Origin of the sequence: Nonomuraea sp. LP-02, from assembly GCF_036289125.1 — a bacterium.
GTDB lineage: Bacteria > Actinomycetota > Actinomycetes > Streptosporangiales > Streptosporangiaceae > Nonomuraea > Nonomuraea bangladeshensis.
Genome location: NZ_JAXCLK010000001.1, coordinates 7,899,789 through 8,127,487, shown reverse-complemented (window position 1 = coordinate 8,127,487; position 227,699 = coordinate 7,899,789). Strand labels below are relative to the sequence as shown.

Genomic DNA, 227,699 nt, shown 5'->3' with positions numbered 1-227,699 from the left:
GTCTGGCCGGCCGCGTCCGCCATCGCCACCACGTCGTCGCCGAAGCGGCGCAGCGGATCGTGCACGGCCAGCGCGGCGAGGCCCTGCACGGTCGCCCGCGTGGGCAGCACGCTGACCGCCTGCCCGTCCTGACGGGCGATCTCGGCCGCCGCGGCGGCCACGTCGCCGACGCCCTCGTCGTTGGGCAGGACCACGACCTCGCTGCCCGCCTGGCGGATCGCCGCCAGCAGGGCGGGCAGCGGTGGCCGCGAGCCGGGCTCGCGGCGCACCACGACGGCCCCGCACTCCTCGAACAGCGCGGCGATGCCGTCGCCCGCGGCCACGGCCACCACGCCCCGGCCAGCCTCGGCGTGGCGGGCGCGCTCGGCCAGGTAGGTGATCCGGATCCGGTGCGGGCGTCCCGCCCGAATGCCCGCCTCCACGGCCGGCCCGGCCTCCGGCACGTGGACGTGCACGTTCCACAGCCCGTCGCCGCCGACCACGACCAGCGAGTCGCCCATCGCGTCCAGCTCCGCGCGCAGCGCCGCCACGGCCCCGTCGTCGGCGTCCAGCAGGTACATCACCTCGTAACCCGCACCGGCCTCGGTCATCGGCTGGAGCCGGGCGGCCGGGGCGGGCACGTCGTAGTGGCCGTCGTAGGAGCCGGTGACGACCGCGGCCAGGGTCTCCAGCACGATCGCCGCCCCGGCGCCGCCCGCGTCCACGACGCCGCTGCGGGCCAGCACGTCGAGCTGGCTCGGGGTGCGCCCGAGCGCCGCCCTGGCCTCGCCCGCCGCGCGCCGCGCCACCTCGGCCAGGTCGCCGTCCAGCTCCCGTACGGCCAGCGCGGCCGACTCCAGCACGCTCAGCACCGTGCCCTCCACGGGCCTGGCCACGGCCTCCCTGGCCAGCACGGCGGCCCGGTGCAGCGCGATCCGCAGGTCGTGGCCGTCCTTCAGCACCTCGGCCAGGCCGCGCAGGGCCTGGCTGACGATCACGCCGGAGTTGCCCCGCGCGCCCACCAGGGCGCCGTACGACAACGTCTGCCACACCACGGCCGCGTCCACGTCGTCGGGCAGGGACTCGACGGCCTCGGCCGCGGACAGCAGGGTCAGGTGCAGGTTGGTGCCGGTGTCGCCGTCAGCCACCGGGAACACGTTGAGCGCGTCGATGTCCGTCCTGGCCCGGCCGAGCGCGTCGGCCGCCAGCCGCGCCCAGCGACGCACCGCGGGCGGGTCGAGGGTCTCCATCCGGCGCCTCCGTGCTCCCGCGTGCGCTACCGTTGTCGATGGAGAATATCTCCGTGCCGGGTTGATCGAGTCTCCCGGCCAGTGCTCCAGTTCGCGCCCAGCGGTATGGATCGGATATTCTCGTCTGGCTGGCCGGTTGTCCCGGCATGCCCTCCGCCCGGAAAGCATCAGCGGACAGGGCTACATCGACTGTTTTAAGGAGCGATACCGTGGCTTCCGTCTGCGATGTCTGCCGCAAGGGGCCGACCTTCGGTAACAACGTGTCCCACTCTCACCGCCGCACCCGCCGTCGTTGGAACCCCAACATCCAGACGGTGCGCGCGGTCGTCGGCGGCACGCCGAAGAAGCTGAACGTGTGCACCTCGTGCATCAAGGCGGGCAAGGTCACCCGCTAAGTTCTTCCACGTGCGAAGGCCCGCCTCTCTTCCGGGAGCAGCGGGCCTTTGTCATGCCCGGCCGTCATGCCCGGCGGTCATGCCCGGCGCCGGGCCGGCGGTCAGCGCCAGCGCCAGGCGTGGTCCACGGGGCCGATGCCCGCGCCCAGGGGGAAGCCGTGGGCGATGGCGCCGGTCACGTACTCCTTGGCCGCCCGCACCGCCTCCGGCACGTCGTCGCCCAGCGAGAGGCGGGAGGCGATGGCCGAGGCCAGCGTGCAGCCGGTGCCGTGGGTGTGGCGGTTGTCGTGGCGCTCGGCGGCGAAGCGGTGCTCCTCGGCGCCGTCGGTCAGCAGGTCCACCGGCGCGCCCGGCAGGTGGCCGCCCTTGATCAGCGCCCATCGGGGACCCAGCGCGAGCACGGCGTCGGCCGCGCGGCGCAGGCCGTCCTCGTCCTCGACCTTGACCGAGGTGAGCTGCTCGACCTCCCACAGGTTCGGCGTCGCCACCGTGGCCACCGGGAGCAGCCGGGTGCGCATCGTCTCCACGGCCTCCTCCGCGAGCAGCGAATCGCCGTGCTTGGACACCCCGACGGGATCGACGACGACCGGCGCGCCGTACCGGCCGAGGGCCTCGGCGACCACCTCGACCAGGACGGGCGAGGCCAGCATGCCGGTCTTGACCGCCTGGGCGCCGATGTCGCCGAGCACCGAGTCGAGCTGCGCGCGTACGGCCTCGGGCGGCAGCTCCCAGTAGCCCTGGACGCCGAGCGAGTTCTGCGCGGTCACCGCCGCGATGACGCTCATGCCGTGGACGCCCATGGCCATCATGGTCTTCAGGTCGGCCTGGATGCCCGCGCCTCCCCCGGAGTCGGAGCCGGCGACGGTGAGCACGCGTGGAGGGGTCGAAACCGTCATGTCCCCCATCCAACCATTTGACCCGGTCAGGTGACGGAGCACTCCCCGCTGACCATGCCGCAGGTCTCCGCCCGCTCGCCCGTCCCGGTCGCGGTGAACGTGACCTCCGCCGAGTCGCCGGCCGCCAGGGTGCTAGGCACGTCCAGGATCAGCAGGTCACCGTCCTGCGTCCAGGTCGCGCCGCGCACGCTCAGCACCTTGCCCTCGACCGGCACCGAGACCGTGGGAGCGGCCAGCGCCCGCGCTGAGGTGTTCGCGACCTTGAGGCTCGCCGAGTAGGTGCCGACGCGCTGCTTGATCGTCTGCCGGACGTTGATCGAGCTGCCGGCGGCGCCGCCCTGCCCGAACGGGCCGGGGCGGTCGGTGTCGACCGGAGTCGGCTGTGCGGGGGGCTCTGTCGCGCCGCCGTCCGAGGAGGGCTCGGGGTTCGGGTTGGGGGTGAGCGTGTCGCTCTCCTCCGCTCCCGTCGGCTCCTCCGTCACCTGCTTGGTCGGCTGTGCGGACGCCTTCACCCTGGTCCTGGTGGGCTTCGGCGTGGGCGAGGTGGTGCGGCGGGGGGCGCGGGCGACGTACGAGGCGGTGGGCGTCGGGCGGCCGGACGGCGTGGTCTTCTCCTCGTCCGCCGTGGGCTCCTCCTCGGGCTCGCTCTCCTCGTCCTCCACCGCCGGGTCGGCGACGGCGGGGCCGGGGTCGGCCGGGCTCTTCTGTACGGCCGCGCAGGTCGCGCCCTCGCACTTGGCCGGGTCGTCGGAGCTCATCAGCTTCACGCCCGCCACCGTGCCGCCGAGCACCACGGCCACGGCGGCGACGGACAGCAGGGCCACCCGGCCCTTGCCGCGGCCGGACGACGACGGGGCGGCCAGGTCGTCGCCCCTGCCCCGGCCACCCTCGTTGTTGCTGCTGTCCCTGCGGCGGCCGCGGCGGCCCTTGGGCTCCTCCGGGTCGTCGAGGTCGTCGAGGCCGGAGTCGGCGGACCAGCCGGAGGTGAGGAAGCCGGTCTCGGCCTCCGCCCACGCCGGGGTCCGGACCGCCGCCGTGGGCTCGCCGGCGACCTTGATGTCTCCGGGCATGGGCGGGCCCGCGGGGGGCGCGGCGTCGAACCTGGCGGTACGGTCGGCCGGGCCTCCGGCCTGCCCGTCCTGCTCGTCGAAGAACCCCTCACCGCGCATCGGCCGCCCAAAGGGATCACTCCCGGGCCCGGCACCCGGGGGCTGGTCAAAGGGCCCGGTCCCACCGGACTGGCCAAAGGGGCCGGTCCCGGTGGCCTGGTCGAAGGGGCCAGTGCCGCCGGGCCGGTCGAAGGGGCCGGGGCCGGTGGGGGTGCCGAACGAGCCGGGGCCGAAGGGGTCGCCGCTCGGGGCCTCATGCGGGGCGGACGGGCCGGGGAATGCGGCGGTGCGCTCGGCGGGGGCGTCGAAGAAGCCTCCACCGGGCCGGGGACCGTCGCCACGTCCCGGCGTCCTGTCGAACGGGCCCGGCACGTCGAAGTCACCTGTGGCGGGCCCGGCGAACGAGCCGCCGCCACCCGGGGCACGCGGGGCACCAGCGGGGTCACCGGGCAGGCCGGCCCCCAGGCCCCGAGGGCCGGCGGGATCGCCGGGGAAGCCAGAGCCGGCGGATCGAGGGCCGGAGGCGGGGTCGCCGGGGCGGCCGACACCGGAGGCTCCAGGGCCGGAGGCCGGCTTGCCGGGGAAGCCAGGGCCGGAGGCGGGGGCGCCGGGGCCCGTGGGGGTGCCGGGAGAAGGGGCGTCCCAGTCCGTGGGGCGGACGAAGGCGCCCGTCACCTCGAAGGGGCCGGCCTGGTCGCCAGGGGGCGGCGGCGGGAAGGCACTCGCGGGTCCGCCGGCGGAGTCGGTGGGCAGCGCGAAAGCTCCGGTGACCTCGAACGGCTCGGACCCCGGCCCGCGCGGCGGCTCGCCGTCGCGGCGCCGCATCGGGGCCCACTGCCCCGTGACCTCGGGCCGGTCCGGCAGGGACGGCCAGCCTGGCGGCTCGGCCTCCTCGTCAGGACCCCAGAATGCGCTACTGCTCCCCCGTTCATCCCCGTCGTCGGATCCACCTGTGCCGTGGCGGCCCATGGCTGCCCTTTCTGCCGGTTACAGTTGGCCGCCAATCTTCATAACACCTTCGCTACGCCGTTGTCACAGCAATCCCACTAGTCGTACCCCAAACCGGGAAAAAATCCCAAAAATCGGGACAGATCATTACCGAAAGTGATCCCAGCCGCCACGTCCCATTTCTCGCCCGTACACGAGAATTCCCTCACCTTCGACCACCCGCCCCACGACCTGCCACTCCGCGGGCAACCGCACCCCGGCGGGAAAAACCGCCGCGAGCGCGTGATCCTCGCCACCCGTGAGCACCCATTCCAGCGGATCGGCCGCGAGCTCCTTTGCCGCCGCCAGCACCGGCTCGCCCACCGCGAACGCCTGCGGATCCAGCTCGATCCGCACCCCGCTCGCCGTGGCGACGTGCCCGAGGTCCTGCAGCAGCCCGTCGCTGACGTCCAGCATCGCGCTCGCGCCCAGCTCGGCGGCGTGCGGCCCCTCCTGGTAAGGCGGGCGGGGCCGCCGGTGCGCCGCGACCGCCCGTTCCAGCGCCTCGGTGCGGGCGGGCACTCCGGCGTCGAGCAGCGCGAGCCCGGCCGCCGCGTGCCCGAGCCGCCCCGCCACCGCCACGACCTGCCCCGGCCGCGCGCCGTCCCGCCGGACGGGGGGCCGTCCGCCCAGGTCGCCCAGCGCGGTGACCCCGAGGACCACCAGGTCGCAGCGGGTCACGTCGCCCCCGGCCACGCTCGCGCCCACGACCGCGCACTCGTCGCGAAAGCCGTCGGTCAGCCCGTCCAGCCAGGTCACGGGCAAGTCGGCGGGGATGCCGAGGCCGATCACCAGCGCGGTTGGGGTGGCGCCCATGGCGGCGACGTCGGCGAGGTTCTGGGCGGCGGCCTTGCGGCCCACGTCGTACGGGCTCGACCAGTCGCGCCGGAAGTGCCTGCCCTCCAGCAGCAGGTCGGTGGAGACCACGACACGCCCGTCAGGGGCGGCGACGAGCGCCGCGTCGTCCCCCGGCCCCAGCATTACCGCCGCTCCCTGGGGAAGACGGCCGGTAATACGATTTACCACGCCGAATTCGCCGAGATCCCCGACTGTGATGACGCACCTCCTGACGCACACAGGGTACGGTGGCCCTTCGGCGTGATCCAATCGCCCGGGAGGACGTGATGGTGCAGGCCTACATCCTTATTCAGACCGAGGTCGGCAAGGCCGCCGCAGTGGCCGGGGAGATCTCCGGGATCCCCGGTGTGACGCAGGCGGAGGACGTGACCGGTCCCTACGACGTGATCGTCCGCGCGGAGGCCCGTAACGTGGACGAGCTGGGCAAGCTGGTGGTGGCCCAGATTCAGGCGGTGGAGGGCATCACGCGTACGCTGACGTGTCCGATCGTCCACATCTGAGCCGTCCAGTTCCGAAGGTAGTCGTCGCATGCGTGCCGCCGCCGTCCTGCTCGTTCTCCTAGCGCTCGCCGGTTGCGGCGGCACCGTCCAGGTGGAGCCGCCGGCGCCCACGGGCCCGGCGGTCGCCGCCTGCGACAGGCTGGCCACGCTGCTGCCCGCTTCGCTCGACGGGGCCGAGCGCGGCACGTCCGAGCCGCGCTCGCCGTATGTCGCCGTCTGGGGGGACGGCGCGATCGCGCTGCGCTGCGGCGTGGCCCGGCCGGCGCGGATGGCGCCGACGGACCAGCTCCAGGAGATCAACGGCGTCGGCTGGTTCGCCGACCCCGAGCGGCCCGCGTTGTACACCGCCGTGACGGACGCCGCGTACGTGGAGGTCACGATCGGCGGCGGCCACACGCCCGGCGACGTGCTCGCCGAGCTGTCCGGCCCGGTGGGCCGGATGGCGGGATAGCGCTCATCGCAGCCCGGCCGGCCGGTTGAGCGCGAGCTGGATCAGCCGGTCCACGAGCTCCGCGTACGACACCCCGGTGGCGGCCCAGAGCTGCGGCGCCACTGACAGCGAGGTGAAGCCCGGCATGGTGTTGATCTCGTTGAGTATCAGCCGGCCGTCGGGCGTGTAGAAGAAGTCGACCCGCGAGAGCCCTTCGCAGTCGAGCGCCTCGAACGCCCGCACCGCGAGGGCCCGCAGCTCCTCGGCCGTCTCGTCGGGGATGTCGGCCGGGACGGTGAGCGACATCTGGTCGGGGTAGTACTTGGCCTCGAAGTCGAAGAACTCCTGCCCGCCCTCGACCTTGACCTCGCCGGGCACGGACGCGGCGGCCGGCTCGTCGCCGGGCGACTCCAGCACCGCGCACTCGATCTCGCGGCCCTCGATCGCGGCCTCGATGAGCACCTTGGGGTCGTGCTGCCGGGCGAACTCCACGGCCTGTTCGAGCTCGGCCCGGTCGGCGGCCTTGGAGATGCCCTGGGAGGAGCCGGCCCGCGCGGGCTTGACGAAGACCGGGTAGCCGAGCTGCTCCTCGGCCTCCTTGAGGACCAGCTCGCGATGGAGCCGCCAGTCGCGGTCGCGTACCGCGACGAACTTGCCGGTGGGCAGCCCGGCCGCGGCGAGAACGGTCTTCATGTACGCCTTGTCCATGCCGACGGCGCTGGCCAGCACGCCGGAGCCGACATAGCGCACCCCGGCCATCTCCAGGAGGCCCTGGATGGTGCCGTCCTCGGCGAACGGGCCGTGCATGACGGGGAACACCACGTCGACGGTCCCGAGCTCGACGGGGATGGCGCCGGGATCGTAGGCCACCAGGGAGCTGCCGCCGGAGGGCAGCGCGAGCGCCGTCCCCGAGGTGTCGACGACCGGCAGCTCGCCCTCCTCGATGGCGAACCGCTGGTCGGACGCGGCCAGCACCCACCTGCCGTCCTGGGCGATCCCGATCGGGATCACCTCGTACTTGCTCCTGTCGATCACATCCAGCACGCTGCCCGCGCCCATCAGGGACACGGCGTGCTCGGAATTGCGACCTCCGAAAACGACGGCGACGCGTGGCTTGCTCATGGTGTCCGAATCTACCGGGGTGTCCCCTGAACAGCGAGTCAGCCCCGGTGCACGGCGCGCCCGGTCACACGCCGTACCGTTCCGGTTTGGGCGAGCGCGACATGAGCAGCATGCCGGCCTCGGCCGGCGACATGCCGTCGTGCACCACCCCGACCACGACCTCGGTGATCGGCATCTCGACGTCGTGCTTGCGGGCGAGGGCCAGCACCGACTCGCAGGACTTGACGCCCTCGGCGGTCTGCCTGGTGGCGGCGACCACCTCGGCGAGGGTCATGCCGCGCCCGAGGTTCTCGCCGAAGGTGCGGTTGCGCGACAGCGGCGAGTGGCAGGTGGCGACGAGGTCGCCCATGCCGGCGAGCCCGGCGAAGGTGTGCGGGTCGGCGCCCAGGGCCGCGCCGAGCCGCTGCATCTCGGCCAGCCCGCGGGTGATGAGCATGGCGCTGACGTTGTCGCCCATGCCCATGCCCGCCGAGACGCCGACGGCGAGCGCGATGACGTTCTTGACCGCGCCGCCCAGCTCGACGCCGACGACGTCGGGGTTGGTGTAGGGGCGGAACCACGGCGGCAGGTGGCAGATCGCCTGCAGCCGCTCGGCGACGGACTCGTCGGCGCAGGCCACGACGGTGGCGGCGGGCTGGCGCTGGGCGATCTCCTTGGCCAGGTTGGGGCCGGAGACGACGGCCACCCGCTCCTCCGGCACCTCGGCCACCTCGCGGATCACCTCGCTCATCCGCTTGGTGGTGCCGAGCTCGATGCCCTTCATGAGGCTGACCAGGACCGCTCCGCGCGGAATGTGCTCGCGCCAGGCGGCCAGGTTGGGCCGCAGGGTCTGCGACGGCACGGACAGCACCACGAAGTCGGCGCCGTCCAGGGCCCGCTCGGGGTCGCTCGTGGCGCGCAGCGAGGGCGGCAGGGGGATGCCGGGCAGGTAGTCGGCGTTCTCGTGGGTGCGCTCGATGGCCTCCGTCTGCTCGGGCCTGCGCCCCCACAGCGTGACCTCGTTGCCCGCCTCCGCGAGGATCATCGCGAACGTGGTGCCCCACGAACCTGAGCCGAACACGGCGACTCTCGTCATGCGGTCACCGCCCCGCGGGGTCGTAGGGGGCCTCGGGGGCCTTCTCGCCGCGCAGCTCGGCGAGCTGCGCGGTGATCGCCGCCATGATGTCGGCCGTGGCCTCGCGCAGGACGTCGCCCTGCGGCGGCCGGCCGGCGTATCCGGACAGGTCGACCGGCGGGCCCACCGACACGTGGAAGGTCTTGCGGGGGAAGAGCCGCGGCTTCTTCTCGCCGTACGGCAGCAGCTCGTGCGCGCCCCAGTGGGCGACCGGGATGACCGGGACGCCGCTCTCCAGCGCCAGCCGGGCCGCGCCCGTCTTGCCCACCATCGGCCAGAGGGCCGGGTCACGGGTGCAGGTGCCCTCGGGATAGAACAGGATCGCGCAGCCGTCCTGGAGCCGTTCTGAGGAGATCCGCAGCGAGCGCGCGGCCTCGGCGCTGCCGCGTTCGACGGGGATGGCCAGCAGTCCGACCAGGGCCTGGCGGAGCAGAGGGACGCGGAACAGCGCGGACTTGGCGAGAACGACCGGCCAGCGCCCGTTGTTGAAGAGGAAGTGCGCGAGCAGGACGGGGTCCGTCCAGGAGAGGTGGTTGGCCGCGATGATGATGCCGCCGGTCCGCGGGAGGCGCTCGCCGTGCCGCCAGTCCCGCTTGACCAGGAGCCGGGAGAGTGGTTTCACGACGACGACTGCCAGGGTCTCCCAGAAACGCGACGGTCGCGTGCGGCGGCTCATGGACTCCTCCTCGGGTTTGCGCCCCAAGTCTCCCGGTTGCCCGCCGAGGATGTCGAGGCGCGATGCTTAAGGGTATGAGCTTCCGGTGGTCCCTGGTCATTCCGGTCAAGACGCTGGTCGCCGCGAAGACCCGGCTGGCCGACGCGACGGGACCGCACCGCACGAGGTTCGCCGTGGCGGTGGCGAGCGACACCGTGGCGGCCGCGTTGTCCTGCCCGGCGGTCGCGCGGGTGATCGTGGTGACCGCCGATCCCGCGGCGGCGGGCCCGCTCGCCGCGCTGGGCGCGGAGGTGGTGCCCGATCCCGACCGCGGGCTGAACACCGCCCTCCGCACGGGCGCCGCGCACGCCGTGGCCGTCGCGCCGGGCGAGGCGGTGGGGGCGCTGCAGGCCGACCTGCCGGCGCTGCGGCCGGCCGAGCTGGCCAGGGCGCTGGGGGCGGCGGCCGAGTTCGACCAGGCGTTCGTGCCTGACGCGCTCGACGTCGGCACCACGTTCTACGGGGTACGGCCGGGGGTGCCGTTCACGCCGCGCTTCGGCGGGGAGTCGCGGGCCAGACATCTGGCGGGCGGCGCGAAGGAGCTGTGCGTGCCGGGCATCGACTCGGTCCGGCGGGACGTGGACACCCCCGCCGACCTGGCCGCGGCGATCGCGCTGGGGCTTGGGCCGCACACGGCGGCGCTGGTCGCCGAGCTGTGGCCGGGCTCCGGGACCTGACCGCTCGCCGCGCCCCTGGCGGACGGATTACGCTGGTGGCGTGCAGGGCACGGTACGCAGCTTCGACGAGGCCACCAGGTCGGGCACGGTCTTCCTGGACGACGGGACCGTGCTGGAGTTCGACGCCCCCGCCTTCGACGCGGGCCCGCTGCGGCTGCTGCGCACCGGGCAGCGGGTCAACCTGGCGCTGACCGGGGGGCGGATCACCTACGTCACGCTGTCCACGTTCCCGCTGCCTTAGAGAGCCCTGCAACGCGCGACGCCCGGGCGGGTAGCCCGGGCGTGACGGTCCGCTGACGATCGGCTGCGGCTACTTCTTCTTGCCGCTCTTCTTGCCGCCCTCGTTCACGAGGTCCTTGAACTCCGAACCGGGGCGGAACTTGGGAGCCCAGCTCTCCGCGACGTTGATCTCGGCACCCGTCGACGGGTTCCTGGCCGTGCGCGCCGGCTTGTTCACCATCTCGAACGCGCCGAAGCCCGTGATCGAGACCTTGTCGCCGCTCGCCACGGCCTTCTGGATGGTGTCGATGACCGCGTTCACGGCCTCGGTGGCCGTCCTCTTGTCGCCCACCCGGTCCGAAATGGCCTCGACGAGTTCTCGCTTGTTCATGAAAGTCCTGCTCCCCCAGTTATGGTCAGGGTTCCAGCACACGAGTTCGACGTAGAAACCCCTTACGCGAGTCGAAAGTAGGCGGGATCGCGGGGGAACTCAATCACCGACGGTGTTTTCGTCATTACGTGGCGTGTCGAGCGCGGACAGAAACGCCTCCAGACGGGCCGCCGCCCGCTCGGGGTCACGCTTGGCGAGGTCGCAGATGGCGAGATAGCGGCGGGCCAGCCGCGCCTTGTCGACGGCGGGATCGGCGGCGGGCAGCAGGCGGACGCGGCGGTGCGCCTCGCGCAACCGCCGCGCCAGTTCGTCGTCCTCTAGACGGTCGTCGGCAGCCATGGCTGCCGACCATTCTCGTACGCCGTGATGTCCTCGGCGTGACGCAGGGTCAGGCCGATGTCGTCCAGGCCCTCCATCAGCCGCCAGCGGGTGTAGTCGTCGATCTCGAACGCGACGGCCTCGTCCGCCCAGCGGACCTGGCGTCCGGCCAGGTCAACCGTGATCTCCAGCTTGGGGTCCGCCTCGACGGCGGCCTGCAGGGCCTCGACCTTGTCGCCGGGCAGGACGACCGGCAGCAGGCCCATCTTGGTGGAGTTGTTGCGGAAGATGTCGCCGAAGCGGGCGGCGATCACGACGCGGAACCCGTACTGCTGCAGGGCCCACACCGCGTGCTCGCGGGAGGAGCCGGTGCCGAAGTCGGGGCCGGAGACGAGGATCGAGCCGCCCTCGTAGGCGGGGTCGTTCAGCACGAACGCCGGGTCCTCGCGCCAGGCGGCGAACAGGCCCTTCTCGAAGCCGGTGCGGCTGACCTGCTTGAGCCAGACGGCCGGGATGATCTGGTCGGTGTCGACGTTGCTGCGGCGCAGCGGCACCGCCGTACCGGTGTGGGTGGTGAAGGCTTCCATCGGTCGTGACTCCTTACAGGTCGGCGGGGGCGGTCAGGCGGCCGGTGACCGCGGTCGCGGCGGCGACCTGCGGCGACACCAGGTGGGTGCGGCCGCCCTTGCCCTGGCGGCCCTCGAAGTTGCGGTTGGAGGTCGAGGCGCTGCGCTCGCCCGGCTGGAGCGTGTCGGGGTTCATGCCGAGGCACATCGAGCAGCCGGCCTCGCGCCACTCGGCGCCCGCGGCCTTGAACACCTCGTGCAGGCCCTCCTGCTCGGCCTGGAGCTTGACCAGCATCGAGCCGGGCACGATGAGCGTGCGGGTCTTGACCTGGCGGCCCTTGAGGATCTCGGCGGCCGAGCGCAGGTCCTCGATGCGGCCGTTGGTGCACGAGCCGACGAAGACGGTGTCGACCTCGATCTCGCGCAGCGGCGTGCCGGCGGACAGGCCCATGTACTCCAGCGCCCGCTCGGCGGCGGCCCGCGCGACCGGGTCGGCGAAGGACTCGGGGCTGGGGACGGCCTCGCCCAGCGGCAGGCCCTGGCCGGGGTTGGTGCCCCACGTGACGTACGGGGTCAGCGTCGTCGCGTCGATCTCCACGACCTGGTCGAAGACGGCGTCGTCGTCGGTGCGCAGCGACTTCCAGTATGCGACGGCCTGGTCCCACGCCTCGCCCTCGGGCGCGTGCGGGCGGCCCTTGAGGTAGGCGAACGTGGTCTCGTCGGGGGCGATCATGCCCGCCCGCGCGCCGGCCTCGATCGACATGTTGCAGACGGTCATGCGGCCCTCCATGGAGAGCTTGCGCACGGCCTCGCCGCGGTACTCGATGATGTGGCCCTGGCCGCCGCCGGTGCCGATCTTGGCGATGATGGCCAGGATCAGGTCCTTGGCGGTGACGCCGGCGGGCAGCTCGCCGCTGACCTCGATGGCCATCGTCTTCGGCCGGTAGGCGGGCAGCGTCTGGGTGGCGAGCACGTGCTCGACCTCGGAGGTGCCGATGCCGAAGGCGATGCCGCCGAACGCGCCGTGCGTCGAGGTGTGCGAGTCGCCGCAGACGATCGTCATGCCCGGCTGGGTCAGGCCGAACTGCGGGCCGATGATGTGCACCACGCCCTGCCCGGCGTCGCCCATCGGGTGCAGCCGGATGCCGAACTCGGCGGCGTTCTTGCGCAGCGTCTCGACCTGCGTCTTGGACACGGGGTCGGAGATCGGGCCGAGCACGGTCGGCACGTTGTGGTCCTCGGTGGCGATGGTGAGGTCGGGGCGGCGCACCTTGCGGCCGGCGAGGCGGAGCCCGTCGAACGCCTGCGGGCTGGTCACCTCGTGGATGAGGTGCAGGTCGATGTAGAGCAGGTCAGGTTCGCCCTCGGCACGCCTGACGACGTGCTGCTCCCAGACCTTCTCGGCCAGTGTGCGGCCCATGATCTCCTCCTGTGTCTTCGCGATGCGCCGTCGCATCGCCCGCTCAAGGCCCGCCCCCGTCTGCCGCTCCGGGTCCCGGTGCATGTTTGCGGGAGTTTGCCGCCGACTTGCCTTCTCATATGTCGAGACTGCAGTATCGGTACATGGACAACTCTAGCGGAGTCGGAGTACTCGACAAGGCCGTTCTTGTACTCAATGCCCTAGAAGCGGGACCCGCTTCTCTGGCGCAGCTCGTCCAGGCCACCGGTCTGGCCCGCCCCACGGCCCACCGTCTGGCCGTCGCACTGGAGCATCACCGCATCGTCAGCCGGGACACACAGGGCCGTTTCGTGCTGGGACCGCGGCTGTCGGAGTTGTCCACCGCCGCCGGCGAGGACCGGCTGCTCGCCGTGGCCTCCCCCGTCCTCATGCAGCTCAGGGACCTGACCGGGGAGAGCGCGCAACTTTACCGCCGGCAGGGCGACGAGCGGGTCTGCGTGGCCGCGGCCGAGCGGGCCAGCGGCCTGCGCGACACCGTCCCGGTGGGCTCGGCGCTGCCCATGACGGCCGGCTCGGCGGCCCAGATCCTGCTCGCCTGGGAGGAGCCCGACCGGCTGCACCGCGGCCTGCGCGGCGCCAAGTTCACCGCCGCGACCCTGGCCTCCGTACGGCGGCGCGGCTGGGCCCACAGCGTCGGCGAGCGCGAGCAGGGTGTGGCGAGCGTCTCAGCGCCCATAAGGGGCAGCGGCGGCAAGGTGATCGCGGCCGTGTCGGTCTCCGGCCCCATCGAACGGCTGACCCGGGCGCCCGGCCGGCTGCACGCGGTGCCGGTCATGGCCGCCGCCGAGCGGATCACCGAGGCCATGCGGCGCACGTCATGATCAGCAAAAGGATGTATTTCGGGAGCCGTCAACGTCGGGAGCGCACTAGCCTGAGTGCGTGACAGATCGCATCGAGGTAGCCGCCACTGAGCTGCGACCCCTGCTCGAAGAGTTCATCATGTGGGCGCGCGTCAACGCGCCCGACAGCGACCCCGAGCTCGTGGGGCCCGCCGCCCTGTGGCACCGTCTCGCCTTCTCGCCGGACGCCGGCACCTGGAAGCGCGCCGACCTGCGCAACCTGCTGCTCGACCGCATGCCGGAGGTCGTGGAGGATCCCGACGCCGCCGCCGACGGGATGCTCCCGGCCGTGGACGCCTACCTCACGTTCCTCTCGCAGACCGGCAGGCTGACCCAGCGCTCCGACTCCCTCGCCGATCTGCAGGCCGAGCTCGACGACGTCGAGGACGAGTTCGTCGAGCTCATGGACGAGCTCGTCGAGGACGGCGACGCGGACGGCGACGGCGCGGACGGCGACGAGGAGGAGACCGGCGACCTCGGCGACTTCGAGCCGTTCGCCGACGAGCTCGCCGACCTCGACACCATCCGGCTGCGGCCCGACTCCGAGCTGGCCGCGGCCGCCCGGCAGGCCCCGCTCATCGCCAAGGCCCGCGACCTGGCCCTCTGGGTCGGTTCCGGCCGCCGCGTGGGCGAGGACACCCTGCTCAGCGACGCCGAGGTGGAGGAGGCGCTGGCCGCCGTCGGGCTGCCCCGGCCCGAGGTCGAGGGCCCGATCGCCGAGGCCGTGCCCTACCTGTGGAACATCTGGAACCTCGCCGTGGACCTCGAGTTCCTGGAGCCGGGCGAGGGCAACACGGTCGCGGTCCAGGACGACACGGCCGAGTGGCCGTTCGACGACGACGAGGACGTCCTCGACGCCTGGATGCTCGGGCTCCACTCGGTCGACTACGGCGACCCCGAGCTGCCCGACGACGACCTGACCATGGCGCTGGCCGGTCTGACCCGCGGCGTGCTGGTGCGGCTGCTGCTGGCCGGCGGCGCGCGTGACCTCGACGAGCTGGCGCGCGAGCTGTCCGAGGCCGCCGCCGAGCTGGACGAGGAGCTCGGCGCCGACGCCTGGGAGGCCGCCGGCGACCCGCTCGCCCCCGCCGTCGACTGGCTGGTCGGCTACGGCATGGTGGAGGTCGAGGGCCGCACGCTCAAGCTCACGCCGCTCGGCACCGAGGGCGTCGTCCACTTGGTGGACGACGCCGACATCGAGGTGGACGCCCGGCCCGCCATCGAGTCGATGAGCGCCCACGAGCTGCTGGCGCTCAGCGCCGAGCTGCCCGAGGAGGAGGCCGACGCCGAGTTCGCCGCCTGGATGCGGCTGCGCGAGCCGGCCAAGGCCGCCGAGGAGCTGCTGGAGGCCGCCGCCGAGGACGAGAGCGACGCGCTCATCCGGGTGCAGGCGGCCAGCGTCGTCGGCACGCTGGGCGAGGCCGCGCTCCCCGCCTGGCAGGAGGCGCTCAAGCAGCCGTCGCTGCGGCCCTACGCGGCCACGCACCTCAGCCAGCTCAAGGTGGAGGGCGCTCCCGAGCCGACGCAGGACGACACCCACTGGCTCATTCTCGACATGTGGACGATCTCGGCCGGGCTCGGCCGGTCGGAGTTCGTGAGCAGCCTCCAGGACATCGGCCCCGAGATGGTCACCGAGCTGCTTGAAGTCATCTGGAAGATCCCGCACGCGCACGTGGAGGAGCTGCTGGACCTCATCTCCCAGGTGCACCCGGACAAGCAGATCGCGAAGGCGGCCCGGCGGGCGCTGTTCAAGGCCCGCTCGGTGTGACGCCGGGAAAAGCCCTCGCCGTTCGCGGCGAGGGCTTTTCTCGCGGTACGGCCTCATGAAACGCGAAACGCTCCGGGCCAGAGGCACCGGAGCGGTGGTGGAGCAGACGTAGTCCCGACCGGATTCGAACCGGCGCTACCGCCTTGAGAGGGCGGCGTCCTGGGCCACTAGACGACGGGACCTTCGCGAGCTTGTGACAAGTGGTAGTCCCGACCGGATTCGAACCGGCGCTACCGCCTTGAGAGGGCGGCGTCCTGGGCCACTAGACGACGGGACCCTGTCCACAAGCTTTCGTCGCCGGATCTCCCCGGCGACGCAGGTAACTCTACCGCACCCCGCAGACCACAACCAAACCGCTTAACAGCGCTCCGTACGCCCTTTCCGGCGGTCAGGCCGTGAGCAGGCCGCGCCGGTAGCCCTCGCTCACGGCGGCCGCCCGGTCGCGGACGTCGAGCTTGGCGTACACGTGCAGCAGATGCGTCTTGACGCTGGCCTCGCTGATGAACAGCGCGGCCGCCGCCTCCTTGTTGGTCGCTCCCCCGGCCACCAGCCGCAGCACCTCCAGCTCGCGCCTGCTCAGGGCGCCTCTGGACGGTTTGCGTACCTGCTCGGCCAGCCGGCCGGCGACGGCGGGCGCGATCACGGTCTCGCCCCGGTGCACGGCCAGCACCGCGCGGACCAGCTCGCCGGCCGGGGCGTCCTTGAGCAGGTAGCCGTGGGCGCCCGCCTCCAGCGCGGGCAGCACGTCGGTGTCGTACGTGGTCAGCACCAGCACCCGGGGGCCGGTGCCGGCGATGCGCCGGATGGCGGCGACGCCGTCCAGGCCGGGCATGCGCAGGTCCATCAGCACGACGTCGGGACGCAGCTCGGCGGCCAGGCGCACGGCCTGCTCCCCGTCGGCCGCCTCGCCCGCGAGCTCCACGCCGGAGCCGGGGCCGAGGGCCGCGCGCAGGCCGTCACGCACGATCGGGTGGTCGTCGGCGACCAGCACCCGCACGGGTGGCGTCATGAGTCCTCCCCTCCGCCCGCCATCGTCTCATCGGCCTGGGAGGGGTGAACTGCGGTGGGCAGGGCAGGGATGGCGGCGGCGATCGCGGTGCCCGCGCCCGGCTGCGACTCGATCTCCAGGGTGCCGCCGGCGGCCCGGACCCGCTGTCGCATGCCGTCGAGCCCGAAGCCGTCAGTGGCCGCCTGCGGATCGAAACCGGCTCCGTCATCCCGGATGTCCAAGAGCACGAGATCGTCCGTGTACGACAGGGTCAGGGCCGCCCTGGTGGCTTCCGCATGCTTGGCGACGTTCGCCAGGGCCTCCTGGGCGACGCGGAACAGGGTGGCCTCCAGGTCGGCGGACAGCGCGACCGGCCATCCGGTGACCTCGCAGGCCAGCGGCACTCCCGACATCCGCGACCAGGACGCGGCCATGCGCTCCAGCGCCTCCGGCAGGCTCGACCGCTCCAGCGGGCCGGGACGCAGCGCGTGCACCGACCGGCGGGCCTCGGCCAGCCCGCGCCGGGCCAGCGTGGCGGCCTGGCCGAGGTGGCGGCCGGCCTCCTCGCCGGTGGTGCCGGCGGCGGCGTCGAGCTGGCGGATCAGCGCGACGAGGTCCTGGGTCAGGGTGTCGTGCAGCTCGCCGGCCACCCGGTGCCGCTCGTCGCGGACGCCCGCGTGCCTGGCCTGGTCGAGCAGCCTGGCGTGCAGGGAGGCGTTCTCGTCCATGGCGGCGCGCAGGCGTTCGACGAGGCGGCGGCGCTTGTCGTGCTCGGCGGCGACGTACCAGCCGGCGACGGCCAGGGGCAGGGCGACGCCAGCGACCACGGTGAGCAGCGCGGCACGGTCGCCGGGGGCCGCCTGGGCGGCCACGACGACGACGGCGGTGACCGTCACCCCGGCCATCACCAGCCGGGACGGCAGCAGCGCGAGGGCGAGCGGATAGCCGATCGCGGCGAACACCGCGAAGGCGGCGTGCGCGGCCGTCAGCGCCCCCGCGAGGGCCACGAGGACGAGGTAGTGGCCGACGACGAGCACGCGACGCCGGTCGCGGCGCGGGTGCAGCCAGGCGACCGGCGCGACCCAGCCGGCGGCGGCCACGGCGAGCACGGGCCACACCGCGCCGGCGGACGGCCCCGAGGACAACCACGACGGCAGCCACGACGGCGGCCCCGCGTCGCCGCCGCTCGTGCCTGTGAGGGCGGCGGCGGTCGCGGAGATCGCGAGCAACGCGTACGCGAGCCCCAGAAAGACCCACCGTTCGCGCCCGTCAAGCCGGCTCATGCCCTCCAGCCTGGCACGGCATCCACCGATCGGTGGATACGCGCCCTCCGCTGATCGCGGAGCCGGCCGGGCGATGTGGCGCCGGGTCCGCGCGGGCGACGATCGGGGACATGAGCGATCCCACACGAAGGAAGACGTTCCAGCTGGCCACGGTCGCGGGCGCGCTCGGCGTCCAGGCCGCCGCGATGGCGGGCGGGCCGCCCCGGCGGGGCAAGGAGGTGACCACGTTCGTCTTCGTGACCGGCTCGAACGGCGTGGCCTCCGCCGACGCCGAGCTGACGCTGCGCGGACACCGCTCGGTGGGCGTGAGCCTGCCGGGGCACGGTCCCGAGGAGCAGTTCCACGTGGCCTACCAGGCGCCGCAGGACCTTGAGACGCTGGCGGCGCTGCCCTCGCCGGTGGCGCGGGTCACGCTGGACGACTACGTGGCGGCCACGGTGGACACCGTACGCCGGGCAGCGCGGCACGGCAGGGTGGTGCTGGTGGGCGGCAGCCTCGGCGGCTCCACCGTCACGAAGGCCGCCGACGCCGTGCCCGACCTCGTCGACCTGCTGGTCTACGACGCCGCCTTCTGCTGCACGGGGCTGCGTTCCCCGGCCGAGTACATCGAGACGCCGGAGAACGCGGGCAGCCTGGCGGGCAGCGTGCTCGGCGCGATCGTCGGCGACCCCCGCGAGCTGGGCGCGATCCGGGTGAACTGGCGGACGAACGACCCGGCGTTCCTGGCGGCCGCCAAGGCCGCGTACATGGCCGGCGGGACCGACGGGGAGCTGCTGGCCATGCTGAACACGCTGCTGCCCGACGAGAGCCTGCTGGTGTCCGGCGCGGACGCCCGTGGCCGCCCGGACGCCTGGGGGCGGGTGCCGCGCGTCTACATCCGGCACTCCCGTGACCGGGTGATCCCGCTCGCGCTCCAGGACCGCATGATCAGGGAGGCGGACGCCGCCACGCCGGGCAACCGGTTCAAGGTCTTCACCGTGGACACCTCCCACGCCCCGACCTCGAAGGACTACCGCCAGATCAGCGACATCCTGGACAAGCTGGCGCGGTGACGGGCTGCGGCCTGCGGATCTTGTCTGCCACAGGTCACTTCCAAGTGTGGCTGCACCGGTATGGGCCACCGTGTGCGTCGTGCCGGAGAGACCGGCGCGATCGACCCAGAAGGACGTGATCGTGTTCAGGAGAGCGCTTGTCACCGCGGCGTCAGCCGTCCTGGCCCTGGCCCTGGTCCCCGCCGCGCCCGCGGCGGCCGACGACATCCAGATCGTCGAGGGATACTCGGCGACCATGAAGGAGAACGACAGCAAGTTCTTCTGCCCGTCCGGTGAGGTGCTGATCGGGCGCTCGCACACCGGGGACGAGAACGGCTGGACCACGTACCGGTGCGGCCGGATCTACATCAACAACGTGCAGGTCACCGTGTCCTCCTATCGCTACCAGCAGGTCGACCACGAGACCTACTCGTGGTTCGAGGCGCCGGAGAGCAACGCCATGGTGGGCCGCGAGCACGACGGCGACGAGAACGGCCTCACGTCGGCCTACTTCTCGCTGCTCACCTGGCAGGGCAAGCCGGTGGCGCTGCTCAACAAGCGCTGGTCGCAGACGTACAGGGAGAGCAAGCACGACTCGCGGGCGAACCCGGGCGAGGTCATGACGGGACGCAGGCACTTCGGCGACGAGAACGGCGACACGATCTATCAGTACGCCACGGTCGCGCGCCCGATCGAGCCCTGAGAAAAGTCCGGAAAAACAATCAAGGCGGGGGTCTCTGTGAGACTCCCGCCGCAGGTGACGCCTTGCTGGGGTACCAGGACTCGAACCTAGACTAACTGAACCAGAATCAGTCGTGCTGCCAATTACACCATACCCCACCGCTGTCACGAGCTCCGTGGAGCGCGCTTGGCGACGTCCGAAAGAATAGCCCAGCTCCGGGGGTAAGACCAAAACGATTGCCGGACGGAGTGACCGCCGGGCGCGGCGGGGGCGCGGCCGTGCCAAGCTGTGGGGGACAAAACACCACGTGGAGGAGCCCGAGCTTTGGCAGAGAACCCCTTCTTCGCCCCCAGTGACCTGCCGTACGAGCTGCCGCCCTTCGCCGAGATCCGCGAGGAGCACTACCTGCCCGCCTTCCGGCGCGGCATGGCGGAGCAGCTGGCGGAGGTCCAGGCGATCGCCGGCAGCGCCGAGCCGCCGACGTTCGACAACACGATCGCCGCGCTCGAACGGTCGGGGCGCATCCTCGACCGCACGGCCACGGCCTTCTTCAGCATCGCCTCCTCCAACTCCAGCGACGGCATCATGGAGATCGAGAAGGAGATCTCTCCCGAGCTGACCCGGCACAGCGACAGCATCCGGCTCGACCGGGCGCTGTGGGGGCGCATCAAGCAGGTCACCACCTCCGACCCGGAGGAGGCGTGGCTGCTGCAGAAATACCGCGAGGACTTCATCAGGGCCGGCGCCGACCTGTCGGAGACCGAGCAGGCCCGGCTGCGCGAGCTCAACGAGGAGCTGTCGCGGCTGTCCACCGAGTTCGCGCAGGCGCTGCTCAAGGCGGCCACCGAGGCCGCGCTGGTGGTCAAGGACCCGGCCGAGCTGGACGGCTTCGACCAGGCCAAGATCGACTCGCTGCGCCAGGACGACGGCACGTACGCGCTGCCGCTGCTCAACTTCACCGCCCAGCCCGCGCTCTCCCAGCTCACGAACCGCGACGTGCGCCGCCGCCTGTTCGAGCTGAGCGTCGGCCGCGCGCCGGGCAACTTCACGATCGCGGCCAGGATGGCGGCCCTGCGCGCCGAGCGGGCGGCGCTGCTCGGCTTCCCCGACCACGCCTCCTACGTGGTGGCCGACCAGACGGCCAAGACCGTCGAGGCGGTCGAGGAGATGCTCGGCCAACTCGTCGGCCCGGCCGTGCGCAACGCCGGGCGGGAGGCCGAGGAGCTGGCCGCGCAGGCCGGGTTCCCGATCGAGCCGTGGGACTGGCCCTACTACTCCGAGCAGGTGCGCAAGGCCCGCTACGACTTCGACGACAGCGCGATGCGGCCGTACTTCGAGCTGGAGCGGGTCTACCGCGACGGCATCTTCTTCGCGGCCGGCAAGCTGTACGGGGTCACCTTCGAGGAGCGGCCCGACCTGGCCGGCTACCACCCGGACGTGAAGGCGTTCGAGGTGTTCGAGGAGGACGGCTCCGCGCTCGGGCTGTTCCTGCTGGACCCGTACGCGCGGGCGAACAAGCGCGGCGGCGCGTGGATGAACAACCTGGTGGACCAGTCGCTGCTGTTCGGGCTGCGGCCGGTGGTGCTGAACAACCTCAACGTCACCAAGCCCGCCTCGGGGCCGACGCTGCTCACCTACGACGAGGTCACGACCGCCTTCCACGAGTTCGGGCACGCCCTGCACGGCCTGTTCTCGAAGGTGCGCTTCCCGCGCGTGTCCGGCACCTCCGTGCCGCGCGACTTCGTCGAGTACCCCTCGCAGGTCAACGAGATGTGGGTGACCTGGCCCGAGGTGCTGGCCAACTACGCCAGGCACCACGAGACGGGCGAGCCGATGCCGGCCGAGCTGGTGGCGAAGCTGACCGCGGCCGAGACGTTCAACCAGGGCTTCAAGACCGTCGAATATCTCGCCGCCACGCTGCTCGACTGGGCCTGGCACCGGCTCGCGGCCGGCGAGGAGGTGGCGGACGCCGAGGCGTTCGAGGCGGCGGCGCTGGAGCGGGCCGGGATCGCCGTGCCGCAGGTGCGCCCGCGCTACCGCACCAACTACTTCGCGCACATCTTCGCCGGCGGCTACAGCGCCGGCTACTACTCCTACATCTGGAGCGAGGTGCTGGACGCCGAGAGCGTCGAGTGGTTCAAGGAGAACGGCGGGCTGCGCAGGGAGAACGGCGAGCACTTCCGCCGTGAGCTGCTGTCGCGGGGCGGCAGCCTCGACCCGCTGAGCGCCTTCCGCAACTTCCGGGGGCGCGAGCCGCGCATCGAGCCGCTGCTGAAGCGGCGCGGCCTGGACTGACGCCGGGCCCCGCCGGGCGGCCCGCCACAGGAGCGGGTCGCCCGGCGGGCACGGTTCAGACGCCGACGGCGCCGAGGCGGGCCAGGGCGGCGCGCAGGCGGTCCTGGGTGCGCTCGCGGCCCAGCACCTCGATCGACTCGAACAGCGGCAGGCCCACCGTGCGGCCGGTCACGGCGACCCGCACCGGCGCCTGGGCCTTGCCCAGCTTGAGCCCGTGGGCCGCGCCGACCTCCTCCAGAGCCTCCTTCAGCGACTCTGGGTCCCAGCTCACCAGCTCCAGCCGCGCCAGGTAGCCGGAGATGATCTCCACCGGGGAGTTCTTCATCGCCTTGTCCCAGGACGCCTGGTCGAACACCGGCTCGTCGAGGAAGAGGAAGTCGACGTTCTGCCGGATCTCCGACAGCACCCCGATGCGGGTCTGGGCGAGCGGCGCGACCTTGCTGAACAGCTCGCGGTCCCAGCCGTCCTCCAGGTAGGGGGCACAGCGCTCCTCGAACGTCTCCAGCGGCAGCGCCCGGATGTACTCGCCGTTGAAGGCCCGCAGCTTCTTCTCGTCGAAGAACGCGCTGGAGGAGTTGACGTCCTCCAGCCGGAACAGCGGCACCATCTCCGACCACGGCATGATCTCGCGGTCCTCGCCGGGGCCCCAGCCGAGCAGCATGAGGTAGTTGACCATGGCCTCGGCGAGGTAGCCCTCGGCGCGGTAGTCCTCCAGGGCCACCTTGTCGCGGCGCTTGGACAGCTTCTTGCGCTGCTCGTTGACGATCACCGGCAGGTGCGCCCACACCGGCGGGTTGGCGCCCAGGGCCGGCCAGAGCAGCATCTGCTTGGCCGCGTTGCCCAGGTGCTCCTCGCCGCGTACGACGTGGGTGATGTTCTGGGTGATGTCGTCGACCGCGTTGGCCAGCACGTAGAGCGGCGAGCCGTCGGTGCGGGCGATGACGAAGTCCTCCTGGGCCTCGTTGGGGAACTCGACCTCGCCGCGGATGAGGTCGGACACGATGGTCACGCCCTCGTCGGGGGTGCGGAAGCGGACCGCGCCCTCGGTCAGGCCGCGCTCGCGGCAGTGGCCGTCGTAGCCGCGGTGCTCGGAGCCGGTGCGGGCGACCAGCGCCTCGCGGGTGCAGTCGCAGTAGTAGGCGCGGCCGTCGGCGAGCAGCTTGGCCACGGCCTCGCGGTGCTGCGGCTCGTACGCCGACTGGAAGTAGGGCCCTTCGAAGGCCGGGTTGGTGCCGTTGACACCGATCCAGTCGAGCGCCGAGATGATGCCCTCGGTCCACTCCGGGCGGTTGCGCGAGGCGTCGGTGTCCTCGATGCGCAGCACGAAGCGGCCGCCGGACTGCTCGGCCAGCGCCCAGTTGAACAGCGCCGTGCGGGCGCCGCCGACGTGGAACATGCCGGTGGGGGACGGGGCGAACCTGACCCGTACGTCAGTCACGGGAGACCACCTTGTTCGTGAGTGTGCCGATGCCTTCGATGCCGACGCTGACCTCGTCGCCGACCTGGAGCGGGCCGACGCCGGCCGGCGTGCCGGTCAGGATGACGTCGCCGGGGATGAGCGTCATGACCGCGCTGACGTAGGCGACCAGCGCGGGGATGTCGTGGATGAGCTGGGTGGTGCGGCCGCTCTGGCGCACCTCGCCGTTGACCGTGGTCGTGAGGGCCAGGTCGCTCGGGTCGAGGTCGGTCTGGATCCACGGCCCGAGCGGGCAGAAGGTGTCGAAGCTCTTGGCCCGGGTGAACTGCACGTCCTTCTTCTGCAGGTCGCGCGCGGTCACGTCGTTGGCGCAGGTGTAGCCGAAGATGACGTCCTTGACCCGCTCGACCGGGACCTCGCGGCACAGCCGGCCGATGACCACGGCCAGCTCGCCCTCGTAGTCGACGCGGTCGGACAGGTTGACCGGGTAGGCGATCTGCTCGCCGTGGCCGATCACCGAGGTGGACGGCTTCATGAAGATGAGCGGCTCCTCGGGCACCTCGTTGCCCATCTCCTGGGCGTGCTCGGCGTAGTTTCTGCCGATGGCGACGACCTTGCTCGGCAGCATCGGGGCCAGCAGCTTGACCTGGCTGAGCGGGTGGCGCTCGCCGGTGAACTGCACCTGGTTGAACGGGTGACCGGCGACGGTGGAGACGAACTCCTCGCCGGGACCGCCTTCGACCACGCCGAACGACACGCCTTCGCCTGTGGAGAACCTCGCTATACGCACCCGTCCAGGCTATCGCCGCCGCCGTGGGAGTCCGTTCACCTGCCCCGCGCGGGTCCCGTGCGACGGGTTAGCCTGGACCCCTGACCTGCGCAGGGGCGCTGACGAGAGGGGTTTCCCATGTCCGTCGTGAAGATCAACGTGCTGACCGTGCCGGCCGCGATGCGGGAGGAGCTCGAACGGCGGTTCGCCGGCCGGGCGGGGATGGTGGAGTCCGCGGACGGGTTCGAGTGGTTCGAGCTGCTGCGGCCGGTGGACGGGACCGAGCGCTACCTCGTCTACACGCGCTGGCGGAGCGAGGCGGACTTCGAGGCGTGGCAGCAGAGCCAGGAGTTCGCCCGCGGCCACGCACGCGCCGCCGGCGAGGCCGCCCAGCAAGCCGAGGGCGCTCAGGGTCACGGGCATGGGCACGGTCACGGCCAGGGTCCGGCCGCCAGCGGGTCCGAGTTGTGGACGTTCGAGGTGGTCGAGAGCGCCACTCCCAAGGCGTAGGGGGCGGTTAACGAATCGGGCACTCGGCTTGACCGGATGATCGCGCACGCGAAAGCATGTCCCGCCTCAAGCTTGTGTGTCCTGGTTCGTGCTGAAAGGAACTGGCGTGCGCCGCCTCGCGATCCCTCTTGCCCTCACGCTCGCGCTCGGCGGCCTGGCCGGGACACCGGCGCACGCGGCTCAGGACGGCAAGGTGGCGCGCACCGCGGCGTGCCAGGGCGACTGGCTGCCCGGCTCGCCGACCGCCGCGGACGTCATGGGCGGCGAGATCTCGCTGGTGGGGCTGCCGGCGTACAAACTGGGTGAGAAGGTCGACTGGGGGGCGAGCCCGTACAAGAACCGCTCGTGGGAGTTCGTCTTCCAGTCGCTGCGCTGGCTGGGCACGCTCGTCGTCGAGTACGAGAACACCGGCGAGCGGCGCTACCTCGACCGCGCGACGGAGCTCGCCAAGGACTGGGTGGCGCACAACAAGTACGGCGCCCGCGGCACGAAGCCCTACGTCTGGAAGGACCACCCGGTCTCGCTGCGCACGCAGCCGCTGCTGTGCCTGAGCGAGCACGTCAAGGACTCCTGGCTGAAGGACAGCCTGGCCGTGCACGCCAAGCTGCTCGCCGACCCGGCCCTGTACAAGAAGGGCCACAACCACGGCATCGACCAGGACATCGCGCTCATGGGCATCGGCTGCCGCTACGGCCGCAAGGACTGGTCCGACCTCGCGTCCAGGCGCCTGACCGGCACCGTCAAGCTGGACGTGGACGCCCAGGGCGCGCTGATGGAGCAGGCGCCCCGGTACGCCGTCTACGTCTACGGCCGCCTCCAGGTCGCGATGACGAACATGAAGTCCTGCGGCCGCAAGGTCCCCGGCGAGATCTCCACCCGCGCCGAGGCGCTGAAGGACTTCATCGCGCACGCCACCATGCCGAACGGTTACATGGCGCCGCTCGGCGACGGCAGCGCCGAGACCGAGCCGAAGATGGAGACCGGCACGCCGAAGCAGAAGGTCAAGGTCTACCGGGCGGGCTACGTGTTCGGCCGGACGGCCTTCGACAAGCAGGACTCGGCGTACTACTCGATCAGGTTCGGGCCGGGGATGAAGTTCCACGGCCACGAGGACCACCTGGGCGTCACCTACTACGCGCAGGGCCGCGACATCCTCGTGGACGCCGGCTTCCACTCCTACGAGAAGAGCGCCTACCGCTACTGGACGCTCTCCCCCGAGGCGCACAACGTGCCGACGGTGGTCGGGGCGAAGTTCCGGCCGCGCACCTCCTCGCGGCTGACGAAGTCCTCGCTCGGCGACGACCGGCAGGCGTTCCGGGTGACGGACGACGCCTATGGCGTGAGCCGTACGCGGTCGGTGCTGGTCAACCACGGCGAGGACCTGATGGCGGTGCTCGACACCGCCGGGGGCGGCAAGCAGGTGAGGAACCTGTGGCGGTTCGACCCGTCGCTCAAGGTCGTCTCGAACGGCGGCGGCAAGGTCGTGCTCGCCGACGGCAAGTTCAAGGTCACGCTGCTGCAGCTCTCGCCGTCGTGCGGGAAGGTGAGCGGGCAGCGGGTGGAGCGCGGCGGGAAGCTCGGCTGGGTGTCGCCGACCTACCTGTCGAGGCAGGCGACCACGGTGGTGGTCTCGCCTGCGGCGAAGTCCCTGCTGACGGTGGTCGTGCCGGGGACGGACGCGCCGAAGGTGTCGTGCTCCGGCGGTAAGGTGACGGTCGAAGGGGTCTCCTTCTCCGCCCGCCTGCTCTGACCTCTGGGGCCGCCTACCTGCCTCAGCAGTCGCGGCCGGCGCGCAGCAGGCCGTAGGTGACCGCCTGCTCCAGCGCCTGCCAGGAGGCGTCGATGATGTTCTCGGCGACGCCGACCGTGGCCCACTCGCCGGTGTCGTCGCTGCTGGTGATGAGCACGCGGGTGACCGCGTCGGTGCCGTGGGTGTCCTCGAGGATGCGGACCTTGAAGTCGACCAGCTCCACCTTGGCCAGCTCGGGGTAGAGCTGCTCCAGGGCCAGCCGGACGGCCTTGTCGAGGGCGTTGACGGGGCCGTTGCCCTCGCCGGTCGCCACGATGCGCTCGCCCTTGGCGTGCACCTTGACGGTGGCCTCGCTGACCAGCTCGCCGCCCTTGGTGCGCTCGACGATGACCCGCCAGGACTCCACCTCGAAGTGGCGCTTGCGCTCGCCGTTGACGGTGTCGCGCAGCAGCAGCTCGAAGGAGGCGTCGGCGGCCTCGAAGGTGAAGCCCCGCGACTCCAGCTCCTTCACCCGCTCGACCAGCGCCTTGGTGTGCTCGCCCGTCAGCTCGTAGCCCAGCTCGCGGCCCTTGAGCTCGACGGAGGCGCGGCCGGCCATGTCGGAGACCAGCATGCGCATGTCGTTGCCGACGGCGGCGGGGTCGATGTGCTGGTAGAGGTTGGGGTCGACCTTGATGGCGCTGGCGTGCAGGCCCGCCTTGTGCGCGAAGGCGGACATGCCGACGTAGGGGGCGTGCGAGTTGGGGGTGACGTTGGTCACCTCGGTGATGGCGTGCGCGATGCGCGTCATGTCGGCGAGCGCGGCCTGCGGCACCAGGTCGAAGCCGCGCTTGAGCTGCAGGTTGGCGACGACGGTGAAGAGGTTGGCGTTGCCCGAGCGCTCGCCGTAGCCGTTGGCGCAGCCCTGCACGTGGGTGGCGCCGGCGCGGACCGCGGCGAGGGTGTTGGCGACCGCGCAGCCGGTGTCGTCGTGGCAGTGGATGCCGACCCTGGCCCCGGCCTGTACGGCCTCGTGGACGATGTCGGCCAGCTCGTCGGGGAGCATGCCGCCGTTGGTGTCGCACAGCGCGACGACGTCGGCGCCGGCCTCGGCGGCCGTGCGCAGCACCTCCAGCGCGTACGCCGGGTTGGACTTGTAGCCGTCGAAGAAGTGCTCGGCGTCGAGGAAGACCCGCTGGCCCTCCGCACGCAGGTGGGAGACCGTGTCGCGGATCATCGCGAGGTTCTCCTCCAGCGTGGTGCGGAGGGCCAGTTCGACATGCCGGTCGTGGCTCTTGGCGACAAGGGTCACGACCGGCGCGCCGGATTCGCGCAATGCGGCCACCAGTGGGTCGTCGGCGGCCTTCACCCCGGCCCGGCGGGTCGCGCCGAACGCGGTGAGCTGCGCGTGCTTCAGGTCGAGCTCGGTCCGAGCACGCCTGAAGAACTCGGTGTCCTTGGGATTGGCTCCGGGCCAGCCGCCCTCGATGAAGCCGACGCCCAGTCCGTCCAGGTGACGCGCGACGGCGAGTTTGTCGGCGACGGTCAGGTTGAGCCCTTCCTGCTGCGCGCCGTCACGCAGTGTCGTGTCATACACGTGGAACCGGTCATCGGCCATTGAGCTTCTTCCTTCTGGAGATCCCTGGAAAACAAAAAGACCCCTCACGGACGTGAGAGGTCTGCGCGCTGGCGGTGTCCCTGTGTCAGCCAGCGCGCCTGCCGATAATGAGCAGACCGTAGAACATGGTGCTCATCAGTCTGCCATACGTTTCCACCATTCGGCACAAGGATCTCACTGCTCGGACGCCTACACGGTGACGCCGACGCCGCCCGTGATGGCACGCTCCAGAGCCTGTGGGTCGAACGCCTCGCCGCCCAGCAGCTTGCCGTCCAGCAGCAGCGTGGGCGTGCCCTCCAGCCGGACCTTCGCGGTCTCGGTCAGGTGCGACTCGGCGTACGACTGGTCGCGTACGCAGCTGTCCACCTGCGCGCCCGCCTTCCTGGCCGCCTGGACCAGCTCCTCGACGGTGAAGCCCGAGGCCACGCCGTGCGGGGCGGGCTGGATGGCGTACAGCTCGTCGCGGAAGGCCAGCCAGCTCGACTCGGGGACGCAGCGCGCGGCCGCGGCGGCGCGGATGGAGTTGGAGCGCATGGGCTCGTCGCGGAAGATCGTCACGGCGTGGAAGACGACCTTGACCTTGCCCTCCCGGGCCAGCCGCTGGATGGTCGGATCCACCTTGGCGTGCATGTCCTTGCAGACCGGGCAGTCAAAATCTTCGTAAACGTCCAGGACGGGGGCGTCGCCGCCGCGGTCCGCCAGCACCATGGACCCGTCGAGCTGACGGGTCAGCCGCACCTCGGCCGAGCTCTCGCCCGGCTCGGAAAAGGCCAGCACACCGAGCGCCGCGATCGCCGCGCACGCGACCACGACCGCCACCAACCGCTTCATACATTCGCCCACTCTCAGCTTGTCGATCGCGCAGACCCTACCGGAACGGAAACAATGGCCGTATGAAGGCACACCTCCTGACCCCGGCCGTGGCGCGTTACGTGTACGAGCACTCGACCAAGCCCGACCCCCTGCTGGAGCGACTGGCCCAGGAGACCATGGAGGTCACCGGCGACAGCGCGGGGATGCAGATCTCCCCCGACCAGGGCACGTTCCTCACGATGATCACCCAGGTCATGGCCCCCCAGGTGGCCGTGGAGGTGGGCACGTTCACCGGCTACTCGTCGATCTGCATCGCCCGGGGCCTGCGCGGCGGCCGGCTGCACTGCTTCGACGTGAGCGAGGAGTGGACCTCGATCGCGCGCCGCTACTGGGCGGAGGCCGGGGTGGCCGACCGGGTGACGCTCACCCTGGGCCCGGCGCTCGACACCCTCGCCGGCTTCGACCAGACCGTCGACCTGGCCTTCGTGGACGCCGACAAGGGCAACTACCCCGGCTACTACGAGCTGCTGATCGAGCGCATGCGGCCGGGCGGGCTGCTCATCGCCGACAACACGCTGCGCCGCGGGCACGTGGCCGACCCGTCCCACGACGAGCCGACCACGGTGGAGATCCGCCAGTTCAACGACCTGGTGATCGAGGACCCGCGGGTGAGCGTGCTCATGCTGCCGGTCGCCGACGGCATGACGCTGATCACCAAGCACTGAGACGGGCGCGGGTCCCCGGGGTCAGGCGATCTTGTGGACCCAGCCGTGCGCGTCGGGGCGGGCTCCGTACTGGATGCCGACCAGTTCCTCGCGCACCCGCATCGTCACCGGGCCGGGCGTGCCGTCGGCGACCGTCCAGGCCCGGTCGGCGCCCTTGACCGAGCCGACCGGGGTCACCACGGCGGCCGTGCCGCAGGCGAAGACCTCGGTCAGGTCGCCCGACTCGCACGCCGACTGCCACTCGTCGACCGAGACGAGCCGCTCCTCGGTCTCCAGGCCGAGGTCGCCGGCCAGCTCCAGGATCGACTCGCGGGTGATGCCGGGGAGCAGGGTGCCGGTCAGGGCGGGCGTGACGAGCTTGTTGCCGAAGACGAAGAACAGGTTCATCCCGCCCATCTCCTCGACGTACTCGTGGGACTGGGCGTCCAGCCACACGACCTGGTCGCAGCCGTTCTCGACGGCCTGGCGCTGGGCGACGAAGGCGGCGGCGTAGTTGCCGCCGCACTTGGCGAAGCCGGTGCCGCCGGGGGCGGCCCGGGTGTACTCGGTGGACAGCCACACCGAGACGGGCTTGACGCCACCGCTGAAGTACGAAGCCGCCGGCGAGGCGATGACCATGTACGTGTAGGTCCTGGACGGGTAGTTGACCCCGAGCCCGGCCTGCGTGGCGATCATGAAGGGCCGCAGGTAGAGGCTGTGCCCCTCGGTGGTCGGCACCCACTCCTCGTCGGTGCGGACGAGAAGTTCGAGCGACTCGACGAACGTCTCCTCGGGCAGCTCGGGCATGGCCATGCGGGCGGCCGAGCGGTTGAAGCGGGCGGCGTTGGCGTACGGGCGGAACATCACGATGGAGCCGTTGGCCTGCCGGTACGCCTTCAGGCCCTCGAACAGCTCCTGCGCGTAGTGGAAGACCGCGGTGGCCGGGTCGAGCGAGAGCGGCCCGTACGGCGTCAGCCGGGCGTCGTGCCAGCCGCGGCCCTCGGTGTAGTCGATCGTGATCATGTGGTCGGTGAAGGACTGCCCGAAACCGGGGTTCGTCAGTACCTGCTCCCGCTCGGCCGCGGTGCGAGCGTGGTCGGATAGCTGCACGTCGAAGCTGAGCTTCTGAGCGATGGTCATGACGCTGGTCCTTCTCTCTGCGATTTCGCGAAAATCTACCGAATCCTGAGGGTCCGTGGACCCGCTACGGCGCGGCAGCCCTGCCCGAAGGCAGCTAGTACTTCCTATTGTCTCGCCATATGGGATGACAAGCTGTCGTTGGGCGATTCGGCCGCTTGGACAGCAAAAAGCGCCTGGCGATCCAGGTGCGGACCGCCAGGCGCGTGGGGAGGCTAGGCGGCCCTAGCTGGATACTCGCGCGGTGATGTCGTCGCCGATCTGCGAGGTGGTGCGGCCGGTCCAGCCGGTCAGCCGCTCGACGATGTCGTCGGCGACCGCCTGCTCGACCTTGGCCGCCTCGGCGCTCAGACCGAGGTGGTCGAGGAGCATGGCGACCGACAGGATGGTGGCGGTCGGGTCGGCCTTGCCCTGGCCCGCGATGTCGGGGGCGCTGCCGTGCACCGGCTCGAACATGCTGGGCGCCGTGCGCTCGGGGTTGATGTTGCCGCTCGCGGCCAGGCCGATGCCGCCCGCGATGGCCGCGCCGAGGTCGGTGATGATGTCGCCGAACAGGTTGTCGGTGACGACGACGTCGAAGCGCCCCGGCTGGGTCACGAAGAACATCGACGCCGCGTCGATGTGGCAGTAGTCGGTGGTGACCTCGGGGTATTCCTCGGCCACCCGGTTGACCGTGCGCTGCCACAGGTCGCCGGCGAAGGTGAGGACGTTGGTCTTGTGGACCAGCGTCAGCTTCTTGCGCGGGCGGCTCTGGGCCTTGTCGAAGGCGTAGCGGACGACGCGCTCGACGCCGTAGGCGGTGTTGAGCGACTCCTGGGTGGCGATCTCGTGCGGCGTGCCGCGCCGCATGGCGCCGCCGGTGCCCGCGTAGAGGCCCTCGGTGCCCTCGCGGACCACGATCATGTCGATGTCCTCGGCCGCGGTGTCGGCCAGCGGGGTCTCGACGCCGGGGAAGAGCTTGACCGGGCGCAGGTTGACGTAGTGGTCGAACTCGAAGCGCAGCCGCAGCAGCAGGTCGCGCTCCAGGATGCCCGGGGGAACGCTGGGGTCGCCCACCGCGCCGAGCAGGATCGCGTCGTAGCCGCGCAGCTCCTGCAGCACCGAGTCGGGCAGCGTCTCGCCGGTGCGGTGGTATCGCGCCGCGCCCAGGTCGTAGTGCGTGGGCTCGATCTTCGTGCCGACGGCTTCGAGGACCTTGAGCCCTTCGGTGACGACCTCGGTGCCGATGCCATCGCCGGGGATGACGGCCAAGCGGATGTTACGCGACTCCATGCCGGTACCTTACCGGCTCGTCTCGCCTGACGAACACTCGGTCTCATTTTTCGGACTGTTTCCCAGAAGTCCGATTTGTGAAGGTTTGCGATCTTTTGACTGATTCGTTAGCGTCCGTGCCCTGCCTAATCCACGCGGCGGTTCGCGTGGAGCCGGGGACCCACTTTCCCCCTGGGGCGAATCGGCACGCGCCGTAGGGCTGCTTCCAAGCCCGAGCCCGTCAGCTAACCCGGTCGGCCGTATGGAAGGACAGTCCCCTGTCTCGCATCGCCATTCTCGTGGCGGCGGGCGCGACCGGCCTCGCCGTGCTCGCCTCCCCTGCCCAGGCATCCACCCCCAGCCAGACCAAGCCCGACCAGACCAAAACCGCACAGACCAACCCTGACCGCGTGCCCAAGGCCGAAACCCTCGACCAGCGCGCACTCACCACCACGCTCACCGGTCCGGAACTCAAGAAGATCCGGGACAGGCAGAGCAGGCCCGCCTGGAAGATCGCGCTGAACTTCGCCCTGAAAAAACAGGGCATCCCGTACCTATGGGGCGGGACCGGCCCAGGCGGATACGACTGCTCGGGGCTCATGCTCCGGGCGTACCAGAAGGCGGGGATCCAGTTGCCCCGCGTCACCAATGACCAGTACGCGGCGTTCGACAAAAAGGTCTCCTGGGACCACCTCAAGCCCGGTGACCTGGCCTTCTTCAGCAACCTCGGCCACGTCGGGATGATCTCCCGGCCCGGCTACATGGTGCACGCGCCCCGCACCGGGGACGTCATCAAGGAGGAGAAGCTGTCGAGCTGGCGCAGGAGCGCCTTCGTCGGCGCCGTACGGCCCGACCGCAAGGGCGTGCGGGAGTGGGCGAAGCAGCAGAAGGAGCCTGCACCGCCCATGCCCGTCGCGTCGGTGCTCTGACCGGCGTCTCCGATGCGAGCCGGGGCCCTACCGGCCGGACTCCTGCGGGGCGCCGCCGTTGTCGCGGCGGTCCAGCGCGGTCTGCAGGGCCTCGGCGGCCTCGTCCTTGTGGTCTTCGGCACGGTTATAGGCGTACATCTCGTACATGATCGTCAACTCGTTTCGCGAGGAGGCGTTACTGACGGGAGGGACTTACCGGCCGACGCGACGCCGTTCACCGCGGCGAGTCGCCGACCTGCCCTAACAGGCCTCGCCGCGGCAGGTAATGAGTACGAGCACCTGGCGCATGTACTTCCACGTTAACCGAGGAATCTCGTTGGATGTCCTAGCATCCCGCATGCTGAGACAACGAAAGGCCGCCGCCCGGTCCGGGCGGCGGCCTTTCGCGCGAGGCGGGGAGTGTCAGTCCTCCAGGTCCACCGAACGGCCGCTCTCGGCGCCGATCTCGGCCACGATCTGGTCGACGATGTCGGCCGGGATCGCCGAGTCGACGGTCAGCGCGATGAGCGCCTTGCCGCCCTTGACGTCGCGGGCCACCTGCATGGAGGCGATGTTGACGCCGTGCTCGCCGAGCAGGCGGCCGACCACGCCCACGATGCCGGGACGGTCGGCGTAGGTGAAGAACGCGAGGTGCGCCGTCGGCTCGATCTCCATCTCGTAGCCGTTGACCTCGACGATCTTGGTGATCTGGCGGGGCCCGGACAGCGTGCCTGACACCGAGACCTGGCGGCCGTCGGCCAGCACGCCGCGGACGGTCACCACGTTGCGCCAGTCGGGGCTCTCGGAGCTCGTGATCAGCTCGACGGCGACGCCGCGGTCCTTGGCCAGCAGCGGCGCGTTGACGTAGGTGACCTGCTCCTCGATCACGTCGGCGAAGACGCCCTTGAGCGCGGCCAGCTCGATGACCCGCACGTCCTGGGAGGCGATCTCGCCGCGCACCTCGACGTCGAGCTTGGTGGCGACCTCGCCGGCCAGCGCGGTGAACACCCGGCCCAGCTTCTCGGCCAGCGGCAGGCCCGGCTTGACGTCCTCGGCGACGGCGCCGCCCTGGACGTTGACCGCGTCCGGCACGAACTCGCCCGCGAGCGCCAGCTTCACGCTCCGCGCGACCTGGGTGCCGGCCTTCTCCTGGGCCTCGTGGGTGGAGGCGCCGAGGTGCGGGGTGACGACGACCTGGTCGAGCTCGAACAGCGGGCTGTCGGTGCAGGGCTCCTTGGCGAAGACGTCGAGGCCGGCGCCGGCGACGCGGCCCTCCTTGATCGCGGAGTAGAGCGCGGCCTCGTCCACGATGCCGCCGCGGGCGACGTTGACGATGCGCACGCTCGGCTTGACCTTGTGCAGCGCCTCGTCGCCGATGAGCCCGAGGGTCTCCTTGGTCTTCGGCAGGTGCACGGTGATGAAGTCGGCCTGCTTGAACACCTCGTCGAGGCTCACCAGCTTGACGCCGAGCTGCGCGGCGCGGGCCGGCGGCAGGTAGGGGTCGTAGGCGATGATCTCGACGCCGAACGGCTGCAGCCGCTGCGCCACGAGCTGGCCGATCTTGCCGAAGCCGAGGATGCCGACGACCTTCTCGTCCAGCTCGACGCCGGTGTACTTGGACCGCTTCCACTCCCCGTTCTTCAGCGCGGCGTGCGCCTGGGCGGTGTTGCGCGCGCTGGCCAGGATGAGGGCGACGGTCTGCTCGGCGGCGCTGGTGATGTTGGAGGTCGGCGCGTTGACGACCATGACACCGGCCTTGGTGGCCGCCTCGACGTCGACGTTGTCGAGCCCGACGCCCGCCCGGGCGACCACGCGCAGCTTGGGCGCCGCGGCGATGGCCTCGGCGTCGACCTGCGTCGCGGAGCGCACGATGAGGGCGTCCACGTCGGCGAGGGCGGGCAGGAGCTGGGAACGGTCGGCGCCGTCGGTGTGGCGGACCTCGAAATCGGCGCCGAGAACGGCGAGGCCGGCCTCGGACAGCTCCTCAGCGACCAGTACGACGGGCTTGTTCACAGGTGGATCCTTAGGGGCTTCCGGCGAGTCATGAGGGGGACACGTCCACGGATCCCCCGGCGGTCTTACCGAGTCTAACCGCCGCTTGTGAACGCATTCACGAAGGACCCACCATGTGAGACGGGCGGCGGCTACCCGGTAGAGGAGAAAGTCACCCATCCCGGGGCCATCTTCGTCTTGATCGGGAGATTTATTCGCCATTAGCCTGATAAGCCGTGGCCGACTACCTATGGTTCGTCATATGAGCATCGGGAATCCTGCGCTTGCCGACGTTCTCGCCCAGCATGGCACGCCCCACCGGCTGCTGGGCGCTCTCGCCGACGGTGGCGTCCTGGTGGCAGTGCGCCCTGACCGTTCGGTCGTCCTCGGGACGACCCAGGCCGGGGACCGCGTGTTGCTGGGCTACACCAGCGCGACCACCTACGCCCGGCACCGTGGCAGCCATTCCCTGTCGGCGTGCGACGCCGACACCATCCTGGACATCCAGCGCGTCACGGGCGTGCGGGAGATCGTGATCGACGCGGCCGGACCAGCCGCCGCGGCCGTGCCCATCGACGATCTCCAGCGCTTCCTCACCACGACGCGGACCGGGCCCACGCCCGTCCTGTCGGGGGCGGCGCCCGCCGCCTACGCGACGGGCGCGATGGCCACCGTGTCGCGGGGTGCCGCGCTGGCCCAGGTCGCCCCGCCGGCTCCGCAGGCGCCGTCGTTCCCGTGGGTGCCCGCGCCCAGGCCGCATCTGTCGGGCCCGATGCAGCAGGTGGATCCCGGCTACCGCCGGTGCGCCCATCCCATCCTGCCCGCCCTGCGGCAGGCGATCGCGCAGTTGCTCGTGGACTTCCCGCTCGTGCACCACGTGTGGATCTCCGAGGCGAGCACCGCGTCCGGGGCCACCGGGATCATGCTGCACGTCAAGGTCCACATGTCGGCCGCCGAGGACGTCGTACGCGACCTGCACCGCCTGGTGCGGGCCCGGCTGCCGCAGTTCGCGGCCAGCGGGGCGCCGATCCTCATGGCCCGGGTGGCCGACGCGCGCAGCGAGCAGCGGATGATCGAGATCGGCGCGCACGTGGTGTGCGCCGACGTGCACGACTGACCGGCGGCGGCGGGTTCTCCCCCGCCGCCGGTCGAATGGGGTCTCCCCAAACAAGCCGTTGCTCGGCTCTAATGTGGGGATGATCACACCGGTCGCGGCCACGGTTCCCCGGGGCGTGCGCCTCGGCTACGGGGTCGGCTCCTTCTGCACGGCCACGGTCAACGCCGTGCCCGGACTGCTGCTGCTCTACTACATGACCAACTTCCTGGCCGTGCCCGCGTGGCTGGCCGGCGTGGTGGTCACCGCGCCCAAGATCTGGGACCTCGTCATCAACCCGCTGGTCGGGCGCTGGTCCGACCGGACCGTCTCGCGCTGGGGGCCGCGCCGGCCCTGGCTGCTCGCCGGGGCCTGCACGCTGCCGGTCGCGTTCTTCCTGGTCTTCGCCGGGCCGCCGCTGACGGGGGTGCCCGCCGCCGCCTACGTCGCGGTGTGCTTCCTCGCCACGGCGACGGCGTACGCGCTGTTCGAGGTGCCGTACAAGGCCATGCCCGGCGAGATGACGCACGACTACCACGAGCGCACCTCGCTGCTGCAGTGGCGCATGGTCTTCATCGGCGTGGCCACCGCGATCAGCGGCGTGCTCGCCCCCGCCATCGCCACCGGCGAGGGCGAGCACGGGACGCTGGGCAGCTACCGGACGATGGCGCTCACCATCGCGGTCATCCTGCTGCTCGCCATGCTCGGCTCCTTCTTCGGCACCGCCCGCGCCCCCATGACCGGCGCGCCGGAGGCCGACCGGGGCAACTGGCGCGAGCAGCTCGCCGCGATCAGGGGCAACCGGCCGTTCCTCTGGCTGACCGTGCTGGCCTGCACGCAGATGCTGGCGGTGAGCATGATGCTGGCCGCCGCGCCGTACTTCGCCACGTACACGATCGGCGATCCCAAGGCCACGCAGACGCTCTTCGCCGCGCTCGTGGGCCCGATCCTGCTGACCATGCCGCTGTGGGTGCGCCTCGCCAGGCGCTTCGACAAGCGCGGGGCGATGGTGCTGGCGGCCTCGCTGTTCGCGGCGGGGACGGCGGCGGCCATGGCCACGCCGCTGTTCGGGTCGTTGTGGGCGCACGTGACGATCCTGTTCGTCGGCGTCGGGTACGCCGGGCTGCAGCTGCTGCAGTTCTCCATGCTGGCCGACGTCATCGCCGTGGACGCCGCCGAGACCGGCAAGCGCCGCGCGGGCGTGCTCACCGGGCTCTGGACGGCCATCGAGAACGGGGTCAGCTCGTTCGGCGCGCTGATCTTCGGTGTCATCCTGTCGCTCGGCGGCTTCGTCGAGTCCCAGCCGGACACTCCCGTGCAGCAGCCGGACAGCGCCGTGACGGCCGTGCTGATCGGGCAGACCGCCATCCCCGCGCTGATCATCTTCGCGTCGGTGCTGGTGACGCTGAAGTACCGGCTCACGCCTCCCGTGGCGCCGCCCGCGGACGCCTGAACCCAGCGTGGCACCCGATTCGGCGTATTCTGGACACGAGCCGAGGTTGAGGCCGATACTCGCTACATGAGCTCGACCCATCCACCCTTCCGCGCCTCCGACGGGGAACGCGACCGTGCGATCGACGAGCTCAAGGTCCGCGCGGTGGAGGGCCGCATCTCCCACGACACCTTCGTCGGCCGGGTCGACCAGGCGCTGCGCGCCCGCAGTCAGCACGAGCTCGACGAGCTGGTGGCCGACCTGCCGCGGCGGCCCACGTTACGGCAGCGGCTGACCGACGCGGTGTCGTCGGTGTCGGAGTTCACCACCAAGCTGCAGTCCGCCTGGCGGCGGCCCCGGCTGCCCCGGCTCGCGCTGCCCGACGACGAACGGGTGCGTTACGTCGTGGGACGGGGCTCGGCCTGCGACCTCGTGCTGTCCGACCTGACCGTCTCCCGGGTCCACGCCGAGCTGCGGCGCGACGACGAAGGCCGGTGGGTGCTGGTCGACCTCGGGTCGCTGAACGGCACCCGGCTCAACGGCTGGCGGCTCGTGGGGCCGGCGCGGGTGACGCCGGGCGACGAGGTCTCCTTCGGCGACTGCGGCTTCCTGCTGACGTCCGGCGCGCCGACCGGCTGACCGGCTGAGCGGGCCACCGGCTGAGCGGCTGAGCGGGCCACCGGCTGAGCGGCTGAGCGGGCCACCGGCTGAGCGGCTGAGCGGGCCACCGGCTGAGCGCCGACCGAGCCTGATCGATAAATACGGAATTTTGCGGATTACAGGCTGTCTGCGCTGATCCATGCTCTCAGGCGATCCCTCAGTCTTCTTGGAGACCCCATGCGGCGCACCTCAGCCTCCCTCGTCGCGGGCGCGCTCGTCGCGTCCCTCGCGTGGGCGTCCAGCCCGTCCTCACCCGCCGTCGCCCTGGACCCCTCGGCCGGCGTGGCCGACCTCACCCAGGACCTCAACCAGATACTCAGCGACTCCCGGCTCACCATCGCCCGCGCGGGCGTCGTGGTGAAGAGCGCCTCCACCGGCGAGGAGCTGTACGCCACCGACGCCGGCAAGCAGCTCATTCCGGCGTCCAACACCAAGCTGTTCACCTCGGCCGCCGCGGCCGAAACGCTCGGCCTCGACTACCGCTTCCCGACCACCGTGCTCGGCACGGGCCGCAAGGCGGGCTCGGTCCTCGCCGGCGACCTCGTGCTGCGCGGCACCGGCGACCCGACCATGCTGGCCGAGGACTACGACGCCCTCGCCGCCGAGGTCGCCGCGGCCGGCGTCAAGGTCGTCACCGGCCGCCTCGTGGCCGACGACACCTGGTTCGACTCCCAGCGGCTCGGCAACGACTGGGCCTGGGACGACGAGACCGCCTACTACGCGGCCCCGATCTCCGCGCTGACCGCCTCGCCCGACCGCGACTACGACGCCGGATCGGTGATCGTCTCCGTGGCCGCCGACGGCGGCAAGGTCAAGGTCTCCACGATGCCCGAGACCGACTACCTGAAGATCGTCAACAAGGCCACGGCGGGCGCCGAGACCGACGTGCTCATCGAGCGCCAGCACGGCACCCGTACGGTCGTCATCACCGGCACGGTGGCGGACCCGTACCAGGAGTGGGTGGCGGTGGACGACCCGACCGCCTACGTCTCCACGCTGTTCCGGGCGTCGCTCGCCAAGCACGGCGTGAAGGTGCTCGGCGCGACCGCGACGGGGGCCGCGCCCGACGGGGCCAAGGAGCTGGCCCGGCACGAGTCGATGACGCTGGGCGAGCTGCTGGTGCCCTTCATGAAGCTGAGCAACAACATCCACGCCGAGATCCTCACCAAGGCCATGGGCCGCAAGGTCGCCGGCCAGGGCACGTGGGCGGCCGGTCTCAAGGTCGCCACCGACTTCGCCAAGGCGAACGGCGTGCAGGTCATCAACATGCGGGACGGCTCCGGGCTGTCGCGCCGCGACGGGTTCTCGCCCGGCTCGATCGTCCAGCTCCTGACCGCCGTACGGGGCAAGCCGTGGTTCGACACCTGGTACGCGGCCCTGCCCATCGCCGGCAACGCCGACCGCTTCGTGGGCGGCACCCTGCGCAGCCGGATGCGGGGCACCCCCGCCGCGGGCAACGTGCACGCGAAGACCGGCTCCCTGACCGGCGTGACGTCGCTGTCGGGCTACGTCACCAGCGCCGACGGCGAGCCGCTGGTCTTCTCGATCATGCTGAACCAGTACCTGTCGGGCTCGCCGAAGGACATCGAGGACAAGATCGCGGTACGGCTCGCGCAGTTCACCCGCGCCGCCGCCGTCGACGCCCCGGCCCAGCTCCGCTCGGCGGCCGAGGGGCAGGCGGGCGACCTGGAGTGCTCGTGGCTGAAGCCCGTCCAGTGCTGATCCCCTGACGCCCAGGGGGCCACTCGGGTTTACCTGGAGCTCCAGATATCGGCCAACTTTTCAGGACATGGCCGACATCCGAGAACCAGAATCCCTTCCCAGGACAGCCCACCGAGGACCACGGGAGCGCCCGGGCCTTCACCGGCCTCACCCTTGAGCCGGTTACCCACCGCACGCCCACGGCGCTCCCCTCCCTGCGGGCTCGGCCGCGCCTCCCCCCGCACACAGGACCGCGGCCGGGCCCGCCCACCGGACACAGCGAAGGGGCCCATCCTCAGGATGGGCCCCTGCTTACGACTCGTACGGGCGTCAGCTGAGCGCCTGGCCCAGGAGGCCGTTCAGGAGGTCCAGGTCGAGGAGGTCACGGTCGTCGCCGAAGTTGTTGAACTGGCCGCTCTCCCACTCATAACTGGGGCCATGGCCGGGGCCGTAGCCGCCGGGGCCATAGCCACTGGTTGCCGCCAGCGCGGAGCCGCCGAACACAACCATCCCGCCGACGAGGCCGGCAAGGACAAGTCCTGCTCTGTACATTTCGTATCTCCTCTGATACCTATCCACTACTCTCCGTAGCTGCCGGGAGGAGATCTGCCCTACGGCCTCTTCCACCAAACGCCAGCGATCTTACCCTTGACCAGGGCAAACCCCTGAGCCGAGCGAAGCGATGCCGGGCCCTGCCGTCCTTGACGAGACCATGCGCGCTACGGAGAGACATCAGGCCCTTCACTGACCCGCGCCTAGGGGAGGGTCAGGACCACCGGCCCGTCGGCCGTCACGGCCACCGTGTGCTCCACGTGAACGCTGCGGCTGCCGTCCCCCGAGCACACCGACCAGCCGTCCTCGGCCATGTAGTAGTCGTCGCCGCCGCCCGCCATCAGGCTCGGCTCGATCGCGATCACCAGCCCCGGGCGCAGCCGCAGCCCCCGCCCCGCGCGGGCCTCGTTCGGCACGAACGGCGTCTCGTGCATGGCCCGGCCGATGCCGTGACCGGCGAAGTCGTTCTGCATGCCGTAGCCGGCGCCGCGCCCGACGATGGACATCGCGTGGCCGATGTCACCCATCCGGCCGCCGGGCACGGCAGCCCGGATGCCTGCGGCCAGCGTCTCCTCGGCGACCTGGATGAGCTTGAGGTCCTCGGCGCGCGGCGTGCCGACGGTGAAGCTCACGGTGCCGTCGGCGTGCCAGCCGTCCACGATCGCGCCGCAGTCCACGCTGATGAGGTCGCCGTCGCGCAGCCGGTAGGCCGTCGGCAGCCCGTGCAGCATGGTCCCGTTGACCGAGGTGCAGATGACCCCCGGGTACGGCGTGGCGCCGAACGACGGGTGGTAGCCCAGGAACGACGCCCCGGCCCCGGCCTCCTCGATGACGGTCCGCGCCACCTCGTCGAGCCGCCTGAGCGTCACACCCACGGCGGCCTGGTCGCGGACCGCCGCGTGCACGGCGGCCACCACCCGTCCCGCCTCACGCATCGCGTCGATCTCTCCGGCGCTCTTCAGCTCGATCACGGCCCCTCCTCGTCGTTCACCGGTCGGCGTGCCGATAACTATACCGGTATTTTTATCGACGGGAGACCGAGGGGCGCCGTCAGTCGAGGCCGCGGCGGCCCGGCGTCCAGAACGGCTTCGTACGCACGTCCCTGCGGCTCCAGCCGCGCTCGTCCACCAGATGGGCGCGGACCGCCTGGATCGTGCGGGCCTCTCCTGCCAGGTAGGCGAAGCCCGGCTCGTCCGGCAGGTCCAGCGCCCGTACGGCGTCGACCAGGACCTGCGAGCCGGCCGCCGAGGCCCCCTCACGGCACACCCGGGCCAGCTCCCGCGGCAGGTCCAGGTGGTCGCCGGGCCGCTCGGCCTCCACGGCGCCGTACGCGGCCGCCTCCGGCGGCAGGGCCCGCAGCATCGCCCCGAACGCCACCGACGCCGTCTCCTCCCCCGCGAACAGGTGGTAGCGGGCGTCCTCGCGCAGCACGAAGCCGCCCTCGGGGCGCATGAAGACGACCTCCTGGCCGGGCGCGGCGGCACGCACCCAGACGGCGCCAGGGGCGTCGCCGCCGTGGTCGAGCCCGATCAGGTCCAGGGCCTCCCAGCTCGGGTCGTACCACCACACCGAGTACGTCCGCAGCGCCCCGCCCACCAGGCCGCCGCCGTCGCCGATGAGCACGCGTACGTGCTGGCCCGGCACGTACGGGAGCGCGGCCAGGCCCTCGCCGCCGATCCTGATCCGGCGCATGCGCGGGGCCACCTCCTCGACCTCCAGGATCTCGCCCTCCGCGAACCTGCGGCCGAGCAGCCGCCGGGCCACGCTCTTCCTGGTCGCGGTCATCGCCCCCTCCTCGGGTCCAGCTCCTCGACGCGCCGGCGGGCCTCCACGAAGATCTGCTGGATGCGCTCGACCACCTGCGGATCGCCGTGGGTGTGGGCCAGCGCCTTGACCGCGGCCTTCACCAGGCGCAGGGCGGGGGCGACGATCTCGGCGGCCTGGGGGTCGCGGAACATGCCCCACTCGCCCCTGCTGGCCGCCCGGCCCCACAGCCGCTCGATCTCGTCGGCCTGCTCCTCGACGGCTCGGCGGCCGTCGTCGGTGACGTGGTGGACTTTGCGGCCCTCGTCCTGCTCGACGCGGACCAGGCCCTCGTCCTCCAGCAGCTGGAGCGTGGGGTAGATGGAGCCGGCGCTCGGCTCGTAGGTGCCGTTGAAGCGGTCGGACAGGCGGCTCATGACGTCGTAGCCGTGGCCGGGCCGCTCGGCGATCAGCGCGAGCACGGCGAGGCGCAGCTCGCCGGGTCCGAAGAAGCGCCCGGTGGGTCCGTACCCGCCGGAAGCGCGGCGCGCGTTCATCATCATGAGTCGGATGCTATATCGAACGATATAGCGTCGTACAGAGAACGCCGGAGACGACGGGCTTCAGCGCTCCAGGTCCGGCTCCGGCAGCCACACCTCCGGGTCGAGCCGCGCGGGCGGCGCGCATCCGCGCAGCTGCCGCAGCATCGCCCGCAGCAGGGGGCGTGGGTTGCGCCGATGCCAGACCACCGACCAGGGCATGAGCGGCGTCGGCTGGACGATCGGGATCCGGCGCAGCCCGCTGCCCGTCACGTCGATGGCGGCCTCCCCCAGCCCCACCGCCGCCTTCTCCGCCAGGAACTGCTCCACCAGGTGCCACACGCCGATGGCGGGCGCGTTGAACCGCAGCGGCACGCCGAGCCGCGCGGCCAGCCGCTCCAGGTAGTCCCGCCACTCGGCCGCCCCCGCCGGGTCGGGCATCGCGATGCCGGCCTCCCGCAGATCAGCCGGGCGCAGCACGCTCAGGCCCGCCAGCCGGTGGTCCTCGGGCACGAACGCGTGCAGCGGCTCCAGGTGCACCAGCCGGTACGCCAGCTCCTCCGGCCACGGCCCCGGCGTCCCGTGCACCCGTCCGAACGCCGCGTCGATCTCCTGCCGCCGCAGCGCGGGCAGCGCCATCGAGAGCCCCTGGCGCATGCTCAGCTCGATGCGTACGCGCGGGTCGCGCTCGCTCGCCCCGCGCACCAGCCGCAGCGGCGTGAACCGCTCGTCGTAGACGTCCACCCGCAGCGGCTCGTCCTCGCCGCGCACGGAGCGCACCGCCCGGTCGAACGCGGCGACCGCCTCGATCGCCTCCGGCAGCAGCCGCCGCCCCGCCTCGCTCAGCTCCACCGCCCGCGTCGTACGCCGGAACAGCGGCACCGCCAGCGCGTCCTCCAGCCGGCGGATCCGCTTCGACAACGCCTGCTCACCAGCGGTTGTCAATGCGCGGGAACCGTTGTTGGACGCCGCCGGCCCTCCCCCGGTTGGCTGGCGCCATGATGAAGATCGAGCGGCTCCGTCCCGAGCTGCACCTGCTGCTGCCGGACTTCGGCCAGGTCTACCTGTGGGACGACGAGGGCGAGCTGACCCTCGTCGACACCGGCATCGCCACCTCCGCCGCCGCCATCGCGACCGCCCTCCGCGACCTCGGCCGCCGCACCGAGGACGTCAAGCGGGTGGTGCTCACGCACTTCCACGAGGACCACGCAGGAGGGGCGGCCGAGATCAGCGGATGGGGCGAGGTCACCGTGCTGGCCCACCGGCTGGAGGCGCCGGTGATCCGCGGCGAGCGGCCCGCGCCCCAGCCGCGGTTCACCGATCAGGAACGACTCCTCCACCAGGAGCTGGGCGCTCACCTGCTGCCTCCCGCGCCCGCCTGCTGGGTGGACCGCGAGCTGGAGGACGGCGACGTGATCGACTTCGGCGGCGGCGCGCGAGTGATCCACACCCCGGGGCACACCGACGGCAGCATCGCCGTCCACCTGCCCGGCCCGGGGGTGCTGTTCACCGGCGACACGGTCGCGCACGTCGACGGGCGGGTCATGCCGGGCGTGTTCAACCTCGACCGCGACGAGATGCTGCGTTCCTTCCGCAGGCTCGCCGCGCTCGACGCCCGGCTCGCCTGCGTCGGCCACGGCGCGCCCGTCACGGACGCCCGGGCCGCCCTCGCCGCAGTGCTCTGACGGGATCAGCTCCAGAGTGCGGGGGCCTGCGCCGGCACCTCGTCCTTGACCTCGGGGTGGTCGATGACCTCGCCGCGCAACGGCAGCAGGACCGTCACCTGGCGGCCCCATTCGGTGTAGGTCGTGTCCGACTGGACCCGCACCGAGCCCTTGTCGTAGGGCAGCTCGCCCGTCACCGACACGCGCTCCACCCGGCCGCCGGCGCTGAGGCTCAGCGCGTAGGAGATCTTGCCGGGACGGCTCTTCATCCACTGCTCGCCGTACCGGGCGACGAACGAGGCCGACGCCTTGGCCAGCTCGTGCGGCTTGATCGTGCCCTTCACCACGCCGCCGCTCCAGGACGCGCGGTGGTCCATGAGCGCCTTGAGCGTGGCGGGCTCGAAGACGTCGAGCAGCAGGTTGCCGGACGGGACGTCGGTGCCGCCGTAACGCACCCAGCTCGTCCCCTCGGGCAGGGCGTCCTGGACCACCGCGCCGGAGACGTAGCTGACGCGGCCGGAGGAGAGCACCCGGACCGGCGAGTGCTGCAGCGCCTCGGTCTCGCGCGGGCTCACCTTCGTCATCTTGGCGAGCAGGCTCTTGCTGTAGCTCAGGTTCTGGCTCGTGTCGGCCGCCCGCGCGCCGCGCGCGTCGAACTCGACGGTCCCGTCGAGCGTCGAGGAGATGTACTCGCCCGCCGAGTACGTCACCCTCGCCATGGCCCGTACGTTGACGCCCTTGCCCCGCGCCAGCTCGGACTTGAGCACCTTCACCGGATCGATCTTCTGCGCCGCCTGCGCGGGCGCGGCGACGGCGAGCTGCAGCGCACCGGCGACCACGGCGACACCGACGATGGTTCGCTTCATGGGTTGATGGTTTCCTTGAGGGGGATTTTCCGGGAACGCGAACAATCTGGTGCATGCAAGATCATCAGTCAAGTCGGTTCACAGCATGGTTATGCAGCTCGCCGGCCCTCAGCTCAGACGGGCGCGCAGCAGGCAGAACTCGTTGCCCTCGGGGTCGGCCAGGACGTGCCAGGACTCCTCGCCGGTCTGGCCGACGTCGGCCGGGCGCGCACCGAGGCTCAGCAGGCGTTCGAGCTCGGCGTCCTGGTCGCGGTCGGTGGCGTTGACGTCGAAGTGCATCCGCAGCACGCCGGTCTTGGGCTCGGTGGTGGGGCTGAAGATCAGGGTCGGCTGCAGCCCGCCGAACCCTTCCCGTGGACCGATCTCCACCGAGCCGTCGTCCTCGGTGTCGAGCACCACGAAATCCAGCACCTGACACCAGAACGCCGCCAGCCCGTTCGCGTCCTGACAAGGGATGATCAGTTCGGATATACGACTTGCCATGATCGGCATCCTACGCACGAGACGCCCCCGGCGAAGACCGCTTCGCCGGGGGCGTCTCGTGCCGGAGAGGGCTCAGCCCTTGAGCCAGCTCATCATCGGACGGAGCTTGGCGCCCGTCTTCTCGATGGCGTCCTCGGCCAGCTCGTCGCGGTACTGCTGGAACTTCTTCTGCCCGCTGTCGAACTCATCGACCAGCTCGCGCGCGAACGACCCGTCCTGGATCTCACCGAGGATGCGGCGCATCTCTTCCCGGGTCTTGTCGTTGACGACGCGCGGCCCGCGGGTGTAGCCGCCGTACTCGGCGGTGTCGGAGACCGACCAGTACATCTTGGAGATGCCGCCCTCGTACATGAGGTCGACGATGAGCTTCATCTCGTGCAGGCACTCGAAGTAGGCGACCTCGGGCTGGTAGCCCGCCTCGATGAGGGTGTCGAAGCCCGCCTTGATGAGCTCGGACACGCCGCCGCAGAGCACGGCCTGCTCGCCGAACAGGTCGGTCTCCGTCTCCTCCTTGAACGTGGTGCGCAGCGCGCCGGCGCGGGTGCCGCCGATGCCCTTGGCGTACGACAGCGCCAGGTCCAGCGCCTTGCCGGAGGCGTCCTTCTCGACGGCGACGAGGCAGGGCACGCCGCGGCCGGCCTCGAACTGGCGGCGCACCAGGTGGCCCGGGCCCTTGGGGGCGACCATGCAGACGTCGACGCCCTCGGGGGCCTCGATGAGGCCGTAGCGGATGTTGAGGCCGTGGCCGAAGAAGAGGGCGTCGCCCTCGACCAGGTTGGGGGCCACGTGCTGGGCGTAGAGGTCGCGCTGGACGTGGTCCGGCGCGAGGATCATCGTGAGGTTGGCCTCCTCGACGGCCTCGGCCGGGGTGACGACGCGCAGGCCGTCGTTCTCCGCCTTCTCGCGGCTCTTGGAGCCCTCGGGCAGGCCGACGCGCACGTCGACGCCGGAGTCACGCAGGGAGAGCGCGTGGGCGTGGCCCTGGCTGCCGTACCCCAGCACGGCCACGTGGCGTCCCTGGATGATCGACAGGTCGGCCTGGTCGTCGTAGTAGATCTCGGTCACTTGCTTAGAACCTTTCAGGCGAAATTCAGGCGGTACGGTCCAGTGCCCTGAGGGACCGGTCGGTGATGGAACGGGCACCGCGGCCGACGGCCACCATGCCCGACTGGACGAGTTCTTTGATCCCGAACGGCTCAAGGACCTTCACGAAGGCGTCGAGCTTGTCGGGAGTGCCGGTGACCTCGATCGTCACCGCGTCGGCGGCCACGTCCACGCAGCGGGCACGGAAGAGCTGGACGAGCTCCAGCACGTGCGAGCGGCTCTCGGCGTCGGCCTTGACCTTGATGAGCGTCAGCTCGCGCTGCACGGACTGCGACGGGTCCAGCTCGACGATCTTGAGCACGTTGACGAGCTTGTTGAGCTGCTTGGTCACCTGTTCGAGCGGCAGCTCCTCGACGCTCACGACGATGGTCATGCGTGAGATGTCGTTGTGCTCGGTGGGCCCGACGGCCAGCGAGTCGATGTTGAAGCCGCGCCGGCTGAACAACGCGGACACGCGTGCCAGCACGCCCGGCTTGTTCTCGACGAGCACGGACAGCGTGTGCCTACTCATCTTCGTTCTCCCACTTCGGCGCCATGTCCCGGGCGATCTTGATGTCGTCGTTGCTGGTGCCCGCAGCGACCATGGGCCAGACCATCGCGTCCTGGTGGACGACGAAGTCGATCACGACGGGCACGTCGTTGATCTCCATGGCCTTCTTGATCACGGCGTCGACGTCCTCGGGACGCTCGCACCTGAGACCAACACAACCATAGGCGTCCGCCAGCTTGACGAAGTCCGGGATACGGCGCGTCGCCTGCAGGTCGGTGTTGGAGTAACGCTGGTCGTAGAAGAGCGTCTGCCACTGGCGGACCATGCCGAGGTTGCCGTTGTTGATGACGGCGACCTTGATCGGCACACCTTCCAGGGCGCAGGTGGCGAGCTCCTGGTTGGTCATCTGGAAGCAGCCGTCGCCGTCGATGGCCCAGACCGTGCTCTCCGGGCGGCCCATCTTGGCGCCCATCGCGGCCGGGACGGCGAAGCCCATCGTGCCGGCGCCGCCGGAGTTGATGAACGTGCCGGGGTTCTCGTAGTCGATGAACTGCGAGGCCCACATCTGGTGCTGGCCGACGCCGGCCACGTAGTAGGCGTCCGGCCCGACGATCGCGCTCAGCCGCTCCATGACGTACTGCGGGGCCAGGGAGCCGTCCTCGAACTGCTCGTAACCCAGCGGGTAGGTCGTCTTGTAGCCGTTGAGCTGCCGCCACCACTCGTCGTAGTCGCCCTTCTGCCCACCGGCCTGGACGGCGGCGATGAGGTCGGTGAGGACCTCCTTGCAGTCGCCGACGATCGGCACGTCGGCGTGGCGGTTCTTGGAGATCTCGGCCGGATCGATGTCGGCGTGCACGATCTTCGCGTACGGGGCGAACGTCGACAGGTCACCGGTCACCCGGTCGTCGAACCGCACGCCCAGCCCGATGATCAGATCGGACTGCTGCAGCGCGCCCACGGCCGCGACGCTGCCGTGCATGCCGGGCATGCCCATGTGCTGCGGGTGGCCGTCGGGGAACGTGCCGCGGGCCATCAGGGTGGTGACGACAGGGATGTTCGTCAGCTCGGCGAGCTGCAGCAACTCGGTCGAGGCGTGCGCCTTGTGGACGCCGCCGCCGACGTAGAGGACCGGCCGCCGCGACTCGGCGATCAGCTTGGCCGCCTCACGGATCTGCTTGGAGTGCGGCCGCGTCACCGGGCGGTAGCCGGGCAACTGCATGACCGGCGGCCACGAGAACGTGGTCTCGGCCTGCAACGCGTCCTTGGAGATGTCGACGAGCACCGGCCCCGGCCGCCCGGTCGAGGCGATGTGGAACGCCTCCATGATCGTACGGGCGATGTCACCGGGATCGGTCACCAGGAAGTTGTGCTTGGTGATCGGCATGGTGATGCCGGAGATGTCGGCCTCCTGGAAGGCGTCCGTGCCGATCATCGGCGAGGCCACCTGCCCCGTGATCGCCACGATCGGCACGGAGTCCATGAACGCGTCGGCGATCGGCGTCACCAGGTTCGTCGCGCCGGGGCCACTGGTCGCCATGCACACCCCGACCTTGCCGGTGGCCTGCGCGTAACCTTCGGCCGCGTGCCCGGCGCCCTGCTCGTGCCGTACAAGCACGTGCCGCACCTTGACCGAGTCGTAGAGGGGATCGTAGGCGGGCAGGATGGCGCCGCCGGGGATCCCGAACACGGTGTCGACCCCCACGTGCTCCAGCGCCCTGACCAGGGCCTGTGCACCTGTCATGCGTTCGGTCATCGGCTCGTTCCTTGCGTGGCTACTCGCTTAGGACATAAAAAATGCCCCTTCCCACCTGGGACGGCGGGACTGGGGCGGCGCGCAGGTCGTCGTGCTTCGCTATCGGCCTGCGCGCCGGCGAAGTACTACGAGAATCTCACTGCGAAGCATGTCGTCCACGATATCCGCTCCGAGAGCCCTGGTGTCAACTTGGTGGACACAAGTCTCAAACAGTGAGACTTGTCCGCATCAGCGAGTCGACCCCCCGCGCCGCCATCGGGCGGGCCACGAGGAAGCCCTGACCTCGCGTGCAGCCCATCTCGCGGAGGAGTTCGAGCTGCTCGGGACGTTCGATGCCCTCCGCCACCACGATGAGCCCGAGATCGTGGCCGAGCCGCACGATCGTACGGGTGAGCAGCGTCAGCGTGTCGTCCCTGCCGAGCCCCGCCACGAACGACGGATCGATCTTGATCATGTCGACGGGGAGCTGCCGCAGGAAGGCCAGCGAGGCGTAGCCGGTGCCGAAGTCGTCGATGGCCAGCCGCACGCCGAGCGCGCGTAGCTCCGACAGCCGCTTGATCGTCTCCTCGGCGTCCTCGACCAGCATCTCCTCGATGACCTCCAGGGTCAGCGCGGAGGCGGGCAGCCCGCTCTCGGCCAGTGCCTCCTCGACGGTCTCGACGAAGCGCGGCGCGGTGATCTGGCGGGCCGACAGGTTGAGCGACAGGCCGATGTCCCAGGAGGAGGCCCGCCAGGCGGCCACCTCGCGGCACGCCTCGCGCAGGATCCACTCGCCGAGCGGCACGATCAGGCCGGTGTCCTCGGCCGGGCCGAGGAACCGCTCGGGCGGCACGAACACCGACCCGCGCCACCAGCGCACCAGCGCCTCCACGGCGGTGACGCGCGAGGTGGCGAGGTCCACGACCGGTTGGTACTCGATGGCGAACTGGTGCTCGATGAGCGCCCGCTGCAGGTCGGCGGCGAGCTCCAGGCGCCGTACGACGTCGGCGTGCATCTGCGCCGCGAACACCTCCACGCGCCGCCCGCCCAGCTCCTTCGAGCGGGCCATGGCCACGTCGGCGTTGCGGATGAGGTCACCGGCGGGGATGTCGTCCTCGGCGAAGGCCACGCCCACGCTCGCGGTGAGCGCCACGTCGCGGTCGGCGACCCGGAACGGCTCCTGCGACACCGCGCGGACGAGCCGCTCGGCCAGGTCGACCGCCACCTGCGCGTCGCCGCCGGTCTCCACCAGCACCGCGAACTCGTCGCCGCCCCACCGCGCGAGCGTGTCGTCGGCGCGTACGGCCCCGCGCAGCCGCCGGGCCGCCTGCCCGAGCAGGTAGTCGCCGCTGGCGTGGCCGACCGAGTCGTTGACCGAGGTGAACCCGTCGAGATCGAGGAAGATCACCGCGACGTTGCCCACCGTGCGGCCGGAGAGCACCTCGCGGGTGCGCTCCTCGAAGTAGGCGCGGTTGGGCAGGCCCGTGACGCCGTCGTGGAAGGTCAGGTGGGCGACCTGGTTGCGCAGGGCCTCCTCGTCGCTGACGTCCCTGGTGGTGACCAGCATCAGCTCGTCGCCGCCGACATGGCGGGTGGCGACGGACTCGGTGGGCCGCCAGGTGCCGTCGGCGGCGCGTACCCGGCAGGCGATGAGGCAGGCGCCGGCGACGGCGTTCTCCTCGTCGAGGCCCATGGCGCGCAGCGCGGCCTGGATGCCGGGGACGTCCTCGGGGTGGATGTAGTCGAAGATCGAGCCGCCGACCACCTCGTCGGGCGCGTAGCCGTAGGTGACCTCGACGCCCGCGCCGATCTCGCGCACCACGCCCTCGTAGTCGCACAGGAACACCACGTCGCCGGTGCTCTCGGCCAGTTCCCTGAGCTGCCGCTCGCCGAGCCTGACCAGGCCGCGCAGGCGTACGTTGACCGCCGAGACCACGACCAGCCGGACCAGCAGGAGCAGCACGACGCTGACCGCGACCACCACGATGCCGGTCACCGGCCGTCCGGCGTTGCCGCCGGCCACGTGGACCAGCAGCGTGCAGGCGGCCACGGCGACGAGGCCCAGCGGGACCATCGCCACGAGGCTCTTCGTCATGGGCCCGCCGCCGTGGCCGGACCACTGGATCCAGGGCACGGCGGCCAGCAGCAGGAACACCACCGGGGCCGGCAGCACCGCCCAGGCGGACGGCGCGCCGTCGTCGAGGCGGGCCACGGCGACGGCGAGGCCCGCCACGTTCATGGCGACGAGCGCGCCGGCCCCGGCCAGGCTCAGCGTCCACGACCGCGCCCTGCTCATCGCCACCGACGGGAGCACCGCGCAGGTCACCAGCAGGCCCATCATGGGCGGCAGCATGACCAGGGTGAACGTCGGCGGGTCGGCGGTGGCGTCGTAGACGTGGCGGAGCTGCACCACCCATCCGACGAGGAAGATCGAGGCCGCGCACAGGTAGGCGTCGGTGATGTGCCGTAACACCGACCTGGCCGGCAGCTTGCGGTCGGCGGCGAACAGCGCGCCACCCGCGGTGACCACAGTGCCGAGCAGGAGGAACAGGTCGGCGAAGCCGGCGACGAAGCCTCCGTCGACCGGGCGCAGCGCCAGTCCGGCGCCCCAGATGACGGCGCCGCCGCCCATCCAGCGGGCGCCCATCGCGGTGGGGCGGTGCCCGCCCGACCGCAGCGAGGCCACCACCAGGGAGGCGGCGGCCGCGAGCGCGGCGATCCCTCCGATGACCGCTCCGGCGACAAGGACCTGATCGTCGTTCAGGAACGCGGCGGCGAGCACCACCACTCCTGCCGCGATCACGGCGGTCAGCGGCGCACGCGGATCACGCCAGCGGATCACAGTCGTTGCCCATCCCGTCTCGAACTCGGCGTCTCGCGACCGCCGAAGCCCGGCGATCACCTCGCCAGTGTGTGCGGTCCCGGACGCCCGGGTGGTGACAACGCCGATGTCGTCACCGATCTGATAACCACACGGACCAATTGCCGCCAAGAGATCCTTGACAGCGAGTCAGGAGTTCCCTGCAAACGTAACGGTACGCACCCCAGGTCACGGACCAGCCACGTTCCGGAATCCTCTCAGTACGCGTCCCGTCAGTAGGACGCGGTGATGACGTTGTCGAGGTCCTCGCCCGCGCGGTAACGCCCGAGCTGGGCCCTGATCAGCCGCAGCATCCGCCGCTCCGAGGCGGGGGTGCTGCCCGCCACGTGCGGGGTGATGAACACGCCCGGCGCGCTCCACAGGGGGTGTCCCTCGGGCAGCGGCTCGGGCGCGGTCACGTCCAGCGCGGCGCGCACCCTGCCCGTACGCAGCTCCGCGACCAGGGCGTCGGTGTCGACGACGCTGCCGCGGGCGGCGTTGACCAGCACGGCGCCGTCACGCATCCGGCCGAGGAAGGCGGCGTCCACCATGCCGGCGGTGTCCGGCGTGGACGGGACGAGCAGCACCACCACGTCCGCCCGGGGGAGCAGGGCGGGCAGTTCGGCCATGCCGTGCACGCCCTCGCGGGCTGTGCGCGCCACCCGTACGACCTCGACCTCGAAGCCCTCCAGCCGGCGTTCGAGCGCCGCGCCGATGGAGCCGTAACCGACGATCAGGACGGTGGAGTCGGCCAGCACGCCGGTGTGGTGGTAGGTCCACTCGCCGCGGCGCTGGGCGTCGGCGAACCCGGGGAACTCCCGCAGCACCGCGATCATCGCGCCGACCGCCCATTCGGCGGTGCCGGCGTCGTGCACGCCGCGCGCGTTGCAGAGCAGCGTGCCCGCCGGCATGTGCGGCCGGTACGGCTCCACGCCCGCGGTGACGGTCTGCACCAGCCGCAACGAGGTCATCTTGGCCAGCGTGCCGGGCACGTCGGGCACCGGGATGAGCGGCGGGACCCAGACCTCCACCTCCTCGATCCCCTCCGGCATAGGGGTCGAGGAGTTGTAGACGGCACATTCCACGCCCGGGAGGTCGGACAGGACTTCGGCTACCGATGCGGACGGAACCCAGGTCTTCATGCCGAGAACCTTACGGCGCGAGGGTAAGTATGGAACACATGAGGAAGCTCTGGACGCTCGTGCTCCTGACCGCGCTGACCGCCTGCTCCCCCGGCGCTCCCGAGGCCGGTTCCCCGGAGGGCCCGGCGACCCCGCAGGCCGCCGCCACCCCGGCGGCCTCGGTCACCGCCGCCGTCAGCCCCGGCACGCCCAAGGACGTCGCCACGGGCCTCGCCGTGCCCTGGAGCATCGCGTTCCTGCCGGACGGCGGCGCGCTGGTGACCGAGCGGGACACCGCCCGGCTGCTCCGGATCAGTGCGTCCGGGCAGGTCAGCGAGGTGGCCAAGATCGCCGAAGCGCGCCCCGACGGCGAGGGCGGCCTGATGGGCGTGGCGGTCAAGGACGACCGGGTCTTCCTCTACTACACCGCCGAGCGGGACAACCGCGTCGTCAGCTATGCCTTCGACGGCAACCGGCTGGGCGCGGCGAAGGTCATCGTCGAGGGCATCCCGAAGGGCGGCATCCACAACGGCGGCCGCCTCGCCTTCGGCCCCGACGGCTACCTCTACGCCACCACCGGCGAGACCGGCGACCGTCCCCTGGCCCAGGACCGCGGCTCGCTCGCCGGCAAGATCCTGCGCATGACCGCCGAGGGCGCACCCGCCCCTGGCAACCCGTTCGGCACGCTCGTCTACAGCTACGGCCACCGCAACGTCCAGGGCCTCGCCTGGGACCAGGAGGGCCGCCTGTACGCCAGCGAGTTCGGCCAGAACACCTGGGACGAGGTCAACCTCGTCAAGCCGGGCGGCAACTACGGCTGGCCCGAGGTCGAGGGGCGCGGCGACGACCCCCGCTACGTGAACCCGATCGTCACCTGGCCCACCTCCGAGGCCTCGCCGTCCGGCATGGCCTACGCCGGAGGCTCGCTGTGGGTGGGCGCGCTGCGCGGCGAGCGGCTGTGGCAGGTCCCGCTGGCGGCCGACGGCACGGCAGGCGAGCCGGTCGCCCGCTTCGAGGGCCGCTACGGCCGCCTGCGCGCCGTCACCGCCACGCCGGACGGCTCCGCGCTCTGGGTCGGCACCAGCAACAAGGACGGCCGCGGCTCGCCGCGCGCCGGCGACGACCGCGTGATCTCCGTCCCGATCTCCTGACCCGCTACTGGCCGCTGCCCGCGCAGGTGATCTGCGCCTGCGGCCGGTACTCGGTGGTCAGCTTCGGATCCCGCTTGACGACCTTGCCGCCCTGGTGGAAGACCCGGGTGACGTCGACGGTGAAGCCCTCCTGCCCGAGGGTGGGCAGGCAGCCGGGCTCGGAGCTGACCTCCCTGCGGAAGGCGACGACGTCCCGCCGCTCCGACGTGACCGCCTCGATCTTGTCGTAGCGCTTGGTGCTCCAGAGCGTCACCGTCACGGAGGTGTCCGTGGAGGCGGTCTTCACCAGCACCCCGAACTCGGAGTCGTTGCGCCACTTGAGGTCGGTCTCCGGGTAGAGCAGCGCGACGTCGCGGCCGGCCGGGTAGCGCGGCGCGTAGTAGTCCATGGGCTGGTGCTCGACGTCCTCGAAGCCGCCGAAGAAGGCCGCGTTGTACATGGTCGTGGCGAACTGCGAGACGCCGCCGCCGACGAGACTCACCATGCGCCCGCCGACGATCTGCCCGGCCATGACGTAGCCGTCCTCGGCGGTCCGCTCGCCGACGACCTCGTTGATCGAGAACGTCTCCCCCGGCTTCACCACATGGCCGTCGAGCTGCTCCGCCATGCGCCTGATGTTGGTGACGCGCGTCTGGCAGCACTCGAAGGACGTGGTGAAGGTGGCCACCTGCTCCTTGATGCCGAGGCCGCGGATCTGCTGGGTGGTGACGGCCGGCTCGACCGTGCCCAGCCGTACGGGGACGACGCGGGCGCCGCCGGCGTCGAAGACCTTCTCCGCGTCCCTGGCGAGCAGCTTGTCGTTGACGCCCCTGCCGGTGCGCGAGGGCACCAGGACCGGCGCGTCGTTCACGATCTGGTACGTCGCGTCACGCGGCTGCTGGGCGGCGTCGACCAGGGTGCTCTCCAGCCCGGCGAGCGCCGCCTTGGCGTCGAACTGGGCCACCAGCGTGCCGTCGCCGTCCGGCACGTACGCCAGGTTGGCCGCGATCATCGCCGGCGTGACCTGCGCCTGCCTGCCGTCCGCGGTGAGCGTCAGCGGCGCGGACACGGCCTGGCGCGCCTTGGTCACGGCCGCCTCCACCGCCTCGGGGGTGGTGACGGGCTTGGCGGGCAGCAGATTGAGTACGACGTTGCCGCCGCCGCGCAGGAAGGTGTCGCCGATGCGGCGTACGGCGTCCTCGCGGTCGAGCACCACGCCGTCGGCGGGCCGGCGGGCCTTGGGCTCCAGCCCGGCGAACGTGACCCGCCCTTCGACGGCGGGCTTGTCCACGGCCTCGGCCAGGCCGTCCACGGTCCTGGCGAGCTGGGAGGAGTCGATGTTGATCTTCGGCTGGAGCTCGGTGGTGCCGGTCAGGCCCCGCCAGACCTCCAGGGGGCTGGGGAACCCGCTGGGCGCCTGGCCGATGGTGCCGACCACGTCCAGCTCCAGCCCGGCCTCGTCGGCCTGGACGGTGTCCTTCTTGTCGCCGATCTCGACCCTGACCGGCCTGCTGAGCTTGGCGCCCAGCTCGTCGCGGAGCTTGTCGGCCGCCTGTGTGACGGTCAGGCCGCCGATGTCCACCCCCGCCACGCGGGTGCCGCGTAACACCGAGCCGGACATGAAGACGGCGGGCACCACGTACGCCAGGGCGGCGAGCACCACCACGAGCAGCACGAGGCCGGGCAGCAGGCGGCGGCGCCGGGGCGGTTCGGGGTCGCCGCCGAAGGAGGGCCGCTCGCCGGGCCCGGACCCGAACACGGGCGGGGGCGCAGGCTCCTTCTCCTTCATCGGCCAGGGCTGGGCCGGCGGCGTCACGGGCGGCAGCGCGCCGGCCGTGGGACCGCCCGGCGCGCCGGGGCCCTGCGCCGACCGGGTGTCCTGGCGGTCCGGCGGGCCGAAGATGTCCCGGGAGACGCCCGGCGGCAGTCCTTCGATGCGCGGCTTCCTGGAGACGCTCGACGAGGGCAGGGGCACCGAGGCGAACGGGTCGGTCGGTGATTCGATCGGTCCGGCGTTCGCCACGCCTCAATCTCCTCCCGTTCCGCAGCCAAGTCTCAGGCAACAGTAAGGCACGACGATCCGCATATGTCACGGGAAATGGATACGGAAGTGTGTCAACCTAGCCACCGGTAGCGGTGCTCCGGCCGGCCGGCGGTGCCGTACCGTGGCCGCGACTCCGCCCGGCCCACCGTGCTCAGGTGGTCGAGGTAGCGGCGGGCGCTCACCCGCGACAGGCCCGTGAGCTCGGCGGTCTCGGCTGCGGACAGGTCCCGGCCCGCCTCCCTGAGCGTGTCCGCGACCAGCGCGCAGGTGGCCGCCGACAACCCCTTCGGCAGGGGCGCGGTGGCGGCGGGCGCGCCGAAGAGCCGGTCCACGTCGTCCTGGCGGACCTCGGCGCCGATGGCGGTCAGGCGGCGGCGGGTGTCGGCGTAGTGCCGGAGGCGTTCGGCCAGGGCCGCGGCGGTGAACGGCTTGATCAGATAGTTCATCGCGCCGCCGCGCATGGCCTCCTGGACCGTGGGCACGTCGCGGGCGGCGCTGATCATGAGGACGTCCACGTCGTGGAGCGCCTTCAGCACCTCCAGTCCCGACATGTCGGGCAGGTAGATGTCGAGCAGCACGAGGTCGGGCCGCGACTCGGCCGCCGCGGCGAGGGCGCCGGCCCCCGTGTGGGCCGTGGACACCACCTGGAAGCCGGGCACGCGGGCGACGTAGCCGCCGTGAATGCGGGCCACCATGAAGTCGTCGTCCACGATCAGGACCCGTACGTCGTTCATCGCGCTCGCGCTCCCAGTGCGGCCCCCAAGGCGGCCGTCGTGAGGGAGGGCAGGAAGGCGGTGAAGACCGCGCCGCCCGCGTTGCCCACGCGCACCCAGCCGCCCCTGCGCAGGCACGCCTGCCGGGTCAGGGCCAGGCCGAGACCGCGCGGCCCCGAGTGGGCGGCCTTGGTGGTGAAACCCTCCCGGAACACCTCCTCGACCAGGTCGGGGGCGATGCCGGGGCCGGAGTCGCCGACCCGTACGCGCAGGCCGCCCGCGTCGGAGCGGACCGAGACCTCGATCGTGCCCGGCGCGCCGTCGAGCGCGTCGATCGCGTTGGCCACCAGGTTGCCGACGACGAGGACGGCGTCCTGCGGATCGCCGAGCGTGCCCTCGGGCACCCGGGAGTCCTCCGCCAGCACGAGCGTCGCGCCGCGCTCGGCGGCCTCGGCGGACTTGGCCAGCAGCAGCGCGGCCAGCGTCGGGTCCTGGACGCGTTCGCGCAGGTCGCTGGCGTACGTGCCGCGCGTCGTCCGGGTGATGAAGCCGATCGCGGCCTCGTGCTCGCCCAGCTCCAGCAGCCCGACGACGGTGTGCATGCGGTTGGCGAACTCGTGGGCCTGCGCGCGCAGCGCGTCGGTGGCGCTGCTGGCGTCGTCCAGCTCGCGGGCCAGGCGGATCAGCTCGGTGCGGTCCCTGAGGGTGACGACCCAGCCGAGGTGGCGGCCGCGTACCGACACGGGGGTGCGGTTGAGCACCAGCACCCGCTCGCCGTGCAGCACGACGCGGTCCTCGCCGGGGTCGGCGCCGCCGAGCACGTCGCGCAGGCGCTCCGAGACCGGCAGCCTGGTCAGGTCCTCGCCCTCGGCGACCGCGCCGAGCAGGTCGCGGGCGGCGTCGTTGACCAGCGTCACGCGGCCGTCGAGGTCGAGCGCGAGCACGCCCTCCTTGACGCCGTGCAGCACGCCCTCGCGCTGCTCCAGCAGCGCCGCGATCTCCCTCGGCTCCAGGCCGAAGGTCTGCCTGCGCACCCGCGCGGTGACGAGCGCGGCCAGCGCCAGCCCGGCCAGCATGACCGCGAGCGCGGTCCACACCAGCGGCGGCAGCGCGCCGCCGAGCTGGTTCATGACCGTGGTCTCCAGGACGCCGACGGACACCAGGCCGATGACGGCGCCGTACTCGTCGCGGATCGGGGTCTTGCCGCGAACCGTGGTGCCGAGCGTGCCGGTCTCCGTGCCGACCCAGCTCCGGCCGGTACGGAGCACCACCGTGCCGTCGGTGGACAGCCGCTTGCCGATGAGCGAGGCGTTGGGGTGGGCGTAGCGGCGCTGCTGGGCGTCGGCGATGACGACGTAGTCGGCGCCGGTCTCCTGCTGGACGCCCAGCGCGAGCGGCTGCAGCACGCTCTCCGGATCCGGCCGCCTGAACGCGTCGCGGACCTGCGGGAGCGCGGCCACCGACTGGGCGATGGCGAGCGCCCGCTGCTGGTGCAGCGCGTCGAGCTGCTCGCGGGTGTGCCCCGCCCACACCGCAGCGGTGCCGCCGGCGGCCATCAGCACGATCACCATCTGGAGCACGAAGAGCTGGGTGCCCAGCGGGGCCTCACGCACCCGTTTCGCGAGCCACATACGCCTTCACCCAGGTCACGACCAATACGACCACTATGACGGCAAGCATGCAAAGCCTCGACGCGGATCGGAAGGGGATTCACCATCCCAGTTTCATAACCGTGAACTCTCTTTCCTGGAGTCGATCATGCGTCTGCGCATATTCGCCGCACTCGCGGCATTCTCCCTCGCCGCACTCAGCGGCTGCGGCGGGCAGGGCGGCGGGACCAGCGCCTCGGGCACGCTGCGGATCATGGCCCCGGCCGCGCCCGGCGGCGGCTGGGACCAGACCTCCCGGACCGCCGAGCAGGCGTTCAAGAGCGCCGCGCCGGACCGCAAGGTCGAGGTGTACAACGTGCCGGGCGCGGGCGGCACGATCGGCCTGGCACAGCTCGCCGGCGAGAAGGGCAACGGCAACCTGCTCATGACGATGGGCCTGGTCATGGTGGGCGCCATCGAACAGAACAAGTCGAAGGTCACCCTGGCGGAGACCACGCCGATCGCGAAGCTGACCGAGGAGTACGAGATCGTCGTGGTCCCGGCCTCCTCGCCGCACAAGACGCTGGCCGACCTGGTGGCGGCGTGGAAGGCCGACCCGGCGAAGGTGTCGATCTCCGGCGGCTCGGCGGGCGGCACCGACCACATCGTGGCCGGGCTCATGGCCAAGGCCGCGGGCGTGGACCCCAAGCAGGTCAACTACATCGCGCACTCCGGCGGCGGCGAGGCGCTGAACGAGCTCCTCGGCGGCAAGGTCACCGCGGGCGTCTCGGGCGTCGCCGAGTTCGCCGAGCACGTCAAGTCGGGCAAGCTGCGCGCCCTCGGCGTCACCTCCGGCGAGCGCCTGCCCGACCTGGACGCGCCCACGCTCAAGGAGGGCGGCCTGGACGTGGAGCTGGCCAACTGGCGCGGCTTCGTCGCCCCCGCCGGCCTGTCCGAGGCCGACCGGACCGCGCTGACCGACCTGGTCACCAAGATGCACGACGCGCAGCCGTGGAAGGACGCCGTGGCCAAGAACGGCTGGATCGACTCCTTCCAGACCGGTCAGCAGTTCGCCGACTTCCTGAACGCCGAGCAGACCCGGGTCAAGGGCATCATCGCCGAGATGGGGCTCGTGTCCTGATGACCCGCCTGCGTTCCTGGTGGCGGCCCGAGCTCGGGCTCGCGCTCGTGGTGCTCGGGCTGGGGGTCTTCGTCATCGCCGGGACGCTCGACGTCTCGGCGGCGGCCTCCCGGCTCGGCCCCGGGCCACGGTTCTTCCCCGTGCTGGTCGGCGGGGCCATGGTGGTCATCGGCCTGTTCTACGTGCTCGACGTGCTGCGCGGCGGGCACGGCGACCCCGAGGAGAGCGAGGACGTGGACGCCGCCGCCCCCACGGACCTCCGCGGCATGCTGCTGGTGAGCGGGATCTTCCTGGCCTTCGCGGCGCTGCTCGACCTGCTCGGCTGGATCATCGGCGCGAGCCTGCTGTTCTTCGGGCTGTCGGTGGCGCTCGGGGCCGAGCACAAGGCGCGGGCGGCCGTGGTCGCCGTGGTCATGGGCGTGCTCACGTACGTGCTGTTCGTCAAGGGGCTCGGCGTGCGGCTGCCGGACGGGCCGCTCGCGGGGGTGATGTGAGATGACCTCCCTGGAGCTGCTGCTGGACGGCTTCGCCGCCGCGCTCACCCCCGTCAACCTCATGTACGCGCTGATCGGCGTCACCCTCGGCACCCTGGTCGGCGTGCTGCCCGGCATCGGGCCGGCGATGACGGTGGCGCTGCTGCTGCCGGTCACGTTCACGGTGCCGCCGACCGCCGCGTTCATCATGTTCGCCGGCATCTACTACGGCGGCATGTACGGCGGCTCGACCACGTCCATCCTGCTCAACACGCCCGGCGAGTCCTCCTCAATGATCACCGCGCTGGAGGGCAACAAGATGGCCCGGCGCGGGCGGGCGGCGCAGGCCCTCGCCACGGCGGCCATCGGCTCGTTCGTGGCCGGGACCATCGCCACCGCGCTGCTGGTCGTGGCGGCCCCGGCGGTCGTGGCGTTCGCGATCGCGTTCGGGCCCGAGGACTACTTCGCGCTGGCCGTCCTCGCGTTCACCGCGGTGTCGTCGGTGCTGTCGCGCTCGGTCGTGCGCGGCCTCGCCTCGCTCGGCCTCGGCCTGGTCATCGGGCTGATCGGCATCGACCAGCAGACCGGGCAGGCGCGGCTCACGCTCGGCGTCCCGCAGCTCCTCGACGGCATCGACGTGGTGATCGTCGCGGTCGGCCTGTTCGCGCTCGGCGAGGCCCTGTACGTGTCCTCGCGGCTGCGCCACTCCCCGCCCTCCGTGGTGCCCGTCGGCCGGGCGTGGATGGGGCGCGCGGACTGGCGGCGCTCCTGGGCGCCGTGGCTGCGCGGCACGGCGCTGGGGTTCCCGTTCGGGGCGCTGCCGGGCGGCGGGGCCGAGATCCCGACGTTCCTGTCGTACGCGGCCGAACGCCGCCTGGCCCGCGGCGTGGCCCGCGAGGAGTACGGCAAGGGCGCCATCGAGGGCGTCGCCGGGCCGGAGGCGGCCAACAACGCCTCCGCCGCCGGCACCCTGGTGCCGCTGCTCACGCTGGGCCTGCCCACCTCCGCGACCGCCGCGATCATGCTGGCCGCCTTCCAGCAGTACGGCCTGCAGCCCGGCCCCCAGCTCTTCGACCACAACCCGGCGCTGGTCTGGGCCATGATCGCCTCGCTGTTCATCGGCAACGCGATGCTACTGGTGCTCAACCTGCCGCTGGCCCCGGTGTGGGCGCGGGTGCTGCGGGTGCCCAGGCCGTACCTGTACTCCGGGATCGTGCTGTTCGCCGCCCTCGGCGTGTACGCGCTGAACGGCACCGTCGTGGACCTGTTCGTGCTGTACGTCCTCGGCCTGCTCGGCTACGCCATGCGCCGTTTCGGCCTGCCGATCGCCCCCGCGGTGATCGGCATGATCCTGGGGCCGATGGCGGAGATCCAGCTCCGCCGGGCGCTGGCGATCGGCGCGGGCGACGTCAGCGTGCTGGTGCGCAGCCCCGTCGCGGCGGCGCTGCTGGCGCTGGCGGCGCTGGCGCTGCTGACGCCGCTCGCGAGGCGGTTGGCGGCCCGGCGGCGCGCGGCCTCCTACGCGGGGCCTGCCGCCGAAGACTGACCGGCCGGCGCCCCGGCGACCTGGGTCTGGCCGGCCCCGCCGTCCCCGGGCGTTCGGGTGGCCTCGCGGCCGCCGAACGCCCTGGGGGCGACGGCCAGCCCCGCCACCGCCATCACCAGCGTCGCCGCGAACACCACCCAGTACTCCCGCCCCGCCGACAGGAACAGCGCCCCCGTGACCGCCACCGACACCACCGAGAACACCGACTCCCCCACCTGCAGCGCCGAGCTGTTCTCCCCCTGCTCGCCAGGCGCCGACAGCTCCAGCGTGAGCACCGACAGCGTCGGATAGATCAGCCCGATCCCGAACCCGGTGACGATCCACGCCGGGTACGCCACCGCCAGCGGCACCGACGGGATCGTGACCGCCCCCATGACCACGATGCCCAGCGCGATCATCGCCGAGCCGAGCCGCAGGTTGGTCCGCTGCCCGAAGACCTCCCGCCCCTGCAGCCACGACGCGAACGACCAGCTCAGCGCGCCACCGGTGAGCACCAGCCCGGCCGCCGTCGTGGACAGCTCGCGCTCCTCGCGCAGCATGAGCGGCACCATGACCTCGGCCGCGAAGAACGCCCCGGCGGCCAGCCCGCGCAGCCCGACCACGGACGGCAGCCCGCGGGCCGCTCGCAGCGTCCCGGCCGGCAGCAGCCTGGGCAGCGCCACGGCCAGCACCACGAGCCCGGCGACGAGCAGGGGCAGCCGGCCGTCCGTGCTGCCGTACTGCATGAGCGCGGCCCCGACGGCGGTCACCGCCGCCCACGCGATCTTCGCCGGCAGGCCGGGGGCGGGCGCCCGCTGCCCGCCGCTCACCGGCTGCCCCGCCAGCCCGCGCAGCAGCAGCAACCCGGCCGCCACGGTCAGGAACGGCACCAGCAGGAACACCGACCGCCAGCCCAGCGTGTCGGTCAGCACGCCCACGATCGCCGGGCCCACCATCGACGGCACCACCCACGCCGTCGCGAACAACGAGAAGATCCGCGGATGCAACTCCTCGGGATAGACCCGGGCCACCAGCACGTACAGCGCCACGCTGACCAGCGCCCCGCCGAACCCCTGGACGAAGCGGCCCGCGATCAGCACCTCCATGCTCGGCGCGAGACCCGCCAAGGCCAGCCCGGCCGCGAACCCGGCCACACCCGTCCACAGCGGCGCCTTCGGCCCGCGCAGGTCGGCCCACCGGCCGCCGAGCACCGTGCCGACCACGCTCGCCGCCATCGCGCCGCTGAAGGCCAGCCCGTACAGCTCCAGCCCGCCCAGCTCCTCGGCCACGACCGGCATCGCGATCGCGACCGCCATGTACTCGAAGGCCACCAGTGACATCAGCGCCACCAGGCCGGCCGTCAACGCTCTCCTCGTCATGCCGCAGAACCTACGGCCTGGCCGCGCGCCGCACCTCCGGCGGGGGTGCCGGTCCCGCCTCGGCAATCGGACCTAGGACCGGCCCTCAGCACGTACGAGGGCCCCGCCGCCGAAGCGACGAGGCCCCTGACCGCGCGTCCGGACGGTTACTCGGACACGCCCAGCTTCTCCAGGATGAGCTGACGGGCGCGGGCGGCGTCCGCCTTGCCCTTGCTGGCCCGCATGACGCCGCCGACCAGCGCGCCGGCGGCGGCGATCTTTCCTGAGCGCACCTTGTCGGCCGCGTCGGCGTTGTCGGCCAGCACCTGGTCGATGATCGCCGACAGCTCGCCCTCGTCGTTGACGATCTTCAGCCCGCGCGCCTCGACGACCTTGTCAGGGTCGCCCTCGCCGCCGAGCACGCCCTCCAGCACCTCGCGCGCCAGCTTGTCGTTGAGCGCGCCGGAGGCCACCAGCTCGGTCACCCGCGCGACCTGCGCCGGCGTGATGGCCAGCTCGGCCAGCGGCACGCCGGTCTCGTTGGCGCGGCGGGCCAGCTCGCCCATCCACCACTTGCGCGCGTCGGCCGCCGGCGCGCCGGCCGCCACCGTCGCCTCGACCAAGTCGAACGCGTCGGCGTTGTGCATGGCCTGCATGTCGAGGTCGGACAGCCCCCACTCGGCCTGCAGCCGCTTGCGCCGCACCGACGGCAGCTCGGGCAGCGCCGCCTTCAGCTCGGCCACCCACGCGGGGTCGGGCGCGATCGGCACCAGGTCGGGCTCGGGGAAGTAGCGGTAGTCCTGCGCCTCCTCCTTGGAGCGCCCGGACGTGGTGGTGCCGGTGTCCTCGTGGAAGTGCCGCGTCTCCTGGACGATCGTGCCGCCGGCGGCGAGGACGGCGGCCTGCCGCTCGATCTCGCTGCGCACGGCCCGCTCGACGCTGCGCAGCGAGTTGACGTTCTTGGTCTCGGTGCGGGTGCCCCACTCCGACGCGCCGCGCGGCATCAGCGAGACGTTGACGTCGCAGCGCAGCGAGCCCTCCTCCATCCGCACGTCGGAGACGCCGAGCGAGCGCATGATCTCGCGCAGCTCGGTGACGTACGCGCGGGCGACGTCGGGCGCGAGCCGGTCGGTGCCGGGGATGGGCTTGGTGACGATCTCGACCAGCGGGATGCCCGCCCGGTTGTAGTCGACGATCGAGTGGTCGGCCCCGTGGATGCGCCCGGTCGCACCGCCCACGTGGGTGGACTTGCCGGTGTCCTCCTCCAGGTGCACCCGCTCGATGCCGATGCGCACGGTCTCCCCGCCGACCTCGACGTCGAGGTAGCCGTCGAAGCAGAGCGGCTCGTCGTACTGGGAGATCTGGTAGTTCTTCGGCATGTCCGGATAGAAGTAGTTCTTCCGGGCGAAGCGGCACCACTCGGCGATCGAGCAGTTGAGCGCCAGGCCGATGCGGATCGTCGACTCGATCGCCATGGCGTTGGCCACCGGCAGCGCGCCGGGCAGCGCCAGGCAGGTCGGGCAGACCTGCGTGTTGGGCGGAGCGCCGAAGGTGGTCTTGCAGCCGCAGAACATCTTCGACCTGGTGCCCAGCTCGACGTGCGTCTCCAGCCCGAGCACCGGCTCGAACCGCTCCAGCGCTTCGTCGTACGGCATGAGCGTGTGCGTGCTCACAAGTAACCAAGTCCTTTCAGTACGTTCTTCGCCTCGGCAACCCAAGCGGCGTAGGCGGGCACCTGCCCCAAGACGTCGAGGTCGATATTTCTGCCTATGTATTCGAAGTAATCGCGGACCGGCCAGTCCTGCCGCCCGACGACCTCGTCCAGGAGCTTCTTGGGGTCGGCGACCTTCTCCACCTCACCCGGACTGCCGGGCAGAGGTCGCAGGTCGACGCCCTTGAGTCCGCCCCAGACCTGCCGATCGGCCAGGAGCCACGCCTCGGTCTCCTTCACCGGTATCAGGCCGACGACCGGAAGCCGCAGACCGGCCAGGACGGCCTCCGCCTTGCCGCGTTCGCGGTGATCGTTGTGCACGAACAGCACGTGGCAGTCGGCCGCCAGGTCGGTCAGCGCGCTCGTCACGCGCGTCTGGTCACGGATCGACCGGCAGGAGGCGATCTCGGTCGGCTCGACGTCGACCACGCACCGCCCCGACGACCACGTCAGCTCCCGCAGCTGCCTGAAAATCACCAGCCCCAGGAAGATCTCGTCAGTCTCCCCTTCAGCGATCAGGCCGGGCACCAGCGGGCGGCTCATCCGGGTATCTCCACGGCGCTGAGATAGCGCCGCACCTGCCGGGGGGAGACGAAGGTGCCGGGCCGACCCTCGTCGCGCACGGGCTTGGCGACCGTGACCCGAGACATCCACTTTTGCTCCGGATCCACCCGGGCCACGCTGTCCAGAAAGACCAGCGCGTCCGGCTGGAGCCGGTAAAGCTCGGAGACCACCACGGGTGAATGCGTCGTGAGGATCACCTGCCGCAGTGGCCGCCGCAGCGCCTCGCGGTCACCTAGATCCGTCACCAGCCGCTGGACGCGGCGTAGCAACTCGGCCAGGCGGCTGGGATGCAGGCCGTTCTCGATCTCCTCGATCAGCAGCACGCCCGCGTGGTCCGGGTCGTGCAGCGCCGCCAGCAGCCCCAGGATCCTCAGTGTGCCGTCGGAGAGCAGCCCGCTGGGCACGGCGCCCTGGCCGTCGACCATCAGGTCGAAGGACCATTCCTGCCGGCGTTCGTCGTGGAAGGGCACGACACCGATGACGTCCGGGATGAGCGCCGCCAGATCAAGAGCGACCCTGTCGAGGGCCTCCGTGGCGCTGAGCCTGCCCAGCACGGCGGCCACGTTCGAACCGTCGGAAAGGAGCGGACGACGGTCGGCCGCCGACGCCACCTCGCGCATGGCCCGCGGCTCTGGTTCGTACCAGCGCCAGTCGACCACGGCGGCAGGCGTCGAGGAGAGCTCCGGGTGCTCGCCCTCACCTCCGTCCACGGCATCCAACTCCGCGGCCCAGCACTCCTTCACTGCTTCAGGCAGCCTGTCACGCTCCCCCGGAGCCCAAGGGAGCAGTCGCGACTGCTCCACGACCGCACGTGCGGGGTCCGGACGATAACGCGCCGTCGTGTCCAGACGGACCGGTCGCACGCCCGAACCCTGCTCAGCCAGCAACCTGAGCCGGATCTGGAACTCGCTCCGCGGCATTCCCCGGGCCGGCCGATGGAAAAGCTGGTGGGCGCGGCCACGTTTGGCGGTGAAGAACGCCTCCTCCCCGCCACGGGCCGCGGCCGCCACGAAGTCCAGCGCGTCCAGCAGGTTGGACTTGCCGCTTGAGTTCGGGCCCACGAGGGCGAGGAACGGCGGCACGTCGAGGGCGAAGTCCAGGAAGGACTTGAACCCGTCGATCTCGATGCGCGTGAGCATGCCGCCGTCTCCTTCCTCGTCCTGCAGCCCGTGTCCTACAGCTCCGGGGCCTGGGCCAGGAGGCTGCCGCCCCAGCGGCTCTCCAGGGCGTGCTCGATGGCGGCGCCGACGCGGTAGCAGCGGTCGTCGGCGAGCACCGGGGCCATGATCTGGAGGCCGACCGGCAGGCCGTCCTCGTCGGCGAGGCCGCACGGCACCGACATGGCGGCGTTGCCCGCGAGGTTGGACGGGATGGTGCACAGGTCGGCGAGGTACATCGCCATCGGGTCGTCGGCGCGCTCGCCGATCGGGAACGCCGTGGTCGGCGTGGTCGGCGAGACCAGGACGTCGACCTGCTGGTAGGCGGCCTCGAACTCGCGCGCGATGACGGTGCGGACCTTCTGCGCCTGGCCGTAGTAGGCGTCGTAGTAGCCGCTGGACAGCGCGTACGTGCCGAGCATGATGCGCCGCTTGACCTCAGGGCCGAAGCCGGCGGCGCGAGTCAGCGCCATGACCTCCTCGGCGCTGCGGCTGCCGTCGTCGCCGACGCGCAGGCCATAGCGCATGGCGTCGAAGCGGGCCAGGTTGGACGAGCACTCCGACGGCGCGATCAGGTAGTAGGCCGGCAGCGCCGTGGTGAACGACGGGCAGGACACCTCGACCACGGTGGCGCCCAGCGACTCCAGCAGCTTGACGGCCTCGTGGTAGCGGGCCAGCACGCCGGTCTGGTAGCCCTCGCCGGAGAACTCCTTGACGACGCCAACGCGCAGGCCGGCGATGTCGGGGTTGCGGGCCGCCTCGACCACGCTCGGGACCGGCGCGTCGATGGAGGTGGAGTCCATCGGGTCGTGGCCGGAGAACGCCTCGTGCAGCAGCGCCGCGTCGAGCACGTTGCGGGCGAAGGGGCCCGGGGTGTCGAGCGAGCTGGCGAAGGCGATGAGGCCGTAGCGGGACGAGCCGCCGTAGGTCGGCTTCATGCCCACGATGCCGGTGACCGAGGCCGGCTGCCGGATCGAGCCGCCGGTGTCGGTGCCGGTGGACAGCGGCGCCTCGTAGGCCGCCACCGCGGCGCTGGAGCCGCCGGAGGAGCCGCCGGGCACCCGCGTCAGGTCCCACGGGTTGCGGGTGACGTGGTAGGCGGAGTTTTCCGTCGAGGAGCCCATGGCGAACTCGTCGAGGTTGGTCTTGCCGAGGATGACCAGCCCGGCCTCGCGCAGCCGGCCGGTGACGGTCGCGTCGTAGGGGGGCCGCCAGCCCTCCAGGATCTTGGACGCGGCCGTGGTCGGCATGTCGCGGGTGGTGAAGATGTCCTTGTGCGCGATCGGCACGCCGGCCAGCGGGCCCAGCTTCTCGCCCGCGCGCAGCCGGGCGTCGACCGCCCGCGCCTGCTCCAGCGTCACCTCGCGGTCGACGTGCAGGAACGCCTGGACCTTGGGCTCCACCTCGGCCATGCGGTCGAGGTGCGCCTCGGCCACCTCGACGGCCGACACCTCGCCCGCGGCGATCATCGAGCCCAGCTCGGCGGCGGTCTTGCGGATGAGACTCATGCCTCCTCCCCGAGGATGCGCGGCACCTGGAAGCGGTCGTCCTCGACGGCGGGCGCGCCGGAGAGCGCCTGCTCGGGGGTCAGGGACGGCCGCACCTCGTCGGCACGGAAGACATTGGTGAGCGGAAGCGCGTGCGACGAAGGCGGAACGTCCTCGGCCGCGACCTCGGCCACCTTCGCGACCGACTCGATGATGGCATCGAGCTGGGTGGCGTAGTGGTCGAGCTCGTCGTCCGTGAGCGCCAGCCTGGACAACCGGGCCAGGTGTGCGACCTCGTCGCGGGTTATGGCGGACATGAGTCGTTTAACCCGTTTCGTGGATGGAGTCTTTGGACACTGCCATCCTAGGGGGCTTGACGCAGCGCACCCGAACGATTAACCCCCTGGCAACATCCGCGCGGCGATCGGTGGAAGCGCTCCCACAAAGCACGGCGGCATGGTCAGGCGGTGTGGGTCACCTCGGGCTGGTAGCCGTACTCGGTGGACAGGGCCCCGGCGCGCTCGCGCAGCCAGGCCGTCATCTCGGCGGCCGGCATCGGCTCGCCGAACAGCCACCCCTGCCCCACGTCGCAGCCCATCTCGGCCAGCCGCATGGCGACGTCGTCCGACTCGACGCCCTCGGCGACCGAGCGCAGCCCGAGCGAGCGCACCAGGTCGACGATCGAGCGGACGATCCGGTCGTCGTCCTCGGACTCGGCGATCCTGCGGACGAACGAGGCGTCGATCTTGACCTCGGACACCGCCAGCCGCTGCAGCCGGATGAGCGAGGAGTAGCCGGTGCCGAAGTCGTCCAGCGACAGCGGCACGCCCAGCGTGGCGAGCGCCTTGATGGTCTCCTGCGTGTATGCCTGGTCGCCGGTCAGTATGCGCTCGGTCACCTCCAGCTGGATGGCCGCGGGCGGCAGCCCGTAGCGGGCCAGCCCCACCTCCAGCTGCTCGGGCAGCGCGGAGTCGAGCAGGTCGCGGGCCGAGATGTTGACCGAGACCGGCACCCGCAGCCCGCCGTGCCACCAGCACGCGGCCTGCTCCAGCGCCTGCTCGATCACGTACGCCGTGAGCTGCCGCATCAGGTAGGACTGCTCCGCCAGCGGCACGAACTCCGACGGCGGGATCATCCCGTGCACCGGGTGCCGCCAGCGCAGCAGCGCCTCCACGCCCCGCACCGCGCCGCTGCCCAGCCCGACCTCGGGCTGGTAGTGCAGCCGCAGCTCGCCGCCGTCGATGGCGCGCCGCAGGTCGCCCAGTAACGTCAGCCGTTCGGGCGAGTTGCGGTCCTTGTCCGGCTGGTAGAGCTCGACACCGGTGCGCCCCTCCTTGGCGAGGTACATCGCCACGTCGGCGCGCTGGAGCAGCAGCTCGAAGTCGGGGGCGTGGTCGGGGTAGAGCGCGATGCCGACCGAGGCGTCCACGTCGAACGTCATGCCCTCCAGCCGCACCGGCTCGGTCAGCGCCGCGCGCAGCCGGGCCGCGACCTCGCGGGCCGCGTGGGTGTCGCGGATCGAGGGCAGCAGCACGGCGAACTCGTCGCCGCCCAGCCGGGCCACCACGTCGCCGGGCCGCACGGAGTGGGTCAGGCGGTGCGCGACCATCTGCAGCAGCCGGTCGCCCACCGGGTGGCCCATCGTGTCGTTGACCTCCTTGAACCGGTCGAGGTCGAGCAGGAACAGGCCGACCCGCTCGTCGTGGCGGGCCTCGGCCAGCGCCTCCTCGGTGCTCACGATGAGCATCTTGCGGTTGGGCAGGCCGGTCAGCTCGTCGTGCATCGCCTGGTGGTCGCGGCGCATGGACAACGTGGCGGTGAAGTAGACGGCCGCGAGCGGCGCGACGAACAGCGGCACGAGGCCGGGCGTGTGGTTCATGACCACGACGACCAGCGGCGCCATGCCGAGCAGCGCGACGTAGACGAGGCTCTGCGGCCCCACGGTGACCCGCAGCACCCGGACGATGGAGCGCCGCTCGTGCAGCGCGACCGCGCCGCAGACGAGGGTGGCGCGGGTGGCGAAGTAGGCGATCCCGGCCAGCGCGATCGGCACCAGGCCGGGCACGTCAGGCTCCCAGGTCGCGGACGGACTCGGCGCGATGCCGAACGCCCCCAGGACCACGGCCGCGGCGGTGAGCGCGAGGGTCGACTGCGCGATGTTGAACATGACCCGGTGCCACGCCTTGCGCGTCAGCACGCCGTTGAGCGCGACCGCGACGGCCTGGAGCAGCACCGCGACCGGCAGCCCGTAGTGCAGCAGCACGGCGAAGGTGAACATGGTGGACGGGTAGGTGCCGCCCACCGAGGCGGCGGAGGACACCATCACGGGCCGCAGCTCGCCGAGGATCACGAGGACCACCAGCACCCAGAACAGTGCGGTGCGGGCCAGCGCGGTGAGCCCCGTGGCGTCGAGCCTGAGCATGGCCACGAGCAGAGCGGTGAAGCCGATCACCGTGATGCCGGCGAGGAACGCCCAGAGCGGCGTGCCGACGCGTGGTCCGGTGTCGCGGGTGTCGGTTGGGTCAGTCATCGATAACAGAACCCCCATGAGGTCACTATGGGAGGGTACGACCTTCAGCCCACTTCGCGAAACCAAGCGCGTACGGTCCGTAATTCTCCTTTCCGACATATACCCAAAAACCACCGTACGTAGCAAACCCTGCCCGGTGCGTACCGGCCCTCCCGCGCGTGCAGGTGGCCGCGCTCACTCCTCCGGTTTGACCGCCGCCCCGGCCGCCGCCTCCGGCCCGTCCTCCAGCAGCACCGCGAACCCGGCCCCGTCCAGGATCGGCACCCCGAGCGTCACCGCCTTGTCGTACTTCGACCCCGCGTTGTCCCCCGCGATCAGGAACGACGTCTTCTTCGACACCGACGAGGCCACCTTCCCGCCCCGGGCGGCGATCGCGTCGGAGGCCGAGTCGCGCGTGTAGCCCTCCAGGGTGCCCGTCACCACGAACGTCAGCCCTTCGAGCGTCTGCGGCCCCTTCTCCGGCGCGGGCTCGTCCTCCATCCGCACCCCGGCGGCCCGCCACCGCTCGATGATCTCCCGGTGCCAGTCGACCTCGAACCATTCCTTGATCGTCGCCGCCACCCGCGGCCCGATGCCCTCGATCGCGGCCAGCTCCTCCTCGGACGCGTTCATGATCGCGTCGATCGAGCGCAGGGCGCCCGCGAGGTCGCGCGCGGTGGGCGGCCCGACGTGCCGGATCGACAGCGCCACCAGGAGCTGCGCGAGCGGGACCTGCTTGGCCCGCTCCAGCTCCTCGATGAGCAGCCGCGCCCCGGCGCTGGGCTCGCCGTTCTGGTTGGAGAAGAGGGTGACGACCTTCTCCTCGCCGGTCTTCGGGTCGATCTTGGGCAGGCCGGAGTCGGGGTCGCGGACCACGGACCTGATGGGCAGCAACTGCTCCAGCGTGAGGTCGAACAGGTCGGCCTCGGTGCGCACCACCGGCTCCTGCGGCGGCAGCGGCTGGGAGAGCGCGGTGGCCGCGACGTAGCCGAGCCCGTCGATGTCGAGCGCCCGCCGCCCGGCCGCGAAGTAGACGCGCTCGCGGATCTGCGCGGGGCAGGACCGCGCGTTGGGGCAGCGCAGGTCGGCGTCGCCCTCCTTCTCGTACGCGAGCGGCGTGCCGCACTCGGGACAGTGCGTCGGCATGACGAACTCCCGCTCGGACCCGTCGCGCAGCGCCGTCACCGGGCCCACGACCTCGGGGATGACGTCGCCCGCCTTGCGCAGCACGACCGTGTCGCCGATGAGCACGCCCTTCTTCTGCACGATCGCGGCGTTGTGCAGCGTGGCCCGCTCGACCGTGGACCCGGACACCACCACCGGCTCCATCACCGCGAACGGCGTCACCCGCCCGGTGCGCCCCACCCCCACCTGGATGTCGAGGAGCTTGGTGTTGACCTCCTCGGGCGGGTATTTGAAGGCCATCGCCCACCGGGGCGCGCGCGAGGTCGAGCCCAGCTCGCGCTGCGTGCGCAGGTCGTCGACCTTGACCACGACCCCGTCGATCTCGTAGGCAGGGTCGTGCCGGTGCACCCGGTAGTGCTCGATGAACTCGTTGACCTCGGTGAGCGTCGGCACCACCCGGTAGAGGTCGCTGACCGGCAGCCCGAACTCGCGCAGCCGCGCGTAGGTCTCCGACTGCGTGCGCGGCGCGGCCGCCCCCTCCCAGACGCCGACGCCGTGCACCAGCATCCGCAGCGGCCGCTGCGCGGTGACGCGCGGGTCCTTCTGGCGGAGGGTGCCGGCGGCGGAGTTGCGCGGGTTGGCGAAGGGCGGCTTGCCCTGCTCGACGAGCTGCTCGTTGAGCCGCTTGAAGCCCTCGACCGGGATGTAGACCTCGCCGCGCACCTCGACCAGGCTCGGCACGTCGTCGCCGGTGAGCCGGTGGGGCACGCCCTGGATGGTGCGCACGTTGTCGGTCACGTCGTCGCCGGTGCGCCCGTCGCCGCGGGTGGCGCCCCGCTCCAGCCTGCCGTCACGGTAGACCAGCGCGATGGCCAGGCCGTCGATCTTCAGCTCGCACAGGTAAGGCCCGGGATCGCCCTCGGCCAGCCGCTCGGCGCGGGCCTGCCAGGCCGCCATGTCCTCGGCGGTGAACGCGTTGTCGAGGCTCTCCATCCTGGCCAGGTGCTGGACCTTGGCGAAGTCGCCCGAGGGCGGCGCGCCCACCTTCTGGGTCGGCGAGTCGGGCGTCTGCAACGACGGATGGGCCTCCTCCAGGGCCAGCAGCTCCCCGAACCACGCGTCGAACTGCGCGTCGCTGACCGTCGGCTGGTCGAGCACGTAGTAGCGCCAGCGGGCGTCCTCGACCAGATCGCTCAGCTCGGCGTGCCGCTTGAGCGCGGCCACGGGCACGCCCTGGACCTCGGTGCTTGACTCGCTCACGCGGGCTCTCCTTCCGTACGGCAACCTGAGCAAACGCTACCGCCGGGCACCGACAACACCGTGCTTACGGAGGCGTGCCGCTAGCCCTCGCCCGCCGGATCGTCCTTGAGCACCCGGGCGGCCTTGCGGCAGGCGGCCAGCGCCGCCCGCGCGTACGCCGGCGAGGCCCCGGCCAGCCCGCACGCGGGCGTGAGCACGACCCGCCCGGCCAGCTCGTCCGGCGCGAACCCGAGCCGCCGCCACAGCTCCACGGCCGGTCTGGCGATCGCCCCGAGGTCCGGCAGCCGGCTGCCGGCGCCCGGCACGACCCCCAGGAACAGCGTCATCCCGGCCTCGACCAGCTCGCCCAGCTCGTCCTCGTCGCGCCGCCGCAGCAGGGAGGCGTCGACGGAGACCCCGCGCGTCTTGGCCCGCCGCAGCAGCGCGAACGGCACCGCGGGCGCGCAGCAGTGCACCACCGGCTCGCCGAACAGCCCCAGCGACTCCTCCACCCGCCACTCCTCCACGGCGGCCAGCCGCCCGAACCCGGACGCCGTCGGCACCGTGCCCGCCAGCACGCCCGGCAGGCCGGGCTCGTCGAGCTGCAGCACGATCTCCGTCACGCCGGGCAGCCGCCGCCGTACCTCGGCGCAGTGGTCGGCCACGCCCTGCGCCAGCGAGGCCGTCAGGTCGCGTACGGCCCCCGCGTCGGCGAGCATCTTGTCGCCGTGCCGCAGCTCGACCGCCCCGGCCAGCGTCCACGGCCCGCACACCTGCACCTTGAGCGGCCCCTCGTAATCGTGGCCGATCTCCTCCAGCCCGTCGAGGTCGCGCCGCAGATGGTCGACGGCCCGTTGATGGTCGCGGCCCGGCCGGTCGGCGATCCGCCAGCCCGACGGCTGCACCTCGACGGGCATGTCGACCAGCAGCGAGGCCGTCCGGCCGATCAGATCGGCGCCGACGCCCCGCGCGGGCAGCTCGGGCAGATAGGGCAGTCCGGGCACCTCGCCGAACACGACTCTGATCGCCTCAAGATGATCGTCGCCCGGGTGCGAGCCGACCCCGGTGGCTTCCCACGTTGACATGGCACAAGCGTAGGCTCTTCGCCATGGAGCTCACGAAATACGGTCACGCGTGCGTCCGCCTGGAGAAGGACGGCAAGGTCCTCGTCATCGACCCGGGCGCCTTCACCCGGGACCCGGTGCTCGACGGCGCCGACACCGTGCTGATCACGCATGAGCACTTCGACCACGTGGACGTGGCCAAGCTGCGGGAGGCCTCGCCCGGCCTGGAGATCTTCACCTGTGAGGGCGTGGCGGCCCAGTTGTCCGAGGTGCCGGCCAAGGTGCAGGTGGTGCGCGACGGCGACGCCTTCGAGGCGGCCGGTTTCCGGGTGCGGGTGTTCGGCGAGCGGCACGCGCCCAACCATCCCGACATGGCGATCGTCCAGAACGTCGGCTTCCTGGTGGACGACGAGGTCTTCTACCCCGGCGACGCCCTGACCGTGCCCCAGGCCGAGGTGTCCACGCTGCTGGTGCCGACCGGCGCGCCGTGGCTGAAGCTGGCGGACATGGTGGAATATCTCCGCACGGTGCGGCCGGCGCGGGCCTACTCGACGCACGACGCCCTCTACAGCGACATCGGGCTCGCGCTGGTGGACGGCTGGCTCAAGATGGAGGCCGACAAGCAGGGCGCCGACATCCGCCGCCTCGCGATCGGCGAGTCAGTGATCCTCTAGCCGAGCTGGTCCCTGCTCGCCGACCTGATCGTGGCCGAACCGATGACCGTGTCGCCGGAGTAGAGCACGGCCGCCTGGCCCGCCGCCACTCCGGTGGCCGGGCGGTCGAGGTCGATGCGCAGGCCGCCGGCGACCTCCGCGAACCGGCAGCCGTAGACCTCGCCGTGGGCGCGGAGTTGCACGGTGAGGTCGTCGCGCCGGTCGGGGCCGTTCCAGACGGGCGGGCCGCAGTGGATCGTGGTGACCTCCAGCGCCGAGCGCGGCCCGACCGTGACGGTGTTGCTCACCGGCTCGATGGACAGCACGTAGCGCGGCCGGCCGTCGGGCGCGGGCCGGTCGATGCGCAGGCCCTTGCGCTGCCCGACGGTGAACCCGTGTGCGCCCTGGTGGCTGCCGACGACCGCGCCCTCCTCGTCCACGATGGGGCCCTCGGCCGCGCCCAGCCGGTCGGCGAGGAAGCCGCGCGTGTCGCCGTCGGCGATGAAGCAGATGTCGTGGCTGTCGGGCTTGTCGGCGACCGTCAGCCCGCGCCGGGCCGCCTCGGCGCGCACCTCGGCCTTGGTCGAGTCGCCGAGCGGGAAGATCGCGTGGGCGAGCTGCTCACGGGTGAGCACGCCCAGCACGTACGACTGGTCCTTGCCCTGGTCAGGGCTCCTGGACAGCACGCCGTCGGCCAAGCGGGCGTGGTGGCCGGTGGCCACGGCGTCGAACCCGAGCGCCAGCGCCCGGTCGAGCACCGCCGCGAACTTGATCTTCTCGTTGCAACGCAGGCACGGGTTGGGCGTGCGGCCGGCGGCGTATTCGGCGACGAAGTCCTCGATCACGTCGCGCTGGAAGCGCTCGGCCATGTCCCAGATGTAGAAGGGGATGCCGATCACGTCGGCCGCCCGGCGGGCGTCGCGGGAGTCCTCGACCGTGCAGCAGCCCCGGGCGCCCGTGCGATGGGATTGGGGGTTGGCCGACAGCGCGAGATGGACACCAGTGACGTCGTGACCTGCCTCGGCGATGCGCGCGGCGGCCACAGCTGAGTCGACGCCGCCCGACATGGCGGCAAGCACACGCAGTCCCATGACCTTTCCAGCGTACTGTCCGGCGCGGGGTGCGCGAGCGCGCCCCGTGTCTGCGAGGATTCAGCCCATGCGACTGTTCGGGCGCAAGGACGCCGAGGACGACGGCGGCGGGTCATCCGAGGACGGGCTCGCCGGATTCTGGACGTGGTGGCAGGAGACCAGGCCGGCCGTCGACGCCCTGGTGGCCGCGGGCGACACCGCCGGGATCGAGGACCTGGTGGCGCCCGCCGTGGCGGCCGTGCACCCCGACCTGGTGTGGGAGATCGCGCCCGGCCGCAACGCCATGCACGCCCTGGTGGTGACCTCGGCGGGCGACGCCGAGCTGCGCCCGCTCGCGCACCGCTGGGCCAAGGCCGCGCCGCCGGCCGACCTGCTGTGGGAGTTCCATCCGTCGCGGCAGGCCAATCCGCAGGCGGCCGAGCTGACGCTCGACGTGGGCGGGTTCGACTTCGCGCTGGACAAGCTCGTGCTCGGCCTGCGGGTGCCGCGCAACCAGCCGCGCGTGGACGTCGCCGCCTACCACCCGATCTTCGCCGAGCTCGACGAGGACGTCAGGCTGGACGCCGCGCTGCTCGCCCTCGACTGGCTCCTCGGCGAGGACGAGGTGGCCCGGTGGGTGGGCGAGATCACGGCGGTGACGTTCGAGCCGATCGACGCCGTGGCCGCCCCGCACCTGCCCGCCGTGGTCGCCGACCTCGCCTCCGGCTACGACGAGGAGGAGTGGGTGCTGCTGGAGGGCCAGACGGCCGGCGGCGCACCGCTGGTGGCCACCGCCCGCTACCCGCTGCGGCCGGTCGACCATCCGCTCTTCGACCAGCACATCGCGATCACGCTCCCGTACGCGCATCGCGACGAGGCCGGGCTGCCGATAGGCGAGTCGCTGGCCGCGCTGCGCGACTTCGAGGAGCGGCTGGCCGCCCGCCTGCTCAAGCGGCGCGACGACGCGGTGCTGGCCGCGCACCTGAGCGCCGAGGGGCAGCGGATCATCCACGTCTACGCCGATCCGACCGGTGACGCCGCGATTCACGCGAAGGAGCTGATCGTGAGCTGGGAGGAGGGCGAGCCCCGGGTGGACGTCTCCACCGATCCCGCCTGGACGGCCGTCTCGCCGTTCCTCAGCTAGCGCTCAGCCTTCGCCGACGCGGCGCTCAGCCCTCGGACGCCCCGCTCAGCCCTCGGACGCCCCGCTCAGCTCAGCCCCGCCCGGCGGGCGCGTTCGACGGCGGCGGGCAGCACCTCGATCAGGCGGTCGATGTCCTCCCTGGTCGAGGTGTGTCCGAGGGAGAAGCGCAGCGAGCCCCTGGCCGCGGCGGCGTCGGCCCCCATCGCCAGCAGCACGTGCGACGGCTGGGCCACGCCCGCCGAGCAGGCCGAGCCGGTCGAGCATTCCACTCCCTTGGCGTCGAGCAGCATGAGCAGCGCGTCGCCCTCGCAGCCGGGGAAGGAGAAGTGGGCGTTGCCGGGCAGCCGCTCGGTGGGGTGGCCGTTGAGCACCACGCCGGGGACGGCTTGGCGGACGCGTTCGATGAGCTCGTCGCGCAGCGCGGTCAGGTGGCGGCTCGTCTCCTCCTGGTGGGCGACCGTGGTGCGGACCGCCGCCGCGAGCCCGGCGATGGCGGGGGCGTCGAGGGTGCCGGAGCGTACGTCGCGCTCCTGGCCGCCGCCGTGCTGGACCGGCACCGGCGTGAGGCCCCGGGCCAGCAGCAGCGCGCCGGCCCCCATCGGGCCGCCGACCTTGTGCCCGGTGAGCGTGAGCGCGTCGGCTCCCGACGCGGCGAACGACACCGGCAACTGCCCGACGGCCTGCACCGCGTCGGTGTGGAACGGGATGCCGTGGTCGTGGGCGATGGCCGCGAGCACGTGGAGCGGCTGGACGGTGCCGACCTCGTTGTTGGCCCACATCACGCTGATCACGGCGACGTCGTCGGGGTCGCGCTCGACGGCGGCCCGCAGCGTGTCGGGGTGCACCATGCCGTGCTCGTCGACCTCCAGCAGCTCGACCTCGGCGCCCTGGCTCTCGGCCAGCCAGTGGGCGGGGTCGAGCGCGGCGTGGTGCTCGATGGCGCTGAGCAGCACCCGCCGCCGGGGCCGGCGCGCCCAGTAGAGGCCCTTGATCGCCAGATTGTCGGCCTCGGTGCCGCCGGAGGTGAACACGACCTCGCTGGGCCGGGCGCCGAGCGCGTCGGCGATGCTCTCGCGCGACTCCTCCACCACCCGGCGGGTTTGCCGACCGGCCGCGTGCAGGGAGGAAGGGTTTCCGACCCGCCGGAGTTGCTCCGTCATGGCCTCGATCGCCTCGGGCAGCATGGGCGTGGTCGCGGCATGATCGAGATAGGCGGACGATCTGGTCACCCGCTCAGGGTATCTCGTTTGCGACTGTACCGTCCGGCCGGTACAGTAGAGGCATGCGAAGGGACGAGCTTTTGGACGCGGCGGAGGAGATCCTCTGCGACCAGGGCTCGGCCGCGCTCACCCTCTCCGCGGTGGCCGACCGGGCCGGCGTCAGCAAGGGCGGGCTGCTCTACCACTTCAACTCGAAGGAAGCCCTGATCAAGGGCATGGTCGAGCGGCTGATCGAGGATTTCGACCAGCTCATGGCAGCCCAGCAGGACGACACCTACACCGAGCGCTACCTGGGGGCGACCCTGGCGGCGGTGCGCACGGGCCGGCTGCGACGCTGGGCCGTGGTCACGGGCGCGTCGGGAAACCTGTTCCTGCTCGCGCCGCTGCGCGAGGCGATGGCCCGCTGGCATCGCGAGGACCTGGAGGCCGAGCCCGACCCGGTGACGTCGCAGATCGTCCGGCTCGCCTGTGAAGGGTTGTGGGATGTCGCCAGCCACGCCCCGGAGCTGAACACCGAGTCCGACCTGCGGACCTTGGAGACGCGCCTGCGGGCGCTGCTCGCGCCCGCCTGACGTCCGGCTCCGCCGCCACTCACGGCTCCCCCTCCAGGCCCGCCGGCCCCTAGATTTTCTCCCTCCTCATCCTGTTCCACCCTCCTGTCTCGCCCTTTCCATCCCATCTGCCCCATAAATCCCGTCGCCAGTGCTCGTCCGGCGTCGGGGGCTTGGTGTGCCCTCTCCCCCTGCGCGGACGTTCGCGCGGCATGCCCGCTCTCGCCTCGTCGGCCGCTGCGCGCCCGAAATATCCCCATAAGTAACTGTTCTGTGGAAGGTGTTGCCGTATGACCCGCGCCCTGAGGAGTGCCCGTTACGGGGCGGTCCTCACTTTCGTCCTCGCCGGCCTGATGGTGGGCACGATGACCGTGCGTATCCCGGCGCTGACCGACAAACTCGGCCTGTCCGAGTCCATGGTCGGCTCCGTGCTGCTGGTCTGGGGCCTCGGCGCCCTGGTGACCATGCAGAGCATGCGCCGCGTCATGGCCCGGCTGGGCAGCAGGACGGTCCTGCGGGTCGGCGGCCCCCTGACCGCGCTCTCCCTGGTCGCCGTGGCCTTCGCCCCCGACCTGCCGCTGCTCATGGTGGCCGTGGCGTTCTTCGGGATGGCGTTCGGCATGGTGGACGTGGCCATGAACGCCCAGGGCTCCACGGTCGAGCAGGCGTACGGACGGCCGCTCATGAACGGCATGCACGCGGGCTGGTGCGTCGGCGCGATCACGGCGGGCGGCGCCGGCAGCCTGTCCATCGCCATCGGCCTGTCGTTCACCGCCAACGTGGCGCTGATCGGCCTGGTCGCGCTCCCGCTCATGATCGCGGTCGGCCGGACGCACCTGCCCGAGCCCCCCGCCGCCGAGCGCGCCGTCGCCACCGGCCGCCGGCGCCTGCCGCCGATCGTCTACCTGCTCGGCGCGATCATGTTCTTCGCCTTCATGGTCGAGGGTACGGTCGCCGACTGGAACGGCCTCTACATGCGCGACGAGCTCGGCGCCCCCGAGGCCGTCGCGGCGCTCGGCTACCCGGTCTTCGAGGCGGGCATGCTGATCGCCCGGCTGACCGGCGACCGCCTGCGCGTCAGGTACGGCGTGCGCGGCATGCTCACCGTCTCCGGCCTGGCCACGGCCGGGTTCTTCGCGGCCGTGCTGCTCGCCCCGGCGGCGCTGGTGGCGGTGGGCGCGATGTTCTTCGTCGGCCTCGGCGTGGCGACGATCTCACCGCTGACGCTGTCCCTGGCCGGAACGGCGACCACCACCCCCGGCCCGGCGATCGCCCAGGCGGGCGCGATGGGGTACGCGGGCCTGCTGCTGGGCCCGGTGGTGATCGGCTTCCTGTCGGACGCCACCACGCTGCGTACCGCGCTCGGCATCGGCGTCGTCCTCGGCGTGCTGATCGCCCTGGCCAGCCGCCTGCTCCCGAGCCGCGAACCGGCCGCGGTGAGCACGCTTCCGGTCACCAGGGAGCGGGAGCCCGCCGCCGCCTGACCTACGCGCTAGATGCCCTCCCGGTGCGCCGGGAGGGCCGCGGCGATGCAGTCGAGGACGCGCCGGAGCCCGTGCCGGAACTGCTCCTCGCGGCTCAGGTGCGGCTGGCGCGCCTCCGTCACGATCTTGGTGAAGATCGGGTAGTCCCCGCTCTTCACCAGCTGATCGATGTACGCGCCGCTCCGCGCCATCCACTCCGACTCGCTGAGCCCGCTCCGGCGGACTTCCCTCGCCGAACTGATCTCCTCGCGGACGGTGCCCTCGACGTAGCCGTTCAGCATGGCCATGAGGCCGAGGTTCTCGTCGATGGGGACGAAGTCGTCGAGCACTCCCATCAGCCGTTCGATCAGGAGCAGCTGGTTGGGGCCGAAGCTGGGGAGCGAGCGCTGCACGGAGGCGATCCACGGATGCCTCAGCCACACGGCCCGCCACTCGCCGGCGTAGCGGGTCAGGTCGGCGCGCCAGTCGCCCGAGGGCATGCCCGTGACGTCGATCTCGCCCATCAGCCGGTCGGCCATGAGCTCGACCAGGTTGTCGCGGCTCGGGACGTACCGGTAGAGGGACATCGCGCCCGCGCCGATCTCGGCGGCGATGCGCCGCATGGTGGCGGCCTCGAAGCCTTCGGCGTCGGCGATCCGGATCGCCGCCTCGGTGATCTGCGCGCGGCTGTAGGCCGGCTTCGGGCCGCGGGCGGGGCGCTCGGGCCGCATCCAGATGTTGACGTACTCGGCGTCGGCCACCGTTTCCTCCCCTCTTGTTGCGTACATCGTACCCAGTGATCTAGCCTGACCCGCAACCGCGTACAACGTACCCAGTGGAGGGGTCATGCCCGATCCGATCGTGGTCGCCGAAGGGCTGCACAAGTCCTTCGGCGACACGCAGGCGCTGCGAGGTCTGGAGCTGAACGTCCCGAAAGGGACCGTCTGCGGCGTGCTGGGGCCCAACGGCGCCGGCAAGACGACCGCGGTGCGCATCCTGGCGACCTTGTCCGATCCCGACGCCGGGCACGCCCGCATCGCCGGGTACGACGTCGTCCGCGAGGCCGGCAAGGTGCGCGAGCGGATCGGGCTCGCGGGCCAGTACGCCGCCGTGGACGACAAGCTCACCGGCCGGGGCAACCTGCGCATGTTCGGGCGCCTCTCCCATTTGTCCCGGCGGGAGGCACACCGGCGGGCCGACGAGCTGCTCGACCGCTTCGGCCTGACGGACGCCGCCGATCGCCAGGTCGCCGGCTACTCCGGAGGCATGCGGCGCCGCCTCGACCTGATCACCTGCCTCATCCTGCGCCCCGAGGTGCTCTTCCTGGACGAGCCCACCACCGGCCTGGACCCGCGTAGCCGCGGCGAGATCTGGGACAGCATCCGCGAGCTCGTGGCCGACGGCACCACCGTGCTCCTCACCACCCAGTACCTGGACGAGGCCGACCGGCTGGCCGACGACATCGCCGTCGTCGACCACGGGCGGGTGATCGCCACCGGCACGCCCGACCAGCTGAAGGCCACGATCGGCGACCGCCTCGACGTCACACTCGAAAGCCCCGCCGCGCTGCCCGCGGCGATGACCGTACTGAACGCGCTCACCGGCGCCGATCCCACGGCGACGGACGCCGACCGGCTCAGCGTCGCCCTGCCCGGCGGCCGCCTCCGGCTCGCCGACGTCGTGCGCGATCTCGACCGCGCCGGCGTCGCCGCCGCCGACGTGAGCCTGCGCCGCCCCACCCTGGACGAGGTGTTCCTGCGCCTCACCGACCGCGAGGAGACCGTACGATGACCGTCCTCACCTCACCCCTGGGCCGCGTGCGCTGGACGCTCACCGACGGGCTGACCCTGGTCGGCCGCGAGCTGGGCCGGCTGCGGCAGGAGCCGGGGCAGATCGTCGCCGCGCTGGTCTTCCCGGCCGTCATGGTGGTGTTGTTCGGGTACGTCTTCGGCAGCGCCATCCAGGTGCCGGGAGGCGGCGACTACCGCGAATACCTCATGCCCGGCCTGTTCGCGATGGTGGTCTTCTCCTCGTGGCTGGGGGTCATGACGCGGATGGCCACCGACGCCTCCCGCGGCGTGATGGACCGGTTCCGCTCCATGCCGATGGCCCGCTTGGCGGTGCCGTTCGGGCAGACCGGCGCCGACCTGCTGATCGGCCTGCTGATGCTGGCCATCATGGTGGGCGCGGGCCTGTTGGTGGGCTGGCAGCCGCGCCACGGCCTGCTCCCCATGACGCAGGCGTTCCTGCTGATGGTCGTGCTGCGGTACGCGCTGAGCTGGGTGGGCGTCTACGTGGGCCTGGCCGTGAAGAACGAGCAGGTCGCCGACGTGCTGGTGCCGCTGGGCCTGCCGTTCACCATGGTGTCGAACGCGTTCGTCCCGACCGGCGGCATGCCGGGCTGGCTGCGCTTCCTCGCCGACTGGAACCCGGTGAGCGCGCTCACGGCCGCCTCACGAGAGCTGTTCGGCAACCCGGGCGCCCCGTCGGGGGACGTGGCCTGGCCGCTCGCGCATCCGGTGGCCGCCGTCCTGCTGTGGTCGGCCGCGCTGGTGCTGATCTTCGTCCCGCTGTCGATCCGCGCCTACACGCGCGCAGGACGCTGAACGCCCCAGACCTGCCCTCTCCAGAGCCCCGAGGGAGGCCCTTGGGACGGCGGACGCCGGGATGCGGGGTCGCATCCCGGCGTCGTACGTCACTTGCGGTTCTTGATCTCCTCGGTGAGCTGGGGCACGACCTGGTGCAGGTCGCCCACCACGCCGTAGTCGGCCAGCTCGAAGATCGGCGCCTCCGGGTCCTTGTTGATCGCGACGATCGTCTTCGCGGTCTGCATGCCCGCCCGGTGCTGGATGGCGCCGGAGATGCCGGCCGCGATGTAGAGCTGCGGCGACACCGTCTTGCCAGTCTGGCCGACCTGGAACTGGTGCGGGTACCAGCCCGCGTCCGTCGCGGCGCGGGAGGCGCCCACGGCCGCGCCGAGCGCGTCGGCGAGACCTTCGATGACGCTGAAGTTCTCGGCCGAGCCGACACCGCGGCCGCCGGAGACCACGATCGCGGCCTCCGTCAGCTCGGGACGGGCGCCCTTCTCCTGCTTGACCCGCTCGACCACGCGCGTGGCCTTGGCGGCGTCGGACAGGGTGACCGCGATCTCCTCCTCGGCGCCGGCCCCGGCGGACGGGGCGGGAGCGGTGGAGTTGGGGCGTACGGCCACGATGGGCGTGCCCCTGCGGACCTTGGCGCGTACGTTGACGCCGCCGCCGAAGATGGACTGGTCGGCCACGAAGCCCTCACCGAGGCCCACGGCGTCGGTGATGACGCCGGAGTCGGTCTTGACGGCCAGGCGGCCGGCGATCTCCTTGCCCTCGGCCGTGGCGGCCACGAGCACGGCGGCGGGCGACTTGTCGGCCACGAGCTGGGCCAGGGCCTCGGCCTTGGGCGCCACCACGTACTGGACGAGCTCCTCGGAGCCGCCGACGTAGATCTTCTCGGCGCCGTACTCGGCCAGCTTGGCCTTGGCGTCGGCGGTGATGCCGGGGCCGAGCCAGACGGCGGCGGGCGTGCCGAGCGAGCGGGCCAGCGTGAGCAGCTCCAGCGTGACCTTCTTGACCTCGCCTTCGACCTGCTCGACGAGAACGAGAATTTCCGACATTTCAGTAAACCCCCGTTCTCAGATGAACTTCTTGGACGCGAGGAAGTCAGCGGCGTTCACGCCGCCGTCGCCCTCGTCCTTGACGATCGTGCCGGCCGCGCGCGGCGGGGCCGCGGCGAAGTCGACGACCTCGGACCAGGCGGCGTCCAGGCCGACCTGCCCGGCGTCGATGGAGGCGTCGCCGATGGCGAGCGTCTCGACCGGCTTCTTCTTGGCCGCCATGATGCCCTTGAACGACGGGTAGCGCGGCTCGTTGATCTTCTCGACCACGGACACGACGGCGGGCAGCGTGGCCTCGATCTTGTCGAAGCCGTAGTCGGTGATGCGCTGGACGCGGATCGAGGTGCCCTCGACCTCGACCTTGTTGGCCAGCGTGAGCTGCGCGGCGCCGAGGCGCTCGGCCAGCATGGCGGCCAGCACGCCGGTGCGCGCGTCGGTCGACTCCGAGCCGAGGATGACCAGGTCGAAGCCGATCTTCTTGAGCACCTGCGCCATCGCGTACGAGGTGGAGAGTGCGTCGGAGCCGTGGAGCGCGTCGTCGCTCAGGTGCACGGCCTTGTCGGCGCCCATGGCGAGGGCCTTGCGGATGGTCTCGGTGGCCTTGCCGGGGCCCATGGTCAGCACGGTGACCTCGCCACCGTGCGCTTCCTTGAGCTTCAGCGCCTCCTCGACCGCGTACTCGTCAAGCTCGTTGACCACGCCGTCGGCGGCGTCGCGGTCGAGCGTCTTGTCATCGGACCGCAGCTTGCGCTCGGTCGCCGTGTCGGGGACCTGCTTCACGCAGACGACGATGTTCATGGCCGGTGGCCGACCTCCCGTTTCGCGTGCGCCACCGCGTCGCTGCGGTGGGCGCCGGATGCAATGCTGTCCAGACTGCCAGGTGCCTGCTCGGCCTCCGGCAGAGGGTGGCTTGTCGCGGTCATGTTACCCATGAGTAGCTTACGCGCAAACCGTGCGGAAACACGGTCGGCACGCCGGACTCTGCCCCTCCACCATACCGAACTTCATTCTGTTCGTGCTGACCGCCCCCCGTCGTGACCGGCTCAGGCCGACAACAGGAACACGACCCCCACGACCAGCGCCGTTCCGGCGAAGAGCGCCAGGGTGAAGGTGCTGAACACCGCCGCCAGCCCGAAGCAGAGGCCGACAACCCCTGCCACGGCGACCATATCGACGATCACGCGGGACCGCCGGTACGGACCGCGCGTGAACAGCGCGACCCCGGCGTCCGAGACCACGCCCAGCGCGTACGCCGCCAGCAGGAACAACCCCACCTCCGGCAGCACCTTCCAGGCCGCGGCCGCCAGCAACGACACGAACAGCCCCGACCCGATCACCCACCGCCTGCGCACCTTCTCCCGGTGCCGCGCCCTCGACTCCTCGACCGTGCGGCGCCGCCGGTCCTCGCCCGGCCGCCACTCCATGGTCGCGGTGTCGTCGCCGGACCGCGCGGGCACGGGACGGACGACACGGGGGGCGGCGGGCACGTGCTCGACGTTCAGCCGGGCGCAGATCTGCGCCGCCGTCGGCCGCCTGGCCGGGTCGGTGGCCAGGCACTCGCGTAACAACGGCGCCAGCCACCCGGGCACGCCCTCCAGGTCGGGCGGATGGTGCACGACCCGGTAGGCGACCGCGGCGGCCGGGCCCTGCCCGTACGGCTGCCGCCCGGTGGCCGCGTACGCGAGGGTCGCGCCGAAGGAGAACACGTCGGCCTCCATGCCCGCCTGCCGCCCCTCCAGCACCTCGGGGGCCAGGTAGCCGGGCGTGCCCACCACCGCCCCCGAGGCGGTCACCGACAGCGAGTCCAGCGCGCTGGCGATGCCGAAGTCGATGACGACCGGGTCGCCCTCGGTCAGGATGACGTTGGCGGGTTTGAGGTCGCGGTGCACGACCCCGGCCTCGTGCATGGCGAGCAGCGCGCCGGCCAGCCCGGCGGCCAGCCGGCGCAGGTCCTCGACCGGCGCGGGGACGGCGCTCAGCGGCCGGCCCTGCACGTAGCGGGTCACCAGGTAGGGACGCCCGCCCTCCAGCGAGGCGTCCAGCACCTCGGCCACGTTGGGGCCGCCGACCCTGCGCATGGTCTCCACCTCGCGCGCCAGCCGGGCCAGCGCGGCGGCGTCGGCGGCGACGTGCGGGTGCAGCACCTTGACGGCGACCGTACGGCCCTCCGCGTCGAGCGCCAGATGCACCTCACCGAAGCCGCCCGACCCCAGCCGCGAGAGGAGTTCGTAGGGGCCGAGACGCTCGCTCATACCTCTACTCTCCCCAAGGGAGCGGCCGGGGACACGCCGGCACCCGTCGCCGGCTCAGAACCAGTTGGTCAGGAAGCCCAGGCCGAGGTCGTCGAGCAGGCTGCCGATCAGCCCGGTGATCAGCCCGGTCACCGTCTGGCTGGCCTGCGCGCTCAGCTCGTCGATGATCTTGCTGGGCGCGCGCCACGGCGACCACACCGGGTCCTGCCCCAACGCGAACATCACCGCGAACAGCGCCGCCGTGCCCACCACCACGACCGCGACCAGGGCCGCGCCCGGCGTGCGCAGGACGCCGGTGAGCGAGCGGGTGACCGCCTGGCGCGGCGCGCCGCCGCCCGGCAGCACGAACAGGCCGGCCGCCATGGCCCCGGCGCCGTACGCCGCCGCCTCGTTGAGATGCATGCCGCCCGCCCAGTGGAGCGTGCCCCACACGCACACGCCGAACAGCAGCGCCAGCGGCACGTGCACCGCCGTCACCAGCGCCGACTTGATCAGTGCCCAGGGCGTGCCGACCAGCGCGAGCAGCGGGTCGGCCGCGCTGCTGCCGCGGACCTGCCGCCGCTTGACCATGTCGCCGAACAGGTACTCGCCGAGGCGGAGCACCAGGGCCAGCGCGACCGCGACCGCGCCCGCCATGACCGGCAGCATCACGGTCACCGCCACCAGCGTGACCAGCAGCAGCAGCCCCGTGAGCTGAGCGCCGAACAGATAACGCTTGCGCTCGGCGGGCGACTGAGCCTGCGAACTCGGCGCGGTCGGCGGCGTGTAGGGCCGCACCTGCTGCTGCGGAGGCGGCGCGGGGTAACCGGCCACCCGCTGGTCGCCGTAGGGCGGGCGGGCCGGCACGTAGGGCGGCGGGCGCTCGTCCTGCCGGGGCCGCTCCTCGTGGCGCGGACGCGGCGGCGCCTGCTCGCGCCGCTGCCGGGGCGGCGGGGGCGGAGGCGGCTGCGGCTTGGCGTACTCGACCGGCGGCAGCAGGTCGGAGTAGTCGGAGTGGCCCATCACGCGGGTGCCGCTGCCCATGCGCTTGGTGCCGGTCGGCCCGTCGAACGACGCGGTCTCGTTGAACGTCGTCACCGCCGGGTCCAGCGCCCTCGCCATGCGCAGCAACTCCTGCGCGCCCGGCCGGGAAGTGGCCTCGACGTGCAGCGCGCGGCTCAGCCAGCCGCGCAGCCAGGCGGGCGCCTTGTCGAGCTGCGCCCGCCCCTCCATGATGTTGAAACAGACCGACTCGAACGTCCCCGTGCCGAACGGCGGCGCCCCCGTGGCGGCGAAGAACACCGTCGAGGCCAGCGCGTGCACGTCGGCCGCCTGGGTGATCTCGGAGTCGCGGATGATCTCGGGCGCGAGGTAGCCGGGCGTGCCGACGAACATGCCGGTCTGCGTCAGCCGGGTCGCGTTGACCAGGTGGGCGATGCCGAAGTCGATGACCAGCGGCTCCCCGTCGACCAGCATGACGTTGGACGGCTTGAAGTCCCGGTGGATCACGTCGGCCGCGTGGATGGCGACCAGCGCCTGGCACAGCCCCTGCGCCAGCTTGATCACCTCGCGCGCGGGGAGCGGCCCGTCGGCCAGGACGGTGTCCTCCAGCGTGCGGCCGGGCGCGAAGCGCGTCACCACGTAGGGCTGCCCGCCCACGAGCTCGGCGTCGATGACCTCGGCCACGAACGGGCTCCGCACCCGCCGCATGGTCTCCACCTCGCGGGTGAGCCGGTCGCGCGCCTTGAGATCGGCGGCCACGTGCGGGTGCAGCACCTTGATGGCGACCTCGCGGCCCTCGCCGTCGAGACCGAGGTGGACGACGCCCATGCCGCCCTCGCCGATCTTCCTGACCAGCCGGTACGGGCCCAGGCGTTCCGGTGCTTGAATGCTCATCGCCGCCCTTCCCGCGTCGTCATCCCCCGGTGTTCCCCCTCAAGTTTTCCAGTTGCTTCGTCACTGGGTCGACGTTCAGCGGAGTCCATCCAGCCCCCCTTGGCTTGTCCCCGAACGTGCTGATGGCGAGGATCAGCGAGAGCGCGGCGACCGCCGCCAGAACTCCCGCCATCACCATCGCCGCTGTCCTCGAGGGTACGAGCGATGCGAGCGTTCTGCGCATCTGCTTGCCGGGGCCCTCGACCCCGGGCCCCGCGCAGACCGTCCAGAGCGCGACCGCCGCGCCCCAGGCCAGGGCGTTGGACGGGGATGTGCCGGTGACCACCGTGAGCAGCAGCGTCACCGGCAGCCCCAGGATGAGCGCGTAGAGCGTGAGCGCGAGCGTGATGCCCGCAGACTTGGCCAGCGCCGCGGGGTGGGCGAACACCCGCAGCACGTCGAGCGCCGCCGCCCCGGCCGGGCGCCGGCCGGCGAGCTGCGGCTGCGCGATGTCCGCCGCGCGCAGCAGCACCGCGAGCGGGACGGCCACGATCGCCACGAGCAGGGGCTCCAGCGCCGCCGCCACGACCATGATGACCAGCAGCATCCCGCCGGCCACGCCGTACGCCCTGGACCGCTGCAGCGGGTTGCCCGGGACCACACCCGGCAGGTAAGGCTCCCGCTGCGTCGGGTCGGGGTGGTAGTGCGGCTGCGCCGGGATGTAGGGCGGCGGCTGCATCGGCATCGGGCCGTGGCGGCCGTACTCGGGCACGTCGGGGCCCTGGCCCACGCGGGCCGCCGGGTCGTACCCCGGGGCCATCCGGCCGGCGTCGGGGACGGGCCCGGCCACGCCCGGGGTGAGCCGCGCCGCGTCGAGCCCCTGCCCGTGCAGGTTGGGCCCAGAGAGATTGGGCCCGGACAGGTTGGAGCGGCCCAGCTCCGGCGAACCGGGACGGACCCGGCGGGTGGGCACGTCCTCCTCGCCGGACGGCACCGGGTGGCCGCCGCTTTGGTGGCCGCCGCTCTGCGGGCCGGGCCAGGGCTGTACGGGCTGCACGGGCGGCTGCGGGGGCGCCGCCGCGGCGTTCTCGCGCTGGATGCGGCGCAGCTCCTCCGGCGTCACCCTGCGGGTGGGCCAGGGGTCGCCGCCGTCGCCGAGCAGGCTCTCGGCGGGCACGTTGGGGTGCGACCCGCCCGGCACGCCGGACCCCAGCGGGTTGGGGGCGTCCTGGCCGGGCAGCAGCGACACGTACGGCTGGTCCTGCGGCGGGATCGTCGGCTGCCGCTCCTGCCGGTCGAGCAGCCGCCGCGGCGTGACCGCCGGCGTGGAGATGTCGTAGGACGGCCTGTCGGCGAGGTGCGGCGGCGGGGTCTCCGGCGGGCGCGGCACGGTCGAGATCTCGTCGGGGACGCTGCCCGGCGGCGGCTGCGGCAGCATCCGGGCGGTCTGCTCGGCCAGCTCGGCCGCCTTGGGCCGCTTGGCCGGGTTGCGCTGGAAGGCCGCCTTGAGCAGCGGCTGCAACGTCGCCGGAGCCGCGCTGATGTCGGCCTTGCCCGCGGTGATGTTGTAGAAGACCATCTCCAGCGTGCCCTTGCCGAAGGGCGGCTGGCCGGTCGCGGCGAAGAGCAGCGTGCCCGCCCAGGCGTGCACGTCGACCTCGGGCCCGGCCTCCTGGCCCTCGATGATCTCGGGGGCGAGGTAGCCGGGCGTGCCGATGAACATGCCGGTCTGCGTCAGCCGGGTCGCGTCGACCGCCTGCGCGATGCCGAAGTCGATGAGGACGGGCTCGCCGTCCAGGATCAGCACGTTGCCCGGCTTGAGGTCGCGGTGGATCACGCCCACCGAGTGCACCGAGGCCAGCGCCGCCGCCACGCCGTGCGCCACCCGGACCAGCGCGGGCAGGTCGAGCGGCCCGTCGTCCTTGACGATCTCGTCGAGCGGACGGCCGGGCACGTAACGGGTGACGATGTAGGGACGATGACCGGTCACATCGGCGTCGACCACTTCGGCGATGTATTTGCTGCGCACCCGGCGCATGGTCTCGACCTCGCGCGAAAGCCGCCGCCTGGCGACCTCGTCGCCGGCGACCTCGCCACGCAGGACCTTGACCGCCACCTGCCGCCCCTGCGGGTCGACAGCGAGGTGGACAACGCCCATCCCGCCTTCACCGAGCCGCCTGAGCAGCCGGTAAGGGCCTAGTCGGTCATCGTTCATGGCATGAAGCACCATACCGGCTTAATCCCCGCCCACGAGATGAACCATGAGGCCACATTCCCACCTCGTACAACGTCCGGAAGGGCCTCTCCGGTTTCCCGGACGCGGGTCTCGAATCGGCCTCGATTTTTCCTTCAGCCCGCCAGCGGCAGGACTTCGGCGCGCTTCAGCCCGGCGAGCGCCGCACCGGGCAGCGCCAGTTTCGAGCGGCGCAGCCCACTGCCGATCACCACCCTGGCGTGCTCGGCGACGTGCGTGTCCACCAGGATCGGCCAGTCCTCGGGCAGGCCGATCGGGGTGATGCCGCCATATTCCATGCCGGTCAGCTCGACGGCCTCGGCCATCGGCGCGAAGCTCGCCTTGCGGGCGTCGAGGTGCCGGCGCACCACGCCGTTGACGTCGGCCCGCATCGTCGCGAGCACCATGCAGGCGGCGTAGCGGGTCTCGCCGCCCCGTTTCGCGGCCACGATCACGCAGTTGGCGGACTCGTCGAGGCGTACGCCGTAACGCTCGCAGAACGCCGCGGTGTCGGCCAGGTCGGGGTCGATCCCGGCCACCTCGACGCCGTCGACCGCGGTCACGGCCCGTGCCACCGGGCCGGCCAGCAGGTCGGCTCGTCCGGCGGCGGGCTCCCAGTGCAAGCTCATGCCATCTCCTCGTTCGCCTCTCCCGGAAACCCTACGGCGGTCCGGGGAGTGGCGGGGTTCAGGGGACGGCCGGTGCCGTCAGGCCGACCGCACCGCGCGCTGGTGCAGTTGGGTGACGGCGGCGCGGGCGGACTCCATGGCCCCCGCCTGCCAGGCGATCAGCTGGGTGAGCCAGTCGCCCGCGAAGTAGACCCTTCCGGCGGGGCGTTGCAGAAGAGTGAAGGACGAATCAAAGGCCGGCCAGCGCACCCACGCGCCTTCGATGTGCGGCTGACGGTGCCAGGCGATCGAGACGTCGGCCAGCACGCCCTGGCGGTACTTCTCGCCGTGGATCTTCTTGCCCTGGGTGAGCGCGCGGCGCCGGCGGTCCTCCGGGGAGAGCGCGCCGTACAGCTCGGCGTCGCGCTCGGTGTTGTAGTAGCCGACGAGCACGCCCCGGCCGGAGTGGTAGCCGTGCGAGGGGTACCAGATGTGGGTGATGTCGAGATCGGTCTCGGTGACGCCGCCGTAGATGCGGTCCTCGCTCTCCCACCAGCGCCGGTCGTACTCCAGGCCGATCTTGCCGGCGGCGACGGGGACCGGGGTCTTCAGCGCGGCGGTGACCTCCGCGCCGAGGTTGTGCGGGATCTTGGCCATGACGTGCGGCGGGAGTGCGGCCACGCAGTAGTCGGCCTTGATCGAGCCGCCGTCCCAGACGACCTCGACGCCGTCGGCCAGCGTCGTGATCTTGGTGACCTTGGCGCCGGTCCTGATCCGGTCGGCGCCGACGGCCTCGACGAGCTTGACGACGATCGCGTCCATGCCGCCGACCGGCTGGAACATGGGGGTGGCCATGTCGTGGCCGAAGTCGTTCAGCACCAGCCGGCCGGTGCCGGCGGCCAGCACGTCGCTGAGGGAGAGGGGCGCGTCGAGCGTGCCCTCGGCGATCCCCGGGTACGTCGCGAAGCCGCGGCGCGCGGAGCCGTCGTAGTCCAGCTTCGGGCCGAGGTCGCCGAAGCGGCGCAGGAAGTCGAGCAGCCGCTCCCGGTCCTGCGCGGAGACGGCCCGGTCGAGCGCGCCGCGGTCGGTCGCCTTGGCGAGGAGTTCGGCGACGTAGCCGTACAGGTCGGCGCGGGCGGCGCGCACCCGCATGGTCCGCCCGCCCGTGTGGACGTAGGCCATGGCGTTGTGGTTGACGAACACCTCGACGGGGACGCCCAGCTCACGGCAGTAGTCCAGGGTCAGCATCCAGGGCGCGATGCGGCCGGGGCCGGCGTTGAAGTACTGGCCCTCGCCGAACGCGGCCCGCTGCACCGGGCCGTTCAGCTCCGGCAGGCGGTCGCCGCCGCGCAGCGTCAGGTTCCGGCCGCCCGCCTTCTCCCTGGCCTCCAGCACGGTGCAGTCGTAGCCGGCCTTGCCCAGCTCGTACGCCGCCGTCAGCCCCGCCACCCCGGCCCCCAGGATCACGACCTTGGCCGAGCCCTTGCCGCGCAGCGTGAAGTCGCCCTGCCGGGGCGGGGCAAACGCCTTGTCCTGCTCCGACGGCGCCAGGCCGAGGGCGCCCATGGCCGCGTACATGGCGCCCGCGCCACCCGCCGCGCCGATCCCGATGAGCAGCCCTCGCCGCGTCAGCGCCGCCCGTTCCACGTCCCGCTCCTCATCCGTACGGGCCGCTGCCGCACGCTATCTGGCCGCCGATCGTGGCGAAGATGCCGAACAGCGCCATGATCTGGGTGAAGTCGTCCGTGGTGAACTCGGTGTGCCGCGAACCCACCTGCTTCACACCCGGCACCAGCGCCACAGCGGCCGCGATGGCCGTCGAGTTCCACTCCACCCCCAAGGTGTACGGCGCCTCCACCCGGTACGGAGTGAAATCGCCGAGCCGCCCCAGCGCGCGGGCCGCCGCCTCGCGGATGCGGGCCTGGGCCACGCTCGGCGGCAGCAGCTCGGCCGAGAACTTGTCGATGCCCTTCTTGACCGCCACCGTCTCGACGTCGCCGAGGAGCTCGCGGGCCTCCTCGCCGACGGCCTCGTCGCCGGTGAGCAGCACGACGGGCACCCCGTGGTAGCCGGCGCAGGCCGCCACCAGCCGGGTCTCGCCGCACGGCTCGCCGTTGAGCTCGACGTTCTGGATCTCCTTGCCCATCCACGTGTGGTTGAGCACGCCGTCCTGGACGCCCGCCCGCGCGTGGTAGCCCACGAAGCACGCCGCCGCGAACGACCCGTCGAGCCCCTGCGCCATCCGCTGCGCCTTACCCGGCCCGCGGATCAGGCTGGCCCGCGGGTCCAGCAGGTCGATGCGGAGGTTCTTGGTGGAGCCGTGGGCGTCGTTGACCAGCACGGTCTCCGCTCCCGCGTCGAACGCGCCCGCGACCGCGGCGTTGGCGTCGGCGGTCATCAGCTCGCAGCCGCGCTCGTAGCCGCGCCCGCCGGCGCGCATCTCCTCGGGATCGGTGAGCCCGGTCACGCCCTCCATGTCCACCGACAGATAAACCTTCACGGGTCAGTTCCCCCAGTTCTCCACGCGCCGGATCTCGGCCTCGGTCATCATCCCGACGTTCTCCGTCATGAACGCGGCTGCCTGTGCCCGCCACGCCTCCGGGATCTCCTCGATCGCCGGCGGGTAGCAGTGGTCGAGCCAGCTCGTGGACTCCTCGGTGGCCTCGAAGAAGTCGAGAGCCGGACCGAAGAGCGTGTTCTCGATGCCCGGGACGCGGGCCAGGCCGTACTCGATCATCTCCTGGCCGCCGTAGGGCGGCTTGCGCAGCCACTTGCGGGCGAAGGGGCGGTCGGCGGTGACGGGCGTGTTCAGCGGGCGGCGCTCGACGGCGGCCTGGATGAGCTCCTTGTAGAGGCACTTGCCGCAGTCGCGGCACGGGCCGTCGGTGCCGCGCAGACACCAGCGGACGTGCTCGCGCAGGTCGGAGTTCAGGGCGAGGCGCATCGTGGTCGCCTCGCTGACGCCGCCGACCGGCAGCACCAGGTGGACGCCGGCGGCGGCGAACAGCCGGCCCCACTTGCCGTGCGCCGACCACATGGGGTTGTCGGGGGTGTAGCGGTGCAGGTAGCGGCCGCCGCCGAGCCAGCGCGAGCCCATCTCGTAGCCGAAGCCGAGGCCGCCGAGGCCGAGCCGGTCGGCGAGGAGCAGCGCCCCGGCGGCCACCGCGTGGTGCTCGGGGTAGCCGGGGCGGGGCTCGGCGAGGGTGTACTCCAGGTCGGAGGTGACGGTGGTGACCTCGCGCCCGGTCTTCGCGGCGAGCTTGGCCAGCACGTCGGAGCGGTAGTGCGGCCACCGGTTGGGGATGCGCCGGTGCGGCACCCGGCGGAAGTGCAGGAAGGGCGACTCGGGGAAGACCGTGGCCGCGGCCACGGAGTCGGCGCCGCCGCTGTAGGAGATCCCGAGCGTGGGCCCCGGCCGCCGCGGCTCGGCACCGACCGGCCCGGCCTCGACGCCCCAGCCGTCGTGCAGCGCGGCGGCGACCTCGGCCGAGATCGCCCGGTCGAAGAGCACCCGCCTGCGCGTCCAGGGGGCGACGACCGTCCAGGCCGCGACGGCGAACAGGTCGGGATGCGCGTCCGCGGGGACGCCGCCGATCGTGCAGGAGTTGATGGCGAGCTTGACGGGGTGCTCGTCGGAGGCCCTGCCGGTGATCTCGTCCTCGGCGTCGAGCCGGAAGCTCAGGTCGCCGCCGGTCCAGGTCACGCGCACGGGCGTTCCTCCCCGGAGCCCTGGCCGGACACGCGCGTGCTCTGCCGGGCGCGCAGCTCGTCGATGGCCTGCCAGACCAGGACCTCGTTCTGCAGCACGCCGTCCAGCGCCTTGGCCGTCTCCTGCGCCAGCCGGTGGGTGTCGTCCAGCCGCGCCTTGTCCGCCGCCGGCGTGGCAGGGCGCGGCGCGGGCTTCGCCACGGCCTTGCGCAGCCGCTCGACCTCGGCCTGGAGCCCGGTCATCTCGCGCCGGAGCGTCTGGACCTCCCAGAGCGCGTCCCTGATGTCCTGCCGGTGGTCGGCGACGGAGATGTAACGGGAGTCGAACCAGGTGCGCACGGCCTTCCGGAGCCGCGCGGGGACCAGGGTGCGCATCATGAGACGTCACCATACTGCTAAAGCCAGAGTAAAAAGAGCGCCAGTCATAACAGGTACAGCACTGTGTGGACCGCCCCCCAGGCGGCGGGGAGCGGCCTAAGTAATCGAGTGTTTACCGGCCGGTGAACTTGGGCTTGGCCTTCTCCGCGAACGCGCGCATGCCGATCTTGGCGTCGTCGGTCGCGAACAGGCCGGAGAACTGCAGCCGCTCGATCTCCAGCCCGGTGTCCAGATCGACCTCCAGGCCCTGGTCGACGGCCTGCTTGGCGGCGCGCACCGCGATCGACGGGCCGCCCACGAACGTCGCGGCCCACTCCAGCGCCGCCGTGTAGACCTGCTCGTCCGGCACCACCCGGTCGACCAGGCCGATCTCCAGGGCCTCGGCGGCGGGCACGTGCCGGCCGGTGAAGATCAGGTCCTTGGCGCGGGCCGGGCCCACCAGGCGCGGCAGGCGCTGGGTGCCGCCCGCGCCGGGGATGATGCCGAGGAGGATCTCCGGCTGGCCCAGCTTGGCCGACTCGCCCGCCACCCGGAAGTCGGCGCACAGGGCGAGCTCGCAGCCGCCGCCCAGCGCGTAGCCGGTGATGGCGGCGATGACCGGCTTGCCGATGCGGGCCACCGTCGTGAAGCACGCCTGCAACGTGGTGGAGTGAGCGGACATGTCCGCGTAGGACATGTCGGCCATCTCCTTGATGTCGGCGCCCGCCGCGAAGACCCGCTCGCCGCCGTAGAGGATGACCGCCTGCACCTGCGGGTCCTCGTCCACGATGCGGGCCGCTTCGGCGATCTCTCGTTGGACCTGGCCGTTGAGCGCGTTCATCTTGGGACGGTCGAGACGGATCGTGGCGATCTGGTCGGCCACTTCGACGCTCACAAACTCACCCATGGTCCGAACCTAACAGGCCGCTCCCCCGCCGCCCGGCCGGGCTCGGGCGCGTCGGCGTTTGGTTCTCCGGCTGACGGGGAGGCGAAGGTCTTCCCGCAGGTCTTCCCGCAGGTGAGGAGCTCAGCCGTGCTGACAGTGACCGACAACGCCGTGGACGCGATCCGCGACCTGATGGACGGCGAGGACGTGCCGCCCCACGCCGGCCTGCGCATCGCCGCCATCCCGGACAAGGCGGGCACGCTGGAGTTGTCCCTGGCGAGCACGCCGGAGGCCGGGGACCAGGTGATCGAGAAGGGGGACGTCCGGGTCTTCGTGGCCGAGGACACCGTGGAGGTCCTGGACGACAAGTCGCTCGACGCCCGGCCGGGGAGCCCGGGGCAGCCGACGTTCCATCTGGACCGGCGGTCCTAGCGCGGCGGGAACGTCACGACGTATCCGCTGATAACGGTCGCACGGCGGCAAATCCCGTGTCACGATGACGGCGCGTCCGATCTCAAGGAGTGCCCGATGTGTCACGATCCGTTGTTACCGGAAGCCATCGCCCGCGCCGTAGCCCACTACCGCTCGCTCCGCGACGAGCACGGGGTCACGTGGGGCGAGCCGTCCCTCTCGTACGTCACCCAGGCCCGCGCCACGGTCTTCCTCGACCTCAGGCACCGCTTCTGGGGTCCGGCCATGAGCCTGCTCGCCGCCCGCCACCCCGGACTGTCCGACGGAGAGCTGGAGGACCGCCTCGGCGAGGTGGACGTCGACCTCGTGGTACGCGACGCCCTCGGCGACGAGGTCGCCGACAACCTGCCCGCCCTGCGCCTGACCCCGTCCGGGGCGGCGCTGGAGGCCGTCGGGCGCGTGCTGCTCGACGGCACGCCGCTCCGCACCGCGCTGCTGCTGGACTCGCGCACGGACGACCCGGTCGAGGTGGTCGTGGACGGCGTGCCGCACGTGGTGCCGCCGCGCGGGGCCGAGATCGTCGAGCTGACGGGCGAGGTGGTCGTCGCGGGCCGGCCCGTGGACCTGTCGCCGCTGGCGCGGCGGGTCGGCGTGGCGGCGCTGCGGCTGCGGGCCGGGTTCCCGTGCCGGTGGAGCGTGACCGGCGCGAACGGCCAGGGATGGTATCCCGAGGGCGCCCCGCCCAAGGTGGACGCGCACGGGAGGCCGTACTTCCACGGCGACGACCTGGTGGTGGCGGTGCCCGCCGAGCCGCTGACCGTGACCGTGACCAGGGGCATGGAGTACACCTCCGCCCAAGCCGTGGTGACCCCCGTCCAGGGCGGCGAGACGCTGGTCGAGCTGACCCCCGAGCGCCTCTACGACGCCGCGTCCCGCGGCTGGTACGGCGGCGACCTGCACGTCCACCTCAACTGGATGGGCGAGGAGCCGGCCGTGCCCGAACTGGCCGCCGCCGCGCAGCACGGCGAGGACCTGCACGTGCTCAACCTGGTCGCGGGGAACGTCGCGGCCGAACGGGTCTACGACGCCGAGGCGCTGGAGCACTGGGCGGGCCGCGACCTGCCGTGGTCGGACGGGCGCCACCTCGCCAGGTTCGGCGTCGAGTACCGCAACGACCTCGTCGGGCACGCGACCGCGTTCGGCCTGCGCGCCGCGCCGGAGCGGCGGCACTCGGGCTTCCTCGGCACGGCCGACTGGCCGCCGAACGCGGTCGCGCTGGAGGAGCTGCGCGAGCTCGGCGGCGTGACCGGCTACGGCCATCCGTTCCACACGCCCTTCGCCGACGACGACCCGCCCGACGTGGTGCTGAGCCGCGGGCGGAACTGCTCGGCCAGGGAGATCGTGGCCGACGCCGCACTCGGCCTGGTGGACTGCCTGGACGTGCTCAACCACTCCTCCGTGACCGCCACCGCGGCCGTCTACCGGCGGCTGATCGGCGCGGGCAACCGGCTCGCCGTCACGGCGGGCACCGACGCGGTGCTGTCGTTCTGCCGGCGCGGCACGGCGTCCTCGCCGCCAGGGTGGGAACGGGTGTACGCGCACGTCGACGGGCCGCTGACCGCCGAGTCCTACGCGGAGGCGCTCCTGCTGGGCCGCACGTTCGCGACCTCCGGGCCGTGGCTGGAGCTCACGGTGGACGGCCACGGGCCGGGCGACACGCTGGACCTGCCGGTCGGGGCGCGGGTGGAGATCGTCGTGGGCTCCGTGGGGCCCGAGGTCGAGTCGCTGGAGATCCGCACCGCGGACGGGGTGCTGGCGCAGGGCCCGCCGGGGCGGCTCGCCGCCTCGCTGGTGGTCGGCGCGCCGACGTACGTGGTGGCCGTGGCCACGGGCGGGCCGCACCCGCGCGCCTTCCACCCGTCCGGCGCCTACGCCCACACCAGCCCCGTCTACCTGGACGTGGCCGGCGAGCACGTGGCCAGGGAGGCGGACGTGCGCTGGTGCCTCGCCTGGCTGGACCGGCTGACGGAGCTCCTGCGCGAGCACGGCACCTTCGAGACCGAAGAGCAACTGGCCGACCATCTGCACCTGTACGAGCGCGCCAGAGCGGTCTACCGAGGACGCCGAAACCCCTGACTGAAAAAAGTCTTCGCAAAGATCTCGCCTACGAAGGAAATCGTTGAGACGCTGAACGCGCACCGCACCCCCCAGTCCCGAGGAGTGTCCATGCGCAGACTTCTGACGCTCGGCGTGGCCGTCCTGTTGCCGTTAACCATCACCCCCACCGCCCAGGCCCAGACCCAGGACGCCGCCGACCGGCAGGGGGCCTTCGCCGCCGCCGCGGCCGAGTACCAGGTGCCCGAGAGCGTGCTGCTCGGCGTCTCCTACCTGGAGTCGCGGTGGGACGCCCACGCGGGCCGGCCCTCCAGCGACGCCGGCTTCGGCCCCATGCACCTCACGGACGCCGCCGCCTACACCGGCTCCAACCACCACGACGCGGGCGAGGAGGACGCCCGCGGCGACGACGCCCGGCCCCTGCCCGCGCCCGCCGAGCGGCCCGCGCCCACGGAGATCCCGGCCCGGCTGCGCACCATGGAACGCGCCGCGGCGCTCACCGGCGAGAGCCACGAGCGCCTGCGCGCCGACGACGCCGCCAACATCCGCGGCGGCGCGGCCCTGCTGGCCGACTACCAGAAGTCCCTCGGCGCGCCGCTGAGCGACGACCCCGGCGAGTGGTACGGCGCCGTCGCGAAGTACTCAGGCGCCGAGGAGGCCGGAGCCGCCAAGTTCTTCGCCGACGAGGTCTTCTCGGTGATCGAGGAGGGCGCCCAGCGCACCACCGACGACGGCGAGCAGGTCCGGCTGCCGGCCGTGACCGGCCTGCGCAAGATCGAGAAGTGGCTGGAGAAGCTGGGCCTGCGGCCCCCGGTCCGCCCCGACGGCGTCGAGTGCCCGGCCTCGATCTCCTGCGAGTGGATCCCGGCGGCCTACCAGGAGCTGCCGCCGGACGACTACGGCCACTACGACCTGGCGAACCGTCCGGCCAGCCAGAAGGTGGACTACATCATCATCCACGACATGGAGGGCTACTTCCTGCCGTCCATCCGGCTCAACCAGGACCCCAACTACGGGGCGAGCTGGCACTACTCCGTCCGCTCCGCCGACGGCCACATCGCCCAGCACATCAAGACCAAGGACGTCGGCTGGCAGGCCGGCAACTGGTACATCAACGCCAAGTCCATCGGCATCGAGCACGAGGGCTTCCTGGCCGAGGGCAGCTCCTGGTACACCGAGGCGATGTACCGCTCGTCCGCCCGCCTGGTCCGCTACCTGGCGCTGCGGCACGGCGTGCCGCTCGACCGCGCGCACATCCTGGGCCACGACAACGTCCCCGGCACGCTGCCGACGACCGTGCGCGGCATGCACGAGGACCCGGGCCCGTTCTGGGACTGGGCGCACTACTTCCAGCTCATGGGCGCGCCGCTGCACCAGTTCGGCGGGCCGCGTTCCGGCAGCGTCATGATCAAGCCGGACTTCGTCACGAACAAGCCCTACTTCTACGGCTGCGACCGCAAGAACCCCGAGGCCGCCTGCCCGCCGCTGCCCGCCCACACGGTGTGGCTGCGCACCGAGCCGCGCGCCGACGCCCCGCTGGTCAAGGACATCGGCAAGCACCCCACGGGCGAGTCGCTCTACAGCGTCTACGACCACAGCGCCCGCGCCAGCACCGGCCAGCGCTTCGCCGTCGCCGAACGCCAGGGCGACTGGACGGCCATCTGGTATCTCGGCCAGAAGGCGTGGTTCCACAACCCGGCCGCCGCGCCGACCGCCGTCCCGTCGGCCGGCCTGGTGGTGACGCCCAAGCCGGGCCTCGCCACGGTCCCGGTGTACGGGCGGGCGTACCCGGAGCAGGAGGCGTACCCGGCGGGCATCCCGTACCAGGCGGTGACGCCGCTGCAGTACACGTTCTCGGCGGGCGAGAAGTACACCCTGGCCGGAACGGCGGCCACCGAGTACTACCGGGCGGTCACCTTCAACCTGGAGGACCACAAGGTGGTGCGCGGCACGACCAAGTATCTGCAGATCCAGTTCGGTCACCGCGTGATGTTCGTCAAGGCTGACGACGTGCAGGTGTCGTTCTCCGGGTGAACTCGCTGACGGCCCTGCGGGTGCTGGCCAGCGCCTCCTGCGAGGAGTCGTAGGTGCGCTGCGCCACCCCGACGAACAAGCAGTCGACGACGAGGAGCTGGCTGATCCTGCTGGCGAGGGCGCCGGGACGGAACTCCGTCTCGCGCCCGGCCGAGATGAGCACGTGCTCGGCCAGCTCCGCGATCGACGAGCGCGGGTTGTTGGTGATCGCCACGGTGGTGGCGCCCGCCTCCTTGGCCCGCGTGAGCGGCTCGATCACGTCGGGGGTCTCCCCCGAGGTGCTGATGCCGATCGCCACGTCGCCGGGCCGCAGCAGCACGGCGCTGGTGAGCGCGAGGTGGGCGTCCTGGAAGGCGTGGCTGGACAGGCCGATGCGCAGCAGCTTCTGGGCGACGTCCCCGGCCACCAGGCCGGAGGCGCTGACGCCGTAGGCGTCGATCCTGCGGGCCCCGACGATGGCGTCCACGACCAGGCCCAGCCGCTCGCTGGTGAGCTGGGCGACCGTGTCGTTGATCGCCTCGGACTCGGCCCGCGCGACCTTCTGGATCACCGCCGACAGCGGGTCGTCGGGGGCGAGGTCGCCGGGCACGAGCCGGTCGGGCTGCGCGGCCGCGGCCGCCAGCGCCAGCCGGAGCTGCGGGTAGCCGGCGAACCCCAGCAGCCGCGCCGTCCGCACGATCGTGGCCTCGCTGGTGCCCGAGGCGGCGGACAGCTCGGTGATGGTGCTCCGCGCCACCGTCGCGGGATCCTCCAGGATGAGGCGGGCCACGGTCTGGGCGGCCGGCGTCAGGGACGGCAGCACACCTCGGACCGTGGCCACCAGAGTGTCGGCCCGCAGGCCGTTGGCACTGTCGTCCACCCCCCGATTATGCCTGGGCTTTAACGCAATGTGCCGTTCGTCATGCCTACGGGTTCCTCGGGGACCGCGATGAGGCCGAGCTCGGCCGTCGTCGCGACGAGCGGGTGATCCGGGACGACCCGGACGGTGTAGCCGAAAGCACCCGTGCGGTCGAGCGGCACCACGCCCGTGTAGTGGGCGCGGCCGTCGTCGTCCACCGACTGGCAGGCCATCTTCCCGTACGACGGGTGGACCAGCTCGTCGTGCGGCCCGACCTTCCCGTACGCGGCCTGGACCAGCACGTCTCCGGGCTCCAGGTCGCCGAGCGCCACCGTGGCGTGCACCTCGATCGAGGCCCCCACCTCGGGGGTGTCCGTGTCGCCCGCGCCCGACGCCTCCACGTGCTCCACCCGCACCCCGGGCCAGGCCCGGGTGACCCGGACCCGCCAGGCGGCGAACGCCTTGGCCGGGGCGTAGGCGTCGGCCGACAGCGCCCGCGCGGACCTCGCGGCCGGGGTGTAGAGGTCCACGACGTAGTCGCGCAGCATGCGCCCGGCCAGCACCTTCGGGCCGAGCGAGGCGAGGGTGTGCTTGACCATCTCCAGCCAGCGCCGGGGCAGGCCGTCGAAGGCCCGGTCGTAGAAGCGGTCGGACACCTCGTGCTCGATGAGGTCGTAGAGCGCGGAGGCCTCCAGCTCGTCACGCCGGTCGGGGTCGCTCACGCCGTCGGCGGTGGGGATCGCCCAGCCGTTGGTGCCGTCGTACCACTCGTCCCACCAGCCGTCGCGGATCGACAGGTTGAGCCCGCCATTGAGCGCGGACTTCATGCCCGAGGTGCCGGACGCCTCCAGCGGGCGCAGCGGGTTGTTGAGCCACACGTCGCAGCCCTGGGTCATGAGCTGGCCGAGCGCCATGTCGTAGTCGGGCAGGAAGACGATCCGGTGGCGCACGTCGGCCTGGTCGGCGAACTTGACGATCTGCTGGATGAGCTTCTTGCCGCCCTCGTCGGCGGGGTGCGCCTTGCCGGCGATGACGATCTGCACCGGCTTGTCCGGGTCGAGCAGCAGCTCGGTGAGCCGCCGCTGGTCGCGCAGCATGAGCGTGAGCCGTTTGTACGACGGCACCCGCCGGGCGAAGCCGATGGTCAGCACGTCGGGGTCGAGCGCGTCGTCGATCCATCCCAGCTCGGCGTCGGAGGCCCCGCGCTCCCGCCAGGACCGGCGCAGCCGCGCGCGGGCGCCCTCGACCAGGCGGCGGCGCAGCACGCCGCGGATCTCCCACAGGTCGGCGTCGGAGAGCTTCTGGATGCCCTCCCAGCCGCGGGCGCGCTCCAGCAGCGTGGGCAGCTCGCGCCCGGCCAGCTCCATCAGCTCGCGGCCGACCCAGGTGGGGGCGTGCACGCCGTTGGTGATGGAGCCGATCGGCACCTCGTCGAGGTCGAATCCCGGCCAAAGATCCTTGAACATCTCGCGGCTGACCTCGCCGTGGAGCTGCGAGACGCCGTTGACCCGCTGGGCCAGGCGCATGCCCATGACGGCCATGTTGAACCGCCCCGGATCGGCCTCCGCGCCCAGGGCGAGGATGCGCTCGACGGGCACGGTCGGCCAGGACGCCGAGCCGCCGAAGTGGCGCTCGATCAGCTCGACGGGGAAGCGGTCGATGCCCGCGGGCACCGGCGTGTGCGTGGTGAACACGGTGCCGGCGCGTACGGCCTCCAGCGCCTCGTCAAAGGTGAGCCTCGCCTCGGTCAGCTCGCGGATGCGCTCAAGACCGAGGAAGCCGGCGTGGCCCTCGTTGGTGTGGAAGACCTCGGGCTCGGGGTGCCCGGTGACCCGGCAGTAGGCCCGGATCGCGCGCACGCCGCCGACGCCGAGCAGCAGCTCCTGCATGAGCCGGTGGTCGGTGCCGCCGCCGTAGAGGCGGTCGGTGATGTCGCGGGCGGCGTTGTCGTTGTCGGCGACGTCGGAGTCGAGCAGCAGCAGCGGCACCCGGCCGACCTGCGCCACCCAGACCTGGGCGTGCAGCACCCGCTCGTCGGGCAGCCCCAGGCGGATCTTGACGGGGGTGCCGTCCGGCTCCTTCAGCAGGGACAGCGGCAGGCCGCCCGGATCGAGCGAGGGGTAGTGCTCAAGCTGCCAGCCCTCGGGCGACAGCGACTGCGTGAAGTAGCCGTGCCGGTAGAGCAGGCCGACCGCGAGGATCGGCACGCCGAGGTCGCTGGCGGCCTTGAGGTGGTCGCCGGCCAGGATGCCGAGCCCGCCCGAGTATTGGGGCAGGGCGGCGGCGATGCCGAACTCGGGCGAGAAGTAGGCGATGGCCCGCGCGCCGTCGGGCAGCGTCTGGTACCAGCGCGGCGAGGTGATGTATTCGCGCAGGTCGTCGGCGGCGTCGGCGAGCCGCCGCAGGAACCGGCGGTCGGCGGCCAGCTCGGCGAGCCGCGCGGGCGTGACGGCCCCCAGCAGGGCCACGGGATCGTGTCCGACCTGCTCCCAGAGGTCGGCGTCGACCTCGGCGAAAAGGTCCAGTGTCTCCGGGTGCCAGGACCAGCGGAGATTGTGTACGAGCTCGCCGAGGGCGGCCAGCTCCGTGGGCAGGACGGTGCGGACGGTAAACCGACGGATAGCTCTCACGTTGTGCACCCTACGGGCTAGGAGGGACCTCTCGTTCCTTCACCCCCATCAGAGCCCTTCAAACCACTTCCGAAGACAAGCATGAAGAGGGCGCATTGGGGCAACCTTCCCTAATGTTGGGTTCTCCCGCGCTCTTCTGCGGGAGGTCTATCCGCTGCTGTCCAGAAATAACGTGCGAGGATCGTTCCTGCCACGGAAAACCTCCGGCGGCACCGAGTGTGCCGTCGCAAACCCTTGATTGCGATGATCGGACGAATTCCCATCACGGACATCTCCCCCGTCGTCGACTGCGGGCAACGGCCCGCCAAGGCGGTCGCAGGCGAGACCTTCGAGGTCTCGGCGACCGTCTTCCGAGAGGGCCATGACGCCGTGGCCGCGGGCGTGGTGCTCACCTCGCCCGATGGGCAGCGTGGCCGGTTGAGACCGATGCGCGAGCTCGGTCCCGGCACCGACCGCTGGGCCACCGAGGTGTGCCTGCCCGCCGAGGGCGACTGGCTCTACCGCGTGGAGGCGTGGAGCGACCCGATCAGCACGTGGCTGCACGACGCCGAGATCAAGATCCCGCGTGGCATGGACGTCGATCTCATGTGCGAGGAGGGGGCCCGGCTGTTCGAGCGGGCGGCCAAGGCCGTACGCGCGGCCGACTGCCCCTCCGCGCCCTCCGGCCCGAACACCGGCCCGAACGGCGGTCCCAACGGCGGTCCCAACGCCTCCGTCAGGACCGGCGGCAAGGGCGACCCCTCGTGCGGGCACCGGGCGGCGCTGCTGTCGGTCGCGGCCACGCTGCGCGACGACAACCTCGACCCGCGAGCACGGCTGTCGATCGCGCAGCTTCCCGACACCGCCGCGCTGCTGGAGGCCCACCCGTTCCGCGAGCTGGTGACCAGGTCGAAGTCGTTCAAGGTCCGGGTGGACCGGCGCCGGGCGCTCTACGGCTCCTGGTACGAGTTCTTCCCGCGCTCCGAGGGCGCGGTCGTCAGCACCGGCGGCATGTCGAAGTCCGGCACCTTCCAGACCGCCGCGAGGCGGCTGCCCGCGATCGCCAAGATGGGCTTCGACGTCGTCTACCTGCCGCCGATCCACCCCATCGGCACGACCTTCCGCAAGGGCCGCAACAACACCCTGAGCCCCGAGCCGGACGATCCGGGCTCGCCGTGGGCGATCGGCTCCGAGGACGGCGGCCACGACGCGATCCATCCCGACCTCGGCACCATCGAGGACTTCGACGAGTTCGTGACGCGCACCCGCGAGCTGGGCATGGAGGTGGCGATCGACCTCGCGCTCCAGTGCTCGCCGGACCACCCGTGGGTCAAGGAGCACCCCGAGTGGTTCACGATCCGGGCCGACGGCTCGATCGCCTACGCCGAGAACCCGCCGAAGAAATACCAGGACATCTACCCGCTCAACTTCGACCGGGACCCCGAGGGCATCTACGCCGAGGTCCGCCGGGTGGTGCGGCACTGGATGGACCACGGGGTGCGCATCTTCCGGGTGGACAACCCGCACACCAAGCCGGTGAACTTCTGGGAGCGGCTGCTGGCCGACATCCACACCACCGATCCGGACGTGCTGTTCCTGTCGGAGGCGTTCACCCGGCCGGCGATGATGCGGGCCCTCGCGAAGGTCGGCTTCCACCAGTCGTACACGTACTTCACCTGGAAGAACTCGAAGTACGACGTCGAGAGCTACCTGTCGGAGCTGGCCAGGGAGACCTCGGCCTACCTGCGGCCCAACCTGTTCGTCAACACGCCGGACATCCTGCACGAGTACCTGCAGCACGGTGGGATGCCGGCGTTCAAGATCCGGGCGGTGCTGGCCGCGCTCGCGTCGCCGACGTGGGGCGTTTATTCGGGCTATGAACTCGGAGAAAATGTCCCGGTCCGCCCGGGAAGTGAAGAATACCTCGATAGTGAGAAATATCAGTACAAGCCTCGCGATTGGATGACCGCCGAACGCGAGGGATACAGCCTGGCTCCCTTCATCACTCATCTGAATTTGTTCCGAAGAGCGCATCCGGCACTGCAGGAATTGCGTAACCTACGATTTCACAGGGTCGACCAGCCGGACATCGTCTGCTTCTCGAAGCGCCTGCCGGGCGCCTATGACCCGGCCACCAGACGGCACGGGCTGGGCGACGTCGTTCTCGCGGTCGTCAACCTGGATCCGCACCACACCCATGAGGCAACCGTTGATCTTGACCTGCCCGCCCTCGGGCTCGACTGGAACGCCGAGTTCGTGGTGGACGACGAACTGTCCGGCGAGTCCTACCGCTGGCGTCAGAGCAACTACGTGCGCCTCGACCCTCACATCCAGCCTGCCCACATTCTCACCGTACGAGCCGCGCCACGGTAGAACTGAATTCAGCGGGGAGTCTTCAACGTGTGTGTCAGCGCCTCCCTCATGAGCCTCCGGCGAGGGCGCTCATGAGCTCCACACCCATTCCCAACACCTTCGACGAGGAAAAGCCGCGCGATCCCTACTGGTACAAGCGCGCCGTCTTCTACGAGGTCCTCATCCGGGGCTTCGCCGATTCCAACGGCGACGGCACCGGCGACATCAAGGGACTGATCAGCAAACTCGACTATCTCCAGTGGCTGGGCGTCGACTGCCTGTGGCTGCTCCCGCTGTACGAGTCGCCCCTGCGTGACGGCGGCTACGACATCGCCGACTTCATGAAGATCCTCCCCGAGTTCGGGGACCTGGGCGACTTCGTGAAGCTCGTCGAGGAGGCGCACCGGCGGGGCATGCGCGTCATCGCCGACCTCGTCATGAACCACACCAGCGACGCCCATCCCTGGTTCCAGGCCTCCCGTCACGACCCCGAGGGGCCGTTCGGCGACTTCTACGTGTGGTCCGACACCGACGAGAAGTACCAGGACGCCCGGATCATCTTCATCGACACCGAGACCTCCAACTGGACCTACGACCCGGTCCGCGGCCAGTACTACTGGCACCGCTTCTTCCACCACCAGCCGGACCTCAACTACGAGAACCCGGCGGTGCAGGACGCGATGCTGGAGGTGCTGCGCTTCTGGCTGGACCTCGGCATCGACGGGTTCCGGCTGGACGCGGTGCCCTATCTCTTCGAGGAGGAGGGCACCAACTGCGAGAACCTGCCGCGGACGCACGAATACCTCAAGCGCATCCGGACCGAGATCGACCGGCTCTACCCCGACCGGGTGCTGCTCGCCGAGGCCAACCAGTGGCCGTCGGACGTGGTGGAGTACTTCGGCGACCCGGTGGGCGGCGGCGACGAGTGCCACATGGCCTTCCACTTCCCGCTGATGCCGCGCATCTTCATGGCCGTACGCAGGGAGAGCCGCTACCCGATCTCCGAGATCATGGCGCAGACGCCGAAGATCCCTGAGCACTGCCAGTGGGGCATCTTCCTCCGCAACCACGACGAGCTGACGCTCGAGATGGTCACGGACGAGGAACGCGACTACATGTACACCGAGTACGCCAAGGACCCCCGCATGCGGGCCAACGTCGGCATCCGCCGCCGCCTGGCCCCGCTGCTGGAGAACGACCGCAACCAGATCGAGCTGTTCACCGCGCTGCTGCTGTCGCTGCCCGGCTCCCCCGTGCTCTACTACGGCGACGAGATCGGCATGGGCGACAACATCTGGCTCGGCGACCGCGACGGCGTGCGCACCCCCATGCAGTGGGATCCCGACCGCAACGCCGGCTTCTCCGACTGCGATCCCGGGCGGCTCTACCTGCCCGTGATCATGGACCCGATCTACGGCTACCAGGCCATCAACGTCGAGGCCCAGCAGAAGAACGCCGGCTCGCTGCTGCACTGGACCAGACGCATGATCGAGATCCGCAAGCGGCACCCGGTCTTCGGCCTCGGCGAGTACGCCGAGCTCAACTCCTCCAACCCGAGCGTCCTGGCCTTCGTCAGGGAGCTGGGCGACGACCGGATGCTGTGCGTGAACAACCTGTCACGCTTCCCGCAGCCCGTGGAGCTCGACCTGCGCAGGTTCGTCGGCGTCTCCCCCGTGGAAACCATGGGAGGCGTGCCATTTCCGGCAATTGGCGAACTACCGTATCTTTTGACGCTTCCTGGGCATGGGTTCTACTGGTTCACACTCCCGCCGGCCGTCATCCAGGAGGAGTAGGACGTGCTGAATGAGCTCCTTGCCGCATGGATCAGCCGCCAACGTTGGTTCGGCGGCAAGGGGCGCCCGATCGACGAGCTGTCGATCGACGCGGACGTCACGCTGACGCCCGGACTCCGACATCTGATCGTCGCCGTGTGGCAGGACGGCTGCCGCGACCGCTACCAGCTCCTGCTCGGCGAACGCCACGACCTGCCCGACCGGCTCGCCCACGCCCTGATCGGCTCCATCGACGGCCTCTGCTTCTACGACGCCGCGCACGACCCCGAGCGCACCGCGTGGCTGCTCGACGGCATGGCGCGCGACGAGACCCGCAGCGGCCTGCGCATGCGGCACGTCGAGGGGGCCGAGATCGACATCTCGCCGCGCAGCATCGTGCTCGGGGCCGAGCAGTCCAACACCTCGCTGGTCTACGGCGACGCCTACATCTGCAAGCTCTTCCGCCGCCTCATCCCCGGTGTGAACCCCGAGCTGGAGGTCGTCACGGCCCTCGCCGAGAGGAAGGCGCCGCACATCGCGCAGCCGTACGGGTGGATCGAGGCCGACCTGGACGGCGCCGGGACCACGCTGGCGATCATGCAGGAGTACCTGTCGAACGCCAACGACGGCTGGGACCTCGCGCTGACCAGCGTCCGCGATCTCTACGCCAGCCCGCCCGAGACCAGCGCCGCCGAGGCGGGCGGCGACTTCGCGGGCGAGGCGCGGCGGCTCGGCGTCGCCACCGCGCGCGTGCACGAGGAGCTGGCCGCGGCCTTCCCCACGGCGATGATCGAGACGTACGAGATCAAGCGCATGGCGGAGGCGTTCCGCCGCCGGCTCGTCCGGGCCGTGGTCGAGGTGCCCGAGCTGCGGCCGCACGTGAGCGCGCTCGAAGAGGCCTATCACGAGGTGGAGCTGCTCACCGGCACGGTGCCCGTGCAACGGGTTCACGGCGACTACCACCTGGGCCAGGTCATGCGCACGCCCACGGACTGGGTCGTCCTCGACTTCGAGGGCGAGCCCGGACAGCCGCTGGCCGAGCGGCGGGCACTGTCGTCGCCGCTGCGGGACGTGGCGGGCATGTTGCGCTCGTTCGACTACGCGGCCCGCCACCTGCTGGCCGGCCGCGCCGAGGCGGCCGACCTGGAGGAGCGGGCGCAGGAGTGGGCCGACCGCAACCGCGCCGCCTTCCTGGAGGGCTACGCCGAGGGCGGCGGCGTGATCGGCCGGGCGGACGCGGTGCTGCTGCGGGCGTTCGAGCTGTCCAAGGCCGTGTACGAGGTCGGCTACGAGGCCAGGAACCGCCCGACCTGGCTCCCCATCCCCTTGGCCGCCTTCCGGCCCCGCTGAGCGGTCACGCCCAGCGGGAAGCGCCCGGATGGAGGACGGGAGAGGTCTCCGTCCGCCGTTTCTCCTGCTCGCCGCTGATCCGCAGCACCACGAGGATCGCGAACACCGCGGCCACCAGCATCAGCGCGATGCTCACCACGTCGAAGCGGGCCGCCGTGGCGAGGGCGTCCGCCTCCTCGGCGTTGAACAGCAGGCGGGCGGCCACGTTCGACACCCAGGCGCCGACGAGCCAGGCCGCCCACCAGGCGTGGAGCAGCCCCTTGCGCGCCGACCACGAGCGGGCGGAGGCGTCCCAGATGTCGTCCACGATCTGCTTGGGGAACCACAGCGAGACGATGGGGACGATCCAGCCGAGGATCAGCCAGGCGCGGGAGCGCCGGTGCCCGTGCGGGGCGAGGATCTCGGCGTTGGCCCGCACCCGGAACAGCCAGACCAGGAACGCCACGATCGCGGCGAGGTAGGCGACGGTCTCCACGATGCCCGACAGGGCGTAGACGAGGCCCGCGGTGTCGATCTCCGCGTCGGTCACGGAGGTCGCGTCGGCGATGATCCGGTCGACGACGCCGGCGTACCAGAGGTCGATGACCGCCGCGACGACGCCGACCAGCGAGTCGGCGACGAGCGCCACGACCGCGAGGATCGCCGGTCCGCGGACCGGGCGTAAGGGCGGAGGAGGCGGAGGATATGACGGATGTGTGGGGGAAGCAGGCGGCGGGTACATTGCTGCAACCTTTCTGGCTAGGTTGACGAGCGGCGCACCAGTATGTCGAGCCAGATGGCGGTAAAGGATGGGTTATCCCATCCCGGCACGCTCTTGTGATGAACCCGGGATTTTGCACTTTCTGTGATTGTGCCGGGTATGCGGGCAGAGCCTGGGATGGACGGTCGTCTTAAGGCAGTGTTGGGAGCATGCCGATGAGGAACGAGCTCGACCGCCTCGCGGGTGGGGCGCACCACGATCCGCACTCCGTGCTCGGAGCGCACCCCACAGCCGGCGGGGTGGTCTTCCGCGCGCTGCGCCCGCTGGCCGAGCGGGTCACGGTGGTGCTGGACGACGACGGCGCCACCTTTGACATGAAACACCAGGCCCACGGGGTGTTCGAGGTGCTGGTTCCCGGGCTCGACAAGGTGCCCGGCTACGCGTTGCGGGTGAAGTACGCGGGCGGCGAGCCGTTCACCGTGCGCGACCCCTACCGGCATTGGCCCACCCTGGGCGAGGTCGACCTGCATCTCATCGGCGAGGGACGGCACGAGCGGCTGTGGGAGGCGCTGGGCGCCCGCGTGATGCGGCACGAGGACACCGATGGCGTGGCGTTCTCCGTCTGGGCTCCCAACGCGCGCGGCATCCGCGTCATCGGCGACTTCAACCACTGGGACGGCACCGCCTACCCCATGCGGTCCCTGGGCCGCTCGGGCGTGTGGGAGCTGTTCGTGCCGGGCCTGGGGGCCGGCCAGCGGTACAAGTACCAGGTCCTGGGCGCGGACGGCACCTGGCGGGAGAAGGCCGACCCCATGGCGCGGCGCACCGAGGTGCCGCCGATGACGGCCTCCGTGGTGGACAAGTCCGACTACAGCTGGCAGGACGACGCCTGGCTCGTCGAGCGGCGCGAGTCGCACGCGCAGGCCAGGCCGATGAGCATCTACGAGGTGCACCTGGGGTCGTGGCGGCCCGGCCTGTCGTACGTGGAGCTGGCCGAGGAGCTGTCCGCGTACGCGAGCGACATGGGCTTCACCCACGTGGAGCTGCTGCCGGTGGCCGAGCACCCGTTCGGCGGGTCGTGGGGCTACCAGGTGACCTCCTACTACGCGCCGACGGCCCGCTTCGGCACCCCCGACGAGTTCCGCCACTTCGTGGACCGCATGCACCAGCACGGCATCGGCGTGATCCTCGACTGGGTGCCCGCGCACTTCCCCATGGACGAGTGGGCGCTGGCCCGCTTCGACGGCACCCCGCTCTACGAGCACGCCGACCCGGCGCGCGGCGAGCACCCCGACTGGGGCACCTACGTCTTCGACTACGGCCGCCGCGAGGTGCGCAACTTCCTGGTCGCGAACGCGTTGTTCTGGCTGCAGGAGTTCCACATCGACGGCCTGCGCGTGGACGCCGTGGCCTCGATGCTCTACCTCGACTACTCGCGGCGCGAGGGCGAGTGGACGCCGAACATCTACGGCGGCCGGGAGAACCTCGACGCGGTCGAGTTCCTCAAGGAGATGAACACGGTCAGCTACCGGGAGGTGCCCGGCATCTCGACCGTGGCGGAGGAGTCGACGGCCTGGCCTGGCGTGTCGCGTCCGGTGCACCTGGGCGGGCTGGGCTTCGGCTTCAAATGGAACATGGGCTGGATGCACGACACGCTCGAATACCTGCGCCACGAGCCGGTCTTCCGCCAGTACCACCATCACCAGATGACGTTCTCGCTGCTGTACGCCTACTCGGAGAACTACGTGCTGCCGCTCTCGCACGACGAGGTGGTGCACGGCAAGGGGTCGCTGCTCGGCAAGATGCCCGGCGACGAGTGGCAGCGCTTCGCGCAGCTCCGGGCGCTGCTGGCGTACATGTGGGCGCATCCGGGCAAGCAGCTGCTGTTCATGGGCGGCGAGTTCGGCCAGGGCTCGGAGTGGTCGGAGGAGCGCGGGCTCGACTGGTGGGTGCTGGAGTTCGACGGGCACCAGGGCGTGCAGCGGCTGGTCCGCGAGCTCAACCGGATCTACAGGGACACCCCGGCGCTGTGGGAGCAGGACACCACCCCCGAGGGCTTCCGCTGGCTCGACGCCGACGACGCGTCGGGCAACACCTTCTCCTTCGTCCGCTACGCCAAGGACGGCTCGGCGGTGGCGTGCGTGGTCAACTTCAGCGGCGCCCCGCACGACGGCTACCGGCTGGGGCTGCCGTACGCGGGGCAGTGGCGCGAGGTGCTCAACACCGACGCCTACGACTACTGGGGCAGCGGCGTCGGCAACATGGGCGGGATCGAGGCGGTGGAGGAGCCTTGTCACGGGCTGCCGTACTCGACGACGCTGCGGGTGCCGCCGCTCGGCGCGGTGTGGTTCACGCACGAAGGGCCGTCCGTGAACGGCTGAACGCCGGGGGTGGGGTCGCTGAAAGTTCGGTGAGAACCGGACCGGGGGGCCTGTGCCTGGTGGGGAAATCGCCCTAAACTCCGAGATCATCCCCTTCGGAGGAAGACGCGTGCGATTTCGCCACCTGCTGGTCTGTTCGGCCGTTCTGGCGCTGATCCCGTTATCGGGCCCGGCCTATGCGGACGACCCCACCCCGACGCCGACCCCCGCCCCCACCGCGATCCCCACGGACACCCCCGCACCCGCTCCCACCACCCCTGAGGAGAAGGTCGAGGACGGTCTGGGCGCCGAGGGCGGCGCCGAACGGGCCATCGTCGAGCTGACCGATCCGGCGCAGAACGAGCCCGTGGCGAGCCAGGCGGCGGCCCAGAGCGTGGACGTGGTGCTGAAGCCCCAGAACGGGTCGTTCATGGTCGTGCAGGGCACCGCGGAGGAGCTGGCGGCGCTGGCCGCCGATCCGCGGGTCGCCTCGATCCACCGGGACCGGACGTACACGCCGGCCGACGTGGGCCCCAACCTCAAGCTCATCGGCGCCGACCAGGCGCACGCGAAGGGCCTCACGGGGACCGGCCAGGCGGTGGCGGTGCTGGACACCGGCATCGACCGCGACCACCCGTGGTTCAGCGGGCGGATCGTGGCCGAGGCGTGCTTCTCCGCCGTGGAGGCGGGCGTCGAGTCGCTGTGCCCCAACGGGCAGAGCGAGCAGATCGGCGAGGGCGCGGCCGACGCCATGACCGCCAAGTGCCTCGCCGGCGGCACGAACCTGTGCGACCACGGCAGCCACGTCGCGGGCATCGCGGCCGGCTCCGGCGGCGTCGCGCCGGGCGCGAACATCGTCGCGGTGCAGGTGTTCAGCCGGGTCAACGACGAGGGGGTGTGCGGCGAGGCGTCGTGCGTGCTGGCGTTCGAGTCGTCGCTGCGCCTCGCGATGGACTACGTGGCCGGGCTGGACCAGCCGGTGGCGGCGGTCAACCTGAGCCTCGGCGGCGCGCTGTCGGAGACCGACTGCGACGCGAGCGAGGAGGGCGCGATCTTCAAGCCGAAGATCGACGCGCTGCTGGCCAAGGGCGTCGCGACCGTGGTGGCCGCGGGCAACGAGTCCTTCGAGGGCGCCTCCTATCCGGCGTGCGTCTCCTCGGCGGTGGCGGTCGGGGCGAGCGACAACTCCGACGCCATCGCGGACTTCTCCAACCGGGGAGCGCTGCTGGACCTGTTCGCGCCGGGCGTGGACGTCGAGTCGGCGGTGCCGGACAACCAGACCGTCGCCTACAGCGGCACCTCGATGGCGACGCCGCACGTGGCGGGCGCGCTCGCGCTGATGAAGCAGGCCGAGCCCGAGACGCCGATCGGCGACCTGGTCGAGAAGTTGAAGAGGACCGGGCGGCCGTACGCGTACGAGTCGAACGGCACGCAGGTCACCACGCCGCGCCTGGACCTGGCGGCGGCCCTGGCCGGGGCGTCGCCGCAGCCGACGGTCACGCAGTCGCCCGTCGCGCCCGACCCGGACCCGTCCGACGAGACCGGCCCGGCCCCCACGGACCCGCCCGCCGACGACCCGCCCTCCGACGGCACGCCCGAGTCGCCGGACCCGCGGCCGACGACCTCCCCTGTGCCGCTGCCCACCGTGACGGTCACGGTGACGGTGACGCCCTCCCCGGCCGCCACGGCCGCGGTCTGCACGCGCGGCACGGCGGCCAAGAAGCTGTCGGCCAAGAAGTGGGCCGTCGAGATCCACCGCAGCAGCGGCAAGCTGTCCGACGCCACGCTCACCTGCTATCTGAAGCTGATCGCGAAGTCGAGCAAGGTGTTCCCCGAGCTGACGAAGGCCTCGTCGCTGGGCAAGGCGTACCGGGTGCTGAAGAACGGCACGACCAACAAGGCCAAGCTGGACAGCGCTCTGCTGACCGCCTGGCTGAACTGGGCGCACGGCACGAACGGCACCACGGCCCTCACCGCCGCCGAGAAGGTGCGGATGGTGAGCAAGCCGTCGGCGTCCGCGCTGAAGAAGGCGACAAAGAACGTCCTCAAGACCGTCAAATAACACTCGTCACTCACATCGCACAAGACGCAGGCGGGGAGGAACCGGGCTGAACGCCCGATCCCGGAGGAACCCGTGAGGCTACGGTCCCTGCTCGCCTGCGTCGCCGCCCTGGCCACCACGTCGGCGGTGCTCTGCGCGACGCCCGCCCTGCACGCCGGCACCCGGCTCTCCTGGGTGCCGCCCGGTCCGCGGGACGGCGCCATGGCGCTGAACGCGCGCTCCAGGAAGACCAGCGAGCCCGTCGTCAGCGACGGGCTGGTGGAGGAGATCCAGGCCAAGACCCGGGTCCGCTGCATCATCCAGCTCAAGGAGGACCAGAACGTCAGGGCCGTCGCGAACGACATCGAGAAGGCGTCCGAGGCCGGCCGGGTGCTCAAGGCGAACGGCTCCTCCAGCTTCTTCGTCGCCGAGGTCGACCAGCGCACGCTCGACGAGCTGCGGAAGGACCCCCGCGTCCAGGCCGTCTACAAGGACGAGCTGAGCGCCGCGGCCCCGATCAGCGCGTCCGCGATGCCGCCGGGCCTCGACCTCAGCACCGACCTGATCGGCTCGAACCGGGCCAACGCCGCCGGCTGGACCGGCCGCGGCACGGCGGTCGCCGTCCTCGACACGGGGATCGACCGCGGCCACCCCTTCTTCGCCGGCCGCATCGTCGACGAGGCCTGCTTCTCCTCCTCCGACGCCGGCAACGGCACCGTCTCGCTCTGCCCGAACAACCGGCCGAGCCAGACCGGCGCCGGGGCGGCCGACGCGAACACGGCCCGGTGCCTCGTGGGCGACGCCAACGCCTGCTTCCACGGCTCCCACGTGGCCGGGATCGCGGCCGGCCGCATGGTTCCCGGCGCGCCGTCGAACGGAGTGGCCCCCGAGGCGGGCATCCTCGCCGTCCAGGTGTTCAGCCGGCTGGAGAATCCGCTGTCCTGCGCCTCCCTGAGGGTCCGCGCGCCCTGCCTCCTCAGCTACACCTCCGACCAGAAGCTGGCCCTGGAGTACGTGGCGCGGGTGGCGAGGGCCCACAGAGTCGCCGCCGTCAACCTGAGCCTCGGCGGCGGCGAGCCGTACACGCGGGCCTGCGACGCCGACCCGGCCGCGTCGGCGCTCAAGCCCGAGTTCGACGCGCTGGCGAGGCTCGGGGTGGCCGCCGTGGTGGCGGCGGGCAACGAGGGCTTCACCGCCGGCGTCACCGCCCCGGCCTGCGTCTCCACGGCCGTCACCGTGGGGGCCAGCGACGCCGGCGACGCGCCGGCGTCGTTCACGAACCGGGGCCCGCTGCTGGACCTGTTCGCGCCGGGGGTGGCGATCCGCTCGGCGGTGCCCGGGGGGACGTACGCGGAGATGACCGGCACCTCCATGGCCGCGCCGCACGTCGCCGGGGTGTTCGCGCTGATGCGGCAGGCCTATCCGCGCCTCTCGGTGGCGCAGACCCTGCGGCGCCTGCAGGCCACGGGCCGGCGCCTGCGGTACACCGCGGGCGGGACGTCGATCACCACCGCCCGCGTCGACGCCGAACGCGCCACCGCCACCGCCACCCGCTCCGCCGCCTGATATCGGGGGGCGGGGCTCCGCCCCTCACCCGTAGAGCTCCGGAAGGCCGATCAACCGCACATCGCCGGGCATGTCCTGCTGGAAGCCCGCGCCGCCGTAGCAGGCCAGCACGGTGTCCCGGGTGTCGTACCCCTTGACCGCCAGCAGGTCGCGGGCCCTCCTCAGCCGGTCCGCGTGTCCCACCGTCAGCACCTTGTCCCATTTGACCTCCCCCAGGGACAGCACCCGGCGCGGCCGGCCGTGCTCCTCAGGAGCGAGGACCGCGACATCCACCTCGATCTGGGTACGGTTATGTGGGTCTGCCACGGTGCCGGCGGCCACGGCTCCCGGCAGGTCGCCGAAGATCTCGGGTCCGGCCAGCATCGCCCACTCGCGGCACAAACCCTCGAAGTGCGGCCCCACCACCTGGGACAGGAAGCGGGACCGGGAGTCGCGCCAGGCGGCCTCCGCTCTCCCTCGCTCCAGACGCGGCCACTCGCTCCGCATCACGGCCTCGTAGAAGACGATCAATGGTTCGCAGATGCGGTAGTGCGTCCTGCCCTTCCTGAACGCGTCGGCCTCGCGGGCGACCAGGTGGGAGTCCTCCAGGACCGACAGCGGGTGACCAATGTCCGGCGACTTACGCCCCATGTGATTGGCGATGCCGCCGCGGGTGGCGTTTCCGGCGGCGATGGCGCCCAGAACCGCATGATAGGTGACCATGTCGCGGATGTCGGTCTCCTCGGCCAGGAGGTACCTGGCCTCGCGGAACAGCGGCATCTGCCGGTTGAGCACGGTCCGCAGCACCCACCCGTCGAAGTCGGCGAGGGAGGCGGGGGCGTCACCGGCCACGAACTCACGCCGGTAGGCCGGCGTGCCTCCCACGACGGAGTGCACCAGCACGGCGAGACGGGGGTCGGAGATGCCCCAGAAGTCGGCGGACGCCCGGTAGTCGAGGGGCCTGACGATCAACTCCAGGCTCGCGCGTCCGCGCAGAGGCGCGTTGCCCGACAGGAGCCGGCCCATCACCTGCATGGCCGACCCGCACAGCAGCAGGCGGGCGTCGCTCTTCCGCGCATGTCCCCTCGGGTCCAGGGCGCGCTGGATCAGGGAGGTCAGTGACGGGGACGCCTTGGTCAGGTAGGGGAACTCGTCGATCACGATGAGACCCCGGGGGATGACGGCGAAGAGCCGCTCCAGTGCCTCGTCCCAGTCGGCGAAGGCGTATCGGCCGCCGCCGGTCCGGGCGGCCAGTTCGCGGCCGAAGCGTGCCAGAGCCTGGTGCTCGGTCTCCTCTGCTGCCGTGAACATGAACCCGTCCATCGCCCCCACCAGGGCGTCCAGCAGGAACGTCTTGCCCTGCCGGCGCCGGCCGCTGACGATGCCCAGCCTCACGTCTGGGCTCGGCGAGGTGGCGAACCGGACGAGACCGGCCCACTCCTCGTCGCGGTCGAACACATGACTCGGCTTCGGAACAGGCTCCATAGGAGAACCGTACAGCTAAGGCGTATGGACCTTAGCTGCATAGTTCTATATTGGTCGGGCGACGAGGGGGAGAGCGGCGGTGTCGAGGACGAGGTCGGCGGTGGCGCGGGTGGCGCGGATGGCGGCGGCGTTGGGCTCGTCCACCTCGGCCACCCATCGCTCCGCCGCGTCCGGCGCCTTGCCGAAGCGGATGTGGCGGCGGACGAGGCGGTCGAGGCGGACGCGGTCGTCCAGGTCGGCGTACCAGACCTCGGTCATGGCGGCGCGCACCAGCGGCCACGGGTCCTGCGGGACGAGCAGGTAGTTGCCCTCGCTGACGACCACGCGGGCCTCGGGCGGCACGGGGATGGCGCCGGCGAGGGGCTGTTCGAGGTCGCGGTCGAAGGACGGGGCGTAGACGACCGTGCCGGTCTCGGAGTGGAGGCGGCGCAGCAGGGCCAGGTAGCCGCGGGCGTCGAAGGTGTCGGGCGCGCCCTTGCGGTGCCGGCGGCCGAGGCGTTCCAGCTCGACGTCGGCGAGGTGGAAGCCGTCCATCGGCACCTGCACGGCGGGCAGGCCGGTCGCGGTGAGCCGGTCGGCCAGCCAGTGGGCCAGGGTGGACTTGCCCGCTCCGGGGCAGCCCGCGATGCCGAGCACGACCCGCCGGCCGCCGGCGGCCAGGTCGTGGACGCGCTCGACCAGGGTGTCGGCGAGCGTGGGGCCGTCGTTGTCGGTGTTCGGTGGCACGGACCCATTGTTCCCGGTGGCCGGGGTGCGGACTTCGTATGAACTGCCCTGACACGAACGGAAATGTGTCGCTTAGGGTGAGTTGTATGGACGCAGGCAAGGCGATCTTCGAAACCGTCGACAGGCTCCGCCAGCGGCGCACCGGCCCGCTGATCCTGGAGCTCGATCTCACCGAGGGCGTCACGGAAGGGCCGCCGACGGATCCGCTGGCCGCCGTGTTGTCCATGCGCAAGACGCGCCTCGCGGACGTCATCGGCGGGCTGCGGCGGGCGCGGCAGGACTCCCGGGTCAAGGGGCTGGTCGTCAAGATCGGCGGGCCGCCGCTGGGGCTCGCCATGGTGCAGGAGCTGCGCGAGGCCGTCCTCCACTTCCGGGCCAGCGGGAAGCTGACCGTCGCGTTCGCCGAGACGTTCGGCGAGTTCGCGGGCGGCACCGTGCCCTACTACCTGGCCAGCGCCTTCGAACGGGTCTACCTGCAGCCGAGCGGGGACGTCGGGCTCACCGGCGTCGCGGTGGAGCAGCGCTTCCTCAAGGGCGCGCTCACCAAGCTGGGCGTCGGCTACGAGGTCGGCCAGCGGCACGAGTACAAGACCGCCGCCAACACCTTCACCCAGGACCACATGACCGAGCCGCACCGCGAGTCGATCGGCCGGATCGTGGAGTCGATCACCGAGACGATGATCGACGGGATCGCGGACGGGCGGCGGCTGGACCCGGACAAGGTGCGCGAGCTGATCGGCCGGGGCCCGTTCACGGCCGGCGAGGCGCTGGAGGCCGGGCTGGTGGACGGGCTGGCGTACCGGGACGAGGTGTACGACGAGCTCAAGCGGGCCGCGGGCGCGGAGGCGCACCTGCTGTACGTCTCCCGCTACGCCCGCGCCGCCGCCGTCAGGAAGCTGCCGCACCCCGGGGCCGACGGGATCGCGCTGGTCCACGGCATCGGCATGATCAAGTCGGGCCGCAGCGGCCGGAGCCCGCTCGGTGGCGGCGGGGCCATGGGCTCCGACACGATCAGCGCCGCGCTGCGGGCGGCCCGCCGCGACGAGCACGTCAAGGCCGTGGTGTTCCGGGTGGACAGCCCCGGCGGCTCGTACGTGGCCTCCGACACGGTCTGGCGCGAGGTGGTGCTGACGCGGAAGGTCAAGCCGGTCATCGTCTCGATGGGCGACCTGGCTGCCTCGGGAGGCTACTTCGTGTCGATGGCCGCCGACGTGATCGTGGCCCAGCCGGGGACGCTGACCGGGTCGATCGGCGTGTACGGCGGCAAGCCCGTCTTCGCCGACCTTCTCCAGCGGATGGGGATAAGTACGGAAATGGTGGCCGAGGGGGCCAACGCCGGCATGTTCTCCGCCTCGCGCGCCTTCTCCCCCGAGCAGTGGGAGCGCGTCAACGCCTGGCTCGACCGCATCTACGACGACTTCGTGGGCAAGGTGGCGAGCAGCCGCGACCTCAGCAGGGAGCGTACGCACGAGCTGGCCCGCGGCCGGGTCTGGACCGGCGCGGACGCGCGGGCCAACGGCCTCGTGGACGAGCTCGGCGGGCTGGAGGACGCCCTGGCGCTGGCCAGGAAGCGGGCCGGGCTGAGCGAGAGCGCGCCGGTGCGGATGTACCCGCGGCTCAACCCGCTGGAGCGGCTGCGCGGCCCGGACTCCAGCGAGGACAAGTCCGCGGCCCTGGCCAGGATCCGGCTCGACGCCTGGGGGCCGCTGGCCCGCCTGTCGGCCGAGCTGGGCCTGCCGGCCGCCGGCCCGCTGATCCTGCCCGAGTGGTACACGATCCGCTGACCGGCGTCGGGCCGCTGACGGAGCCGCCGCCGGCCCTCACACCGGGCGGTAGCGGCCCCGTAGGCGGACCAGCGGCTGGAGCGTCGCGTCGACGTAGGTCACGCCGAGCACGGCGGCGATGAAGAGCGTGTGGTCGCCGGCCGGGACCACTTTCGTGGTCTCGGCCTCCAGCGCGGCCACCCCGCCCTCCACCACCAGCGCCTCCGTGTGCGCCCCCCGATGGTGCGGCAGCCCCGCCACCAGCAGGCGGGCGCTGGGCCTGCCCGGGGTGGCGAAGCGGCTGGCGACGGCCGCCTGCCCCGCCGACAGCAGGGAGGCGGCCCAGCGGTCCCGCCGCAGCAGGACCTCGTGCAGATAGCCGCCGCCGGCCAGGCTGACCAGCACGAGCGGGGGCTCCAGCGACACCGACATCAGCCCCGACACGGTGGTGCCGAGGTCGTCGCGCCCGTCGCGTACGGTCACCACGGCGACCCCGCCGGCGAGCTGCGCCATCGCCTCCGTGAACTCGCTCACCGCGCCCGCACGCCGATCAGCCCAGGCCGTTGGTGGTCAGCCATTCCTTGGCCACCGTGGCGGGCTCGTCCTTGTTGACGGAGATCTGCTGCATCATCTGGAGCAGCGAGTCGGTCGTCAGCTTGGCCGAGACGGAGTTGAGCGTGGTGCGGATCGTGTCGCTCGCGCCCGCCTTGAACAGCAGCGGCGTCACGTTCTGGGCCGGGAAGACGTTCTTGGTGTCCTGGAGCGGCACCAGGTTGTTGGCGGTCATCTTGGGGTCGGTGGTGAAGACGTTGCCGACCTGGATCGTGCCGTCCTTCAGCGCGTCGGCGGTGGTGGGGCCGGTCGGCTTCCACTCCTTGAACTCGATCCCGTAGACCTCCTTGAACCGGGCCTCCCAGCGCTTCTTGAACTCCGGCGGCCCGCCCACGACCAGGGTCTTCGAGACCTTGCCGAGGTCCTCCATCGTGGTGAGCGACTGCTTGGCCTGGAAGTCCTTGGTGACCGACAGGCTGTCCTTGTCCTCGGCCGGGGAGGAGTCGAGCACCTCCAGCTCGGCGGGCAGCTTCTCCTTCAGCGCCGCGTTGACCTCGTCGGTCGTGGCGGCCGTGGCCTTGAGGTCGATGAAGGCGAGCAGGTTGCCGTTGTACTCGGGGACGATGGTGAGGCCACCGCTCTTGACCTGGTCGTAGACCGCCTCGCGGCTGCCGATGCGCGGCTTCTCCTCCACCTGTACGCCCTTGGACTCCAGGGCCTGGGCGTAGATCGAGGCGAGCAGCACGCTCTCGTCGAAGTCGAAGGAGCCGATGACGGCCTTGCCCGCGTCGGCGGCCCCGCCCGAGGCCGAGCCGCTGGGGGCCGCGCTGGAGGTGTCGAGCGGGTTGCCCGCGTTGCCGGACCCGCCGCCGCCACAGGCGGACAGCGCGAGCACCGCCGAGATCAGCACCCCCGCGATGCCGTACGTGCGTCTCATCTTGCTATTCCCTTCTAAAGCGGGCGGTAATAAAGGAGACTATCGGATTTTCTGTCGCTGGCTCACCCCCGGCGAGACCGCCACCCTCTGCGCGAGCGCGAACAAGATCTGCACAACAAGTGCGAACAGCACAATCAGTACGGAACCCCCGACAACGCTCGCGTAATCCTTGGTCGCGAATCCGTCGATCACGTACCGCCCGAGCCCGCCCAGCCCCGTGTACGCCGCCACCGTCGTCGTCGCGACGACCTGGATGGCCGAGAGCCGGCACCCGAGCAGGATCAGCGGCAGCGCCACCGGCACCAGGGCCCGCGTGAGCACCTGGCCGCCGCGCAGCCCCATCCCGTACGCCGCGTCGCGCAGCTCGGGATCGACCCCCCTGATCCCCTCATAGGTGTTGACCAGGATCGGCGGCACCGACAGCAGCACCAGCGGGATGATCACCGGCCAGATCGACGCCGTGCCCAGCAGCAGCACGAACATCACCAGCAGGCCCAGCGTCGGCAGCGCCCTGGCCAGGTTCGCCGAGACGACCACGATCACCTCGCCGCGCCCGGTGTGCCCGATGAGCAGCCCGACCGGCACCGCGATCACCACGGCCAGCGCCAGCGCCAGCGCCGAGAACTCCAGGTGCTCCAGCAGCCGCATGGGGATGCCGCCAGGACCCGACCAGTTGGCGGCCGTGCCGAAGAACTCGCCCAGCCAGGAGAAGAAGCTCGACAGCCAGCTCACGTCGCCATCCCCTTCCGCGCGCGTACCCAGGGGGTCAGCAGCCGCTGCGCCAGCACGATCAGCGCGTCGGCGACCAGCGCCAGCGCCACGATCAGCACGATGCCCACGATCACCGGCGGCATGAACGGATTCTGGTAGGCCCGCGTGAACAGCCCGCCGAGCCCGCCCTGCCCGATCAGCGCGCCCACGCTGACCAGGCTGATGCTGGAGACCGCGACCACCCGCAGCCCGGCCAGCACCACGGGCACCGCGATCGGCAGCTCGACCTGCAGCAGCCGCCGCAGCGGCGTGAAGCCCATCGCGACCGCCGACTGCCGTACGTGGTCCGGCACCGAGCGCAGCCCGTCCACCACGGCCGGGATGAGCACGGCCATGCCGTAGAAGGTCAGCGGGATGATCACCGTGGTCTGCGACAGCCCGGTCACCGAGATCAGCAGCATGAAGACCGGCAGCGACGGCAGCGCGTAGATCACGTTCATCAGGCCCGACGTGGGCTGGTAGAGCCAGCGCCAGCGCGCGCAGGCGAGGCCGAGCGGCAGCGCCAGCACCAGCGAGAGCACGATCGGCACCAGGGACATCGTGAGGTGGTCGGTCAGCAGGTTGCGGATGCTGTCGGCCCGGCCGGTGTCCCAGTTGCGGCCGATCCACTCCCAGATGGAGGGGGGGCCGTCAGACATCGGCGGCCTCCGCGAGCGCCTGGTCCAGGCTCTCCCTGGTGGCCACTCCGACCACCCTGCCCTCCTCGTCCACGGCCACCGCGCAGCCGGACGGCGACAGCAGCGCCGCGTCGAGGGCCGCGCGCATCGAGTCACGCCCGTGGACGAACGTGCCGTAGCGCTCCAGCTCGCCGGGCCGCGCGCCGGAGGCCCAGCCGAGCGGCCGGCCTTCGCCGTCCACGACCAGCAGCCACGGCTCGGAGGCGCCGCGCTCGGCCCCCTCCTGCACGGTCAGGTCCGTACGCAGCCGCAACCCGTCGGTCGGGACGAACTGCAGCCGCCGGATGCCCCGGTCGTGCCCCAGGAACTCGCGGACGAAGTCGTCGGCCGGCTCCGTGAGCAGCGTCTTGGGATCGGCGACCTGCGCCAGCCGCCCGCCCACGCGCAGCACCGCCACCCGGTCGCCGAGCTTGATGGCCTCGTCGATGTCGTGGGTGACGAAGACGATGGTCTTGCGCAGCTCCGACTGCAGCCGCAGCAGCTCCTCCTGGAGGCTCGTCCGCACGATCGGGTCCACGGCGCTGAACGGCTCGTCCATGAGCAGCACCGGCGGGTCGGCGGCCAGCGCCCGCGCCACGCCCACGCGCTGCTGCTGCCCGCCGGAGAGCTGGAACGGGTAGCGCCCCGCCAGCGACGGGTCCAGCCCGACGCGCTCCAGCAGCTCCATGGCACGGGAGCGGGCCTTCTTGCGGTCCCAGCCGAGCAGGTAGGGGACGGTGGCGATGTTGTCCACGATCTTGCGGTGCGGGAACAGGCCGGCCTGCTGGATGACGTAGCCGATGCCGCGCCGCAGGGTCGGCGGATCGATGCCCTGGACCGGCCTCCCGTCGAGGAGGATGCGGCCCTCGCTGGCCTCGATCATGCGGTTGATCATCCGCAGGGACGTCGTCTTCCCGCATCCGGAGGGGCCGACCAGGACGGTGATCTCCCCTGTGGGCGCCTCCAGGCTGAGGGAGTCAACCGCCACCGTGCCGTCCGGATAGCGTTTGGTGACAGCGTCGAATGTGATCACGCGTGACCTCTCGCTCGTGGCAGGGCCGCGACCCCCGTGCCACGACCGCCGCATGATCTCTCGTGCACGACAGACTACGGCGAGGACTACGGGCGTGTCGTGCCGGGCTGCGCTTAAGCGCTTCACTGACCAGCCTTATTTACTTAAATCTGGATCTGGTAGTGCGCCGAACCTGTCTGTGTTGGCATGATTACCTCCACAATCTCCCTGACGCGCACCCCTCACACCCTCAGCGTCCGCACCCAGAGGATCCGGCCCCGTGTCCCAGCCGCTCACCGATCAGCGCCCACGCGCCGAACTGATCGCAGAGCTCTACGACCGCCATGCCGCCGGGCTGTTCGCGTACTGCGCCGACCAGCTGGGCGACCTCGGTTCCGCCTCCGACGTCCTGCTGGCGGTGCTCAACGCCGTCCCGGCCGCGGAGCCGCCCCGCGCCGCTCTGTACGCCTTCGCCCGCCGCGAGATCCACCGGCGCGACGTCGTCTACTCCCCGCCCGCCGTCGACCCCCTCATCGACCCGGCGACCGCCCTCGTCGAACGCACCCTGCGCGAGCTGCGCCTCCACCAGCGCGAGGTGCTGGTGCTGTGCGCGGTCTGCGGCCTCAGCAAGGCCGAGCTGGCCTGGGTGCTCGACGTCGCCCCCGACACCGCGGAAGAGCTGGCCGTGGGAGCCGGGCACCGGTTCCGCCAGGCCCTCGGCACGGCGCTGGCCTCGATCGGCGCCCGCGTGCCCAAGCCCGTCGCCGACATCTACGGCGCGCTCGCCGTCGCGCCGCTCCGCGACGTGCTCGGCCGCCTGCCGTGGCCGCAGCCGCCCGGCGCGCTGCGCATCCACTTCGCCGGCTCGCGTACGGCCCAGCCCGCGCCGCTGTTCGTCAAGCCGCGCTGGCCGAGCCCGCCCGTCTGGCCGCAGCCGCTGGCCGACGCCGATCCCGCGACCAGCACCGTGATCTTCCCGGCGGAGCTGCTGTCGCCGCCGGCGGCCTCGCGGGTGTCCGAGCACGAGGCCACCACGGCCCCGATGCCCCGGCTGCGCGCCCCGCTCGGCCCCCCTCCCGGCCTCACCCGGCCGCTCAGGGACCCGCTCGGGGCCTTCGACGACGCACAGCGCGCCAAGCGGACGCCGGTCCCGCCGCTGCCGCCGGAACGGCCGTTCTTCATGGCCGCCCCGGCCGAGGACGGGTCGCAGCCGTTCGCCACCGGCGACGTGCTGCTGCCCAAGGACTCCCCCGAGCCGTACGCGACGGGGGACGTGCTGCTGCCGGGCGAGCCCTCACCGTTCACTCCGCCGGCACCGCCGGCCGGGCGAGGCGGGCTGCGCCGGCCGGAGCCGGTGCGCCGCTCCCAGCCGACCCCCGCCGACGACGTGCTGGTGCACAAGGGCCCGGCCCGCCCGCTCCAGCCCGGCGACCCGCGACAGGAGGAGGACGGACCCGTCCGGGAGACCGCGCCGCTGTTCCAGCCGCGCGCCAAGCCCGCCGAACCGGTCTACCGCCTGCCGTGGGAGGACGAGCCCGCGGGCAAGGACGCCCCGGCCCCGGCGCGGGACGCGCTGGAGCCGCGCCCGGTCCGCGCCCGGCCCGTCCCCAAGCGCCGCCCCGAGCTGAAGCCGCGCCCGGAGAAGAAGCGCCGCCGCAAGGAGCGCCACTACGACTGGGTCTGGGAGCTGGTCGGCTTCCTGGTCTGCGTGGCGATCGCGATGATCGTGTTCTTCTCCGTGCCCACCATCTTCAACCCCTAGCCCCTCCCGGGGACCGGCTACGCGCCCAGCAGCGCGGCCAGCCGGTCCTCGTCCTGGAGGATGTCGAGCGCGACCACCCTGCCGCCGGCCACGGTGAACGCCATGACCGACAGCGGCCGGCCCTCCGGCGCCGTGACCACCCCGGCCACGCCGTTGACCAGCACCGGCCGCACGTACGCGGCGAAGCGCCGGAACATGAACGCTCGCCCGGCCACCTCCAGCGCCCCGCGCACCTCCAGCCAGGTCCGTGGCGCGCCGCCCGCGTCGGCCCGCAGCACCACGTCCGGGTCGAGCACCGCGACCAGGGCGTCGAAGTCGCCGGCCCGCGAGGCGGCCATGAAGGCGTCCACGACCTCGCGCTGCCGGGCCAGGTCGGGGTCCGGCGTGACGGCGCCGTCCCGCACCCTGCGGCGGGCGCGGCTGGCGAGCTGCCGGGTCGCGGCGGGGGTGCGGTCCACGATCGGCGCGATCTCGTCGAAGGGCACCGCGAACATGTCGTGCAGCACGAACGCCAGCCGCTCGGCCGGCTCCAGCGTCTGGAGCACCACGAGCAGCGCCAGCCCCACCGAGTCCGACAGCAGCGCCTCGTGCTCGGGGTCCACGCCCTCCGGCGAGGTCACCACGGGGTCCGGCATGCTCGGCTCCAGGGGCTCCTCGCCCCGCGTACGCCGGGAGCGCAGCAGGTTGAGGCAGACCCGGCCCACGACCGTGGTGAGCCAGCCGCCCATGTTCGCCACATCGCGGACGTCGGTCCGCTCCAGCCGCAGCCACGTCTCCTGCACCGCGTCGTCCGCCTCGCTGAGCGAGCCCAGCATCCGGTACGCCACCGCACGCAGATGATCCCGGTGCGCCTCGAACATGGCGGTCAGTTCTTTTTCTTCGTTCATTGGTCACATTCTCCTTCGCCGCCGGTTCAGAGCGAGTGAGAGACCTTCAACCGGACAACGTGGAGACCACCAATGGAAGCACGTATGGGCAACCCCGCCTTCGTCGTCCCCGGCGCGATGCAGGCGCTTCAGGCGCTCGGCAAGAGCGTGGCGGGCACCGGCCTGCCGAAGGGACTGCTCGACCTCGTCTACATGCGCGCAAGCCAGATCAACGGCTGCGGCGTCTGCCTGGAGCTGCACGGGCGCGACCTGAAGAAGAACGGCGAGAGCGACGAGCGGGTGTGGGCGCTGGCCGGCTGGCGCGACGCTCCGTACTTCACCGACGAGGAGCGGGCCGCCCTGGCGCTCACCGAGGCCGTCACCCGGCTGGCCGACCGGCCGGAGGCGGTGTCCGACGAGATCTGGAACGAGGCCGCCGGCCACTTCGACGAGCGGCAGCTCGGCGGCCTCGTCCTGGCGATCGCCTCGATCAACGTGTGGAACCGGCTCAACGCCTCCACCCGGCAGGTGGCGGGCGCCTGGACCCCCTAGCCCGCGGACAGGATCAGGCCGCTGGTCGGTACGCCGGTGCCCGCCGTGACCAGGACGTTCGCGACGCCGCCGAGTTGGTTGGCGGCCGTGCCGCGGATCTGGCGGACCGCCTCGGCGATGCCGTTCATGCCGTGGATGTACGCCTCCCCGAGCTGCCCGCCGTGCGGGTTGACGGGAAGGCGGCCGTCGAGCTCGATGCCGCCGTCCGCGATGAAGGCGGGCGCCTCGCCCCGGCCGCAGAAGCCCAGCTCCTCCAACTGGGCCAGGACGAACGGGGTGAAGTGGTCGTACAGGATGGCGATCCTGATGTCCGACGGGGACAGGCCGGACATCTCCCAGAGCCGCCGTCCGACGACCCCCATCTCCGGCAGGCCGCTCATGTCGTCCCGGTAGTAGCTCGTCATCATCAGCTGCCCGGCGGCCGAGCCCTGAGCTGCCGCCGCGATGACGGCGGGCGACCTGCGCAGGTCGCGGGCGCGCTCGGCCGAGGTCACCACCAGGGCCACCGCGCCGTCGCTCTCCTGGCAGCAGTCGAGCAGGCGCAGCGGCTCCACGATCCAGCGCGACGACTGGTGCTCCTCCAGCGTGATGGGCCGGCTGTGGAACCAGGCGGCGGGGTTGGTGGCGGCGTGCCTGCGCATGGCCACCGCGACCCGGCCGAAGTCCTCCGACGTGGCGCCGAAGGTGTGCATGTAGCGGCGGGCGAACATGGCGACCCAGGCCGCCGGCGTCATCAGCCCGAACGGCACGTGCCAGCTCATCTCCAGCCCCTGCGAGGTCGGCTGGCCGCCGAGGCGGGCGTCGGGCTGGCCGAAGCGGCGTCCTGAGCGCTCGTTGAAGGCGCGGTAGCAGACGACGGTGCGGGCCATGCCGGTGGCCACGGCCATGGCCGCGTGCGCGACCGTCGCGCAGGCCGCGCCGCCGCCGTACTCGACGCGGGAGAAGTACGTGAGGTCGCCGACGCCGACCTCGCGGGCGACCGCGATCTCCTGGTTGGCGTCCTGGCTGAAGGTGACCAGGCCGTCCACGTCGGCCGGCGACAGCCCGGCGTCGTCCAGCGCCGCGAGCACGGCCTCGGCGGCGAGCCGCAGCTCCGAACGCCCGGACTCCTTGCTGAACTCGGTGGCGCCGATCCCGGCGACCGCCGCGCGTCCGCTCAACACGGGTACTCCCCCTCGGGCAGGGTCAGGGTGACGGTGCCGACCGCGTGGTCGCCGAGGCTGACCGCGCCGCGCACCTCGACGGTCAGCTCGCCGTCCGCGCGCGAGACGACGGTGCCGGTGAAGCTCAGCCGGTCCCCCGCGTACGCGGGCACGCCCAGCTTGACGTCGATGCGCCGGATGACCGCCGCCGGGCCCGCCCAGTCGGTGACGTACCGCTCGACCAGCCCCATCGTGGTCAGGATGTTGAGGAAGATGTCCTTCGAGCCCTGCGCGCGGGCCAGCGCCGGATCGTGGTGCACCGGCGTGGGGTCCATGGTGGCGAGGGCCGTGGCGACGACCAGGGTGGGCGTCAGGTCGATCGACAGCTCCGGCAGCACGTCCCGTTCCTCGCTCACGGCTCCCCCGGCGTCCACATCGGCAGGACGAGCTCGTCGTCCATCGGCCAGTACGTCACCCGCAGCGGCATCCCGACCGCCACCTCCTCGATCGGGCAGTCCACGACGTTGCCCACGACCCTGACGCCCTCCGGCAGCTCCACCACGCCCACCACGAACGGCGTCTCCCGCCCCGGCACCGGCGGCCGGTGGTGCACGACGTAGCTGTAGAGGGTGCCGTGGCCGGACGCGACGGCGTACGAGCGGTTCGCCGAGCGGCACTGCGGGCACAGCGGGCCCGGCGGATGGCGCAGCAGGCCGCAGTCGGCGCAGCTCTGGACGCGCAGCTCGCCCTGGCGCACGCCCTCCCAGAAGAAGGCGGTGTCCTGGTTGACGGCGGGCCGCAGCGGATAGGGCGTCTTCGCGGGCTGCTTCTCCCGTGGGCGGAACTTCAGGACGCGGAACAACATCTCGGCCACCGGCTCGTCGTCGCCGGCGTACCAGGTGACGTTCCAGGTGGCGAAGAAGCCGACCCCGAGCGCGGTCCGTTTGGGGCCGGCCAGGCTGGTGAAGCGGGTGGCGGGGGTCAGGACCTCGTCCACGCGGGCGTAGCGGTGGTGGACCTGCTCGCAGTTCGTGGCGACGACGCCCGTGTAGCCGGAGGCGTTGAGCGCGGCCATGAGCTCGTCCACCGGCGAGCGGTCCTTGACGGCGCGGCGCAGGCCCGGCATGGTCCACACCTGCGCCATCGCGGGCGGGGCGAGGCCGCGCTCCAGGTAAACGGGGTTCTCGTCGCCCATGGCGGCGAGCCAGTGGCGGATCATCGGGACGTTCACCGGGTCGACGGCGGGCGTGCCGCGCAGCTCGCCCAGCGCCGTCTGCTTGGCGGCGAGCTCGTGCAACTCCTCGTCGGTCATTTCGGGGGCCGTCATCGGGGCGGCCTCGGCAGGCTCAGGCCGAGCATCGCGATCAGCTCCCGCTGCACCTCGTTGACGCCGCCGCCGAAGGTCAGCACCACCGCGCCCTTCGCCCCGAGGTCGGTCCGCTCGATGAGCTCGGCCGTCCCGGGATCGGCGGGGTCGCCGTGGCGGGCCAGCACGTCGCCGACGATCCGGCCGGCCTCCTGCATCCGCTCCGAACCGTAGATCTTGGTGGCCGAGGCGTCGGGCGCGCCCAGCCAGCCGAGGTCCATGTTGGCCGCGACTTGCCAGTTGAGCAGCTCGTTCGTGCGCAGGGCCGCCCACAGGCGGGCGAGGGCGCGGCGCACGTCGGGCTCGCCGTCCAGGCCGGTACGGCGGGCCCAGTCGCGGAACCGGTCGTAGGTCTGGCCGAGGTTCCCGGCGGGGCCGAGCGTGACCCGCTCGTGGTTGAGCTGGTTGACGATCAGGTCCCAGCCCTTGTCCACCTCGCCGACCACCATGTTCACCGGGACGCGGACGTCGGAGTAGTAGGTGGAGTTGGTGTGGTGGCGGCCGTCCATGGTGACGATCGGGGTCCAGGAGTAGCCGGGATCGTCCGTGGAGGCGATCATCATGGTGATGCCCTTGTGCTTCTTGGCCTCGGGGTTCGTCCGGGCGGCCAGCCAGATGTACTGCGCGTAGTGCGCGCCGCTGGTGAAGATCTTCTGGCCGTTGACGACGTAGTGGTCGCCGTCGAGCACCGCCGTCGTACGCAGGGACGCCAGGTCCGTGCCCGCCTCCGGCTCGCTGTAGCCGATCGCGAAGTGGCACTCCCCGGCGAGGATGCGCGGCAGGAAGAAGTCCTTCTGCTCGGGGGTGCCGTACTGCATGAGCGTCGGGCCCACCGTCTGCACCGTGATGATCGGGTACGGCACGCCCGCGCGGGCGATCTCGTTGGCGAAGATCTGCTGCTCCAGGGGGCCGTAGCCGGCGCCGCCGTACTCCTTGGGCCAGCCGAGGCCGAGCTTGCCGTCGCGGCCGAGGCGGCGGCAGTGCTCCATGTACGTCTCGCCGAACGGGTCCTCGGCGATCCGGCGGCGGTCCTCCTCGGTCAGGCAGCCCTGGAAGTACGCGCGCAGCTCGTCGCGGAGCCTGCGCTGCTCCGGGGTGAGGTCGATGAGCATCAGACGAGCGCTCCGATCAGGTCGAGCTGGGCGTCGGCGCCGCCGAGCAGGTAGGACAGGTGCTTGGCCTGGGCGAAGTAGCGGTGCAGCGGATAGGTGACGTCGAGGCCGAGGCCGCCGTGCAGGTGCTGGCAGGTGTGCAGGGCCTTGACCGCCTCGGCCGCGTGATAGGCGGCCAGCGCGAGGTCCTCCTCGGCCGGCAGGCCCTCGCCGAGCCGCCAGAGCGCCGACCACATGGCCACGTCGAGCGCCCGGCCGGCGATGTAGACGTCGGCGATCTGCATGGTCACGGCCTGGAACTCGGCCAGCGCGCGGCCGAACTGCCGCCGCGTCCTGATGTGGGCGGTGGTCAGCTCCAGCGCCCCGGCGAGCACGCCGCTCGCCTGGGCGACGATCGCGGCGGTGTAGAGGCGGCGGACGTCGGCGGCGGCCTCCGGCCCCGCCACCCGCTCGGCGGGGGCGCCGTCGAGCACGACGGTGGCGGCGGGCTCGCCGGTCGACGTGCGCTCCGGGGTCGTGCCGGGGACCTCGGCCAGGAACAGGCCCTCGCCGGCGGTCACCAGCGCCGCCGCGCCGGGGTACATGACGGTGACCTTGCGCCCGGTGAGCGTCCAGCCGCCGTCGTCGTGGGCGATGGTCTCCGGTGGGGCGGCCAGGGCGCGGCCGGGCTCCCGCACCGCGAGCGCGATGCCGTCGGCGTGCCGCCGCTGCTGCTCGGGCGTGCCGTGGCGGGCCAGGGCCAGGGTGCCCGCGAGCGCGGGCAGCCCGGGGACGGCCGCCGCCTTCACGCCCACCTCCCGCAGCACGACGGCCATCTCCACCGGCCCGAGTCCCGCGCCGCCCGCCTCCTCGGGCACGCACAGGCTCAGCAGCCCGGCCTGCCGCAGCCGCTCCTCGTCCGCCTCCTTGGCCAGCACGTCCGCGGCCAGTCTCCGCACGTCCTGCTGGGTCTCGTCCAGGTTGAAGTCCACGTCTGTTCCCCTACGTCTCCAAGAGGTGCTGCCTGCCGTGCCGTACGAACTCCTCCTCGATGGCCTTCACGTCCGCGCCGGTCAGCGGGCGCAGCCCGGACGGGGTGCGCCACCACACCGGATCATCGGTACGCCAGCCCTCGCGGGCGAGGACCCGTTTGACGACCTTGTGCGAGGGCGTCTGCGGCAGCCGGTCGGCGAGGCGGACGTACCGGGGCAGGGACTTGGCGCCGAGGTCGGGCCGGGCGGCCAGGAAGGCCGTGAACGCCTCCGGGTCGAACCCGCCCGCCAGCACCAGCGCCGCCATCACCTGGTCGCCCGCGGCCGCGTCGGGCACCGGGTAGACCGCCGCCTCCACCACGCCGGGGAACTCGCGCAGCGCGGCCTCGACGGGGGCGGCCGACAGGTTCTCGCCGTCCACGCGCAGGCGCTCGGTGCCGCGCCCGGCGAAGAACACGTGGCCGGCGGCGTCCCGCCAGGCGAGGTCGCCGGACCAGAACGCGCCGTCGCGCAGCCGTTCCGCGTCGGCCTCGGGGTCGTTGTAGTAGCCCTCGAACAGGCCGGGACCGGCGGTGTTGACCAGTTCGCCGACGGCCTCGTCCGGGTTGAGCAGCCGGCCGTCCTCGACCCGGCCGGGCGGGCAGGGCTCGCCGGTGTACGGGTTCAGTATCGCCACGCCCTCGGGCAGGCGGCCGAGGCTGCCGGGCGGGCCCGCCGGGTCGGGGCTGATCGAGACGGCGGTCTCTGTGGAGCCGAAGGCGTCGATGACGTGGCAGCCGTACCGCTCGCCGAAGCGCCTGATCGCGACCGCGCTGCCCTCGTTGCCGAAGGCCAGTTTGAGCGGGTTGTCGGCGTCGTCCGGGCGTTCCGGGGTGGCCAGGGCGTAGGAGAGCGCCTTGCCGACGTAGTGGAGGTACGTGCAGCCGTACCGCCGGATGTCGGGCAGCAGGCCCGAGGCGGAGAAGCGGCGGCGCAGCACCAGGGCGGCCCCGGAGGCGACGGCGGGCGCGTAGGCGGCCATGAGGGCCCCGGAGTGGAACAGCGGCATCGAGCAGTAGACGACGTCGTCCGGGGTGAGCAGGGCGCCCAGGCTGGTGCCGGGGACGGCCAGCTTGCGCTGGGTGACGCGGACGGCGCGGGGGCGGCCCGAGGTGCCCGAGGTGAAGATCAGCAACACCAGCTCGCCGGGGTCGGGCTCCCGCTCGGGAAGCGGGCCCGGCCCGGTCGCGCCGGACAGCGGGCGGGCGGGCAGGCCCAGGGAGCGCGCCAGTTCCTCGTACGGGTCGTCGAACAGGACGAGGCCGACGTCGGTCGCGCGGGCGTCGCGGGCCAGCTCGGCCGCCGATCGCGTGGGGTTCAGCGCGACGACCGGACGCCCGGTCAGCGCCGCGCCGCCCACCAGGAAGAGCAGGCCGGGAACGTTGTCACTGAGCACCCCGACATGCGATCCGGTCTCGCGGCCGGCCAGCCAGGAGCCCGCCGCGCGGCAGACGGCGACGTGCTCGCGCCAGGTCCAGGCCGTGTCCTCGAACAGCAGGCCAGGTCGTCCGTCCTCGGCCCGTGCGGTCAGCAGGGCCGCGAGGGTGTTCGCGGTCATGCCGCCTCCACACCAAGCGCTCGGTCAGCAAACCGCAAACTAGAACAGATTCTATTTAATGTCCAGTGGCCAATCATCCCGAAAAGTCGCGTTATATCCCCGTAACGCGATAGACATGGGCTGATAGGGGTTCTTTGTGACCGCCGAGTAACAAGCCGCGGCGCCGGTGCATCAGATAACGTGTTCTTATGCGCACACCGTCCGCGACGGTCGCCACCTCCTCCGACGGCGAGGGGAGCGTCCGCACCCGCAGCCAGACCCAGCGCCGCAAGCGCATCGTCCAGGCCGCCGCCGCCCTCGCCTCGCGCGGCGGGGTCGAGGCCATGCAGATGCGCACGGTGGCCGAGCGGGCCGGCGTCGCCCTCGGCACGCTCTACCGCTACTTCCCCTCCAAGATGGACCTCGTGGTGGCGGTGGTCGGCGAGGAGATCGACCTGCTGGAGAGCAGCATCGAGCGCCGCCCGCCGGGCGCGGCCACGCCCGAGGGCCGCGCGGTCGACGTGCTGATGCGCGCCACCCGCGGGCTCATGCGCGAGCCCGAGCTGGCCGACGCGCTCATCCGCTCGCTGATCATGGCCGAGGTGCAGACGCCGTTCGGTGATCGCATGGCCGGGCTGCTGCTGCGGGTCTCCGCCGAGGGGCTGAGCTTCGAGCAGGCGAGCGAGGAGCAGCGCGACCTCGCCGGGTCACTGGCCGGCATCTGGGTGCACGAGCTGCTGGAGATGCTGCGCGGCCGGCGCACCTACGACCAGATCCAGCGCCGCATCGAGACCGCCGCCTCGCGCCTGCTCGCCGACATCTGATCGGTCCCGCATCATTGATCGAATGAGGATGAAGGCGATCAGTCAGGACGCCCTGGGCGGCCCCGAGGTGCTGAAGCTGGTGGAGGTCGACCGCCCGGAGCCGGGACCGACCGAGGTGCTCGTACGGGTGCGGGCGGCCGGGCTCAACCCCACCGACCGGAAGACCCGCGCCACCGGCGGGCTGCTGGGCACGCCGCCGCCGTTCGTGCTCGGCTGGGAGCTGTCCGGCGAGGTGGTGGCCTCCGGCGTCGGCCAGGTGCTCCACAAGCCGGGCGACGAGGTGTTCGGCCTGCTGCGCTACCCGCAGGGGCACGGGGCCTTCGCCGAATACGTCACCGCGCCCTCCCGTCACTTCGTACGCAAGCCCGCCGGCCTCGACCACGTACAGGCCGCCGGCATCCCGCTGGCCGGGCTGACCGCCTGGCAGGCGCTCGTGGACGTCGCCGGCGTACGGGAGGGCCACCGGGTGCTGGTGCACGCCGCCGCGGGCGGCGTCGGCCACCTGGCGGTGCAGATCGCCAAGGCCCGCGGCGCCCACGTGATCGGCACCGCCGGCGCCGCCAAGCACGCCTTCCTGCGCGGCCTCGGGGCCGACGAGCTGATCGACTACCGCGTTCACGACTTCGCCGAGGTCGTCCGGGACGTGGACGTGGTGCTGGAGTCCGTCGGCGGCGACTACGGCCCGCGCTCGTTGCGTACGATGCGGCCGGGCGGCACGATGATCTCGCTCGCCCTCAGCCGCATGGAGCCGGGGCTGCACGAGCGGGCGGCCGGGCTCGGCATCCGCTCGGAGGCCATGCTCGTGGAGCCCGACCAGGCGTCCCTGCGGGCGATCGCGGCGCTGGTGGCGGCCGGGCGGCTGCGGGTGTCGGTCGCGGCGGTCCTGCCGCTGGAGGAGGCCGCCAAGGCGCACGAGATGGGCGAGACCGGCCGCACCACGGGCAAGATCGTCCTCACCCTCGCGCACTGAGGCGGCGAATTGTCGGTGGCGGCGACTATACATAGGGCATGAGCGACAAGCCGACGAATGAGGATTTCCTCCAGCAGGCGGATCCCATGCGACGCGAGCTGCTGGCGCACTGCTACCGCATGACGGGGTCGGTGCACGACGCCGAGGACCTCGTGCAGGAGACCTATCTGAAGGCGTGGCGGGCCTACGACGGCTTCGAGGGCCGCTCCTCGCTGCGCACGTGGATGTATCGCATCGCGACCACCACCTGCCTGACGGCGCTGGAGAGCCGCGGCCGGCGTCCGCTGCCGAGCGGCCTCGGCGCGCCGAGTTCCGAGGCGACCGCTCCCCTGGCCCAGGACAACGAGGTGCCGTGGCTGGAGCCGGTGCCCGACGCGCTCGCGGGCGTGGCGGGCGACGACCCGGCCACGATCGTGACGGCGCGCGAGAGCATCCGGCTCGCGCTGGTCGCCGCGTTGCAGCACCTGCCGCCCCGGCAGCGCGCGGTGCTCATCCTGCGCGACGTGCTCAGGTGGAAGGCCGCCGAGGTGGCCGAGGCCGTCGGCCTGTCCACCGCCGCCGTCAACAGCATCCTGCAGCGGGCGCGGGCCCAGCTCAGCGAGCGCTCGCCAAGCCTCGACGACCCGGTGGAGCCGCTCACCGACGAGCAGCGGGCCCTGCTCGACCGCTACGTCGCCGCGTTCGAGAACTACGACGTGGACGACCTGGTGCACCTGTTCACCGAGGACGCCATCTGGGAGATGCCGCCCTTCACCGGCTGGTATCAAGGCCCGGAGACCATCGCCGAGCTCACCAGGACGCAGTGTCCCGCGGAGCGCGCCGGCGATCTCAAGCTGGTGCCGGTCGCGGCCAACGGGCAGCCGGCGTTCGCGGTCTACTTCCGCGAGGACGGCGGCTACCGGCAGTTCGCGATCATGGTGCTGACCCTGTCCGGCGGCGCGGTCCGGCACGTGGGCATGTTCTTCGAGGACGGGCTCTTCGAGACCTTCGGGCTGCCCACCGCTCTGACCCCCCAGGCTTCCGCGGCTAAGTAGAACGCGTTACTGTCTCTCCAGAGCATCGTTCTGGAGGCGACTGTGAGCACACCTGTGATCGTCGAAGCCGTCCGCACCCCCATCGGCAAGCGGGCCGGCTGGCTCGCCGGGCTCAAACCGCAACAGGTTCTCGCCAGCGCGCTCAACGGGCTGATCGAGCGGTCGGGTCTCGACCCCGCGGCCGTCGAGCAGGTGTTCGCCGGCTGCGTGACGCAGGCGGGCGAGCAGGGCGGGCACATCGGCCGGGGCTCCTGGCTCTACGCCGGGCTGCCGCACCAGGCCGGCGTCACCACCGTCGACGCGCAGTGCGGCTCCTCGCAGCAGGCCGTGCACCTCGCCGCCGCCCTGATCGGCGCGGGCGTGATCGAGGTGGGCATCGGCTGCGGCGTCGAGGTGATGAGCCGCGCGCCGCTCGGCAGCAACGTGCTGCCCGCCAACCCGCGTCCCGACGACTGGGATATCGACCTGCCCGACCAGTTCACCGCCGCCGAGCGCATCGCCGCCCGGCGCGGGCTCACCCGCGAGCGGCTCGACTGGTTCGGTGCGCGCTCGCAGCACCTGGCCGCCAAGGCGTGGGCCGACGGCCGCTTCGAGCGCGAGATCGTGCCGGTCGGCGACGTCCGCAGGGACCAGGGCCTGCGCGAGACCACCGTGGACGGGCTGGCCAAGCTCAAGCCGGTGATGGAGGGCGCGCTGCACACGGCGGGCACCTCGTCCCAGATCTCCGACGGCGCGGCCGCGGTGCTGGTGATGAGCGAGGAGGCGGCGCGGCGGCACGGCCTGCGCCCCCGGGCCCGCATCCGCGCGCAGGCGCTGGTCGGCGCCGAGCCCTACTACCACCTCGACGGGCCCGTGGACGCGACCGCCAAGGTGCTGGCCGACGCCGGGATGACGATCGGCGACATCGACCGGTTCGAGGTGAACGAGGCGTTCGCCTCCGTCGTGCTGTCGTGGGCGAGCGTGCACGAGCCCGACCTGGACCGGGTCAACGTCAACGGCGGCGCGATCGCCCTCGGCCATCCGGTCGGCGCGACCGGCGCGCGGCTCATCACCACGGCGCTGCACGAGCTGGAACGCGCCGACGCGACGACCGCCCTCGTCACCATGTGCGCGGGCGGCGCGCTCGCCACCGCGACGATCCTCGAACGGATCAATTGAGCTGTATCACGTACCACCCATAGCACTAGGTAAGAATCGGGGACGGATGAAGACCAGACGCAGGCCGTACGCGGAGCAGCGCCCGCAGGATCTCGGCGGCGGGGTGTGGAGCGTGCCGGTGCCGATCCCCGGCAGCCCGCTCGGATACACCCTCGTCTACGCCGTCGAGTCGCCGAAGGGCCCGGTGCTGGTCGACGCCGGCTGGAACCATCCGGAGGCGTGGCAGGCGCTGAGCGGCGGTCTCGCGACGCTCGGGATCGACGTGAGCACGGTGCGGGGGGTGGTCGTCACCCACTTCCACCCCGACCACGCCGGGCTCGCCGGGCAGGTCAGGGAGGCGTCCGGCGCCTGGATCGCGATGCACGAGAACGACGCGGCGATGGTGCGGCTCATGCACGACTTCGCCGGCGACGAGCACACGGCGTTCCAGTCCGACATGCTGCTCCGGGCCGGGGCCGATCCCAGCGAGGCCAGGGCGGCCTCGGGCGCGCGGCCGGCCCCGCCCGCGGTGCCCGACCGCGAGCTGCGCGACGGCGACCTCGTGGACCTGCCTGGGCGCAAGCTGCGGGCCGTCCACACGCCCGGCCACACCCCGGGGCACATCTGCCTGCATCTGGAGGACGCCGACCGGCTGTTCACCGGCGACCACGTCCTGCCCGACATCACCCCGCATATCGGGATTTATCCGTACGACCGCCACGACGTCGACCCGCTGGGCGACTTCCTGGAGTCGCTGGAGCGGGTGGGCGAGCTGGGGACGCTCGACGCCCTCCCCGCCCATGAGTGGATATTTCCGGATGTGGCGGCACGGGCGGCCGAGATCCGTCACCATCACGAGGAGAAGCTCGACTCGCTGCTCGCCCTCCTGGCCGGACAGCCCGAGCCGCAGACCATCTGGGAGGTCGCCGCGATGATGACGTGGAACAAACCGTGGGACACCCTGCCCCCCATGCTGCGGGGCATGGCCGCCGGAGAGGCGGCGGCTCACCTGCGGACCCTTGAGGCCCGCGGCCGGATCCGCCGCCTGCCCGGGGTCGAACTCGTCCGCTTCCAGGCCCTAGACTCCTAGACATCCGATGTCTAGGGGGAGAAGCGTGGCGGTCACCGACGCGGCCATCGACAAGATCAAGCAAATGATCGTCTCGGGGGAGCTCGCCCCGGGCGACCGGCTGCCGAAGGAGGCCGACCTGGCCGAACGGCTCGGCCTCTCGCGCAACTCGCTGCGGGAGGCCGTGCGCGCGCTGTCCCTCATCAACGTCCTCGACGTACGCCAGGGCGACGGCACCTACGTCACCAGCCTGGAGCCCGGCCTGCTCCTCGACACCCTGTCGTTCGTGCTCGACCTGCACCGCGACGACACGGTGCTGCAGTTCTTCGAGGTCCGGCGCATCCTGGAGCCGGCCGCCACCGCGATGGCGGCCGAGCAGATGAAGGACGACGAGATCGAGGAGCTGCGGGTCATCCTGGAGTCGCTGCCCGAGCGGCCCACGATCGAGGAGCTGGTGGCCAACGACCTGCGCTTCCACCAGCGCATCGCCCAGGGGTCGGGCAACAGCGTGCTGTGCTCGTTCATCGAGAGCCTGTCGGGCCCGACGAACCGGGCGCGGGTGTGGCGCGGCCTCACCCAGGAGGGCGCGCTGCAGAAGACCCGCGAGCAGCACACCGCGATCTACGAGGCGATCGCCGCCCGCCAGGCCGACATCGCCCGGTCCTGGGCCACGGTGCACGTGGCCGGCGTGGAGGCGTGGCTGCGCCGGGCGCTCGAACTCGAATGATCGCCGACACATCGGAGGATTGATGTTGATGAAGAGAGGGAGCGGCGGGTAGAAGCCGGTTCGTGCCGGACAAACTTGAGCGATATCGCAGCAAGCGCGACGCCGCCCGCACCCCCGAACCCGTCCCGCCCGAGCCCCCGGCCGCCGGGGACGGGCACGCCTTCGTCATCCAGGAGCACCACGCCCGGTCGCTGCACTGGGACCTGCGCCTGGAACGCGACGGCGTCCTCGTCTCCTGGGCCGTCCCCAAGGGCCTGCCCGCCGACCCTCGGACGAACCACCTGGCCGTCCACACCGAGGACCACCCCATGGAGTACCTCACCTTCCACGGCGAGATCCCCCAGGGCGAGTACGGCGGCGGCACCATGACCGTCTGGGACACCGGCACGTACGAGACGGAGAAGTGGTCCGACCGCGAGGTCAAGGTGGTGCTGCGCGGGGCACGCGCCTCGGGGCGGTTCGTGCTGTTCAGGACGCGGGGCAAGAACTGGATGATCCACCGCATGGACGAGGCGGTACGCGACCCGTTCCCCGCGCTCGACCCGATGCTCCCCGCCGAGCGCGCCCGCCCGCCCAGGGACGCCGCCGCGTACGCCTTCGAGTTCGCCTGGGGCGGCCGGCGCCTCCTGGTGCCCGTCGACGGCGGCCGGACGGACGCCGCCCGCGACCATCCCTGGCTGCGGGCCCTCGCCGCGTCGTTCGGCAGCCGGAGCGCCGTCCTGGACGGCGAGGTCGCCACGCTCGGCGGCGCCGAGATCCTGGTCCTCTACGACCTGCTGTACGACGACGGCCACGCCCTGCTCGACCGGCCGTACACCGAGCGCCGGGCTGCGCTGGAGGCGCTGGAGGTGTCGGGGACCCGCTGGCAGGTCGCGCCTTCCTGGCCCGGCGAGGCGGGGCCGGTGCGGCAGGCGGCCAGGGAGCAGGGGCTGCCGGGGGTGGTGGCCAAGCGGCTGGACTCGCCGTACGAGCCCGGTCCTTCGACGTCCTGGCTCTTCATTCCGTCCTGAGCGGGGGGTGCGGGATACTCAGGTGGTGATCATCAAGACGGTTTCGCCGCACGACGACCCGCTCGGGGGCGAGTTGCTGGCGGTGCAGAAGGCGGCGTACGCGGTCGAGGCGGAGCTCATCGGCGACGACCGGATCCCGCCGCTGCACGAGAGCCTGGCCGAGCTGCGGGCGCATGACCTGCGGTGGCTCGCCGCCTTCGACGGCGGCGAGCTGTCAGGAGCCGTGGCCTGGGCCGAGAGCTCGGACGAGCTCGACATCGACCGGCTCGTCGTGGCCCCGTCCATGGCCCGGCGCGGCATCGGCCGGGCGCTGGTCGAGGCGGTGCTCGCCCGAGCCGACGGCCGCCGCGTCGTCGTCTCCACCGGCCGCGACAACGTGCCCGCCCGCCGGCTGTACGAGGGGCTCGGCTTCACCCTGCTCGGCGAGACCGAGGTCATCCCCAAGCTGTGGATCGCCGGCTACGCCCTCGTCAGCTGAGCCCTTCGGACTCCAGGTCCTCCCACAGCGCGTCCGGCACCGGCCGCGACCACAGGGCCGCGTTGGCCGTGACCTCCTCCGGGGTACGCGCCCCCAGGACGACGCTGGCGACCGCCGGATGCCGCAGCGGGAACGCCATCGCCGCCTGCGGCAGGCTCACGCCGTGCCGCTCGCACACCTCGGCGATCCGGGTGGCCCGCTCCACCAGCGGCACGGGCGCCGGCTGGTAGTCGAAGGTGCCGCCCGGCCGGGACGTGGCCAGGATGCCGCTGTTGAAGACGCCGGCCGCCAGCACCTTCACCCCTCGCTCGGCGCACGCCTCCAGCAGGGGCAGGCCCGACTGGTCGAGCAGCGTGTAGCGACCGGCCAGCATGACCACGTCGATGTCGGTCTCCTGGACGAACCGCAGCGGCACCTGCCACTGGTTCATGCCGAGCCCGATCGCCCGCACCACGCCCTCGGCCCGCAGCTCGGCCAGCGCCGGGTACGCCTCGCCGAGCGCCTGCTCCACGTGCTCGTCGGGGTCGTGGATGAGCGCGACGTGCACGGCCGGCAGCCCCAGGCGTTCGAGGGAGTCCTCCAGCGAGCGGCGTACGCCGTCGCGCGAGAAGTCCCATTTCCGCGTCACCTCGCCCGGGACGTCGAAGATGTCGTCATCCCGCCCCGACGGCGCCGGCGCGGGCACCAGCAACCGTCCGACCTTGGTCGACAGGACGTAGTCCGAACGCCCGGCGAGCGCCGCGCCGAGCCGGCGCTCGGACAGGCCGAGGCCGTAGTGCGGCGCGGTGTCGTACAGCCGCACCCCGCTCTCCCAGGCGGCGTCCACCGTGGCGCGTGCCTCGGCGTCGGTGACCGCCTGGAAGAGGTTGCCGATGGGCGCGCCGCCGAAGCCGTGACGCGGCAGCTCGATCACGCGGTCTCTCCCATCTCTCCCATCAATCCTGTGCCTTCCCGCCCGCGATCCGGCTGATCATCAGGGCGATGAGGATGATGCTGCCGTAGATGACGGGCTGCCAGAAGCCGGAGACGCCGATCAGCGTGAGGATGTTCTGCACCAGGCCGATCACCAGCACGCCGGTGAGCGCGCCGAGGATGGTGCCCTTGCCGCCGTCCATGCTGACGCCGCCGATGACGGCCGCGGCGAACACCATGAAGATCCAGCCGACGCCCATGCCGTTGCCGATCGCGCCGAGGCGGCCGGTCTCCAGGATGCCGGCCAGCGCCGCGAGGACGCCGCCGAGAATGAACACGCCGTAGAGCACCCGGTCCACCCGGATGCCGGCGGCGCGGGCGGCGTCGATGTTGCCGCCGATCGCGTAGAGCGAGCGGCCGATCCGCAGGTAGCCGAGGCCGAAGATGCCCACCGCGAACAGCAGCCCGGCGATCCAGATGGCCGCGGGCAGTCCGAGCCACAGGGCGCTGCCGAGGTAGAGGATCGAGTCGGGGAGCTGGAACAACGTCTTGCCCTCGGTCGGCCCCTGCAGGAAGCCGTGCACGATGATCAGCATGGCCAGCGTCACGATGAACGCGGACAGCTGGAACCTGATGATCAGGAACCCGTTGAAGGCGCCGATGGCGGCCCCGACGAGCAGCGCGAGCGGGATCACCAGCGCGCCGGGCAGCCCGAGCCAGAACCCGCCCGCCGCGGCCGGGACCACCAGCATCACGGCGATGGCGGGCGCGGTGCCGACCGTCGACTCCAGCGACAGGTCGAACTTCCCGGCGATCAGGATCATGGCCTCGGCCAGCACGAGGAGCGAGATCGCCGCCTGCTGCTGGAGGACGTTCGTGAGGTTGCCCGCCGTCAGGAAGGTCGGGTCCAGGAACGCGCCCACGACGAGCAGGAGCACGATCACCGGCACGAGCGTCAGGTCGCGGAACCTGGCCAGCCGTAGCCGCGAAGCCGGTGCGGTCAAAGTGGTCACTCTTGTATGCCTTCCATCACGGCCACGAGCTCGTGGTCCGTCCAGCCACGCGGTACGTCCTTGACGATCTCCCCGTGGAACATCACCAGCACCCGGTCGCAGATGCGCAGGTCGTCGAGCTCGTCGGAGACCACGACGGCCCCCGCGCCGCGCTCGGCGGCGTCCTCGACGGCGCCGAGCAGGGCCTGCTTGGCCTTGACGTCGACGCCGGCGGTGGGGTTGATGACGACCAGCACCGTGGGATCGTCCACGAGCGCCCGCGCGAACACGACCTTCTGCGCGTTGCCCCCGGACAGGTCGCCGACGGGCTGGTCGGGGCCCTCGGTCTTGATGTCCAGGGCGGTGATCATCTCCTTGGCCTTCTCCCGGCGGCGCGCCGGGGACACGACGCCGAAGCGGCCCAGCTTGCGGGCGATGGGGAACGTGGCGTTCTCCCCCACCGACAGCAACGGGACGAACCCCTCGTGATGGCGGTCCTCGGGCACGAACCCGAGCCCCGCCCTCATCGCGGCGGGCACGTCGCCGGGCTTCACCGTGGTGCCGTTGACGACCACCGTGCCCGTGTCCGCGCCGCGCAGCCCGACCAGGGTCTCGGCCAGGCCGACCTTGCCGCTGCTCGCCGACCCGGCGAGGCCGACCACCTCGCCGGCGCGGACGCTGATGTCCACGTCCCGGTAGCGGCCGGCCAGCGACAACCCCTCGCCGCTGAGCACGACGTGCTCGCCGGGCGTGCGCTCCCTGGCGTGGTACGCGGACGTGGCCTCACCGGTCATGGCGTGCACCAGTTCGTCCTGCGGGAGCCCGGCCACCGGCCGGGTCATGATGTGCCGGGCGTCGCGGAAGACCGTGACGCTCTGGCAGATCTCGTACACCTCGTCCAGGTGGTGCGAGATGTACATCATCGTGACGCCCTGCTCGCGCAGCGAGCGCATGCGGGCGAACAATCGCTCGATGGCCGGCCCGTCGAGCCGCGCCGTGGGCTCGTCGAGGATGATGAAGCGCGCGCCGAACGACAGCGCCCTCGCGATCTCCACGAGCTGGCGCTGCTCGACGCTGAGATCGCCGGCCAGCGCCTGTACGTCGACGTCCACCTCGTAGGTGTCGAGCAGCTCGCGCGCGCGGCCTCGCACCGTCCGCCAGCTGATGGGTCCGTGCCCGTCGCTCTGCCGGTTGAGGAAGAGGTTCTCGGCGACGGTGAGCGCCGGGATGATCGTGGACTTCTGGTAGACGCAGGCCACGCGCTGCCGCCAGGCGGCTCGGTCGCCGGGGGCGGGCGCCGGCTCTCCCGAGAACAGCACCTCGCCCTCGTCCGGCCGTTGCAGCCCGGTGAGGATCGACACGAGGGTGGACTTCCCCGCGCCGTTCCTGCCGAGGAGCGCGTGCGTCTCGCCTTCGGCGATCGCGATCTTCGCGCCGTTCAGCGCGACGGTCGGACCGAACCGCTTGACGACGTTGCGGGCTTCGACGTGAATGCTCATCAGCCGACCTGGTTGCCCCAGAGGTTCTTGTCGTCCACGTTCTCCTTGGTGACCAGAGGCGCGGGAAGCTGGTCCTCAAGGCCGTTGGGGAGCTGGATGATGGTGCTGTCGTGGTCGGTCGGGCCCGGCTGGAACGTCTTGCCCTCCAGCGCGGCCTTCGCGTAGAAGAGCGCGTACTTCGCGTAGAGGTCGGCCGGCTGCGACATCGTGGCGTCGATCTCGCCCTTGCGGATGGCGTCGTACTCCTGCGGGATGCCGTCGTTGGAGAACACGAAGATGTGCTTGGGGTCGTCCGGCTGCACGAGCAGGCCCTTCTGCTTGAGCACCTGCAGCGTCGGCGCCAGGTGGACGCCGCCCGCGTGCATGTAGATGCCCTTGATGTCAGGGTTCTGCTCCAAGCGGGTCTGCAGCATGGACGCCGCCTTGCTGCCCTCCCACTCGGTCGGCTCGCTGAAGACCGTGATGTCGGGGAACTTCGTCTTCATGCACTCCAGGAACGCCTCCGACCGGTCACGGCCGTTGATCGAGCTGAGCGCGCCCTGGAGCTGGACGACCTTGCCCTTGCCGCCGAGCTTCTCGCCGAGGAACTCGCACGCCTTCGTTCCGTACGCGCGGTTGTCGGCGCGTACGACCATGTAGACCTTGCCCTTGTCCGGCCGGGTGTCGACGGAGACGACGGGGATCTTCTTGTTCTCCAGCTGCTGCAGCGTGTTGGCCACCGCGCCGGTGTCCTGGGGGGCCATGACGATGGCCTTGGCGCCCTGGCCGACCAGCGCCTGCACGTTGTTGACCAGCTTGGACACGTCGTTCTGCGAGTTCGTGGCGGGCATGAGGTCCACCTTGAGCTCGCTCGCCATCTGGGGCACGTACTTGATGTAGGAGTTCCAGAAGTCGGAGTCGGCCCGGGGGTGGTCGATGCCGACCTTCCCGCCGCCGCCGCTCGCGCCTTCTGTCGTGGTGCCTGAGCCGCACGCCGTGACGACCGCCAAGAGGGCGGCGCCCGCGATCACCCGTCCGCACTTCATAGGGGGGTACCTTCCTTCGTTCGACTGGTCGCTTCAGTTGGTGGGCCGCAGCCGGAGGCCCTGCATGCCGCCGTCGACCGCGATCGCCGTGCCGGTGGTCGCGCCCGACTCGGGGCCGGCGAGGTAGGCGATCGCCGCGGCGACCTCCTCCGCCGTGACCAGGCGGCCCATGGGCTGTCTGGCGTTGAGCGCCACCCGCTCCGCCTCCGGATCGGGGGCGGCGTTGAGCAGCCGGCCGACCCACGGGGTGTCGGCGGTGCCCGGGTTGACGCAGTTGACGCGGATGCCCTCGCGGATGTGGTCCGCGGCCATCGCCAGCGTCAGCGACAGGACCGCGCCCTTCGTCGCGCTGTAGAGCGCGCGCTGGGGCAGCCCGGCGGTGGCCGCGATCGAGCAGGTGTTGACGATCGAGGCGTGCTCCGACCTGCGCAGGTAGGGCAGCGCGGCGCGGGCGACCCGGACCATGCCGAACACGTTGACGTCGAAGACCCGCTGCCATTCGGAGTCCGGGTTGTCCTCGATCGTCCCCTGGGCGCCGATGCCGGCGTTGTTGACGAGCACGTCGATGCCGCCCAGCCGCTCGGCGGCCTCGGCCACCGCGGCGCGTACGCTCGCGTCGTCCGTCACGTCCGCCCGGACGCCGGCGAACGGCTCGCCCGGCGGGTTGAGGTCGAGGCAGGCCACCGTCATGCCGCGCTCGGCGAGCAGGGTGGCGGCCGCCAGGCCGATGCCGGAGCCGCCGCCGGTCACGACGGCCCTCAGACCTGCTGCGTTCGTCCGGCTCACGCGTCCCTCCAGACCGAACCGTTGGGGAAGGTGTGGGCGGCGATCGACTCCGCGTGCATCTGCGCGCTGAAGCCGGGGCGCGACGGCGCGAGGTAGCGGCCGTCGCGGATCACCACCGGGTCGGCGAAGTGTTCGTGCAGGTGGTCGACGTACTCGATGACCCGGCCGTCCATCGTGCCGGTGACCGCCACGTAGTCGAACATCGACAGGTGCTGCACCAGCTCGCACAGGCCGACGCCGCCGGCGTGCGGGCAGACCGGGACGCCGAACTTGGCCGCGAGCAGCAGGATCGCGATGTTCTCGTTGACCCCGCCGACGCGGGCGGCGTCGATCTGCAGGTAGGAGATGGCCTCGGCCTGCAGGAGCTGCTTGAAGACGATGCGGTTCTGCACGTGCTCGCCGGTCGCGACGGGGATCGGCGCGATGCCGCGGGCGATGGCGGCGTGGCCGAGCACGTCGTCCGGGCTGGTCGGCTCCTCCACCCAGTGCGGGCCGAACTCGCTCAGCGACTTGATCCACTCGATGCCCGAGCCGACGTCCCAGCGCTGGTTGGCGTCGATGGCGATCGGGAAGTCGGGGCCGCAGACCTCGCGGGCGACCCTGAAGCGCCGCTTGTCGTCCTCCAGGTCGGCGCCGACCTTGAGCTTGATCTGCCCGAACCCCTGCGCGATGGCCTCCTCGCAGAGCCGCCGCAGCTTCTCGTCGTCGTAGCCGAGCCAGCCGGGGGAGGTCGTGTAGGCCGGGTAGCCGGTCTCGATCAGCCGGGCGATCCGCTCCTCCTTGCCGCCTTCGGCCTTGCGCAGGATCTGCAGGGCCTCGTCGGGGGTCAGGGCGTCGCTGAGGTAGCGGAAGTCGACCAGGCCGACGATCTCCTCGGGGGACATCTCGGACAGCAGCCGCCACACCGGCTTGCCGGCCCGCCTGGCCTTCAGGTCCCACAGGGCGTTGACCACGGCGGAGATCGCCATGTGCATGACGCCCTTCTCCGGCCCCAGCCAGCGCAGCTGCGAGTCGTTGACCATCTCCTTGTAGAGGGCGCCGAGGTCCTCGACGTCCTTGCCGAGCACGTACCGCTCCAGCGCGCTGATCGCGGCGGTCTGCACGTCGTTGCCGCGCCCGATCGTGAACGCGAACCCGTGGCCCTCGTGGCCGTCGTCGGTCCTCAGCACCACGTAGGCGGCGGAGTAGTCGGGGTCGGGGTTCATCGCGTCGGAGCCGTCGAGCTCGCGCGAGGTCGGGAAACGCACGTCGTGCGTCTCCATCCCGACGATCCGGTAGTTGTTCCTCATGCCTGGCCCACCGTCTGCCGCTGCCGCCCGAGACCCTCGATCTCCAGCTCCACGACGTCACCGGCCCTGAGGTACGGCTGCCCCGGCATGCCCATCGCCACGCCGGCGGGGGTGCCGGTGTTGATCACGTCACCCGGCTCCAGCACCATGAACTGGCTGAGGTAGCGCACGATCTCCGCGACATCGAAGATCATGTTCTTGGTGTCGCCGTCCTGGCGCAGCTCGCCGTTGACCCAGAGGCGCAGCGACAGGCTCTGCGGGTCGCCCACCTCGTCCGCGGTCACCAGCCAGGGCCCGAGCGGGTTGAACGTCTCGCACGACTTGCCCTTGTCCCACTGGCCGCCGCGTTCGAGCTGGAACTCGCGCTCGGAGACGTCGTTCGCCACGGCGTAACCGGCGACGACCTCCAGCGCCTCCTCCCTGCTCTCCAAGTAGCGGGCCCGCTTCCCGATGACGATGGCCAGCTCGACCTCGTAGTCGGTCTTGACGCTGTTGCGGGGGACGAGCACCTCGTCGTACGGGCCGACCATGGTGTCGGCGGCCTTCATGAACACCACGGGCTCGGCCGGCGGCTCCGCGCCCGACTCGGCGGCGTGGTCGCGGTAGTTCAGGCCGATGCAGACGATCTTGCCGGGGCGCGCGACGGGTGCGCCCACCCGCAGGCCCTCCTCGGCCACGATCGGCAGGTCACCGCGGTCGAGCGCGGCACGGACGCGCGCCACTCCTCCGGAGGCGAGGAAAGCACCGTCGATGTCGGGCTCTCCGATGTCGCGCAGGTTACCGGCCTCGTCCAGGACGACCGGCCGTTCCTGTCCGACAGGTCCTACTCGCAGCAGCTTCACACCGCATCCTTCATCTATACATCGGATGTCTCGTCTCACGATGCTGAAGCGCCCACCCGGCATGTGTCAAGGGTGAGGCTGTGGAAACATCCGATCTGTGACCTGGACATACTGCGCGAACATCATCGCTCACGACACGAACCGGCCATATCGCCCCGATGACCCGGTTCACGCACAGGATACGTGCCCGCAACACAGACATCGGACGTCGCTCCTGCTGGCTCGCCCTGGCTCCTTGACGGTCGTACAGTCACGTAATAGAACACGTTCCAGTACCACTTAACCAAGCGCTTGATCAAGAGGGTGATCCGGGTGCACATCGACCTCGTCGACAGGGACCGTTACGCGACCGCTGGACCACCACACGAGCAGTTCGCCTGGCTGCGCGCCAACTCCCCCGTCCACTGGCACGACGGCGAGCCCGGATTCTGGGCCGTCACGCGCTACGACGACGTGGTCCACATCTCGCGCCACTCCGACCTCTTCTCCTCCCACCGCAGGCTCGCGCTCTTCGACGAGCTGGAGGAGGAGCAGATCGCCCTTCAGCGGCTCATGATGCTCAACCAGGACCCGCCGGAGCACACCCGGCGCCGTTCGCTGGTCAACCGGGGCTTCACCCCGCGCACCATCAACGCCCTCGAAGAGCACATCCGCGACATCTGCGACGACCTCCTCGACAAGTGCACGGGCGAGATCGACTTCGTCACCGAGGTCGCCGCCCCCCTGCCCCTCTACGTCATCTGCGAGCTGCTCGGCGCGCCCGTCTCCGACCGCGACAAGCTCTTCGCCTGGTCCAACCGCATGATCGGCGCCCAGGACCCCGACTACGCCGACGCGCCGGGCGAGGGCCCCGACGCCGCCATGGAGGTCTACGCCTACGCCAACCAGCTCGCGGCGCAGCGCAAGGCCAACCCCAGGAACGACATCGTCACCAAACTCCTGCAGCCCGACGAGCACGGCGAGACACTCGACGAGAGCGAGTTCGACCTGTTCGTCCTCCTCCTCATCGTCGCCGGCAACGAGACCACCCGTAACGCGGCCTCGGGCGGCATGCTCGCCTTCTTCGACCACCCGGACCAGTGGGACCGCCTCGTCGCCGACCCCACGATGGCCAAGACGGCCGCCGACGAGATCGTCCGCTGGGTCTCCCCCGTCAACCTCTTCCGCCGTACCTCGACCTGCGACCAGGTGATCGGCGGCCAGCCCATCAAGGCCGACGACAAGGTCGTCGTCTTCTACGGCTCCGCCAACCGCGACGCCTCCGTCTTCCCGGACGCCGAGGTCTTCGACATCGGCCGCAGCCCCAACCCGCACATCGGCTTCGGCGGCGGCGGCGCCCACTTCTGCCTGGGCAACCACCTGGCCAAGCTCGAACTCCGGGTCCTGTTCGAACAACTGGCCCGCCGCCGCCCCCGCCTCGCCCAGTCCGGCCCGGCCAGCCGCCTCCGCTCCAACTTCATCAACGGCATCAAGGAACTCCCCGTCACCATCAGCTGACCGGGCCACCTGCCCCCTTCGCTCCCACCCGGCTCGCTCCGGGACACCGGGTCGAGCAGCAGACAGCGCCCTTGACCAGAAAAATGACGGCCAAGGGCCCGCTCATGCGGCTCGCCCAAGACGTTGCGTGTGTGGTGCGTCACCGAACGTCGAGTTTGATTAGTTCAATTAGGTCTAGGATCGGCTTATCAAACTTGGAATTCGGCGTCTACACAGGGGATTCAGTGGCAGGGAGAGGTCGTCCGAGCCGGGCCACAGTCTACGAACGACTTGACCGTGCCATCCAGGAACTCAACCAGCGCCTCGGCGGCCTGCCCAGCCCTACCGAAGCCCAAGAGATCTGGTCCGACATCTGGCACCTTGAGGCCCATCACTCGACCGCTCTTGAGGGCAACACCCTGGTGCTCAAGGAGGTGCAGGCACTGCTCGATCAGGGACGAGCAGTGGGTGCCAAGCCCCTCCGCGAGTACAACGAGGTCAAAGGCTACGCGGACGCCGCCAAATGGGTCTACGGCCAAGCGCTGGAACCCGAGGTATGGAATGACGGCCACTTGCTCAGCCTCAACGAGCTACGCCACATCCATCACACGGCCATGACCCCTGTCTGGGACATCGATCCGCACCCCGAGGCCTCTGACCGCGAAGGGCCCGGGAACTTCCGTGAACACGACATCCACCCATTCGCCGAGGGAATGACGCCGCCTTCCTGGACGCTCGTCGCCAGCGAGATCCAAGGGTGGGCGGACGATGTTTGCGAGCTGGGCAGAAAGCTGGAGGCCAAGGAGGACATCGGCCACCCGCTGCCGGAGGAACTCGCTAAGATCCACAACTCCTTTGAGCGCATCCATCCGTTCATAGACGGCAATGGACGGGCCGGTCGCCTTGTGCTCAACCTCATCCTGGTACGTCTCGGCTACCCGCCGATCATTGTGCTGAAGAGACAGCGCGAGAGCTACCTCACCGCCCTCCGCCGGGCTGATGCCGGCGACTACGGAGCGTTGGGGGAACTCATCGCTCGCGCCATGGAAGACAACCTCAACCGCTTCATCGTCCCCAACGTCGCCGGCCCCGCCAGGCTCGTGCCCCTCGCCGCGCTGGTCGACGAGGAGTTCAGCATCCACGCCCTACGCCAGGCTGCCCAACGCGGGCGCCTCAACGCGGTTCAGGGCCCCGATGGCGTTTGGCGATCTTCTCGCAAGTCGGTCGATGCGTACCGGGCGTCCAGACATAGGCCCGCCAAGCCGCGGAAAGCCAATCCTGCCGACGACTCTCGATCCGGGCCGCCGGCCTTCTTCTAGAGGCAGGCAGGTGGACGTGATCGTCGCGGCCGTGCCAGACTTCGTACGAAATATCACACACAGCTAGTCAGCGCCGGTCGGTCGGTGGAGTGCGCTGGCGTGCTCGCTTGGTCGCGAGCACGTCCGGTCACGCCTCCGCGCGGGGTCCTGGACGTGTACGCGCCGAGCCGTACACCGAAAGGACCGACCATCATGTCCACCGACCAGTTCGGGCTCGCCGGCGGCGACTACGTCCCCGACCCCGATCGCGACACCACGCTGCTGCTGGACGCCTTCTACGAGCGCCTGGCCACGACGGACGCCGACCTCACGGCCGCCATGCGGGCGCGTCAGGACGAGCTCGAAGCCGCGAACCAGTCGCGGATCGTCGACGAGCCCGCGCGGCACAACCTGCGCCTGACCCTGGCGCTGGTCGCCGCCTACGAGATCCTCCGGCCCAGGCTCGGCAGGCACCAGGCCATCGCCGCCGTCCAGGCGGCGTTCGTCGAGCCGTTCGGGGACGCCATGAAGGAGGGCACCCGGGCCATGCTGGACCAGGCGCCGGACGCCTTCCGCGCCATGGTGGAGATGAGCAAGTCGCGGGAGGAGCACGCGTTCGGCAAGGGGTTCGTCTTCGAGCGGCCCGTGGACGACGACGAGCGCTATCACCTCGACGTGCGCCGGTGCTTCTATCACGACGTCCTCGTCGCCAACGGGGCACCGGAGCTGACCCCGGCCATGTGCGCGTTCGACGCCAACTGGATCGAGGCCATCGCGCCGCGCAGACACGGCTTCCGCTTCGAACGCCGCACCACGATCGGCATGGGCGGCACCCACTGCCCGTTCCACTTCGACCGCATCACCGACGGCGTCTGATCTGCTGCGGCTCATGAAAGTGCCCACAACAGCCTCCGCCTCGGGCTTTCACGAGCCAGCCTCTCCGGGACTTGATCGAGCGAGTGGAGAGCAGCTCTGACCTGCAACGATGGAGGGCTTGTCCGGGTCCTGTCCGCTGCTTGGAAGGAAACACTCTCCAGGTGTAGAAGCGCAGCCGGGCAAGCCCCTCTACCCGTTGTGAAAGCGCTGGTCGCGGGTGCGGACTGTCAGGGATCCTGGGCCCCTGCCTCGACGCCCAAGCAGCGGATCCTGCGGCGGTGCAGGTAGGCGTGGGGTCTTACGGAGAGACGGCCGCCAATCACTCGCTCCTTCTTGTGGTCGTGGGGATGTCCATGCCTTCACTGGCAGTCGGCGATCCGCCCGTAGTGTGCGGATTCGGACGCAGACCGTCGAGCAGGATGCGGATCAGGGCGCCGGGGAAGTCCGGGCTGTTGTCGATGCCGGCGAGCGCGACGAGGCCGTCGAGGATCTGCCCGAGAGAGACGTCGTCGCGTACTTCTCCGCTGCGTTGCGCGGCGCGGAAAAGGGGTTCGCCGGCCGCGATTGTGCGGGAGCGGCTGGCGCGGAGGATGGGGGTGCCATTGGCGGATTCGGAGAGGAGGACGGAGGCGAGAGGTCCTTTGCGGGCGCCGATGGCGTGGAAGCGCATGAGCCAGGCGAAGAAGGCCTCGCCAGGCGTGTCGCCACTGACGGATTCGGCCGCTTGGCAAATGTCGTCGACGGTGTTGCGGAAGAGTTCCTCGACCAGTTCGAGTCTGCCGGGAAAGTTGCGGTAGAGCGTGGCCATGCCGACGCCGGCACGTCGGGCGATCTCGGCCATCGACGGTGCGGCACCGGGTTCGGCGAAGGCCTCGCGGGCGACCGCGATGATCTTCGACCGGTTGCGCTCGGCGTCAGCACGTCGGGCAGGGGCGGGCTCAGCGCTCACGGCGGATGCTTCCTTCCTCTGGCGTCCAGCACCTCACCTCAGCGTACCGGATAGCCTTCTCATTTCCTCTTGCAAACGGATAGCCTGTCCGTTACGTTAAATGGATAGGCAATCCGTTTAGGACGGATCTGCTGATCGGGACACCAGGAGAGGAACAACCATGACTGCAACTGTGAGCGTCCCGCCCGTCGCCGACACCGCCCGCCGTGACATCCCCGCGTTCGTACGGGCCGGGGAGCGGATGATGTGGATCGGAGGCCGGCAGGTCGCCGCAGTCTCCGGACGAACGCTGCCGAACACCGACCCGGCCACCGAGGAGGCGCTGGCCAGCGTGCCGCGCGGCGAGGCAGCCGACGTCGACGCCGCGGTGAACGCCGCGCGCGCGGCGTTCACCGATCCCGCCTGGGCGGACATGAGCCCCGACCGGCGGGGCCGGATCCTGAACCAGATCGCCGACGTCATCGAGGAGCACGCCGACGAACTGGCCACCATCGACTCGGTCAACATGGGCGCACCCCGCATGCTGACCGCACACATGCTGGCCGAGGCGAGTGAGGTCTTCCGCTACTACGCGGGCTGGCCTACCAAGCTGTCCGGCGTGAGCGTTCCCGCAGGCAAGGACCGCATGGCCTACACCCGCAAGGAGCCCCTCGGTGTCGTCGGCATCATCTGGGGCTGGAACGGTCCGATGGGCCAACTGCCCGGCAAGCTCGCCCCGGCCCTGGCCGCCGGTAACACCGTCGTGCTCAAGCCGGCCGAGACCGCCTCGCTGAGCACGCTGCGCCTGGCCGAACTGCTGGCCGGCACCGACCTGCCGGCCGGTGTCGTGAACGTCGTCACCGGCCTGGGCGCCGAGGCAGGCCAGGCGCTGGTCACGCACCCCGGTGTCGCGAAGATCGCCTTTACCGGGTCGACCGCGACCGGCAAGCTGGTCCAGCGCCAGGCCACCGACACGCTCAAGCGCGTAACGCTCGAACTGGGCGGCAAGTCGCCGTCGGTCGTCTTCGCCGACGCCGACCTTGACGTCGCGGCCCGCGGCGTGGCGGCCGGCTTCCTGGGTAACGCGGGACAGGCCTGCGTCGCCGGATCACGGGTGTTCGTCGAGGAGAGCATCTGCGAGGAGTTCGTCGAGAAGTTGCTGAAGACGATGGAGGCATTCACCCCGGGCGACCCGCTCGCCCAGGGCACGCTGGTGGGACCGCTCTCCACCAAGGCGCAGTTCGACCGCGTCAACTCCTACCTCGACATCGCCCGCGAGGAGGGCGCGAACGTGGTGACCGGCGGCGGGCGCTTCGGTGACCACGGATACTTCTTCGCCCCCACCCTCCTCGACGACGTCCGCCCCGACATGCGCGTCGTCCGCGAGGAGATCTTCGGCCCCGTCGGCGTGATCACCACCTTCACCGACATCGGCGACGCCATCGCCCAGGCCAACGACACCGACTACGGACTGGCCGCCTCCGTGTGGACCACCAACCTCACCACCGCACACCGCATGGCCGCAGCCATCGAGGCCGGCACCGTCTGGATCAACACCTGGGCCGAGATGAGCACCGGCAACCTCCCCTTCGGCGGTTACAAGCAGTCCGGCCTGGGCCGCGAAGGCGGCCTGGAAGGACTCGACACCTACACCCAGGTCAAGACCGTCCGCATCGCGCTGTGACGCGCCACCTCACGCCTGAGTGGCCTGGCTGGGCTGGGACTGCCTTCCGACGTGGCCATGCTGCGGGCCTAGCCCCACCTGATCGGCCCGGTCCCTCCGACCCGACGGTGTTCCGGCTGGTCGACGTTCTCGCCGCGGCCGGTCCCCGCGCGCTCACGGCGACCCGGCGGGCACGCTCCGAAGTCCGGCAGCGGGTCTGGAAGTTCGAACGCCGGTGGCGCGCCGCCGAATGCGGCCGGCGAGGTGGTCGTGGACATCGACGGCGTGCCGGCCCAGGCCCGCACAGCAAGGATCGCAGTGGGCCTGCCCTGGTCTTCACCCGCCTCGGAGCAGGCCGCTTTCAAAGACGGCGTGTCACAGGGAGAGTTCGACTTTTGAGCGGTCACGAGAGGGCCTGCCTTTCGGGGTCGGCCCTCTCGCGTGTCTCGATCCCTACAACGGTGTGCGGGTCCATACGTCTATGGGCCGATTGTGTGCTCGCGTTCCCCGTGCCTGTCGTTACCAGGATGTCCAGTCGCTGTCGGGGTTTCGGTGGCGGCGCCTGCTGCCTTGGGAGGAGCGGCGGCGGGCGGCGCGGATAGCCCGGAGTATGCGGGTCGTGGTTTCCGGGGCGGGGTGCCAGCCGCGTTCGATCAGGGCGTCCGCGACGTGGTGGAGGAGGTCGGCGATCTGGCCGGGGATGACGTCACGGCGTACGGCGATCACGCGCCAGCCGCGGCGGCGGAGCTCCTCGCGGCGGTCGGTGTCGCGTCGGCGGTCGGCGGGTGAGGTGTGATGTTCCTGGCCGTCGTACTCGACGGCGACCTTGAACGTCTCCCAGCCCAGGTCGAGGTAGGCATGGTGGTCGTCGCCCAGGTCGACCCTGATCTGGGTGGAGGGTCTGGGGAGACCGCCCTCGACGAGGATCACGCGGAGCCAGCTCTCCCTCGGGGAGGCGGCTCCACGGTCGGCCAGGCTGAGGGTGTCGCGCAGCTGCCAGGAGTTGAGCGGGCGGTGCCACAACACCTCCAGGTCGAGCCCTTTGCGGGCGAACTGGTCGAGGATCGCCACCGCCTCCATGCGGGGGAGGTGGCGGGCGCAGTCGAGGGCCGTACGTTCCATCGTGGTGAGGCGGACGCCCCTGTGCATGGTGATGTCGTCGTCCGGCAGCGGCGCCAGGTAGGTCACGCAGCCTGGGATGGCAAGGTGGCCTGGGGCTATGAGTTCGACCGGCCAGTCGTCGCCGGTCCGGGTGGGGAGGACGTCGAGGTCCCAGATGTGGGCGGCGGTCTGGCGGCAGGCGGTGGCTTGTGGAATGGCTCGGGTGATTTGGCGGGTCCGGTCGGTCAGTGGGCTTTCGGGTGGCGAGGTAGGTGGAGGCTCTGGTGGGTGGGGGTGGTTCATGGGGTCAGGATGGCGGCTGGGGCGGGCGGGCGAGCGGCCGAGCGGGGTTCTGTGGACAACCCTGCGGTCAGGGGTGCAGGGACAGGCCCTTCAGGGTCTTGTCGAGGGCGTTGCGGGGGCCGTGGACGGCCAGGCCGACCAGCGGCAGCTCGTCGCTCGCCACGGCCCGCACCGCCGCCCGGTTGTCCGCGTCATGGCCCGTCTTGAACATCTCCTCGATGTAGACGGCCACGTCCATCCCCCGCCCGATCGCCTTCTCGCGGATCCCGCGCAGTTGCGCCGGCCCGCCCTCGTACACGAGCACCGGCTGGCGGAACATCGGCAGGTACGCGACGCCCGACCCGTCCGCGTACGGCTCCCCCATCGTCTCCGGCACCCCTCCCGCCACCGCGCTCGCCAGGAAGGCGGTCACGTTGAGGCGCTGCCAGACGGCCAGGTCGTCGCGTACCACGATGGCGATCTTCGTATCGAAACGCATGGCCCCCGAGCGTCCCCGATCGGGGGCCTGCCGTCTTGTACGCTCGTGCGCCCCAGCCCCGAACACCAGCCCTTACGCCGACTCCAGGATCGGACGCCAGTCCGGCACCTCGTGGTAGCGCCGCAGCTCCGCCAGCCCCGCCACGATGCCGCCCCACGACGCGTACGGCGGCCGCTCGGCGTCGAAGCCACTGTGCACCAGCGTCAGCCGCGTACGTCCGCCGCTGCCCTCCAGCTCCCACGTCCCGACGCCGTTGTCGCCCCAGTCGACCGAGAACGTACGCTCGGGCACCAGTTCCAGCACCTTGGCCGGGCTCGGGTCGTTGGCCAGGCCGCCCATGGCGAAGCGCCCGCCGACGTACGGCTCGATCTCGATCGGGTACCCGAACCACTTCGTCACCGCGTCGCTGTCGATCAGCGAGGCGAACACGTCCGCCGGCGAGGCGTCCACGACGGCCTCGGCGCGCAGCTCGGGCGAGGTGAAGTCGACCCGCGGCGTCAGCTCGCGCCCCTCCAGGTGCTCGGCCAGGTTGGCGAGGGCCAGGCACCAGTACGTCTGCAGCACGCCCCGGATGCTCTTGCCCGTGATGACGTCCTGGAAGTCGAAGTGGCTCTGGGACAACGTGACGAACGTGGCGACCGGGCCGTCGGGATCAAGGGCGAACTCGGTGGTGGTCTCCTCACCGTCCAGAATCCAGGCGAAGCGGACGGCGCGGTCGTCGGCGTGCAGTAACCGCTGGTGCGGCGCGTCGCCCTCGGGCGTGGTGGGGCCCCAGAAGGCGTAGCGTCCGGCGGGCAGGTCCACCTCGGCCTGCTCGGCGAGCCAGACGCGCAGCTCGGCGGGGTCGGTCAGCGCCTTGCGGACCCGTGCGATCGGGGCCGGGACGCGGGCGCGCAGCAGCATGGGGGCGGCGGGCTCAGGCGTCTGCAGGTCGTCGGTCATCGTCATCGTCTCCTCGACTGTCGTCGGTCTTCGGGTAGCAGGCCACGGCGAGTTTGAAGGCGTCGCCCTCGGCGCCGCCGTAGCGGGTGAACAGGTCCTGGAGCATCGTCCGCAGCTCGGTGAGGAACTGCTGGCGCTGCTCGGTCCGTAGGTGGATCTCGCCGGACAGGCCGACGGAGGGCAGCTCGGGCGCGGTGCGGTCGAGCGCCGCGATGTCCTCCTGGACCTCCTCCATGAGATCCAGGAGGTAGCCGAGGCTGAGCTCGTCGCGGGCCCGGCGCAGGCCGCCGATGCGGCCGACCAGCCGTGGCGACAGCCAGTACGACCGCGCGCCGGCCTGGTAGATCCCCTCGGAGATCCCCCGGACCTTGCGCTCGGCGACCTGGTCCACGAGGCCCGCCTCGACGAGGCGTTTCACGTGGTAGTAGACGCGCTGCGGCGTCTGGCCCAGGACTGCGGCCACCTCCGAGCAGGTGCGAGGCTCGGCGAGTTGCCGCAGCACCTCGACGCGTTGCGGCTTGAGCAGCGCCTCGGCCTGCTCGATGGCTTCCAGGTACAGGATGTCTCTCATCGCAAAAACAATCCTTTACGTAAAAATGCTCTTTGTCAATGGGCGACGCGAGGAAGATTGGGGACGTGGGAGGGGACTGGGCGCGGTACTGGCGGGCCGGGCGGCGGCCGCTGGAGGCCATGTACGCCCACTTCGAACGGCACGTCTACCACCGCCACAGCCACGACACCTACTCCTTCGGCGTGACCGAGACCGGCGCCCAGTCGTTCACCTGCCGCGGCGCGGCGCACACGAGCGCGGCCGGCATGGTGATGGCGTTCAACCCGGACGACCCGCACGACGGCCACGCCGCCGACGCGCTCGGCTTCACCTACCGGATCGTGCACATCGGTCCCGGTCTGGTGACGGAGGCGCTGGCGGACGCGACGGGCCGCAGGGGGCCGCTCCCCCTGTTCGCCGCACCGCTGGTGGCGGACGCGGCGGCGGCGGGCGCGCTGCGCGCCTTCCACCGGGCGCTCCTGGACCCGGCCGCGACGGCCCTGCGCCGCGACGAGCTGCTCGCCGTCACGGTCGCCCGCCTGGTCAGGGCGGCGGCGACGCAGGCCCCGCCGGACCCGCCGAAGGCCCGCGGGACGTCAGCGGCGATCGCGGCGCGGGCGCGCGGGTTCCTGGAGGACCACCTGCTCGACGACCCGACCGCCGAGGAGCTGGCGCGGGCGACGGGCGGCAGCAGGTTCGCGGTGTACCGGGCCTTCGTGGCGCGGTACGGCATGCCGCCCAGCGACTACCAGCGCCTGCTCCGGCTGCGCCGGGCCCGTACGCTGATCGCGGACGGCGTACCGATCGGCGAGGCGGCGGCGGCCACGGGCTTCACCGACCAGAGCCACCTGACCCGCTGGTTCGTCCGCTGTTTCGGGCTCACCCCGGGCGCCTACCGGGAGGCAGGGCGGACTTAGGGCCAGGAGCCTTCCTGGTCGGGGTCGCCGCCGTCGGTGAGCAGCTTCATGTCGGCCTCGACCATCATGGCCACCAGCTCGTCGAACGACACCGTCGGCTCCCAGCCGAGCTGGTTGCGCGCCTTCTTCGGGTCGGCGCACAGCAGGTCCACCTCGGCGGGCCGGTGCAGCGTCTGGTCGGTGACGACGTACCGCTCCCAGTCGAGCCCGGCGGCGGTGAAGGCGGCCTCGGCCAGCTCGCGCACCGACTTCATCCGCCCGGTGCCGATCACGTAGTCCTCGGGTCTGTCGGCCCGCAGCATGAGGTGCATGGCCCGGACGTAGTCGCCGGCGTACCCCCAGTCGCGCCTGGCCTCCAGGTTGCCGAGCCGCAGCTCGGCGGCGAGGCCGAGCTTGATCCTGGCCACGCCGAGCGAGACCTTCCTGGTGACGAACTCCGCCCCGCGCCGCGGCGACTCGTGGTTGAACAGGATGCCGGAGACGGCGAACATGCCGTACGACTCGCGGTAGTTCTGGGTGAGGAAGTGCCCGTAGGCCTTGGCCACCCCGTACGGCGACCGCGGGTGGAAGGAGGTGCGCTCGTTCTGCGGGGTCTCGCTGACCTGGCCGAACATCTCGGAGGACGACGCCTGGTAGAAGCGGATCTGCCCGGAGGCCGCCGAGGCGCCGCCGCGCGAGACGCCCGAGCACACCCGGATCGCCTCCAGCATGCGCAGCACGCCCATCCCGGTGACCTCGGCGGTGAGCTCGGCCTGCTCCCAGGACATGGGCACGAACGAGATCGCCCCCAGGTTGTAGACCTCGTCGGGCTGGACCCGCTCCACGGCGGAGATGAGCGACCCTTGGTCGAGGAGGTCGCCGCGGACGACCTGGACGTCCGACAGCAGCCTGCGCACGCGTGAGACGCGCGGGTTGGCCTGGCCTCGGGCGAGGCCCCAGACCTCGTACCCCTGCTCCAGCAGGTGCTCCGCCAGATAGGAACCGTCCTGGCCGGTGATGCCGGTGATCAGAGCGCGCCTGGCCAAGGGTCCTCCAACTTCGCGTCACGCAATCCCGTTGGGACGGAATGTACCGCTATGCACCCCGAAAGAGCAGCAGCCCGACCTAGAACGTGTTCCACAGAACCACGTTCGGTTACCGTAACGTCGCATGTCGCACGGCCTGCAAGGACGAATGTGAGCAATTCTCGGTGACCTACCGAATGGTAGCCTTCTCGGGCTAAGGTCACATTCAACTGATCTCAGGCGCCTACCGGCGGAGAAAGGGGTGTCCGTGCGGGAGCGAACGCTGCGGATCGCGCTGCTGTCCTACCGCAGCAAGCCCACCTGTGGCGGTCAGGGTGTCTACCTCCGCCACCTGAGCCGCGAGCTGGTCGCGCTCGGACACCACGTCGAGGTGTTCTCCGGCCCGCCCTACCCCGAGCTGGACGAGGGCGTCATCCTGCGCGAGGTGCCCAGCCTCGACCTCTACCGCGACGAGGACCCGTTCCGCACCCCCAAGCTGCACGAGTACCGCGACTGGATCGACCTGCTGGAAGTCGGCACGATGTGGACCGCCGGGTTCCCCGAACCGCTGACGTTCACGCTGCGCGCCCTGCGCGAGCTGAAGAAGCGGGTCGGCGACTTCGACGTGGTCCAGGACAACCAGACCCTCGGCTACGGCCTGCTCGGCATCCAGAAGCTGTTCCCGGTGGTCGGCACCATCCACCACCCCATCAGCGTGGACCGCCGCATCGAGCTGGAGGCCGCCCAGGGTGTGAAGAAGCTCACGATGCGCCGCTGGTACGGGTTCGTGAAGATGCAGTCGCGCGTCGCGCCCCGGCTCAGCCCGATCCTGACCGTCAGCGAGTCCTCGCTCGCCGACATCCACCGCGACTTCAACGTCCCCCAGGCCAACCTGCGGCTGATCCCGCTCGGCGTGGACACCCGCTACTTCCACCCGCGCCCGGACAAGCCGAAGCGCAAGGGCTCGATCGTGGCCGTGGCGAGCGCCGACTCCCCCATGAAGGGCGTGGCCACGCTGCTGCGGGCGGTCGCCAAGCTGTCCACCGAGCGCGACGTCAACCTCACCGTGGTCAGCAAGCCCACGCCGGGCGGGCCCACCGAGCAGCTCGTCCAGGAGCTGTCGCTGCAGGAGCGGGTGCGCTTCGTGCACGGCATCTCCGACGACGAGCTGGGCGAGCTGATCGCCACCTCGGAGATCTCGGTCGTGCCGTCGCTGTACGAGGGCTTCTCGCTGCCCGCCGTCGAGCACATGGCCTGCGGCACGCCGCTGATCGCCAGCCGTACCGGGGCGCTGCCCGAGGTCGTCGGCGACGCGGCCGTACAGGTGCCGCCCGGCGACGCCGAGGAGCTGGCCGCCGCGCTGCGCCGCCTGCACGACTCCCCCGAGGAGCGCGAGCGGGTGGGCAGGGCGGGCTACGACCGCGTCATGGAGCGCTACACCTGGCACGTCGTGGCCAAGCGCACGGTCGAGGCCTACCACGAGGCCATCGCCGCACACCGCCCCTGACCCCCAGCCCCACACTGATCACACTGATCGCGAGGAGAGACCACCAGTGCTGACCGTGGACTTCGCCCGGCTGCCCGTCGGCCCCGGCGTGCGCGTGCTCGACCTGGGCTGCGGCGGCGGCCGGCACGCCTTCGAGGTGCTACGTCGCGGGGCGGACGTGATCGCCTTCGACATGGACCAGGCGGAGCTGGACAACGTGGCGAACATGTTCGCGGCGATGGACAAGGCGGGCGAGGTGCCGCCGGACGCGAGCGGCCGCACCGTCCAGGGCACGGCGCTGGACATGCCGTTCGAGGACGACAGCTTCGACCGGGTGATCGCGGCCGAGGTGCTGGAGCACATCCCCGACGACATGGCGGCCATGGCCGAGATCTTCCGCGTGCTGAAGCCGGGCGGCACCGCCGCGATCACCGTGCCGAGCTTCCTGCCCGAGCGCATCTGCTGGGCGCTGGACGAGGCGTACCACACCGCGCCGGGCGGCCACGTACGCATCTACACGCTCGCCGAGCTGTCGGCCAAGCTCAAGTCCACCGGCTTCGAGATCGGCCCGCACCACCACGCGCACGGCCTGCACTCCCCCTACTGGTGGATCAAGTGCGCGGTCGGCGTCAACAACGACGACCACCCGCTCGCCAAGGCGTACCACGAGCTGCTGGTCTGGGACATCATGAAGCGCCCGGCCGTCACCCAGATCGCCGAGGCCGTGCTCAACCCGATCATCGGCAAGAGCGTGGTCCTCTACGTCAAGAAGCCATGATCTCCCGAGCGGAGGTCGTGCGCACGGCCGAGAGCATCGCCGCGCTGCAGCAGGAGGACGGCGGCGTCCCGTGGCCCGAGGGGCATGTGGACGCCTGGAACCACGTCGAGTGCCTGATGGCCATGACGGTCGCGGGCCTCGCCGAGCCGGTCCGGCGCGGCTACGCCTACCTGGCCCGCCACCAGCGCGCCGACGGCTCCTGGCCGATGAAGCTGGTGGACGGCGCCGGCGTGGAGCTGGGCGGCGAGACCAACCACGCCGCCTACGTCGCGGTAGGCGTCTGGCACCATCACCTCGTCACCGGCGACCGGGCCTTCACCGAGGAGTCCTGGCCCATGGTCAAGGCCGCGCTCGACTACGTGGCGGGGCTGCAGACCGAGCGCGGCGAGATCGTCTGGGAGCGTGACGCGCGGGGCAGGCCCTCGTCGTACGCGCTGCTCACCGGCTGCTCCTCCATCCACCAGGGGCTGCGCTGCGGGGTGCTGCTCGGCGACCTCCTGGGCGATCCGCAGCCGCACTGGGAGCTGGCCGCCGACCGGCTGGCGCATGTGCTGGGCGCGCATCCCGAGGCGTTCGCCGACAAGAGCCGGTTCTCGATGGACTGGTACTACCCGGTGCTCGGCGGCGCGGTGCGCGGGCAGGAGGCGTTCGAGCTGCTGGAGCAGGAGTGGGCGACGTTCGTGGTGCCGGGGCTCGGCATCCGGTGCGTCTCCGACCAGCCGTGGGTGACCGGGGCCGAGACGTGTGAGCTGGTGCTGGCGCTGGACGCGATCGGCGACCGCGAGCGGGCCGCGCGGCTCTTCTCCGACATGCAGCACCTGCGGCACGAGGACGGCTCGTACTGGACGGGCTGGCAGTTCGTGAACCGCAAGCACTTCCCGCACGAGCGCTCCGGCTACACGGCGGCGGCGGTGGTCCTCGCGGCCGACGCGCTCATGGAGCTGTCCCCCGGCTCCGGGCTGTTCCGCGACGTGGAGCGTACGGCGACGTTCGATCCCGACGTGTGCGGCTGCGCGGCCGGCATCCGCGTCCCCCCGCAGGCGGCCGAGCGGGAGACCCCCTAGGCAAGCGCTTTTGCCGCTTCTTTGCCCCGGACGCCCGGTGTGCCGCCGGTGAGGGCCGCATTGGGGTCACTAGCTTCGTGAGTGGCCGTACGAGGCGTCTTCGGGGGAAGCGTGGGCGACACGGGCACAACTTCGTTCTTGGACCAGGCCGGGATCGAGCCGACACTGACGCCGGCGAAGAGACTGCGAAGGTTCTTGACCAAGGATCCACTGGAGTCCGATCTGAGCCGGCGGAGATTCCGGCTCAGGCCCGGACCGGCTCGAACGGTCTTCTCGGAAGCCGAGAAGTCATACATTTTCGGCTTCAATGCGGTGATGTCGAAAGAAGTGGAGAAGGTCGAGGAGGTTCCGGCGGACCGGCGGCCCTTCGGCTACGAGGGGGCGGCCGCCGCCTGCACCGTACTCGACCTGCTCACGCTCTCACGGGGCCGGCGCCTTCACGAGCTGCTCGCCGGCCCCGCCCGGCACCACCGCCACGCCGCCTACCTGGGGGCCGGACGCGGCTACGCGCTGCTGCGGCTGCGGCCGGTACGCGGCGCGCGCCTGACCCACCCGCTGCTGCGCTGGCTGGCGGTGGACGGCTTCGGCTTCCAGCGCTCCCTCGCCAGGACCGACCGGCTCGTGGGCGAGCGGGTCATGCCCGACCTGCTGACCCGGGCCCACTGCGCGGCCTTCGACCAGGGGCTGGGGCGGCTGCTATGGTACCACGACTGCGCCGCGCCCGACGACGTGGCGGCCAGGATCGCCGGGTTCCCCGCCGTACGGCGGGCGGACCTGTGGAGCGGAGCGGGGTTCGCGGCCGCGTACACGGGCGGGGCCGAGCCCGAGGAGCTGCGGTGGCTGGCCGAGCACGCCTCGGCCGACGGCTTCCGCGCCCATCTGGCGCAGGGATGCGCCCTCGCGGTGGCCGCCCGGCTGTGCTCGGGCCCGCTGCCCGAGCACACGGGGCAGGCGGCGGCCGTCCTGGTGGGCGCCGACGCCGAGGAGGCGGCGTCCTGGACCGACCAGGCGCTCATCGAGCTCGGCCACGAGGCCCGCACACACGACGACTTCCGCGGCTGGCAGGCCCGGATCCGCCAGTCGTGGACCCGCACCCGGCGCCGCCAGAGCGCCTGAGCGGGCCCGGACGGGCCGGCGCCGTGCGGAGAGTCAGATGCCCGGCGCCACGCGCTCCAGCACGCGCAGCGAGCCCTCCACGGACTTCTCCTGGAACGCTCCGGACTCCAGCGCCCGCAGGTAGACCCGGTAGGGCGCCTGACCGCCGTCGGCCGGATCGGGATAGATGTCGTGGAAGACCAGCGCCCCGCCCTCCCGGACGTGCGGCGCCCAGCCCTCGTAGTCGCGGGTGACCGGCTCCTCGGAGTGGCCGCCGTCGATGAACAGCATGCCGAGCGGCGTGTTCCACAGCGCGGCCACACGCTCGGAGCGCCCGACGACCGCGATCACCTCCTCCTCCAGGCCCGCGGCCGCGATCGTGGCGCGGAAGGTCGGCAGGGAGTCCATCTTGCCGAAGCGGGGGTCCACGAGGGTGGGGTCGTGGTGGGCCCAGCCGGGCTGGATCTCCTCCGAGCCGCGGTGGTGGTCGACCGTGACGACGACGGAGCCGGTCTCGCGGGCGGCGGCGCCGAGGTAGACGGCGGACTTGCCGCAGTAGGTGCCGATCTCGCAGATCGGGCCGAGCGCGCCGTACTGACGGGCCGCTTCGTAGAGGGCCAGCCCTTCGGCGAGCGGCATGAACCCCTTGGCGTGCTTGGCTGCGTGGAGCAGCTCCGGCGGCATCGACATGGAAGGCCACCCTAGCCGAACCGAACAACATTCCAGGAGCCTCTTGCAGCCCACTTCTGGAACCTGTTCTACTGGCCACGTGAATCAGCGCGCTCGCATCGCGATGTCGGACGAGGAAGTGGCCGCCCTCCTGGAGGGCTCGCGCAAGCTGCAGCTCGCGACGATCAACCCCGACGGCACGCCGCACCTGGTGACCATGTTCTACGGCCTCGACGACGGCCGCATCGCCTTCTGGACCTACGGCAAGGCCCAGAAGGCCCGCAACCTGGCCCGCGACCCCCGTGTGAGCTGCCTCATCGAGGCCGGCGACGACTACGCCGAGCTCCGCGGCGTCCTGCTGTACGGCAAGGCCGAGCGGATCGACGACCCCGACCGGATCATGGACATCGGCATGCTCGTCGCCCGCCGCATGACCCCCGGGGTGGCCGACGAGCTGCTCCGCCCGTACGTCGAGCAGACCGGCCGCAAGCGGATCGCGTACGTCGTCGAACGCACCAAAGTGGTCTCATGGGACCACAGGAGGTTGTCGTGAAAATCAAGGTGGACGAGCTGGTCTGCGAGGCCAACGCCGTGTGCATGGGCCTCGCGCCGGAGGTCTTCGACCTCGACGACGACGACCAGCTCCACATCCTGCTTCCCGAGCCACCCCCCGAGCTGCACGACCGCGTCCGCCACGCGGTCCGCTCCTGCCCCAAAGCCGCCCTCTCCATCGAGGAATAGGTCCACCGCCGAGGAGGAACGCCCCATGCGTGCCGCAATCCTGACCGCCGTAGGCAACGACAAGCTGGAGATCCGCGACGACGTGACGCTGGCGCCCGTGGGCCCGGCGGACGTGCGCGTACGGATCAAGGCCACCGGCGTCTGCCATTCGGACCTGTCCGCCATGTCCGGGGTGCTGCCGCAGCCCGTGCCGCTCGTCCCCGGCCACGAAGGGGCGGGCGAGGTGGTCGAAGTGGGCGAGCACGTCGACAACCTCCAGCCCGGCGACCACGTCGTCATCAACTGGTCGCCCGCCTGCCACGCCTGCGACCTGTGCCTGGGCGGGCAGCCCTACCTGTGCACCAAGTTCATGATCGAGTCGTTCAGCAACGGCCGGTTCCGGCTGGGCGGCGACACGACGGCGTTCGGGATGGCGGGCTGCGGCACCTGGGCCGAGGAGATCATCGTGCCCTGGCAGGGCGCGATCAAGATCGACCCGGAGGTGTCGTGGGAGGCGGCGGCCCTCATCGGCTGCGGCATCACGACCGGCGTCGGCGCGGCGATCAACACCGCCAAGGTGCGCCCCGGCTCCACGGTCGCCGTGATCGGCTGCGGCGGCGTCGGTCTCTCGGTCATCCAGGGCGCCCGCGTCTCCGGCGCCAGGACGATCCTCGCCGTGGACCCGCTGGAGTCCAAGCACGAGCTGGCCAAGAAGGTCGGCGCCACCCACGCCGTGACGCCCGACCAGGTCCCCGACGCGATCAACGAGCTGACCGGCGGCGCCGGCTTCGACTACGGCTTCGAGGTCGTCGGCAAGGCCGCCACCGTCCAGACCGCCTGGCAGATCACCCGGCGCGGCGGCGACGTCATCGTGGTCGGCGCGGGCGCGATGGACGACATGTGGTCGGTCTCGGCCTTCAGCCTGCTCTTCGAGGGCAAGCACCTGCACTCCAGCCTGTACGGCGAGTCCGACGTGCGGCACGACTTCCCGTACTTCGCCAAGCTCTACCAGGCCGGAAAGCTGGACCTCGACTCGATGATCAGCGCCAGGATCCGGCTCACCGACCTCAACGACGCCGTGGCGGCCCTGCGCGGCGGCGAGGTGCTGCGCCAGATCGTCGTGATCGACTGACGGACGGGCACCTGGTCCCGCCGGAGCGCTCCGGCGGGACCGGCGCGTGTCACTCGGTGGCGAAGGCCGCGTCGAAGGCGGTGGCCGGCGGCGTGATGGAGTTGAGCGTACGGATGTAGCCCACCGCCTCCCGCGCGCCGTCCAGCCGGTCCATGCCGGCGTCCTCCCACTCGATGGAGATCGGCCCGTCGTAGCCGATCGCGTTGAGCGCCCGGAAACAGTCCTCCCAGGGCACGTCGCCGCGCCCGGTCGAGACGAAGTCCCAGCCGCGCCGCATGTCGGCCCAGGCCAGGTGCGACGACAGCCGGCCGCGGCGGCCGTCGCCGACGCGCATGCGGGTGTCCTTGCAGTCGACGTGGTAGATGCGGTCCTTGAAGTCGAGGATGAAGTTCACCGGGTCGATGTCCTGCCACACCATGTGCGACGGGTCCCAGTTGAGCCCGAACGCCGGCCGGTTGCCGACCGCCTCCAGCGCCCGGACCGTCGTGTAGTAGTCGTAGGCGATCTCGCTCGGGTGCACCTCGTGGGCGAAGCGCACGCCGACCTCGTCGAAGACGTCGAGGATGGGGTTCCAGCGGTCGGCGAAGTCCTGGTAGCCGGCGTCGATCACCGAGGCGGGCACGGGCGGGAACATCGCGACCGTGTGCCAGATGGACGAGCCGGTGAAGCCCACGACCGTGTCCACGCCGAGCAGCGCGGCGGCCCGCGCGGTGTCCTTCATCTCCTCGGCCGCCGCCTGGCGCACCGACTCGGGGTCGCCCTCGCCCCAGATGCGGGCCGGCAGGATGCCCTTGTGCCGCTCGTCGATCGGGTGGTCGCAGACGGCCTGGCCCACCAGGTGGTTGGAGATCGTCCACACCTTCAGGCCGTGCTTGTCGAGCTGGGCGCGCTTCTGCTCGACGTACGAGGGGTCGGCGAGCGCCTTGTCCACCTCGAAGTGGCCGCCCGAGCAGGCGATCTCCAGCCCGTCGTAGCCCCACTCGGCCGCCAGCCGGCACACCTCCTCGAACGGCAGGTCCGCCCACTGCCCGGTGAACAGCGTGACTGGTCGCGTCATCGTCAATCCTCCACGTTCGTGTAACGGCCGCCGTCGGCCGCGCTGCGCTCGACCGCCTCCAGCACCCGCTGCACCCGCAGCCCGTCGGCGAAGGACGGCGACGGGTCGGCGCCGGTGGCGACGGCCTCCAGGAAGTCCTTGATCTCGTGGGTGAAGGTGTGCTCGTAGCCGAGCCCGTGGCCGGGCGGCCACCAGGCGCCGGCGTACGGGTGGTCGGGCTCGGTCACCAGGATGCGCTCGAACCCGCCGCCGCCCTCGGAGACCCACAGCTCGTTCATCGACTCGAAGTCGAAGGCGAGGCTGCCGAGCCCGCCGTTGATCTCCAGGCGCATGGCGTTCTTGCGCCCGGTGGCGAACCGGGTGGCCTCGAACGAGGCGAGCGCCCCGCCCGACAGCCGGCCGATGAACAGCGCGGCGTCGTCGACCGTGACCTCGCCGGTGGACTCGGCCCGCGACGCGCCCAGCCCGGCCGACTCGCCCGCGAGCGGCCGGCGCTTGACGAAGGTCTCGGTCAGCCCCGAGACGCCGACGACCTGCTGGCCGGTGACGTACTCGGCGGCGTCCACGATGTGCGAGCCGATGTCGCCGAGCGCGCCCGCGCCCGCCTTGTCCTTCTGCAGCCGCCACACCAGCGGGAACTCGGGATCGACGATCCAGTCCTGGAGGTATTGGGCGCGCACGTGCCGGATCTCGCCGAGCCGGCCCTCCTCGACGTACCGGCGGGCCAGCGCGATCGCCGGAACCCGCCGGTAGTTGAAGGCCACCATGCTCTTGACCGAGGGCGGCGCGGCGGCGGCGGCCCGCACCATCGCCTCCGCCTCGGCGACGGTGTTGGCCAGCGGCTTCTCGCAGAGCACGTGCTTGCCGGCGGCGAGCGCGGCCACGGCGATCTCGGCGTGCGAGTCACCGGGCGTGCAGATGTCGACGATCTGCACGTCGTCCCGCTCGATCAGCGCGCGCCAGTCGGTCTCCGCGGCGGCCCAGCCGAGCTGCGCGGCGGCCGCCTCGGTGCGCTCCTTCGACCGGCCGCAGATCGCCGCCATGCGCGGCGCCAGCGGCAGGTCGAAGAAGGCCCCCACGCTCCGCCAGGCCTGGGAGTGGACGCGGCCCATGAACGCGTACCCGATCATGCCCACGCCAATGGTGGTCTTGTCTGACATGCAACCCCCGATCAGGATTCGAAGCCGAGTTCCAGGTATTTCTCGACGTTGTCCTTGGTAATGGTCTCGGAAGCGAGCGTGATGGACTGCGGCACCGAGTTCTCCACGAGATCACTCATGCCCTTCCCCTGTGCGACCAAGCGAGCCAGCCTGATCGCCGAAGAGGCCATGGTAGGGCTGTAGGTGACGGTCGCCTTGAGCACCGAGGTGCCCGACTGGATCTCCTTCATCGCGTTCAGCGAGCCGGCGCCGCCGACCATGATGAACTCGTCGCGGCCCGCCTCCTTGATCGCGGCGAGCACGCCCACGCCCTGGTCGTCGTCGTGGTTCCACATGGCGTCGATCTTCTTGTGCGCCTGCAGCAGCGACGTCGCCACCTGGTTGCCGGTCTCCACCGTGAACTTGGCGTCCTGCTTGGCCGTCACGCTGAACCCGTAGGTCTTCAGCGCGTCGGCGAAGCCCTTGCTGCGGTCCTGGGTGAGCGGCAGCGTGGCGATGCCCTGGATCTCGACGATCACCGGGTTCGACACGCCCTTGTCCTTGAGCTGCTTGCCGATGAAGTGGCCGGCGGCCACGCCCATGCCGTAGTTGTCGCCGCCGATCCACGTACGGTAGGCCAGCTTGTCGGGGAAGACGCGGTCCAGGTTGATCACCGGGATCCCCGCCGCGGTGGCCTGCAGCGCGACCTGGTTGAGCTGCTGGCCGTCGTTGGGCAGAATGACCAGCGCGTTCACCTTCTGCGCGATCAGCGACTCGACCGCGGAGATCTGCTGGTTGATGTCGTTGGTCGGCTCGACCGGCTTGAAGTCGATGTCGCTGTACTGCTTGGCGGTGGCCTCGGCGTTCTTGGCGATCGCGGCGATCCAGCCGTGGTCGGCCGCCGGCGCGGAGAAGCCGATGGTCACCTTGGTGCCGGGCTGGTCGTTGCCGCTCGCGGCGGGAGCGGGGGCCGCCGCGGCGCTGCTGGGCGCCGCTGCGGGCTCGTTGCTGGTGCAGCCGGCGGCGAGCAGTGCGGCTCCGCCGAGCCCGCCGACGAGGAATCCCCTGCGCGCGACGTTCTCACTCATGTTGCTCTCTCCTTCAAGTTCCGTCGCTGGAGAAGGACGGCGACGACGATGATCAGGCCCTTCGCGATCAGCTGGTCGCTGGTGTCGAGGCCGTTGAGGATGAACAGGTTGGTGATGAGGGTGAAGATCAGCAGGCCCAGGATCGAGCCGATGATCGTCCCCCGGCCCCCGGTGAGCAGCGTGCCGCCGATGATCACGGCGGCGATGGCGTCCAGCTCGTACAGATCGCCGTGCGTGGACGAGCCTGTGGTGGTCCTGGCCATGATGAGGATGGCGGCGATGCCGCAGCACAGCCCGGACAGCGCGTAGAGCAGCATGGTGTGCCGGCGCACGTCGATGCCGGCCAGTCGGGCGGCCTCGGGGTTGCCGCCCACCGCGTACGTCCGCCGCCCGAACGTGGTCCGGTTGAGCACCACCCATCCGAGCGCCACGACCAGGGCGAAGATGTAGACCAGCAGCGGGACGCCGAGCACCCGCGTGGTCGACAGCTCGACGAGGGCGGCGTTGTCGGGCTGGACGAGCTGCGTCCTGCGGTCCGACATGCGCTGGGCCAGGCCGCGCGCGGCCACGAGCATGGCCAGCGTGGCGATGAACGGCACCAGCCGCCCGTAGGCGATCAGCCATCCGCTGACCAGCCCGGCCCCGGTGCCGACGAGGATCGCGCAGATGGCCATGACCCATGGCCCGTACGCCTGCGTGGCCAGCGTCGTCGCCCAGACCGAGGCCAGCGCCATGACCGCGCCCACCGACAGGTCGATGCCGCCGCCGATGATGACGAACGTCGCGCCGACCGTGATGACGCCGATCGTGGCGGCCAGCGACAGGATGCTGACCAGGTTGGAGGTGGTGGCGAAGTTCTCCGGCCGGGTCACCAGGCCGACCACCACCAGGATCGCCAGCGCCACCAGCAGTCCGAGGTGGCGCATCTCGCCCAGGCGGCGCGTGGGCGCGAGCGCCGCCACCCCCGCCGCGCGGCGGTCCGTCGTGGGCTCGCTCATCAGGCCGCCCTCCCATTCATGATCATGTCCAGTACGCGGTGCTCGTCGAGCTCCGCGGCGTCGCCCTCGTGGATGACCGACCCCTCGCGCAGCACCAGCACCCGGTCGGCCAGGCCCAGCACCTCGGGCACCTCGCTGGAGACCAGCAGCACGCCGATGCCGCGTTCGGCCAGGTCGTGGATGACGGCGTAGAGCTCGGCGCGCGCGCCCACGTCCACGCCGCGGGTGGGTTCGTCGAGCAGCAGGAGCTTGCGCCCGCCGAGCAGCCAGCGGGCCAGTACGGCCTTCTGCTGGTTGCCGCCCGACAGGGTGCGGATCGGGCGTTCGGGGTCGGGTGGTCGGATGTCCAGCATCTCGGACAGGCGCTGGGCCTCGGCCCGTTCCCGTTTGCGGTCGAGCCAGCCGAACCTGGCGAAGCCGGGCAGGCTGCCGAGCGTGATGTTGGCGGTGACGCTCTGGTCGAGGAGCAGGGCCTGGGCCTTGCGTTCCTCGGGGGCGAGCCCCATGCCGCGCCGTACGGCGCCGACCACGCCGCGTCCCGCCGGCCGCCCGTCGAGCAGCACGCGGCCGGTGGCGGAGCGGGCTCCGTAGACGGCCTCCAGGATCTCCGAGCGTCCCGAGCCGACGAGCCCGGCCAGCCCCACGATCTCGCCTGCCCGTACCGAGAACGACACGCCGGAGAAGACGCCCGGCGCGTTCAGGTTCTCCACCCGCAGCACCTCCTCGCCGAAGGTGCGCCCGCCGCGCGGCGGGAAGACGTACTCGACGTTGCGGCCGGTCATGAGGGAGACGATCTGCGTGGTGGGCGTGTCGCGGGCGGGCAGGCCGACGGCGACCGTACGGCCGTCCTTCAGCACCGTGACCCGGTCGCCGATCTCGCGGATCTCCTCCAGGCGGTGGGAGATGTAGACGACGGCGACGCCCTGGGCGGTCAGCTCGCGGATGATCCTGAAGAGGTTGCCGACCTCGTCGTGGGCGAGGGCGGCCGACGGCTCGTCCATGATGATGAGCCGGGCGTCGTGGGAGAGCGCCCGCGCCATCGACACGACCTGCTTGGCCGCCGGGGACAGCCGGCCCACCTCGGCGGACGGCCGGATCTCGCCGTGGCCGAGGCGTTCGAGCACCTCGCGGGCGGCCTTGTTGGCCGCCGCGCGGTTGACGAAGCCGAGCTTGGCGGGCTCGTGGCCGAGGAAGATGTTCTCGGCCACGCTGAGCCCGTCGACCAGGTCGAGCTCCTGGTAGATGGTGGCGATGCCGAGCCTGATGGCGTCGATGGGGCTGGCGGGGCGCACCTGGTCGCCGTTGAAGACGATGGTGCCCTCGTCCGGCTGGTGCGCGCCGGCCAGGACCTTGATCAGGGTGGACTTCCCCGCGCCGTTCTGGCCGAGCAGGCAGTGCACCTCGCCGGCCCGTACGTCGAGGTCGACGCCGTCCAGCGCGCGCACGCCGGGGAACTGTTTGACGATGCCCTTGATCACCAGCATCGGGGGGTCCTTGTCTGTCGGCCCGGTGGTCAGGCGCTGACGATGCGGTTGATGTTCTCGGGTGAGAGGTAGTGCTCGATGGCGAGCAGGCCCGCTCCGAGCGCGGCCGCGTCGATCCCGGTGCGGCTCGGCGTGATGGACAGGTGGTGCGTGGCGAGCGGCAGCGAGCGGCGGTAGACCGTCTCCCTGATGCCGGCCAGCAGATGCTCGTGCACCCGCGACAGCGCGCCGCCGATGACGATGACCTCGGGGTTGAAGAAGTTGACCAGGCCGGCGAGCACCTCGCCGATGTGCCGGCCTGCCTCCCTGACCAGGCGCAGCGCCTGCGTGTCGCCGGCCTGGACGAGCGCCACCACGTCGGCGCCGCGCTCGGCCGGCAGGCCCAGCTCGGCGAGCCTGCGGGCGATGGCGGCGCCGCCGGCCACGGCCTCCAGGCAGGCGCTGTTGCCGCAGCGGCAGCCGGCGTCTTCGTGGCCGCTCACCCGGATGTGGCCGATGTCGCCGGCCGAGCCCTGGGCGCCGCGGTGCAGCTTGCCGTCGGCCACGATGCCGCAGCCGATGCCGGTGCCGACCTTGACGAACAGCAGGTGCCGGGTCTCCGGGAAGGAGTGGCGGTGCTCGCCGAGCGCCATCACGTTGACGTCGTTGTCGACGAGGACGCTGACGCCGCCGAAGTACTCGGGGACGGGGTAGTCGTTCCAGCCCGGCATGATCGGCGGGTTGTTCGGCCGCCCGGTGGCGAACTCGACCGGCCCCGGCACGCCGATGCCGATCGCGCGGAGCATGGGCCGGGTCCGGCCCGCCTCGCCGAGCAGCCGGTCGAGCCGCTGGTCGACGTGGGCGAGCACGTGCTCCGGGCCCTCGCCGATGAGCAGCGGGTCCTCGCACTCGGCGAGCACCTGTCCGGAGATGTCCATGAGCGCGACCCGGCAGTGCGTGGCCCCGAGGTCGACGCCGGCGAAGGCGTGGTCCTCGGTGTGCAGGCGGAGCTGGCGCGGCGGCCGGCCACCCGTGGACTCGCCGCTCTCGCTCTCCTCGACCAGGCCGCGCTCGATGAGCGCGTCCACACGCTGGGAGATCGTGGACCGGGCGAGGCCGGTGAGCCTCGCGAGGTCGGAACGGGTCGTCGCCGAGCCGGCGCTGATGAGCGTCAGCACGTCGCCGGCGGAGCCCGGCTGGGGGGTCATGCCGCCGACAATAAGGTCACCGATGCGGCAAATCAATAGTGAGAATCGACCGAACTCGCCTGACTTCCGTCGATGACCGAACAAAGTGGATGTTGTTGCCGTACAAGCAGAAAGCCGGCCCCCGTGCGGGGACCGGCTTTCCGGCAGTCGTCGTACGCCCCTAGAGCATGGCCTTCATCGAGTCGCCCGCCGACAGCACGTACGGCTGCTCAGCCATGATCGACTCCCAGTTGTCCGCGATCGCCTCCGGCGAGATGTCGTCGGTCTTCCAGCCCGGCCCCTCGGCCACGAACACCCGCGCCACCCGCCCCGCGCCGACCGTGAACACCTCGCCGCTGACCTCGCACGAGTCGTGCGTCAGGTACGCCACCAGCGCGCTCACCCGCTCCGGCGTGAACTTGGCCTCGAACTCGGCCGGCAGCAGCGCCTCGGTCATCCGGGTCCAGGCGACCGGGGCGATGGCGTTGGCCCTGATGCCGCTGCGCGCGCCCTCGATGCCGAGCGTCTTGGTGAGCCCGACCAGGCCCATCTTGGCCGTGGAGTAGTTGGCCTGGCCGAAGTTGCCGAACAGGCCGGCCGGGCTGGAGGTGTTGACCACGCGGCCGTAGCCGGCGGCCTTCATGATCGGGTAGGCGGCGAGGCTGACCAGGAACGAGCCGCGTACGTGCACGGCCATGACCGCGTCGAACTCCTCGACCGTCATCTTGCCGAACGACTTGTCCCGCAGGATGCCCGCGTTGTTGATGACGATGTCGACCTTGCCGAACGCGTCCACGGCCGCGTTCACGATGTCCCGCGCCCCCTCCGGGGTGGCGACGTTGCCGGCGTTGGCGATGGCCTGGCCGCCGTTCTTGTTGATGAGCTCGGCCACCTCCGCGGCGGGGCCCGCGGAGGCCCCCGTGCCGTCGAGCGCGCCCCCGAGGTCGTTGACGACGACCTTGGCGCCTCGCTCGGCCAGCAGGAGCGCGTGCGACCTGCCGAGGCCGTGCCCGGCCCCTGTGACGATCGCGACCCTGTCATCGAACCGAAGCATGGAACCTCCATGGCAGGAGAACAACGTTCTAGTACGAGTACCATAACCCGCCAGGAGCCCGCCGCCACCGGTCACTGCGGATGCCAGAGGTCGGGCTCGCCCGGCGAGCGCCGCACCCGTCCCTTGGCCTCCAGCCACACCAGGTGCGCCAGCGTCTCGTTGTTGGCCGAGCGCCGCATGAACGGCGGGATCGTCTCCCAGGGCCGCGACCAGGTGAGCCGCGTCGCGGTGTCCCAGCAGGTGACGCCGTCGTGCCCGGCCACCACCCGCTCGATCTCGGCCAGCCGCTCCTCGTGGTGGGCGAGCACGCTGTCCACCCGCTCGGCCAGCTCCAGGAAGCGGTACTCGTGGGCGGGCAGCACCTCGTCCACCTCCAGCCCGCCCACGGCGGCCAGGGAGTCGAGGTAGTCGGCGAGCGGGTTGGGCGGCGACTGCGGGTGCACGGCCACCATCGGGGTGATTTTGGCCAGCACGTGGTCGCCGGAGAACAGCACCCGCCGCTCGGGCGAGACGAAGCACAGGTGGCCCGGCGAGTGGCCGGGCGTCCAGATCGCGCGCAGGTCCCAGCCGGGCAGGCCCAGGTCGTCGCCGTCCTCGACGAGCCGGTCGGGGCGGGCCATGGAGACCATGTGACGGATCATCATCGACGCGCCGGCCAGCTCGTCCAGCGTCGTCGCGGGGACGCCGCAGCGTTCCAGCAGCGCCCGCTCACGGCGGACGAGGCCGTCGATGGCCTCGTCGTCGTAGCGCTCGCGCAGCAGGCCGGCGTCGGCGGGGTGCAGGGCGATCCACGCCCCGGACGCCTCGCGGACCCGGCCGGCCAGGCCGTAGTGGTCGGGGTGGATGTGGGTGACGAGCACGCCCTTGACGTCGGTGATCGCGTATCCGGCCACGCGCAGGCCGGCGCAGAGGGCGTCGTACGCCTCGTCGGTGTCCCAGCCCGCGTCCACGATCGCGACGCCGTCCGGCAGCTCCAGGGCGTAGACCAGGACGTACCGCAGGGGGTTGACGGGGATCGGCACGGGGATGGACCACAGCCCCGGCCGCACCCGCTCCACGTCGGGGATCGCCCCGCCCGTCCACGCCTCCCGCTGCGCCCGGCTGGCAGGGGTCACCACGAATTTCGCCATAGCCCCGATTCTGCCCGAACGAGGTTCTGGATCCGAATCATGTTCTACTGGGACCATGAAGCCGAGCCGCGAGATCTCGGGCGATGGCCGCTTCGTCCGGCAGCCCAACCACTTCACCGACCGCCTCGGCCCGCCGGAGCCAGGCCGCTACCGCCTCTACGCCTCCTACGCCTGCCCGTGGGCGCACCGGGTGCTGATCGTCAGGCGGCTGCTGGGCCTGGAGGACCTGCTGGACGTCACGATCGTCGATCCGATCAGGGACGAGAAGGGCTGGCGCGTCCCCGGCGGGGACCCCGAATACCTGTCGGAGCTCTACCACGCCACCGACCCCGGCTACACCGGCCGCTACACCGTCCTGAAGCCGGCCGGGATCAATCCGAGCCGGATCGTACCGGTGGGGCCGGAGCTGGACTGGAGCGTGTGAGCACCGGCAGCCGGACGAACAGCAGCGCCGAGACCAGGATGACCGCGGCGGCCACGGTCCAGGCGGCGGCGAGGCCCGCCTGGGCGGCCAGCGCGCCGAGCGTGAGGTTGGCCGCGACCCCGCCGGACTGCAGGGACAGCGAGGAGATCGAGGTCAGGGTGGTGCGCTCGGCCGCGGTGACCGCGTTGTGCGTCAACTCCATCGACAGCACGGCGGTCACCGAGAGCCCGGCGAACAGCACGACGTAGGCCGCCGCGGCGCTCACCAGGCCGGCGGCCCCGCCGAGGTCCGACGTGGCGGCCAGGGTGGCGACCGAGAGCCCGCACACCACCGCGCCCGCGATCGCGCCCCTCGCCGAGCTGCCCGCCAGGCGGGCCGCACGGGGTGCGAGCGCGCTGCCCACCGCGCTGCCCGCGAAGCCGAGCGCGGCGACGACGGCGTAGGCGAAGCTCCCCTCCTCCGCCGAGCCGGCCAGCTCGGCCAGCCGGCCGGGCGTCAGCAGCTCGATGGCGGTCAGCATGACGCCGGAGCACACGGCGGCCAGCATGAGCCGGCGCAGCAGCGCGCCCCTGGCCGCCAGCCGCAGCCCGCCGGCGATCGTGGCGGGCACCCCGCGCAGCACGCCGCCCGGCGAGATCCGGTCGCGGGGCGGCTCGGGCAGCGCCACGAGGACCACGGCGAGCAGCAGCGCCGCCGCCACCGCGGCCACCAGGCTCGGCGCCGCCAGCGGGAACATCAGCCCCGGCGGCACCACTGTCGGCAGGACGCCGCCGGCCAGCACGCCGGCGCAGAGGGCCGCGGACTCCATGGCGCTTCCCCTGGCCAGGCCCGGCTTGAGGTCGGCGTCGCGGCCCTCGATCCGGTGCAGGGTGTCGACGTACCAGGAGGTGGACGGGCCGCTGGACAGCGCCCGCGCCACGCCCTTGAGCACGCCGACGGCCAGGAACGCCCACAGCGTCGTGGCCACGCTCATCAGCGCGAGGCCCGCCGTGAGGAACGCGGCCGAGACGGCCAGCACCCCGCGCCGCCCGACGACGTCGGCGAGCCCTCCGGTGGGCAGCTCCAGGCTCGCGGTGACGACGGAGAACACCGTCACCGTCAGGCCGATCTCGGGCAGCCCGAGCCCCCGCTCGGTCATGAGCAGGACCTGGGAGGACATCATCAGGCCGAGCGGCAGCCAGGTCAGGAAGCAGACGAGCAGGTAACGGTGTAAGGCCGAGCGGGCGGTCAAGACTCCTCCTGTCCGGGACTACGGGGGACGCCGCCGTACCAGACGTGCACCTGCCTGGCGTCGGGGTCGCCGGCGTGGCGGTCGGCGAGCTCGCGCAGCAGCGCGTCGGCGCGGTCGGCGAACTCGCGGAGCGCGGCGGGGGGCAGCGTGAGGATGTGGTCGCTCATGCCGGAGACGTCCATCCACGCGGGCGGCCAGTCCGCGAGGTCGAACTCGCCCAGCATCCGGCCGACCGTCTCGGCCTGGCGCAGGTGCATGATCCGGACCGCCTCGCGGCCCTCGGGCGTCGCGCTCATCTCGGCCGCGTCCCACGAGGTGTAGTGGTGGCGGGAGCGCCAGCGCCGCTCGCGGCCGTCGCGCCGCTCGTCGTCCTCCTCGACGAAGCCGAACTTGAACAGCTCGCGCAGGTGGTAGCTGGTCGAGCCGGAGCTCTCGCCCACCTTGCGGGCCAGCTCGCTGGCGGTGGCCGGGCCGTCGCTGCGCAGCAGGCCGAGCAGGCGTACGCGCAGCGGGTGGGCGACGGCCTTGAGCACCCGGGGGTCACTGATCCTGTACTGCTCCTCCATACCCCCACCGTAGACCGCAAAGACAATTTTGCAAAGTGAATTTTGCGATTTGTGTCGCTCGTAGACTTGGGAGCGTGCTCGACGACATCTGGGTGGACGACGCCGTCCACGAGCTCCGGCCCGACTTCGCCGTGCTGGTCATGACCGCGCACGGGCTGACCAACGGCCCCACGGACGACCGCTCCCGCGCCTGGCTGGCGGCGGCGGCCGAGGCGGAGGCGCAGCCCGCGAAGATCGACGCCTGGAAGGACGCCTACCGCGCGTTCGGCGCCAAGCCTCAGCGCACCCGGCCCTCGGTCGACGCGCTCACCCGGCGCATGCCGCTCCCGGAGATCAACCGGGCGGTCGACGCCTACAACGCGATCAGCGTCAAGCACGCGCTGCCGATCGGCGGCGAGGACCTCGACCGCTACTCCGGCCCGGCGCGGCTGGTGCGCGCGGCCGGCGACGAGCCCTCGGAGGAGGCGCTCGGCACGCCGGAGCCGGGCGAGGTGATCTGGCGCGACGACCTCGGCGTCACCTGCCGCAGGTGGAACTGGCGCCAGGTGGCCCGCACCCGGCTCACCGAGGAGACGGTCAACGCCATCTTCCTGCTGGAGCGGCTGGAGCCGATGACGCTGGAGGAGCTGAAGGAGGCCGGCGAGGAGCTGGCCGATCTGCTGGCGGAGCTGTCGCCGGGTGTCCGGATCGCCACCAGACTGTTGTCCTCGCGGAACTAAACCTCCCGCCCCGGTGTTGATATCAAACAGTAACAATCCCCAGTGCCACCCGGATTGGCAAGGGGGGGCGTGACCTCTTTGCGCGGTCCTGAGAGGATCGTTCGGGGTGGCACGCGCTCTTCGGCACGTGCTGCCAGTCCGGGCGAGTAGCCTTGGACAGGTTCTCTATCATCAACGCCGATCTGCGGAAGAGGGCGATTTCCGCCGTGTCGTCTGAGTCGTCGCGGACAAACCCGCTGGCAAGCTTCGGTCAGAACGAGTGGCTTGTCGACGAGCTGTACCAGAAGTACCTCCAGGACCCCGAGTCGGTAGACAAGGCCTGGTGGAACTTCTTCGCTGACTACAACCCTGATTACGGGCCGGGCCGAACCCCGGTCAGGGAGGCGGCGAACGGCACTACGACCGCGCCCGCCCCCGCACCTGCCAAAAAGACGGTGACGGCTCCGGCCGCGGCTCCAGCCGCGGCGGAGAAGCCGAAGCAGCCGGCCACCCCCGTGCCCAAGGACGCCGAGGAGGTCAGGCTGCGCGGCGCCGCGGCCCGCACCGCGGCCAACATGGACCTGTCGCTGTCGGTCCCGACGGCGACCAGCGTGCGCGCCATCCCGGCGAAGCTGCTCATCGACAACCGCATCGTGATCAACAATCACCTCAAGCGGGGCCGCGGCGGCAAGGTCTCCTTCACGCACCTGATCGGTTTCGCGATCGTCAAGGCGCTGCGGGCCATGCCGGAGATGAACTACTCCTTCACGGAGGTCGACGGCAAGCCGACGCTGGTCAAGCCGGAGCACGTCGGCTTCGGCCTGGCGATCGACGTCCAGAAGAGCAACGGCGAGCGCCAGCTCCTCGTGCCCTCCATCAAGGGCGCGGAGGAGATGGACTTCCGGCAGTTCTGGATGGCCTACGAGGACGTCGTACGCAAGGCGCGCGCCGGCAAGCTCGGCGTCGACGACTTCGCCGGCACCACGATCTCGCTGACCAACCCCGGCACGATCGGCACGGTCCACTCCGTCCCGCGCCTGATGCCCGGCCAGGGCACCATCATCGGCGTGGGCGCGATGGAATACCCGGCCGAATACCAGGGCGCCTCCCCCGAGACCCTGTCGCGCCTGGCCGTCTCCAAGGTCATGACGCTGACCAGCACCTACGACCACCGGATCATCCAGGGCGCCCAGTCGGGCGACTTCCTGCGCCAGATCCACCGGCTGCTGCTCGGCGAGGACGGCTTCTACGACGAGATCTTCGAGGCGCTGCGCATCCCGTACGAGCCGGTGCGCTGGGTCCAGGACATCTCGGCCACCCATGACGACGACGTGGCCAAGTCCGCCCGGGTGATCGAGCTGATCCACGCCTACCGCGTGCGCGGCCACCTCATGGCCGAGACCGACCCGCTCGAGTACAAGCAGCGCAAGCACCCCGACCTCGACATCCAGTCGCACGGCCTGACGCTGTGGGACCTGGAGCGGGAGTTCGCCACCGGCGGCTTCGGCGGCAAGCCGCTGATGAAGCTGCGCGACATCCTCGGCGTGCTGCGTGACTCCTACTGCCGCACCGTCGGCATCGAGTACATGCACATCCAGAACCCCGAGGAGCGGGCCTGGATCCAGGCGCGGGTGGAGAAGCCGCACAAGTCGCCCGAGCGCGACGAGCAGCTCAACATCCTGTCGCGGCTCAACACCGCCGAGGCGTTCGAGACGTTCCTGCAGACGAAGTTCGTCGGCCAGAAGCGCTTCTCGCTGGAGGGCGGCGAGTCCCTGATCCCGCTGCTCGACTCGGTGCTCAGCGACGCCGCCGACGAGGACCTCGACGAGGTCGTCATCGGCATGGCCCACCGCGGCCGGCTCAACGTGCTGGCCAACATCGTGGGCAAGTCCTACGCCCAGATCTTCGGCGAGTTCGAGGGCAACATCGACCCGCGCACCGCGCACGGGTCGGGCGACGTGAAATACCACCTGGGCGCCACCGGCACGTTCACCGCGCCGAGCGGCAAGACCATCACCGCGTCCGTGGTGGCCAACCCCTCCCACCTGGAGGCCGTCAACCCGGTCCTGGAGGGCGTCGTACGCGCCAAGCAGGACCTCATCGAGCGCGGCGAGGAGGGCTTCAGCGTCCTGCCCGTGCTCGTCCACGGCGACGCGGCCTTCGCCGGCCAGGGCGTCGTGGCCGAGACGCTCAACCTGTCGCAGCTGCGCGGCTACCGCACCGGCGGCACCGTGCACGTGGTGGTCAACAACCAGGTCGGCTTCACGACCTCGCCGGCCTCGTCCCGCTCGTCGGTCTACGCGACCGACGTGGCGCGGATGATCCAGGCCCCGATCTTCCACGTCAACGGCGACGACCCCGAGGCCGTGGTCCGCGTCGGACAGCTCGCCTACGAATACCGGCGGGCGTTCCGCAAGGACGTCGTCATCGACCTCATCTGCTACCGCCGCCGCGGTCACAACGAGGGCGACAACCCGGCGTTCACCCAGCCGCTGATGTACGACCTCATCGACGCCAAGCGCTCGACCCGCAAGCTCTACACCGAGGCCCTGATCGGCCGCGGCGACATCACGGTCGAAGAGGCCGAGTCGGCGCTGCGCGACTACCAGGCCAAGCTGGAGCAGGCGTTCACCGAGGTCCGCGAGGCGGCGAAGAAGCCGCAGGAGGCGGCCGCGATGCGGGTGCCGCCGACCGAGGTCGTCAAGTGGTCGCACGACGACACCCCGACGGCAATCACCCACGAGACGCTCAAACGCATCGTCGACACCCAGCTCAACCTGCCCGACGGCTTCACGCCGCACCCGCGCCTGGCGCCGGTGCTGCAGCGCCGCGGCCAGATGGTCGAGCAGGACGCGATCGACTGGGCGATGGGCGAGACGCTGGCCTTCGGCTCGCTGCTGCTCGACGGCCACCCGGTCCGCCTGGTCGGCCAGGACTCCCGGCGCGGCACGTTCACGCAGCGGCACGCGGTGCTGGTCGACCGGATGACCGGCGCCGACCACACGCCGCTCAAGAGCTTCAACCAGGGCACCACGAAGTTCTACGTCTACGACTCGCTGCTCAGCGAGTTCGCGGCGCTCGGCTTCGAGTACGGCTACAGCGTCGTACGCCCCGACGCCCTGGTGTGCTGGGAGGCGCAGTTCGGCGACTTCGTCAACGGCGCCCAGACGATCATCGACGAGTTCATCTCGTCCGGTGAGCAGAAGTGGGGCCAGAAGTCCTCGGTCACGCTGCTGCTGCCGCACGGCTACGAGGGCCAGGGTCCCGACCACTCCTCGGCCCGCATCGAGCGGTTCCTGCAGGTCTGCGCGCTGGACAACATGACCGTCGTGCAGCCGACCACCCCGGCCAACTACTTCCACCTGCTGCGCTGGCAGGTGGAGTCGCAGCGGCACAAGCCGCTGGTGGTCTTCACGCCGAAGTGGCTGCTGCGCCACAAGGCGGCCACGTCCAAGGCGTCCGACTTCACCTCGGGCACCTTCCAGCCGGTGCTCGGCGACACGGGGGTGGACCCGGCGAAGGTCACCCGCGTGGTGATGTGCTCCGGCAAGCTCTACTACGAGCTGCTGGCCGAGCGCGGCAAGCTGGGCCGCGACGATGTGGCGCTGGTCCGGCTGGAGCGCCTCTACCCGTTCCCGGGTGAGGAGCTGGCGGCCGAGCTGGGCCGCTACGGTCAGGTCGAGCTGGTCTGGGCGCAGGACGAGCCGGTCAACATGGGTCCGTGGCCCTACCTCACGCTCAAGCTGGCCGAGGACCCGCAGGCGCTGGGCGGCCGGCCGGTGCGGCGGGTCTCGCGCACGCCCAACAGCTCGCCAGCCTCGGGCTCGCACAACGCGCACGACACGGAGCTGGAGGAGATCCTTCGCCAGGTCTTCGCCTGATCCAGGTTTTTCCGCGGATGCCGGTGGTCCTTCTGGGCCACCGGCATCCGCCGTTTCGGGATCCGTGCTGGCCAGGGGCTAGAGTTCGGGCGAGACCGCAGTGAGCGGACGGATGACGGGATGGAGAGCGATGTACTTCACCGACCGGGGGATCGAGGAGCTGGTCGAGCGCCGGGGCGAGGAGGAGGTCAGCCTGCTGTGGCTGGGTGAGCGGCTGCGCGAGTTCGTGGACCTCAACCCCGAGTTCGAGACCCCGGTGGAGCGGCTGGCGACGTGGCTGGCCCGGCTGGACGACGAGGACGACGAGTAGCCGCCGGCCGAGCAAAACGCGATACATCTTGAGTTTCCGCCGAACGCGACATATCGTGTTCCTATACGAGGTGTTGCCAGAAGGGCGGAAGCATGCAGCAGTGGACCGTCGAAGCGCCGGAGCAGCTGACCTTCGGCGCCGTGGAATCGCTCGACGTGCGCATCGTCGCAGGCAGGCTGGCGGTGCTCGCCAGCGAGGGCCCGCCGACGCTGGAGGTGGCCGAGATCGACTCGGCCTCGCCGCTCATCGTGACCTACGACGAGGACACGCGCTCGCTCACCGTCGCCTACAAGGACCTCACCTGGGACGGCCTGCTCGGCTGGCTGCGCCGCGACCGGCGCAGGACCGTGCTGTCCATCGCCGTCCCCAAGTCGTGCCGGGTGAGCGCGGGCGTGGTGTCGGCGCCCGCCGTCGTGGCCGGCTTCGAGCGGTCCACGCGCGTCAAGGGCGTGTCGGCGGAGATCGTGCTCGACGGGGTGAGCGGCGAGGTCAACGCCAACACCGTCTCCGGGCCGGTCGAGAGCCGGGCGATGGAGGGCGACCTGTCGTTCAACAGCGTCTCGGGCGACCTGACGGTGGCCGACGGCACGCCGCGCCGGCTCAGGGCCAACACCGTCTCCGGCCGCATCACCGCCGACCTGGCGCTGCGACCCACCGGACATGTGACGTTCACCAGCGTCTCCGGTGACATCCTGGTCAGGCTGCCGGACAACGTGGACGCGGACGTCACCCTCCGCTCCACCTCCGGGCGGCTGGTCAGCACGTTCGACGAACTGTCCGACTCGAGCGGGCCCGGTATGAAGACCATGTCCGGGCGGCTCGGCGGCGGCATGGCCTCGGTGTCGGCGACCACGGTCTCCGGCGAGGTCGCACTGCTCAAGGGGGAGAAGGATTGACATCCTCCCCCTCGTGAACGAGGGGGATTCCGACCGTCGCCGGTCGGCCTTCCTGCTTCACCGCCGACCGCCCGCCCGAGAGGAGGACTCCCGTTGAGGTCTTACACCAGCTCCACAGGCGTTTCAGCTCTCCGCCAGCCCGGCGGCGAGCAACATGTTCCGGGCCGCGTTCACCTCCCGATCATGAACCGCGCCACACACACAAGTCCACTCACGGACGCTCAACGGCATTTCGTTCCGCAGGGCCCCGCAGACCGAGCACAACTTGGAGGAGGGGAACCAGCGGTCCACCACGGCCAGGGTGCGGCCGTACCAGGCCGTCTTGTACTCCAGCATGCGCCGCAGTTCCCGCCAGCCGGCATCGGAGATGGCGCGGGCCAGCGCATGGTTCTTGACCATGTTGCGGACGGCCAGGTCCTCCACGGCGATCACTTGATTCTCGGAAACCAGCCGTGTGGTGACCTTGTGCAGATAATCCCGCCTGCGGTCGGCGATCCGGGCGTGCACCCGTGCCACCTTCAACCGGGCCTTGGCCCGGTTCTTCGACCCCTCCTCCTTACGGGCCAGCGCCCGCTGCGCCTTGACCAGCCTGCGACGCTCACGCCGCTCATGACGCGGGTTGACGATCTGCTCGCCGCACGACAGCGTGAGCAGCGCGGTCAGGCCTGCGTCCACGCCCGTCGACTGCTCGACCGGCGGCAACGGCGCGATCTTCTCCTCGACCAGAATGGACACGAACCATCGCCCGGCGGAGTCCCTGCTCACGGTGACCGTGGACGGCTCGGCCCCCTCCGGGAGCGGGCGCGACCACACGATGTCCAGCGGCGTGTCCATCTTGGCCAGGGTGAGCCGGCCGTCGCGCCAGCGGAACGCCGAACGGGTGTACTCGGCCGACGCCCGCGACCGCTTCCTGCTCTTGAACGTCGGGTATTTGGCCCGGCGGGCGAAGAAGTTCGCGAACGCCGTCTGCAGATGCCGCAGCGTCTGCTGCAACGGCACCGACGACACCTCGCACAGAAATGCCAGCTCGGGCGTCTTCTTCCACGCGCTCAGCGTCGCGGACGACTCGGCGTAGGAGACGCCGCGGCCTTCCAGCTTGTAGGCGCGGGTCCGCTCTTCGAGCGCTTTGTTGTAGACCAGGCGCACGCAGCCGAACGTCCGGAAAAGCTCGTCGGCCTGCTCGGGGGTCGGGTAGAAGCGGTATTTGTAGGCCCGCTTCACGGTCTGCGCCACCTGTCGATCCTAGGTGTGAGATCACTCACGCACTGGCCGATCACGAAAGACGGCGGTCCGCCTGACGGTGTACCGCCTGCTCCTGCCCTGCTCCGCAGGAGTCCGAATTCTCCCTCGCCTGTAGGCGGGGGTCTCCTCGGAGGTGTTTGATGAGCCCTGTCTTCGGTCACGGCCGGCTCCGGCTGTACCTGCTCAAGCTGCTGGAGGAGAGCCCGCGCCACGGCTACGAGGTGATCCGGCTGCTCCAGGACCGCTTCCTCGGCGTCTACTCGCCCTCCCCCGGCACGATCTATCCCCGTCTGGCCCGGCTGGAGGAGGAGGGCCTGGTCACCCACGAGGTGGCCGACGGCAAGAAGGTCTTCTCGATCACCGACAAGGGCCGCGAGGAGCTCAACGCCCGCCTCGACGAGCTCGACGACCTGGAGGAGGAGATCTCCGCCTCCGTGCGCGACATCGCCCGCGAGGTCAAGGAGGACGTGCGCGAGACGGTCAAGTCCCTGCGCGACGAGCTGACCCGGATGGCCAAGGACGTGCGTACCGGCGGTCGCGAGGACCCGGTCGGCTTCGGCCGGCGGCAGAAGGAGGAGTTCCAGCGGCTGCGGGACGAGCAGTGGCGGCAGTGGCAGGACCACGCCCACCAGTGGCAGGGCGAGAGCGAGCGGCTGACCAGGGAGTGGCGCCGGATGTGGACCGAGATCTGGGGCACGCTCGGCGGCGCGCCGCCGTCCCGCGCCGATCTCGACGCCGAGCTGGGCGAACTGCTGGCCGACTTCGTGGCGCAGGCGCGCAGGGAGGCGTCCGACGCCCGGCTGACCGGCGAGAAGCTGCACGACCTGCGTACGGCGCTGGACGACGCCTCCCGCCGGATCCGCGACATCCTCGAACGCTGAGAACGCTGAGAACGCCGAGAACGCCGACCCGGCCCGGCTAGGCGGCGGCGCGGACGGCCCTGCGGGCGCGGTAGGCGATCGGCATGTACCTCAGCCGTTCCGGCAACCGCGGCGTCAGCGCCGCGACCGCCTGCCCGACGCGCCGCAGCCGCCGTTCGTCCCGGACCGTCCAGCGCAGGCCGAGCTTGTCCCGCACGGCGGGCGGCAGGGTGCCGACCGTGACGAAGTGGCTGAACTCGCCCGCGCCCGCTCCCACCGGCGTCCACAGCCGGCGCAGCGGGGCGGGCAGCCCCGGAGGCGCGGGGGTCCCCCGCATGGCCGACAGCACGTCCAGCGCGGTCGGATGCGGCTCCAGCCGCTCGGCCACCATCCGGTCGAAGTAGCGCCAGTAGTCGTCCAGGTCCGGGGGCAGCTCCCGCTCCGGCACCCGCAGCATGCGCCCGAGCTGCCGGGACTCCACGTAGAGCCGGCGCTGCTCGGCGCCGGTGAGCGGGGTGCCGAAGTGGCGGTTGAGCGCGACGAACCGCTCGAACAACGTCAGGTGCACCCAGGCCCACGCCTCGGCGTTCAGCGCGTGGTAGGGCCGGCCGCGCTCGTCCACGCCGCTGATCGTGCGGTGGAGCTCCCTGAGCCGCCGTCCTTCCGCGGGGCCGGCCGCGCCGCCGTACACCCAGGTCTGTACGGACTCCAGCGTGCGGTTGAGCCGCCCCCACGGATCCGACTTGTACGTGGAGTGCTCGGCGACCGCCGCCCCCACCGCCGGATGCATGGTCTGCAGGACCAGGGCGCTGCCGGCCACCAGCAGGTTGCGGTATTCGCCCGCGGTGTCCCAGTGCATCGAACCCGGGCCGAAGGGCTCCACGTCCATGATCGGGCCTCCCGGTGATACAACTCTCTTTCTTTTGTATCACCGGGACGCCCAAAAGTAACCCGTTACTTATCAGGCGGTGAAGACGATCTTCCCGAACAGCTCGCCCTCCGCCATGGCGGCGAAGCCGTCACGCGCCTCGGCCAGCGGCAGCGCCCGGTCGATCTCCGGCCGCACGCCCGTCTGCTCCAGGAACACCGCCAGCCGCTGAAGCTGCTCGCGCGTCCCCATCGTCGAGCCGACCACCGAGAGCTGCAGGAAGAACACCCGGTTGAGGTCGGCCGGCGGCACGGCCCCGCTGGTGGCGCCGCTGACCACGATGCGCCCGCCCGGCTTGAGCGACTTGAGCGAATGGTCCCAGGTGGCCTGGCCGACGGTCTCCATGACCGCGTCCACCCGCTCGGGCAGCCGCGCGCCGCTCTCGAAGACCTGGTCGGCGCCCAGCCGCAGGGCCCGCTCGCGCTTGTCCGCAGAACGGCTGGTCGCCCAGACCCGGAATCCGCCCGCCCGGCCGAGCGCGATCAGCGCGGTGGCCACGCCGCCGCCCGCGCCCTGCACCAGGACCGTCGATCCCGGCTGCAGCCCGGACTTGTCGAACAGCATGCGGTAGGCGGTCAGCCAGGCCGTCGGCAGGCACGCGGCCTCCTCGAAGCTGAGCGCGGCCGGCTTGGGCACCAGATTGCGGCGCGGGACGGCCACCCGCTCGGCGAACGTGCCGTCGTGCACCTCCGACAGCAGCGAGCGCCGCGGGTCCAGCGTCTCGTCGGGGCCGGAGCCGATCACGGCGTGCACGATGACGTCGTTGCCGTCCTCGTCCACGCCGGCGGCGTCGCAGCCGAGCACGATCGGCAGCCGGTCCTGGCGGATGCCGACGCCCTTGAGCGTCCAGAGGTCGTGGTGGTTGAGCGCGGCCGCCCGTACCGAGACGGTCGTCCAGCCGTCCGGCGTCTTCGGCTCAGGGTGCTCCCCCAGCGTCAGGCCGGCGAGCGGGTTGTCGGGGTCGGTCTGTGTGGCGGTAACGGCGAACATGGCCGCACCCTACAGAACCGGCCGCGGCTAGTCCTTGAAGGTCACCCTGATCCCGCGCAGCGCCTGCTCGCGGTAGTCCTCCGGGCCGGTCACCGCGATCTGCACGCCGTCGCGGCACACGGCCCGCGCGGGCCGGCCGCGCCCGCTGATCACGAACGGCACCGGATCCGTCTTCCCGCAGTGGGGCGTGGGCACGAGCGCGACCATCGCCCGCCCGCCGCCGCCGTACCAGAGCTGCGGCCCGACGGGATTGCCCCTGGCCTTCTCGCCCGGCTCGGCCAGCCGCACCGGGCCGCCGCCCGACAGCACCAGGTAGCCGTCCTTGGTCTCCTCGCCGTGCAGCCGCCTGGCCACGGCGAGCCGCTGCTCGAACGTCAGCCCGTCCCCCACGTCGTACAGGGCGAGCCGCCACTTGCCGAAGGCGAACAGCAGCACCTGCCCGCGCCCGCTGCTGCCCGCCTGCTGGGGCCACAGGGTGACGTTGGGGGCGTACTCGCGGATGGGCTCGCCGCCCTGGGTGATCTCGATCTCCCCGCTGTACGGGGCCGTCACCTGCCGGTAGATCCCGTCGACCCACAGCCCTTGGAACGGCCGCACCCCCATGCCGGCCAGGTCCAGCTCGGCCGGATAGCGCACGCTCGCCCGCCGCCCGTCCGGGAACACCACATGGATGACCGCCTCGCCGCCCTTCGTCACCGGCGTGACCCGCAGCACGTTGGGCGGGCTGTCGATCCTGGTCAGCGACCTGATCGGCTCGGGGGCGGGCGGCGGCGCGGTGGGCGGCGGCCGGCGGCTCGCGATCAGGCCGATCACCGGCACCAGCACGGCCACCAGCAGCACCGCCAGGCCGAGCCTGCGGCGGCGCCTGCTCTGTCCCGCTTCGATGACGTCCAACCGGTCGGCCACCGGCGTTCCTCGTGAAGTAGTGCGGCTTGCGCCCTCGTTCCCAGTTCAAAGGAGCGGCTGCCGACGGCGCAAGCCCTCAAACTGGGCGAAATGGCGGCGGACTGGTCACGAATTCACAACCGGTCACCAGGAGGCGAGGTTGACCTTGCCGTCCGGCGAGACGAGCCGGACCCGCTGCCCCACCAGCTCCCGCGACTCGGCGTCCGCCAGCAGCCCCGGCTCCTCCACCACGGCGTGCGCCCGCCCGCCGCCGGGCAGGTCCACCACGAGGATGCCGCGTTCGGCCGCGCCGTTCCTGCCGTGCGCGACGGTGTAGCCGGCGACCGTCGCCTCGCCCTCGTACACGTCCGCGACGGGCACGCCCGTGGCCGTGAACACCGGCGCTGGGCCGCCCAGCCGGCCGCCGGGCTCGCTGGACCACACCGCGTACGTGTGCTTGGTCAGGTGCATCCCCACCCCGGTCACCAGCCCGTGCCCCGCCTGGGCGCGCAGCAGCCCGGCCATGGTCGCCGTCGAATGGAGGACGTAGTCGCTGGCCGGGCCGCCCGCGTACGGCAGCCCGCCGGTGACGGTCAGCCCGCGCCGGTCGAGGGGGTCGAGCCCGATCGCGTCGCACGCCTGCCGCAGCGCGATGGCGAAGCAGCTGTAGACGTCGAGCGCGTCCATGTCGGCGAGGCCGAGCCCGGCCCGCGCGAAGGCGGCGGCGGCCACGCGCGGGATCGCCTCCGAGGCGCCGAGCGCGGGCCGCGCCGCCACCTCCCAGGTGTCCTCGCCGTACGCCCACCCGCGCAGGTAGACCCGCCGGTCCTGCGGCACGCCCAGCCGGTCGGCCAGCCCGGCGCCGGCGAGCACGACGGCCGCGGCCTGGTCCACCTCCAGCACGGCCACGGTGTCCCTGGTGTACGGCCAGCCGACGAAGCGGCTGCCGGTCACCAGCTCGTCGGGGCCGCGCGGGGTGCGCCGCCAGGCGTACGGGTTGGCGGCGGCCACCTCCGTCATCGGCGCCAGCAGCCGCCCGCGCTCGCGCATCTCCTCTTCCACGGAGATCCCGAGCGCCGCCCGCCGGGCCGTCTCCATGATCGGGTACGTGTGCACCGGCAGCACCAGCCCGTGCGCCAGCTCGGCCGGACGCGGGGGCCGCTCCCAGCCGTACGGGGGTTTGGGGTCGACCGGATGGCTCCACGGCGTCCGCTCGCCCGCCCGCCGGTAGGCCCGCCGCGTGGCCAGCGCCTCGGCCCCGGTCACCAGCGCGCAGGTGAACTCCCCCGCCGCGATCCCGGCCGCCGCCGCGCCGATCAGCGTCTGCGGCGCCGTGCCGCTGACCTTCGAGTACGCCCGGTGCCGCGGCGCCGCCCCCAGCCGCTCGGCCAGCCGCCCGACCGGCGAGTCGTACTGCCAGGAGTCGGTGTGGACGATCTGGATCGACTCCAGCCGCTCGACCGGCAGCCGCGCGTCGTCGGCCGCCGCCCGCGCGACCTCCTCCCAGAGATCGAGTGGTTCGGGGCCGGGCTGCTCGCGCACGGTGCGTTGCGCGATGCCGATGAGACAGGGGGTGCGCGCGTCCATGCCTCCATCCAACCAGAACAAAATTCGGTTGGTAAGTGCCGACTTTTGTCAATGAGGTCGCCGCTGTTACCCGAGACGCTTTAAAACAGGCCCCCACCTGCGGAGATGCTTTCTCGACATACATGCGATCTCGCTATCTCAACAATCGGATCCACCGATTACTCGCGACCTGCTGAGACCGTTCAATACCGTTTCCAGCGTTTTCCTGGCCCACCCGGGGCGCAGCACCCCGCTCTGGGCCGCCGAGAACCGGAAGGAGCTCCATGCATTCCCGAGCAAGGCGCCTCGCGATCACCCTGACAGCCGCCGGGCTGACCGCGGGGAGCCTCAGCAGCGCGGCCGGCGCGACGGCACCCTCGAACGTCGTCGCCAGGAACGCCACCACCCCCGCCGAACAGGCGATCCTGTTCTGGACGCCGGACCGCCTCAGGCAGGCCACCGGCCACGACGGCGGCCTCACCGGCTCCACGCCGCCCGACAGCAAACGGCTCAACCTGCCCAGCACGGTCGGACGCGTGTTCTTCACACTGCCCCGCACGGACCCGCGCGACCCACGCAACTGGCGCTCCTGCTCGGCCACCTCGGTGCGGAGCAAGTACCGCAACCTCGTGGCGACCGCCGCCCACTGCGTGTACGACACCAGGCACAACACCTTCTACGACAACTGGGTGTTCATCCCCTCCTACCAGGACGGGAAGAACCCCCCGTACGGCGTCTACGCCGCCAGGACCTTCAACGCCCACGACGGCTTCGTGGTGACGGAGGACTACGACTTCGACTACGCGTTCGTCAACGTCCACAACGGCGTCAAGGTCTCGTGGCAGAAGACCGGCAGGTCCTGGCGCCCGCAGGTCCAGAACGTCGGCCGTCTCGGCGACAACGTCGGCGGCCAGGGCTTCACCTGGAACCGGAGCGCCAGACTGAACGTGTTCTCCTTCGGCTACCCGGCGGGCGGCCGCGCCATGAAGCACTGCTCGGGCAGGACCCGGCCGATGCCGGAGGCCAAGAAGTACAACGCGCAGGAGCACGTCGGCCTCGCGTGCGCCTTCACCGCCGGCGGCGGGCCCTTCCTCCACGGCTACAAGGGCGCCTCGCACACCGGCTACCTGGTCGGCGTGGGCAGCGTGGCGTGGGACACCGACGGCGACGGCCGTTATGACCGGATCTCGTCGCCGTACTTCAACGGTGAGACGTACACGATCTACAAGGCCGCGGCGAACCGGCCGACCGGCAACATACCGTGACCGTCCCGCCGCTCAGAGGCCCCGGCTCCCGCGGGGATCCGGGGCCTCCCCGATCTCATTCCGCGTGACTCACGCCACCTGATCACGACGAAATGCCGGCGTGTTCCAAGCTGCGCGGCATGATCACGATCATGGCCCTGACCTGGGCGAACGTCGAAAGACTTTTGATCGTTCCGACGTATCGAAGTGGCGGCCTGACGGCATCCTTATAGTTCACGTTGGAACCTGGATCTGGTAACGAATCCCTATCCGGGCTGCAATACCCTCCACTCATCTGGAAAAATCGCCCCTTACGACCCCAAGAAAGGCATTTTCATGATCTCCCGGGCCCGGCAGCTGCTGGCCGCCGCGCTGAGCGGCGCGCTGCTGATGCTGCCTGCCCACACGGGGATCGCCACCGCACAGACCGGGCACGCCACCGCCGCAGCCGGCAAGGTGCAGAACATCGCCCTCGCCAAGACCGCCGCGGACGTCAAGCGGGTCGCCGACTACTGGAAGCCCGAGAAGTTCAAGCACACCGACAGCTACAGCCCGGCCACGCCCGGCGCCCCCGCCGCGCCGAAGTCCACGTCCGCGGGCGCCGCCGCCGGCCCCGCCGCACGCACCGCCGCGAGCACTACAGGCACCGGCAAGCTCAGCGCCGGCCGCCTCGCCGCGCCCGCGCTGCCGCGCAAGGGCGCCCAGGTCGGCAGCACGATGGGCAAGGTCTTCTTCCGCTTCGGCGACAAGGAGTACTGGTGCTCGGCCAGCGCGGTGTCGGCCAGGAACCGCAGCGTGGTCGCCACCGCCGGACACTGCGCCTACGATCCGCGGCAGGCCAAGGCCGCCGACTACTGGATCTTCGTCCCCAACCCGGGCCCCGGCGGCGAGCAGCCGATGGGCATCTACGTGGCCTCGTCCATCAGCCTGCACGAGGACTGGATCGGCAGGGGCGACTACGACTACGACTACGCCTTCGTCACCGTCCACCGCGGCTTCGCCTGGGTGAACAAGAACGGCCAGTACGCCATGCAGGACGTCGGCCGGCTCCAGGACAACGTGGGCGGCCTCGGCCTGGAGCTCAACAGGAAGCCGGGCACCTACACGGTCGCGGCCTTCGGCTACCCGGCCGGGGCGCAGCCCGACGGCAGCCGCCCGTACGACGGCAAGACGCTGCGGATGTGCCGCGAGGGCCGGACGATCTGGAACACCGCCCCTCCGCTCGACCTGCAGAAGGGCGTGCAGCTCCAGGCGTGCGACTTCAGCGCCGGCACCAGCGGCGGCCCCTGGGTGATCGACTTCGACAAGGACCGCAAGGTCGGCAGCCTGGCCGGCATCAACAGCCTGACCTGGGACCGCGACGGCGACAAGCGCTACGACGCGGTCTCCTCCCCCTACTTCGACACGGTCGCGGGCACGGTCTACCAGCGCGCGGCGGCGCAGAGCACGCCCGCGAAAATCGCCTGACGACACACCTTTCCGGCAAATGTGACCCAAGTCATATGCAACCGGTCGGTCACTGCGCGCGATCAGCCGATCTCCGGATCTCGGGAAGGTCACGACGACCGTTGGAACGTTGACGCGCTCTCCTCACAACTTCCACGCCCGTGGTCAGCGTTATAGGTTCCGGGTCGTCCGATTTTGCTGAATTCGTCAGGTGCACGAGGCGCCTCATGTCAGCACAACCTGGAGTTATCGTGACCCGAATCCTTCTGCCCGCCGGCGGTGCGATCCTCGCCACCGGCCTGCTCGCGGCCGGCCTGTCCGGTGCCGCGCAGGCCGACGGGGGCGTCTCCCACGACCCCATGGCCCGCAGCAACGCCCAAGCCGCCTCGGTCGCCTCCTTCTGGCTCGCCTCGAACGGCGCCGCCCTGCGCGCCGCGAAGCAGTACACCTGGGACGCCAAGGAAGTCAGGAAGGTCGTCTCCAAGGGCGGCTACACCCCTGACGGCCGCCCCGGCACCACGGCGCCGACCGGCTCGGCGAAGTCCGCCGGCAGCGCCCAGAACGTCAACCTGCCCCGCACCGTCGGCAAGGTCTTCTTCGTCGACGGCCACGGCAAGTTCCGCTGGTGCTCGGCCACCTCCGTCCAGTCGAACCAGCGCAACCTGGTCGCCACCGCCGGCCACTGCGTCTACGACACCGACACCAACAAGGCCGTCATGGACAACTGGGTCTTCGTGCCCGGTTACTACCAGGGCAAGGCCCCGTGGGGCATCTACGTCGGCAAGCAGGCCTTCACCCACTACGACTTCGACGTCTACGAGGACTACGACAAGGACTACGCCTTCGTCACCGTCTACAACGGCATCCTCTTCGACGGCGTCAAGCAGGTGAACCGCCGCGACTACGAGCGCTTCACCGGCCCCAAGCGCCGCTGGGGCGGCCACTACTACATCCTGCTGTCGAAGGACGCGGGCCGGCTCGGCGACGTCGTCGGCGGCCAGGGCTTCGCCTGGAACCAGGCGAGCGGCAAGTACGTCCGCACCTTCGGCTACCCGGCCGCGCCGCACCCGGACGGCAACAAGCCGTACAGCGGCGTCACGCCCAAGCACTGCTACGGGCGGACGACCGGGAAGGCCGTGGGGGCCTCCTGGCTGAAGATCGAGGAGCACATCGGCCTCAAGTGCGCCGTGACCCCCGGCTACGACGGCGGCCCCTGGCTGCTGAACTACAGCAACGCCAAGCGCGTCGGCTACGTCAACGGCGTCACCAGCACCTTCGCCGACCAGGACGGCAACGACCGCATTGACTACATCACCTCGCCGTACTTCGACGGTGAGACGGCCGCGGTCTACAACGCGGCCAAGAACGTCTGGTCCGGCAAGATCGTCGGCCCGAAGGGGGAGCTCTACAAGTAGGCACAACCCGAGCCCTGCCAGGGGAACGCGAGGGCCTCCGCCGTCACGGCGGGGGCCCTCGCGCTGTTTTCTGTGAGTTCCGGACCGCTTCCTGAAGATCACCTGTGAAGATCAGGCGAAGTTAGACGGAACACACCCGATTTCGGTTCCTGTGATCTATGTCACATACTCGGCCCGACTGATCACTAACGGGACTTTCCTCCCGCAAGCCACAAACCCCATTTACCCTGCAAAAACAGCCGCAACACGGGACGGCCTCTGACAGATAACGACAAGGTAACGGGGGTAACGGCGCCTACCGAATCGTCCAGACCGGGTTTCACCTGCGGAGATCACCGCGCTATGTTCCTTGCAATCCCTTTACTGACGCATGGGCCGCGTGTTGCGACCCACGACAGACCAAGGAGCAGTTCCCTTGAAGCGCATCCTCATCCCCGCCGGTGGCGCCATCCTGGCTACCGGCCTTCTGGCCGCGGGCCTGGCCGGCTCGGCTCAGGCCAACTCCGACGTCGCCAAGGACAACATGGCGACCACGGCGGCCAACGCCAAGGCGATCGCCGAGTTCTGGGCGGAGAACAACGGTGCCGCCCTCAAGGCCGCCAAGGAGTCCAACGTCTGGGACAAGTCCGACGTGGCCAAGCTCCAGACCAAGGGTGGCTACAGCTCGGACACCAAGCCGGGCTCGACCGCCCCGATCGGCGAAGAGAAGAAGACCACCGCCAAGGTTCAGAACGTGAACCTGCCGAAGACCATCGGCAAGGTCTTCTTCGTCAACGGCAAGGGCGAGAAGAAGTGGTGCTCCGCCACTTCCCTCCAGTCCAAGTACCGCAACCTGGTCGCCACGGCGGGCCACTGCGTCTACGACACCGGCTCCAACAGCGATGTCATGAGCAAGTGGGTCTTCGTGCCGGGTTACTACCAGGGCAAGACGCCCTGGGGCATCTACGTGGGCAAGACCGCCTACACCCACTACGACTTCGACGTCTACGAGGACTACGACCGCGACTACGCGTTCGTCACCGTCTACAACGGTGTCTCCCTCGGTGGCGGTACCGCCAAGAAGGTAACCAAGTCCGCCTTTGACGCCCACACCGGCATCAAGGAAGCCAAGGACGTCGAGATCAGCCGGGAAGAGTTCCGCAAGGCGAAGCTCGACCCCACCTCCACCGACTCGGTCTGGGTCAAGCGTGGCGAGAAGGCCAAGCAGGTCGGCCCCGACTACCCGGGCGCCGTCGTGGAGAAGGTCGAGACCACCAAGGACAAGTACCGCATCGCCAGGGTCGGCAAGGGCCAGGGCTTCAAGTTCGGTGAGCCCATCACCGAGCAGGTCTCCAAGGCCGACTGGGACAAGTACAAGGGTCCCGGCGAGAAGAAGTCGGACAACCGCGGCAACTACACGATCACGCACTACTACGTGCAGTCGTGGGTCCTCCCGGGCTCGGACACCAAGTTCTACAAGACCGAGTTCTTCATCATCGAGGGCTTCGCCAAGGACGCCGGCCGCCTCGGCGACAACGTCGGCGGTCAGGGCTTCGCCTGGAACCAGCCGACCGGCAAGGCCGTCCGGGTGTTCGGCTACCCGGCCGCTCCTCACCCTGACGGCAACAAGAACTACACCGGCGTCACGCCGAAGTGGTGCTACGGCAACACCACCAAGAAGCTGGTCGGTTCCGCCGCCAAGAAGATCGAGGAGCACGTCGCCCTCAAGTGCGCCATGACCGAGGGCGCCGACGGTGGGCCGTGGCTGTACAAGTACAGCAACGCCAAGCGTCTCGGCTACGTCAACGGTGTCACCAGCACCTTCAACGACCAGGACGGCAACGGCCGCGTGGACTACATCTCGTCGCCGTACTTCGACGGCGAGACCAACACGGTCTACAAGGCTGCCGCCTCCAACTGGTCCGGCAAGATCGTCTAAGTGACATACCGCGACCGGTCGTGAACCGTTCGTAGCGAAGGGCCCGGCCTCCAGCCGGGCCCTTTCTGCGTTCCGGCCCGAATGCGAAGGGCTTTTGACGCACGCCGGGCCCAGACGGTGCCATCAGAGCAGTGTGATCTGCGTCACACTCATTGCGAAGCGTGGATCACGGGCGCGCGAGCGCCCCGCGGATCGCCCTCACAACGCCCTTATGTTGATCAGGGCAAATGACCGCAAGGGCCGCTTCCCTCGACTCCTGTGGACGAGCCGCTTAAACATCACAGAACGATTACGCCCGACTTGTCGCCTGTTTTCCTTCCAAAGCGACTACCCGAGCTCAAGATCAACACTGTATGTTCCTGGCTATCCCTTTACTGACGCATGGGACGCAAGAGGCGTTCCACGACAGCGCAAGGAGTTACCTTGAAGCGCATCCTCCTCCCCGCCGGTGGCGCCATCCTGGCCACCGGTCTGCTGGCTGCTGGTCTGGCCGGCACGGCTTCCGCCTCGGGTGTCGTCGACGACGCGCCGCTGACCCCGAACAACAAGGTCGCCGAGACCGTTGACTTCTGGTTCAAGGCGAACGGTGCTGCCCTCCGGGCCGCGTCGGTCTACCGCTACGACTACAAGGAAGTCAACAAGCTCGTCCAGAAGGGCGGCTACACCCCGGACACCAAGCCGGGCTCCACCGCCCCGATTGGCGAGGAGAAGAAGGCCACCGTCAAGGTCCAGAACGTGAACCTGCCGAAGACCATCGGTAAGGTGTTCTTCGAGGGCCGCGACGGCAAGCTGTACTGGTGCTCCGCCACCTCGATCCAGTCGACCTACCACAACCTGGTCGCCACCGCTGGTCACTGCGTGTACCAGACCGGTGCGAACGGGGACGTCCTCAACAAGTGGGTCTTCGTCCCGGGTTACTACCAGGGCAAGGCTCCGTGGGGCATCTACGTGGGCAAGCAGGCCTTCGCCCACTACGACTTCGCCACGTTCGAGGACTACGACAAGGACTACGCCTTCGTCACCGTCTACAACGGCATCACGCTGGGCGGCGGCGACGCGAAGAAGGTCACCAAGGCAGAGTTCGACGCGCACCAGGGCCTCAAGGAGGCCAAGGACGTCGAGATCTCCAAGGAGGAGTTCCTCAAGGGCAAGCTCGACCCGACCTCCACGGACTCCTACTGGGTGAAGCCCGGCCAGCACGGCAAGAAGGTTGGCCCGGACTACCCCGGCGCCGTTGTCGAGAAGGTCGAGACCACCAAGGACAAGTACTACCGCGGTGGCATCGGCAAGGGCGAGGGCTTCAAGTTCGGCGAGCCCATCGTCGAGTCGGTGTCCAAGCACGAGTGGCTGCGCTACCAGGGCCCGGGCGAGAAGGGCAAGGGTCCCGACAAGTTCGGTAACTACTCCATCACCCACTACTACATCCAGTCGTGGGTGGTGCCCGGCACCGACACCAAGTTCTTCAAGACCGAGTTCTACCTCATCGAGAACTTCGTCAAGGACGCGGGTCGTCTGGGCGACAACGTCGGTGGCCAGGGCTTCGCCTGGAACCAGCCGACCGGCAAGTACGTCCGTACCTTCGGGTACCCGGGTGGCGAGCACCCCGACGGCAACAAGCCCTACACGGGTGTCACGCCGAAGTGGTGCTACGGCAAGACCAGCACCAAGCGGACCGTGGTCGCGGCCATCAAGGCCGAGGAGCTCGTGTCCCTGAAGTGCGCCGTCACCCCCGGCTACAACGGCTCGCCGTGGCTGCTCAAGTACAGCAACGCCAAGCGTCTCGGCTACGTCAACGGTGTCACCTCCGCGGTGTTCGGCGACGTGGACGGCAACAACCGCTACGACACGATCTTCTCGTCGTACTTCGACGGCGAGACGGCCGCTGTCTACAAGGCTGCTGCCGCTCTGTGGTCCGGCAAGATGTCCTAATTCAGGACATCCTCTGGAGCTGGGGGTCCAAACCTCAGACCACCTGCTTTACCCGAAGGGCTCGGCTTTCGCCGGGCCCTTCGGCCTATCTGGAGACAAATCCGAGAAGGTCCCTTACCAGAACGATCAATGATCGATAGGGTCCTTACGCTGTTTCTTGACAACCGCCGTGGAGCCTCCCGTTGAAGCGCCTGCTCATCCCCCTCGCCGCCGCCGGCCTGACCGCCGCCACCTTCGCCTTTCCCGCCAGTGCCGAGCCGCACTGGGCCACCGATCCGCTCGCACCGAAGCCCGCTGACGCCTACAGCAGCGCGAACTTCTGGCTCGACGCCAACGGTGCCGCCCTGCGCAAGGCCACCCAGTACTACTGGGACTTCAAGGACGTGCCCAAGCTTGTGGGCGCGCAGAGCAAGACCCCCGACGACGGCAAGCCCGGCCTGACCGCACCCACCGGGTCCGTCGCCACCGCCACCAAGGTGAAGAACGTCAACCTGCCGAAGACCATCGGCAAGGTCTTCTTCATCGACCGCTCCGGCAAGTACCGCTGGTGCTCGGCCACCTCCATCCAGTCCCGCCACCGCAACCTGGTCGTCACCGCTGGCCACTGCGTCTACGAGCGCGGCAAGGACGTCTTCCGCAAGTGGGTCTTCATCCCCGGCTACTACCAGGGCAAGGCCCCCTGGGGCATCTACGTCGGCGCCTACGCCTTCACCGCCTACGACCTCGACACCTATGACGACTACGACGGCGACTACGCCTTCGTGGCCGTCCACAACGGCGTCGAGCTCGGCGCCGAGAAGGAGGTCCCGCTCAGCGAGTACAAGGCGTGGCAGGGCGACAAGTGGATCAAGCCGCGGGAGATCTCCAAGGAGGACTTCCTCAAGTGCCAGCTCAACCTCGGCGAGTGCTGGTCCGAGGGTGACGACAAGGCCGCCGACCTGGTCGGCCCCGACCACCCGGACGCGGTCCTGGAGAAGGTCGAGATCACCAAGGCGAAGTATGTCGCCGCCAAGGTCGGCAAGGGCCAGGGCTTCAAGTTCGGCGAGCCCGTCGTCGAGCAGGTGAGCAAGAAGGAGTGGGACGACTACAAGGGCCTGGGTGACAAGGGCACCGGCCCCGACAAGGCCGGCAACTACTCCATCACCCACTACTACACGCAGAAGTGGGTCAAGCCCGGCACGTCCCGCAAGTACTTCGAGGGCCACTACTTCATCGGCGTCGCCAAGGACCTCGGCCGGCTCGGTGACGTCGTCGGCGGCCAGGGCTTCGCCTGGAACCAGCCCATGGGCCAGAACGTCATCGCCTTCGGCTACCCGAGCGCCCCGCACCCCGACGGCGACAAGCCCTACACCGGCTTGACGCCGAAGTACTGCATGGGCAAGACCGCCACGAAGACGTACCAGATCAACACCTTCAAGGTGGAGACCCACCAGGCGCTCAAGTGCTCGATGACGCCGGGCGCCGACGGCGGCCCCTGGCTGATCAAGTACAACAACAACAAGCGCACCGGTTACGTCAACGGCGTGACGAGCACCTTCGCCGACCAGGACGGCAACAACCGGATCGACTTCATCAGCTCGCCGTACTTCGACGGCGAGGTCGCCGACGTCTACAACCAGGCGAGCCTGGCCGAGACGAAGGCCATCGTGAGCCCGAAGGGCGAACTGCTGCAGTAGCGACCCGGCAGAGCGGCCCGGAGCGTCCAGCGTGGACGCTCCGGGCCGTTCCGCTTTCGTCAGACCGCGGCGAGCTGGCGGGTGGCCTCGTGCAGCTCTGCCACGGCCCCCTCATGTTTGTACGGCTCCAGCCGCCGCCGCAGGTCCGCGGCGTAGGACCGGGACCGGGCGGACTGGAGCTCGCCGGCCAGCGACAGGGCCCTGGAGGCGACCACGCAGGACTGCTCCAGCTCCCCGCACTGCAGCAGCCCGGCCGACAGCAGGGACAGGTTGAACATGCGCCCCCGCACGAAGCGGGAGTCCATGTCGAGCGAGCGCCGCGCGTGGTGGACGGTCCGGCGCCCGTCACCGAGGTCGCGGAAGCAGTGGGCGAACTTGGCGGACAGGTAGGCCTCGTCGAAGTAGCCGAGCCACGAGGGCTCGTCGGCGGGCCTGCGGACCTCGAAGGAGTGCTCGGCCTGGTTGAGCGAGGCGCCGCAGGCGCGGGAGTCGCCCCGCACCGCGTGCGCGTGCGCCTCCAGGACGTGCGCGGAGGCCAGCAGGGTGCCGACGCCCGCGCCGCGGGCCGCTAGCTGGGCCGCCCGCGCGAGGTCGAGCGCGTGGTCCGGCTGGCCCATGTAGATGGCCTGGTGGGCCATGCCGGCCAGGATCTCGCCGCCGAGGGTCTGGTCGCCGGCGCCCCTGGCCAGGCGGAGCGCCTGGATGAGGTAGCGCTGCGCGAGACCGTGCTGCTCCATGTCGTAGGCCATCCAGCCGGCCAGCCGGGTCAGCTCGGCGGCGGCCGCCGCGAGCTGCCGGCCGGTGGCGTCGCCGTAGAGGCCGTCCTTGAGCAGCGGCGTGACGGCGGTGTCGAGATATTTGATGACGGACGAGCGGACCCGGCCGCTGCCGAAACGATTGTCGAGCTCCCCGAAGGACCGGGTCACCTCGTGGATGGCGGCGATGTCGGCGCGGCCGACGCGCCGCGCTCCGCCGCCGCTCGGGCGTCCCTCGGGTGGGGACGTCAGCCAGCGGACGGCTCCGACCGAGCCTGCTCCGATGGCGAAGGTCGAGTCGATCAGGAACCGCCGTCTTTCCACGTCGGCCCGCCACAGCGCGGTCACAGTCGCGACCCCCTCCTGCCAGGTGTGCGTGAACTCCTGTCCGAGATCGAGGGGCGTGATGACGGCGGGCATGCCCAGGTCTTCCGTGGTGACCGGCCTGCCCAGGCGCATCGCGAAGATCTCCGTGAGCAGTCCGGGGACCGGGTCCCTCGGTCGCTGGCCACCGATCCAGCGCAGCACCGAACTATGGTCATATTTGAGGCCCGGAGTGCCGCGGGCGGCACCCAGGTCGTTGAGGCGCCTGGCCAGTCCCTTGTGGGAGAAACCCGCCTCCGCGATGAGCTGCTGCAGCAGTCGGTTGGGCTCGCGTTCCATCGCTCTCCTCTGCACAGGAGTCGGCGCCCACGGTCATTACAGAGAGCTACAGTTATAGCACCTTGGGTAAAGGATGAGGACCGTTCTCAAAGGTTGCCCCAACTCTCTGCAACAACTTCCCGCAGCAGCTTCCTGCAGCCCGGCCGTCACCGGCTCCACGCGGCGGCGGGCGGGGCCCGCAAGAGCCCCGCCCGCCGAAAGACCGCTGGAAGACCGCTGGAAGTCCGCTGGAAGTCCGCTCGAAGTCCGCTCGAAGTCCGCTGCGACGAGCCGATCAGAGACGGGCGACCCCGTCGGCCCGCGCCTGGGCGGCCACCGCGGCGGTGACGGCGGGCGCGACGCGCTCGTCGAAGGGACTCGGGATGACGTACGTCGCGGCGAGGTCGTCGCCCACGACGGCGGCGAGCGCGTCGGCCGCGGCCACCTTCATGTTCTCGGTGATCGTGGAGGCCCGCACGTCGAGCGCGCCCCGGAACACGCCGGGGAAGGCCAGCACGTTGTTGATCTGGTTGGGGAAGTCCGAGCGGCCGGTCGCGACGACCGCGGCGTGCCGGGCGGCGGCCTCGGGGTGGACCTCGGGAGTGGGGTTGGACAGGGCGAAGACGATCGAGCCGTCGGCCATGGAGGCGATGGCCTGCTCGCTGACCGTCGAGCCGGACAGGCCGACGAACACGTCGGCGCCGGCCAGGGCCTCCTCCGTGGAGCCGGTGAGCCCGGCCCTGTTGGTGTCGCGGGCGAGCGCCTCCTTGACCGGGTTGAGCCCTTCCCTGCCCTGGTAGATCAGGCCCTTGGAGTCGGAGACCGCGATGTCACCGATGCCGGCCTCCAGCAGGATGCGGGTCACCGCGACGCCGGAGGCGCCCGCGCCCGCGACGACCGCCCGCAGGTCGCCGAGGGTCCGGCCGGTCAGCCGGGCGGCGTTCTGGAGCGCGGCGAGCACCACGATGGCGGTGCCGTGCTGGTCGTCGTGGAAGACGGGGATGTCGAGCAGGTCGCGCAGGCGGGCCTCGACCTCGAAGCAGCGCGGCGCGCTGATGTCCTCGAGGTTGATGCCGCCGAACGAGGGCGCGAGCCGCGCCACGGTCTCGACGAGCGCGTCGACGTCGGTGCAGTCGAGGCAGATGGGCACGGCGTCGACGCCGCCGAACTCCTTGAACAGCAGCGCCTTGCCCTCCATGACCGGCATGGCGGCCGCCGGGCCGATGTCCCCGAGGCCGAGCACGGCGGTGCCGTCGGAGACCACGGCGACGACCCTGGAGGCCCAGGTGTAGTCGTGGGCGAGCGCCGGCGTCTCGGCGATGGCGGTGCAGACCCGGGCGACGCCGGGCGTGTAGGCGAGCGACAGGTCGTCGGCGTCGCGGACGGGAATGGTGGAGCGGATCTCGATCTTGCCGCCGCGGTGCAGCGCGAAGGCGGGATCGAGATCGAGATTCTCGACGGACGAGGAACCTGGCGCAGAAGCGGGCGTGACAGCCACAGCGACCCCTGGAGTCATCGGAAGCGGAACAACCTTCGGCGGATGATCGCGAGCGGGATGGCTTCTGTAGCTGCCAGGGTCCCCTCGGCGTCATCTCGTGATGGGGGTTCGGGGGTCACCCGTCACCCCATAGTGCCACATCGTGAGACGGTGGTCCGAGCCAGCGTCCCCGCTGGGGCACCATGGGGCAGCCGGATGGACGGTTCGAGACCGTTCTGTTGACGCACCGTTAAACCGCTGATGACGGAACGGCGCAAAATCGCATCTAAACTGCACAAAACGCAAGTTCTGTGGCTTTTCACTTCCTAGGAGGCCGTACATGGCCCTCAGCCCCAAGGGCCGCCGTGGCTACGCCGCCGGCGCGCTCGCCCTGACCGCCGCTCTCGCCCTGTCCGCGTGCGGCAGCGACTCCGGGTCGGGCGGCGCCGACACCAGCGCCAGCGCCGGCACCGGCTCGGGCGCCGCAGCGGTGAAGCTGGTGCAGCCCGGCAAGCTCACGGTCTGCACCAACATCCCCTACGAGCCGTTCCAGTTCAAGGACGCGAGCGGCAACGTCGTCGGCTTCGACGTCGACATCGTCGACCTCGCCGCCAAGAAGCTCGGCGTCACCCAGAACATCGTGGACATCGACTTCGCGGTGATCAAGAGCGGCGCCGCCATGGCCGCCGGCAAGTGCGACGTGGCCGCGGCGGGCATGACCATCACCCCCGAGCGGGCCCAGAACATCACCTTCTCCGACCCGTACTTCGACGCCACGCAGGCCCTGCTGGCCAAGAAGGGCACGGGCGCGAAGTCCCTGGAGGACGTCAAGGCGAAGGGCCTCAAGCTCGGCGCCCAGGCCAGCACCACCGGCCTCGACTACGCCAAGAAGCAGGGCTTCAACCCGACCGAGTACGCCGACTCCCCCAAGGAGCTGCTGGCGCTCCAGGCCGGCCAGGCCGACGTCATCATCCAGGACCTGCCGGTCGTGCTCACCTGGCTGAAGAAGCCGGAGGTCGCCGAGAAGTTCGAGCTGATCGCCAGCCTCGACACCGGCGAGCAGTACGGCATCGGCATGAAGAAGGACGCCGACCCGACCCTCGTCAAGACCATCAACGAGGAGCTCGCCAAGGCCAAGCAGGACGGCACCTACGAGAAGATCTACGTGAAGTGGTTCGGCAAGAAGCCCGGCGAGCTGGGCTGATCCATGACCGACCTGCCCAAGACGGCTGAGCCTGCCCGCGCCAGGCTCAGCCCGCGGAAGAAGCAGCAGATCAGCCGCGCCGCCCAGTACGCCGTGCTGGTCGTCGCGCTGGTCGCCGTCATCCTGTACGCCGACTGGGGCAGCCTGGCGCAGAACTTCGCCAAGCCCGACGTGGCCGGGCACGCGCTGCCCGAGCTGTTCACGGTCGCGCTGCGCAACACGATCATCTACGCGGTCGGCGGGTTCGTCTTCGCGTTCGTGCTGGGGCTGGTGCTGGCCCTGATGCGGCTGTCGCAGGTGCGGCCGTACCGGTGGATCGCGATCGTCTACATCGAGATCTTCCGTGGCCTGCCCGCGCTGCTGATCTTCCTGATGATCACCTTCCTGCCGCTGGCGCTGCCCGGCTTCCAGGTGCCCTTCGGCACGTACGGGCAGGGCATCCTCGGCCTCGGCCTGGTCGGCGCCGCCTACCAGGCGGAGGTCTTCCGCGCGGGCCTGCAGGCCGTGCCCAAGGGCCAGACGGAGGCGGCCAGGTCGCTCGGCATGTCCGCCACCCGCGCCCAGGTCACGGTGATCATCCCGCAGGCCATCAGGATGGTCATCCCGCCGACCACGAACCAGTTCGTGGCGCTGCTCAAGGACTCCTCCCTGGTGCTGTTCCTGGGCGTGTCCGGCGAGTACGTCGAGCTGGCCAAGTTCGGCAACGACCTGGCCTCCCAGTACGCCAACGCCACGCCGATCATGGTGGCGGGCGTGACGTACCTGATCGTCACCATCCCGCTGGGATACCTCGCCTCCCGGCTGGAGGGGCGCAAGGGGAGGAAGCGATGACGCACGCCATCGAGATCGCGGACCTGCACAAGTCCTTCGGCGACAACCAGGTGCTCCAGGGCATCGACCTGACCGTCGAGCCCGGCCAGGTGGTGTGCGTCATCGGCCCGTCGGGCTCGGGCAAGTCCACGCTGCTGCGCTGCGTGAACCTGCTGGAGACGCCCACCAAGGGCAAGGTCTTCGTGGAGGGCGTCGAGGTCACCGACCCCGACGTGGACCTCGACGCGGTACGCCGCCGCATCGGCATGGTCTTCCAGCAGTTCAACCTGTTCCCGCACATGACCGCGCTGCAGAACGTCATGATCGCCCAGCAGCGGGTGCTGAAGCGGAGCAGGAGCGAGGCCGAGGCCATCGCCAGGGAGAACCTGGAGAAGGTGGGCGTCAGCGACAAGTGCGACACCCATCCGGGCCAGTTGTCGGGCGGGCAGCAGCAGCGCGTCGCGATCGCCCGCGCCCTGGCCATGAACCCCGACCTCATGCTCTTCGACGAGCCCACCTCGGCGCTCGACCCCGAGTTGGTCGGCGACGTGCTCGCCGTCATGCGCAAGCTGGCGGAGGAGGGCATGACCATGCTCGTGGTCACCCACGAGATGGGTTTCGCCCGCGAGGTGGCCGACCGGGTGGTGTTCATGGACGGCGGCGTCGTGGTCGAGGACGGCCCGGCGTCCCAGGTGATCGGCGACCCCGCCCAGGAGCGGACGAAGACGTTCCTGCGGCGCGTGCTGCACCCCGAGGGCTGATCCCGGTGGGGGCTCCGGCGCGGGCCGGAGCCCCCACCGGACGTGTAATACTCCGGCATGGACCTGACCTCTTACGCCGCGTGGGCGGTCCGGCTCGTCAACGATCTCGTGCCGCCGCCCGAGCTGATCCGGCTGCGCCAGGAGCTGGCCGAGGTCTTCGACGTGGCCGGCGACGAACGGGCCGTGGCCGAGCGGCTCAACGCCCTGCTCGTACGCTATCCCGTACGGCCCCAGCTCTCGGCCCACGACGGCGGGCCCTGGCACCTGCACCTGGCCGAGGACCCGGCGGCCACCGCGGTGATGGGCCTCGCCGCGGTCGTCGCGGAGCTGGGCGCGGACCGGCTGGGCCGCTGCCGCGAGCCGCGCTGCGGCCGGGCCTTCCTCGACACCTCGTCCAACCGCTCCCGCCGCTACTGCTCGGCCCGCTGCGCCAGCCGCGCCAACGTGGCCGCCTACCGGGCCCGCCGCCGCCAGGAGACGCCCTGAGCCGTCCTGAGCCGCGCCGGGCCAACCGGGGCCTCACCGGGCCACCCTGGGCCGCCCTGGGGCCGCCGTCACCGCCGCCGGCGGACCAGCGGCCAGTACCGCAGCACGACACGCCCCACGATGTCGTGGACCGGCCCGAAATCCCAGCTGTCACGCCGGCCGCTCGCCCGCTGGTTGTCGCTCTCCAGCCACCATCCGTCCGCTCCGTGCCACTGCGCCCGTTTTACGATGAGCCGTTCGGGATCGCCGGGCAGCCGGGCGACGACGAGGTCACCGGGGCGCACGGGGGCGTTCCTGCGGACGAGGAGCCAGTCGCCGGGGACCAGACCGGGCCGCATCGAATCGCCCTCGACACGCACTCTCATGGGCTCTACCCCCCACTCCGCCGCCTTCCGGACCCGAGTAAGGTCGGTTGTGGACCAAGCTGATTCAGCATCCAGGAAGGACTTTCCGATGCTCGCACGACTGCTACGACCCAAGCACGTCGCCTCCGCGCACTGCGACCTGCCCTGCGGGGTCTACGACCCCGCCCAGGCCCGCATCGAGGCCGAGTCGGTCAAGGCAATCATGGAGAAGTACGCGGCCAACGAGGACCCGGTGTTCCGGGGCCGCGCGCTGCACATCAAGGAGGAGCGCGCTGAGCTGGTCAAGCACCACCTCTGGGTGCTCTGGACCGACTACTTCAAGCCGCCGCACCTTGAGCAGTACCCTCAGCTCCACCAGCTCTTCTGGGACGCCACGAAGCTCGCGGGCGCCGCGGGCGCCAAGGGCACGGTCGACGTCGCCAAGGCGGACGAGCTGCTGGGCAAGATCGACGAGATCTCCAAGATCTTCTGGGAGACCAAGGCCGCCTAAAACGGCACAAAGGCTCTGCGCGGTCCACGACCGCGCAGAGCCTTTTCTGTAGATGGCGAGTCTGATTCGTCCAAGCGCCTCTCCGGGGCGGTAAGTTGCAGTTGGCGTCGGATATGCGAGGAGGAACGTGACCGAGGAAACCGAGACGCGCGCGCAGGGCGTGGCCGGCATCCGCGACGTGGTGAGCATCCGGCTCCCCGCCGCGAGCGCCTACCTGTCCGTGCTGCGTACGGCCACCGCCGGGCTGGCGGCGCGGCTGGACTTCACGCTGGACGAGATCGAAGACCTGCGGATCGCGGTCGACGAGGCGTGCGCCATGCTGCTCAACGAGGCGGTGCCCGGCACCGACCTCACCGCCGAGTTCGAGCTGACCGGGCAGGAGATGCAGGTCAGGGTCGAGGTGGCGACGGTCGGAAGTTCCGCGCCCAAGCGTGACGACTTCGCCTGGATGGTGCTCACCGCGCTGGCCGACGACGTCGACGCGGTGACCGACAGCGCCGACCGCATGGCCATCGTCCTCCGTAAGCGCCGAGGAACGGCCCAGAGCACGGCGGGGCCGGCGTGACGGAAAGGACTGGAGCCATGGCCACCAGCGAACACGCCGTGCCCGACAGGGTGCGCGCCCGCCAGCTCTTCGCCGAGCTGGCCGAGCTGGGCCCCGAGGAGCCGCGCCGTCAGCGCATCAGGGACGAGCTGGTCGAGCTTCACCTTCCCCTGGTCGAATACCTGGCTCGCCGCTTCCGCAACAGGGGCGAGTGGCTGGACGACCTGACCCAGGTCGCCACCATCGGTCTGATCAAGTCCATCGACCGTTTCGACCTCAACCGCGGTGTGGAGTTCTCCACCTACGCCACGCCCACCATCGTCGGCGAGATCAAGCGGCACTTCCGCGACAAGGGCTGGGCGGTCCGCGTGCCGCGCCGCCTGCAGGAGCTGAAGCTCTCGCTGACCAAGGCCATAAGCGACCTGTCGCAGCGCGAGGGCCGCGCCCCGACGGTCGCCGAGCTGGCCGCCTACCTCAAGATGACCGAGGAGGAGGTGCTGGAGGGGCTTGAGTCGGCCAACGCCTACTCGACGGTGTCCCTCGACGCGCCCGACTCCGGCGACGACGACGCCCCCGCGGTGTCCGACTCGCTCGGCATCGTGGACGAGTCGCTGGAAGGCGTCGAATACCGCGAGTCGCTCAAGCCGCTGCTGGAGCGGCTGCCGCCGCGCGAGAAGCGCATCCTGCTGCTGCGGTTCTTCGGCAACATGACGCAGTCGCAGATCGCCACCGAGCTCGGCATCTCACAGATGCACGTCTCCCGCCTGCTCGCCCGCACCCTCGCCCAGCTGCGCGAGGGTCTGACAGCCGAGGACTGACGGGTCAGGGCTGCTCGGGAGCGTCGGTGAGACGGCCGGGCAGCTAGGCCGCGTGCTGCTCGTCGCCGTAGAGCGCGTGCGTGGTGGGGGGCGCCAGCAACGCGACCAGCCCCGCCAGCACGGCCACCAGCAGCGGGACACCGAACTGCGGCAGGTCCGACTCGAAGAGCGTGTAGATCACCGGCAGCAGGAAGATCTGCGCCACCACGCCGGGCGCGCGGCCCCACCGCTCCATCCTGAACAGCCCGCCCCAGGCCACCCAGAGCAGCCCGGCGCCGATCAGCACCCCGAACGCCGCCTCGGCGATCGCGCTCGTCAGGTTGCCGGGCTTGCCGACCACGGTCTCGACGGCGACGAAGACGCCCAGGCCGAGGGCGAGCAGCCCTTCCAGGCTGACGACGACGGCGGCGATCACGAGGGTGAGCGGACGACGGTTCACGCCCCGTACCCTACCTCGCCGAGGCCACTGAAGCGGGTCCCCGATCACGGGCTACGCTGGCGGCATGCGCGCGATGCTGCTGGTGAACCCCAAGGCCACGACCACGAACGCCCGCACGAGGGACGTCCTCATCCGCGCGCTCGGCGCGGCCGTGGAGCTCGCCGTCGAGGAGACCCGCTACCGCGGGCACGCCGCCCGCCTGGCGGCGACCGCGCGCGACAAGGGCTACGACGTGGTGGCCGTGCTCGGCGGCGACGGCACCATCAACGAGACCGTCAACGGCCTGCTCAACCCGGTCAACGGTGACCTGCCGCCCGCGACGCAGGACGTGCCGGACGACCCCAGCACCCGCCGTCCGGCGCTCATCGTCATCCCCGGCGGCAGCGCCAACGTCTTCGCCCGCGCCCTCGGCCTGCCCAACGACCCGGTCGAGGCCACCGGCGCGGTGCTGGAGGCGCTGCGCGAGGGCCGCCGGCGGACGGTGGGCCTGGGCCAGGCCCTCTGGGAGGGCCAGAGCCGCTATTTCACGTTCTGCGCGGGGATGGGCTATGACGCCGAGGTCGTACGGGCCGTGGAGGGCCTGAGAGGCACCGGCAGGAAGGCTACCCCTACCCGGTATGTGAACACCGCTCTACGGCACTATCTGGCCACGGACAAGCGGCATCCCGCGATGACGGTGACCGGCCCCGGCATCCCGGCGGCCGAGGGCGTCTTCATGGCGATCATCTCCAACACCTCGCCGTGGACGTACGTCGGCACCAGGCCCGTCCGCCCCACCCCGTGGGCGAGCTTCGAGACCGGCCTCGACCTGCTCGGGCTGCGCCGGATGGGCCCGGTCGCGCTCACGCCCCTGATCCAGCACATGCTCACGGAGAGTGAGACCCTTCCGTCGGGGAAACATCTCGTTCAACTGCACGACGAGGCCGGGTTCACGCTCACCGCCCGCCGTCCCGTGGCCTTTCAGCTGGACGGCGACTACCTGGGCGAACGCGAGTCAGTGACCTTCCGGTCTACCCCGAACGCATTACAACTGTTGGTCTAGCTGGTTACATTCGGTCATTGTGTGACGCATCCGACATCCATAACGGCCAAAACTTCGCGCAAACCCTCTTGCGTGCACTCAGCGTGGCTGACAGGCTCAGACTGACGTCGGAACGTAGGACCTTTAACAACCCCTAGGCCCTTCGACCGTCAGCGGACGACCCCGGTCCTCGACAGGATTCGGGCCATCGTTCGCTGGAGTTAGTGAAACTCTTCACAAAGTAGTAGCCGCACGGAGCCGACCAAAGGCTTCATCTACTAAGGAGTGGACGCATGGACTGGCGCCACCGAGCTGCCTGCCGTGACGTGGACCCCGAGCTGTTCTTCCCGATCGGCAACACCGGCCCCGCCCTCATGCAGATCGAGGAGGCCAAGCAGGTGTGCCGTTCCTGCCCGGCCGTCGACGCCTGCCTGAAGTGGGCCCTCGAGTCCGGCCAGGACGCCGGCGTATGGGGCGGCCTGAGCGAGGACGAGCGCCGCGCGCTCAAGCGCCGCGCCGCCCGTGCCCGCGCCCGCGCGACCGCCTGACCCCCACCTTCGCAAGCGACCTCAACCGCTCGCCGGCCGCGGGATCGAGAGCACGACCTCGGTGCCGCCCGCGGGGCGCGGCTGTACGGACAACTTTCCCGACAGCTCCCCCTCGACCAGCGTACGGACGATCTGCAGCCCCAGACTGGTGCTGCTGTCGAGGTCGAAGCCCTCGGGCAATCCCTGCCCGTCGTCCCAGACGGTGACGTTGAGCCGGTCGAGCGCCGGCTCCACCACCACCTCCAGCCGCCTTGGGCGTCCGTGTTGCAGCGCGTTCTGCAGCAACTCGGTCAGCGCCATGGCCAGCGGCGTGGCGATGAGGGACGGCAGCACCCCGAACGCCCCCACCCTGCGCGGCGTCACCGCCGCCTCCGCCGCCGAGACCTCGCCGGCCATCGCGATGACGCGGTCGGCGATCTCGTCGAAGTCGACGAACTCCTCGGGCGCGTGCGACAAGGTCTCGTGCACGATCGCGATGGACCCGACCCGGCGCACGGCCTCCTCCAGCGCCTCGCGGCCCTCGGGCACCTGCAGGCGGCGGGCCTGGAGCCGGAGCAGCGCCGCCACCGTCTGCAGGTTGTTCTTCACCCGGTGGTGGATCTCGCGGATCGTGGCGTCCTTGGTCATGAGCTCGCGTTCGCGCCGCCGCAGCTCGGTGACGTCCCTGATGAGCACGAGCGCGCCGATGCGGCCGCCGCCCACGATCAGCGGAATGGCCCTGAGCTGCACCGTCGTGCCGCCCGACTCGACCTCGGTCTCCTTGGCCGCCCGGCCGCTGGCCACGATCATGAGGTCTTCGTTGATCGGCTCGTCGGAGTAGCACAGCGTCGCGGTGACCGGGCCCAGCTCGGAGCCGACCAGGTCGGCGTGCAGGCCGAGCCGGCGGTAGGCGGACAGGGCGTTCGGCGAGGCGTAGGTGACGCGCCCCGCCCGGTCCAGGCGGAGCAGGCCATCGCCAACCCGCGGCGAGCGGACCAGGATCGGTTCCTCCCCCGAGAACGGGAAGCGCCCCTCGGCCACCATCTGCGCCAGGTCGGAGGCGCTCTGCAGGTAGGTCAGCTCCAGCCGGGAGGGCGTGCGGGCCGAGGACAGGTTGGTGGAGCGCTGGATGACGGCCAGGAAGCGGCCCTCGCCGCCCTCGACGGCGCGCCGGACCGGGATCGTCTCCTCCCTGACCGGCACGCCCGTGGACCAGTCGGGGTCGCCCTCGCGGCAGATGCGGCGCTCGTTCCACGCGGTGTCGATGAGGGCCCGCTCGCCCTTGGCCGCCACGCTGCCGACGATGTCGTCGTGGTAGACGGTGGGGCCGGTCGTCGGGCGCATCTGGGCGATCGCGATCCAGCCGCTCTCCCCCGCCAGCGGCGCCCACAGGACGAGGTCGGCGAAGGACAGGTCGGCGAGCAGCTGCCAGTCGGAGACCAGCGAGTGCAGCCAGTCGAGATCCGCCTCGTCAAGAGCGGTATGGCGGGCGACGAGGTCGCTGAGAGTCGGCACGAGTGCATCATGCGTGCTTTTCCCCGCCACGACCAAACCGGCGGCCGTCCGGATTGTGAGGATTTAATGGCGTGTGGAGGGAGCACCGCCGTTCATTTGCCGGACTCCTTTGGGCAATCTCATATTGTGAGAGTCGTCACATCGGCCAAGTCGCCCTTAGCCCCCGGCGCGGGCAGGCCGGAGGTGGTCACCACGGTCACGCGACAGCGCCACCCCGCTGGTCAGGCCGCGGCGAGGCGGGCCGAGGGCGCCGGCGCGGCGGCCTCGGTTGCGGGGAGCCTCGCTGCTGTGGATATCCTTCACCATCAGCCTGAGCAGCCCGGATTCGTGCGTGCCCGGCACCGTACGCGCTCGGTGCCGACCGGCCGCCGCCGCCCGCGGTTGACCTCCTTGGCCAATGTGGGTTCCGATGATCTCGCGGTGATCAGACACGCCTCACCGCCGTGGCAGAAGTGAAGGTGAGCGCGTGACAGACGACAGCCCCCGCGTTCCGAAGTACTACGACGTCAAACGGGCCCTGCTGGAGCTGACCAAGAGTCTGCCGCCGGGCACCGCCCTGCCGCCCGAGCGCACCCTCGCCGTGCGCTTCGAGACCTCCCGCACCACCGTCCGGCAGGCGCTGACGGAGCTGGTGGTCGAGGGGCGGCTGCTGCGCATCCAGGGCAAGGGCACGTTCGTGGCGCAGCCGAAGGTGGCGCAGGTGCTGCAGCTCACCTCGTACATCGGCGACCTGCGCACCGCCGGCCTGGAGCCCGACACCAAGATCCTGGAGATGGGCTACATCACGGCCGACGAGGCCCTCGCCCGCCGCCTGGCCATCAACCCCGGCGGGCGCGTGCTGCGCATCCACCGCCTGCGCCTGGCCAACGGCGAGCCGGTCTCCATCGACACCACCCACCTGTCCGCCCGCCGCTTCCCCCGGCTGCGGCGCGAGCTGGAGGTCCACTCCTCGCTGTACGAGACCCTCCACAACGCCTACAACGTGCGCCTGACGGACGCCGAGGAGATCATCGAGACCGTGCTCGCCACCCCGTACGACGCCAAGGCGCTCGGCGTGGACGTCGGCCTGCCGATGCTCCTGCTCACCCGGCACGCCTTCGACGCCGACGGCCACCCGGTCGAATGGGCCCAGTCGCTCTACCGGGGCGACCGCTACAAGTTCGTCACCCGCCTGCGCCGCCCCTGACGCCGCCGCGTGGCGCGCGTCCACGGGGCCGGGTCGGGCGCCGGCCGCGTCTAGGCTGGCCGGGTGAGCGTTCTGATCGTCACAGGGACCGGCGAGGCGGTGGGCAAGACCGTGGTGACGGCCGCCGTGGCCGCGCTCGCGCGGGCCCGGGGCGCGGGAGTGGCCGTGGTCAAGCCCGCCCAGACCGGGCTGGCCGCCGGCGCGCCCGGCGACCTCGACACGGTGATGCGGCTGTCGGGGGTGACGACGACGTTCGAGCCCGGCCGTTTCGCCGAGCCGCTCTCCCCGGCCGCGGCGGCGCGGGCGGCGGGCCTGCCGCCGGTGTCCATGCCGGCGGTGGCGCTGCTGGTGCGCGAGCTGGCCGAGAGCAACCGGCTGGTGCTCGTGGAGGGCAGCGGCGGGCTGCTGGAGCGCTACGACGAGGACGGCGCCACGATCGCCGACCTCGCGCGGCTGCTGAGCGCGCAGGTGCTCGTGGTGTCCGGCTCAGGGCGCGGGGCGGTCAACCACGCCGCGCTGACCCTGGAGGCGCTGGCCCACCGGGGGCTCGACCTCACCGGGCTGGTCATCGGGCGCTGGCCGGCGGAGCCCGGCCCGGTCGAGCGCAGCACGGCGGCGGATCTGGAGATGCTGGCGGCGCGGCCCCTGGCCGGCGCGCTCCCTGACGGCGTGGGCGCCCTCGGCGCGGAGGCGTTCGCGGACGTGGCCCGCCGGAGTCTCGGTCCCACGCTGGGCGGCGCGTTCGACCCGTCGGCGTTCCGCCAGCTGATCGGGGGGTGGGGCTAGCCCCACCGTCGAACGGCACACCAAACCCATTTCGCGTCCTTCCCCCCGGTCAATACCGTTGACGCCATGAAGGTCCCCCGCCCGTGGTCGGCGCGCGCCTGGCTGGACACGGCGCACGTGATGATCGGCCTGCCGGTCGCCGTGATGCTGGCCGGCTCGACGCTGGTCGCGATCGCCGTGCCGCCCGTGCTGCGAGGCGGCCTGCCGCTGTTCACGCGGCTGCAGCGCTCCCGGTTCGAGGCGTTCCTCGGGGCGCGCATCCCGCCCGTGCACACGCCGAGCAACCTGCGGAGCGCGGCCACGTGGCGGCAGATCGGCTACCACCTGCTGTCGCCGGTCGTGGGGCTGGCCGCCGCGGTCCTGGTGGCGTTCGCCTGGGGCGGGGCCGTGGTGGGGCTGCTGGCGTTCCTGCCGGACAAGATCGAGCGGCCGCCGCTGCAGTTCGAGTTCAACCTGCGCGACGGACGGGTGGTGGCGGTCTTCATGGCCGTCGGGCTCGCGCTGCTGCTGCTCGCGCCGGTGCTGGCGCGCGGGATGGCGGCGCTGGACCTGTTCGTGGCCCGTACGCTGCTCGGCCCGAGCCGTTCGGAGCTCGGGCAGCGGATCGAGACGCTGACCGAGAGCCGGGCGGGCGTGATCGACGCCGCCGACGCCGAGCGCCGCAGAATCGAGCGGGACCTGCACGACGGCGCCCAGCAGCGCCTGGTGTCGCTGGCCATGAACCTGGGGCTGGCCCGCGCCACACTCACCGACCTGCCGGATCCGGCCCGCGAGGCCATCGCACAGGCCCACGAGGAGGCCAAGCAGGCGCTGAAGGAGCTGCGGGACTTCGTCCGCGGCCTGCACCCCGCCGTGCTCAACGACCAGGGGCTGGACGCGGCGCTGTCCGGCGTCGCCGCCCGCGCCCCCTTTCCTGTCAAGCTCCGCGTCGACATCGAGCGGCGCGTCACCCCGACCATCGAGGCGGTGGCCTTCTTCATCGTGTCCGAAGCACTCACCAACATCGCCAAGCACGCCGCGGCCACGAGGGCCGAGGTGAGCGTGCGGCGCGAGCGCGACCGCCTGCACGTGCTCGTCCACGACGACGGCTGCGGCGGCGCCCGCATGGACGGCGGCACGGGCCTGCGCGGCCTGGCCCAGCGGGTCGACGCCGTGGACGGCTCGCTCCGGCTGTCCAGCCCGCTCGGCGGCCCGACCACGATCGAGGTGGACCTGCCGTGCGCGTAGTGCTGGCCGAGGACTCCGTACTGCTGCGCGAGGGGCTGATCCGGCTGCTCGACGCCGCCGGCATGGCGGTCGTGGCGGCCGTGGACGAGGCCGAGGGGCTGCTGCGGGCGGCCGAGGAGCACCGTCCCGACCTGGTCATCACCGACGTGCGGATGCCGCCCACGCACACCGACGAGGGCCTGCGGGCCGCGCTCGTGCTGCGCCGCCAGCAGCCGGGCCTGCCGGTCCTGGTGCTCTCCCAGTACGTCGAGGAGCGCTACGCCGCCCAGCTCCTCGCCTCGGCCGCGAACGGCGGCGTCGGCTACCTGCTGAAGGACCGGGTGGCGGACGTGACCGAGTTCATCGACGCGCTGCGCCGCGTGGCCTCCGGCGGCACCGCGCTCGACCCCGAGGTGGTCGCGCAGCTCATCGTGCGCGGCGACAGCCACCCCCTGGAACGCCTGACGCCCCGCGAGCACGAGGTGCTCCAGCTCATGGCCGAGGGCCGCTCGAACGCCGGCATCGGCCAGGCGCTGGTGCTCAGCGAGGGCGCGGTCGGCAAGCACATCGGCAACATCTTCACCAAGCTCGACCTGTCCCCCGCCGAGGGCGACCACCGGCGGGTGCTGGCCGTGCTCCAGTTCTTGAAGATCAGGAGCTCGCCGTGAGAGCACTCTGGCTGACCGCCGGCGCGATGGCGACCGTGCTCGCGCTCCTCTGGTCCACGGCGGCGCTCTGGACCGCCTTCGCCCGCGCCCGCGAGCCGGTCGTCACCGACCTGCGGTCGATCCCGTTCGACGGCGACACGGTGGAGATCAAGGCGACGGCCACGCCGATCAACCTGTTCATCATGCCCGGCCGGGCCGGCGAGCTGGTGATCAACCGGTCGCTGAGCTGGTCCAAGGAACGGCCGAAGGTGTCGGAGAACTGGGACCCCGCCGCCGCCACGCTGCTGCTGGGCACCGACTGCCCCGGCTCGGGCCAGCCGGACGGCTCGCACTGCCAGGCGGACTACACGGTCTTCGTGCCGCCGGAGACCGACGTGGTGGCGGGGACGACCGCCGGGGAGCTCGCCGTGCACAGCCTGTTCGGCAGCCTGCGGCTGACCTCGGTCTCGGGCGCCGTACGGCTCGACGAGGTCGCCGGGCCGGTGTGGGCGCGGACCGGCAGCGGCGACATCGACGCCGGCCGGCTCGGCGGCGAGTCCGCCGACCTGGAGACGGGCGCGGGCGAGGTGCGGGTGGCGTTCACCGGCCGGCCGACCTCCCTGCGGGCCGTGGTGCGCACCAGGGGCGACATCTCCGTCGTCGTCCCGCCCGCCCCGTACGCCGTGACGACCTTCGGCACGAACGTCACACTCAACATCGAAAGGGACACAGCCTCGCCGCGAAAGATCGAGGTCAGCACCCTCGCGGGCTCGGTGTCGGTGTGCTGCCGGTGAAGGTCTGTTTACGAGTGTGACTCGTTGGTAAGTTCCCGGCATGGAGTCTGCGAAGCATGCCGGTGACGTGGCCGTCGCCGTGTCCAAGGCCTATGGGGCCGAGACCATGTTCACCCTGTCGGGAGGGCACGTCTTCCCGCTCTACGACGGCGCGGTGCACGAGGGCATGCGCATCCTCGACGTACGCCACGAGCAGAGCGCCGTGTTCGCCGCCGAGGCGACCGCCCGGCTGACGAGGAAGCCGGGCCTCGCCGTGCTGACCGCCGGTCCCGGCATCACCAACGGCGTCAGCGGGGTCGCCACCGCGCACTTCAACGGCTCGCCGGTGGTCGTGCTCGGCGGCCGGGCGCCCCAGTCCCGCTGGGGCAGCGGCGCGCTGCAGGAGATGGACCACCCGCCGCTGCTCGACCCGATCACGAAGCTGTCGTTCACCGCGAGCGGGGCCGACTCGGTCGGCCAGGACGTCGAGATGGCCTTCCGCACGGCGGTCGCGCCGCACCGCGGCCCGGTCTTCCTCGACTTCTACATGGACCACCTGTTCGCCCCCTCCGAGCCGCACGCGGTGGAGACGCAGACGCCGTCGCCGCTGGAGCCGAACCCCGACGACCTGACCGCCATCGCCCGGCTGCTGGCCGAGGCCGAGCGTCCGGTGCTGGTCTACGGCTCCGACGTGTGGATGGACCGTGCCGAGGAGGCCGCCCGCGACTTCGCCGAGACCTGGCGGCTGCCGGTCATCCCGAACGGCCAGGGCCGCGGCATCCTGCCCGCGGGCCACGAGCTGCTCGTCACGCGCGCCCGCGGGCTCGCCTTCGCCCAGGCCGACCTGGTGGTCGTGATCGGCACGCCGCTCGACTTCCGGCTCGGCTACGGCTGGTTCGGCGGCAAGGACGGCGCCCCGCTGGCCAGGGTCGTGCACATCGCCGACGCGCCGTCGCAGCTCGCCACGCACATGCAGCCGACCGCCTCGGCCGCCGGCGACCTGTCGGTGGTGTTCTGGGGCCTCGGCGCGGCCTGCGGCGACGCCGGGGTCAAGCCGGACGCGTACGCCTCCTGGGTCTCCAAGCTCTCCGAGGCGGCCGCTGCGGCCATCGCGGGCGACGCCGAGCTGCTGGCCGCCGACGCCGACCCGATCCACCCCATGCGCATCTACGGCGAGCTCAACCGGGTCCTGGACGACGACGCCGTGGTCATCGGCGACGGCGGCGACTTCGTCTCCTACGCCGGCAAGTACGTCGAGCCGCGCCGCCCCGGCAACTGGCTCGACCCGGGCCCGTACGGCTGCCTCGGCACCGGCCTCGGCTACTCCATCGCGGCCCGCCTGGCCCGCCCGTCCTCGCAGGTGGTGCTGCTGCTCGGCGACGGCGCGGCCGGCTTCTCGCTGATGGACGTCGACACGCTCGTCCGCCATCGCCTCCCGGTCGTCATGATCTGCGGCAACAACGGCATCTGGGGCCTGGAGAAGCACCCCATGCAGCTGCTGTACGGCTACGACGTGGCCGCCGAGCTGCAGCCCAACTGCCGCTACGACCAGGTGGTCACCGCGCTCGGCGGTGGCGGCGAGCTGGTCACCGACCCGTCGGAGATCGGCCCGGCGCTGCGCAGGGCGTTCGACTCCGGCATCCCCTACATGGTGAACATCGCCACCGACCCGCAGATCGCCTACCCCCGCAACACCACGGGGGTCTGAGCGCCGCTAAGAGGTGGTCGGGCTGGCCGTCGGGCTCGGCGACGTGCAGTCGCCGTCGATGACGACCATCTTGACCACCTTGCCCACTTCGAGCATCGTCCCGCCCTTCGGTGACTGGACGGAGATCTTGCCGCAGCGCAGACCGTCCGTGGTCACCGTGTTGTTGGTGACGTACGCGTCGAACCCGGCGTCCGCGACCGCCGCCTGCGCGTCCTGGTAGCGCATGCCGACGATCTTGGGCACCTCCGCCTTCTTCACCGTGGGCGACGGCGAGCTGGAGGGGGTCTTCGAGGGGGTCGGGGTGGGCGTCGGAGTCGGCGTGGGGGTCGGGGTGGGCTCCTCCGAGGTCTCCACCGCCTGCGGCCGGGTGGTGACCGTCCTGGGGGTGGGCGAGATGGTCTTCTTGGGCTTGCGCGGCTTGGTCACCGTCGGCGTGGGCGACTCGGCGCCGTCCATGTGGGTGGGCGTGGGCTGCGGCGGGTCGGTGGTCATGCCGGTGAGCGCGACCGCCGTCGCGCCCGCGCCGAGCACCACCACGGCGGCGATGGCCGCGACCAGCCCGCCCCGGCGCGGCGCCTTGGCGGCCCGCCGCCCGCCGCGCCGCTCGGCGACCGTGGTCTGCTCCTGCGCCGGCAGCTGGGCGCCGGTCTTGTACTGCTCGTAGTGCCCGGTCTCGGCGTAGGGGCCGCCCTGCTCGTAGTGCCCGGTCTGCTGCTGGCGCTGCGGGTAGTCCGGCGGAGGCGCCATGGTGGCGCCGGTGACGGGCGCCTGGCCGGGTGACGGCTCGGGAAGAGCCGGGGCCTGTCCGCTGCCGGCGGCCCTGGCCGCGTCGCTCATGGCCCTGGCGGACGGGAAGCGCCGGGCCGGGTCCTTCGACAGCGCGATCTCGACCAGGGCGCGCACCGGCTGCGGGATGTCGGCCGGCAGCGGCGGCGGCGCCTCGCGGATGTGCTTGAGCGCGATCGTGACCGCGCTGTCACCGTCGAACGGCCGCTGCCCCACCAGGCACTCGTAGGCGACCACGCCGAGCGCGTAGATGTCCACGGCGGGTGTGACGGGCGCGCCCTCGGCCTGCTCGGGCGCGCAGTAGGCGGCCGTGCCCAGTACCATGCCGGCGTCGGTGAGCCGGTTGGCGAGGTCGGAGCGGGCGATGCCGAAGTCGGTGAGCACGAGCGTGCCGTCGCGCTGCACGAGCAGGTTGCCCGGCTTGACGTCGCGGTGCACGATGCCCTGGTCGTGGACGGCCTGCAGGGCGGAGGCCGCCTGCGCGATGAGCTCCATGGCCGCCTGTGGCGGGATGCGGCCCAGCCGGGCCAGCAGCCGGTCGAGCGGCTCGCCGTCGACGAACTTCATCACCAAATAAACGGTGTCGCCGCTCACTCCGTAGTCGTAGACGTCGACGACGCCGGAGTGGTTGATCGTGGCCATCGCTCGCGCTTCCCCCTGAAAGCGAGCGACGAAGCCGGGGTCCTGCATGCGGCCCGGAAGCAGCACCTTGACGGCGACGGTGCGGGCGAGGACGGTGTCCTCACCCCGCCACACCTCGCCCATGCCACCGGCGCCGATGCGGGTATCCAAGCGATACCGCCCCGCCAGTGTGGTTCCTTGGGCCACCATGATTCCCCCGCTACCCTCCTACCTCTGTAACCTCTCGCCCCCGCGGGTTCCCAACAAAGCGAACTTGTGTCGCGGCGAGGTAACACAGTGGTCACGGAACTCAGAGAGTGTACGACTCACCTGACCCACATGCCACTCAAATGTCTTAAGCCGTACAAACCATATCCTGGGGCCTTGTGGTGGCACTTGTCCGCGTTTCCGGGAAGTCGGCATCCCTATCGCTAGGCTGACCCCATGACGCTCGCTCCTGGTCTCCGCTCTCAACTGCTCATCATGGTCGAGATGTCGGACACCGCGAAGCGGGCCGGCAGCGGCGATGTGCCCGTGCTGGCCACGCCGCGCCTGCTCGCGCTGGCCGAGGCCGCGACCGTACAGGCGGTCGAGAAGCACCTGGCGCCCGGCGAGACCTCCGTCGGCACCCGGGTGGCGCTCGAACATCTGGCGGCCAGCCCGCTCGGCACCCACGTGCAGATCGGCGTCGAGCTGACCGAGGTGGACGGCCGCCGGCTGGTCTTCGCCTTCGAGGCCCACGACAAGCGCGGCGTCGTGGGCCAGGGGACGATCGAACGCGTCGTCGTCGACCGGCACAAGTTCCTCGCGGGCGCGCAGCGCCGCCTCGGCTGACCGGGCGGCAGTCGGGCGGCTAGTCGATGACGGCGATGAGGTCGCCTTCCTGGATCACGTCGCCCTCGGCGACCTTGAGCTGCGCGACCACGCCGTCGTCCTCGGCGAGCACCGGGATCTCCATCTTCATGGACTCCAGGATGACCAGCGTGTCGCCGTCCGAGACGGTGTCGCCCTCGCTCACGAGGACCTTCCAGACATTGGCCACCATCTCAGCGCGTACCTCAGCCACCGGGGCTCCCCTCTTTCGTCAATGTGTTCACTCTAGGCCCGTCCGCCGCGCATCCGCGCGACGAGCGCGGTGTCGTAGTCGCCGGTCACGAACGCGTCGTCGTCCAGCAGCTCGGCGCAGAACGGCAGGTTGTTCTTGGGACCCGCGATCGCGAACGCCTCGACCGCCTTGCGCCCCTTGGCCAGGGCGTCGGCGCGGTCCTCGCCGAACACGCACAGCTTGGCCATGAGCGGGTCGTAGAACGGCGTGACGGTGTTGCCCGACTCGTAGCCCGAGTCGACCCGTACGCCGTCGCCGACCGGCTCGTCCCAGGTCGTGATGACGCCGGGGCCGGGGAAGAAGCGTTTGGGGTCCTCGGCGTAGACGCGGAACTCGATCGCGTGCCCGCGGGGCCGTACGTCGAGGTCGGGGCTCTCGCCCGCCGCCACCCGCAGTTGCAGCTCGACCAGGTCGAGGCCGGTGACCAGCTCGGTGACCGGGTGCTCCACCTGGAGCCTCGTGTTCATCTCCAGGAACACGAAGTCCTGCTGGTCGGCGTCCACCAGGCACTCGACCGTGCCCGCGCCGAGATAGCCGACCGCCTCGCCGGCCCGCACCGCGGCGGCCAGCATGCGCTCGCGCAGCTCGGGGGTGATGCCGGGGGACGGCGACTCCTCGACGACCTTCTGGTGGCGGCGCTGCACCGAGCAGTCGCGCTCGCCGAGCGCCAGCACCCGGCCGTCGGGCAGGCCGAGGATCTGCACCTCGACGTGGCGGGCCCGCTCGATGTAGCGCTCGATCAGCACCGCGGGGCCGTCGAGCGCGTCGCCGGCGAACCTGGACGCCGCCCGCGCCGCCTGCTCGTACGCCTTGGCCAGCGCCTCGTCGTCGTGCGCCACGCTCATGCCGATGCCACCGCCGCCGCCCGCGGTCTTGACCATGACGGGGTAGCCGATGCGCTCGGCGGCCCGCAGCGCGAGCGACAGGTCGGTGACCGGCTCGCGGGTGCCCGCGGCGACCGGCACGCCGGCGGCCTCCATGAGGTTCCTGGCGTTGATCTTGTCGCCCATGCGGTCGATGGCCTCGGGCGACGGCCCGATCCAGGTCATCCCGGCCGCGACCACGGCGCGGGCGAAGGCGGCGTTCTCCGAGAGGAACCCGTAGCCGGGGTGGATCGCCCGCGCTCCGGTGGCGCGGGCCGCCTCCAGCACCTTGGCGACGTCGAGGTAGCTCTGCGCGGGGTTGGCGGGGCCGAGCAGCACGGCTTCGTCGGCCTCCCGTACGAACGGCAGGTCGGCGTCGGCCTCCGAGTGCACGGCGATGGCCCGCAGGCCCATCCGTTTGACCGTGCGGATGATCCGGCGCGCGATCTCCCCTCGGTTGGCGATCAGAACGGGTCCGAACGTCTCAGTCAGCACGCGGATTACCCTATGGCCGCGGGCGGCTTTTCCCCTTTCGCCCGAAACCACCGATCCGGTGGAGCCGATCTGTAGGAACCCCACAATGGGGTCGTCAGAGCCGGCCCCGGTCGATCACCCGGGCCAGCGCCTCCAGCGCGTGCGGGTCGTACGCGCCGCCCGGCGCGCAGCGGACGCGCTCCAGCGCCGCGCCCGCCCGGTCGCGGTCGGTCGAGGGGCCCACCAGGTCGTCGTAGGCGTTGGCGACCTTGATGATCCGGCTGGACAGCGGCGGGTCGGCGGAGATCGGGTCGCACTGCCGCCGGACCACCTCGGCCACCCGGTCGAGCACGCCGGTCTGCCTGATGACCTCGGCGCCCAGCTCGGCGATGCGGCGGGCCTGCTCGGGCTCGGTGAGCACGGTCGCGCCGCCGGGGATCGGATCGCGCAGCGAGAGCTGCCCGATGTCGTGCATCAGGGCCGCGTACTCCAGCTCCAGCAGCTCGGGCTCGGACATGCCCAGCTCCCTGCCGACGGCCACGGCGAGGCGGCTCACCCGGCGCGAGTGACCGGGCTCGACGTAGCCCCCGACCTCGGTGACCCGCGACAGCGCGCGCACGGTCTGCAGGTAGGTCGCCCGGATGCCGGCGTATTTACGGAAGGCCACCTGCGTGACCAGCAGCGGCGCGGCGAACACCAGCAGCGCGACGAGGTCCATGCTGTGGGTGGCGAGCGCCAGCAGCACGCCGGAGGCGGCCACGGCGGCGCCGAGCGGGAAGGCCATGTTGAGCTCGTCGCGCACCGCCACCCGGAACGCGGTGCGCACCTGCTCGGCCCGCAGCCAGGCGGCGATCAGCACGTCGACCAGCAGGTTGACGGCGATGAGGGTGACCATCACGGCGAGCGCCGGCCACCAGGTGCTGGTGGGCGGCTCGGTCATCCGGCGGAGCGGATCGGCCAGCGGGCGGAAGGCGAAGGCCAGCAGCGCGCCGGTGAGGAGCCTGCGGGCCATCGCGTCCAGCCGGGGCGGGCGGCCCACGGCCAGATGGGGCGCGGCACCCGCCGCCATGCCGACCGCGATCACCGCCACGACCTGCAGCGCGGAGTGGGTCAGCGGGTTCTGGCTGAGGTCGAGCAGCAGGGTGTAGCCGAGCGCGGCCGCGGCCCCGATGGGCGCGACCTCCCGGTTGCCCGGCATGGTGAGCCTGGCCAGCTCGCCGACCGCGATCAGCGCGCCGAACCCGACGGCGATCTCCGGCCGGTCGAGCCCGACGGTGGCGGTGTGGGCCACGCCCGCCACTGCGACCAGGCCGGCCGCGCAGATGAGCAGCAACTGGCCCGAGTCGAGCCTGCGCAGGACGGTGCTGAACGAGCGTCCCGTGGTCCGTGCGACACGTCCGGTGGCGATCATGATCCGGTCACGACCTGGATGGGTGTGGTGGGGTCGTCGTGGTCCTTGATGGGCGTGGCGACGGCCTCGGGCGGCGGCGGGTCGACCCGGCGCGGCGGCTGCCACGGCTCGCGTTCGAGCGCCCGGATGAAGGCGTCGACCATGACGGGGTCGAAGTGGGTGCCCGCGCTCTTGCGCAGCTCCTCGACGGCGACGGGCACCGGCCGCGCCCCGCGGTAGGAGCGGTCGGAGGTCATCGAGTCGAACGCGTCGGCGACCGCGATGACCTTGGCGAACTCGGGGATCTCGTCGCCCGCGAGGCCCATCGGGTAGCCGGTGCCGTCGTGCTTCTCGTGGTGGTGCATGATGCCGGCGTAGGCCTCGTCGAGGAAGCCGATGCCCCGGACGATCTCCAGGCCGCGCATCGGGTGGAGCTGGATCGCGGCGAACTCCTCCTCGGTGAGCGGCCCGTCCTTCTGCAGCACCTTGGTGGGCACGCCGAGCTTGCCGACGTCGTGGAGCATGCCGGCGTAGCGGATCGCCCGCACCCGCTCCAGGCCCATGCCGATCTCCTGCGCGATCATCGAGGAGGCCTTCGAGACGCGCGTGCAGTGGCCCCGCGTGTAGTAGTCCTTGGTCTCCACGGCCTGGCACAGGGCGGCGATGGTGGCGTCGTACGAGCGCTGCTGCGCGTGATACTGCCCGAACGCCCACCGCGCCACGAACAGCGGCAGCAGCACCAGCACCGCCGAGATCGACTGCACGGTCGCCCAGAGCCCGGCCACGAGCAGCCCGAACGTGCCGTAACCCAGATAGGACAGCAGGAACTGGGCCATGCCCCGCATCGGCACCTCGGTGTCCCGCACCCCAGTGGCCAGCGCGATCATGGTGAGCGTGAGCACGATGTTGAGCGGCACGTAGACGGCGGTGGCCGCGGCGTAGGGCCCGATGAGCTCGTCGAAGGCGTTGACCTGGGGGACGCCCACCCGCCCGTCGAGCGCGAGGTAGACCTCCCCGGCCGCGTAGCCGCAGATGGCGAACTGCGCGCCGTTGAAGAGGCGTTTGATCAGCGGCAGCCCCGGCCGGACGCTCAGCACCGCGGTCAGCCCCACCAGGGCCGCGCCCTCGGGGCCGATGAGCACCACGGCCGCGAGCGAGGCGGAGAAGCTGACCGACACCGCGAACTGCTCCACGTTGAGCAGCGTGGGCATCGACTCGCAGACGAGGAACAACAGCGCGAGCACCAACAGGACGTCGAGGTCCTCGGTGGCCACGGGCGCGCCGGAGACGACCGCGGCGCGGGCGATGAGCGCGGCCGCCGCGCCGATGACGGCGACCAGGTAGACCCTCGCGGGCCACGGCAGGTCACGCATGCGGCTCCCCTCCGGCGTCGTCAGGTCCAGGACACGCCTGGAGGCGTCACGCCACCGGCCCGCGCAGGCGTCCGGGCGACCGTCACCTTCACCATGCGATGCCTCCACGTCGACTTCTGGGATTCAACGCTACAGAAGACGACGCGGCCACACCGGCGGGCCGGAGAATCGCAAGCAAAGCGTAATCAAGCCACTACATGCGGCGATGCGCGCGCGCCCACTCGACGGTCTGCTTGATGCCGGTCGCGAGGTCGGTGCGCGGCTCCCAGCCGAGCCCGACCTGGGCGGGCACCGGGTCGACGGCCATGGCGGGCAGGTCGCCGAGCCGCGCGGGGGCGAAGCCCGGCTTGTCGGGCGCGCCGGCGGCGTCGGCGATCAGCGAGTGCAGGCGGCGGTCGGTGGTCTGGATGCCCGTGCCGAGGTTGAACCTGCGGCCGTCGCCACGCTGGCCGCAGGCGCGGGCGAAGCCGTCCACGACGTCCTCGACGAAGACGTAGTCGCGGGTCTGCGTGCCGTCGCCGAAGACGACCGTCGGCGTGCCGTTGAGCAGGGCGTCGGTGAAGATCGACACGACGCCGGCCTCGCCCTCGGGCGACTGGCGGGGGCCGTAGACGTTGGAGAGCACCAGCGTGGTGTACTCGATGCCGTGCAGGGCGCGGAAGGTGGCGAGGTAGGTCTCGCCGCTCAGCTTGGAGGCCGCGTACGGCGAGCGCGGATCGGTCGGCGCGTCACCTGGCACCGGGATGGTGGCCGGCCGCCCGTAGACCGCCACGGACGAGGCGAAGACCACCTTGCGTGCGCGGCCCTCGTGCGCCGCCTCCAGGACGCGGGCGGTGCCCTCGACGTTGACGGAGGCGTCGTGCACCGGGTCGGCGACGCTCCTGCGCACGCTGATCTGCGCGGCCAGGTGGCAGATGACCTCCGGCTGCACCTCGGCGGCCAGGCCCACCAGGGCCGGCTCGCGCACGTCGAGGACGTGCAGCCGGAACCGCTCGCTCCCGGCCGCCCCGGTCAGGTTGTCCCTGCTGCCGGAGGACAGGTCGTCCACGACATGGACCTCGTGACCGTCGGCAAGCAGCCGATCGACGAGGTTCGATCCGATGAACCCGGCACCCCCGGTGACCAACACGCGCATGGGGAGCATCCTAGTCGGCGAGCTCGGCTCTCACCTGTGCGATTCGGTCCAGCACTTTCGAGCGCAGGTCTGCGGGGATGGGATCGCAGCCGCAATGTTTGGCTACGAGCGCCTTGACCGCTTTGTCGAGGTCGTACTCCTTCAGACACGGGCTGCACTCGTCGAGGTGCACGCGGATCTCGACGACGTCGTGCTCGGTCAGCTCGCCGTCGAGATAGGCGTAGACCTTGTCGAGCACCTCGCGACAGTCCGTGTCATGTGGGTTGCCACAGCTCATTTCGATTCCTCCGCCGGGACCAGGCCGCGCTCGCGGGCGTAGTCCTCAAGGAGTCCCCGCAGCTGCCTGCGCCCCCTGTGCAGCCTCGACATCACGGTGCCTATGGGAGTGCCCATGATGTCGGCGATCTCCTTGTAGGGAAAGCCTTCGACGTCGGCCAGGTAGACCGCGATCCTGAACTCCTCGGGCAACGCCGCGAGGGCCTGCTTGATGTCGCCGTCGGGCAGGTGCTCCAGCGCCTCGACCTCGGCCGACTTCAGGCCGCTCGAGGTGTGGGACTCCGCCCGCGCGAGCTGCCAGTCCTCGATCTCCTCGGTGCCGGACTGCTTGGGCTCGCGCTGCTTCTTGCGGTAGCTGTTGATGAAGGTGTTCGTGAGGATCCGGTAGAGCCACGCCTTGAGGTTGGTGCCCTGCTGGAACTGATGGAACGACGCGAACGCCTTGGCGAAGGTCTCCTGAAGGAGGTCTTCCGCGTCCGCGGGATTTCGGGTCATCCGGAGCGCGGCGCTGTAGAGCTGTTCGAGATACGGCATGACGTCGCGTTCGAATCGCTCGCTCCGCTGCTCCAGCGTCTCCGCGCCTGTCGCGGGCACCGGACCCACCCCCCTAAGATCACCGGTGGCCGGCTGCTGCGGGCCACCGTACTCGGGGAAGGATACCCGCTGGCCCAGGGCGGGCCTGGCATCGGGGAGGGGCGCTGCCAATGTGAGCATGCTCGTCGCAACATCCCCGCGCCCCCGTCTGTTCCCGCAAGATAGAAGGTACGAAGGACCCGGTGCGGGGAACGTCATACGTACCGGCTGGTAGCCCTTTTTCCGTCACCCAGGAGTCGCGTGTGCTGCCCATTCCGGCCGAGGAACTCAACGGCTCAGGGACGCTCGGGCCGTACTGGACGTTCTACCGCGCCGTCGCCGCCGAACAACTCAACCGCTGGCTTCCCGCCGACCCCTCCGTGATCCTCGACCTGTCCGGCGGCCGGGGGCGCTGGTCCGGGCAGGCGGCGAGGGCCGGGCACAAGGTGATCGAACTGCTGGACTTCCGCCGTACCGTGGACGCGCAGTCCCGGTTGCGGGACGCTGACCGGGTTCGTCATATACGCGCCGATGATCTGGCGTTCCTCCCCGACGCGAGCGTGGACGCGGTGCTCGCCGAGGAGCGCGTGATGTCGATCGAGCTCATGGCGGAGTCGGCCATGAGCGACGTCGCCCGGGTGCTGCGGCCGGGCGGCCGGGCGCTGGTGTGCGTCGACTCGCTGGTCCTCGGCATGGCGATCCTGGCCGAGCAGGAGCAGTGGCAGCACCTGCGGCAGACCGGCGAGGTCATGCTCGTGCCCTGGCCCGACGGCAGCATCACGCGCTGCTTCAGCAGCGGGCAGTTGCGCGAGCTGCTGATCGGCGCCGGCCTCGAGGTGGAGTGGGTGCGGCCGCGCACGGTGCTGTCGCCGTCCACGGTCGACCACGTGCTCGGCTCCGACGCGCGCTCACTGACCTGGCTCGTCCGCACGGAGCTGGAGGCCCACCCGGACGACGACGACACCGTGGGCATCCACCTCGTGGCCAGCGCGAGGAAGAAGGGCTGACGCCCTCAGGGGGTGACCGCCGTTCTTCGTGGCCGGCGGCGCTCCCCCAGGGCTGGGGCAGCCTCCTTCAGCGGCGCCGCTCCCGCTTGCCCTGGCACTCGACGCATCTGGCGGCCTCCGGCCGCGCCTCCAGGCGGCCTTCGGGCACCGGTCTGGCGCAGTCGACGCAGCGGCCGTACACGCCTTCCTCCAGGCGCTTGAGCGCCTGCACGACGGCGGCGCGCTGCGTCCCCGCCACGGTCAGCATGGCGCGGGCACGATCGGCGTCGGTCAGGTCGGAGCCGGCGTCGGCCGCGTGGTGCTCGCGCACCGCGACCGGGTCTCCCTGCAGAACGGCGATTGAACGGTCCAGTTCGGCCAGCATGTCTTCCAGCCGCTCACGAGCGGTCGTGACGTCCACGAATCCGCACCTCCGGGTGAAAGGAAGCAGCCGTGGCGAGAACTCCCCGGCTGTTCCGCCCGGTGCAGTCAAAGGGGCATGTGCGGCGGTGACCTCGAGTAAACGAATGCACGCGCTTTCCTCACCGGATGCCCATTTACCGCACTTCCTACACCTTCAGAAAAGGGCGGTCTCCTCTTGTTCGGGGAGAGGTTTGATGAGGTCGGGCCCATTGTTTCTGACGTTGTTGACATCGGTCGACACCGCGTACGCGGTGAGCCGCCCCTGCTCGGCCGGCACCAGCAGCCGGGTGGCCTCGGCGGGGTCGGTGAGCTTGGGATCGAGCCATTCGGCCCAGCGCTCCCGCTCGATCATCATGGGCATCCTGTCGTGGATGCGGCCCAGCTGGTCCTCGGCGTCGGTGGTGATCACGGTGCAGGTGACGAGCCATTTGAGCGGGTCGTCGTCGGCGCGCGAGGGGTCCTTCCAGAACTCGTACAGGCCGGCCATCGCCAGCACCCCGCCGTCGGCCGGATGAATGTAGTAGGGCTGTTTCTTGCGCTTCTCGCCCTCGACCGGCATCCATTCGAAGTAGCCGTCGGCCGGCAGCAGGCACCTGCGCTTGGCGAACGCCCGGCGGTAGGACGGCT

The 227,699-nt window shown here is 71.2% G+C and carries 209 protein-coding genes, 3 tRNA genes, 1 pseudogene and 1 riboswitch (2 of these 214 cut by a window edge); of the genes and pseudogenes, 91 read left to right on the top strand and 122 right to left on the bottom strand.

Annotated elements, in window-relative coordinates:
- Window positions 1-1,229 carry the 5' portion of a DAK2 domain-containing protein gene (locus SMD20_RS38160; RefSeq protein WP_329590590.1) on the bottom strand. It extends 316 nt beyond the left edge of the window, so only the first 1,229 of its 1,545 coding nucleotides appear in the window; the start codon lies at window positions 1,227-1,229; its stop codon lies beyond the left edge, outside the window.
- Window positions 1,230-1,438: 209 nt separating this feature from the next.
- Between SMD20_RS38160 and rpmB the strand changes: the two genes are divergently transcribed.
- A complete protein-coding gene (gene rpmB / locus SMD20_RS38155; RefSeq protein ID WP_043618345.1) occupies window positions 1,439-1,624 on the top strand; it encodes a 50S ribosomal protein L28 in 186 nt (61 codons plus the stop codon).
- 101 nt (window positions 1,625-1,725) lie between these two features.
- On the opposite strand, the gene thiD is transcribed toward rpmB, so the two are convergent.
- The 3 genes from thiD to SMD20_RS38140 all read right to left on the bottom strand — a co-directional run bounded on the left by thiD (window position 1,726) and on the right by SMD20_RS38140 (window position 5,693).
- Window positions 1,726-2,529, bottom strand: coding sequence for a bifunctional hydroxymethylpyrimidine kinase/phosphomethylpyrimidine kinase (gene thiD / locus SMD20_RS38150; RefSeq protein WP_329590588.1), 804 nt, complete (start codon window positions 2,527-2,529; stop codon window positions 1,726-1,728).
- 17 nt (window positions 2,530-2,546) lie between these two features.
- Window positions 2,547-4,454, bottom strand: a complete 1,908-nt coding sequence (locus SMD20_RS38145; protein ID WP_329590586.1) for a hypothetical protein — start codon at window positions 4,452-4,454, stop codon at window positions 2,547-2,549.
- Between the two features lie 270 nt (window positions 4,455-4,724).
- Window positions 4,725-5,693 (bottom strand): thiamine-phosphate kinase, encoded by a 969-nt coding sequence (locus tag SMD20_RS38140; protein WP_329590584.1) that lies wholly within the window; start codon window positions 5,691-5,693, stop codon window positions 4,725-4,727.
- A gap of 47 nt (window positions 5,694-5,740) precedes the next feature.
- On the opposite strand from SMD20_RS38140, the gene SMD20_RS38135 reads away from it, so the two are divergent.
- Both SMD20_RS38135 and SMD20_RS38130 read left to right on the top strand, forming a co-directional pair.
- Window positions 5,741-5,974, top strand: a complete 234-nt coding sequence (locus SMD20_RS38135) for an Lrp/AsnC family transcriptional regulator (protein WP_242379215.1) — start codon at window positions 5,741-5,743, stop codon at window positions 5,972-5,974.
- A 28-nt stretch (window positions 5,975-6,002) separates the two neighbouring features.
- Window positions 6,003-6,425, top strand: a complete 423-nt coding sequence (locus SMD20_RS38130; protein ID WP_329590581.1) for a DUF3515 family protein — start codon at window positions 6,003-6,005, stop codon at window positions 6,423-6,425.
- A 3-nt stretch (window positions 6,426-6,428) separates the two neighbouring features.
- Here SMD20_RS38130 and SMD20_RS38125 read toward each other — a convergent pair whose 3' ends face one another.
- From SMD20_RS38125 to SMD20_RS38115, 3 genes are all read right to left on the bottom strand, one after another.
- On the bottom strand, window positions 6,429-7,526 hold the full coding sequence (locus SMD20_RS38125) for a D-alanine--D-alanine ligase family protein (protein WP_329590579.1): 1,098 nt from the start codon (window positions 7,524-7,526) through the stop codon (window positions 6,429-6,431).
- 64 nt (window positions 7,527-7,590) lie between these two features.
- A complete protein-coding gene (locus SMD20_RS38120) occupies window positions 7,591-8,601 on the bottom strand; it encodes an NAD(P)H-dependent glycerol-3-phosphate dehydrogenase (protein WP_329590577.1) in 1,011 nt (336 codons plus the stop codon).
- A gap of 4 nt (window positions 8,602-8,605) precedes the next feature.
- Complete coding sequence (locus SMD20_RS38115; protein WP_329590575.1) at window positions 8,606-9,316, bottom strand: lysophospholipid acyltransferase family protein; 711 nt, start codon at window positions 9,314-9,316, stop codon at window positions 8,606-8,608.
- A gap of 74 nt (window positions 9,317-9,390) precedes the next feature.
- Here SMD20_RS38115 and cofC point away from each other — a divergent pair, with 74 nt between their 5' ends.
- Together cofC and SMD20_RS38105 are read left to right on the top strand one after the other, a co-directional pair.
- The gene (gene cofC / locus SMD20_RS38110) at window positions 9,391-10,032 is read left to right on the top strand and encodes a 2-phospho-L-lactate guanylyltransferase (protein WP_329590573.1); all 642 of its coding nucleotides are present in this window, start codon (window positions 9,391-9,393) and stop codon (window positions 10,030-10,032) included.
- A gap of 40 nt (window positions 10,033-10,072) precedes the next feature.
- Entirely contained in the window at window positions 10,073-10,273 is a 201-nt protein-coding gene (locus tag SMD20_RS38105) for a hypothetical protein (protein WP_091078414.1), read from the top strand.
- A 69-nt stretch (window positions 10,274-10,342) separates the two neighbouring features.
- Here SMD20_RS38105 and SMD20_RS38100 read toward each other — a convergent pair whose 3' ends face one another.
- From SMD20_RS38100 to leuC, 4 genes are all read right to left on the bottom strand, one after another.
- The gene (locus SMD20_RS38100; protein WP_020543974.1) at window positions 10,343-10,642 is read right to left on the bottom strand and encodes an HU family DNA-binding protein; all 300 of its coding nucleotides are present in this window, start codon (window positions 10,640-10,642) and stop codon (window positions 10,343-10,345) included.
- Window positions 10,643-10,741: 99 nt separating this feature from the next.
- Window positions 10,742-10,981, bottom strand: a complete 240-nt coding sequence (locus tag SMD20_RS38095; protein WP_329590566.1) for a hypothetical protein — start codon at window positions 10,979-10,981, stop codon at window positions 10,742-10,744.
- Complete coding sequence (leuD, locus tag SMD20_RS38090) at window positions 10,960-11,547, bottom strand: 3-isopropylmalate dehydratase small subunit (protein WP_329590564.1); 588 nt, start codon at window positions 11,545-11,547, stop codon at window positions 10,960-10,962. The genes SMD20_RS38095 and leuD overlap by 22 nt, the downstream gene beginning before the upstream one ends.
- Window positions 11,548-11,560: 13 nt before the next feature.
- Entirely contained in the window at window positions 11,561-12,946 is a 1,386-nt protein-coding gene (leuC, locus tag SMD20_RS38085) for a 3-isopropylmalate dehydratase large subunit (protein ID WP_329592816.1), read from the bottom strand.
- Window positions 12,947-13,089: 143 nt separating this feature from the next.
- Here leuC and SMD20_RS38080 point away from each other — a divergent pair, with 143 nt between their 5' ends.
- On the top strand, window positions 13,090-13,806 hold the full coding sequence (locus SMD20_RS38080) for an IclR family transcriptional regulator (RefSeq protein ID WP_020543978.1): 717 nt from the start codon (window positions 13,090-13,092) through the stop codon (window positions 13,804-13,806).
- Window positions 13,807-13,864: 58 nt separating this feature from the next.
- Complete coding sequence (locus tag SMD20_RS38075; protein ID WP_329590560.1) at window positions 13,865-15,592, top strand: hypothetical protein; 1,728 nt, start codon at window positions 13,865-13,867, stop codon at window positions 15,590-15,592.
- A gap of 109 nt (window positions 15,593-15,701) precedes the next feature.
- On the opposite strand, the gene SMD20_RS38070 is transcribed toward SMD20_RS38075, so the two are convergent.
- The 4 genes from SMD20_RS38070 to SMD20_RS38055 form a co-directional block, all read right to left on the bottom strand.
- A tRNA-Glu gene (locus SMD20_RS38070) sits at window positions 15,702-15,774 on the bottom strand.
- A gap of 19 nt (window positions 15,775-15,793) precedes the next feature.
- Window positions 15,794-15,869: transfer RNA gene (locus SMD20_RS38065), tRNA-Glu, on the bottom strand.
- A 111-nt stretch (window positions 15,870-15,980) separates the two neighbouring features.
- Window positions 15,981-16,601, bottom strand: coding sequence for a response regulator transcription factor (locus tag SMD20_RS38060; RefSeq protein ID WP_329590558.1), 621 nt, complete (start codon window positions 16,599-16,601; stop codon window positions 15,981-15,983).
- Window positions 16,598-17,863: a sensor histidine kinase gene (locus tag SMD20_RS38055; RefSeq protein WP_329590556.1), complete on the bottom strand. Its 1,266-nt coding sequence runs from the start codon at window positions 17,861-17,863 to the stop codon at window positions 16,598-16,600. Before SMD20_RS38055 ends, SMD20_RS38060 begins: the two co-directional genes overlap by 4 nt.
- 110 nt (window positions 17,864-17,973) lie before the next feature.
- Here SMD20_RS38055 and SMD20_RS38050 point away from each other — a divergent pair, with 110 nt between their 5' ends.
- Both SMD20_RS38050 and SMD20_RS38045 read left to right on the top strand, forming a co-directional pair.
- The gene (locus SMD20_RS38050; protein WP_329590555.1) at window positions 17,974-18,915 is read left to right on the top strand and encodes an alpha/beta hydrolase; all 942 of its coding nucleotides are present in this window, start codon (window positions 17,974-17,976) and stop codon (window positions 18,913-18,915) included.
- 79 nt (window positions 18,916-18,994) lie between these two features.
- Entirely contained in the window at window positions 18,995-19,597 is a 603-nt protein-coding gene (locus SMD20_RS38045) for a hypothetical protein (protein WP_329590553.1), read from the top strand.
- A gap of 65 nt (window positions 19,598-19,662) precedes the next feature.
- Here the strand turns inward: SMD20_RS38045 and SMD20_RS38040 are convergent.
- Window positions 19,663-19,734: transfer RNA gene (locus tag SMD20_RS38040), tRNA-Gln, on the bottom strand.
- A 166-nt stretch (window positions 19,735-19,900) separates the two neighbouring features.
- Between SMD20_RS38040 and SMD20_RS38035 the strand changes: the two genes are divergently transcribed.
- Window positions 19,901-21,871: a M3 family metallopeptidase gene (locus SMD20_RS38035; RefSeq protein WP_329590551.1), complete on the top strand. Its 1,971-nt coding sequence runs from the start codon at window positions 19,901-19,903 to the stop codon at window positions 21,869-21,871.
- Between the two features lie 55 nt (window positions 21,872-21,926).
- On the opposite strand, the gene gltX is transcribed toward SMD20_RS38035, so the two are convergent.
- Window positions 21,927-23,267 carry a glutamate--tRNA ligase gene (gltX, locus tag SMD20_RS38030; RefSeq protein WP_442942625.1) on the bottom strand — a complete coding sequence of 447 codons (1,341 nt, stop codon included), beginning with the start codon at window positions 23,265-23,267 and terminating at the stop codon, window positions 21,927-21,929.
- Window positions 23,268-23,301: 34 nt separating this feature from the next.
- Window positions 23,302-24,078: a fumarylacetoacetate hydrolase family protein gene (locus tag SMD20_RS38025; RefSeq protein ID WP_329590548.1), complete on the bottom strand. Its 777-nt coding sequence runs from the start codon at window positions 24,076-24,078 to the stop codon at window positions 23,302-23,304.
- A 117-nt stretch (window positions 24,079-24,195) separates the two neighbouring features.
- Here SMD20_RS38025 and SMD20_RS38020 point away from each other — a divergent pair, with 117 nt between their 5' ends.
- Both SMD20_RS38020 and SMD20_RS38015 read left to right on the top strand, forming a co-directional pair.
- Window positions 24,196-24,567: an antibiotic biosynthesis monooxygenase family protein gene (locus SMD20_RS38020; protein ID WP_329590546.1), complete on the top strand. Its 372-nt coding sequence runs from the start codon at window positions 24,196-24,198 to the stop codon at window positions 24,565-24,567.
- A gap of 106 nt (window positions 24,568-24,673) precedes the next feature.
- Window positions 24,674-26,317: a heparinase II/III domain-containing protein gene (locus tag SMD20_RS38015; RefSeq protein WP_329590544.1), complete on the top strand. Its 1,644-nt coding sequence runs from the start codon at window positions 24,674-24,676 to the stop codon at window positions 26,315-26,317.
- Window positions 26,318-26,339: 22 nt separating this feature from the next.
- Here SMD20_RS38015 and cimA read toward each other — a convergent pair whose 3' ends face one another.
- On the bottom strand, window positions 26,340-27,914 hold the full coding sequence (cimA, locus tag SMD20_RS38010; protein ID WP_329590542.1) for a citramalate synthase: 1,575 nt from the start codon (window positions 27,912-27,914) through the stop codon (window positions 26,340-26,342).
- Window positions 27,915-28,103: 189 nt separating this feature from the next.
- Entirely contained in the window at window positions 28,104-28,745 is a 642-nt protein-coding gene (locus SMD20_RS38005; RefSeq protein WP_329590541.1) for a DsbA family protein, read from the bottom strand.
- Window positions 28,746-28,807: 62 nt separating this feature from the next.
- Between SMD20_RS38005 and SMD20_RS38000 the strand changes: the two genes are divergently transcribed.
- Window positions 28,808-29,452, top strand: coding sequence for an O-methyltransferase (locus SMD20_RS38000; protein WP_329590539.1), 645 nt, complete (start codon window positions 28,808-28,810; stop codon window positions 29,450-29,452).
- Between the two features lie 21 nt (window positions 29,453-29,473).
- Here the strand turns inward: SMD20_RS38000 and SMD20_RS37995 are convergent, their stop codons facing one another.
- Both SMD20_RS37995 and SMD20_RS37990 read right to left on the bottom strand, forming a co-directional pair.
- Window positions 29,474-30,571, bottom strand: coding sequence for a branched-chain amino acid aminotransferase (locus tag SMD20_RS37995; RefSeq protein ID WP_329590537.1), 1,098 nt, complete (start codon window positions 30,569-30,571; stop codon window positions 29,474-29,476).
- A 222-nt stretch (window positions 30,572-30,793) separates the two neighbouring features.
- Window positions 30,794-31,840: a 3-isopropylmalate dehydrogenase gene (locus SMD20_RS37990; protein ID WP_329590535.1), complete on the bottom strand. Its 1,047-nt coding sequence runs from the start codon at window positions 31,838-31,840 to the stop codon at window positions 30,794-30,796.
- A 112-nt stretch (window positions 31,841-31,952) separates the two neighbouring features.
- Window positions 31,953-32,094, top strand: a riboswitch (cyclic di-AMP (ydaO/yuaA leader).
- A 24-nt stretch (window positions 32,095-32,118) separates the two neighbouring features.
- Here SMD20_RS37990 and SMD20_RS37985 point away from each other — a divergent pair.
- Complete coding sequence (locus SMD20_RS37985) at window positions 32,119-32,748, top strand: C40 family peptidase (protein ID WP_329590533.1); 630 nt, start codon at window positions 32,119-32,121, stop codon at window positions 32,746-32,748.
- A 402-nt stretch (window positions 32,749-33,150) separates the two neighbouring features.
- Here SMD20_RS37985 and serA read toward each other — a convergent pair whose 3' ends face one another.
- A complete protein-coding gene (gene serA, locus SMD20_RS37980; protein ID WP_329590531.1) occupies window positions 33,151-34,740 on the bottom strand; it encodes a phosphoglycerate dehydrogenase in 1,590 nt (529 codons plus the stop codon).
- Between the two features lie 241 nt (window positions 34,741-34,981).
- Here serA and SMD20_RS37975 point away from each other — a divergent pair, with 241 nt between their 5' ends.
- The 4 genes from SMD20_RS37975 to dacB all read left to right on the top strand — a co-directional run bounded on the left by SMD20_RS37975 (window position 34,982) and on the right by dacB (window position 39,626).
- Window positions 34,982-35,836, top strand: a complete 855-nt coding sequence (locus SMD20_RS37975; protein WP_329590529.1) for a hypothetical protein — start codon at window positions 34,982-34,984, stop codon at window positions 35,834-35,836.
- A 79-nt stretch (window positions 35,837-35,915) separates the two neighbouring features.
- Window positions 35,916-37,265 carry an MFS transporter gene (locus SMD20_RS37970; protein WP_329590527.1) on the top strand — a complete coding sequence of 450 codons (1,350 nt, stop codon included), beginning with the start codon at window positions 35,916-35,918 and terminating at the stop codon, window positions 37,263-37,265.
- Between the two features lie 66 nt (window positions 37,266-37,331).
- Window positions 37,332-37,883: a DUF1707 and FHA domain-containing protein gene (locus SMD20_RS37965; protein ID WP_329590525.1), complete on the top strand. Its 552-nt coding sequence runs from the start codon at window positions 37,332-37,334 to the stop codon at window positions 37,881-37,883.
- Between the two features lie 198 nt (window positions 37,884-38,081).
- A complete protein-coding gene (dacB, locus tag SMD20_RS37960) occupies window positions 38,082-39,626 on the top strand; it encodes a D-alanyl-D-alanine carboxypeptidase/D-alanyl-D-alanine endopeptidase (RefSeq protein WP_329590523.1) in 1,545 nt (514 codons plus the stop codon).
- A gap of 309 nt (window positions 39,627-39,935) precedes the next feature.
- Here dacB and SMD20_RS37955 read toward each other — a convergent pair whose 3' ends face one another.
- The 5 genes from SMD20_RS37955 to SMD20_RS37935 all read right to left on the bottom strand — a co-directional run bounded on the left by SMD20_RS37955 (window position 39,936) and on the right by SMD20_RS37935 (window position 43,360).
- Window positions 39,936-40,157 carry a hypothetical protein gene (locus SMD20_RS37955; protein WP_329590521.1) on the bottom strand — a complete coding sequence of 74 codons (222 nt, stop codon included), beginning with the start codon at window positions 40,155-40,157 and terminating at the stop codon, window positions 39,936-39,938.
- A gap of 203 nt (window positions 40,158-40,360) precedes the next feature.
- On the bottom strand, window positions 40,361-41,128 hold the full coding sequence (gene map / locus SMD20_RS37950) for a type I methionyl aminopeptidase (protein ID WP_329590518.1): 768 nt from the start codon (window positions 41,126-41,128) through the stop codon (window positions 40,361-40,363).
- Between the two features lie 79 nt (window positions 41,129-41,207).
- Window positions 41,208-41,942: a siderophore-interacting protein gene (locus tag SMD20_RS37945; protein WP_329590516.1), complete on the bottom strand. Its 735-nt coding sequence runs from the start codon at window positions 41,940-41,942 to the stop codon at window positions 41,208-41,210.
- On the bottom strand, window positions 41,939-42,463 hold the full coding sequence (locus tag SMD20_RS37940; protein WP_329590514.1) for a PadR family transcriptional regulator: 525 nt from the start codon (window positions 42,461-42,463) through the stop codon (window positions 41,939-41,941). The genes SMD20_RS37945 and SMD20_RS37940 overlap by 4 nt, the downstream gene beginning before the upstream one ends.
- A 60-nt stretch (window positions 42,464-42,523) precedes the next feature.
- Window positions 42,524-43,360 (bottom strand): LysR family transcriptional regulator, encoded by an 837-nt coding sequence (locus SMD20_RS37935; RefSeq protein ID WP_329590512.1) that lies wholly within the window; start codon window positions 43,358-43,360, stop codon window positions 42,524-42,526.
- A gap of 77 nt (window positions 43,361-43,437) precedes the next feature.
- Here SMD20_RS37935 and SMD20_RS37930 point away from each other — a divergent pair, with 77 nt between their 5' ends.
- The gene (locus SMD20_RS37930) at window positions 43,438-44,124 is read left to right on the top strand and encodes an MBL fold metallo-hydrolase (RefSeq protein ID WP_329590510.1); all 687 of its coding nucleotides are present in this window, start codon (window positions 43,438-43,440) and stop codon (window positions 44,122-44,124) included.
- 5 nt (window positions 44,125-44,129) lie between these two features.
- On the opposite strand, the gene SMD20_RS37925 is transcribed toward SMD20_RS37930, so the two are convergent.
- The 7 genes from SMD20_RS37925 to SMD20_RS37895 all read right to left on the bottom strand — a co-directional run bounded on the left by SMD20_RS37925 (window position 44,130) and on the right by SMD20_RS37895 (window position 52,780).
- Complete coding sequence (locus tag SMD20_RS37925) at window positions 44,130-44,969, bottom strand: hypothetical protein (RefSeq protein ID WP_329590508.1); 840 nt, start codon at window positions 44,967-44,969, stop codon at window positions 44,130-44,132.
- 108 nt (window positions 44,970-45,077) lie between these two features.
- Entirely contained in the window at window positions 45,078-45,452 is a 375-nt protein-coding gene (locus SMD20_RS37920) for a VOC family protein (RefSeq protein ID WP_329590506.1), read from the bottom strand.
- Between the two features lie 72 nt (window positions 45,453-45,524).
- Window positions 45,525-46,508 carry a ketol-acid reductoisomerase gene (gene ilvC / locus SMD20_RS37915; RefSeq protein WP_329592814.1) on the bottom strand — a complete coding sequence of 328 codons (984 nt, stop codon included), beginning with the start codon at window positions 46,506-46,508 and terminating at the stop codon, window positions 45,525-45,527.
- A gap of 34 nt (window positions 46,509-46,542) precedes the next feature.
- On the bottom strand, window positions 46,543-47,067 hold the full coding sequence (ilvN, locus tag SMD20_RS37910; protein ID WP_329590504.1) for an acetolactate synthase small subunit: 525 nt from the start codon (window positions 47,065-47,067) through the stop codon (window positions 46,543-46,545).
- Window positions 47,060-48,799, bottom strand: a complete 1,740-nt coding sequence (locus SMD20_RS37905) for an acetolactate synthase large subunit (protein WP_329590502.1) — start codon at window positions 48,797-48,799, stop codon at window positions 47,060-47,062. The genes ilvN and SMD20_RS37905 overlap by 8 nt, the downstream gene beginning before the upstream one ends.
- Window positions 48,800-49,004: 205 nt before the next feature.
- Window positions 49,005-51,620, bottom strand: a complete 2,616-nt coding sequence (locus tag SMD20_RS37900) for a putative bifunctional diguanylate cyclase/phosphodiesterase (protein ID WP_329590500.1) — start codon at window positions 51,618-51,620, stop codon at window positions 49,005-49,007.
- A 251-nt stretch (window positions 51,621-51,871) separates the two neighbouring features.
- Window positions 51,872-52,780, bottom strand: coding sequence for a 2-hydroxyacid dehydrogenase (locus SMD20_RS37895; protein WP_329590498.1), 909 nt, complete (start codon window positions 52,778-52,780; stop codon window positions 51,872-51,874).
- Window positions 52,781-52,818: 38 nt separating this feature from the next.
- On the opposite strand from SMD20_RS37895, the gene SMD20_RS37890 reads away from it, so the two are divergent.
- A complete protein-coding gene (locus tag SMD20_RS37890; protein WP_329590496.1) occupies window positions 52,819-53,910 on the top strand; it encodes a PQQ-dependent sugar dehydrogenase in 1,092 nt (363 codons plus the stop codon).
- A gap of 4 nt (window positions 53,911-53,914) precedes the next feature.
- On the opposite strand, the gene SMD20_RS37885 is transcribed toward SMD20_RS37890, so the two are convergent.
- From SMD20_RS37885 to SMD20_RS37875, 3 genes are all read right to left on the bottom strand, one after another.
- Complete coding sequence (locus SMD20_RS37885) at window positions 53,915-55,912, bottom strand: VanW family protein (RefSeq protein WP_329590495.1); 1,998 nt, start codon at window positions 55,910-55,912, stop codon at window positions 53,915-53,917.
- Between the two features lie 92 nt (window positions 55,913-56,004).
- Window positions 56,005-56,667: a response regulator gene (locus SMD20_RS37880; protein ID WP_329590493.1), complete on the bottom strand. Its 663-nt coding sequence runs from the start codon at window positions 56,665-56,667 to the stop codon at window positions 56,005-56,007.
- Window positions 56,664-58,277 (bottom strand): sensor histidine kinase, encoded by a 1,614-nt coding sequence (locus SMD20_RS37875; protein WP_329590490.1) that lies wholly within the window; start codon window positions 58,275-58,277, stop codon window positions 56,664-56,666. Before SMD20_RS37875 ends, SMD20_RS37880 begins: the two co-directional genes overlap by 4 nt.
- Before the next feature lie 127 nt (window positions 58,278-58,404).
- On the opposite strand from SMD20_RS37875, the gene SMD20_RS37870 reads away from it, so the two are divergent.
- From SMD20_RS37870 to SMD20_RS37860, 3 genes are read left to right on the top strand one after another with little or no spacing between them, the layout of a single operon-like run.
- Complete coding sequence (locus SMD20_RS37870) at window positions 58,405-59,376, top strand: tripartite tricarboxylate transporter substrate binding protein (protein ID WP_329590487.1); 972 nt, start codon at window positions 58,405-58,407, stop codon at window positions 59,374-59,376.
- Window positions 59,376-59,870: a tripartite tricarboxylate transporter TctB family protein gene (locus tag SMD20_RS37865; RefSeq protein WP_329590485.1), complete on the top strand. Its 495-nt coding sequence runs from the start codon at window positions 59,376-59,378 to the stop codon at window positions 59,868-59,870. The genes SMD20_RS37870 and SMD20_RS37865 overlap by 1 nt, the downstream gene beginning before the upstream one ends.
- Before the next feature lies 1 nt (window position 59,871).
- Window positions 59,872-61,395 (top strand): tripartite tricarboxylate transporter permease, encoded by a 1,524-nt coding sequence (locus SMD20_RS37860; protein ID WP_329590483.1) that lies wholly within the window; start codon window positions 59,872-59,874, stop codon window positions 61,393-61,395.
- On the opposite strand, the gene SMD20_RS37855 is transcribed toward SMD20_RS37860, so the two are convergent.
- The 9 genes from SMD20_RS37855 to SMD20_RS37815 all read right to left on the bottom strand — a co-directional run bounded on the left by SMD20_RS37855 (window position 61,368) and on the right by SMD20_RS37815 (window position 73,609).
- Window positions 61,368-62,753: an MFS transporter gene (locus tag SMD20_RS37855; protein ID WP_329590481.1), complete on the bottom strand. Its 1,386-nt coding sequence runs from the start codon at window positions 62,751-62,753 to the stop codon at window positions 61,368-61,370. The two genes, SMD20_RS37860 and SMD20_RS37855, sit on opposite strands and share 28 nt — an antisense overlap.
- Window positions 62,754-62,899: 146 nt before the next feature.
- Window positions 62,900-64,387, bottom strand: a complete 1,488-nt coding sequence (gene gatB, locus SMD20_RS37850) for an Asp-tRNA(Asn)/Glu-tRNA(Gln) amidotransferase subunit GatB (protein WP_329592812.1) — start codon at window positions 64,385-64,387, stop codon at window positions 62,900-62,902.
- A gap of 14 nt (window positions 64,388-64,401) precedes the next feature.
- Window positions 64,402-64,986 (bottom strand): hypothetical protein, encoded by a 585-nt coding sequence (locus tag SMD20_RS37845; protein ID WP_329590479.1) that lies wholly within the window; start codon window positions 64,984-64,986, stop codon window positions 64,402-64,404.
- Window positions 64,983-66,146, bottom strand: coding sequence for an AAA family ATPase (locus tag SMD20_RS37840; protein ID WP_329590477.1), 1,164 nt, complete (start codon window positions 66,144-66,146; stop codon window positions 64,983-64,985). Before SMD20_RS37840 ends, SMD20_RS37845 begins: the two co-directional genes overlap by 4 nt.
- 35 nt (window positions 66,147-66,181) lie before the next feature.
- Window positions 66,182-67,672, bottom strand: a complete 1,491-nt coding sequence (gene gatA, locus SMD20_RS37835) for an Asp-tRNA(Asn)/Glu-tRNA(Gln) amidotransferase subunit GatA (protein ID WP_329590474.1) — start codon at window positions 67,670-67,672, stop codon at window positions 66,182-66,184.
- Window positions 67,669-67,968 carry an Asp-tRNA(Asn)/Glu-tRNA(Gln) amidotransferase subunit GatC gene (gene gatC / locus SMD20_RS37830; RefSeq protein WP_242373478.1) on the bottom strand — a complete coding sequence of 100 codons (300 nt, stop codon included), beginning with the start codon at window positions 67,966-67,968 and terminating at the stop codon, window positions 67,669-67,671. Before gatC ends, gatA begins: the two co-directional genes overlap by 4 nt.
- Before the next feature lie 143 nt (window positions 67,969-68,111).
- Window positions 68,112-70,181, bottom strand: coding sequence for a putative bifunctional diguanylate cyclase/phosphodiesterase (locus SMD20_RS37825; RefSeq protein WP_329590472.1), 2,070 nt, complete (start codon window positions 70,179-70,181; stop codon window positions 68,112-68,114).
- A 174-nt stretch (window positions 70,182-70,355) separates the two neighbouring features.
- Window positions 70,356-72,545: an NAD-dependent DNA ligase LigA gene (ligA, locus tag SMD20_RS37820; RefSeq protein WP_329590470.1), complete on the bottom strand. Its 2,190-nt coding sequence runs from the start codon at window positions 72,543-72,545 to the stop codon at window positions 70,356-70,358.
- Between the two features lie 80 nt (window positions 72,546-72,625).
- Window positions 72,626-73,609: a methionine synthase gene (locus tag SMD20_RS37815; protein ID WP_329590468.1), complete on the bottom strand. Its 984-nt coding sequence runs from the start codon at window positions 73,607-73,609 to the stop codon at window positions 72,626-72,628.
- Window positions 73,610-73,632: 23 nt separating this feature from the next.
- Between SMD20_RS37815 and SMD20_RS37810 the strand changes: the two genes are divergently transcribed.
- A complete protein-coding gene (locus SMD20_RS37810; RefSeq protein WP_329590466.1) occupies window positions 73,633-74,262 on the top strand; it encodes an MBL fold metallo-hydrolase in 630 nt (209 codons plus the stop codon).
- On the opposite strand, the gene mnmA is transcribed toward SMD20_RS37810, so the two are convergent.
- The gene (gene mnmA, locus SMD20_RS37805) at window positions 74,259-75,332 is read right to left on the bottom strand and encodes a tRNA 2-thiouridine(34) synthase MnmA (protein WP_329590465.1); all 1,074 of its coding nucleotides are present in this window, start codon (window positions 75,330-75,332) and stop codon (window positions 74,259-74,261) included. The genes SMD20_RS37810 and mnmA overlap by 4 nt on opposite strands.
- Before the next feature lie 67 nt (window positions 75,333-75,399).
- Between mnmA and SMD20_RS37800 the strand changes: the two genes are divergently transcribed.
- A complete protein-coding gene (locus SMD20_RS37800) occupies window positions 75,400-76,455 on the top strand; it encodes a DUF695 domain-containing protein (RefSeq protein WP_329590463.1) in 1,056 nt (351 codons plus the stop codon).
- Window positions 76,456-76,520: 65 nt separating this feature from the next.
- Here SMD20_RS37800 and SMD20_RS37795 read toward each other — a convergent pair whose 3' ends face one another.
- The gene (locus tag SMD20_RS37795) at window positions 76,521-77,684 is read right to left on the bottom strand and encodes a cysteine desulfurase family protein (protein ID WP_329590461.1); all 1,164 of its coding nucleotides are present in this window, start codon (window positions 77,682-77,684) and stop codon (window positions 76,521-76,523) included.
- Between the two features lie 53 nt (window positions 77,685-77,737).
- On the opposite strand from SMD20_RS37795, the gene SMD20_RS37790 reads away from it, so the two are divergent.
- The gene (locus tag SMD20_RS37790; protein WP_329590459.1) at window positions 77,738-78,247 is read left to right on the top strand and encodes a TetR/AcrR family transcriptional regulator; all 510 of its coding nucleotides are present in this window, start codon (window positions 77,738-77,740) and stop codon (window positions 78,245-78,247) included.
- A gap of 269 nt (window positions 78,248-78,516) precedes the next feature.
- A complete protein-coding gene (locus SMD20_RS37785) occupies window positions 78,517-79,710 on the top strand; it encodes an MFS transporter (protein ID WP_329590457.1) in 1,194 nt (397 codons plus the stop codon).
- Window positions 79,711-79,718: 8 nt separating this feature from the next.
- Here SMD20_RS37785 and SMD20_RS37780 read toward each other — a convergent pair whose 3' ends face one another.
- On the bottom strand, window positions 79,719-80,450 hold the full coding sequence (locus SMD20_RS37780; protein WP_329590455.1) for a TetR/AcrR family transcriptional regulator: 732 nt from the start codon (window positions 80,448-80,450) through the stop codon (window positions 79,719-79,721).
- 85 nt (window positions 80,451-80,535) lie between these two features.
- Between SMD20_RS37780 and SMD20_RS37775 the strand changes: the two genes are divergently transcribed.
- Both SMD20_RS37775 and SMD20_RS37770 read left to right on the top strand, forming a co-directional pair.
- Window positions 80,536-81,480 carry an ATP-binding cassette domain-containing protein gene (locus tag SMD20_RS37775; protein WP_329590453.1) on the top strand — a complete coding sequence of 315 codons (945 nt, stop codon included), beginning with the start codon at window positions 80,536-80,538 and terminating at the stop codon, window positions 81,478-81,480.
- On the top strand, window positions 81,477-82,295 hold the full coding sequence (locus SMD20_RS37770) for an ABC transporter permease (RefSeq protein WP_329590451.1): 819 nt from the start codon (window positions 81,477-81,479) through the stop codon (window positions 82,293-82,295). The genes SMD20_RS37775 and SMD20_RS37770 overlap by 4 nt, the downstream gene beginning before the upstream one ends.
- Window positions 82,296-82,384: 89 nt before the next feature.
- Here SMD20_RS37770 and SMD20_RS37765 read toward each other — a convergent pair whose 3' ends face one another.
- The 11 genes from SMD20_RS37765 to SMD20_RS37715 all read right to left on the bottom strand — a co-directional run bounded on the left by SMD20_RS37765 (window position 82,385) and on the right by SMD20_RS37715 (window position 95,257).
- Window positions 82,385-83,338, bottom strand: a complete 954-nt coding sequence (locus SMD20_RS37765; protein ID WP_329590449.1) for an electron transfer flavoprotein subunit alpha/FixB family protein — start codon at window positions 83,336-83,338, stop codon at window positions 82,385-82,387.
- Between the two features lie 18 nt (window positions 83,339-83,356).
- Window positions 83,357-84,136, bottom strand: a complete 780-nt coding sequence (locus SMD20_RS37760) for an electron transfer flavoprotein subunit beta/FixA family protein (RefSeq protein WP_329590447.1) — start codon at window positions 84,134-84,136, stop codon at window positions 83,357-83,359.
- Window positions 84,137-84,381: 245 nt separating this feature from the next.
- Window positions 84,382-85,590, bottom strand: a complete 1,209-nt coding sequence (locus tag SMD20_RS37755; RefSeq protein WP_329590445.1) for a serine/threonine-protein kinase — start codon at window positions 85,588-85,590, stop codon at window positions 84,382-84,384.
- 54 nt (window positions 85,591-85,644) lie between these two features.
- The gene (locus tag SMD20_RS37750; RefSeq protein WP_329590443.1) at window positions 85,645-87,465 is read right to left on the bottom strand and encodes a serine/threonine-protein kinase; all 1,821 of its coding nucleotides are present in this window, start codon (window positions 87,463-87,465) and stop codon (window positions 85,645-85,647) included.
- A gap of 19 nt (window positions 87,466-87,484) precedes the next feature.
- Entirely contained in the window at window positions 87,485-89,659 is a 2,175-nt protein-coding gene (locus tag SMD20_RS37745) for a serine/threonine-protein kinase (RefSeq protein ID WP_329590441.1), read from the bottom strand.
- 134 nt (window positions 89,660-89,793) lie between these two features.
- On the bottom strand, window positions 89,794-90,306 hold the full coding sequence (locus tag SMD20_RS37740; RefSeq protein ID WP_329590439.1) for a YbaK/EbsC family protein: 513 nt from the start codon (window positions 90,304-90,306) through the stop codon (window positions 89,794-89,796).
- Window positions 90,307-90,384: 78 nt separating this feature from the next.
- The gene (locus SMD20_RS37735; protein ID WP_329590437.1) at window positions 90,385-91,932 is read right to left on the bottom strand and encodes a flavin monoamine oxidase family protein; all 1,548 of its coding nucleotides are present in this window, start codon (window positions 91,930-91,932) and stop codon (window positions 90,385-90,387) included.
- 10 nt (window positions 91,933-91,942) lie between these two features.
- Complete coding sequence (locus SMD20_RS37730) at window positions 91,943-92,785, bottom strand: M55 family metallopeptidase (protein ID WP_329590435.1); 843 nt, start codon at window positions 92,783-92,785, stop codon at window positions 91,943-91,945.
- Window positions 92,786-92,788: 3 nt separating this feature from the next.
- Window positions 92,789-93,994 carry a DUF6395 domain-containing protein gene (locus tag SMD20_RS37725; protein WP_329590433.1) on the bottom strand — a complete coding sequence of 402 codons (1,206 nt, stop codon included), beginning with the start codon at window positions 93,992-93,994 and terminating at the stop codon, window positions 92,789-92,791.
- Window positions 93,985-94,371 carry a hypothetical protein gene (locus SMD20_RS37720; protein WP_329590432.1) on the bottom strand — a complete coding sequence of 129 codons (387 nt, stop codon included), beginning with the start codon at window positions 94,369-94,371 and terminating at the stop codon, window positions 93,985-93,987. Before SMD20_RS37720 ends, SMD20_RS37725 begins: the two co-directional genes overlap by 10 nt.
- A 112-nt stretch (window positions 94,372-94,483) precedes the next feature.
- Window positions 94,484-95,257, bottom strand: a complete 774-nt coding sequence (locus tag SMD20_RS37715) for an enoyl-CoA hydratase/isomerase family protein (protein WP_329590430.1) — start codon at window positions 95,255-95,257, stop codon at window positions 94,484-94,486.
- Between the two features lie 126 nt (window positions 95,258-95,383).
- Here SMD20_RS37715 and SMD20_RS37710 point away from each other — a divergent pair, with 126 nt between their 5' ends.
- The 3 genes from SMD20_RS37710 to SMD20_RS37700 all read left to right on the top strand — a co-directional run bounded on the left by SMD20_RS37710 (window position 95,384) and on the right by SMD20_RS37700 (window position 99,796).
- A complete protein-coding gene (locus SMD20_RS37710) occupies window positions 95,384-95,668 on the top strand; it encodes a HesB/IscA family protein (RefSeq protein WP_329590429.1) in 285 nt (94 codons plus the stop codon).
- 96 nt (window positions 95,669-95,764) lie between these two features.
- Window positions 95,765-97,783 (top strand): CehA/McbA family metallohydrolase, encoded by a 2,019-nt coding sequence (locus SMD20_RS37705; protein WP_329590427.1) that lies wholly within the window; start codon window positions 95,765-95,767, stop codon window positions 97,781-97,783.
- Window positions 97,784-97,873: 90 nt separating this feature from the next.
- A complete protein-coding gene (locus SMD20_RS37700) occupies window positions 97,874-99,796 on the top strand; it encodes an N-acetylmuramoyl-L-alanine amidase (RefSeq protein WP_329590425.1) in 1,923 nt (640 codons plus the stop codon).
- Here the strand turns inward: SMD20_RS37700 and SMD20_RS37695 are convergent.
- A complete protein-coding gene (locus SMD20_RS37695) occupies window positions 99,759-100,655 on the bottom strand; it encodes a MurR/RpiR family transcriptional regulator (RefSeq protein ID WP_329590423.1) in 897 nt (298 codons plus the stop codon). The genes SMD20_RS37700 and SMD20_RS37695 overlap by 38 nt on opposite strands.
- A gap of 20 nt (window positions 100,656-100,675) precedes the next feature.
- On the bottom strand, window positions 100,676-103,264 hold the full coding sequence (gene glgP, locus SMD20_RS37690; protein ID WP_329590421.1) for an alpha-glucan family phosphorylase: 2,589 nt from the start codon (window positions 103,262-103,264) through the stop codon (window positions 100,676-100,678).
- Between the two features lie 243 nt (window positions 103,265-103,507).
- On the opposite strand from glgP, the gene SMD20_RS37685 reads away from it, so the two are divergent.
- From SMD20_RS37685 to SMD20_RS37675, 3 genes are all read left to right on the top strand, one after another.
- Entirely contained in the window at window positions 103,508-105,616 is a 2,109-nt protein-coding gene (locus SMD20_RS37685) for an alpha-1,4-glucan--maltose-1-phosphate maltosyltransferase (RefSeq protein WP_329590419.1), read from the top strand.
- Window positions 105,617-105,687: 71 nt separating this feature from the next.
- The gene (gene treS / locus SMD20_RS37680; protein ID WP_329590417.1) at window positions 105,688-107,388 is read left to right on the top strand and encodes a maltose alpha-D-glucosyltransferase; all 1,701 of its coding nucleotides are present in this window, start codon (window positions 105,688-105,690) and stop codon (window positions 107,386-107,388) included.
- Between the two features lie 3 nt (window positions 107,389-107,391).
- Window positions 107,392-108,717, top strand: coding sequence for a maltokinase N-terminal cap-like domain-containing protein (locus SMD20_RS37675; protein WP_329590415.1), 1,326 nt, complete (start codon window positions 107,392-107,394; stop codon window positions 108,715-108,717).
- Between the two features lie 4 nt (window positions 108,718-108,721).
- Here SMD20_RS37675 and SMD20_RS37670 read toward each other — a convergent pair whose 3' ends face one another.
- A complete protein-coding gene (locus tag SMD20_RS37670) occupies window positions 108,722-109,345 on the bottom strand; it encodes a DUF4328 domain-containing protein (RefSeq protein ID WP_329590413.1) in 624 nt (207 codons plus the stop codon).
- A gap of 287 nt (window positions 109,346-109,632) precedes the next feature.
- Here SMD20_RS37670 and glgB point away from each other — a divergent pair, with 287 nt between their 5' ends.
- The 3 genes from glgB to SMD20_RS37655 all read left to right on the top strand — a co-directional run bounded on the left by glgB (window position 109,633) and on the right by SMD20_RS37655 (window position 115,384).
- Window positions 109,633-111,798: a 1,4-alpha-glucan branching protein GlgB gene (gene glgB / locus SMD20_RS37665; RefSeq protein WP_329590411.1), complete on the top strand. Its 2,166-nt coding sequence runs from the start codon at window positions 109,633-109,635 to the stop codon at window positions 111,796-111,798.
- A gap of 109 nt (window positions 111,799-111,907) precedes the next feature.
- Window positions 111,908-113,839 (top strand): S8 family peptidase, encoded by a 1,932-nt coding sequence (locus SMD20_RS37660; protein WP_329590409.1) that lies wholly within the window; start codon window positions 111,908-111,910, stop codon window positions 113,837-113,839.
- A gap of 72 nt (window positions 113,840-113,911) precedes the next feature.
- Complete coding sequence (locus SMD20_RS37655; protein ID WP_329590407.1) at window positions 113,912-115,384, top strand: S8 family peptidase; 1,473 nt, start codon at window positions 113,912-113,914, stop codon at window positions 115,382-115,384.
- A 24-nt stretch (window positions 115,385-115,408) separates the two neighbouring features.
- Here the strand turns inward: SMD20_RS37655 and SMD20_RS37650 are convergent, their stop codons facing one another.
- Window positions 115,409-116,848 (bottom strand): ATP-binding protein, encoded by a 1,440-nt coding sequence (locus SMD20_RS37650; protein WP_329590405.1) that lies wholly within the window; start codon window positions 116,846-116,848, stop codon window positions 115,409-115,411.
- A 45-nt stretch (window positions 116,849-116,893) separates the two neighbouring features.
- The gene (locus tag SMD20_RS37645) at window positions 116,894-117,574 is read right to left on the bottom strand and encodes a nucleoside/nucleotide kinase family protein (protein ID WP_329590403.1); all 681 of its coding nucleotides are present in this window, start codon (window positions 117,572-117,574) and stop codon (window positions 116,894-116,896) included.
- Between the two features lie 86 nt (window positions 117,575-117,660).
- On the opposite strand from SMD20_RS37645, the gene sppA reads away from it, so the two are divergent.
- Window positions 117,661-119,358, top strand: coding sequence for a signal peptide peptidase SppA (gene sppA / locus SMD20_RS37640; protein ID WP_329590401.1), 1,698 nt, complete (start codon window positions 117,661-117,663; stop codon window positions 119,356-119,358).
- 36 nt (window positions 119,359-119,394) lie between these two features.
- Here the strand turns inward: sppA and SMD20_RS37635 are convergent, their stop codons facing one another.
- Genes SMD20_RS37635 through SMD20_RS37615 form a run of 5 tightly spaced genes read right to left on the bottom strand, consistent with a single transcriptional unit; the run spans window position 119,395 to window position 123,286 of the window.
- Window positions 119,395-119,871, bottom strand: a complete 477-nt coding sequence (locus SMD20_RS37635) for a flavin reductase family protein (protein WP_329590399.1) — start codon at window positions 119,869-119,871, stop codon at window positions 119,395-119,397.
- Between the two features lie 16 nt (window positions 119,872-119,887).
- Window positions 119,888-120,826 (bottom strand): ABC transporter substrate-binding protein, encoded by a 939-nt coding sequence (locus SMD20_RS37630; RefSeq protein ID WP_329590397.1) that lies wholly within the window; start codon window positions 120,824-120,826, stop codon window positions 119,888-119,890.
- Window positions 120,827-120,865: 39 nt separating this feature from the next.
- Window positions 120,866-121,558, bottom strand: a complete 693-nt coding sequence (locus SMD20_RS37625; RefSeq protein WP_329590395.1) for an ABC transporter permease — start codon at window positions 121,556-121,558, stop codon at window positions 120,866-120,868.
- Window positions 121,555-122,235: an ABC transporter permease gene (locus tag SMD20_RS37620; RefSeq protein ID WP_329590393.1), complete on the bottom strand. Its 681-nt coding sequence runs from the start codon at window positions 122,233-122,235 to the stop codon at window positions 121,555-121,557. The genes SMD20_RS37625 and SMD20_RS37620 overlap by 4 nt, the downstream gene beginning before the upstream one ends.
- Window positions 122,228-123,286: an ABC transporter ATP-binding protein gene (locus tag SMD20_RS37615; protein WP_329590392.1), complete on the bottom strand. Its 1,059-nt coding sequence runs from the start codon at window positions 123,284-123,286 to the stop codon at window positions 122,228-122,230. Before SMD20_RS37615 ends, SMD20_RS37620 begins: the two co-directional genes overlap by 8 nt.
- Window positions 123,287-123,545: 259 nt before the next feature.
- On the opposite strand from SMD20_RS37615, the gene SMD20_RS37610 reads away from it, so the two are divergent.
- Window positions 123,546-125,027 carry a hypothetical protein gene (locus SMD20_RS37610; protein ID WP_329590390.1) on the top strand — a complete coding sequence of 494 codons (1,482 nt, stop codon included), beginning with the start codon at window positions 123,546-123,548 and terminating at the stop codon, window positions 125,025-125,027.
- A 17-nt stretch (window positions 125,028-125,044) separates the two neighbouring features.
- Here the strand turns inward: SMD20_RS37610 and SMD20_RS37605 are convergent, their stop codons facing one another.
- The gene (locus SMD20_RS37605) at window positions 125,045-125,914 is read right to left on the bottom strand and encodes a sigma-70 family RNA polymerase sigma factor (protein WP_329590388.1); all 870 of its coding nucleotides are present in this window, start codon (window positions 125,912-125,914) and stop codon (window positions 125,045-125,047) included.
- A 72-nt stretch (window positions 125,915-125,986) separates the two neighbouring features.
- Between SMD20_RS37605 and SMD20_RS37600 the strand changes: the two genes are divergently transcribed.
- Window positions 125,987-126,445 carry a carboxymuconolactone decarboxylase family protein gene (locus SMD20_RS37600; RefSeq protein WP_329590386.1) on the top strand — a complete coding sequence of 153 codons (459 nt, stop codon included), beginning with the start codon at window positions 125,987-125,989 and terminating at the stop codon, window positions 126,443-126,445.
- Here the strand turns inward: SMD20_RS37600 and SMD20_RS37595 are convergent.
- From SMD20_RS37595 to SMD20_RS37570, 6 genes are read right to left on the bottom strand one after another with little or no spacing between them, the layout of a single operon-like run.
- Window positions 126,442-127,605, bottom strand: coding sequence for a lipid-transfer protein (locus SMD20_RS37595; RefSeq protein ID WP_329592811.1), 1,164 nt, complete (start codon window positions 127,603-127,605; stop codon window positions 126,442-126,444). The two genes, SMD20_RS37600 and SMD20_RS37595, sit on opposite strands and share 4 nt — an antisense overlap.
- Window positions 127,602-128,003: a MaoC family dehydratase gene (locus SMD20_RS37590; RefSeq protein ID WP_329590385.1), complete on the bottom strand. Its 402-nt coding sequence runs from the start codon at window positions 128,001-128,003 to the stop codon at window positions 127,602-127,604. Before SMD20_RS37590 ends, SMD20_RS37595 begins: the two co-directional genes overlap by 4 nt.
- Entirely contained in the window at window positions 128,000-128,914 is a 915-nt protein-coding gene (locus SMD20_RS37585) for a Zn-ribbon domain-containing OB-fold protein (protein WP_329590383.1), read from the bottom strand. The genes SMD20_RS37590 and SMD20_RS37585 overlap by 4 nt, the downstream gene beginning before the upstream one ends.
- A complete protein-coding gene (locus SMD20_RS37580; protein ID WP_329590381.1) occupies window positions 128,911-130,065 on the bottom strand; it encodes an acyl-CoA dehydrogenase family protein in 1,155 nt (384 codons plus the stop codon). Before SMD20_RS37580 ends, SMD20_RS37585 begins: the two co-directional genes overlap by 4 nt.
- Window positions 130,065-131,036 (bottom strand): acyl-CoA dehydrogenase family protein, encoded by a 972-nt coding sequence (locus SMD20_RS37575; protein ID WP_329590379.1) that lies wholly within the window; start codon window positions 131,034-131,036, stop codon window positions 130,065-130,067. Before SMD20_RS37575 ends, SMD20_RS37580 begins: the two co-directional genes overlap by 1 nt.
- A 10-nt stretch (window positions 131,037-131,046) precedes the next feature.
- Window positions 131,047-132,633, bottom strand: a complete 1,587-nt coding sequence (locus SMD20_RS37570) for an AMP-binding protein (protein WP_329590378.1) — start codon at window positions 132,631-132,633, stop codon at window positions 131,047-131,049.
- Window positions 132,634-132,821: 188 nt separating this feature from the next.
- Between SMD20_RS37570 and SMD20_RS37565 the strand changes: the two genes are divergently transcribed.
- From SMD20_RS37565 to SMD20_RS37530, 8 genes are all read left to right on the top strand, one after another.
- Window positions 132,822-133,436 carry a TetR family transcriptional regulator gene (locus SMD20_RS37565; protein ID WP_329590376.1) on the top strand — a complete coding sequence of 205 codons (615 nt, stop codon included), beginning with the start codon at window positions 132,822-132,824 and terminating at the stop codon, window positions 133,434-133,436.
- A gap of 28 nt (window positions 133,437-133,464) precedes the next feature.
- Window positions 133,465-134,406: an NADP-dependent oxidoreductase gene (locus tag SMD20_RS37560; RefSeq protein WP_329592809.1), complete on the top strand. Its 942-nt coding sequence runs from the start codon at window positions 133,465-133,467 to the stop codon at window positions 134,404-134,406.
- A 38-nt stretch (window positions 134,407-134,444) separates the two neighbouring features.
- Window positions 134,445-135,440 carry a sigma-70 family RNA polymerase sigma factor gene (locus tag SMD20_RS37555; RefSeq protein ID WP_329590374.1) on the top strand — a complete coding sequence of 332 codons (996 nt, stop codon included), beginning with the start codon at window positions 134,445-134,447 and terminating at the stop codon, window positions 135,438-135,440.
- Window positions 135,441-135,482: 42 nt separating this feature from the next.
- Window positions 135,483-136,598, top strand: a complete 1,116-nt coding sequence (locus tag SMD20_RS37550; protein ID WP_329590372.1) for a steroid 3-ketoacyl-CoA thiolase — start codon at window positions 135,483-135,485, stop codon at window positions 136,596-136,598.
- 46 nt (window positions 136,599-136,644) lie between these two features.
- Window positions 136,645-137,667, top strand: a complete 1,023-nt coding sequence (locus SMD20_RS37545; RefSeq protein ID WP_329590370.1) for an MBL fold metallo-hydrolase — start codon at window positions 136,645-136,647, stop codon at window positions 137,665-137,667.
- A 7-nt stretch (window positions 137,668-137,674) separates the two neighbouring features.
- Window positions 137,675-138,373 carry a FadR/GntR family transcriptional regulator gene (locus SMD20_RS37540; protein WP_329590368.1) on the top strand — a complete coding sequence of 233 codons (699 nt, stop codon included), beginning with the start codon at window positions 137,675-137,677 and terminating at the stop codon, window positions 138,371-138,373.
- A 62-nt stretch (window positions 138,374-138,435) separates the two neighbouring features.
- Entirely contained in the window at window positions 138,436-139,383 is a 948-nt protein-coding gene (locus tag SMD20_RS37535; protein WP_329590366.1) for a DNA polymerase ligase N-terminal domain-containing protein, read from the top strand.
- Window positions 139,384-139,408: 25 nt separating this feature from the next.
- Window positions 139,409-139,861, top strand: a complete 453-nt coding sequence (locus tag SMD20_RS37530; RefSeq protein WP_329590364.1) for a GNAT family N-acetyltransferase — start codon at window positions 139,409-139,411, stop codon at window positions 139,859-139,861.
- On the opposite strand, the gene SMD20_RS37525 is transcribed toward SMD20_RS37530, so the two are convergent.
- Genes SMD20_RS37525 through SMD20_RS37495 form a run of 7 tightly spaced genes read right to left on the bottom strand, consistent with a single transcriptional unit; the run spans window position 139,854 to window position 147,206 of the window.
- Entirely contained in the window at window positions 139,854-140,774 is a 921-nt protein-coding gene (locus SMD20_RS37525; RefSeq protein WP_329590362.1) for an aldo/keto reductase, read from the bottom strand. The genes SMD20_RS37530 and SMD20_RS37525 overlap by 8 nt on opposite strands.
- 22 nt (window positions 140,775-140,796) lie before the next feature.
- The gene (locus SMD20_RS37520; RefSeq protein ID WP_329590360.1) at window positions 140,797-141,786 is read right to left on the bottom strand and encodes an ABC transporter permease; all 990 of its coding nucleotides are present in this window, start codon (window positions 141,784-141,786) and stop codon (window positions 140,797-140,799) included.
- On the bottom strand, window positions 141,783-143,264 hold the full coding sequence (locus tag SMD20_RS37515; protein ID WP_329590358.1) for a sugar ABC transporter ATP-binding protein: 1,482 nt from the start codon (window positions 143,262-143,264) through the stop codon (window positions 141,783-141,785). Before SMD20_RS37515 ends, SMD20_RS37520 begins: the two co-directional genes overlap by 4 nt.
- Window positions 143,264-144,289 carry a sugar ABC transporter substrate-binding protein gene (locus SMD20_RS37510; protein WP_329590357.1) on the bottom strand — a complete coding sequence of 342 codons (1,026 nt, stop codon included), beginning with the start codon at window positions 144,287-144,289 and terminating at the stop codon, window positions 143,264-143,266. The genes SMD20_RS37515 and SMD20_RS37510 overlap by 1 nt, the downstream gene beginning before the upstream one ends.
- A gap of 33 nt (window positions 144,290-144,322) precedes the next feature.
- On the bottom strand, window positions 144,323-145,075 hold the full coding sequence (locus SMD20_RS37505) for an SDR family NAD(P)-dependent oxidoreductase (protein ID WP_329590355.1): 753 nt from the start codon (window positions 145,073-145,075) through the stop codon (window positions 144,323-144,325).
- A complete protein-coding gene (locus SMD20_RS37500; protein ID WP_329590353.1) occupies window positions 145,072-146,364 on the bottom strand; it encodes an L-fuconate dehydratase in 1,293 nt (430 codons plus the stop codon). The genes SMD20_RS37505 and SMD20_RS37500 overlap by 4 nt, the downstream gene beginning before the upstream one ends.
- On the bottom strand, window positions 146,361-147,206 hold the full coding sequence (locus tag SMD20_RS37495) for a fumarylacetoacetate hydrolase family protein (protein ID WP_329590352.1): 846 nt from the start codon (window positions 147,204-147,206) through the stop codon (window positions 146,361-146,363). Before SMD20_RS37495 ends, SMD20_RS37500 begins: the two co-directional genes overlap by 4 nt.
- 312 nt (window positions 147,207-147,518) lie before the next feature.
- Between SMD20_RS37495 and SMD20_RS37490 the strand changes: the two genes are divergently transcribed.
- From SMD20_RS37490 to SMD20_RS37480, 3 genes are all read left to right on the top strand, one after another.
- Window positions 147,519-148,703, top strand: coding sequence for a cytochrome P450 (locus SMD20_RS37490; RefSeq protein WP_329590350.1), 1,185 nt, complete (start codon window positions 147,519-147,521; stop codon window positions 148,701-148,703).
- A 194-nt stretch (window positions 148,704-148,897) separates the two neighbouring features.
- Window positions 148,898-150,001 carry a Fic family protein gene (locus tag SMD20_RS37485; RefSeq protein WP_329590348.1) on the top strand — a complete coding sequence of 368 codons (1,104 nt, stop codon included), beginning with the start codon at window positions 148,898-148,900 and terminating at the stop codon, window positions 149,999-150,001.
- Between the two features lie 192 nt (window positions 150,002-150,193).
- Window positions 150,194-150,856 carry an L-2-amino-thiazoline-4-carboxylic acid hydrolase gene (locus tag SMD20_RS37480; protein WP_329590345.1) on the top strand — a complete coding sequence of 221 codons (663 nt, stop codon included), beginning with the start codon at window positions 150,194-150,196 and terminating at the stop codon, window positions 150,854-150,856.
- A 319-nt stretch (window positions 150,857-151,175) separates the two neighbouring features.
- On the opposite strand, the gene SMD20_RS37475 is transcribed toward SMD20_RS37480, so the two are convergent.
- Window positions 151,176-151,805 (bottom strand): TetR/AcrR family transcriptional regulator, encoded by a 630-nt coding sequence (locus SMD20_RS37475; protein WP_329590343.1) that lies wholly within the window; start codon window positions 151,803-151,805, stop codon window positions 151,176-151,178.
- A gap of 160 nt (window positions 151,806-151,965) precedes the next feature.
- Here SMD20_RS37475 and SMD20_RS37470 point away from each other — a divergent pair, with 160 nt between their 5' ends.
- Both SMD20_RS37470 and SMD20_RS37460 read left to right on the top strand, forming a co-directional pair.
- Entirely contained in the window at window positions 151,966-153,468 is a 1,503-nt protein-coding gene (locus SMD20_RS37470) for an aldehyde dehydrogenase family protein (RefSeq protein ID WP_329590341.1), read from the top strand.
- 249 nt (window positions 153,469-153,717) lie between these two features.
- Window positions 153,718-153,846, top strand: a complete 129-nt coding sequence (locus SMD20_RS37460; RefSeq protein ID WP_329592869.1) for a hypothetical protein — start codon at window positions 153,718-153,720, stop codon at window positions 153,844-153,846.
- A 120-nt stretch (window positions 153,847-153,966) separates the two neighbouring features.
- Here SMD20_RS37460 and SMD20_RS37455 read toward each other — a convergent pair whose 3' ends face one another.
- The 4 genes from SMD20_RS37455 to SMD20_RS37440 all read right to left on the bottom strand — a co-directional run bounded on the left by SMD20_RS37455 (window position 153,967) and on the right by SMD20_RS37440 (window position 156,842).
- Window positions 153,967-154,635 (bottom strand): DUF559 domain-containing protein, encoded by a 669-nt coding sequence (locus tag SMD20_RS37455; protein ID WP_329590339.1) that lies wholly within the window; start codon window positions 154,633-154,635, stop codon window positions 153,967-153,969.
- A gap of 283 nt (window positions 154,636-154,918) precedes the next feature.
- Entirely contained in the window at window positions 154,919-155,329 is a 411-nt protein-coding gene (locus tag SMD20_RS37450) for a DUF2000 domain-containing protein (RefSeq protein WP_329590337.1), read from the bottom strand.
- 72 nt (window positions 155,330-155,401) lie between these two features.
- On the bottom strand, window positions 155,402-156,271 hold the full coding sequence (locus SMD20_RS37445; RefSeq protein WP_329590335.1) for an SRPBCC domain-containing protein: 870 nt from the start codon (window positions 156,269-156,271) through the stop codon (window positions 155,402-155,404).
- The gene (locus tag SMD20_RS37440; RefSeq protein WP_329590333.1) at window positions 156,246-156,842 is read right to left on the bottom strand and encodes a helix-turn-helix domain-containing protein; all 597 of its coding nucleotides are present in this window, start codon (window positions 156,840-156,842) and stop codon (window positions 156,246-156,248) included. The genes SMD20_RS37445 and SMD20_RS37440 overlap by 26 nt, the downstream gene beginning before the upstream one ends.
- A gap of 65 nt (window positions 156,843-156,907) precedes the next feature.
- On the opposite strand from SMD20_RS37440, the gene SMD20_RS37435 reads away from it, so the two are divergent.
- On the top strand, window positions 156,908-157,738 hold the full coding sequence (locus tag SMD20_RS37435; protein ID WP_329590331.1) for an AraC family transcriptional regulator: 831 nt from the start codon (window positions 156,908-156,910) through the stop codon (window positions 157,736-157,738).
- On the opposite strand, the gene SMD20_RS37430 is transcribed toward SMD20_RS37435, so the two are convergent.
- Window positions 157,735-158,763: a GDP-mannose 4,6-dehydratase gene (locus SMD20_RS37430; protein WP_329590329.1), complete on the bottom strand. Its 1,029-nt coding sequence runs from the start codon at window positions 158,761-158,763 to the stop codon at window positions 157,735-157,737. The genes SMD20_RS37435 and SMD20_RS37430 overlap by 4 nt on opposite strands.
- Window positions 158,764-159,004: 241 nt before the next feature.
- Between SMD20_RS37430 and SMD20_RS37425 the strand changes: the two genes are divergently transcribed.
- The 4 genes from SMD20_RS37425 (at window position 159,005) to SMD20_RS37410 (ending at window position 163,186) form a co-directional block, all read left to right on the top strand.
- Window positions 159,005-160,249, top strand: a complete 1,245-nt coding sequence (locus SMD20_RS37425; RefSeq protein ID WP_329590326.1) for a glycosyltransferase family 4 protein — start codon at window positions 159,005-159,007, stop codon at window positions 160,247-160,249.
- Between the two features lie 46 nt (window positions 160,250-160,295).
- Window positions 160,296-161,006 carry a class I SAM-dependent methyltransferase gene (locus tag SMD20_RS37420; RefSeq protein ID WP_329590325.1) on the top strand — a complete coding sequence of 237 codons (711 nt, stop codon included), beginning with the start codon at window positions 160,296-160,298 and terminating at the stop codon, window positions 161,004-161,006.
- Window positions 161,003-162,070 (top strand): prenyltransferase, encoded by a 1,068-nt coding sequence (locus SMD20_RS37415; protein WP_329590323.1) that lies wholly within the window; start codon window positions 161,003-161,005, stop codon window positions 162,068-162,070. Before SMD20_RS37420 ends, SMD20_RS37415 begins: the two co-directional genes overlap by 4 nt.
- Before the next feature lie 81 nt (window positions 162,071-162,151).
- Window positions 162,152-163,186: a DUF1702 family protein gene (locus tag SMD20_RS37410; RefSeq protein ID WP_329590321.1), complete on the top strand. Its 1,035-nt coding sequence runs from the start codon at window positions 162,152-162,154 to the stop codon at window positions 163,184-163,186.
- A gap of 33 nt (window positions 163,187-163,219) precedes the next feature.
- Here SMD20_RS37410 and SMD20_RS37405 read toward each other — a convergent pair whose 3' ends face one another.
- Window positions 163,220-163,849, bottom strand: coding sequence for a class I SAM-dependent methyltransferase (locus tag SMD20_RS37405; RefSeq protein WP_329592807.1), 630 nt, complete (start codon window positions 163,847-163,849; stop codon window positions 163,220-163,222).
- Window positions 163,850-163,934: 85 nt separating this feature from the next.
- On the opposite strand from SMD20_RS37405, the gene SMD20_RS37400 reads away from it, so the two are divergent.
- From SMD20_RS37400 to SMD20_RS37390, 3 genes are read left to right on the top strand one after another with little or no spacing between them, the layout of a single operon-like run.
- Window positions 163,935-164,387: a pyridoxamine 5'-phosphate oxidase family protein gene (locus SMD20_RS37400; RefSeq protein WP_091078693.1), complete on the top strand. Its 453-nt coding sequence runs from the start codon at window positions 163,935-163,937 to the stop codon at window positions 164,385-164,387.
- Complete coding sequence (locus SMD20_RS37395; protein WP_329590318.1) at window positions 164,384-164,575, top strand: ferredoxin; 192 nt, start codon at window positions 164,384-164,386, stop codon at window positions 164,573-164,575. The genes SMD20_RS37400 and SMD20_RS37395 overlap by 4 nt, the downstream gene beginning before the upstream one ends.
- A 25-nt stretch (window positions 164,576-164,600) precedes the next feature.
- A complete protein-coding gene (locus tag SMD20_RS37390) occupies window positions 164,601-165,686 on the top strand; it encodes a Zn-dependent alcohol dehydrogenase (protein WP_329590316.1) in 1,086 nt (361 codons plus the stop codon).
- A 49-nt stretch (window positions 165,687-165,735) separates the two neighbouring features.
- On the opposite strand, the gene SMD20_RS37385 is transcribed toward SMD20_RS37390, so the two are convergent.
- The 8 genes from SMD20_RS37385 to SMD20_RS37350 all read right to left on the bottom strand — a co-directional run bounded on the left by SMD20_RS37385 (window position 165,736) and on the right by SMD20_RS37350 (window position 174,802).
- Window positions 165,736-166,743, bottom strand: a complete 1,008-nt coding sequence (locus SMD20_RS37385) for a sugar phosphate isomerase/epimerase family protein (protein ID WP_329590315.1) — start codon at window positions 166,741-166,743, stop codon at window positions 165,736-165,738.
- 2 nt (window positions 166,744-166,745) lie between these two features.
- On the bottom strand, window positions 166,746-167,903 hold the full coding sequence (locus SMD20_RS37380) for a Gfo/Idh/MocA family protein (RefSeq protein WP_329590314.1): 1,158 nt from the start codon (window positions 167,901-167,903) through the stop codon (window positions 166,746-166,748).
- Window positions 167,904-167,914: 11 nt separating this feature from the next.
- On the bottom strand, window positions 167,915-168,970 hold the full coding sequence (locus SMD20_RS37375) for an ABC transporter substrate-binding protein (RefSeq protein WP_329590313.1): 1,056 nt from the start codon (window positions 168,968-168,970) through the stop codon (window positions 167,915-167,917).
- Window positions 168,967-169,968: an ABC transporter permease gene (locus SMD20_RS37370; RefSeq protein ID WP_329590311.1), complete on the bottom strand. Its 1,002-nt coding sequence runs from the start codon at window positions 169,966-169,968 to the stop codon at window positions 168,967-168,969. The genes SMD20_RS37375 and SMD20_RS37370 overlap by 4 nt, the downstream gene beginning before the upstream one ends.
- Window positions 169,968-171,452 carry a sugar ABC transporter ATP-binding protein gene (locus tag SMD20_RS37365; RefSeq protein WP_329590308.1) on the bottom strand — a complete coding sequence of 495 codons (1,485 nt, stop codon included), beginning with the start codon at window positions 171,450-171,452 and terminating at the stop codon, window positions 169,968-169,970. The genes SMD20_RS37370 and SMD20_RS37365 overlap by 1 nt, the downstream gene beginning before the upstream one ends.
- A gap of 29 nt (window positions 171,453-171,481) precedes the next feature.
- A complete protein-coding gene (locus SMD20_RS37360; RefSeq protein ID WP_329590306.1) occupies window positions 171,482-172,639 on the bottom strand; it encodes an ROK family transcriptional regulator in 1,158 nt (385 codons plus the stop codon).
- 160 nt (window positions 172,640-172,799) lie between these two features.
- Window positions 172,800-173,672: an SDR family NAD(P)-dependent oxidoreductase gene (locus SMD20_RS37355; RefSeq protein ID WP_329590304.1), complete on the bottom strand. Its 873-nt coding sequence runs from the start codon at window positions 173,670-173,672 to the stop codon at window positions 172,800-172,802.
- Window positions 173,673-173,743: 71 nt separating this feature from the next.
- Window positions 173,744-174,802, bottom strand: a complete 1,059-nt coding sequence (locus tag SMD20_RS37350; RefSeq protein WP_329590302.1) for an MBL fold metallo-hydrolase — start codon at window positions 174,800-174,802, stop codon at window positions 173,744-173,746.
- A 55-nt stretch (window positions 174,803-174,857) separates the two neighbouring features.
- Between SMD20_RS37350 and SMD20_RS37345 the strand changes: the two genes are divergently transcribed.
- Window positions 174,858-175,226, top strand: a complete 369-nt coding sequence (locus tag SMD20_RS37345; protein ID WP_329590300.1) for a hypothetical protein — start codon at window positions 174,858-174,860, stop codon at window positions 175,224-175,226.
- On the opposite strand, the gene SMD20_RS37340 is transcribed toward SMD20_RS37345, so the two are convergent.
- Both SMD20_RS37340 and SMD20_RS37335 read right to left on the bottom strand, forming a co-directional pair.
- The gene (locus SMD20_RS37340; RefSeq protein WP_329590298.1) at window positions 175,174-176,457 is read right to left on the bottom strand and encodes an MFS transporter; all 1,284 of its coding nucleotides are present in this window, start codon (window positions 176,455-176,457) and stop codon (window positions 175,174-175,176) included. The two genes, SMD20_RS37345 and SMD20_RS37340, sit on opposite strands and share 53 nt — an antisense overlap.
- Window positions 176,454-177,023, bottom strand: coding sequence for a winged helix-turn-helix domain-containing protein (locus SMD20_RS37335; protein ID WP_329590297.1), 570 nt, complete (start codon window positions 177,021-177,023; stop codon window positions 176,454-176,456). The genes SMD20_RS37340 and SMD20_RS37335 overlap by 4 nt, the downstream gene beginning before the upstream one ends.
- Before the next feature lie 74 nt (window positions 177,024-177,097).
- Here SMD20_RS37335 and SMD20_RS37330 point away from each other — a divergent pair, with 74 nt between their 5' ends.
- The 4 genes from SMD20_RS37330 (at window position 177,098) to SMD20_RS37315 (ending at window position 182,808) form a co-directional block, all read left to right on the top strand.
- The gene (locus SMD20_RS37330) at window positions 177,098-177,742 is read left to right on the top strand and encodes a B3/B4 domain-containing protein (protein WP_329590295.1); all 645 of its coding nucleotides are present in this window, start codon (window positions 177,098-177,100) and stop codon (window positions 177,740-177,742) included.
- Window positions 177,743-177,948: 206 nt separating this feature from the next.
- Window positions 177,949-181,602 (top strand): multifunctional oxoglutarate decarboxylase/oxoglutarate dehydrogenase thiamine pyrophosphate-binding subunit/dihydrolipoyllysine-residue succinyltransferase subunit, encoded by a 3,654-nt coding sequence (locus SMD20_RS37325; protein ID WP_329590293.1) that lies wholly within the window; start codon window positions 177,949-177,951, stop codon window positions 181,600-181,602.
- Window positions 181,603-181,732: 130 nt separating this feature from the next.
- Window positions 181,733-181,912 carry a DUF6104 family protein gene (locus SMD20_RS37320; RefSeq protein ID WP_020544136.1) on the top strand — a complete coding sequence of 60 codons (180 nt, stop codon included), beginning with the start codon at window positions 181,733-181,735 and terminating at the stop codon, window positions 181,910-181,912.
- Window positions 181,913-182,004: 92 nt separating this feature from the next.
- On the top strand, window positions 182,005-182,808 hold the full coding sequence (locus SMD20_RS37315; RefSeq protein WP_329590292.1) for a DUF4097 family beta strand repeat-containing protein: 804 nt from the start codon (window positions 182,005-182,007) through the stop codon (window positions 182,806-182,808).
- Here SMD20_RS37315 and SMD20_RS37310 read toward each other — a convergent pair.
- A pseudogene (locus SMD20_RS37310) lies at window positions 182,789-184,041 on the bottom strand (RNA-guided endonuclease InsQ/TnpB family protein). The gene SMD20_RS37315 and the pseudogene SMD20_RS37310 overlap by 20 nt on opposite strands.
- A gap of 149 nt (window positions 184,042-184,190) precedes the next feature.
- Here SMD20_RS37310 and SMD20_RS37305 point away from each other — a divergent pair.
- Complete coding sequence (locus SMD20_RS37305) at window positions 184,191-184,931, top strand: PadR family transcriptional regulator (RefSeq protein ID WP_329590290.1); 741 nt, start codon at window positions 184,191-184,193, stop codon at window positions 184,929-184,931.
- A gap of 37 nt (window positions 184,932-184,968) precedes the next feature.
- On the opposite strand, the gene SMD20_RS37300 is transcribed toward SMD20_RS37305, so the two are convergent.
- The 4 genes from SMD20_RS37300 to SMD20_RS37285 form a co-directional block, all read right to left on the bottom strand.
- Entirely contained in the window at window positions 184,969-185,799 is an 831-nt protein-coding gene (locus SMD20_RS37300; RefSeq protein ID WP_329590288.1) for an oxygenase MpaB family protein, read from the bottom strand.
- Window positions 185,800-185,871: 72 nt separating this feature from the next.
- Window positions 185,872-186,828, bottom strand: a complete 957-nt coding sequence (locus tag SMD20_RS37295; protein ID WP_329590286.1) for a zinc-binding dehydrogenase — start codon at window positions 186,826-186,828, stop codon at window positions 185,872-185,874.
- A gap of 27 nt (window positions 186,829-186,855) precedes the next feature.
- Window positions 186,856-187,734 carry a hypothetical protein gene (locus SMD20_RS37290; protein ID WP_329590285.1) on the bottom strand — a complete coding sequence of 293 codons (879 nt, stop codon included), beginning with the start codon at window positions 187,732-187,734 and terminating at the stop codon, window positions 186,856-186,858.
- Between the two features lie 123 nt (window positions 187,735-187,857).
- Window positions 187,858-189,300: an acetyl-CoA synthetase gene (locus tag SMD20_RS37285; RefSeq protein ID WP_329590283.1), complete on the bottom strand. Its 1,443-nt coding sequence runs from the start codon at window positions 189,298-189,300 to the stop codon at window positions 187,858-187,860.
- Between the two features lie 263 nt (window positions 189,301-189,563).
- Here SMD20_RS37285 and SMD20_RS37280 point away from each other — a divergent pair, with 263 nt between their 5' ends.
- The 6 genes from SMD20_RS37280 (at window position 189,564) to SMD20_RS37255 (ending at window position 198,907) form a co-directional block, all read left to right on the top strand.
- The gene (locus SMD20_RS37280) at window positions 189,564-190,544 is read left to right on the top strand and encodes a trypsin-like serine peptidase (protein WP_329590281.1); all 981 of its coding nucleotides are present in this window, start codon (window positions 189,564-189,566) and stop codon (window positions 190,542-190,544) included.
- A 315-nt stretch (window positions 190,545-190,859) separates the two neighbouring features.
- Window positions 190,860-191,990, top strand: coding sequence for a trypsin-like serine peptidase (locus tag SMD20_RS37275; protein ID WP_329590279.1), 1,131 nt, complete (start codon window positions 190,860-190,862; stop codon window positions 191,988-191,990).
- A gap of 230 nt (window positions 191,991-192,220) precedes the next feature.
- Window positions 192,221-193,384: a trypsin-like serine peptidase gene (locus SMD20_RS37270; protein ID WP_329590277.1), complete on the top strand. Its 1,164-nt coding sequence runs from the start codon at window positions 192,221-192,223 to the stop codon at window positions 193,382-193,384.
- A 415-nt stretch (window positions 193,385-193,799) separates the two neighbouring features.
- Complete coding sequence (locus SMD20_RS37265; protein ID WP_329590276.1) at window positions 193,800-195,302, top strand: trypsin-like serine peptidase; 1,503 nt, start codon at window positions 193,800-193,802, stop codon at window positions 195,300-195,302.
- Between the two features lie 423 nt (window positions 195,303-195,725).
- Window positions 195,726-197,231, top strand: a complete 1,506-nt coding sequence (locus tag SMD20_RS37260) for a hypothetical protein (protein ID WP_329590275.1) — start codon at window positions 195,726-195,728, stop codon at window positions 197,229-197,231.
- 182 nt (window positions 197,232-197,413) lie between these two features.
- Complete coding sequence (locus SMD20_RS37255; protein ID WP_329590273.1) at window positions 197,414-198,907, top strand: hypothetical protein; 1,494 nt, start codon at window positions 197,414-197,416, stop codon at window positions 198,905-198,907.
- 59 nt (window positions 198,908-198,966) lie between these two features.
- Here SMD20_RS37255 and SMD20_RS37250 read toward each other — a convergent pair whose 3' ends face one another.
- Together SMD20_RS37250 and SMD20_RS37245 are read right to left on the bottom strand one after the other, a co-directional pair.
- Window positions 198,967-200,325 (bottom strand): hypothetical protein, encoded by a 1,359-nt coding sequence (locus tag SMD20_RS37250; protein ID WP_329590271.1) that lies wholly within the window; start codon window positions 200,323-200,325, stop codon window positions 198,967-198,969.
- A gap of 274 nt (window positions 200,326-200,599) precedes the next feature.
- Complete coding sequence (locus SMD20_RS37245; protein WP_329590269.1) at window positions 200,600-201,802, bottom strand: NAD(P)-dependent malic enzyme; 1,203 nt, start codon at window positions 201,800-201,802, stop codon at window positions 200,600-200,602.
- A gap of 319 nt (window positions 201,803-202,121) precedes the next feature.
- Between SMD20_RS37245 and SMD20_RS37240 the strand changes: the two genes are divergently transcribed.
- The 4 genes from SMD20_RS37240 to SMD20_RS37225 are packed head-to-tail and all read left to right on the top strand — an operon-like array spanning window position 202,122 to window position 205,042.
- The gene (locus tag SMD20_RS37240; RefSeq protein ID WP_329590267.1) at window positions 202,122-202,985 is read left to right on the top strand and encodes an ABC transporter substrate-binding protein; all 864 of its coding nucleotides are present in this window, start codon (window positions 202,122-202,124) and stop codon (window positions 202,983-202,985) included.
- 3 nt (window positions 202,986-202,988) lie between these two features.
- A complete protein-coding gene (locus SMD20_RS37235) occupies window positions 202,989-203,816 on the top strand; it encodes an amino acid ABC transporter permease (protein ID WP_329590264.1) in 828 nt (275 codons plus the stop codon).
- Entirely contained in the window at window positions 203,813-204,556 is a 744-nt protein-coding gene (locus SMD20_RS37230; protein ID WP_329590262.1) for an amino acid ABC transporter ATP-binding protein, read from the top strand. The genes SMD20_RS37235 and SMD20_RS37230 overlap by 4 nt, the downstream gene beginning before the upstream one ends.
- A gap of 57 nt (window positions 204,557-204,613) precedes the next feature.
- Window positions 204,614-205,042 (top strand): CGNR zinc finger domain-containing protein, encoded by a 429-nt coding sequence (locus SMD20_RS37225; protein ID WP_329590260.1) that lies wholly within the window; start codon window positions 204,614-204,616, stop codon window positions 205,040-205,042.
- A gap of 68 nt (window positions 205,043-205,110) precedes the next feature.
- Here SMD20_RS37225 and SMD20_RS37220 read toward each other — a convergent pair whose 3' ends face one another.
- Complete coding sequence (locus tag SMD20_RS37220) at window positions 205,111-205,407, bottom strand: S24 family peptidase (protein WP_329590258.1); 297 nt, start codon at window positions 205,405-205,407, stop codon at window positions 205,111-205,113.
- A gap of 88 nt (window positions 205,408-205,495) precedes the next feature.
- On the opposite strand from SMD20_RS37220, the gene sodN reads away from it, so the two are divergent.
- The 3 genes from sodN to SMD20_RS37205 all read left to right on the top strand — a co-directional run bounded on the left by sodN (window position 205,496) and on the right by SMD20_RS37205 (window position 207,259).
- A complete protein-coding gene (sodN, locus tag SMD20_RS37215) occupies window positions 205,496-205,897 on the top strand; it encodes a superoxide dismutase, Ni (RefSeq protein ID WP_242375941.1) in 402 nt (133 codons plus the stop codon).
- A gap of 127 nt (window positions 205,898-206,024) precedes the next feature.
- A complete protein-coding gene (locus SMD20_RS37210) occupies window positions 206,025-206,462 on the top strand; it encodes an anti-sigma factor (protein ID WP_329590254.1) in 438 nt (145 codons plus the stop codon).
- Window positions 206,463-206,479: 17 nt separating this feature from the next.
- Window positions 206,480-207,259, top strand: coding sequence for an RNA polymerase sigma factor SigF (locus SMD20_RS37205; RefSeq protein ID WP_177240539.1), 780 nt, complete (start codon window positions 206,480-206,482; stop codon window positions 207,257-207,259).
- A 43-nt stretch (window positions 207,260-207,302) separates the two neighbouring features.
- On the opposite strand, the gene SMD20_RS37200 is transcribed toward SMD20_RS37205, so the two are convergent.
- Window positions 207,303-207,698: a hypothetical protein gene (locus SMD20_RS37200; protein ID WP_329590251.1), complete on the bottom strand. Its 396-nt coding sequence runs from the start codon at window positions 207,696-207,698 to the stop codon at window positions 207,303-207,305.
- A gap of 64 nt (window positions 207,699-207,762) precedes the next feature.
- On the opposite strand from SMD20_RS37200, the gene SMD20_RS37195 reads away from it, so the two are divergent.
- Window positions 207,763-208,740, top strand: coding sequence for a diacylglycerol/lipid kinase family protein (locus tag SMD20_RS37195; protein WP_329590249.1), 978 nt, complete (start codon window positions 207,763-207,765; stop codon window positions 208,738-208,740).
- Window positions 208,741-209,012: 272 nt separating this feature from the next.
- A complete protein-coding gene (locus SMD20_RS37190) occupies window positions 209,013-209,267 on the top strand; it encodes a WhiB family transcriptional regulator (protein WP_329590247.1) in 255 nt (84 codons plus the stop codon).
- A 21-nt stretch (window positions 209,268-209,288) separates the two neighbouring features.
- Here the strand turns inward: SMD20_RS37190 and SMD20_RS37185 are convergent, their stop codons facing one another.
- Window positions 209,289-210,761, bottom strand: a complete 1,473-nt coding sequence (locus tag SMD20_RS37185; RefSeq protein ID WP_329590246.1) for a histidine kinase N-terminal domain-containing protein — start codon at window positions 210,759-210,761, stop codon at window positions 209,289-209,291.
- Window positions 210,762-211,227: 466 nt separating this feature from the next.
- Between SMD20_RS37185 and SMD20_RS37180 the strand changes: the two genes are divergently transcribed.
- The 6 genes from SMD20_RS37180 (at window position 211,228) to SMD20_RS37155 (ending at window position 217,067) form a co-directional block, all read left to right on the top strand.
- Window positions 211,228-211,947, top strand: coding sequence for a GntR family transcriptional regulator (locus SMD20_RS37180; RefSeq protein ID WP_091078782.1), 720 nt, complete (start codon window positions 211,228-211,230; stop codon window positions 211,945-211,947).
- 63 nt (window positions 211,948-212,010) lie between these two features.
- Entirely contained in the window at window positions 212,011-212,733 is a 723-nt protein-coding gene (gene bioD, locus SMD20_RS37175; RefSeq protein WP_329590241.1) for a dethiobiotin synthase, read from the top strand.
- 66 nt (window positions 212,734-212,799) lie between these two features.
- Window positions 212,800-213,960, top strand: coding sequence for a sensor histidine kinase (locus SMD20_RS37170; protein ID WP_329590239.1), 1,161 nt, complete (start codon window positions 212,800-212,802; stop codon window positions 213,958-213,960).
- Window positions 213,951-214,607: a response regulator transcription factor gene (locus SMD20_RS37165; protein ID WP_329590237.1), complete on the top strand. Its 657-nt coding sequence runs from the start codon at window positions 213,951-213,953 to the stop codon at window positions 214,605-214,607. The genes SMD20_RS37170 and SMD20_RS37165 overlap by 10 nt, the downstream gene beginning before the upstream one ends.
- Window positions 214,604-215,380, top strand: a complete 777-nt coding sequence (locus SMD20_RS37160; protein WP_329590235.1) for a hypothetical protein — start codon at window positions 214,604-214,606, stop codon at window positions 215,378-215,380. Before SMD20_RS37165 ends, SMD20_RS37160 begins: the two co-directional genes overlap by 4 nt.
- 40 nt (window positions 215,381-215,420) lie before the next feature.
- Entirely contained in the window at window positions 215,421-217,067 is a 1,647-nt protein-coding gene (locus SMD20_RS37155; protein WP_329590232.1) for an acetolactate synthase, read from the top strand.
- Between the two features lie 6 nt (window positions 217,068-217,073).
- Here the strand turns inward: SMD20_RS37155 and SMD20_RS37150 are convergent, their stop codons facing one another.
- The gene (locus tag SMD20_RS37150; protein WP_329590230.1) at window positions 217,074-218,645 is read right to left on the bottom strand and encodes a serine/threonine-protein kinase; all 1,572 of its coding nucleotides are present in this window, start codon (window positions 218,643-218,645) and stop codon (window positions 217,074-217,076) included.
- Window positions 218,646-218,918: 273 nt separating this feature from the next.
- On the opposite strand from SMD20_RS37150, the gene SMD20_RS37145 reads away from it, so the two are divergent.
- On the top strand, window positions 218,919-219,308 hold the full coding sequence (locus tag SMD20_RS37145; protein WP_329590228.1) for a thioesterase family protein: 390 nt from the start codon (window positions 218,919-218,921) through the stop codon (window positions 219,306-219,308).
- A 19-nt stretch (window positions 219,309-219,327) separates the two neighbouring features.
- On the opposite strand, the gene SMD20_RS37140 is transcribed toward SMD20_RS37145, so the two are convergent.
- The 7 genes from SMD20_RS37140 to SMD20_RS37110 form a co-directional block, all read right to left on the bottom strand.
- The gene (locus SMD20_RS37140; RefSeq protein WP_329590226.1) at window positions 219,328-219,540 is read right to left on the bottom strand and encodes a biotin/lipoyl-binding carrier protein; all 213 of its coding nucleotides are present in this window, start codon (window positions 219,538-219,540) and stop codon (window positions 219,328-219,330) included.
- Window positions 219,541-219,572: 32 nt separating this feature from the next.
- Window positions 219,573-220,937 (bottom strand): acetyl-CoA carboxylase biotin carboxylase subunit, encoded by a 1,365-nt coding sequence (locus SMD20_RS37135; RefSeq protein ID WP_329590224.1) that lies wholly within the window; start codon window positions 220,935-220,937, stop codon window positions 219,573-219,575.
- Window positions 220,938-221,031: 94 nt separating this feature from the next.
- A complete protein-coding gene (locus SMD20_RS37130; RefSeq protein WP_329590222.1) occupies window positions 221,032-222,327 on the bottom strand; it encodes an HD-GYP domain-containing protein in 1,296 nt (431 codons plus the stop codon).
- Window positions 222,324-223,679 (bottom strand): HD-GYP domain-containing protein, encoded by a 1,356-nt coding sequence (locus tag SMD20_RS37125; RefSeq protein ID WP_329590220.1) that lies wholly within the window; start codon window positions 223,677-223,679, stop codon window positions 222,324-222,326. Before SMD20_RS37125 ends, SMD20_RS37130 begins: the two co-directional genes overlap by 4 nt.
- Window positions 223,680-223,872: 193 nt before the next feature.
- Window positions 223,873-224,814 (bottom strand): NAD-dependent epimerase/dehydratase family protein, encoded by a 942-nt coding sequence (locus SMD20_RS37120; RefSeq protein ID WP_329590217.1) that lies wholly within the window; start codon window positions 224,812-224,814, stop codon window positions 223,873-223,875.
- Window positions 224,815-224,824: 10 nt separating this feature from the next.
- Window positions 224,825-225,091 carry a mycothiol system anti-sigma-R factor gene (gene rsrA / locus SMD20_RS37115; RefSeq protein ID WP_329590215.1) on the bottom strand — a complete coding sequence of 89 codons (267 nt, stop codon included), beginning with the start codon at window positions 225,089-225,091 and terminating at the stop codon, window positions 224,825-224,827.
- Complete coding sequence (locus tag SMD20_RS37110; RefSeq protein WP_329592803.1) at window positions 225,088-225,693, bottom strand: sigma-70 family RNA polymerase sigma factor; 606 nt, start codon at window positions 225,691-225,693, stop codon at window positions 225,088-225,090. The genes rsrA and SMD20_RS37110 overlap by 4 nt, the downstream gene beginning before the upstream one ends.
- A 233-nt stretch (window positions 225,694-225,926) precedes the next feature.
- On the opposite strand from SMD20_RS37110, the gene SMD20_RS37105 reads away from it, so the two are divergent.
- Window positions 225,927-226,670: a class I SAM-dependent methyltransferase gene (locus SMD20_RS37105; RefSeq protein WP_329590213.1), complete on the top strand. Its 744-nt coding sequence runs from the start codon at window positions 225,927-225,929 to the stop codon at window positions 226,668-226,670.
- A gap of 67 nt (window positions 226,671-226,737) precedes the next feature.
- Here SMD20_RS37105 and SMD20_RS37100 read toward each other — a convergent pair whose 3' ends face one another.
- Window positions 226,738-227,070 (bottom strand): TraR/DksA family transcriptional regulator, encoded by a 333-nt coding sequence (locus tag SMD20_RS37100; RefSeq protein WP_329590211.1) that lies wholly within the window; start codon window positions 227,068-227,070, stop codon window positions 226,738-226,740.
- A 156-nt stretch (window positions 227,071-227,226) separates the two neighbouring features.
- On the bottom strand, window positions 227,227-227,699 hold the 3' portion of the coding sequence (locus tag SMD20_RS37095; protein ID WP_329590209.1) for an SOS response-associated peptidase. Its footprint extends 274 nt past the window's final position; the window shows 473 of its 747 coding nt (coding positions 275-747); its start codon lies beyond the right edge, outside the window; it ends in the stop codon at window positions 227,227-227,229.

Bases quoted from the DNA above. Each gene is read 5' to 3' on its own strand.
- SMD20_RS37195 (WP_329590249.1), top strand. From the start codon at position 207,763: ATGCGCGCGATGCTGCTGGTGAACCCCAAGGCCACGACCACGAACGCC.
- SMD20_RS37825 (WP_329590472.1), bottom strand. From the start codon at position 70,181: ATGACTGACCCAACCGACACCCGCGACACCGGACCACGCGTCGGCACG.
- SMD20_RS37120 (WP_329590217.1), bottom strand. From the start codon at position 224,814: ATGCGCGTGTTGGTCACCGGGGGTGCCGGGTTCATCGGATCGAACCTC.
- SMD20_RS37775 (WP_329590453.1), top strand. From the start codon at position 80,536: ATGCCCGATCCGATCGTGGTCGCCGAAGGGCTGCACAAGTCCTTCGGC.
- SMD20_RS37190 (WP_329590247.1), top strand. From the start codon at position 209,013: ATGGACTGGCGCCACCGAGCTGCCTGCCGTGACGTGGACCCCGAGCTG.
- SMD20_RS38125 (WP_329590579.1), bottom strand. From the start codon at position 7,526: ATGAGCAAGCCACGCGTCGCCGTCGTTTTCGGAGGTCGCAATTCCGAG.
- SMD20_RS37390 (WP_329590316.1), top strand. From the start codon at position 164,601: ATGCGTGCCGCAATCCTGACCGCCGTAGGCAACGACAAGCTGGAGATC.
- SMD20_RS38130 (WP_329590581.1), top strand. From the start codon at position 6,003: ATGCGTGCCGCCGCCGTCCTGCTCGTTCTCCTAGCGCTCGCCGGTTGC.
- SMD20_RS37800 (WP_329590463.1), top strand. From the start codon at position 75,400: ATGCGACTGTTCGGGCGCAAGGACGCCGAGGACGACGGCGGCGGGTCA.
- SMD20_RS37515 (WP_329590358.1), bottom strand. From the start codon at position 143,264: ATGAGCATTCACGTCGAAGCCCGCAACGTCGTCAAGCGGTTCGGTCCG.
- SMD20_RS37385 (WP_329590315.1), bottom strand. From the start codon at position 166,743: ATGACGCGACCAGTCACGCTGTTCACCGGGCAGTGGGCGGACCTGCCG.
- SMD20_RS37510 (WP_329590357.1), bottom strand. From the start codon at position 144,289: ATGAAGTGCGGACGGGTGATCGCGGGCGCCGCCCTCTTGGCGGTCGTC.
- SMD20_RS37585 (WP_329590383.1), bottom strand. From the start codon at position 128,914: ATGACGGCCCCCGAAATGACCGACGAGGAGTTGCACGAGCTCGCCGCC.
- SMD20_RS37770 (WP_329590451.1), top strand. From the start codon at position 81,477: ATGACCGTCCTCACCTCACCCCTGGGCCGCGTGCGCTGGACGCTCACC.
- SMD20_RS37810 (WP_329590466.1), top strand. From the start codon at position 73,633: ATGGAGCTCACGAAATACGGTCACGCGTGCGTCCGCCTGGAGAAGGAC.
- SMD20_RS37275 (WP_329590279.1), top strand. From the start codon at position 190,860: ATGATCTCCCGGGCCCGGCAGCTGCTGGCCGCCGCGCTGAGCGGCGCG.
- SMD20_RS37155 (WP_329590232.1), top strand. From the start codon at position 215,421: ATGGAGTCTGCGAAGCATGCCGGTGACGTGGCCGTCGCCGTGTCCAAG.
- SMD20_RS37305 (WP_329590290.1), top strand. From the start codon at position 184,191: ATGAGCCCTGTCTTCGGTCACGGCCGGCTCCGGCTGTACCTGCTCAAG.
- SMD20_RS37705 (WP_329590427.1), top strand. From the start codon at position 95,765: ATGTGTCACGATCCGTTGTTACCGGAAGCCATCGCCCGCGCCGTAGCC.
- SMD20_RS37700 (WP_329590425.1), top strand. From the start codon at position 97,874: ATGCGCAGACTTCTGACGCTCGGCGTGGCCGTCCTGTTGCCGTTAACC.
- SMD20_RS37470 (WP_329590341.1), top strand. From the start codon at position 151,966: ATGACTGCAACTGTGAGCGTCCCGCCCGTCGCCGACACCGCCCGCCGT.
- glgB (WP_329590411.1), top strand. From the start codon at position 109,633: ATGAGGAACGAGCTCGACCGCCTCGCGGGTGGGGCGCACCACGATCCG.
- SMD20_RS37905 (WP_329590502.1), bottom strand. From the start codon at position 48,799: ATGACCGAACGCATGACAGGTGCACAGGCCCTGGTCAGGGCGCTGGAG.
- SMD20_RS37125 (WP_329590220.1), bottom strand. From the start codon at position 223,679: ATGCGTGACCTGCCGTGGCCCGCGAGGGTCTACCTGGTCGCCGTCATC.
- gltX (WP_442942625.1), bottom strand. From the start codon at position 23,267: ATGTTCCACGTCGGCGGCGCCCGCACGGCGCTGTTCAACTGGGCGCTG.
- SMD20_RS37845 (WP_329590479.1), bottom strand. From the start codon at position 64,986: ATGAGCCGCCCGCTGGTGCCCGGCCTGATCGCTGAAGGGGAGACTGAC.
- SMD20_RS38060 (WP_329590558.1), bottom strand. From the start codon at position 16,601: ATGACGCCACCCGTGCGGGTGCTGGTCGCCGACGACCACCCGATCGTG.
- SMD20_RS37280 (WP_329590281.1), top strand. From the start codon at position 189,564: ATGCATTCCCGAGCAAGGCGCCTCGCGATCACCCTGACAGCCGCCGGG.
- SMD20_RS38000 (WP_329590539.1), top strand. From the start codon at position 28,808: ATGAAGGCACACCTCCTGACCCCGGCCGTGGCGCGTTACGTGTACGAG.
- SMD20_RS37895 (WP_329590498.1), bottom strand. From the start codon at position 52,780: ATGAAGACCTGGGTTCCGTCCGCATCGGTAGCCGAAGTCCTGTCCGAC.
- SMD20_RS37990 (WP_329590535.1), bottom strand. From the start codon at position 31,840: ATGGAGTCGCGTAACATCCGCTTGGCCGTCATCCCCGGCGATGGCATC.
- dacB (WP_329590523.1), top strand. From the start codon at position 38,082: ATGCGGCGCACCTCAGCCTCCCTCGTCGCGGGCGCGCTCGTCGCGTCC.
- SMD20_RS37875 (WP_329590490.1), bottom strand. From the start codon at position 58,277: ATGTGGCTCGCGAAACGGGTGCGTGAGGCCCCGCTGGGCACCCAGCTC.
- SMD20_RS37945 (WP_329590516.1), bottom strand. From the start codon at position 41,942: ATGACCGCGACCAGGAAGAGCGTGGCCCGGCGGCTGCTCGGCCGCAGG.
- SMD20_RS37995 (WP_329590537.1), bottom strand. From the start codon at position 30,571: ATGACCATCGCTCAGAAGCTCAGCTTCGACGTGCAGCTATCCGACCAC.
- SMD20_RS37750 (WP_329590443.1), bottom strand. From the start codon at position 87,465: ATGAGCATTCAAGCACCGGAACGCCTGGGCCCGTACCGGCTGGTCAGG.
- SMD20_RS37605 (WP_329590388.1), bottom strand. From the start codon at position 125,914: ATGAACGAAGAAAAAGAACTGACCGCCATGTTCGAGGCGCACCGGGAT.
- SMD20_RS37930 (WP_329590510.1), top strand. From the start codon at position 43,438: ATGATGAAGATCGAGCGGCTCCGTCCCGAGCTGCACCTGCTGCTGCCG.
- gatB (WP_329592812.1), bottom strand. From the start codon at position 64,387: ATGCCGTACGACGAAGCGCTGGAGCGGTTCGAGCCGGTGCTCGGGCTG.
- SMD20_RS37480 (WP_329590345.1), top strand. From the start codon at position 150,194: ATGTCCACCGACCAGTTCGGGCTCGCCGGCGGCGACTACGTCCCCGAC.
- SMD20_RS37970 (WP_329590527.1), top strand. From the start codon at position 35,916: ATGATCACACCGGTCGCGGCCACGGTTCCCCGGGGCGTGCGCCTCGGC.
- SMD20_RS37350 (WP_329590302.1), bottom strand. From the start codon at position 174,802: ATGGCGAAATTCGTGGTGACCCCTGCCAGCCGGGCGCAGCGGGAGGCG.
- leuD (WP_329590564.1), bottom strand. From the start codon at position 11,547: ATGGAAGCCTTCACCACCCACACCGGTACGGCGGTGCCGCTGCGCCGC.
- SMD20_RS38120 (WP_329590577.1), bottom strand. From the start codon at position 8,601: ATGACGAGAGTCGCCGTGTTCGGCTCAGGTTCGTGGGGCACCACGTTC.
- SMD20_RS37600 (WP_329590386.1), top strand. From the start codon at position 125,987: ATGGAAGCACGTATGGGCAACCCCGCCTTCGTCGTCCCCGGCGCGATG.
- SMD20_RS37620 (WP_329590393.1), bottom strand. From the start codon at position 122,235: ATGTCTGACGGCCCCCCCTCCATCTGGGAGTGGATCGGCCGCAACTGG.
- leuC (WP_329592816.1), bottom strand. From the start codon at position 12,946: ATGGGCCGCACACTGGCCGAGAAGGTCTGGGAGCAGCACGTCGTCAGG.
- SMD20_RS37170 (WP_329590239.1), top strand. From the start codon at position 212,800: ATGAAGGTCCCCCGCCCGTGGTCGGCGCGCGCCTGGCTGGACACGGCG.
- SMD20_RS37920 (WP_329590506.1), bottom strand. From the start codon at position 45,452: ATGGCAAGTCGTATATCCGAACTGATCATCCCTTGTCAGGACGCGAAC.
- mnmA (WP_329590465.1), bottom strand. From the start codon at position 75,332: ATGGGACTGCGTGTGCTTGCCGCCATGTCGGGCGGCGTCGACTCAGCT.
- SMD20_RS37300 (WP_329590288.1), bottom strand. From the start codon at position 185,799: ATGGACGTGGAGCCCTTCGGCCCGGGTTCGATGCACTGGGACACCGCG.
- SMD20_RS37880 (WP_329590493.1), bottom strand. From the start codon at position 56,667: ATGAACGACGTACGGGTCCTGATCGTGGACGACGACTTCATGGTGGCC.
- SMD20_RS37250 (WP_329590271.1), bottom strand. From the start codon at position 200,325: ATGGAACGCGAGCCCAACCGACTGCTGCAGCAGCTCATCGCGGAGGCG.
- SMD20_RS37755 (WP_329590445.1), bottom strand. From the start codon at position 85,590: ATGAGCGAGCGTCTCGGCCCCTACGAACTCCTCTCGCGGCTGGGGTCG.
- SMD20_RS37360 (WP_329590306.1), bottom strand. From the start codon at position 172,639: ATGACCCCCCAGCCGGGCTCCGCCGGCGACGTGCTGACGCTCATCAGC.
- SMD20_RS37965 (WP_329590525.1), top strand. From the start codon at position 37,332: ATGAGCTCGACCCATCCACCCTTCCGCGCCTCCGACGGGGAACGCGAC.
- SMD20_RS37285 (WP_329590283.1), bottom strand. From the start codon at position 189,300: ATGGACGCGCGCACCCCCTGTCTCATCGGCATCGCGCAACGCACCGTG.
- cofC (WP_329590573.1), top strand. From the start codon at position 9,391: ATGAGCTTCCGGTGGTCCCTGGTCATTCCGGTCAAGACGCTGGTCGCC.
- SMD20_RS37890 (WP_329590496.1), top strand. From the start codon at position 52,819: ATGAGGAAGCTCTGGACGCTCGTGCTCCTGACCGCGCTGACCGCCTGC.
- ilvN (WP_329590504.1), bottom strand. From the start codon at position 47,067: ATGAGTAGGCACACGCTGTCCGTGCTCGTCGAGAACAAGCCGGGCGTG.
- SMD20_RS37565 (WP_329590376.1), top strand. From the start codon at position 132,822: ATGCGCACACCGTCCGCGACGGTCGCCACCTCCTCCGACGGCGAGGGG.
- gatA (WP_329590474.1), bottom strand. From the start codon at position 67,672: ATGAGTCTCATCCGCAAGACCGCCGCCGAGCTGGGCTCGATGATCGCC.
- rsrA (WP_329590215.1), bottom strand. From the start codon at position 225,091: ATGAGCTGTGGCAACCCACATGACACGGACTGTCGCGAGGTGCTCGAC.
- SMD20_RS37355 (WP_329590304.1), bottom strand. From the start codon at position 173,672: ATGCTTCGGTTCGATGACAGGGTCGCGATCGTCACAGGGGCCGGGCAC.
- SMD20_RS37500 (WP_329590353.1), bottom strand. From the start codon at position 146,364: ATGAGGAACAACTACCGGATCGTCGGGATGGAGACGCACGACGTGCGT.
- SMD20_RS38100 (WP_020543974.1), bottom strand. From the start codon at position 10,642: ATGAACAAGCGAGAACTCGTCGAGGCCATTTCGGACCGGGTGGGCGAC.
- treS (WP_329590417.1), top strand. From the start codon at position 105,688: ATGAGCTCCACACCCATTCCCAACACCTTCGACGAGGAAAAGCCGCGC.
- SMD20_RS37650 (WP_329590405.1), bottom strand. From the start codon at position 116,848: ATGGAGCCTGTTCCGAAGCCGAGTCATGTGTTCGACCGCGACGAGGAG.
- SMD20_RS37365 (WP_329590308.1), bottom strand. From the start codon at position 171,452: ATGCTGGTGATCAAGGGCATCGTCAAACAGTTCCCCGGCGTGCGCGCG.
- SMD20_RS37235 (WP_329590264.1), top strand. From the start codon at position 202,989: ATGACCGACCTGCCCAAGACGGCTGAGCCTGCCCGCGCCAGGCTCAGC.
- SMD20_RS37715 (WP_329590430.1), bottom strand. From the start codon at position 95,257: ATGGGTGAGTTTGTGAGCGTCGAAGTGGCCGACCAGATCGCCACGATC.
- SMD20_RS37975 (WP_329590529.1), top strand. From the start codon at position 34,982: ATGAGCATCGGGAATCCTGCGCTTGCCGACGTTCTCGCCCAGCATGGC.
- SMD20_RS37375 (WP_329590313.1), bottom strand. From the start codon at position 168,970: ATGAGTGAGAACGTCGCGCGCAGGGGATTCCTCGTCGGCGGGCTCGGC.
- SMD20_RS37130 (WP_329590222.1), bottom strand. From the start codon at position 222,327: ATGATCGCCACCGGACGTGTCGCACGGACCACGGGACGCTCGTTCAGC.
- SMD20_RS38115 (WP_329590575.1), bottom strand. From the start codon at position 9,316: ATGAGCCGCCGCACGCGACCGTCGCGTTTCTGGGAGACCCTGGCAGTC.
- sodN (WP_242375941.1), top strand. From the start codon at position 205,496: ATGCTCGCACGACTGCTACGACCCAAGCACGTCGCCTCCGCGCACTGC.
- SMD20_RS37955 (WP_329590521.1), bottom strand. From the start codon at position 40,157: ATGTACAGAGCAGGACTTGTCCTTGCCGGCCTCGTCGGCGGGATGGTT.
- SMD20_RS37785 (WP_329590457.1), top strand. From the start codon at position 78,517: ATGACCCGCGCCCTGAGGAGTGCCCGTTACGGGGCGGTCCTCACTTTC.
- SMD20_RS37580 (WP_329590381.1), bottom strand. From the start codon at position 130,065: ATGCTCATCGACCTCACCCCGGAGCAGCGCAGGCTCCGCGACGAGCTG.
- SMD20_RS38020 (WP_329590546.1), top strand. From the start codon at position 24,196: ATGTCCGTCGTGAAGATCAACGTGCTGACCGTGCCGGCCGCGATGCGG.
- SMD20_RS37560 (WP_329592809.1), top strand. From the start codon at position 133,465: ATGAAGGCGATCAGTCAGGACGCCCTGGGCGGCCCCGAGGTGCTGAAG.
- SMD20_RS37685 (WP_329590419.1), top strand. From the start codon at position 103,508: ATGATCGGACGAATTCCCATCACGGACATCTCCCCCGTCGTCGACTGC.
- SMD20_RS37760 (WP_329590447.1), bottom strand. From the start codon at position 84,136: ATGAACATCGTCGTCTGCGTGAAGCAGGTCCCCGACACGGCGACCGAG.
- SMD20_RS37630 (WP_329590397.1), bottom strand. From the start codon at position 120,826: ATGAGACGCACGTACGGCATCGCGGGGGTGCTGATCTCGGCGGTGCTC.
- cimA (WP_329590542.1), bottom strand. From the start codon at position 27,914: ATGGCCGATGACCGGTTCCACGTGTATGACACGACACTGCGTGACGGC.
- SMD20_RS38005 (WP_329590541.1), bottom strand. From the start codon at position 28,745: ATGAAGCGGTTGGTGGCGGTCGTGGTCGCGTGCGCGGCGATCGCGGCG.
- SMD20_RS38080 (WP_020543978.1), top strand. From the start codon at position 13,090: ATGGACAACTCTAGCGGAGTCGGAGTACTCGACAAGGCCGTTCTTGTA.
- SMD20_RS37765 (WP_329590449.1), bottom strand. From the start codon at position 83,338: ATGTCGGAAATTCTCGTTCTCGTCGAGCAGGTCGAAGGCGAGGTCAAG.
- SMD20_RS37450 (WP_329590337.1), bottom strand. From the start codon at position 155,329: ATGCGTTTCGATACGAAGATCGCCATCGTGGTACGCGACGACCTGGCC.
- SMD20_RS37815 (WP_329590468.1), bottom strand. From the start codon at position 73,609: ATGTCAACGTGGGAAGCCACCGGGGTCGGCTCGCACCCGGGCGACGAT.
- SMD20_RS37345 (WP_329590300.1), top strand. From the start codon at position 174,858: ATGAAGCCGAGCCGCGAGATCTCGGGCGATGGCCGCTTCGTCCGGCAG.
- SMD20_RS37720 (WP_329590432.1), bottom strand. From the start codon at position 94,371: ATGATGCGCACCCTGGTCCCCGCGCGGCTCCGGAAGGCCGTGCGCACC.
- SMD20_RS37220 (WP_329590258.1), bottom strand. From the start codon at position 205,407: ATGAGAGTGCGTGTCGAGGGCGATTCGATGCGGCCCGGTCTGGTCCCC.
- SMD20_RS37570 (WP_329590378.1), bottom strand. From the start codon at position 132,633: ATGACCGCGAACACCCTCGCGGCCCTGCTGACCGCACGGGCCGAGGAC.
- SMD20_RS37415 (WP_329590323.1), top strand. From the start codon at position 161,003: ATGATCTCCCGAGCGGAGGTCGTGCGCACGGCCGAGAGCATCGCCGCG.
- SMD20_RS37295 (WP_329590286.1), bottom strand. From the start codon at position 186,828: ATGTTCGCCGTTACCGCCACACAGACCGACCCCGACAACCCGCTCGCC.
- SMD20_RS37840 (WP_329590477.1), bottom strand. From the start codon at position 66,146: ATGCTCACGCGCATCGAGATCGACGGGTTCAAGTCCTTCCTGGACTTC.
- SMD20_RS37320 (WP_020544136.1), top strand. From the start codon at position 181,733: ATGTACTTCACCGACCGGGGGATCGAGGAGCTGGTCGAGCGCCGGGGC.
- SMD20_RS38095 (WP_329590566.1), bottom strand. From the start codon at position 10,981: ATGGCTGCCGACGACCGTCTAGAGGACGACGAACTGGCGCGGCGGTTG.
- SMD20_RS37540 (WP_329590368.1), top strand. From the start codon at position 137,675: ATGTCTAGGGGGAGAAGCGTGGCGGTCACCGACGCGGCCATCGACAAG.
- SMD20_RS37145 (WP_329590228.1), top strand. From the start codon at position 218,919: ATGACGCTCGCTCCTGGTCTCCGCTCTCAACTGCTCATCATGGTCGAG.
- SMD20_RS37405 (WP_329592807.1), bottom strand. From the start codon at position 163,849: ATGCCGCCGGAGCTGCTCCACGCAGCCAAGCACGCCAAGGGGTTCATG.
- SMD20_RS37555 (WP_329590374.1), top strand. From the start codon at position 134,445: ATGAGCGACAAGCCGACGAATGAGGATTTCCTCCAGCAGGCGGATCCC.
- SMD20_RS37205 (WP_177240539.1), top strand. From the start codon at position 206,480: ATGGCCACCAGCGAACACGCCGTGCCCGACAGGGTGCGCGCCCGCCAG.
- SMD20_RS37335 (WP_329590297.1), bottom strand. From the start codon at position 177,023: ATGGAGGAGCAGTACAGGATCAGTGACCCCCGGGTGCTCAAGGCCGTC.
- SMD20_RS37870 (WP_329590487.1), top strand. From the start codon at position 58,405: ATGCGTCTGCGCATATTCGCCGCACTCGCGGCATTCTCCCTCGCCGCA.
- SMD20_RS37745 (WP_329590441.1), bottom strand. From the start codon at position 89,659: ATGAACGATGACCGACTAGGCCCTTACCGGCTGCTCAGGCGGCTCGGT.
- SMD20_RS37855 (WP_329590481.1), bottom strand. From the start codon at position 62,753: ATGACGAGGAGAGCGTTGACGGCCGGCCTGGTGGCGCTGATGTCACTG.
- SMD20_RS37740 (WP_329590439.1), bottom strand. From the start codon at position 90,306: ATGAGCTTGCACTGGGAGCCCGCCGCCGGACGAGCCGACCTGCTGGCC.
- SMD20_RS37790 (WP_329590459.1), top strand. From the start codon at position 77,738: ATGCGAAGGGACGAGCTTTTGGACGCGGCGGAGGAGATCCTCTGCGAC.
- SMD20_RS37240 (WP_329590267.1), top strand. From the start codon at position 202,122: ATGGCCCTCAGCCCCAAGGGCCGCCGTGGCTACGCCGCCGGCGCGCTC.
- SMD20_RS38050 (WP_329590555.1), top strand. From the start codon at position 17,974: ATGAGCGATCCCACACGAAGGAAGACGTTCCAGCTGGCCACGGTCGCG.
- SMD20_RS38055 (WP_329590556.1), bottom strand. From the start codon at position 17,863: ATGAGCCGGCTTGACGGGCGCGAACGGTGGGTCTTTCTGGGGCTCGCG.
- gatC (WP_242373478.1), bottom strand. From the start codon at position 67,968: ATGTCCGCCATAACCCGCGACGAGGTCGCACACCTGGCCCGGTTGTCC.
- SMD20_RS38145 (WP_329590586.1), bottom strand. From the start codon at position 4,454: ATGCGGCGCCGCGACGGCGAGCCGCCGCGCGGGCCGGGGTCCGAGCCG.
- sppA (WP_329590401.1), top strand. From the start codon at position 117,661: ATGGACGCAGGCAAGGCGATCTTCGAAACCGTCGACAGGCTCCGCCAG.
- SMD20_RS37940 (WP_329590514.1), bottom strand. From the start codon at position 42,463: ATGATGATGAACGCGCGCCGCGCTTCCGGCGGGTACGGACCCACCGGG.
- thiD (WP_329590588.1), bottom strand. From the start codon at position 2,529: ATGGGGGACATGACGGTTTCGACCCCTCCACGCGTGCTCACCGTCGCC.
- SMD20_RS37370 (WP_329590311.1), bottom strand. From the start codon at position 169,968: ATGAGCGAGCCCACGACGGACCGCCGCGCGGCGGGGGTGGCGGCGCTC.
- SMD20_RS37925 (WP_329590508.1), bottom strand. From the start codon at position 44,969: ATGAAGCGAACCATCGTCGGTGTCGCCGTGGTCGCCGGTGCGCTGCAG.
- SMD20_RS37380 (WP_329590314.1), bottom strand. From the start codon at position 167,903: ATGTCAGACAAGACCACCATTGGCGTGGGCATGATCGGGTACGCGTTC.
- SMD20_RS37860 (WP_329590483.1), top strand. From the start codon at position 59,872: ATGACCTCCCTGGAGCTGCTGCTGGACGGCTTCGCCGCCGCGCTCACC.
- SMD20_RS37865 (WP_329590485.1), top strand. From the start codon at position 59,376: ATGACCCGCCTGCGTTCCTGGTGGCGGCCCGAGCTCGGGCTCGCGCTC.
- SMD20_RS37315 (WP_329590292.1), top strand. From the start codon at position 182,005: ATGCAGCAGTGGACCGTCGAAGCGCCGGAGCAGCTGACCTTCGGCGCC.
- SMD20_RS37545 (WP_329590370.1), top strand. From the start codon at position 136,645: ATGAAGACCAGACGCAGGCCGTACGCGGAGCAGCGCCCGCAGGATCTC.
- SMD20_RS37225 (WP_329590260.1), top strand. From the start codon at position 204,614: ATGGACCTGACCTCTTACGCCGCGTGGGCGGTCCGGCTCGTCAACGAT.
- SMD20_RS37440 (WP_329590333.1), bottom strand. From the start codon at position 156,842: ATGAGAGACATCCTGTACCTGGAAGCCATCGAGCAGGCCGAGGCGCTG.
- SMD20_RS37230 (WP_329590262.1), top strand. From the start codon at position 203,813: ATGACGCACGCCATCGAGATCGCGGACCTGCACAAGTCCTTCGGCGAC.
- SMD20_RS38135 (WP_242379215.1), top strand. From the start codon at position 5,741: ATGGTGCAGGCCTACATCCTTATTCAGACCGAGGTCGGCAAGGCCGCC.
- SMD20_RS37445 (WP_329590335.1), bottom strand. From the start codon at position 156,271: ATGACCGACGACCTGCAGACGCCTGAGCCCGCCGCCCCCATGCTGCTG.